A 168,901-nucleotide genomic window follows, 5' to 3' on the forward strand; every position below is an offset into this window, starting at 1 on the left:
TCTATGATTGTCTTGATGGCTGGTACTTCCATGGCATTTTCTTTCATGGCATTTTCCACTCGGATATTGACCAGTTTTTGTGGGTAAATCGTCACTTCTGATGCTAGTTGAGACAAGCTCTTGCCTGTTTCTTTCATGATTTTGGTCAATTGGACAGCTGATAATTGACCATCACCAGTTGTATTGTAGTCCATCAAGATAACGTGACCTGATTGTTCACCACCAAGGTTGTAGCCTGATTTTCTCATTTCTTCAACGACATAGCGGTCACCAACAGCAGTCACTGCCTTGTTAATGCCAGCGCTATCCAAAGCCTTATGGAAGCCAAGGTTAGACATAACCGTTGTCACGATGGTATTTTGAGCCAACTGGCCTTTTTCAGAAAGGTATTTCCCGATGATGTACATGATCTTATCACCATCGACGATGTCGCCATTTTCATCGACAGCAATCAAGCGGTCACTGTCTCCGTCAAAGGCCAAACCAATAGCTGACTGGCTTTCTTTGACCACCTCTTGAAGAGCTTCTGGATGTGTAGAACCCACATTCAAGTTGATATTAAGACCATCCGGTGTCTCACCGATAACAGTTATTTGAGCTCCAAGGTCTGCAAAGATTTGACGAGCACTTGTAGACGCTGCACCATTAGCTGTATCCAAGGCCACTTTCATCCCTTCAAGAGGAGTTCCAGTTGAAACAAGGTAGCCTTCATACTTACGTAAACCTTCTGGATAGTCCACTAAGGTTCCCAAGCCTTCGGCGCTTGGACGAGGAAGGGTATCTTCTGTAGCATCTAGCAAGGCTTCGATTTCTGCTTCTTTTTCGTCATCAAGTTTGAAGCCATCCCCTCCAAAGAACTTAATTCCATTATCAAGGGCTGGGTTGTGACTAGCGGAAATCATGACACCTGCACTGGCTCCCTCAGTTTTGACCAAATAAGCTACTGCTGGTGTTGCAAGGACACCGAGTTTGTAGACGTGAATCCCTACAGAGAGAAGACCTGCCACTAAGGCAGATTCTAGCATTTCTCCTGAGATGCGTGTATCACGTCCTACAAAGACTTTAGGGGCTTCTGTTTCGTGTTGGCTAAGAACATAACCACCAAAACGTCCCAATTTAAAGGCCAATTCTGGCGTCAGTTCTACGTTTGCTTCTCCACGGACTCCATCGGTCCCAAAATATTTACCCATTTTATTTATCATCCTTTTCTACTATTTTGTTTAGTCCTGTTTAGACGAGTCTGGTTTCGTTTCTGAACTCGTTGAAGACGAACTGCTGGTTGAAGAGCCCGTTGACGAGGTCGTTGACGAAGAACTCGAGCTAGACGATACTGTTTTGGTTGTAATTTTCATTGTAGTGTCAAATGGCATAATGACGCTTGGCAAGACATTTCCATTTTTATCGACTGCTTGTAGAGGAACAGAAGCCGAATAATTACCTGTTATCCGTTCACTCGTTGGCAAGATGGCAATGACACGATCTACTCTAGAGAGAGTTTCCTCATCACTAATAACCGTTACTTTTTCATCTGATACAGTGACTGTATCAATTTTCACACGAGAATCAATCTGACTAGGGTCAATCTCCGGCACAACGATTACATTATCACGTTTTGCTTTTTTACCAACCTTGACTGTTATCTTTTGCGGTGTCGCAACAGCCGTCAAACCACTCGGTAAATTTTCAATAGTCAGGGGAACTTCGATGGTTCCTACACTGGCATTGGTTAAGTCAGCTTTGACCTTGAATTTCCGAGTGCTTTCCTGCATCTCACTCGCCAAAGCAACTCTGTTTGACCCAGTCAGAAAGACGGTCACTTCAGATGTAAAACCACTGATAAAGTACTGAGCACTGTCATACTGAATATCGATTGGGACATTAAGAACCGTATTGGTATAGGTTTCTGTCCGCACCTGTCTAGCACTATTGCTATTCTGATAGTTTGTTGAAGTCGCATAGATAAAGAGGATGCAGGCGAAAAAGAAGGAAGAAATAATATAAAGACTATTTTTTCTCATGTTTCAATCCTCCTAGCAAACGCTCTTTCAAACCTTGTTTTTCCTCTGATGCTGGAAGCAAGATTCTTCTTAACTCCGATTCAAACTCTTCCAAGGTCAAATCATTCTTAAAGACTCCATTATAGGTGATTGAGATTCCACCTGTTTCCTCAGAAACCACAAAGGTAAGAGCATCTGATACTTCCGACAAACCAATCGCTGCCCTGTGACGTGTCCCAAACTCCTTGGAAATTCCCGTATTTTCAGTCAGGGGTAGGTAGGCTGAAGTTACGGCAATCCGATCTTCTCTGACAATGACCGCTCCATCGTGTAAGGGAGTATTGGGGATAAAGATATTAATCAATAACTCAGAGGAAATTTTAGCATCTAGAGGAATCCCAGTTGAGATGTATTCCTGCAAGGTTCTCACTCGCTGAACTGCTACCAGAGCACCAATCTTACGAGGACTCATGTACTCGACTGATTTGACAAAGGCGCGAACCATTTGCTCTTCCGCACTAATAGGCGCATTGTAGAAGAAATCAGTAGCTCGACCCAATCGTTCCAAACCAGTCCGAATCTCTGGTGAAAAAATAACCACCGCTGCAATGACCCCGTAGGTGATGATCTGATTAATCAACCAGGAAATGGTCGTCAAACCAATCATATTGGACAGAATCTGACCTAAAATAAAGACCAAGACTCCCCGCACCAAAATCATGATTTTGGTCCCTGCAATCGCTTTGGTAAAATGATATAAAATATAAGTCACAATGAGAATATCTATCAGATTGATGACTATCGTCCAAGGACTTGAAAACAAACTCGTCCAGTATTGTAAATTGGATAATTGTTGAAAATTCATCCCTGGCCTCCTCCCTGTCGAAACACTTTCTGTACCATTATACCATTTTTTGCCCATTTTTTCCCTATCCTACCTCATTTTAAATTAAGCAAAAATATGATAAAATAAACTGATTAGAAAAAACGAAGGAGAAATCATGTCTCAACTCTATGATATTACCATTGTCGGTGGCGGTCCTGTCGGGCTCTTTGCTGCCTTTTACGCCCACCTACGCCAAGCCAAAGTCCAAATCATTGACTCCCTTCCCCAGCTCGGTGGTCAACCTGCCATCCTCTACCCTGAAAAGCAAATCCTTGATGTGCCAGGTTTTTCAAACCTAACTGGGGAAGAACTGACCAATCGCTTGATTGAACAGCTAAACGGCTTTGAAACACCTGTTCACCTCAACGAAACCGTTCTTGAAATTGAGAAGCAAGATCAAGGATTCACCATCACAACCAACAAGGGAAGCCATCTGACCAAAACAGTCATCATTGCTATGGGTGGAGGTGCCTTTAAACCACGTCCGCTCGAATTGGAGAACGTTGAGGACTATGAAAATATCCACCACCACGTTTCCAACATCCAACAATACGCTGGTAAGAAAGTGACCATCCTTGGTGGTGGGGACTCAGCAGTGGACTGGGCTCTGGCTTTTGAAAAGATTGCCCCAACCACTCTCGTTCACCGCAGAGATAATTTCCGCGCCTTGGAACATAGTGTGCAAGCCTTGCAAGAATCATCTGTGACCATCAAGACACCGTTCGTTCCTAGCCAACTTATCGGAGATGGAAAAACACTCGATAAACTAGAAATCACCAAAGTCAAATCAGATGAAACCGAAACTATCGAAGTAGACCACCTCTTTGTCAACTATGGTTTCAAATCATCTGTTGGCAATCTTAAAAATTGGGGTCTGGATCTCAACCGTCACAAGATTATCGTCAATAGCAAACAAGAATCCAGCCAAGCAGGTATCTATGCTATCGGCGACTGCTGCTACTATGAAGGTAAGATTGATTTGATTGCGACAGGACTGGGTGAAGCTCCAACAGCTGTTAACAATGCCATTAACTACATTGACCCTGACCAAAAAGTACAACCCAAACACTCGACCAGTTTATAATAAAAGAACCACGGATCAACGATTCGTGGTTTTATAGTTCATCTGCAATCTTGTTTATTTTTCTGAGTCTGTGGTTGACACCACTTTTGGTCAGGGGATTGCTCAGGCTATCCGCCAACTGCTGGATAGAGTAGTCTGGGTGCTGGATCCGTAAGCGAGCCACCTCCTGCAAATCCACTGGTAAATTTTCCAAACCCATTCTATCTTTGATTTTACTGATATTATTGATAGTCTTCATGCTGGCAGAAACTGTCCGAGCGATATTAGCTGTCTCGGCATTATTGGCTCGATTGAGATCGTTACGGGTTTCACGCAAAATCTTGACGCGCTCAAAATTATCACGCGCCTGCATGGCCCCAATCACAATCAAGAAATCCATGATGTCCTCTGCACGTTGGAGATAGGTAACTGCACCTTTCTTTCGCTCAATAACCTTGGCATCCAACAAAAACTGCTGAAGGAGAGAGGCCAATCCTTGGGCATGGTCCAGATAAACGGAACTGATCTCCAACTGGTACTTGCCAGACTCAGGATCTCGAATACTACCATTTGCCAGAAAGGCCCCACATAAGTAAGCACGTCCAGCCTCCTCATCTGCTAAAATATCGGGATCAATACCCGTCTCCAAACCAAAGAAGGAATCCGCAAGTCGCAAATCAACTAAAAGCTCCTGCACTCTCTCATCGGTATAGACCGTATAGACACGATTCTTACGAAGATTGCTTCTCTGATGGTGACGAATCTCTGACTTGATGTCATAAAAATGGAGAAAAGACTCATAGAGATGCCGAGCCAACTTGGCATTTTCAGTCACGACGGACAAGGTTAGGCCAGAAGTCGAGAGACCGATACTGCCAGACATCTTGATGATGGCTGATAATTCATGACGACTGAGATGGTGTTGACCAAGAATTTCCTCTTTTACTGCAACTGTAAAACTCATTTTCTCACCTGTATAATGCGCATCAATTCGTCTACAATCAAATCGCCATCATGGAAGGCTCCTCCATTTTCCAAACGAAGGAAGTTGGATGAAATCACACGAGGAACCTGCTTGCAAAGACCAGAAAAATCATGCTCTACCTGAACCAAATATTCATCAAAACGGTTGGTATCCATGTATTCTCTAGGAACCTTTTCGATATTAACCAAGACCGTATCAATAAAAGGCCGACCTAAGTGTCGATGGAGGACTTCCACGTGGTCACTGTCTGAAAAGTGCTCTGTTTCCCCACGCTGGGTCATGATATTGCAAACATAGGCGATCTCCGCCTTAGTCTCCAAGAGAGCCTGCCCGATCTCCTCAATGACAATATTTGGCAAAATCGATGTAAAGAGGGAACCAGGCCCCAAGACAATCATGTCACTCTCTAGAATAGTATTGACTACTCGACGGCTGGCTTGGGGTGTTTCATCATCCAGGGTATTGGTCACATAGACATGGTCGATCATACCTGGATGATCTGCAATGTGGCTCTCACCCGCCACCTCTGAACCGTCTTTAAAGACTGCATGCAGTGTCAAAGGCTGATCGCTTGAGGGGTAGATTTTTCCTGTTGTGTGGAAAAAGAGACTTAGCAGCTGCATGGCATTATAAGTGGACCCTTGCATTTCAGAGAGCCCTGCTATGATGATATTCCCCAGTGGATGACCCGCAAATGCTCCGGCCTCTTCTGAGAAACGGTACTGAAAAACCTTCTCATAAAACTTGGGCATATCCGACATGGCCACAAGGACATTACGGAGATCACCTGGTGGTGTCAGCTGTTGGATATTCTTTCTTAGCTCACCAGAAGATCCACCATCATCAGCTACCGTTACGATGGCTGCGATCTCAACATCCTTTTCTCGCAAACTTTTCAAAATGACGGGGATACCTGTTCCTCCACCAATTACCGTTATCTTTGGTTTTCTCATGAACGGTTTACCGTTTCCTTTCTTCTGTCTTTGTCACGATGGCTTTCATTGACAGGCCAGTTTTTAGCAAGGTCCTCAGCGATTCGTTTTGCAAAGGCAACACTACGGTGCTGTCCACCTGTACATCCTACTGCAATGGTTAAAACAGACTTGCCTTCTTTTTTGTAACTTGGCAAAATGGGTTCAATCAAAGCGAGTAAGTGCTGATAGAAACTTTCAGACTCTTCATGATTCATCACATAGTCATAAACTGCTTGATCCTCACCTGTCTGATTGCGGAGTTCCGGAAGGTAGTATGGATTTGGCAAAAAACGGACATCAAAGACCAAGTCTGCATCGATAGGAATACCATACTTGAATCCAAAAGACATGACCTCGATACGGAAAGACTGGGCTTGTTCTTGGTCTGAAAATTGCTCAGCAATGGTTTTACGAAGTTCACGTGGGGTGAGTTCTGTCGTATCCACCACATTTTGGCTCATGTTTTTCAAAGGTGCCAAAAGTTCACGTTCCAGCTTAATGCCATCTAAAATTCGACCATCTGCAGCAAGTGGGTGACTCCGTCTGGTTTCCTTGTAACGGGCTACCAATTCCTTATCTGCTGCGTCTAAAAAGAGGATTTTGAAGTCCAAATCATCTTGGTTTTCCAATTCATCCAAAACAGCCTGAATCTCTGAAAAGAAGGAACGACTACGCATGTCCACAACCAAGGCCAGTTTGTGGTCATCATCCTTGGTCTCTACCAACTGCAAAAACTTTGGCAAGAGGGCTGGCGGCATATTGTCAATGGTAAAATATCCCAAATCTTCGAAGGACTGAATGGCTACTGTTTTCCCTGCGCCACTCATCCCTGTCACAATCACCAGGTGAAGTTGTTTCTTTGTCATCTATCTCTCCTTATATCAAAAAAAGTTTGGCAGAGCCAAACTTCAACTAGCTTATCCAATCTCTGCGATCACTTCAATTTCGACTTTTACATCACGAGGAAGACGTGCAACCTCTACAGCTGAACGAGCTGGAAATTCCTCTTTAAAGGCAGTCTGGTAAACCTCGTTAAAAGGAACAAAGTCATTCATATCGCTCAAGAAGCAAGTTGTTTTAACAACATGGTCAAAGTCTGTTCCTGCTTCTGCCAAAATAGCACCGATATTTTTCAAGACTTGTTCTGTCTGTTCTTGGATTGTTTTTCCTACAATTTCTCCAGTTTCAGGAGATAGGGGAACTTGACCGCTAGCAAACAAAAGATTGCCAACGATTTTCCCTTGAACATATGGTCCGATTGCTTTTGGAGCTTTGTCTGTATGAATTGTTTTTGCCATTTCTTTCCCTCACAATTTTTCTAATATTGCATCCCAAGCCTGATCCATCCCTGCCTTGCTGACAGATGAAAAGAGGATGAAGTCGTCACTTGGGTCAAAGTTTAATTTCTTTTTAATTGCTGATTCGTGCTTGTTCCACTTACCACGGGGAATCTTATCTGCCTTAGTCGCAACGATGATAACCGGAATCTCATAATACTTGAGAAATTCATACATCTGTACATCATCTGCTGACGGGTCGTGGCGGAGATCCACCAGACTGACCACGGCACGGAGATTTTCCCGAGTGGTCAAATACTCCTCAATCATGCGCCCCCATTTTTCACGTTCCTTTTTAGAAACGCGGGCATAGCCATAACCTGGTACATCCACAAAACGCATCTTGTCATCAATGTTAAAAAAGTTGAGTAGCTGGGTTTTCCCAGGTTTTCCTGATGTACGAGCCAGATTTTTGCGGTTGAGCATGGTGTTGATAAAGCTAGACTTGCCAACATTTGAACGCCCTGCTAGGGCAATCTCTGGCAGTTCATCCTGCGGATAGTGAGACTTGTTTGCCGCACTGAGCAGGATTTCAGCATTGTGTGTATTGATTTCCATAGTCACCTCTAGGCTGTTTCTAGGATTGGTTTTTCCGTTCCATCAACAGCTTCTTTTGTGATGCGGACCAATTTCACATTTTCCTGACTTGGCACTTCAAACATAACATCTAGCATGGTTTCTTCAATGATTGAGCGAAGACCACGCGCACCAGTTTTGCGTTCGATGGCTTTATTAGCAATCTCTTGAAGGGCTTCGTCGTCAAATTCCAACTCAACGTCATCATAAGAAAGTAAGGTTTGGTATTGTTTCACCAAGGCATTTCTTGGTTCTTTCAAGATGCGAACCAAGTCATCGACCGTCAATTGCTCAAGAGCAGCAAAGACAGGCAAGCGTCCAATCAACTCAGGGATAATACCGAATTTTTGAATGTCTTCTGCGATGATTTCTTGCATGTAGGAGCTGTTTTCATCAATCGCCTTGTTATTTTGGCCAAAACCGATAACTTTTTCACCCAGACGTTGTTTAACGATTTCTTCGATGCCATCAAAAGCACCACCTACGATAAAGAGGATATTCTTGGTATCCACCTGAATCATCTCTTGTTGTGGATGTTTGCGTCCTCCTTGAGGTGGCACGCTAGCGACAGTTCCCTCGATAATCTTGAGAAGGGCTTGTTGCACCCCTTCACCCGAAACGTCACGTGTGATAGACACATTCTCGCTCTTCTTGGCAATTTTGTCAATTTCATCCACGTAGATAATCCCGCGTTCTGCACGTTCGATATTAAAGTCAGCAGCCTGCAATAGTTTGAGGAGGATGTTTTCCACGTCCTCACCCACATACCCAGCCTCAGTCAGAGCTGTCGCATCTGCGATAGCAAAAGGCACGTTCAAGCTCTTAGCCAAGGTCTGAGCCAAGAAAGTTTTCCCTGAACCAGTTGGGCCAATCATCAAGATATTTGACTTCTGCAAATCCACATCTTCAGACTCTTCACGCGTATCGTGGAAATTGATGCGTTTGTAGTGATTGTATACAGCCACTGCCAAGGCACGTTTGGCACGATCCTGACCAATCACATAGTGATTCAAGATATTGAGGAGTTCGATTGGTTTTGGTACTTCAGACAAATCTGCCAAGACTTCCTCGGCCAACTCCTCCCGAATGATTTCCTGGGCCAACTCCACACATTCATTACAGATAAAGGCGTTGTTCCCAGCGATTATTTTCTTTACTTCTTCTTGGCTTTTGCCACAAAATGAGCAATAAACCATCATATCATTTTTCCTATTTGTAGGCATGATTTCCTTCCATTCTAATTTATCATTCTATCTAAAATAAGGTCATATAAAAAGCGTGGACACTGTTGACCAGATTGGTAAAAGCATTCAACCAGAGTAAGGCAGACAGTCCATAGCGCTTCTTACGAAAAGCCTGTGCTCCAGTCAAAATACAGATTACACACAAAAAAGCTGTAAAAAATCCAAATATACTGCGCTCCATTAGACTTCCTTTCTATCTCGGTATTCGATGGTAAAATCATAGTCGTTTTTCTCATCTCGGGTGTAAGATTTGCTTGCAACCGTCTCAAAACGAGATAAGTCAAACTCCTCAGGGAAATAGGTATCTCCCCCCACCTGAGCATGAATCTGCGTCACGATAATTTCATCTAAATAAGGCTCAAAAGCCTGAAAAATCTGCTTTCCGCCAATGATATAGAGATTTTTTTCCTGACTCTGATACCACGCTAAAACAGACTCCACATCTTGAAATACGAGCGCCCCATCTATGACTTCTTCGCTATTGCGCGTTAAAATCAGGGTTTGCCGTTTTGGAAGCAGACGACGTCCCATACCATCAAAGGTCACTCGTCCCATCAGTATAGCATGATTTAAAGTCGTTTCCTTAAAATGTTGCAACTCTGCTGGCAAATGCCAAGGGAGACGATCTTCCTTCCCAATCACACCTTTTTCATCTTGGGCCCAAATGGCTATGATTTTCTTTGTCATGCTTCCGTCCTTTTTATTGATACTACTATTTTATCAAAATTCTCCCAAAAAGGCTGTTTTGAAACGCGCGCAAAAGAGAGAAAAGGAGCAGGCTTCATTTAGCCTGCTCCTCTCGTCCCTAGGACAAATATTTTTTTGCTTCTGATTCGATTTTTTCGACCACTTCTTGGATACTTAGTCCAGTTGTGTCAAGGTAAACTGCATCCTCAGCCTGTTTGAGAGGTGAGGTTTCACGATGACTATCCTTGTAGTCACGCGCAGCAATCTCTTCTTTCAACGTTTCCAAGTCAGTCTCAATCCCTTTAGCAATATTCTCCTTGTAACGACGCTCTGCTCTTTCTTCAACAGAAGCCACTAGGAAAATCTTGAGTTCAGCTTGTGGTAAAACAACTGTCCCGATATCACGCCCATCCATGACGATACCACCTTGCTGAGCAATCTCTTGCTGGAGCGAAACCAGTTTCTCACGCACCTCAGGAATGGCAGCGATGCTTGAAACCTTGTTGGTCACTTCATTTTCACGAATCGGATGGGTAATATCAACATCTCCTACAAAAACAAGTTGCTCACCTGTTTCTGAACGTCCAAAACTAATGGGGTGTTGGTTAAGAAGCTCAAGAAGTTGGTCTACATTTTCTGCATTCAACTGGTGCTTGAGCGCTATATAAGTCGCAGCACGGTACATAGCACCTGTATCGAGATAAGTATATCCAAAATCCTTAGCGACAATCTTTGCGACCGTACTCTTGCCACTCGAAGCTGGACCATCGATAGCAATTTGAATTGTCTTCATGACCGACTCCTATCTTGTCTTAATCACATCACCTGGGTTGGCAAACCAAGATCCAGATGACATGTGAGAAGGATTTAGAGCCTCTAGCTGGGCAATGGAAATCCCTGCACGTTGAGCAAGAGCTGCTTCTCCCTCTCCAGGCTGTACTGTAAGTGTTCCTTCACCCTCTGTAGTATGTTCTTCCGAACTGCTCTGTGAAGGTGTTGATTCAGAAGAAGTTGTTTCCTCTACCTTGCTACTTGAAGATGATGATTCTTCCACTTTAGAACTTGAACTTGTAGAAGGAGACGATGCATCATAGAAGTCCTTCAAAGATGATGTACGATTGCTTCCACCGGTTGATAGGTAAATCAATACAACTACCATCGCTACAACAATTACAAAGAAGAGGCTAGCTAGAACTGTCAAGACACGATTGGCAACTACGCCTTTCCCTTTTTGTTTCCGGTGTCGACGCTCTGATCTTGTTTCTTCCTCATTGTTTTCGTAAATATCTTCTTGCCACGGTTCCTTTTCCATACCTTACTCCTTGTTTTTTTTTCATTTTCTTATTACAATATAAATATGAAAGTCACACTTATACCCGAACGGTGCATCGCCTGCGGGCTTTGCCAAACCTATTCTGAACTCTTTGATTACCATGATAATGGAATCGTTCGATTTTACGATGATCCAGTTGAATTGCAAAGAGAAATCGCTGAGACCAGCGATGTTCTGGAGGCCATCAAAAATTGTCCTACACGTGCACTTCTAAAAGATCCATCGTAGGAAGCAGGGAATGAATGTTATTGATTTTTTCTCATTTTTCCCACACCTACTAGTTTAGCATATTTCTAGGTAAAATTATAGTCTTTTTTGGTTATTTTTTTCCTTCAACAATAGAAAGGTCACTTTTTTCTTTGACGAGATAGAGTGGTCTTTTTTTGGTTTCTAGGTAAATCTTACTGATATACTTACCGAGAATCCCAATTGTCAGGAGTTGAATCCCTCCAAGAAAGAGAATGACAGCCATCAAAGACGTCCAACCAGATGTCGGATTTCCCAAGATAAGAGTCCGAAACACTACAAAAACTGTCATCACAAAAGAAAGAAAACAAGATAGAAGTCCCGCTACAAAAGCTATACTCAAGGGAAAATCTGAAAAATTGAGAATTCCTTCAATCGAGTAGAAAAAGAGTTGTCTAAAACTCCAACTGGTCTTGCCAGCCTGTCGTTCAACGTTTGGATAATCAAGATAGTGCGTTTTAAAACCCACCCAGGCAAAGAGTCCTTTAGAAAAACGATTGGATTCGGTCAGTGTTAAAATAGCATCTACCACAGACCTTCTCATCATACGAAAATCACGGACACCTGAAGGTAGAGCCACTGGGCTAATTTTTTGCATGAGGCGGTAAAAGAGGTTCGCACAGAAACTGCGGAAAAAGGGTTCTCCCTCCCGACTAGTTCTCCGTGTCCCAACACAGTCCAAGTCTGCATTTTGGTCTAGTAAGGTTTTCATCTCAAGTAGCATACTGGGAGGATCCTGAAGGTCTGCATCCATCACGACCACCAAGTCTCCAGTTGCATGCTGCAAGCCCGCGTATAAGGCTGCCTCTTTCCCAAAATTTCGTGAGAATGAGACATAACGGACCGCAGGATTTTGCTCCCGATAGGCCTTCAAAAGCTGCAGGGTCCCATCGCTTGAGCCATCGTCTACAAAGACATACTCGACTCCTGCTCCCAAGTCAGGAAGCAGAGCTTCCACAGACTGATAAAAAAGAGGAAGTACTTCCTCTTCGTTTAGACATGGGACAATGATTGAAATCATCATCTTAGTCTTCAAATCCATTTGGATGCTTGCTTTGCCAACGCCATGCGTCTTCACACATTTGGGTGATGCTGAGTTCTGCTTCCCATCCCAGTTCAGCTTTGGCTTTTGCAGGGTCTGAGTAGCAGGCAGCGATATCACCTGGGCGGCGTTCTACGATGCGGTAAGGAATGGGACGTCCCACCGCTTTTTCCATGTTTTGGATAATTTCAAGAACTGAGTAGCCCTTACCTGTTCCAAGGTTGTAAATGTTAAGGCCTGAACCTTTTTGGAGTTTTTTCAAAGCTGCAACGTGACCTTTGGCTAGGTCTACGACGTGGATATAGTCACGAACCCCGGTTCCATCTTCTGTATCGTAATCATCTCCAAAAACTTGTACTTGCTCTAGTTTGCCAACGGCTACTTGTGCCACATAAGGTAAGAGGTTGTTTGGAATACCGTTTGGATTTTCTCCCAAATCTCCACTTTCATGCGCTCCGATTGGGTTAAAGTAACGAAGTAATACCACATTCCATTCTGAGTCTGCCTTGTAGATATCGGTCAGAATTTCCTCTAGCATAAGCTTAGTACGACCGTATGGATTGGTCACTGAAAGTGGGAAATCTTCTAAGATTGGAACAGTGTGAGGATCTCCGTAAACTGTCGCCGAAGAACTGAAGATGATGTTCTTACAGTTATTTTCTTCCATGGCTTTTAGAAGGCTGACAGTTCCTGCGATATTGTTGTCATAGTAGGTAAGAGGGATACGTGTTGATTCACCAACAGCCTTCAAACCCGCAAAGTGAATGACACCAGTCGGTTCTTCCTGCTTGAAAATATCTCTGAGTGTATCTGTGTCACGGATATCTGCCTCATAAAAAGGAATCTCAACTCCTGTGATTCTTTCAACAACTTCTAAACTTTTACGATTGCTATTGACAAGATTATCCACCACAACCACTTGATGACCTGCTTGGATCAACTCAATAACAGTGTGGGTTCCGATAAATCCAGCACCACCAGTTACCAAAATCTTTTCTTGCATCTTTCTTCCTCGATTCTCGGATTATTTTTTCTTATTTTATCATTTTTGATAGGGAATGTCATTTGACATCCTAAACTACCTGCTAAAATTTCAGTAAAATGCTTATACTCTTCGAAAATCAAATTCAAACCACGTCAGCGTCGCCTTACCGTACTCAAGTACAGCCTTCGGCTAGCTTCCTAGTTTGTTCTTTGATTTTCATTGAGTATTATTCGCTTTTTACTCGTTTGACATAGTTTGCAATTGGGTAGTTTACTGGATCCAAGGTCAACTCCTTGTCTTGGACCAGCTGGGCTAGATGGTAACCGATGATCGGCCCCGTTGTGAGACCTGATGAACCTAGACCACTAGCCGCATAGACACCTGACAATTCTGGCACTTGTCCAAAAAATGGGGAGAAATCACTGGTATAGGCTCGGATTCCTACTCGCTCACCTCTTATAGTAGCTTCAGCCAAGGCTGGGTAGTATGGCAAGGCTGCATCCTCCATTTGTTGGAGCAAGGTTTCATCTACCGTCAAGTCAAATCCCATGTCGTTTTCATGGGTAGCTCCTAAAGACAATTTCCCACCTGCAAAAGGAATCAAATCCCACTCCCCCTCTGGCATGACAACAGGATAGGATTCCATATCTTGGGTAAGTTGATAATCTCGGAGTTGTCCCTTTTGGGGACGAACATCTACTTCATATCCTAAAGGATCCAAAATGTCTCCCAACCAAGCTCCCGTTGACAAAATAACCTGGTCAAATACCTCTTCACCAATCTGGTAACCTGATGCTAATGGTGTCAGAGTCACTTTTTCTTTGACTAGCTTGACTTGACTAGCTTTTAGCAAACGAGTCACTAATAGTTGGCCATCTACTCTCGCCCCACCAGAAGCATAGAGCAGGCGATCAAATCCCTGCAAACCAGGGAATAGTTCATTCGCAGACGTTTGGTCCAGAATGGCTAACTGACCTATCAAGGGAGATTCTTCTCTGCGCTGGAGAGCTAGTTCATAGAGTTCTTCTAACTTGGATTCATCCTTTTTCAAGAGAAAAACTCCCGAACACTGGTAAAAGTCGATCTCCTGTCCTGACTTTTCTAAATCAGCCAACAAATCCACATAAAAGTCAGCCCCCAAGCGCGCCATCTTGTACCAAGCTTTATTGCGGCGTTTGGAAAACCAAGGACTGATAATTCCTGCTGCAGCCTTGGTTGCTTGCCCCTGTCCATGGTCAAAGACGGTCACCTCTAGGTCGCTTTCTTTCGAGAGGTAGTAGGCAGCTGTTGCCCCCACAATCCCTGCTCCGATAATGGCAACTTTTTTCATTGTCTTCACCTTCTAACTAGATATGGTGGAAAGGATTGGTCGATGCCTGACTAGGCAAGATATCAACAGTCCAGCCCTTTTCTGCCTTCCATTGAGTAAGAAGTGCTGCAATTTTTTCGACAAAAAGGATTTCGATATAGTGGCCCGGGTCCAGCGCCAACAAGCCATCAGACAGCATGTCTTGGGCAGTATGGTAGTAGATATCACCAGTAATAAAGACATCCGCCCCTTTTGCCAAAGCATCAGAGTAGAAAGACTGACCACTACCACCGCAAATGGCAACTCTTGAAATTTCCTTCTTCAAATCACTCTCTTGATAATGCACCATGCGAAGACTATCAAGACCAAAGACTTGCTTGACATGCTTGGCCAATTCCCCAAATGTCTGAGGCTGAACATTCCCAATACGTCCAATTCCACGTTCTGGACCTGTTTCCTGCAGATAAGTCGTCTCATCGATTCCTAGCATCTGGCAGAACCAGTCATTTAGCCCATTATCAACGATGTCAATATTGGTATGGCTGACATAAACTGCGATATCATGCTTAATCAAATCAATGTAAATCTGATTTTGTGGACGGCTGGCGACCAAATCCTTAATGGGACGGAAAATTGGCGCGTGCTTAACGATAATCAAATCCACACCCTTTTCAATGGCCTCTGCCACCGTCTCTTCACGAATATCGAGAGCAACCATGACCCTTTGGATATCCTTGTCTAGAGTTCCGATTTGCAGGCCACGACTGTCTCCCTCCATGGAAAATTCCTGAGGGCAAAAGGCTTCATATGCATTAATCACTTCACTTGCTAACATGGAGCACCTCCTTGATGGCTTGAATTTTATCTACTAGAACTTGACGTTCCTTCAGATTTTTTTCTGGGATTTGACTAAGAGCAAACTCTAGCTTAGTAGCTTCTTTTTGCCATTTTTTGATAAAGACTGGGCTGACTTCTTTGGACAAGAAAGGACCAAAGCGAAGGTCACTGGCTGATAGCTTCATTTGTCCCGCTTCCACCACCAAAATTTCGTAGAATTTGCCAGCTTCTTCTAGAATGCTTTCGGCTACAATCTGAAAACCGTGGTCTTGTAGCCAGATGCGCAAGTCGTCTTCACGATTATTAGGCTGGAGGATTAAACGTTTCACACTGCCAAGCTTGTCCAATCCTTCTTCTAGGATCGTTGCAATCAAGCGCCCGCCCATACCGGCGATGGTGATAACCGATACCTGGTCTACCTCTTCAAAAGCTGCCAAGCCATTGGCTAAACGGACTTGGATTTTCTTCTTTAGGCCGTGAGCTTCAACATTCTTGACCGCAGACTGGTAGGGGCCTTCCACCACCTCACCAGCAATAGCACGCTCAATTTGGCCTCTCTCGACCAACTCGATAGGCAGATAAGCATGGTCACTCCCCACATCTAGTAAAATGGCCCCCTGTGTCACAAAGGACGCCACCAATTCTAATCTCTTTGAAATCATCTTCTCTCTCTTTCCAAAACTCTGTTACCTCTTATTATACCACATTTCAGTTAGCAATCTTGCACCTAAAAAGACCACAATCCACAGATTGCAGTCTTTCTTTATTTTCTAGCTTGGTAACGACTGGTTAGAATGAAAATCACGGTAAAGACCAACATCATGGCCCCATAAACAGGCAGTGTTTGTCCTGTAAGTGTCGAAATTTCAAGCAGTTTCTGGATTCTTGGGAAGAGAGCTGTGGCTAGGAAACCACCTACTGACCAGACAATCAAGAGGACACGCCAGAGGGTAAATGGCATGCAGGCTCTAAATACAGATAAGAAACCGATAGACCCAAGGAGATAATAGAGGAGGGTTGAGATTTCTAACTCAGACCAACCTTGACTCGCTCCAAAAATTTTCACAAAGAGAACGCTGAACACGATCATGAGGGCACTTGGTAGGGCACGAAGCATGGATCTTCTGAGGAAGTTTGGTTCGACAGGCTTGATATTCCTCTCAAAAGTAAGAACGAATGGTGGAAAACCTTCCACAAACTGGTCAATCATGGTAATCTGGATTGGAATGAAAGGGAAAATCAAGATCCACTCAGACCGTCCTAATAAAACACTGGCAATGCAGATGACAGCGAGCAAGAAGGAATAGATTGTCTTTATCAAGAAAATCGGTGCAATATGGGCGATGTTATTGACCACACGACGACCTTCAAAGAGAATCTCAGGAACATCATTAAAGTCAGAGTTCAAGAGAACCAGATTAGCAATCTGACGAGTCGCAGGATCTCCTTCAGCCATAACGATAGAACAATCTGCTTCGCGGAGAGCTAGGATATCGTTGACACCATCCCCTGTCATTGCCGTTGTATGCCCTGCTTTTTTCAGAGTTTGGATGATGAGTTTCTTTTGATGAGGGGAAACACGTCCGAAAATAGCTGTCTCTTCAGCCATGGCAACCAATTCCTCATCTGTGATTTTTGAGCAATCTACATAGCTGTGATAGTCTACAAAGCCAGCCTTCTGGGCAATGCTGGAAACCGTAACTGGATTGTCGCCAGAGATAATCTTGAGACCCACTTCCTGAGAACGGAGGTAGTCCAGCGTCTCAGCGGCTCCTTCTCGAATGGGGTCCAAGATTTCCAGCAAGGCCAGGGCCTGAATGTCAGACGGTTTCTGTGGTTTATGATGATCAAGTTTTTCCTGACTGAGTGCCAAGACCAAGACACGCGACCCTCTCTCTAGGGCCTCTCTAGCTTCTGGGACTTCAGAGTCCAACAACATCTCAGGCGCACCTAAGAAAACCGTACCTAGCCCTTCTAACTCCATAGCTCCCCACTTGCGATCGCTTGAGAAAGGAAGATTCGAAAGCATAGGATAGGCAACTTCTCCCACAAAACGCTGGCGAATAGCCTGGGCTGTTGGATTTTTATCCTCACTGTGAGCTATGTAGCTGGTCAAAATGCTGGCAATCGCATGCTCACCATACTCTTCGGTCAAAGGAATAACTGCCTCCACCTGCATCTTTCCTTGGGTGATGGTTCCCGTCTTGTCCAGACAGAGCATATCCACGCGCGCCAAGGTCTCGACAGAGTATATCTCCTGCACTAAAACCTTTTTCAAGCCCAGCTTAATCACCGCAGTCAAGAGCGAAGTAATGGTCAAAAGGGCAATTCCCTTGGGTAACATTCCCAAAAGGGCTGTCGACGAATTTACAACGGATGACTTGAGGGGCAAGCCCTTTAACATCAAGGCTTCTAGCAGGAGAGCTAGACCAAAGGGAATGATAATCTTTCCAGTAAAACCAGCTAGCTTGTCTAGCGATTTCATGATACGGGAGTTGATCGGTTTCACTGTCTTAGCTTCCAGCATGAGTTTGGAAGCATAGTTGTCTGCCCCGACATGGTGAACTTGAGCCAAAACTGCGCCACTGGCTAGGAAACTCCCTGATAAAAGCAAGGCATCCACTTCTTTTTGCACCAAATCACTCTCACCCGTCAACATAGCTTCATTGACTTCCGCAAATCCTTCCAGAACCAGAGCATCACTAGGAATCTGCTCCCCAGCAGACAAACGAATGACATCTCCTAGAACCAACTCTTCTGGATCGAGATCGACTTCTTGACCATCACGGATGGTTTTGACCTTTTCCTTAGTCATGAGATTGAGCTTGTCCACCATGTGTTTAGCCCGTAGCTCAGTCACAATCCCAGAAAAGGCGTTAAAGCAAATAACGGCAAAGAAGACCAGATTGCTCCAAGCCTGCACAAAAGCTAGTGCCAAAGCAATAACAAAGTTTAATGCGTTAAAAAGTGTAAAAACATTTCGTTTGATGATTTGCCAAGTACTGGTACTGGCTGAAGCGGTAAAGTCATTGACCAAACCTTGAGCCTGTCTTTCCTTGACTTCTCTTTGGGTTAATCCCATAATCTTATTTTTATCCATAAATTCTATCATATCATTTTTTTTAAAAGAATTCTAATCCCATCTAAAACTGTTGGCTGATAACTGAAAAAGTTTGCCAGTAGTCTTTTGATAAGGTATAATAATAAAAGCAATACAATCGAAGGAGATCTCATGTTTTATACTTATTTGCGTGGACTAGTCATGCTGATTTTGTGGTCCATCAATGGCAATGCCCACTATCACAATACTGATAAAATCCCTAGCCGAGACGAAAACTATATCCTCGTCGCACCTCACCGTACCTGGTGGGATCCTGTTTACATGGCCTTTGCGACCAAGCCAAAACAGTTCATCTTTATGGCCAAAAAAGAGCTGTTTAACAACCGTATCTTTGGCTGGTGGATCCGTATGTGCGGCGCCTTTCCTATCGACCGGGAAAAACCTAGTGCCTCTGCCATCAAGTACCCTATCAACGTCCTCAAAAAAAGCGACCGCTCTCTCATCATGTTCCCAAGTGGGAGCCGTCACTCAAATGATGTCAAGGGTGGAGTAGCCTTGATTGCTAAAATGGCTAAGGTTCGTATCATGCCGGTTACCTACACCGGTCCCATGACCTTGAAAGGCTTGATTAGCCGTGAACGTGTGGATATGAACTTTGGAAATCCTATCGATATCTCAGACATTAAGAAAATGAATGATGAAGGGATTGAAATGGTTGCAGACCGTATCCAAGCAGAATTCCAACGTTTGGACGAAGAAACCAAGCAATGGCACAATGATCAAAAACCAAACCCACTCTGGTGGTTTGTCCGCATCCCTGCCCTTATCCTTGCAGTGTTTGTTGGTATCCTAACGATTATCTTTAGCTTTATCGCAAGCTTTATCTGGAATCCAGATAAGAAGAGAGAGACTCTTGGTTAAAAAATACAATTATCCCTTAGCTTTTGCCAAGGGATATTTCTTTTATTCGATTTTCCATTTTTGGGACAACCAGTTGGAAAAGGCTAGAAATCGCTCAGCCACTTGCTCATGATGCCCATAAGGATCAAAAACAAACTGCCCAGTCAGATAACGTTTCTGAAGACTGGTATGGATCTGCTCAGCATAGGCTGGTGCTTGACCCAAGCGATTGGTATGATGGGCTCCTTCTGTTTGGCCATTCTGTAAATACAGCAAACAATCTAAATTTTTCACCTTTTCTTCCCTGCAATAAGTCGTAAAATCAGGGTACCAAAAGGAACCACAGATAGAGAAGATACAGGAGACCTTATCAAAATGGAAAATACTGTATACAGCCGCCAAACCACCTAGTGAGTAACCCCCATAAGCAAGGCGATTTTTGTCCAGACGATAAAGCGACTGCAGCTTGTCTAAAAGACTACCAAATAAATGATCATGATAGGCATTTGCCTGACCCCCAAAATCCAGAGCCCCATCTCTCAGAGCAGATGCCTTCCATGGAGTGTAGTCATCTAGGCGATTTTTAGAGGTCAAGCCCACTAAAATCACAGATTCTGAAAGGGAAGATAGAAAATCCAAGTTTCCATCATTCAAGAGAACAGCTGGATAGGTTTGGTTGGGATCATAAGTCGAAGGAAGGCTGACCTTGACTTGGATCCCTTCCCAGTCAAACTCATTATTTATTGATAAAGTCATTGATTTTCTCAAGGGAATCAATCACTGCTGGACCATAGTCCATTAACTCATCGTAAGAAATGGTCATGATTTTTTGATTCTTAATAGCAGGAACATTTTCCAAAACTTCATTTGCCTTCATCAACTCTACTGCGTTAGCATCCAATTTTTTATTGCGGTCGCTGGTTACATAGATAATCAACTCAGGATCCATTGACACGAGATTTTCCAAGGTCAAACCTGATGTTCCCGTTGCAACGTTGGTATAACCAAGTTGATTTAGAAGGCTCTCTTGCAAAGCAGACTTGTAAGCACCGAAGGTTTCGTCATTATAAGCAACCATAATCAAAGCCTTTTTCTTTTCACCTTGGCTTGTTGGATTTGCTTTCTTAACAGCGTCAATTTTAGCTTGTAATTGGGCTGCGTATTCATTGGCCTTGTCCTGAACATTGAAAATCATTCCAAGATTTTTGACATCTTCTACGATATTTCCTAAATCTTGCTGAATCGTTGAGAGAGAAGCTTTTTGCGTATAGACTGGGATTTTGTTTTCATTCCAAGTGCTAACTGTTCCCAAGGATTTTTCTGAAAACATCATGTTTCGACCCATCACCGCATCTGGCTCATAAGAAAGGACTGTCTCTTGAGAGACTGTTTTTTTATCACCGATTTGAGGAATGGTCGCAATCGCGTCCTTGTATTTGTCTGTTACAGCATTGTCAGGGTTGAGCATGCCAGCAATTTTATCCTTCAAGCCTAACTCCAATAAGATTTCAGTTGTTGAAAGATTGTTGGTGATAACTTTTTCAGGTGCCTTGTCAAAGACTTGTTCGACTTCATTTCCCTTAACATCATAGGTTTTAACCGTTAACGGATAAGTCGTCTCTGTGCTGGCCTTTTGACTTGTTTCTGTGCTAGACTGTGTGGTAGCTTTTTCTGTAGTAGTGTTGCCACAAGCTGCCATGGTTAGGGTAGCTACTGTTACGAGTAAAATGCTTAGTGTTTTTTTCATCTTGTTTTCCTTTTCATTCTTATAAATAGTGAATCATGGCTTGCTGATCCTCGGTCCAAGTCACCTGACTTTGAACTCCATATACAGTTTGCAATGACTCAGGGGTGATGGTCTCCTTTGGAGTCCCTTGGTAAAGGATTTCCCCCTCTTTCATCAGATAGAGATAATCCGAATAGCGACAAGCAAGTTGAATATCATGTAGGACAGCTAGAACATTGACCTTGAGATTCTTCACAATGGCCAACAAGTCTAACTGGTACTTGATATCCAGGTGATTGGTAGGTTCATCCAGGAGCAAGAGAGTCGGTTCTTGCGCCAAGGCGCGTGCCAACAAGACTCGCTGTTTCTCCCCACCTGAAAGAGACGAATAGAGACGAGTTTTCTTCTCAAGCATATCCACCTTGACGAGAGCATCTTGAACGAGGGCATAATCTCTTTCCTTTTCCTTCTGTAAAAAAGAGAGGTGGGGAGTTCTTCCCAACAAGACGATTTCTTCAACTGTACAATCAAACTGCAGCTGATTAAACTGGGTGACAACTGCCATTTGCTTAGCTGTTTCTTTGAGTGACCAATGCTCCAGCGGCTTTCCATCTAGGCTTATCAAGCCTTTGTCCGCCTTTTCCTGACGATAGAGGAGTTTAAGCAGGCTGGTTTTTCCACTTCCATTTGGTCCTAGTATCGTGTGAAATTGATGCCCCTCAACCTTAAGAGAAACTCCTTTGAGGATTTTTTTCTCTCCTAGTCCAAAGTGGACATCCTGACAAATCAAGTCCATATCAGGCCCTCACCTCCCTTCGCCTACCTCCAACAATGTAGATAAAGAAGGGAGCACCTACTAAGGCTGTGAAAATACCAATAGGCAACTCAGCATTTGGAATGATGATACGGGAGAGTACATCGGCCCAGATGACAAAGAGGGCACCCAGCAAGGTCGCAACAGGAAAAAGTCTCCTGTAATTCGTTCCTACTAACCCTCGAGCTAAGTGAGGAGTAATCAGTCCAACAAATCCAATAATCCCACAAGTAGCCACCAAGACAGCTGTCAGCACAGCCACCATGGTCACATAAAGATACCAATAAAAGCGTAAGGGAATCCCCAAAGTTAAAGCAGCCTCATCTCCCATCATCATCGCATTAAAAACACGATACTGAGTAGCGAAAAATAGAAAGGCCAATCCTACTACTATAGTTGGCAGGACTAAGTCAGACCAAGTAGTCCCGGCAAGCGAGCCCATAGTCCAAAACTTAATGGTCATCACACTGTCAGCATTAGCCCCAACTGAGATAATAAAGTTGGAAAAGGCTAGAAAGAGAGCGTTGACCACCGTTCCTGATAAAATCAGACTAGAAGTCGTCATCCTTCCCTGCATAGAGGCAATGATAAGGACAGCGATTGTTGCCAAAATAGCTCCAAGGAAAGCTCCAAGGCTAATCACCAATTTTAAACCAAGAATGATGCTCAAAGTTGCCCCTAGAGTTGCACCCGCAGAAATTCCTAAGACATAAGGCTCTGCGATGGGATTGTTCACTGTAGACTGCATCACGCTACCACACATAGAAAGACCAGCCCCTACTATCAGACCTAACAATACTCGGGGGAATCTCATGTTCCATACAATGGCAAGAGTAGACTTGGAAACCTCTCCTATCTCAAGAGGAAATCCCAATCTGCTCAAAATGATCCGATAGGTATCTCCTAAGTCAATCGCTACGGACCCCATAGAAACAGCTAGAAAAAGTGAAATCCCTAAAATGCCTAGCAAAACACCTAAAAGTAACACAAATTGCAGGTCCCGTCGGCTTCCAGAAAATTTCGAAAGCATGCAAACCTCCTTTGATAGAATCTTAAAAATTTAGAAAATTCTCATAAAAAGTATACCATATTTTTATTAGATGAACAAGGATGGAGACATATATAGAAAAAGCCCTCTAAAATTAGAGAGCTGATTTGAACCCGGGCTAAAATCCTAGTGAAACAAAAAAATCTACACGATCAGAAAAGTCTCTATCGTGCCATTTTCATACATGATGTATAGTCCAAGTAGAATGAATACTATGGGCACAATGATTCGCTCGTATTTTTCAATTGTCTCGAATATTAACGGAATAGAGGATAACATCCGACTAATCTCGCAAAAGATAATTATGCCGATTACAAACACAAGCAACGCCACGAGGGTCTGTGACCAATCTAACGAAGCAAAATAAGGTATATAGATACCTAAATTATCTCCGCCAGACGCAATTGTCAGCAATGTAACTGTCCAAAACAGTTGATTTGCCTTGCTTTGTTCTAATCTTTCAATAATTTCTTCCTCTTCTTCCTCACCTTCTCCAACAATTGCAAAGCGAATCCCTAAATAGATAGGGATTAAACCAAGCAATCCAACCATCCATTCTTCAGGCACGAAATTAACGACATAAGCAGCAACTAAACTCGCCCCTACAAGTAAGCCTGTTCCTAGATATTGCCCCGTATAAATATGCCATTTCTGTTTATTCTGTGATAGCTGTGCAAATAAAATAATTAAAATAATTAAATAATCGATACTGGTGGAAATATAAACACCAATAGCAGATATGATTGTCTGTCCCATAAAAAACTCCTGTATTAGTCAGTAATAAATCAGCAGATTTTAGGAGAGCACAGACACATTAATTTAGCTATCGCTAGTGGGTAATGTCGAACGTAGGAAAGCATTTTACTCCTCCTCAAAACGTAGTTACAAAGTAATTTCTAACTGGAATTCGGTGACTACTTCCATGTAAAGTATAACATACTATACTTTACTTCGTAAAGTGTGGGCTCTCCGAGGGGGCTTGCAGACAGTTACTCGGCTTGAAAAGCCGAGTAACTGCGCACCTTCATGGTGTCATTAGCTGATACCATTTGAGGTTTTTGTAGTCTCCAAAATTGTGACCGATAAAACCTCAATCAATGGTACTCGTTAAAGGTGCTGGTTTTTGTAGTCTCCAAAATTGTGACCGATAAAACAAATATTCGTAAATACTTACTATTACGAATGTTTTTGTAGTCTCCAAAATTGTGACCGATAAAACTGGGTGAGTTGCGTGGAAAACAAAAATCAGGTTTTTGTAGTCTCCAAAATTGTGACCGATAAAACAAGTGCTTTATAACATCTTTGGAAGATTGAGTTTTTGTAGTCTCCAAAATTGTGACCGATAAAACAAAAGATCTATAATTTGTCTATATTTTCCTGTTTTTGTAGTCTCCAAAATTGTGACCGATAAAACTACGGAAACCATGTATACACTAGCGACTATGTTTTTATAGTCTCCAAAATTGTGACCGATAAAACTCAATGCGCTTCGAGGTACTGAGAATGATTGTTTTTATAGTCTCCAAAATTGTGACCGATAAAACCTCAATAAAAAAGCCCTCTGAATATCAGAGAGCTGATTTGAGCTTGGGCTAAAATCCTAGTGAAAAAGATAAAACTCCTTGTGTTCATCGAACACTGTGTCCTTTCCCTATTTTCATACTGATTTTTAACGCCCTTAGCATCATGATTCTTGCTGGATAAAACGTTTATAGACTAAGCGGCAAGCCGAAGATTGTACAAAAATGTTAGTGAAACAAAAAATCTCCCCGAAGGGAGATGATCTGGTTTATTTTACCTTACAGTGCTAGGAACCGTAACCGAAGATTATACTTGAGTATATCGAGGTAAGGTGACAACGCAATGTAAGTGGAAAATAAAGCAGATTAGCGACGAAGTCCTAGAGAGTTGATCAACTCACGGTAACGGTTAACGTCGTTTTTACGCAAGTATGCAAGCAAGTTACGACGGCGACCGATTTTCTTCATCAATCCACGGTAAGTAGCGTGGTCTTTTTTGTGTTGTTTGATGTGTTCGTTAAGGTGGTTGATTTCCCAAGTAAGGACAGCAACTTGAACCTCTACTGAACCTGTATCACCTTCGTGACGTGCATATTGTGCGATGATTTCATTTTTTTTCTCTTTTGAGATTGCCATGATGTTTCTCCTTTTTATTTGGCTTCATCCGAGTGACAGGTTGGCATGCCTGTAACCAAGAAGAAGTTATTTGTCTTTACGACAGTTCTTATTCTACCAAGAAGCAGAGACTTTGTCAACTGATTTACTGTTCAAGACCGTGAATTACTCTACTGATTTCAGGGCTTCGAGCATATCTACCTTTCTTACAATCAAGTCACTCCTTACTATCATTATAACGCTTTTTCAACTAGTTGAAAACTAGGAGCAAACACAAGAAAGCCTAGGAATTCCTAGGCTTTCTGTTTATAGATTATTTTCCAAGGTAGTATTCAGAAACTACATTCAATTTTTCGTCGAATTCGAATACCAATGGTGGGAAGTTAGGGATTTCCACGTCCATGATTTCGTCGTCTGACAAGCGTTTGATGTGTTTTACAAGGGCACGGATTGAGTTACCGTGAGCTCCTACGAATACGTTTTTACCATCTTTAAGTGCTGGAGCGATTTTGTCTTCCCAGAATGGAAGGGCACGTTCCAAAGTCACTTTCAAGTTTTCAGCATCTGGGATAACTGAGTCGTCAAGTGAAGCGTAACGACGGTCAGTGTGAGCTGAATGCTCATCATCACGGTCCATGTTTGGAGGCAATACATCGTATGAACGACGCCAGATGTGAACTTGCTCATCACCAAATTGTTCAGCAGCTTCAGCCTTGTTTTTACCAGTCAAACCACCGTAGTGACGTTCGTTCAAGCGCCATGATTTTTCAACTGGAACCCACAATTGGTCAGAAGCTTCAAGAGCCAAGTTTGTTGTTTTGATCGCACGTTTCAATACTGAAGTGTAAGCTTGGTCAAATTCGATACCAGCTTCTTTGATCAATTTACCAGCGTCAATCGCTTGTTGTGTACCTTTTTCAGACAAATCAACATCAGCCCAACCAGTGAAAAGGTTAGCTTTGTTCCATTCAGACTCACCGTGGCGAGCAAAAACCAATTTTACCATTAGATGGATTCTCCTTTTATTTTTCGAGGTTGTCCTCGTTTATCTATTCTATTTTACACAATTTTTCACAAAAAAGCTAGTTAAAATCAACTAAAAAGAGAAGAGTCTCAACATGACTCTTCTCTCAGCAATCTACTTTTAAAAATTGTTTTTGAAACACAAAAACAACCCTTCCTAGGGTTGTTTTCACTAGACTATCAGACAAGGCCACGGACTTCTTTCAAAAATTTAGAAAAAGAAACAGCGCCTTTAATGATTAGAAATCCTCCTATCCACTCGGTCGCTGAAAGAAAGCCCAGCACGCCACCAATGATAAATAAAATAGAAGGTAGCTTTCGAAGTTGTTGATCTTCTTCGAAATAGATTAACATAAAGGTCCCTAATGCAATCATCAAAATCTTAAAAAATGTCAGGAGCAAGGAAAAGGTTACCGTGACGACCAGCACCTTTGAAGGATCTTTATAGATGATGGCACCAGTATAGGATAGCAAAAATCGTAGGACAGGTCCCAAAAGCAAGGTTATGCCTGCCACCATGCCCAGTCTCCAATTGAGTCGAACCAATCTATCTCTCTCCATAAAAACCTCCTTCTCTCGTAGCTATCATTCTACCATATTTGCTCCAGAAACAAAAGACCTTCTCCGTCACAAACAAATCGCCTACCTGCTTTCAGACATCCGAACATAAAAAGAGAAGATCTGTCGATCCTCCCTTTTCATTTTCCAACCCTTATTTCTTAAAAATAGAGGTTCTGAAGTCGTTTGTTTGGTCAAGATAAGCTTTAAAGATTGCTCTCTTCAACTTATGAACGGCACTATCATACTCTGGATTATAGTTGCTCCAACGAGGACTTACAGCATCCTTGAGAACAGCTTGATCCATGAGGGCTTGCAATTCACTCACTTGATTGATGGTCTTGGTCCCATAGCTTGGCCATGGTTTTGTCGGATCTTTAAAGGTCACTTGTTTCAAGTTTTCAAACTGATCCACACGTTCTTTATACATGGCTTTCTTAAAGGCAGCCCAAGATGCATACTTGCCTTCAAATACCTTGTCCAATACAAGTTTATCGGTCACCAATCCTCGTTCTTTCCCATAGAGATTGATAGTTTGACCTTTTTGTTTGGCAGCTTCTTCGTATTGATTTGAGATATAAGGTACCATTCCATCCTTAAAGCCTTTGGCAGCCAAAAGTTCGTAAGCAATCCTACGCCCCATAAGGTCCCCTGGCGTGCCTTTCTCACTGCTGAGAGCTGAAAAGATTGGGGCAAAGAGTTTAATGGTATAGTAGCCATTTCGTTCATAGTCGCCAGTCTGGTACTCACGAGCTGATAAGATGTTGTGGTCAATCAAACTTTCAAAACTATTCAAGTTTTGGGCCTCTGCTTCTGTCAATTCTTTGACTACGTTAGTGGCGTAAACCTCATTTCCATCTGCTGGATCTTTCACATACTTGTTCTCAATTTTTCTGAGAGCCGCCATTTTCTGGTAAACATTCAGTTTGTTGACGATTGATTGTCCTTCGAGATATTCCAACATGTAGATGAGGTCAAACATGTTGTGGACATAGCTCTGAAGATCTGCTGCATTTTGGAATCTTTCTGTCGGATCCAAGACTTGCAGACGGGAGCCCTCTGCACTATCTGATTTTGAGTGCTTCAAGATAGAATTTATGGTAATGGTTGCGTCACTTGGTTGGTCAGGGGCTTGCAATAAACCTTTTGCAAAGAACTCTGGTCCTAGGCCACTTCTTCGACCATAACCCCCAAGGTAGATATCCTGATCGGAATCATGGGTCATTTCATGGGTATAAGTAATGGCTCCATCCTTGTCTAGCATACGGTAAGACATATAGTAGACACCATCCCCTGTTGCGTAGGCTCCATGCTGGTTGTGTACTACCTTATTGCCAACTGGGCCAAAGAAGTTCTTCATGGCTGAGTTGGTGCTATCAAACTTAGCCTCCACTGTAGCTTTTCCAGAGGTTGTGTCATCACCAAACTTATAAGCATCATAAAGCAAGATGGTACGATAGAGTTTTTCACGCCCCTCATTATCTAAAATACGATACCAATAATCGTAGTGATCTCGCTGGCGTTTGGCTGTTTCACGCGCATTTTCTTCAACAAAGTCATTGAGAGCCTTGCCCGCTTTATGCTCACTATTGCGGTAGCGATCATAAGCTCCAAATCCTAGACTAGACATGGTCGAGATGACAAAGACGGATCTCTCTGGCAAGGTCAGGAGCGGCAAGACCATATTGCGATATTTCCATGTGGCACTCGTGATGCGGTCATAGACACCGATAGAATACTTGCTACCAGTCTGTCCTTGCTTCGTTTTCACCTCTTCGATAGTGGATTTTTCTTCGACGATGTAGGCCTTAGTCTCTGATTTAAACCAGTCATTGTTACTTGTTTTTGGTAAAAAGACTTTGCGGTAATGTTCCAGCGTGCTAAACAAATCTGTCGTTCCATGATGACTAGCAAGACTGATACCATAAGTATCGACATTATTCTTAGCTAGAAGATTGTTAAAGCCAGATTTACCCAGCTCAATCAGGGCATCTAGTGGTGAAGCATTTCCCTTACCAAAGAAGTCCAAATGGTACAGAACTAGGTCTTTGACATTCACCTGACCATAGCTAAAGTTGTACCAACGCTCCAGATACGCCATACCAAGTAGCAAGGCTTCCTTGTTGTGTTTGATTTTATCTACAAGATAGCCCTTGGTAACTGGGTTATCACCGGCAAGTCCAGCATCAGCTGACAAGAGCTTTTTCAAACTGTCTTCCAAATGTTGTTTTGTTTTGGCGAACTGGTCTTCTAGATAGAGCTCAGTTTGCTTGACGTTTGGAGAAATACCCAGCGTCTTTCTGATGGCTTCTGAATGATAGTCAACCTTTTGTAAGTCAGGTAAGACTTGCTTGATGATAGAAGATTGGTCATACAGGAATTGGTTTGGCGTATAGAGAAGTCCAGTATCTCCTAGACTATATTCCGCTAATTTGGCAAAATCATCCTGGTACTTGAGATCGAGTTTCTCAGATGAATGGTCCTTGTAATGCAGCAAGAGTTTGTTTGCAGTCTGTTTGTTAGAAACAATATCAGTGATGACTTGGTTGTCCTTCATCATGACTGCTGACAAGAGTTCTTTTTGATATAACAGACTGTTCTCATTGACCAGATTTCCGTATTTGACGATGGTTGCCTTGTTGTAGAAAGGTAGCAATTTTTCAATGTTCTTATAAGCCAAGGCGCGCTTAGATTGATAATGGGCAACCTTAGAAAAATCACTGTCTTTTTTGCCACTTGTTGAGAGTGGTTCCACTGTTGGTAGAGTGAGAGGATTGATTGCTGCTTTTTTGCTTTCGATTTGGGAAGCATCTAGCATTGTTCCTCTTTCTTCAAAGGATTCCTTGCTGACGACTTCATCCTTGACCAAGGTGACATTGTAGACTCTGTTGGCCTTGCTACTGAATGTGTCCTTCACCTTCATTCCATTATAGTGGTAGCCGGTAATGGCATTTCCGTTGGTTACATTGACATCACTGAGAACATTGGTCAATCTTCCAGCATGCTGTTCCTCATTAGTTTTTCGATCCCACAAATAGCCTGCTACTCCCGCGACTCTACCAAAGTGCTTGGCATTGTTAATATCGCCTTCAGCATAGCTATCTTGGATTTGTGCATCCTGATCTACTAGACCTGCAAGACCACCCACTGTCTGATCTGAACTATTTGTGTTGGATGAAATGGCTACTGTCGCTTTTGACTTAGTAAGTAAAGCCTTGTCACCTGTCAAATGACCGACCAGACCACCGATATTATAGGCAGCAGTCGTCTCATACGTGTTGATAATTCTTCCCTTGAAACTGCTCTCTGTGATACTTGATTGCTCCGCCTTAGCCAGCAAACCACCGATACCACGTTCACCTGCTAGAACACCATCAACGTGAACTTGCTTAATCTTTGTGCCATTCTGAGCTTCATAGGACAATGCACCGATATCATCTTTCCCTGAAATGGAGACATTTTTCAGACTCAATTTTTCTACTGTGGCACTACTCAAAGTTTCAAACAGTGGTTTTTTCAAGTTGTAAATAGCATACTGCTTGCCATCTTTTTCACCAATCAACTGACCAGTAAAGGCGCCCTTGATGTAAGATCTTTCATCAGGTCCCAGTTCCACTTCGTTGGCATTCAAACTAGCTGCTAAATGATAGGTTCCAGAGAGATTCTTGTTGATAGCTTTGACCAGATTGCTAAAGGAAGTAAAGGTTGTCGTTTCCTCTGTAGCCTTCTTAGCTAAGTAGAAGGTGAAATTATCAACATATTTATTTTCTAGCTCTTGCTGGAGTTTCTCAGCCTTGGCTGTGATTTTATAAACTGGCTGGCCATCTTTCGTTTCAGCCGTTATTGAAGCGACTGGTAGATAGACATCTTTAAATGACGAGGATTTAACCTTGACAAAGTAAGTTTCTGTATTCTTTGGAACACTGTCTAAAGAAACATGTTGTTTGTAAGTACCATTGGTCTGACTATACAACTCCAGATCCGAAACGTTTCTTAATTCAAGTGTTTTTTCTGGATCTTTTTCTTTTGGTTTTTCTGTCGGAGTTTCCGGTTTTACTTGCTCGGTATTGCCCGTATACTCTGGAAGAGGAGCGACTTGTTCCGGTTCCACAATGGCTCCTGCTTGGGTACCTTTATACTCTGGAAGGGAAGACTGGATTTCTGGTTCAACGATAGCACCAGCCTGGGTTCCCTTGTACTCAGCTTGTGGTGCGACTTGTTCTGGTTCCACAATCGCACCTGCTTGCGTATCTGTATATTCTGGTTTTTCAGCTATCTCAGGGTCAACAATCGCTCCTGCTTGAGTTCCCTGATACTCAGGTAGTGGAGCGACTTGTTCTGGTTCCACAATGGCACCTGATTGAGTATCTGTATATTCTGGTTTTTCGCTTGTCTCTGGCGCTACGACCGCTCCCGCTTGAGTTCCCTGATACTCAGGCAATGGAGCAACTTGCTCGGGTTCAACGACGGCTCCTGCTTGGGTGCCTGTATATTCTGGTTTTTCAGCTGTCTCTGGGGCTACAACCGCTCCCGCTTGCTCGCCTGTATATTCTGGTAATGGAGCCTGCGTCTCAGGCTCTCCTTTTGTTGCAGACTGAGGTGCTTCACTTGCAGCTACTGCCTTCTTAGTCCCTTTCTCTACTATACGTGGCAAGACTTCTTCTACTTTAGTTGAGAGAACTTCCCGAGAAATTTCTTGGTTTTCAACAGTGAAAATGCGAACAAGTTCAATCTTCTTCCCAGCACGACCTTCTTGTTTGACATGGATGGTTCCCTCTGTTAGTTCTGGATTTTCCTGCACCACTTCTGAAACATCTAGTTTGGTTACAATCTCTTGGTCTTTGTATAAGAGCTCTGGTTTGTTCACGCGACCAGCCAAGACTTCGTCTTGAGGATCTACACTAGCAATACCAGACGGCTTTTTATTAGATAAATCTTGAGAAGGGATTGTCTTGTCTGCAGGGCTTGTTGAAGACGGAGCTTTCTGCTCATCTCCTGCCTTTTGTCCACCTTCGTTGGCTTGGAAATGAGGTTGAACTGTATAGTCAAGTTTCTGATCCCTAGCAGCAGTTTCTTGCTGATTAATCTCTTTGTCTTGCTTAATATAGCCTAGATAAGTATAACCTGATAAGGCACGTGGCAAAGGCAGACTATCTCCTTGGGATAATTGGTATTCCTGATTGTATTGGAGCAAAAGTTGATTTTCAATAGCCTGAACTGAAGAAGCCAAACCACTGCCCATCCCTGTTACCAAAATCACATTCAAGAGGGCTTTCTTTTTGCCTTTCTTTTTCGATACGACAAAAATAAGAAGGCCAATTGAAGCTAGGGCTCCACCAGTTAAAACACTAGTAAGGCTATTCTGCCCACCTGTATTGGGCAACTGACCTAGTTGGGCTTTCTCATCCATACGGTAGACTAGATAATAGGTGCTCTCACTATCTTCCGCAATCTTCGGAATATCCTTGACAATCAAGTCCTTCTCTTGCCCACTCAGCTCCGTATCCGTCACATATTTGTAGTGAACAGCTGCATTTTCTTGAGCAAATACGGTTCCACTACTCGCAATGGACACAAAAAATAGGCTTGAAATCGAAGCTGACACAAGTCCAATTGCTAATTTTCGTAAGGAGAAACGATGCTGCTTCTCTCCAAAAAACTTTTTCATTTTAAATCCTCTCAACTTTTACCTTCTATCAAGAAAATAACTAGCATTATATTTTGATATAGGTATTTCACATCCACCATTATACTATAAAAATACTTCCTTGTCTCAAATAAATTCTTTGAATTTCATGAAAGTAAAAGCTTATTTATCCTGTCAATTTTACCCCTGCTTGATGACAAAAAAAGAAGGCTAAGCGCCTTCTCTTATTTGAAAATATTTCTAACAAAAAGTTATTATTCTTGAATTTCGAATTTTTTCAAAAGTCCAAAATAGAGGGATCCACCAATGATTGTCAGAATTCCTCCTACCCATCCCAAGAATGGGATCAATCCAACAGAACCACCTACGATAAACAAAACAGACGGTGCAGGAGTCACACGCTCATCGTCCTTGTAATAGACAATAGACACAATTCCTAAAACCAAGACAGCAATTTTTACCAATGCCAAAATGATTGAAAAAATCGTCAATATACCAACTGTTGCATCAGAGTCCTCCGTCGCTGCAGCAGCCCCGACAGCTATCATAAACATAACAAGAGGTGCCAACAGCAAGACGATACCTGAAATAAGACCAAAAATCGCATTTACGCGAGCAAGTGCTTTTGTTTTCATCCGAATCTCCTTAAAAAAATTTTACAACTATCATTTTATCATATTTTCATGAAAAACAAAAGAAATTTCGAAACGAGTATACTAGATGATGAATGTTTTCCAATTTCTCTCCAGATATTTAGAGTAAGAAATATGTCCTGTATCAATTTATTTGTAAATTCATTCGTTTTTGTACTAAGCAAGCCATTCACCTAAAAAAGAAGATCACTTGGATCTTCTTTTTTCGTGTCTATCTTTCAAAGATGGACTGTCTGAAGTCGTCTGTGGCACGTAGATAAGCGTTGAAAATACGATACTTGAGTTGGGCGACACTGCTCTTAGAGCTGTCTGATAAGGCACGATCAATGTTCTTAGCTGAGGCATCCGCTAGTACTGCTAAGTACATATAATCTTGTAATTCCTCATAAGAAGAAATCGTAATTTGTCGTTTGCTATCTAGTTTTCCTGCTTCAAACTCGATAGTGATAGGGCGAAGGAAGTTTTGAGCCTTGTTGTATCGCTCATTCAACATGGCTTTCTTCAAATCCTTCCATGATTCATACTGGCTACCATAGAGATTTTTGAAAACCAAATCATCTCCAACTACTCCGACATCTCCTCTGTTCCAGATTGAGTAGGTCTTGTTTCCTTCTTTGAGGGCTTGGCCAGCGTATTGGCCAGATACATATGGGACAAATCCTTGCTGGTAACCCTTGTCTCCAAGCAATTCATAGGCTCTACGGCGGAACATAAGTCCCCCAGGTGCACCAGTTGGATTGTCCAGAGCTGCATAGAAGGAAGCAAACATATTGATGACATAGTAGCCATTTCGTCCAAAGCTAGCTCTATCCCAACCATCGCGACGACCAATGATATTATGATCAACCAAATCATCAACAGATTTTAGTTTGGCTGCTTCTTCGGCAGTTATAGGGACAATTCGATCATCAGCGTGAGCTTGTTTACCATAAGAAGTTTTTTCAAAGTTATAATTTTCAGCCTTACGGTACCATTTCATTTTCTGTTGATCAGTTAGAACTCCAGTAACAATATCCCCTTCTACATAATCCAGAAGGTTCAGTACGTCAAAAACTCCATGCATGTAGTCGCGAAGAGCATCTGCTGAGGAGAATCGAGCAACAGGATCATAGGTATGGTAACGTGTGGTCGAATCTTTATCTCCTTGATAGAAGCTATTAAGTACGAGACCTTTTTCGCTAACATTGGTTACAGACTCTAACATCCCTGTAGCAAAACTCTCAGGTCCTTCACCCTCACGACGACCATGTCCTTCAAAATAGATAGAACCATCCGAGTTGTGGGTCATTTCATGGGTATAGACCATGGTTCCAGAAGCTCCCAGCATCTGGTCATAGACATAGAAGACTTCATAACCATTTGCAAAGGCTCCTAGTCCATTGTCTCCGTGATACTTGCCAGCAGGGCCAAAGAAATTATACATAGCAACAGAGGTCTTATCATTACGAGGAGCCCAATATTGCTGGCCTTTATCATTATAAAGAAAGAAACCGTCTGTAACGATCACCCGTCTGAATAGAGTGTCTTTCCTGTTTGGACTTAAAATGTTGTACCACATGTCATAGTGGTTTCGTTGCCATTCAGCTGATTGATCCACAAGTTTTTCAACGTGTCGATGGAGTTCCTCGCCTGAGAGAACTCTACCACCTTCTTTCCTGTAGCCTCCAAAGCTACCAAAGGCAATAGTCGACATATTGCTGATGATATAGACATCTCTTTCAGGTAAGGTCAGAAGTTGGAGGACCATTTGCTTGAAGCCCCAATCTCCCTGAGTCAGTCTGTCGTAGACCTTGATTGTATACTTACTCTTACGATCTGCATTGTCTTGCTTAGCCTGAATTTCTGGCAGACTTGAACGAGCTTCTACGATATAAGCCTTAGTATTTTCCTTGAACCACTCACTGTTGGTTTTATTTGGCAAGAAGAGTTCACGCAGACTTTCTAAGTAAGCAAAGAGGTCTCCTTTGCCTTTTTCCTTGGCTAGAGATTGTCGGTAGGCATTGAAGTTGTTTTGGGCTCGAAGATTGCCCATTCCAGAGTTCCCGAGAGCGATGATAGTATCCAGTGTCGAAGCTGCTTGATTGCCAAAGAAATCAAACTTATAGGCATTAAGATCCTTGGTGTTGAACGTTCCATAGTTGACATTATACCAGCGGTTGAGATAGGTCAGACCAAGCATGAAGGCTTCTTTGTTCTGCAGAATCTTTTGGCTAATCGCATCCGCTACGGCAGGGCCTAGGGTGTTAATCGACTTGTCAACTGAAAGCACCTTGAGGAGCTCCTGACCTAGTTCAGCCTTGGTTTGTTCAAAGGCTTTTTCTAGATAAAGATCATCTAAGGAAGCTGTTTCACCAATTCCAAGGACCTTTCGAACTGCAGTTGAGTCATAGGTCACAGCTTTGAGTTCTTCCAAGACACTCGCTTTAATGGACTGGTAGTCAGATAGGAAGGTTTCTGGCGTATAGAGCAAATTCTTATCAGCGATGCTATATTCTGCAATCTGGCCATTGGCAAAATCACCCTTGTAGGTCAGATCAAGATAAGCGATCGTCTTATCTGCATAATGCAGCATCAGTCTATTGATTTCACCCTTATGACTGTTGACATCCGTTATCAGCGTCTCGTCTTTCATCGGAACCACATCTAGCAGGGCTACTTTGTTGAGTTTATCATCTTCAGCTAATTGGTTGGCTGTATGAACGATGAAGTCTTTGTTGTAGAATGGTAATAGTTTTTCTACATTTTCGTAGGCTTGCTTTCTGGACTCCTGAGCTCCCCTCACTCGACTATAGTCTGTTTGATGCTGGTAAGCTTGCTGCAATGGCTCCTGGTCTGTCAAGTTTGAAGTGATTCCAAAGGACTGACGTTTGGCTTGCGCATCGGCCTCTGAAATAGAACGGACAAAACGCTCATCTTTTCGATTTGCTGTAGTCCCCTCAAGAACATAAGAGTCCCGAACAGAAGCCTCAGGATAGGGATCTCCTGTCATCGCATGACCATTTTGAACCTTGACACTGGTCAAGATATTTCGGACCTGTCCATTGTTCCAAGTAGACCCGATTGCTCCACCGACTTGGCCAGAATGACCTCCATTCTGGATAGAACCACTCACATAAGAAGTTTCTAATCTAGCTCCATTTTGCAAGCGACCAATCAAGCCTCCAACACGCTGGTCTCCGTTTCTACCCGTTACTTGGATAGATACATCTGCCTGACTCTTCTGCGCCAGTGATTGGTTGCCGTGGAAATTACCGACCAGGCCACCAATATTGTACTCCTGCCCTCCATCTTGGGTGCTGGTGATGGATCCTTTAAAGGCAACATTGGTTAGTTTTGTGTTTTGGGCAACTCCTACGAGTCCACCGATATGCTTGTTCCCAGATAGACTACCACTTACAGAAACATCCGTAATCGTTGCGTTCTGAGCGTTGCTAGCCAAGGCCCCTATAGAATCCTTGCCTGTAACTGCAGCCGATTTCAAGGTCAGTTGCTGGATGGTGGCATTTTTCAAGGTTGCAAAGAGTGGTTTTGCCAAGTTGTAGATGGTATAATCTTTGCCATCCACTCGGCTAGTTAGGCTACCTGAAAATTCTTCTGGTACATAGCTTGTCGCAGACTGTTCCAACTGGAGTTCATCTGCTGAAACATCCGCTCCTAATGTGAAGTTTCCAATCGGGTTTGACTTCATGGCCTCTACGAGCGCTTTGAAGGACGTATAGACACCTTCTTGACTAAGAGGCGTTTTCGGCAGTTCAAAAGAGTAATCTGGACGATAATGATCCCCTTCTCCCTCGACGAGCTGATTAGCTGATACCGTTACGGAATAGGCATTGCCCTTATCTGTAATCTTAGTAACAGGTAAGAGCATATCCTTGAACTTGTCTGACTGAATGCGGACATAGTAGTTGTCCAAATCAGACGGCACTTCCGACAGGGATAGGTAACGTCGGTAGCGACTACCATCTTTACCGTACAGTTCGATACGATCAATATCTTTGATTTCAACCTTCTTATAATCTAGCTGAACTAGGCGTTGATCCTCTATACTAGTTTGTTCCCCTTGACCCAGGTCATATTTCATGACAGTTTTGAGGGTATAAGGAGTATAGTAGTCCAAGTCATCAAGCGTCAATTTTTGAGTGAGGTCCACAAGGTCGACTTCCTTAATTAACGTTTCACCCTTGTATAGCTGCACTTTGGCTGATTGATAGCTAGCTGTAGCATCCGTCAAGTGATAGCTAAGAGAAACTTGGCGTTTGTCTTCTTCCTTCTCGACACGGACTAGAGAGAGGGTTGGTTTTCTCTTGACACCATCCAGAGCTTGACGAGCGGCCTCGAGATCCGTCCGAACTTGATCGACCAAGGCTTGATTGGCCAAAGGATTGTCCAAAACGAGCTTGGCCTGATCTAGAGCACGACGATAGCGGAGTTTGGCTTGTTCATCAGCATACTGGTAAGCAACTGTAGACTGAGTAACATCCTTCATGTCAAATTCAACACCAAGAGTTTTCTTATCAACAGGTTGGCCATCTAGATTATTCTTAGCAGTTTCAAGGGCCTTTTTCAAAGAATCAACCTGTTCTTGACTAGCATGAGATGCCTCAAAGAGAGCTTGGGCATTTGCGACTGCCTGTTTATAAGACTCTTGATCTGCAGTGGTATCATTGAAATACTGATGCGTTTTCTGAATGCTATCGGCCTCTTCCACTAATTGGTGTAAGGGTTCGAGGTCGAGAGTTCCTTTTTCTGGTTCCACAGGAGCGTGATCCACATTTGTAGAAATTGGTTTTGTACCGACTTTGATAATCTGAGGAACTGCTTCTTTTGTGATAGTGTTAGAGATTTCCTCTGTATTTTCGACTTTTCCATCTACTAAATACTGACGAGTCACAATCGTACGGACACCATCTTGACCAGCTTGGCTAACTTCCCTTTGCCCCAAAGGCAGGTCTGCACTTTCCACTTCCTTAGTTGGATAGGGTTCGGCCACTGTTGTGGTAACGTCCTTTTCTTCAACGTTTAAGCTTGGAACTTCATTTACAGGAGCGTCTGTTGGTTTCTCGCTAACAGGAGCTGTTCCGACCGTTACGATCTCTGAGACCGCTGGAGTCGTCACTTCGTTGGAGATTTCCTGGCTTCTCTCTACTTTGCCATCTACTATGTACTGACGGGTGACAATCGTACGGACGCCATCTTGACCAGCTTGGGTTATCTTGGTCTGGCCAACTGGTAAGCTATCACTCTCTACTCGTTCTCGAGTGTAGGGTTCTGCTACCGTCGTAGTAACATCCTTTTCCTCAACCTCTAGACTTGGAACTTCATTTACAGGAGCGTCTGTTGGTTTCTCGCTAACAGGGCCTGTTCCAACTGTTACGATTTCTGATACTGCTGGAGTTGTCACTTCGTTAGAGAGTTCCTGGCTTCTCTCTACTTTTCCATTTACCATGTACTGACGGGTGACGATTGTACGCACTCCATCTTGACCAGCTTGGGTTATCTTGGTCTGGCCAACTGGTAAGCTATCACTCTCTACTCGTTCTCGAGTGTAGGGTTCTGCTACCGTCGTAGTAACATCTTTTTCTTCAACCTTTAAGCTTGGAACTTCATTTATTGGAGCGTCTGTTGGTTTTTCACTAACGGACTCCCCTGGGCTTGGTTTTGTAGGAGCAAGGACCTTGCTTCCGACTTTTCTAATCTCAGAAGTAGGCTCAGTCGTTACCTGATTGGAAACCTCCTCTGTATGGATCACCTGACCATTTAAAATGTAGCTGCGGGTCACGATGGTACGACTACCATTTTTCCCTGCCTGAATCACCTCAGTTTGACCTTGCGGCAAATCAGCCGCCTCTACTTCCTCCACTTGGAAAGGAATAATCTCTGTACGACTCGTATCTTTACTTTCAACCTTTAACTCTGGTTGTTCAAATACAGGAGCATCACTTGGTTTCTGAGAACGATACTCTTCCTGCGCTTGGCTTCCGTTCGAAGTTTGGACTGGAGTATCAATAGGAGCCGAATGATTCAACTCTTTCTTGCCATCAACTGGAGAGTTTACTTCTTTTTGAGATTTCAAATACCCTACATATTGGTAGCCTTCAATCGTAAGTGGGGATTGCAATGTTTCCCCGACCTGTACAGTCAATTCCTGATTATAGTCTGCCAGCATTTGATTTGTCAAAGCCAAGGAAGTTGGCGCAATCAGCTGACTTCCTAGACTGGTCAAAAGCATGAATGAAGCAAGTTTCTTGCGATCATCTCTGCCCAGTTTAATCGCTACGACCAGTAGCACAATGCCTGCCCCTGCTGCAATTGAGCTAATGAGTTGGCTGTGACCAGTTGCAGGCAGCTGTCTCGTCGGACGATAAATCAAATAGTAAGTATCATCTGTTTCCTCAGCAAACTGTGGCAATTCTTTGACTACCAATTGCTTTTCTTGGTCCGTGAGCTCACTTTCTGTCACATACTTATAGTGAATCTGTTTTGTGACGGATGGCGTCTGTTCACTGGCTGCTACACTTGCAAGAGAACCTCCTCCACTAAAAAGGTAGAAAACCCCTACCAAAGCAGAAACTAAACCAACCGAAACTTTTCTCAATGAAAAACGTTGGTGCTTTTCTCCTAAATAACTTCTTTTCATTTCTAATCTTTCCTTCATCATGATTTGAATCCCCTCTATTCTACCGAAATTTACTAGATTATTCAATTTATTTGCTATAAATAATAGCCACAAAAAACTGCTAATCTTTTCAGTTCATTTACGCTGTCAAAATTCTTATCTTATCAGGTCTTGAATGCACAAACAAGATCATGGAGAAACCACAGAAAAAATTCCTAGGTAGCCTTAAACCTAGGAATTTTTCAAATTTTAATCAAACAGAATCGTTTCCTTATTTCTTGAAAATAGACTGTCTGAAGTCGTCTGTCTCACGAAGATAAGCGTTGTAAATCTTCTTCTTAAGCAGGTTGACCCAGCTAGCTTCGACACGGCTAGTAGCATTGGTAATGTTGCGTACATCCTCTGCTACTGCTGCATCCATCAATTGCTGCATCTCTGCATAAGAACGAATGGTTACTTTCTTGGTACTGTTTGGATTTTTAAGCTCGTACTCAATGGTGATTGGCTTCAACTTGGTCAGCTGATCAATTCGCTCCTTATACATGGCCTTCTTGAAGGCTGCCCAAGAGGTGTATTCACCTTTAAATACATTTTCCAAGACTTTCTGGTCCGTCACGAGACCAACATCTCTTCCAGACCATCCGTCCCACGTTTTCTTCCCTTCATCGAAAGCTTCCTGAGAGTACTGACCAGAAACATAAGGGACAAATCCGTCATGGTAGCCCTTGGCTGCTAGTAATTCATAGGCTGTGCGACGGAACATAACATCACCTGGTGCTCCATTTGGATTGCTCAAGGCTGAGTAAATTGGTGAGAAGAGGCTGAGACTGAGGTAGCCATTTCGACCATATTTCCCACTTTCCTTATTCTCCCGACGAGTGATCACATCATTATCAATCAGGGAGTCAAAGGTCTTCAGCTGCTTGATTTCCTCAGCTGTAAAGCTTCGCGTCTGGTTACCTGCATGAGTCTCCTTACCATACTTATCTGTAATATAGTAATTCTCCATCTTCCTGAACCACTGTAACTTGGCAGCATCACTCTGCTTCAGCATAGAAGTACCTTCTAGATAGTCCAAGGTGTAGATCATGTCAAACATACCATGGACATAGTGTTGCAGGTCTGCTGCATTTTGAACACGTTCCTTGAAATTATAGGTATGCATACGTGTCTTAGAGTCCTTGTCCACCTTGAAGAGAGTATTGAGCGTGATGGTTGGTTCATCTGCGCTCGGCGAAGATTGCAAGAGTCCGCGAGCATAGAGTTCCGCACCTAGTCCCTCACGACGACCATAACCTTCAAAGTAAATAGCACCGTCAGAGTTATGGGTCATTTCATGGGTGTAGACAGAGTTTCCATAGTCTTCCAATAATCGTGCTCTATCAAAATGGGTAACACTTCCCGTCGCATAGGCATTGTAGCCCTTGCTTGGATACCACTTGCCGGCTGGTCCAAAGAATTCCTGCATAGCCTGTGATTTTTTGTCATTAGCTGGTGCCCAATAGCTTTGTCCCGCTTTGTCAGTCAAGAAGAACCCATCGTAAACCAGAACCGAACGGAAGAGCTTGTCTTTGCTTTCCGGACTCAGAATCTTGTACCAGAAATCATAATGGTCGCGCTGGTATTCAGCTGTTTTTCTCACTCGGTCTTCGACATATTCAACTAGTTCTGCGTCTGTGCGCACTCTGTTATTGGCATCCAGGCGGTAGCGATCATAAGCTCCCATGGAGATGGTAGACATATTGGAGATAGCATAGACACCTTTCTCTGTCATGGTCAAGAGTGGCAGGAGCATGCCCTTGTATTCCCAATTATCTGCAGTAATCTTGTCATACACACCGACAGAGTACTTGCTCTTGCCCTCGGCTGCGTCCTGAAGCTGTCTCGCTTCTGCTACATCGGACTTAGCCTCAACGATGTAGGCTTTTGTATTGGTCTTGAGCCATTCATTATTGGTCTTGTATGGTAGGAAGAGCTGACGGTAGCCTTCAAGGTAATTGAAGAGTCCTCGCTTGCCAGTTGCTTCAGAGAGCGAATTATCATATGCTGTATAGTTGTTCTTAGCCTTGAGATTCTCAAGTCCTGATTTCCCTAAAGCAATGATTGTATCAAGAACCGAAACGTCATTCTTACCGTAGAAATCCATCTTGTAAGCCGATAGGTCCTTAACATTAAAGGTATCATAGTTGATATTGTACCAACGGTTAAGGTAAGTCAGACCCAATAGGAAAGCTTCTTTATCAGCAAGAATCTTCTTAACAAGATAATCCTTAACTACTTCACCTTCAGTATTGATAGCCTTATCCATAGCTAGCACTTTGCGAAGCTCACCTGATAGCTTGCTTTTCACTTGCGTAAATGCAGTATCTAAGTATAGTTCATCCAAAGAAGTATCTGCTGCTACTCCGAGAGCTGTTCGCATAGCTGGCGAATCAAGAACGACCTTATTCAGCTCTGGCAACACTTGATTTAGAATGCTAGTATAATCTGATACAAAGGCTTCTGGAGTATAAAGAAGGTCTAATCCCTTCATCCTATACTCAGCAATGCCTCGATTTACGAAATCTCCCTGATAAGATATTTCTAGGTAGTCAATAGTATTGTCCATGTAGTGAAGCATCAAACGATTGATTGCTGTTTTATTGCTATGGATATCAGTGATAATCTGGTCACCCTTCATCGGAACAACATCCAGTAGGTACTCCTTATTCAACTTATGCTCTTTCGGAATCTTGTTCGCAAACGAAACAATGGTTTCTTTATTGTAGAAAGGAAGCAGTTTCTCCATATTTGCATAAGAATATCCACGGTCGAATTGAGCATTGTTTACTTCACCATAGTCGACAAAACGCATATTTAGATTCGTGTCATCTAGGCTAGTCGTGATGTTCATAGCAGTCAGTTTTTCTTCCATTTCTTCTTGAGTAATGGTAGAAGTAACAAACTGATCGTTTTTCAAGGTTTCACTCTTGGCAACTTTATAGGCTTGCGTAATGCGGTCGTTTTTGTAGCCCTGATCTCCAGAAATACTGTAAACGTTTGTACCGCTAACATTGCTGATCACATTATCAACTAAACCATTAAAGTAGTTCGAGCCGACCACTCCACCGATTTGACCGTTAGTGGTTAAATTATATACTTTTCCTGTCACATAAGATTTGGTGATTCGAGCATTATTTTCTAGACGTCCAACCAAACCACCGATACGTTGTTCATTTGATCGAGCTCCACTAATAATCGTTACATCTGCTTTACTTTGGCTAAGAAGAGATTCTCCTCCTTTAAGGCTTGCAACCAAACCACCTACATTATAAGCTTTGATGTGTTGACTGTTAGATAGGATAGTCCCCGTAAAGGAACTATTTGTAATCTTCGTATTGGTTCCATTAACTACAAGACCCGCTACGTTAGAAGCGTTGCCTACTACCGATACTCTTCCCTGAACAGAAACATCTGTGATTCGCGCATTCTCCGCATTACGTGCCAGCGCAGCCGAGTCATAGGTACCCTCGATATTCACATCTTTAAAGTCGATATTGGAAATAACAGAACCACTCTTGAGGTTTTCAAATAGAGGCTTGGCTAGATTGTAAATGGCGTATTGCTTACCATTTTGACTGCCCGTCAGACTGCCGGTGAAGTTCCCTTTGAGATAGACATAATCCGCAGGAGCTAGGTTGACCTCGCTCGCATCCAAATCAGCTCCCAGAACATAATTTCCTGCCATATTTCGCTTCATAGCTTCTACCAATCCAGCAAAGCTAGTGTAGACATTTTGCTGGCTTGGGACTGCCTTACTGATGTAGAAGTCGTGCCCAGACTTATAGCCCGTTTCACTTTCTTGGACGAGTTCAGGAAGGGTTACATTAACCTTATAGACTGCCTTGCCATCTTTCTCTGCTTCAGAAATGCTGTGAACTGGTAGGAGAATTTCCTTGGATTCGCTTGATTTGATCTTGACGAAGTAGGTAGACAGATCCGTAGGCATAGAGTTCATCGATACAAAGCGCTTGTATTGGTCGTTTTCTTTATGATAAAACTCAACAGAATCAATATCACGGAAGGCAATCTTCTTGTATTCTAACTCAAAGTTACGACTGTCTGTTTCAAACTCAGTAAAGCTGCCATTATCCAGTTCATAAGTCAACTTGGTTTTTAGAGTGTAGCCTGTGTAGTAGTCTAGGTCGCCAATTTTCAAGCTGCCAGCAAAGTTGGTAATTGGAAGAGTGCGAATCAGCTGGTCTCCCTGGTACAATTCTGCAGTCGCTGAACGGAAGGACTGGGTCTGGTCTTCCAATCTATATTGGACCGTCACCGACTTATCATCAACATTCTCAGTCAGACTTAGAATTGAAACAGTCAGCTTGACTTTAGGCACTCCATTTAGTGCTTCTTTGGCTGCTGTCAGGCTAGCAAGAACTTGGTTGACTTGCACTTGTGTAGCAGTCTGATTGTTCAAAACTCCCTCTGCCTTGGTCAATTCGTCAGTATAAGCTGTCTGCTTTTCTGAATCCGCATTCTTATATTTAACCGAAGTTTTAACCGTTGGATTTAAATCGTACTCAGTCTGAAGAGCCGTTTTAACAACTTCAGGACCACTTAATTGAGCCTTGGCTTGATTGATTTGTTCCACCAGTTGGTTGACTTCTGCTTGGCTGGCTTGGGATTGGCTCAGAATCGCTTGACCAGCCGTCAAAGCAGCATCATAGTTAGCTTGATGACTCTGACTATCGTTGAAATAACGGGCCTGAGCTTTAATCTGATTCGCTTCTGCTAAGAGATTATGCAGTGAAATTAAATCGAACTCCTCTAAAGCATCTGCTTTCGGAGCTTCATTCGGTACCATGGTTGGTTTAGCCGTACCAACTTTGACAATTTGCGTTACTGGAGCCAAGGTTTCTTCATTCGAAAGTTCTTGACGGTCAACCTCTTGGCCGTTAGAGCTGTAAACACGAGTCTTGATGGTCCGCTCACCTTGAACACCCGGAGTTGTGATTTGACGAGCATCTCGAACCAATTCATCCGTTTCTTCTTCACGAATTGTGAAGTTAATTTTCTCAACCCGAGTTTCATCGGTATAAGTCAGTGGGTATTTCGGCAAAGCGTCTGCTTTCGGTGCATCATTTGGTACCATGGTTGGTTTAGCAGTTCCGACTTTGACAATTTGTGTTACCGGAGCCAAGGTTTCTTCATTCGAAAGTTCTTGACGGTCAACCTCTTGACCGTTAGAACTGTAGACACGGGTCTTAATCGTGCGTTCACCTTGGACTCCCGGAGTTGTGATTTGGCGGGCATCTCGAACAAGCTCATCCGTTTCTTCTTCACGAATGCTAAAGTTGATTTTTTCAACCCGAGTTTCATCGGTATAAGTTAGTGGATACTCTGGCAAAGCGTCTGCTTTTGGCGCATCGCTTGGTACCATAGTTGGTTTAGCAGTTCCGACTTTGACGATCTGTGTTACGGGCGCCAAAGTTTCCTCATTAGACAATTCTTGACGGTCAACAACTTGACCATTGGAACTGTAGACACGAGTCTTAATGGTACGCTCACCTTGGACACCCGGAGTTGCAATCTGGCGAGCATCACGAACAAGCTCATCCGTTTCTTCTTCACGAATTGTGAAGTTGATTTTTTCAACGCGCGTTTCATCGGCATAAGTCAGTGGATACTCTGGCAGAGTCTCTGCTTTTGGCGCCTCGCTCGGCACCATGGTTGGTTTAGCAGTTCCAACTTTGACAATTTGTGTTACTGGAGCCAAGGTTTCTTCATTAGCTAACTCTTGACGGTCAACAACTTGACCGTTGGAACTATAGACACGAGTCTTGATGGTTCGTTCGCCTTGGACACCTGGAGTTATGATTTGACGAGCATCTTGAACAAGCTCATCCGTTTCTTCTTCACGAATGCTAAAGTTGATTTTCTCTACGCGCGTTTCGTCAGTATATGTCAACGGATATTCTGGCAAAGCATCTGCTTTCGGTGCATCATTTGGTACCATGGTTGGTTTAGCAGTTCCGACTTTGACAATTTGTGTTACCGGAGCCAAGGTTTCTTCATTCGAAAGTTCTTGACGGTCAACCTCTTGACCGTTAGAACTGTAGACACGGGTCTTAATCGTGCGTTCACCTTGGACTCCCGGAGTTGTGATTTGGCGGGCATCTCGAACAAGCTCATCCGTTTCTTCTTCACGAATGCTAAAGTTGATTTTTTCAACCCGAGTTTCATCGGTATAAGTTAGTGGATACTCTGGCAAAGCGTCTGCTTTTGGCGCATCGCTTGGTACCATAGTTGGCTTAGCTGTGCCGACTTTGACAATTTGTGTTACTGGAGCCAAGGTTTCTTCATTCGAAAGTTCTTGGCGATCAATTTCCTGACCGTTAGAACTGTAGACACGAGTCTTAATGGTACGCTCACCTTGGACACCTGGAGTTGCAATCTGACGAGCATCTTGAACCAATTCATCCGTAGTTTGCTCCTCGATGTTGAAGGCTATTTTCTCAACGCGAATTTCGTCGGTATAAGTCAGTGGATACTCTGGTAAAGCTTCTGCTTTCGGTGCTTCATTTGGTACCATGGTTGGTTTAGCCGTGCCGACCTTGACGATTTGCGTTACGGGCTCCAAGGTTTCTTCGTTAGACAATTCTTGACGATCAATTTCCTGACCGTTAGAACTGTAGACACGAGTCTTAATGGTACGCTCACCTTGGACACCTGGAGTTGCAATCTGACGACTTCCTTCTGGAATCTCATCTGTATATTGCTCGTCAATAGAAAAATCAATCTTTTCTATTCTAACCTCATCATTTGTAGTCAATTCCAACTCAGAATTCTCATGAATAGGAGCTGTATCAAGATTTGTCCCATATTCCGTCAATTCTGGAACTTCGTGAACTGGAGATGTCTCGGGACTGGTTCCGTATTCTGTCAATTCTGGAACTTCATGAACTGGAGACGTCTCAGGACTAGTCCCATATTCCGTCAATTCTGGAACTTCACGAACTGGAGACGTCTCAGGACTAGTCCCATATTCCTTCAATTCTGGAACTTCATGAACTGGGGCTGTATCAGGGTTTGTGCCATATTCTGCCAATTCTGAAACTTCGTGAACTGGCGCTGTTTCTGGACTGGTGCCATATTCTGTCAATTCTGGAACTTCATGAACTGGGGCTGTATCAGGGTTTGTGCCATATTCTGCCAATTCTGAAACTTCGTGAACTGGCGCTGTTTCTGGACTGGTGCCATATTCTGTCAATTCTGGAACTTCGTGAACTGGCGCTATTTCAGGAGTTGTACCATATTCTGTCAATTCTGGAATTTCGTGAACTGGCGCTGTCTCAGGAGTTGTGCCATATTCTGCCAATTCTGGAACTTCATGAACTGGATTTTCTTTTGGTATCGAGTTAGTTGGAGCTGTTCCAACTAAAATAATTTCAGAAACAGGTTCAAGCGTCACTTGATCAGAAATCATTTCGCTTTTTACGATTTCTTGATCCTTACGAAAATGACGAGTCACTACTGTACGTTGACCTCGAACACCTGATTGTATAACTTTTGATTGGCCTTGAGCCAATTCATCAGTATATTGGTATTTTGTCTGATAAGGAAGTTCTTGAACTGACTCCTGCTCACTAATTTTTAGTTCTGGCAAGTCATAAACGGGGCTTAAACGAGCAGACTCTCTCTCCTTAGCAGCTATAGCTTCTCTTTCTTCCTCAGTTAAAGCATCACCCTTATCCGAAACAATCTCTTTCATATCAAGATTTGTTTCACTCGGTTTAAGTTCACTTCCCTTCTCTTTCTCCAAGTCAAGTGTCGAATTTTCCTTCAGAGCAGAAGGAGTTAAATGACTATCATTTTGTTCTTCATTCTTTAAGTAACCGATATAGTCGTAACCATCAATTTTCAATGGCGCTGGCAGTGCATCTCCAAGACCCAAGTTAAGACTTTGATTATATGCAGCGAGTTCGATATTCGTCACTGCTAAGACTGTTGGAGATAGCAGTATGGATCCCATTCCAGTTACCAACAAGATAGAAGATAAATACCTCTTCCCGTTCCTGCCTCTAACTACTACAAGCACTAGTAATGCAAGACCCATCGCTGTAAAAGTTGATTCCCAAAGGCCAGAGTGACCTGTCTTAGGCAATACTCCAGATGAATCCCCTTGAGTAGTCGGACGATAAACTAAGTAATAGGTCTCTGAAGCATCCTCAACATGCTTTGGAATCTCCCTGATCAAGGCACTCTTCTCTGCCTCCGTCAATTCAGACTCCACTACGTAGTGGTATTTGACCTGAGCAGACTGCTGACTTTGAATTTCTGCTGCCTTCACAGAAGTCAAGCCCCCAGCCATTTGCCCATTCAAAAAGAAGCTTCCAATAGTCGCCGAAACGAGCCCGACAGACAACTTTCTGAAAGAAAAGCGCTGTCGTTTTTCTCCATAAAACTGATGTTTCATTCTAAAGATTTCCTCTTCAATATATTATTCAATCCTTTCTATTCTACCTGATTTCACTTGATTATTCAAATTATTTGTCGCGATTTTTAGAAGCAACACATGCTTTTGAAAAGTACCAAAAAACGACCTCTCTTTTTAAAAACATCTCAAAAAATCAGCTTAAAACTCTTCCTAAAAATGTTAGATTTACTCCCTTTGTCCTAAACTTTTTCCAACAAAAAAGAGAGAAATGACTTCCTCTCTTTTTCCTTTTCATCTCATCTTAAACTATGAGAAGACATATTTCTAATCTGATTATTTCGCTTCAAATCCTTCTGCGACCGCATCCGCAAAGTTTTCTTCTACGATGCTTGCACAGTGATCACAGATAACTGCATGGTAGCTGCGTTCTGCTGTTGTTGGGTCGATACGACGGCAACGGTCACAAACTTCACCTGCAGCGCGTTCAACTGTAAAGGCAACATCCTCAAAGCTAACTGCTCCTTCTGGAGCTGTACCTTCAGCGATGGTCAATTCTGACACGATCAAAAGTTGAGCTACATTGCTATCCACTGCTCCAAGAAGAGTTTTCACCACTTCATTTGGATAAACTGTCAAGTGTGCTTCAAGCGATTTCCCGATAACTTTTGCATTACGCGCTTCTTCCAAGGCTTTTTGAGCTTGTCCGCGGAAATCCATGAAGGCTGACCATGTATCCAAGATTTCTTCTTGGTTGGCAAAAGTTTCAGCTTCTGGTAATTCAGACAATTGCACAAATTCTTCAGCTTCAAACTCAAGATATGACCAGATTTCCTCTGCTGTGTGAGGAAGGATTGGTGTCAAGAGTTTGGTGATTTTGACAAGAATGTCATAGAAGACTGTCTGCATTTGACGACGTTCGAGTGATTTTGCACCTTCGATGTAAACAACGTCTTTAGCGAAGTCAAGGTAGAAGGCTGACAAATCAACGTTGATGAAGTTCACCAAGGCCTTGTAGATTGTCAAGAATTCAAAGTTGGCATAAGCATCACGAATCGTTTTCACAAGCTGGTTAAAGCGAATGGTCATGTACTTGTCAACAGAACGAAGCTCATCGTAAGCTACTGCGTCTTGAGCTGGGTTAAAGTCAGATGTATTGGCAATCAAGAAGCGAAGAGTGTTCCGGATCTTACGGTAAGTTTCAGAGACTTGGCTCAAGATATCCATAGAGATACGCACGTCGTTGCTTGAGTCAACACTTGTTACCCAGAGACGCAAGATTTCCGCACCAAATTGTTTTTCAACATCACTTGGAGCAATGGTATTCCCAAGAGATTTAGACATCTTCTCACCTTTACCATCAAGGGCAAAACCTTGTGACAAGATTTGTTTGTAAGGAGCAACGCCATGGTTAGCAACAGATGTGATAAGTGATGAGTTGAACCAACCACGGTACTGGTCAGAACCTTCAAGGTAAAGATCTGCTGGATATTTGAGTTCTGGACGGTTGACCACTACTCCATTCCATGATGAACCTGAGTCAAACCATACGTCCATGATATCTGTTTCTTTCTTGAACTCGCCATTTGGTGAACCTGGATGAGTAAATCCTTCTGGCAAGAGGTCCTTAGCATCACGTTCCCACCAGATGATAGAACCGTGTTCCTCAAAGAGTTGAGCTACATGTTCAATAGTCTCAGCAGTCATGATTGGCGTTCCGTCTTCAGCATAGAAGATAGGAAGGGGAACTCCCCAAGCACGTTGACGAGAGATAACCCAGTCGCCACGGTCACGAATCATATTGTAAAGACGAATTTTACCCCATTCTGAGTGGAACTTCACTTTTTCAATTTCATCCAAGATTTCTTGGCGGAATTTAGATACAGAGGCAAACCACTGTGGTACTGCACGCCAGATGATCGGTTTTTTCGTACGCCAGTCAAATGGATATGAGTGAGAAATTTCTTCCTGAGCAAGGAGTAAATCACCCAGTTTTTCGATAACAGTCGGCACAACCTTGTCATAGAACTGACCCGCAAATTCAGGACCAGCATTTTCCATCATAATACCGCGTTCGTTAACTGTTACAGCAACTTCAAGGCCGTTGGCAACACCGACATTGTAGTCGTCCTCACCAAAACCAGGGGCTGTATGGACAATACCAGTACCAGAGTCAGTCGTAACGTGGTCACCAAGGATCACCAACTCATCTACAGCTGTATCCCATGGGTGGACTGTCACAATGTGATTCAATTCTTGACCACGGTAGGTCGCCAAGACTTGAACATCCGCCCAACCAAATTTCTCAGACAAACTGTTCAACAATTCTGAAGCAACTACAAACTTACGAGATTCACCAGCTGGTTGAACGACTACGTAGTCAATATCTGCTCCAACTGTCAAACCACGAGATGCTGTGATGGTAAAAGGAGTTGTTGTCCATACAACGATGTAAGTATCTGCATCTAGGACACCTTTTCCGTCTTTGACGCGGTTAGCATAGTAAAGGGAAGTTGAAAGCAAGTCATGGTATTCAATTTCCGCTTCAGCAAGAGCTGATTCAGATGACCAAGACCAGTAAACTGGCTTGGCACCACGGTAGATGTAGCCTTTCTTAGCCATTTCTCCGAAGACACGGATCTGAGCCGCTTCATAGTCCGGAGTCAAAGTCACATAAGGATTTTCCCAGTCGCCAGAAACACCCAATCGTTTAAAGTCTTCACGTTGTTTATCTACTTGAGAAAGAGCGTACTCGCGGCAAAGTTTCAAGTACTCAACCAAGTCCATTTCTTTGCGTTTAACGCCCTGTTTAGCCAAGACTTGCTCGATTGGCAATCCATGTGTATCCCAACCTGGGATGTAAGGAGCGTAAAATCCAGACATAGACTTAGAACGAACAATAATATCTTTAGAAATCTTGTTCATGGCATGTCCAACGTGGATATTTCCGTTTGCATACGGAGGTCCATCATGCAAGGTGAAATGTGGTTTTCCTTGGTTCAATTCTTGACGACGTTGGTAAAGTTTTGCTTCTTCCCATTCTTTTTGCCAAACTGGTTCTTTGGTTGGAAGACCAGCACGCATAGGAAAGTCTGTTTTCCCTAGATTGAGGGTTTCTTTAAGTTTCATTGTTACTCCTTTAATTTAAAATGACAAAATAAAAACCACGATTCGCAAAAAGGACGAAAATCGTGGTACCACCTTTGTTCGAAAAAAGACAGGGTCTCTTTTCCTCTTTTCCCGTAACGTGGGGGACGTCTAGTCTTACTGTTTTCGGACTGGATTGCTTGAGAGGATAATCTAACCACTAGGGATTGCAGGACTCTCACCATCTCCCGCTCGCTGAAAATATAGTTGGTTGGATCTTGTTCTCACATTTTTTTATAGGATAAGAACAGATTCTTTGTTTGCATCGTCCTCAGTTGTTGCAGTAGCTTCTACTTCAACTGACTCTTCATGCTGGTCACTTTCTTCTGTCTGTTGATTTTGTTGAGCTTCAAACTCAGCTAATTCTTTGTTGCCAGCCTCGATACGAGCTTGTAATTCAGCAACCTCTTCTGGTGTGAATTGACGAGTCATATCAATAGGTTCTTCCTCTGGTTGTAAAGATACAGTTTCACCAAGAACTTCACCCACCACTTCTTTAAAGGCTTCATCACTTGTCTGAAGGTAAGTAGCTGTTGGGCGAAGAATATCTTCCCAATCAGATGACTCAACAATTGCTAACTGACTTTCAATCGTAGACTTGAGGCGTTGATGGAATACACGGCTCTTGTTCTTCAACTCTTCTGTCTCAACAGCCACTCTCTTCGCATTATCTGTAGCCTGACGGAGAATTTCATTTGCCTTGTATTTCGCTTCTTCAAGCAAACGCTGAGCATCTTGTTCAGCTTGTTGAATAATATTGTTTGAACGTTCTTGAGCAGCTTGTTTAACACGCTCTGCAGTATCTTGAGCAATCAAAACTGACTGACTCAAGGAATCCTTCATCTCATCAAAGTAAGACAAACGTTCTTCCAAACTCTTGATGTGTGTCTCTTTATCGTGATTGCTACGAACCAAGTCTTCGTAGTCACGAACAACGATATCCAGAAATTCATCTACTTCTTCTGGATCAAAACCTCTAAATCTTGTACCAAAGGTTTTATCTTTAATTTCTAACGATGTAATTGGCATACTTTTCCTCACTTACTTAATAAAAAATAGAATCATTAATTGCTTCTGGTTCTTGCTCGCTTGTTACTGTTCTCTTAGGAATATCATTCGTATAATAGGAAAGACGTTCTTCTAGTTTTTTGATATAGAGTTCAGTTTCATCTTTGTATCGAATCATCTCCTCTAATTCAAAGTAAATCTTATCTAGAAAGAGGTCAACTTCTTCCTGATTGTAGCCTCTGAATGTTCTTGAGAAAGCTTTATCACTTATTTCTTGTGGTGTAATCGACATATTTTTTCTCACTTGCTTAAAAGTAGCCGGACTGTTAGTTTTTTCTTATCCTTTTTGGTCTGACCATTGTCTTTGACAACTTTTAGACGACCAAACTTTCTCACACTGATCAAATCCCCAACTGCGACCTGGTAATCAGATTTTTCAACCACATGATAATTTACCTGGACAGATTTTTTCTCAATCAGTTGACTAGTTTGATTTCTAGATAATTTCAAGGCACTTGATAAGAGGGCATCCAATCGAAAACTCGAAACTAAAATTTCTCGTTCTCTATAATCAATTTTAGACAAAATCCTATCGGTAAAAGGACATTCCTCCAGCGATACAGGAAGTCTGCCAATCTTTCTTATTCCATCCTGAAAAAGAGGAATGAAATCACGATTGACAAAAATCTGTGCTCTCTTTTCATCTACCAAGATATCACCAAATAATTTACGGTCAATTCCTAGTTGGTTGATAATTGTTCCCAATATTTTTCCATGACTCAGTTGCTCAAACTTACTCGGATAGCAAATTTCCAACAAGGCCATTTCAAAGTCTGATATCTCCGGTTCAAAGTAAGCTGGATAGAGAAGAACTCGAACCGACTCTGTCGGAAGAAAATCACCACTACTTTGGCAACCCAGTCCATATGTCCCAGCTAGTACCCTCAAAATCTGTTCCTGATGGGGATTGATAAATGGAGTAAGCACCGGCGCATATGTATCTTCTACCCGCTTGATCCACTCTAATCCCTTATCAATAAAGGGGATATCATCTTGGGAAAAATGCTGATAAATGGCTCGATTTACTGTCATAGTAATAGTACTAGTCGTGTTAAGATATTTCCAACAAACTGAATCAGAATCAGCGCTGCCCAAACCGTAAAATCAAGGCCAGCAAATTGTAGATTGAGCTTACGAAGGGGCTCAATAACTGGACGAGCAAGTCTGATAACTAGGCGACCTAGCTGGCTTTCATAGGCATTTGGAAACCATGAAAGAAGAGCAAATGCAACGAGGATGATGGAATAAATGCTAACCGCATTTTGGATTAAACGAATTAAGAAAATCATTATCTTGCTCTATTTCGTTTAATATCAAAACCAAACTCAGCGCTTTGTGATTCATCTGGAAGTTTGATATCTTCAATATTCACGATAACGTTGACAGGAGTCAATAGATACATCGTGCTCGCAACTTTTTTCATATTTCCAGCCAAGACATGACGGGCTCCGTCCAAGTAATCAAGGCAACGACGGGCTTGTACTTCTGTCATGTATTGGAAATCAATTAAAATACTTTCATTTCCAGCCAACAAATCTACAATTTCCGTTGCATCTTCATATTTTCTTGGATAGCGAACATCAATTGTCACTTTCTCATCTGAACGATGGCTTTGCATTGCCAATTCTTGCTGACGCGCATGAAGACGAGTAATATTTGCATCTTTTGCTGATCCTGACTGAGCAGGTGCTGGTAATTCTTTAGAAGATGAGATGGCTGGGCTAACTGTTTCCTCTTGTTGAGTCTGGTAGTTAGTCGTTTCTTCTCCGTCTTCTGTAAAATAATCTATAAATTTATCGAATCTATCTTTTAAAGACATAGCTCTCTCCTATTTAAAAAATGCTGTACCGATTCGAACAAAGGTTGAGCCGAACTGAATCGCTTCTTTAAAATCACGACTCATTCCCATGCTTAGCTCTGTCATCGGCATATTAGGGATTTGTTTTTCTCTAATTTCTGCTTGCAGAGCCTGCGTATCCTTGAAAATTTCTTTCAATTCATCACTGTCTGCCTCAAAAGGAGCCATGGTCATTAAACCAACATACTCAATCTGATCTAACTTAGCCAATTCTGGCAAAAGTTCTAGCAATTCTTCTTTTGAAAACCCATGCTTGCTTTCTTCCCCAGAAATATTGACCTGCAAGAAACACTTGATAACATGATCTGTTCTCTTTTGAATTTCCTGGGCTAACTTTAAGGAGTCTAAAGCATGAAAGTAATCCACATATGGGATTACTTCTTTCACTTTCCGTCTCTGTAGTGTTCCTATTAAATGCCAAGTAACTGGGTAATCTTTCAAGGCCTGATATTTTTCTAAAAATTTATCGACTCGATTTTCACCTATATGACGGACACCAAGCGGAAGCAAGGCTTCCGCTGTTTGTACATCTACATACTTTGTCACTGCGATTACTGAAACAGCATCTAGAGCACGGTTGGCTTCTTGACTAGCATCAGCTATTTGCTGAAAAACTAATTCAGTATTTTTTTTCAAATTCATTGATTAACGATTTTTGAAGAATGGAGGTGTATCCAATTCATCTTCATCTTGTGAAACTGGTGTTTCGAAGCGTTCTACCGGTGAAACAACTGGATCTGTTTGGCGAACAATAGACTCACGACGCAAGTCCCAGTCTCCAAAAGCAGACGCTTGGTTTGTTTCAAAGCGACGTGGGCTTGATTTAGGCAATTCTGCTGTCTCTTCCAAGTCGAATTGACGGTCAAATGTGTGTGCTTGAGGAGCTTTAGTTGATGGACGTCCAACTGGTTGGTTGTTACGAGCTCCAACTACTTTTTCCACGCGCTCTTGACGAACACCTGTCGCTACAACAGTAACACGGATTTCATCCTTCATGCTTTCGTCAATTGATGTTCCAAGCCAGATGTTTACACCTTGGCCAGCTGCTTGGTTGACAATTTCTGAAGCTTCTTCTGCTTCAATCAATGTCAAATCAAGACCACCAGTAACGTTGACGATGACATCCTCTGCACCATCGATAGTTGTTTCAAGAAGTGGAGAGTAAATTGCTTTACGAGCTGCTTCAACAACACGTTCTTCACCACTACCGATACCGATACCCATAAGGGCATTCCCTTTGTTTGCCATTACAGTTTTCACGTCAGCAAAGTCAAGGTTAATCAATCCTGGGTTCGTGATCAAGTCAGTGATCCCTTGAACACCTTGGCGAAGAACGTTATCTGCTTCGCTAAGAGCTTCAAGAAGTGGCGTTTTCTTATCAACAATTTCAAGCAAGTTGTTATTAGAGATAATCAATAAAGTATCAACATGCTCGCGAAGTTCGTTGATTCCTTCTACAGCGTACTGACCACGTTTGCTTCCTTCAAATCCGAAAGGACGTGTCACGACACCAACTGTAAGAGCACCAAGATCTTTAGCGATACGTGCAATAACAGGGGCTGCACCTGTACCAGATCCACCACCCATACCTGCGGTGATAAAGACCATGTCTGCTCCAGTGATAGCTTCCGTCAAAGCTTCTTCACTTTCTTCTGCAGCTTTACGTCCAACTTCCGGACGACCTCCAGCACCCAAACCACGAGTCAATTTTGGACCAAGTTGGATAACTGTTTCTGCTTTCGTACTGCTGAGAGCTTGTACATCAGTGTTGGCTGCGATAAATTCTACACCAGCAACACCTTCGTCAACCATACGGTTGATGGCATTACCACCACCGCCACCGACACCAATTACCTTAATAACTGCGCCTTGAGCTGCTGCTGTATCAAATGAAAATGTCATAATTTCTTATCCTCTTTTATTCATCAAACATGCTTCCGATCAAACCACGGAAACGTTCTGTTAGCTTCGGTTTACTTTGAGAACTTGCTTGGAATTCTTCCTTAGGAGCAACTGGAGCTTCCTGCACGGTTTCAGCTGGAGCTGTTTGTGCTGGACTTGGTTGCGCTACAGGATTCAAACGTTGATTTGGAATGCCAAAGTTGATTGGTTTTTGACGAAGGAATTCATCTCCTTTAACTGCTTTTTGAGCAAGAAGATTGACTTCAGTCAATTTACCAGCAAACTCAGACAAGCTAATCACGTGCGCAAATGCAGGGTTGCGAATTCCAACTTGATTTGGTACATAAAGTTTTACGCGAACACCAAATACTTCTTGGGCTAATTCAACAATTCCTGGCAAAATTGCATTTCCACCGATAAGGACGATACCTCCTGGCAAATCTAACAAGTGTCTTCTTTCCAACTCTTGTTTGATTTGGTCGAAGATATGTTTGATGCGTGCTGAGATAATTTCTGCCAAGTAGCTTTCGGTTACTTCAACAGGTTCTACTTCACCAATTACTTCAACTTGGAAAGTTTCGTTACTTGCAAGTGGAACGTAAGCTTCACCATAGTTCAGTTTCAAACTTTCTGCAATTTTTTGAGAAGTTTTCAAGACTTTAGAAATGTCTTTAGTAACGTAATCTCCACCTTCTTGGTAGATGTTAGTGAACTGCAATTCTTGGTTACGGATAGTCGCTACAGTAGTCTGACCTCCACCCATGTCAATGACAGTCGCACCAAATTCACGTTCGCCTTCATTGAGAACGGAGTTCACGATTGCCAAAGGTGAAATAATCACATTATCAACATGAATACCTACACGCTCAACTGTCTTACGAAGATTGTGTAGAATTGTACGAGGACCTGTGTAAAGCAGACCACGCATTTCCAAGCGGACACCCATCATACCACGAGGGTCACGGATGCCTTGGAAACCATCCACGATGAATTCTTCTGGAATAAAGGTAATCACTTCACGGTCAGGAGTCATGCTCTTTGTCAAAGCTGATTTGACAACATTTTCAACATCTTGATCTGTGATTTCTTTGGTGTCTGAAGTTACAGGAATCATTCCTTGTGTTGGTTCAACCTGCAAGAGGTTTGCTGGAAGGCCAACGTTAACAGACTTAATAGAAATACCCGCTTTCTCTTCTGCCTGTGTGATTGCAGATTTGATTGCTGAAGCAGCTGCTTCAATATCAACAATAATTCCGTCTTTGACACCTTTACTTTTGGCATTGCTAACACCAATTACATTTACTTCGCCATCTCTATGCTCAGCTACTAGCACTTTAATCGAGCTAGTTCCGATATCTAAGCCTGTAAAAAAACCATCTCTAGTCATTACATCGCATCCTCTCTGTCTTCCAAGTTTCTCACTTCTATTTAATAACTATGTTTGGGCATAGCTATTCAAAGAATATTATAACACAAAAAATCCAATCGTGCTTAGTTTTTGATAAAATTCCTAGTCATTTTTCACTTTTTATTTCTATTTTTTATCTTAACAGCCTTACTTTAAAAAAGTATCGTTTTTTACAAAAAAAAAGAAAGCTTATACTTAAGCTTTCTTCACAAGTATTTTTTCTGCTTTCTGCTCTAAAAAAACTTCTAATACTTTCTTGGTCAAACTAATAGCTGTAGCTAATACTAGCGACACAATCAGATAATTAGCAACTAAGCCATGATCACCAACCAACGGTGGCTTTGTCAAGAACCCATAATCTCCTCCAGTCACTAAATTAACCACAAAAATTAGAGCATTAAGTGAAAAGGTTAATAAAACAATCCGCTTAACATCCAATAATCTAGAGTCATACTGTCTAAATAAGTAAACCAAAGAATTCCCTAGAAGAGCTAGGTGACCAAAAATGAAAGACAGGATGGCTATGTGGGGAAAAGGATAGGCATCTGGTACTGGATAAACAAAAGCTGCCAGCGTTCCAAAAATTCCAAGTAGAGAAAAATATTGCTTGTACATTGACTTACCAGGAAGTAACAGCACTACAAACATCGCTATACGACAATGATAAAATGGTAAACTTTCTGACAACGGCATGTGATTTCCCCAATACCAACTATAGAGAAGAATCAACTGGACAGCTTGTAAAATTTGGAAAAAACGTTGATAGACTTTTTTATCGTAATAGCGATAAGAAGTGTAGAAGGTCAACGCTAATAACGAAAATAAACTTACATACCAGACAAGGTCAAATTGAGGTGGTTCTGTCGCTTGCGTAGTAAAGAAAATATCCCATAAATTCATTTAATATTCCTCATTATATTTCAAAATCTTCTCACATATTATACCATGCCAATAGAAAAAAATGAATTCAGAAATACGATAATAAGCTTCTCAGTCAACATATTGGTCTCTTTGTCCTTTATAAACTTGCCAGAGAATCTCCATTTGGTCCTTGGTGATGCGTTTTTCAGATAAGACTGGCAATTGGTCAATGGCAAAAAATTGAAGCTCAGCAATTTCTTGATTTTCTTGAAATTGTCCATCAAGAAGCTTACATTCAAAGACAAACTTTGCATATTGTTTGCTCTGTAGTTGGAAACGATTGGTATCAAAAACGGCAAGTAACCTTTCAGTTTTTGCTGTAAAACCGGTTTCTTCTTCAATTTCTTTAAGAATATTTTCGGTTGGAGAATAGCCGACTTCACCAAAACCACCTGGCAAAGCCCAACTATCCTCCCCTTTTCCTCTAACTAAACAGACTTTTTCATCCTCAACAATCCAAGCACGGACGTCCATCAGAGGAGTTGCATAAGCGGACGTTGGTTTCAAGACTTCTGCCACTTCTTCTGCATCGAGGTCTGATACCTGATTCAACATTTCAGATAACAGGATTCGCAAGTCCTCGTAGCGCTCACGGTCGAAAGGATCTTTTGTAAAGGTTAATCCAGTATCCGTAATGGCTAGCATTCTTTGCAGATACTTGGTAAAATCACTTGCATTCATTTTCTAAACTTTCTACCAGCTTGGCTAGATTCATGGAGTTAGAGCCTTTAAGCAAAATTTGGTCATTGGCTCCAAGGCTTTCCTTAACCTTCTTGACTAGGTCTTCAAATTGGTCCTCGTCAGCTGTTTTCTTGAAGTAGAAAACGTGACCGATTGGGAACATTTGACTAGCCAGCTGGCTTAATTCCGCAATATCTTCTCCATAGAAAATCACGGTATCCACCACATCTGGCGATAGGCTCAAAATCATCTGGTTATGGAGTTGGACAGACTGGTCTCCGAGTTCCTTCATGTCTGCCAAGACAGCGATTTTCTTGCCTCCTTCGTTGGCTGGGATGGCAGAGAATGTCTCCAAAATCAACTTCATAGCTGTTGGATTAGCATTGTATACGTCAGACAGAATATCTGCTCCATTGGCTGCTTTCTTCCACTCAGTACGATTGCGGGTCAATTCTAGGTTCTGAAAGGCCTGATGAATTTGCTCCTCTGACACTCCTTCTTGAAGAGCCACATAAGCAGCAATCATAGCATTGGTGGCATTGTACTTACCTGTCACTGGCAAATCGAGGGCTTGCTCCAAGAAATTGGCCTTAAAGGTCAGACTATTCTTGCGCTCAACCAAGTCTGTGATTTCCAGCTCTGCTCCTGGCCCAAAACGAACCACCTTTTTATCTGTAGGCAAGTAGTCCTCTACAATCGAGTCAGCTGGTGCCAGAAGCAAAGAACCTGAAGCCATACCATCTGCAATCTGCATTTTTCCTTTGGCAATCTCAGAACGGTCTTTGAAAAAGGCCAAATGAGCCTCTCCAACCAAGGTCACAATGGCTGTCTTAGGATGAGCCAATTCAGACAAGAGATGGATATCCCCCAAGTGATCCTGCCCCATTTCCAAGACCAATTTTTCAGTATCATCTGGCATATGAAGAACTGTGTAAGGAAGACCAATCTCGTTATTGTAATTGCCTTGAGTTTTGTAGGTCTTGTAGGTTGTTGACAGTAAATGCGCCAACATATCCTTGGTCGTTGTCTTACCATTTGAACCCGTAACGGCAAAGACATCAACTGCCGTTTTTTCAAGATAGTAGGCGGCGAGGGTTTGAAAGGCAGTCAAAACGTCGTCTACTAGAATGTAGGGATGATTTGCAACCTCTTTCTCAGACAAGGTTACTACTGCACCATTTTCAAAAGCTGTTTCGATAAAGTCATGACCGTCACGCGCTCCTTTAAGTGGCACAAACAAATCACCTGTCCCAATCAAACGACTGTCAAACTCAGCTTTTTCTAACTGAACGTCCGCAAAAAGACTAACATCATTTTTAGCTCCAACAGCTTGGGCAACTTCGTGGATTGTTAATTTCATTTCTACTCCTTTAAAAAGGGTTGAAGTCCAAGAACTCTAGTCACCATGCAGTGATAGTTCCGGCTTCTACCCTCTCTTTCATTTTATAGCAAATGCGCTTCGCGCTTGTCAAAACTTTGCTTAGCAAGGTCAACCAAGTGCTCGATTAGTTCTGGGTAGCTGATCCCCATATTGTCCCAAAGCAGTGGATACATAGACCACTGGGTAAAACCTGGCATGGTATTGAGCTCATTTAGGAAAATCTCGCCCTTATCGGTATAGAAGAAATCACAACGAGACAGACCGAGGCCACCGATTGCACGGAAGGCTATTTCTGCATTTTGACGCATGACAGCTACTACATCATCGCTAATCTTGGCTGGGATGTCCATGGTAATCTTGTTATCGATGTATTTGGCATCATAGTCATAAAAGGCAACATCCTTGACCACTTCACCTGGCAAAGTGCTCTTCACATCGTAGTTGCCCAAGAGACCAACCTCGATTTCACGCGCATTTACCCCTTGCTCTACCAAGACACGGCTGTCATATTGGAAGGCAAGTTCCAAAGCTTGGCGGAGTTCTTCTTGATTTTCAGACTTAGAAATACCGACACTTGAACCCATATTTGACGGTTTCGTGAAGACTGGATAAGTCAATTTTTCTTCAACTTCAGCAATTTTAGAAGTCACATCATCCCCTTCGACAATGGCCACATAAGGAACTTGGGCAATCCCAGCAGATTCTAAAACACGCTTAGTCGTGATTTTATCCATAGCAAGGCTGGATGACAAGATGTTACAACCAACGTAAGGCATTTTCAAAACTTCTAAGAATCCTTGAACAGAACCATCTTCTCCCATCGGACCATGAAGAACTGGAAAGACTACAGCGCCTTCTTCGTAGATAGCACTTGGCGCGATTTTCTTGTCCCAGTCAATGGTATCATTAGTCATGAGACGATCTTCTTGACCTGGAGTCTGGCTAAATTCTTGCGTTTTGATAAAGTCACCTGATTGGCTGATGAAGAAAGTTTTGACAGTGAAACGATCGTAGTTGACCGCACGCATCACACTCTCAGCTGAAAGGACAGAGACTTCACGCTCTGCACTTCGTCCACCGTATAAAAGAATAATCGTTTGTTTCATATTATTTGTTCCAATTCTAATAGAATACTCGTTCTTTAGTATATCATATTTGCTTCTTTTTTGAAACTTGAACATGGTACTAGAATTCAAGAAACATAAAAGAGACCTATAACATCAAAGTCGGTCTCCTTAATTTTCTTATGAATAAATTTAGTTCGTAAATTGTCTACTCCTACAACTCTGTCCGATTTTCAATGGCTCGTAAGAGTGTGACTTCGTCCGCATACTCGATATCTGCTCCCACAGCTAGTCCTCGTGCTAGGCGAGTGACCTTGATGCCAGCTGGCTTGAGGAGACGAGAGAGATACATAGATGTCGCTTCTCCATCCGCTGTCGCATTGGTTGCCACGATCACTTCTGAAACCTCACTATCCATAAGACGGGTCATGAGACTCTTGAGGTTGATATCGTCTGGGCTGATACCATTCATCGGAGAAATGAGGCCGTGCAAGACGTGATAGAGTCCGTGGTATTCTTGGATGTTTTCCATAGCAGCCACATCGCGACTATCCTCTAGCACCAAGATGGTTGTCTGGTCTCGAGTCGGGTCCGTACAGATCGAGCAAGGATCATCATCCGTTAAACGGCCACAGATGGAACAATAGGTCAATTCCCGCTTAGCAGACAGGAGATTTTTGGCAAATTCATTGACATCATCATCAGACATTCCAATGGTATAGAAGGCTAAGCGGGTAGCCGTTTTGATTCCGATACCTGGTAACTTTGAATAGCTATCAATCAGCTTGGCAATAGGTGTTGGATACAGCATAAGTTCCTTTCTAATTCATTGGATGGTGTTGGTGATAAAGATTGATAATGTCGCGTGCAATAGAAGGTCCGACACCGTTTGTAAGGTTGGTGTTATGAGGAAAGACGACTGCGACTGCGATTTGGGGATTTTCGGTCGGTGCATAGGCGACTGCGTTGGTATTATTGGCTTTTTGACCGCCATTAACGTAACTTTCGGCAGTACCCGTTTTCCCACTGATGGAAACGGCTGCGCCATTTGAAAAGGCACGACCAGTTGTCAGAGCACTCGTTCCATGCGAAACTTGATAGAAACCTTGCTGCAAGATAGCCATATCTGATTCTGAAATATTGACCTTGTTTAGTTCCTTAGTGGCTGTTTCTTGAACCAGACTACCTAAGCCACCTTGGTCATTGTTTCCATAAACCCCTTCAACGATGTGAGGAGCCAAACGTACGCCATTGTTTGCAATGGTTGCGACATACTGGGCTAGCTGCATCGGTGTGTAGTTGTCAAACTGACCAAAGGAATTATTGATATAGTTCCCCAAATCAAATTCTTTTGGCGTAAATCCTGTAGATTCATCTGGGAGGTCAATCCCTGTTGAAGCTCCGAGTCCATATTCCCCAAAGGTTGATCGCAATTTGCCCATTGCAGTCTCTAACTGTCCCGTTGCGACTGTCATATTTGGTGTGTAGGTTTGTCCCATGATTCCTAGCGCAGTTTGAACCATGTAAGTATTAGAAGAGTATTCCAAAGCCTCAACTGCTGTGATAGGGAAAGAGCCATAGGACAAGGTATACCATGAATTGATAGGGGCCGAACCTTGGAAAACAATCGGCTGGTCTGTCAAGGTTTGATTACCTGACAAGACTCCATTTTCCCAACCAGAGCTGATGGTCGCTGCCTTAACGACAGATCCTGGCACAAAGACATTGGTTATCGTTCCAAGCGAATCTGAACTTAATTTTCCGGATTCGACATCATGCTTGACACCTGACATGGCCAAAACTGCTCCGGTTTTAGGATTGAGGGCTACGGCGTAAACCCCTTCAGAATATTTGGCTCCACCGTTACCCAACTCTGAGTTAAAGTAGCTCTTGAGTAGGTCATCCACACCATTCTGGAAAGCTAGGTCAACCGTTAACTTGATATTGTTTCCTTTGCTTCCTTCTTCGACATTTTCCACACTTTCCATATTTCCGTGTTTGTCGAGGTGGATTTCTTTGACGGAGCGTTTGCCTTGAAGAACATCTTCATATTGCTTTTCAAGATAGGAAGTTCCCACTCGGTCATTGAGAGAATACCCTTTTTTGAGATAAGCATCAACTTCCTCAGCTGGAAGTCCTGACTTCTCATTTGAAACGCTACCAACGATTGTTGATAAAGATGTATCCAGTACTTTACGATCCCATGAGGTTGAAATGCTGATACCTGGTAATTCCTTGGACGCTGATGCAACGAGAGCAACTTGGGTATCATCTAAGGCGTCCGTAGAAATGGTTCCCGTTGCAAAATTTTCAACGGCATTGAGCTGACTAAAGAGATAGATTTCCTTTTTCTGGTCATCTGTATAATTAAGTTGACTCACGTCAATGCTTTCAACCGCATTATTGTAAAGTGTCGCTTCCGATAAGCGGTTCCCATCTGAATCCAGGCGTTTGTCGCTTGGCAAGGATTCGACTGTTTTTTTGTAAATATCCTGGTCCGCCAAGTAGTAGTCTGCAATCTGTCGATCTGTCAGATCAGGAGAGGTTACATTTACATACGTGAGGAGTTTCTTGGCTGTCTCCTTCAATTCAGTTGCTGTCATTTTATTGTTTCGTGTGAAAGAAACAACTTGCTTGACAGTATTTTCTACCAAGGGTTTCCCTGCCGCATCATAGATCTGTCCACGAGCTGAACTGGTTGTTACCCTTGTTTGGCTGGCTGAGGCCAATTTTGTTTCATAGAAATCTTTATTGAGCACCTGCATGTATAACAAACGACCAATAATGGCCATAAAGAGCAGGATGACAATCGCAAATAATAAATTAAGCCGAATCGGAATCGAATGGCTATTAAATTTTCTCATACAGCTAAGACTCTTTTCTAGAAAAATTTCTGATTTTTACCCTTATTTCCCCTAAAATAATAGAGCAAACAGGTAAAGCTCAGTACATTTCATTGTACCATATTTTACGGAGAAACTCTTGGAAAAGTCGAAGCATTTTTTGACTTTTAACTGAAAATGCCTTTTTATTTGGTTATCCTATTTTCTATGATATAATGATAGTAATAGTTAGGAAAGCGTTAACTTTTAAGACTTTGACTCATAAAAAGGAGCCTCATGAACAAGCCAGATATCGCAACCATAATCGATCTCCATTTTGAAGAATTAACCGAGCTCGAGCAAGAAATCGCTCGCTATTTTTTACAAGCTGAAACGATCCAAGATGATCTCTCTTCTCAGCAAGTTACCCAGAAATTACATATCTCCCAAGCAGCCTTGACCCGCTTTGCCAAAAAGTGTGGTTTTACAGGCTACCGAGAGTTCGTCTTTCAATACCAGCATCAGGCTAGTAAACCGGACACTCATTCGCACAAACACAGTCCTTTGACCAAACGTGTTTTGCGAAGCTACAGTATCATGCGAGAACAAACTCAGGATTTGATTGACGAAGAACAACTGGAACGCGTCGCCCAATTAATCGATGACGCTGAACGAGTTTACTTTTTTGGGACGGGAAGTTCTGGTCTGATTGCCCGTGAGATGAAACTGCGCTTTATGCGTCTAGGTGTTGTCTGTGAAGCTTTGACCGATCGGGATGGCTTTGCTTGGACGACCAGTATCATGGATGAAAACTGTCTGGTACTTGGCTTTTCCCTATCAGGAACTACCCAATCCGTCCTCGATAGTTTGTTGGATGCCAAGGAAATGGGTGCCAAGACCATTTTATTTACCAGCGCTCCAAACAAAAACAGTCATGCCTATACCGAAACGGTCCTTGTCGCAAGCCACAGTCAATCTTCTTACATCCAGCGTATTTCCGCTCAACTCCCTATGCTCATTTTAATAGATTTGATTTATGCCTACTTTTTAGAAATCAATCGCGATAGCAAAGAAAAAATCTTTAATAGTTATTGGGAAAACAAAAAGCTCAACGGCTATCGTAGACAAAAACGTGTTAGAAAATCCTAGTTTGGTTAAACCAAACTAGGATTGTTTTGTTTTGAAATGATAATAGGCACATAGGTAGTCTTTCCAATCTTTCTCTTTGTGCTAATGCCTTTTTTATCTGGGCTTTTCAGTTCTTCCTTAAATTCTCCTTTCCATTTTTGAATGTTTGACATCAAAAAAAGGAAGTAGCGACTATGTGCTGCTTTTACTTCCTCTCTTTAATTTTATTTAATAGTTTTGCTTCGACAAACTGAGATTTAGATTTTAACTCTTACAGAAAATAAAACGAGCTATTCTCCAGAAGTATGTTCTATAAGATTATAGTTTAATACAAAGTGTAGCGATATAGTCATTTCCATACTGTGATAATCGATGTCTTTTGTCACATGATTCATAAAAATCGATCATAGCGAGACCATTTTTTAGTTGTCCTCTAATCTGATTTTCTAAGGTATGGCTAAATTCATATCCATATTCTGGATTGATGGTGATTTTGCCTTCCTCTTCAAGCTCTATTGAATTAAAAGGGATTGAAAATTTTAACAGTAATTCCTCATCGGGTTTGTCCCATACAGTGTCAGCATCATACATGTAGATCCAAGGATTCATAAATCCGACCATTAACAAACCGCCCTTTTTCAATACGCGAGAGGCTTCTTTATACATGTTTTCTAAATCCTCTATGTACACATTTGAAACCGGATTAAAAACAATATCAAAGGTTTCATTTTCAAATGGAAATGATTTTGTCATATCGCCTTGAATTGTGTTGATTTTTAATCCTTCTCTTTTAGCAACCATCTCGTCTCTTTCTAATTGTGATGTGGAAAAATCCATGATGGTGACATCATAACCTTTTGCAGCAAAAACGGGACCCTGCTGGCCACCACCACAAGCTAAACCTAATATCTTTTTTCCCTTGGCTTTTTCAAACCATTCTGTGGGGACTTTTTCCCCAACAGTTAAGGCAACAGAAATTGGATGCTTTCTAGCTTCTTCTAATTCTTCATGTGTCAATGGCTCAGTGTAGTCATTTTTTACATTATTCCATCGATCTTCATTTAATTTTATATAATTACTCATCTTACAATCTCCTCGTAATTTGATACTATTTCGATTTAAGCTGGATGTGCTGTCATTACATTTTTCTCACCGCTACAACTTCTAATTTGTCAAATAATCGTCCATCTCATTATATCATTTTTCCATTTACTCAAGCTAAATATCAATTAAATGGATGATAGAATTGCTCTCGCCTTGTAGTTCATCATCTCGCCTTAACCTCTCATACAAGGCGGTTATTTTCTACTAGTCTCTCACGATTACCTCCTTTGGCTCAAATTTTTCAATAAAAAAAGAATTAAGCAAAACAGTTTTCACTCAAGTAGTGATTCAGTGTTTTTCTTAATTCTATAGCTCCAAACTAGGATTGTTTTGTTTTGAAATGATAATAGGCTCCCAACATCCCTGCTGTGTTTTGGTGATGGGCAAATTCTAATCGTGTTTTTTCAGCTAGACTTGGTACCAAGGCCGCCTTCAAGGCTGTGCGGATCTTTGGTTTGAGGATAGCCTCTTGCCCCATGATACCGCCCCCGAGAATGACCACTTCTGGATTGGCAACGTAGCAAATATTTGCCAGACCTTTTCCTAAATAGTCTACCATGCGGTCAATCCCAGCCATACAAATCTTGTTTCCTTCAGTAGCTTCCTTGAAAATACGTCGGCCATTCCACTGATCAACTGAATCTCCATGAGCTGTTGCTACATGCTCAACCAAGGCTGTCGTAGAAGCAAGATCCTGAAAAGCTCCATCCTGCATGTGCATGTAACCGACTTCGCAGGCCGAATTGCTAAATCCATGGAAGACTTTCCCATCCATAATCAAGCAACCACCGATACCGGTTCCAATGGTCAAGCAAAGTGTGACACTCGCTCCCTTGCCTGAACCAGATACTGCCTCAGCCAGACCTGCACAGTTGACATCATTTTCAATCTCACAAGGGATATTAAAGCTCGTCTCAATTTCCTTCTTGAACTGGGTTCCTGCATAGTTGGGAATCTGAGGACCAGCATAGAAAATCTCACCCTTATCAGGATCCACCATTCCTGCAGAAGAAATGGCAACACCTGCTACTGGGCCTTTTTCTAAATAGCTGGCTACGATATCTTTTGTCTTTTGTAAGATATGAGGTCCACCCTTATGCGCCTCGGTTGGCATTTCATGCGATTCAACAAGTTGGCCTTCTTGGTCAATCAAACCATATTTGATGTTGGTTCCACCGATATCAATTGCAACGTAGTGTGTCATAAATACCTCCTTATGGATTAGAGGAAGCGCTCCTTGGTTTCACGAATCAATTGTGCTGCTGCTTCTACAACTGGGCGATCTTCTTCGGTTACTGGCGTCAATGGCGAACGAACTGAACCAATGTTCAAGCCTTCATTGATCTTCAAGACTTCCTTAATCACACCGTACATATTTCCATGTGCAGAAGTGAGCTTGCCGATGATTGCGTTGATAGCATATTGCAATTCACGCGCTGTTTCCAAATCTTTCTCTGCAATCAACTGATTGAGTTTCAAGAAGAGTTCTGGCATCGCACCATAAGTACCACCGATACCAGCTTTAGCACCCATGAGGCGACCACCTAGGAACTGTTCATCTGGACCATTGAATACGATGTGGTCTTCTCCACCAAGGCTGACAAAGGTTTGGATATCTTGAACTGGCATAGAAGAGTTCTTAACACCGATAACACGAGGATTCTTCAACATTTCTGTGTAGAGACTTGGAGTCAAAGCAACACCTGCCAATTGAGGAATGTTATAAATCACATAATCTGTGTTTGGAGCTGCAGCACTAATGTCATTCCAGTATTTAGCAACTGAGTACTCAGGCAAGCGGAAGTAAATCGGTGGAATTGTTGCAATGGCATCTACACCCAAGCTTTCCGCGTGGCGAGCAAGCTCCATACTATCTTTGGTATTGTTGCAAGCTACGTGAGCGATGATGGTCAATTTCCCTTTGGCAACTGCCATGACTTCTTCCAAAATCAACTTGCGGTCCTCTACACTTTGGTAGATACATTCACCAGAAGAACCATTGACATAGAGACCTTGAACTCCCTTATCAATGAAGTATTGAACCAAGGCACGCGTACGCTCTGGACTGACTTCTCCTTGATCATCATAACATGCGTAGAAGGCTGGAATGACACCTTCGTATTTTTTCAAATCTGACATAGATTTTCTCCTAAGATTTCTTTTTTTCTGCTGAGAGCAGTTCTATTTTTTACAAGTTTAGTATACACCTTGTGAAAATCGCTTTCAATATCTTGTATACACTTAGATTTTAGTTTCTACTTGTATTTTAGAAACTATAACGATTGAAAGTAGTTTCAGAAAGATCTCATCCTACTGGTATTTTGCGAAAATTTTCTCCATCAATCCTGCTTGGAGAAAGACCAGCAAACCAAAACCAAAGAGGATAAAGACCGATCCACCCAAAAGGAGAGTGAAGGCGGATAGATAAAGAATCATCACAATAAGAAAGAGAATGGCTAACATGAGGAAGAACCACGGAAAGTTAAAACTTGCCAAGATAAGCCCTTTTTGCAGCACTTCTTTCCAAGACAAATCATAGCGCGCAGCGATGGGATAACTAGCCAACATCACCAGAGTGAGGAAGATGAGAATCCCCAAACAAATAGCTTTCACAATCTGGAAAGGCAAAGCAGTCTGTCCCCAGAAGAGATAGAGGTCTAGAAGGCTTAATGACACAATGCCCAACTCTAACAGACCCAACTGAAGCCCCAGTTTCAGATTTTGCTTGAAAGCTCTTAGATAAGTTCTAAAGACTGGTACCCGTCTGCTTCTCTTAATCTCAAACATGGTTTCATAGAGGCTGATTTTCGCCACTCCAATCGTCACAATGGGCAAACAAGAGACGACAAAAAGAAGATTGGCTGTCACGATATCCAAGACCTTCTCACTGAAACGCATGAGAAAATTATCTGTATCAAATGCTGCCTTGATAAGGCTTACTCCTTTTTGTGCCATGTTTGCTCCTCCTGATTCTTTTAATCAATCAAAATTTTAAAGAGATACTTGCGAACCTTTTCTTCCATCCCTGCGTAGCCATTTGGCTGGTGAGGTTCTCCTGGGAAGAAAATCGCAAAATTGTGATAGCCCAACAAGAGTGGGTATTTTTCATGACAATGGACAAAACCAATGTCGCTCGCTTCGTCGAATGCTACTGCTTCGTCTTTGATACGTGAACCGTAGCTCGAGTATTCATGTCCTTCTACTAGCAAATGCAAGTCTGCATAGTGTTTATGGTGCTCAAACTGATCATTTTCAGCTTGATTGAGGACATTTTCCTGAACAACTAGAAAGACCTTGTCCCCGTCAATCTCATACTTACCGAGTTCGAAAGAATCCTTACGGTGCTGATAGAGATAGTCGATAGCCTTGTCTAGATTGGGATGGATTCCCTTGTAAAAGGCGATGTTTTTCAAATCGTCAAAAATCATACTGTTTCCTTCGTTTCTGATAGTTACTATTTTTCAGTTTCGAATTATCCTTCCTCTATTTCCCTGTAACAGTGCGGACGGAAACAAATTCCTTCGGTATTTCATTCCTAATTTTTGAGCCTTTTGCTCTTTCATTGTCAGTCTCAAAAATTCCGTCTAAGATAAGCGTAAGATGCTTATCTTAGATACCACTAAAGCGGGAAATAGTTACCCTAAAACGAACCTACTCTATCTAGTATCATGAAAAGAGTTTATTCTTAAGTTTATAAGTGTCTGACAAAACTTCACGAAGTAACTGCATACTCTCCATTTTGTAGACACTTATAACTCTGTATTCTCTTATACTCAATGAAAATCGAAGAACAAACTAGAAAGCTAACCCCAGGCAATACTTAAGTATGGCAAGGTAACGCTAACGTCGTTTAAACTCGATTTTCGCAAGATCTTAACCTTTGACCGCTCCCATAGTGATACCCTGAGTGAAGGATTTTTGGAAGACAAGGAAGACGGTTACGATTGGCACGGCTGCAAGAGCTGCACCCGCCATGATCAAACCATAGTTGGTTGCCATTTCGGCCTGCATGGTCGCAACCCCGAGTGAGATGGTCAAGTTTTGACGTGAAGTCAACATAACCAACTGCATAAAATAGTCGTTCCAAGTATTGATGAAGGTAAAGATTGCAAGGGCTGCAAATCCTGGTTTCACAATAGGGAAGGCTACGCTCCAGAAGGTACGAATCTCACCACAACCGTCGATTTTAGCTGATTCAAGCAATTCTGTAGGGATATTTTCACTGAATTGTTTCATGAGGAAGACCCCGAATGGCCATCCGATCAAAGGCAAAATCACTGCCCAAAGAGTATCGTGAATTCCCATGAAGTTGACGATACGTACCAATGGTACAAGGACAACTTGTTTTGGAAGAGCCATGGCAGCGATAAAGACTGCAAAGAGAATGCGCTGACCATAGAAACGTTTTTTAGCTAGTACATAACCTGCTAGAGAAGAGGTTGCGCAGACTAGGAACATGGTTACCAGTGAGATAAATACAGAGTTCCACATCCACTGCATAGCAGGGTTTTGCACCATGAGTTGTTGGAAGTTTTCCATGGTTGGCATTTTAGGGAACCACTGTGGCGGAATCATAATGGTATCAGGCTGTGATTTGAAGGCCCCTGTCAAGATCCAGTAGAATGGAAAGATGAACAGCACGGTCAACAAGAGCAAGATAATCGTTGAAATAACAGTGAAAGCTGTTAAGGGTTTCTTTTGTGTAGGTTGCATAACTGTCTCCTTTCTTTAGTATTCTACGTCGTTTCCGAGGATCTTGAATTGAGCAAAGCTGACAATGGCAATCATCACTGCCAAGAAGACACCGATGGTATTTGCATAGCCGTATTCTGTCAATTGGAAGGCTTTTTCGTAAAGGTAGTACATCAAGGTACTTGTTGAATAGTTTGGACCACCAGAAGTCAACAACTGAATCAAAGCAAAACACTGGAATGAGTTGATGGTTGTGATGATCGCGATGTAAAGAGTTGTTGGAAGAAGGCTAGGCCATTTGATCTTCCAGAAGACTTGAAACTCAGTCGCACCGTCAACACGCGCTGCTTCAACAAGTGAGTTATCAATATTTCCCATGGCAGCAATATAAAGGATAATTGGTTGACCAACAGATGTTGTCAAAAGGATAATCATAATCGCTAGCAAGGCCCAGTTTTTGTCACCCAGCCAAGAAATGTTTTGGCTGATGATGTGGCTTGACTTAAGGACAAAGTTTAGAATCCCTGATAGGGGGTCATAGATCCATTTCCATACAACCGTTACGGCAACACTACCTGTAACTACAGGAAGGAAGAAGACGAAACGATAGAAAGAACGGGCAATGGCATTTTGATGATAGGTTTGAGATGCTACAAAGAGCGAGAAGAGAACCACAATCGGAACAGATCCAATAACCAGGATAACGGTATTTATCAAAGACTTCATAAAGACAGGGTCTTTAAACATGCGAATGTAGTTGTCAAAGCCTACAAACTCAAATTTAGTCATGGAGTAGTTAAAGAAACTTGTAATGAATCCCATAATCATAGGAGCCAAGACAAAGATGACAAAGAAGAATAACACTGGTGCTAGGAAAGCGTAGGAAATCACTGTTTCCCGCATACGAATTTTATTGACTTTCACAGTCGGCACCTCTCTTTCAAATAGAATAGTTTTTGATTTTCTTGAACTGTTTTAAAACCAAAATGAAATTTTTTAAGATTCGCTTATGTAAGAACTTCATTTTAATTTCGTGACAGTTCCTACCATTTCAAACAAAAGTCCCCCTTTTCTTACACCATAGTGCACAGGGAAAAGGGGGGAATCAATCTGACTTAGTGCTTATTGTTTTGTAGCTTTTTTGATGGTTTCGTTAGCTTTTTCAGTGAAGGCTTTCAAAGCATCCGCTGGTTTTTCGTCACCATTTGATACAGATTGCAACATTGGGAACCAAAGTGTTCTCATTTCAGCAAATCCATCGATAGTGTTGTAGTATGGTGAGTAGTATTTAGTCCAGCCACTGATTGTTTCCATACGTTTGTCTTCATAAAGTTTGCCAAATGAAGTACGAACTGGGAAGGCACCTGTACGAACTACGTCTTTAGGACCCCATTCTTTGTCATCTGCGATGAATTGAACGAATTTCTTAGCAGCAGCGATTTTCTTATCGTCTTTGTTGTTAAATACTGCAAATCCGTTTACAAGGTATTCAAGAGATGGTTTACCAGAGTCTGATGGGAATGGTACTTCTACCACATCTACCTTACTTGCTTCCAAGAGTTTCGCTTGGATACCGTTTTGAGCTGGTGCCCAAAGGATTGTGTATGAAGTTTGACCGTTGGCAAAGTTTTGGATGTCTGCTCCACCGTCAAATTGTGAACCATTGTTCAACAAACCGTCTTTAATCCAGCTAGCAGCTTTTTCAAGACCTTTGACGAATTTAGGATCGTCTGTTGTATATTTGGTTACGTCTTTGTCTGTTACAGAACCGCCATAAAGGTTTGCGATGAAGGCACGTGTTCCTTGGTCTCCCCCTTGACCAGAACTGAACAATGAACCTGGTGTATATCCTTTATCTTTAAGCGCTTTCAAAACTTTTTCAAAGTCATCAGTTGTCCAACCTTCTTTTACAAGGTTTGCAACTCCAGCATCTTCCAACATTTTCTTGTTCATAGCCATGTAGAATGGAGCTGAACTGATTGGATACATGTAAGCTTTATCTCCAGCTTTACTTGCTTGTACGATGTTTTCGTTGTTGACATCTTTGACGAATTCGTCTGTGAAAAGGTCGTTCAACTCAGCCAATTTACCATTTTTACCGTATTGGATGATACGTCCTGGTGCGTCAAAGAGTACGTCTGGCGCTGTTCCAGCTTCGATAGCTGTTGTGATCTTTTCTGGACCTGACTTGAAGTCGATGGTTTCCAATTTCACTTTTACATCTGGATTTGCTTTTTCAAAAGCTTCGATGATTGATTTTTCATAAGTTCCAACACCGTCACCAGTTTTTTCTTGTGTGAAGACTGGGAATGCCCACCAAGTGATTTCTGTTTTTCCGCTATCGCTACTAGAGCTTCCAGCATCTTTACTTCCACCAGAATTACCACAAGCCGCAAGGCCAAGAATCGCAGCACCCGCAAGTACTGTACAAGCTAGTTTTCTAAATTTCATTTGTATTCTCCTAATTGATAAGCGTATCCATATTGGATAATGAGTTCTTTATATTTGTATACGTTTTCATTTTATCCGACGCATCAACCACTCTCCTCTGTTTTGAGATTGTGTTATTTAAGACCGGCAACAAAGCGTTCCGTAATCTCTTTTGGTCTAGTAATAGCCCCACCAACAACGATACCTCGCACCCCATATTCAAGGATTTGTTTGGCTTGTTCTGGTGTATGAATCTTCCCTTCAGCGATGACATCCACACCTGCTTCACACAGTTTTTTGATCAGTTCAAAGTCTGGACCATCCACTTTCGGACTATAAGAAGTGTAACCTGATAGGGTTGTTCCAACAAAATCAATTCCGGCTTCAACTGCTGCTATACCCTCTTCAAAAGTACTGGTATCAGCCATTAAGAGTTGATGCGGATATTTTTCTTTGACTTGTCGGATAAAGTCTTGGATTTCCAAACCGTCATATCGTTCACGTTTGGTACAATCCAGAGCAATGACCTCGATGTCTAGTTCAGCCAGTTCATCGACTTCTCTCATAGTAGCTGTAATGAATGGCTCCTGTGGCGGATAGTCACGTTTGATAATCCCGATAATCGGGAGTTTCGTAACCTCCTTAATCTCCTTGATATCGCGAACACTGTTTGCTCGGATACCGACTGCTCCACCTTGCTCAGCCGCTTTGACTAGCAAGGGAATGACTCCTCCCGCTTCTGTATAAAGCGGTTCGTGAGGAAGTGCCTGGCAAGAGACAATGATTCCATCTTTGATCTGTTCAATCAAGGCTTCTTTGCTGATCTGTGGCATCCTCTTTCCTCCCTTTCTTGTTCTTATGGGCTTATTATATATCATTTGTTAAGCGCTTTCAATAGCTTGTAGTAGAATAGATTTCAGTTTCAAAACTATTTTATAGAACAGACTATCCTGAAAGTAGTTTCAGACCTCTTATGATTTCGAATAAACCTAAATTTAATAAAGAAAGATAGCAGGCTGAAAAACCTGCTATCTCTTCTTAGAGTTACTCAAATAGCTTTTACTTATTATTCTTTTCTCTTCTTGCCAAATGCAAACAAGGATAAAAGAACACCTGCAAGACCAAGGGAAATCAGTGAGTTTGTTTCCTTACTTCCCGTATTCGGAAGTTCATCTTGTTTAGCTGCTGGCGCTTGATAGGTCACATCTTGGCCTAGAGACAGTTTGTTGTCTGCAGCTGCTAATACTAGATTGGTGTCTCCCTTGTACTCTGGCACTTCAAGGACTGCTGCCTCAGCACCATTGACACCACCCTTATACTCTGGCAGGTCATTTGAAGCTGCCAAGACAAAGTTAGCACCTCCTCTATATTCCGGAAGCTCGTTTGAGGCTGCTAGAACTGCATTGACACCACCCTTGAACTCTGGAAGTTCATGGACTGCTGCCTCAACAGCGTTGACCCCACCTGTAAATTCAGGCTTTTCAACCGTTGGCGCTGCTTCTTCGCCTACTATTGATAATGGACCGGTGTACTCTGGCATCTCTGCCACTGGGGCTTCCTCAGCATTGACTCCACCAGTGAATTCGGTTTTTTCTACTGTTGGAGCTGGTTCTTCTCCTACTGTTGCCAATGGTCCAGTGTACTCTGGTATCTCTGCCACTGGGGCTTCCTCAGCATTAACACCACCTGTGAACTCCGGCACCTCATGGATAGCAGCTTCACTGCCATTAATACCATCGCTTAGTTTAGAGCCAGCTAAAGAAACTGGTAAATTGTGCATGCTTTCAATTGCACCCTCAGCTAGACCTGTAATTCTTTGACCCATATCCTCTGGATCTATTGTGAATAGGAGAGTTTTTGTATCGTACTGGGTCATAAAGGTTGCTGTCTTGCCATTTGCCAATTGAAGGGTCGGAGCCTTGTTGACCAATACTTCCGAATCGAACTCCATGGCAATAATACCTGGCCATTTTTGGATAGCATATTTTACTTTTGCTTCTTTAGGAGAAATTCTGTCTTTGCTTAAGAAATCCCAGTTGAATTTCTTATAGGATAAAGTATAATCGTTTTGATTGCCATCCGCATGTTCATAAAGCAAACCATATTCGCCATTTCCGAGTTCTTGGAGTGAGTTGTAAGCAAACTTACCACTTTGTATAGGATTGTGTTTCAGCCATGTCAACTCACCATTCTCCTCAACACGAGCCAGGTGAACCAAACCATTGTTGCGTCCAGGACCACCAGCATTGCTGAGTAGAATGTATTCCTTTCCTTCATGCATGGTGTGAATAGCGGACATTTGAACATAAACGTCTTTTACTTGAGGATATCGTTTGATTTCCTTATCCCACGTTGCTCCTCCATCATGACTGGTCGCAACCTGAAGATCACCAGTCAACCCACGCATAAAGAGCTTGAGATCCCCATTATTCAACTGAACAACAGTCGACTCCGTATTTTGGGCACCTGGATTATTCATGGTTGAAGAGTGAATGGTTTGGTTGCCTATTGGGCGGTTATCATTAACTGCTTCCCCTGCTTGCCATGTTTCACCATGATCATCTGAATAAATTACACGAGATGATTGTGAACCACTTAGGTAGGAAACGTTGTTTGTTGTATAAACTGGAATCACCAGTCTTCCCTTATGAGGCCCTGTACGCAAGGCAATCCCCGTACCAGGTCCAGTTCCTATGAAGTGCATCCAATCTTTCCGAATCCCATGTGTAATATCTTTTGGTGCAGACCAAGTCTTCCCATCGTCATCACTGTAGGACATCCATAGGTAGTTGGTATTGGAAACTCTAAAAATATTCTTCTCGCTATACTCAAAATAAATATTTCCGATTAGCTCATTCCCTTTATACAAATCTCCCTTATCGCTGTAGGCTGGTTTTTTAGGGTCAACGACGACGCGATAATCTGTCTTTCTGTTTTGAGGGTCGAAAACCTCTCCGTTTTCTCGAATCGTATAGCGACCTGATTCTCCTTGCTTATATAAAACTTGATAAACTTTATCTCCCACTTGTTCATAAGCTTTCGGAGCTTGCCCCGGCAATGAAAATACTGCCTTACTTTCAAGGAACATGTCGTAAATTGCAAAAATTCTCTTTGTTTCAGGGTCTTGCACCAAGGCCATATCAATATTGACTGGAGATGGCCAATCTGCATGTTTAGCATGCTCATTGTCACGAGGATTTGAGATTACGATTCGGTCTCCCCATGTTTTTCCATTATCTGAGCTGCGACGAACAACCATCCCAATATCTCCCCAGTCAGAATGGTGCAAACGTCTTTCATCCGTTCCAGCAATCAGCGTTCCTTTATCTGTCTTGAGAAGAGCTGGGATACGATAACTCTTGATACCATCTTTATTTGGTTGATTGTTCCTACCACCTTCAAAGACGTCTTCTTTCTCAGTGACTTTTGCTCCCTCAGGAAGTTTCTGTTCCAATTCACCTCTTTCAAATAATTGACTCCGTGTTTGAACTTCATCTGGGCTTAAAGCACGATCGTAAACGGTTAGGTTTCGAACTTGTAGGTTTGATGCCCAAACTGTTTTATTGCCCCGTTTGGTTGCTCCAAGTTGAGCTTGATTAACATCTGGCATATCTTTGATGAAGTTACCAGATTTGAGACTTGTTCGAGATAAGACACCATTCACATAGAGACGAACTCGACCATGAGGTAACTCCGTTGTCGGTTGTTCGACAGTAAAGGTCACTGAATTCCATTGTCCAGGGCGAACTTTCAAAGGAGCATCTGTATACTTATCATAGAACTGCTCCCCGTTAGCGCCACGCCCTTCAATAAGAGCTGTATTATCAAGGACCGACATAGTAAAGTACTCATTTTCCTTGGTGTCACTGGATACAGAGAAGAGATTGTAAAAGCGTGGAGCTGATGCATCTGGTTTGAACTCCATGTGAACTGTAGCATTTTTTAGTTGCTTTAGTTTGTCTAGTTCACTTGATAAATCAACTCTCTGACCATTTGCTGCATTGGTTTCAACATCTTCTTTTTCAAGGACAGGATTAGCATTTTTTAAATCTCTTGAGTAATAGTCACGAGGAATAGCACCCTGATCCTCTGATTCCTCTTCCTTATTTGCTTCTTCTGCAGGGGTTTCGGTAGAGGATGGGGTTTCTGATTCTGCACTCTCATTTTTTTTCAAATGGTCTTGGTCCACCTCAACGCCGTTGTCTTGAGCTGCTGCCAATTTACCAGCCAAATCCTTATCCAAATGAGCAAGATCTCCCGAGGACGCTTCTTTTGGCAATTCTGATAAACCTTGACCAGGTTCGACAGTTTCTGTACTGGCCCCTGCTGCATTGGCTTGCTCTTGAGCTAAGACTGGATTTGCTCCAAATACTACTGTACCAATCACTACAGATGCCGCCCCAACTGCAAATTTTCGAATTCCGTATCGCTGTTTCCGATCTAAAGATTTGTAATTCATGTTTGTCCTTTCATTTTTCATAAAATAAAGCGCTTTCTTTTTCTTTGAAAATTTTTATTGTCTCTCAAGAGACAAGTTTTACAAGAAAGTATCCAACTTAATGAGAGCTCCCAATCCTCTCCCATTTTCTGCTGAGCCCGAGTTTTTAACCACCCGGCAGCCTTTTTCCTCCTTTCACAAGTGACTTTTCCTTTATTATACAATAAAGTCTTATATTTATATCTGTGTTCCTACAGAATAGATTTTACTTTTAAGAATATTTTAATATTTTAAATTTTCTAAAAGTACTTTCAGGTTTTGGACATAAAAAGAGAGCCCCTTGGCTCTCTCATTCATTATCTTACGTACTTAAAAGGAATATCACTGCCACAGAGCCAGTTATAGACTTGGTCATTGACAAAAACATTCATGGCTTCGTGAGCATACTCTGGCATGATGCGATAGGCCTTGTCGCAAGTTAGGCGGTTGTAAATCGCAAACTGGGTAATAGGATAGCAAACATCGTCGTCCAAGCCCGTAATCATCTTGACCTCACCTTGAATACGATGGGCAAGATTTTTCACATCGATATAGGCAAGAGTCGCCATGATTTCCTCCTCTGTTTCATGGAAGGGATCGTGGAACTTGAAATATCGGAAGAGTTCATCATAGGCTTCACTGGTATTGCCAATCTCAAGCACTCGTCTAAAGTCTGACAAGAAGGGATAGATGGCAACTGTTCGCTGAATCCGAGGATTGAGCGCTGCTGCAACTAGGGCTAAAGCCCCACCTTGTGAGGCACCATAGCTAGAAAGTCTTTTCTCATCCACCTGAGGCAGACTAGCAATAATTTCAACCAACTGGTAAATATCCAGATAAACATCCTTATAAAAGAGATGTTCACGACCTTCCACAGTACCACGGATGATATGCCCCTTCACCGTATTTCCTAGTGGAGAGCGCAAGCCGTCTTGAGAATAGCCCGACTGACCACGAACGTCCATGGAAACAACACCGTAACCAGCCACAGTATAGGCCAGCATGTCGGCCCAGTCCCAGCCACGTCCCATATAGCCATGAAAGTGGAAGATTAGCGGAACCTTCTCCTCAGTCTTTGGAAGAACGATTCGTGCATAGACCTTGCCTTCATTAGTTCCTTCAAAGGTCAGCTCATAACACTTGACTTGAGGAATGTGGAAATCTCTTTCCTCCAACTGGTAGGCTGGAAGAGATGAAACTTTTTTGACCTCTTCATCCCAGAAAGCATCAAAGTCTTCTGGAATCTCATCCCGTCCTTTATAAGTCTTAATTTCTTCTAGCAAAGCTGGATTTTTCATAGCATGCTCCTTTAGTTTTGTAATCGCTATCATAACTCTAGCATATCTAGGAAGGCAATGCAAGAAAGAATTCTAAATAGAAAGTGATTTTAGATTCTCTTTCCTCAAACCTATCGCCTGAAAGTAGTTTTAAAAATAAAAAGAGCGTTTCCGCTCTCTGTGTATCAATAGGTGCTAGCTCCTTTCTCTAGTTTGACGGTTTGGAATTTCTTTTGGTAGGTTACTTTAATAGTCATGTGAGAGGCCTCGTTTCTTTTTGATGACTCTAGTATAAGGCCCAAACCTAAAAGCTAGCTTAAGTTTTCCTTAGAGAAAGCTTATACTCAATGAAAATCAAAGAGCAAACTAGGAAACTAGCCGCAGGTTGCTCAAAGCACTGCTTTGAGGTTGTAGATAAGACTGACGAAGTCAGTTACATATATAATCCAAGGCGACGTTGACGTGGTTTGAATCTGATTTTCGAAGAGTATTAATCTAGATGTTCTTTCTTTTCCAGATGGAGAGCAATCATGCGCCATTCTGGATCCTCTTTCCAACCTTCCATAGAACTAATGTAGCTGGCAACCTTTCTGGCTTCTTCTAAAATCGGAAAATCTTCGATAATATCAGCCACTTGAAACTCTGGCAGTCCTGACTGTCTGGTTCCAAAAATCTCACCAGAGCCACGCATTTTCAAATCTTCCTCCGCAAGGACAAATCCATTGGTCGTTTCTGTCATGATGCGCATGCGGTCCTTCCCAGAGTCCGTCTTGGGATTAGCTATAAGAACAGCGTAGGACTGCTTGTCACCCCGACCGACACGACCTCTGAGCTGGTGAAGCTGACTGAGACCGAACCGATCGGCATCCATGATAATCATGACTGTCGCATTGGGAACATTGACCCCAACCTCAATAACCGTCGTCGAAACCAGAATATCCGTTTTTCGCTCTTTGAATTCCTGCATGATCTGGTCTTTTTCGTCACTCTTCATCTTACCATGTAGTAGAGCAACCTCTGCCTTTCCGGCAAAATGAGCTGTCAACTCCTCAGATAAGGCAATGGCATTTTTCAGATCCAGAGCTTCAGATTCTTCAATCAGGGGAGAGATAACATAGACTTGAGAACCTTTTTGGATTTCCCCCTCTAACCAAGTTAAAACCTGAGGCAGCTGCTCATGCTTAATCCAGCGCGTCACAATCGGCTTCCGCCCTGCTGGCATCTGGTCAATAATGGAAACATCCATATCGCCAAATGCTGTGATAGCCAGCGTCCGTGGAATGGGCGTCGCCGTCATCATGAGAACGTCAGGATTGTCCCCTTTTTCTCGTAGGATTCGCCTTTGCCCTACACCAAAACGATGCTGCTCATCGATGATAATCAAACCAAGACAAGCATAATCCACTCCATCTTGTATCAGAGCATGGGTTCCGATAATCAAATCAGCCTCACCCTTGGCAATGGTCTCCAAGACTTCTCTTTTCTCTGCAGCTTTTAAGGAACCTGTCAAGAGAGCCAGTTTCAAGTCTGGAAAAAGGTTCTGTAAACTCTCAAAGTGTTGCTCCGCAAGGATTTCTGTCGGAACCATGAGAGCCGCCTGGTAGCCAGCCGTCACCGCCGCAAACATGGCCAAACCAGCAACCACCGTTTTTCCGCTCCCCACATCCCCTTGCAGAAGACGATTCATGTGATGGTCGGACTTCATGTCTGTCAAAATTTCCTGCAGACTCTTTTCCTGAGCTTGGGTCAGGGAGAAAGGCAGATTTTCTTTAACGACTGTCACTTTTTCCTGGGACCAATTCAGAACCAGACCGCTTCCCTGAACTCTATTTTCAGACTTGAGTGACTGCAACTGCATTTGGAAGTAAAAGAGTTCCTCAAACTTGATACGGCGAAGGGCCTGCTTGTATTCTGCCAAATCCTTGGGGAAATGCATGGCACGAACAGCCTGACAACGGGACATGAGTTTGTATTTGTCCAGCAAAGACTGAGGAAGATTTTCCTCAATCAAGAGGTCCAGTCCCTGATCAAAAGCCGTCTTGATGACCTTGACCAGACTTGCCTGACTGATTCCCTGAGCCAAGCGATAGACAGGTTGGAGGTCATCTTCCACCTGAGCCAGGACCTTCATCCCAGTCAAACTAGCCTTAGCACGGTCCCATTTTCCAAAGACGGCAAGAGTTGCTCCCAACTCTATCTTGTCTGCTAGATAGGGCTGGTTAAAGAAATTCACCGCAAAAACGACTTCTCCCTGTTTGAGGCTAAAACGCAGACGATTGCGCTTGAAACCATAATACTGGACACTGGCAGGAGTCACGACTTGACCAGACAGAACCGCCTTTTCACCGTCTTCCAACTCTAGCACCTGCTTGGTCTTGAAGTCTTCATAACGAAAAGGAAAGTAGAGCAAGAGGTCTTGCAAGTTTTCAATTCCTAGTTTGGCGTATTTCTCTGCTGACTTTGGCCCCACACCAGGCAAGACATGCAAGGGTTGATGTAGATTCATGCTCCACTCCTTTCTTTGGTTTAATGATATTCTCTCGGAATGCGGTCGCTGAGGAGACAAACCACCTCATAGTTAATAGTGCCGCGGTAGGTAGCTACCTGAGTAGCTGTGATTTCCTTGCCACCGTTTGTGCCTATCAGGGTTACTTTTGTTCCGAGCGGATAAATCTTAGGCAGACGAATAGTGATTTGGTCCATGGAAACCCGCCCAACAATTGGGCAAGCTTGGCCATCCACTAAAACAGAGAAATTTTGCATATCTCGTGTCCAACCATCCGCATAGCCGATTGGCACGGTCGCAATGACTTGCTCACTATCCGCCTGATAGGTCGCCCCATAGCCCATGCAAGCTCCAGCTGGAACTGTCTTGACATGAACCAAGGCAGATTCCAAGGTCAAGGCTGGTTTCAAGTCATAGGGCAAGTCCAATACCTCTCCACTTGGGTTAAGACCATACATGGCATCTCCCATACGAACCGCATTAAAAATAGTCTCTGCATGCCAAAGAGTCGTTGCCGAATTACTTGCGTGAACCAGGTCTGGAACTTCCTTCATACTTGCCAAAATAGTTTTAAACCGTTCTAACTGCTGATTAAAGTAGTCATCTGATTCTTCATCTGCAGTAGCAAAGTGGGTAAAAATCCCCTCAACGCGAGCACCGTATTGTTGGAGCAAGGCTTGAGCCTGCTCTGCCTCACTGGAATCTCGGAAACCAATCCGTCCCATCCCTGAGTCAATCTTGAGGTGAACTGTTAAGCCAGATAAATCTGTCTCCCTAGCTAACAGTGCTTGAATCCACTCCAGTCCAGCTACCGTCAAGGTGATATCGTATTCTTTAGCTAGGTCAATAGCTTCTATTTCAGAAACTCCTAAGATAAGGATTTTCTTGCTGAGTCCAGCCTGACGAAGTTCAATAGCTTCATCAATATTGGAAACACAAAATCCATCAACATCATCCTGAATCGCCATCGCAACGGCAACAGCCCCATGACCATAGGCATTGGCCTTGACCACTGCCCACTTGAGCGTTCTTTCAGGGATATGAGCCCCCATTTGCTGAATATTTTGTCGAATAGCTCCCAAATGAATCAGAGCCTTGGTTGGTCTATGTGGACTAGCTTTCATGATTTTCCTCCAAAATAACACTGGCTGTCACAAACTGATCTGTATGGCTGATCGATAGCCAAATCTTTCCTGAAAATGGTGCCTGACTAAAATATGGAGCCCCGCGTTCATTATTCAAAACTTCCAAATCCTGAAAGGTCAGTTTGCCAATTCCTGTCCCCATAGCCTTGGAAAAGGCCTCCTTAGCCGACCAGCGACCAGCCAAGTATTCGATTTGTCTGCGGCCTTTGAGACTGGTAAAGCGCTCCATTTCCTTAGTTGTTAGCACCCGCTCGGCAAATCCTGTGTGTCGTGTAACTGCGCGTTCTATCGAAGCCAATTCTTCGATGTCAATTCCATGTCCAACTATCATACTCATAAAAGGAGCTGAGAATCCCCCAACTCCATCCTTTTCACTTATTTTGTTAAGGTAGTATAAATTTCTTCTACCAAGGCTACTGTATTTTCCCAGCCTAGACAAGGGTCAGTTATGGAGCAACCAAAGACCTCTGGTTGATTTTGGCGACCATCTGCTAGGTAAGATTCGATCATAAAGCCTCGAACCGTCTTTTTAATCTTTTCATTCCAGTCACGATTCAGCAAGGCTTGACGAACAATGCGAATTTGTTCCATATACTGCTTGCCAGAATTGTCATGATTGGTATCGATGATAATGAAGGGATTTTCAAGTCCCATAGTCTCATAGCGATTGATGGCATTTAAGAGTGTTTCATAGTAGAAATTAGGTTCATTTTTACCATATTCGTTCATGGCACCACGAAGGATAACGTGAGCCAAAGGATTTCCTGAAGTTTCCACTTCTTGGCCATGGTAAAGGAAGGTTTGCTTGTTTTGAGCCGCATAGATGGCATTAAACATGACCCCAAGGTTCCCAGATGTTGGATTTTTCATCCCAACCGGAGCATCAATACCAGAGGCTACAAAGCGGTGTTCTTGGTCTTCCACTGAGCGAGCCCCTACAGCATGGTAGCTGACTAGGTCATCAACCAAAACGAGATTTGACGGATAAAGCATCTCATCAGCTGTCGTCAAGCCCGTCTCCGTAATTACACGGTAGTGCAGCTGACGAACAGCCTGCAAGCCATTGATGAGACTAGGCGCTTCGCTAGTATTTGGTTGATGAATCATGCCCTTATAGCCGTCTCCATTGGTACGAGGTTTAGCCGTATAGACACGCATCACGATAAAGATTTTATCCGCAACTTTTTTCTGCAAGTCTGCTAAGCGACGAGCATATTCGAGTACTGCTTCTTCATTGTCCGAAGAGCAAGGCCCCATCACCAAAAGGATTCGGTCGTCCTCACCCGAGATGATGGCTGCTAACTCTCTATCGCGGGCTTCTTTTTTTCGCAAGGCTTCAGGTGACAACTGGGTCGCAGCCTTGATTGCTTCAATATCAATTTCTTGACCTTTTTCGATAAATGCCATCTTATTCTCCTAGCGTTTGGTAGATTTCGCGAACAAGTGCTTCTGTGTTGTCCCATCCGAGACACGGATCTGTAATGGACTTCCCAAAAACTTCTGGCTCATTTTGACGTCCATCTTCTAGATAGGACTCAATCATAAAACCACGAACATATTTTTTGATTTTCTCATTCCAGTCACGGTTAATCAAGGTCTGACGAACGATACGGATTTGATCCATATATTGCTTGCCTGAATTGTCATGATTGGTATCGATGATAATAAAGGGATTTTCCAAGCCCATCTTTTCATACTGATCAATGGTATCCATCAAATTGTCATAGTAGTAGTTGGGAATATTTTTCCCGTATTCGTTCAAGGCACCGCGAAGAATGGCGTGGGACAATGGATTTCCCGTTGTTTCCACCTCTTTACCGAGGAAAAGGAAACTCTGTTTATTTTGCGCTGCGTAAATCCCGTTAAACATAACATTGAGATTTCCAGATGTTGGATTTTTAAATCCTGTTGAGAAATCTGCTCCACTCGCTACAAAACGGTGCTGTTGATCCTCTACAGAACGAGCTCCAACAGCCATATAAGAAATCAAATCATCCACCAGCGGAAGATTCTCAGGATAAAGCATCTCATCCGCTGTTGTCATTCCCGTCTCGGTAATCACACGGTAGTGCAGCTGGCGAACAGCCTTGATTCCATTAATCAAGCTAGGTGCTTCTGTCGCATTTGGCTGATGAATCAAGCCCTTATAGCCATCTCCATTGGTACGAGGTTTAGCCGTATAGACACGCATGACCATAAAAATACGGTCTTCGACCTCTTCTTGCAAAGCAGATAGACGCTTGGCATACTCGAGAACCGCCTCTTCATTATCAGATGAACATGGTCCAATCACCAAGAGAATACGCTGGTCTTCCCCACGGATGATGGCTTCCAATTCCTGATCACGTTGATTTTTTCTCGCAAGAGCCGCTCCCTCTAATTTAGACAAGGCGCGAACTTCTTCAATGTTAATTTTAGGACTTTTAGCTTTAAATACCATGATTCATCTCCTTATAAAGCAAACGGACACCAAGCAAAAAATGATTTTTACCAGGTATCCGCCTGTATCTTATCTCATATTATTGTCTCTTACCATGACAGTTCTTGAATTTCTTACCTGATCCACATGGGCATTGATCATTTCGTCCGATTTGGCTCAAGTCCAAATCTTCTGGAAGACTTGCCTGCTGCGCTGCGATATTACGAGTCGCAGTTGTACTGATATTGTGTTCAGTTTGCGGACGTTCTTGTTCATGGATTTGTGCTTTCATCATCAAGCGGGTCACATCGAATTCAATCGATCCAATCATGTCGTTAAACATGCGGAAACCTTCTGCTTGATATTCTACAACAGGGTTGTTTTGAGCATATCCACGAAGACCAACAGCATTTCGCAACTGGTCAAGAGCATCGATATGGTCTGTCCACTTGTTGTCTACAACACGTAGAATCAAGACTTTTTGGAATTCTTTCACTGCATCTTCGTCACGAAGCTTAGCAACTTGGCTGTCATAGACTTTCAAGGCACGTTGGAATAGTTCATCTTTGATAGCTTGGTCTGACAAACCTGCAAGGTCTGAACGGCTAATTGAATCTTCTGGAAGCAAGTTATACTTAGCAAAGTTCAAGATCGCTTCCAATTTTTCATCTTCTTTCGAACGAGCATGTGCATCCACGATACGTCCAATGGTACGACGAATCATAGCATGGATTTCTGGTGCCAAGTCACGATCTGCAGTAATGACATCATAACGTTGTGCATAGATAATCTCACGTTGTTCACGCATAACATCATCGTATTGAAGGACTTGTTTACGAGTATCGTAGTTGTTTCCTTCGACACGTTTTTGAGCTGCTTCAACTTGACGCGTTAACATGCGAGATTCGATGGCTTCGTCAGACATGTTGAGTCGTTCAAAGACACCTTTCAAACGTTCAGAACCGAAACGTTTCATCAAATCATCTTCAAGAGACAAGTAGAATTGTGACTCACCTGGGTCTCCTTGACGTCCTGAACGTCCACGAAGCTGATTATCAATACGGCGACTTTCGTGACGCTCTGTACCGATAACACAAAGTCCACCAAGCTCACGAACCCCTTCACCAAGTTTAATGTCGGTACCACGACCAGCCATGTTGGTTGCGATAGTAACCGCGCCACGTTGACCAGCGTTCATGATGATTTGCGCTTCTCTGTAGTGGTTCTTCGCATTCAAGACTTCGTGAGGAACACCTGCTGCTACCAATTTCTTGGAGAGGAAATCACTCGTTTCAACGGCAACTGTACCTACCAAGACCGGCTGACCTTTTTGGTAACGAGCTTTTACATCTTCAACTACAGCCTTAAATTTCGCATCCAGACTTGCATAGAGAAGGTCTGAGTGGTCGATACGTTGAATTGGACGGTTGGTTGGGATTGGGATAACACGAATGTTGTAAATTTCGCGGAATTCTTCTTCCTCTGTTTTACCAGTACCTGTCATACCTGCCAATTTCTTATACATACGGAAGAGGTTTTGATAGGTAATAGAAGCTGAAGTCTTGGTCTCGTCTTGAATTGGCACACCTTCTTTTGCTTCAATCGCTTGGTGCAAACCATCAGAGTAACGACGACCTTCCATGGTACGACCTGTAAATTGGTCGACAATCAAGATTTCCTGCTCTTCACTAACCACATAGTCGATATCGAGAATCATGATATAGTTGGCACGGAGGGCATTGTCGATAAAGTGAGTAAGAGCTACATTTTCAATGTCGTAGAGATTTTCTAGTTTGAAGTAGCTTTCAGCCTTGTCAATACCAGAATCTGACAAACCGATCGTCTTAGACTGAACGTCAATGATATAGTCGTCCTTGTCCAAAGATTTCACGAAGTGGTCCGCCATATGGTAGAGTTGGCTTGTTTCAACTGCGTTGGCACCTGAAACGATCAATGGTGTACGAGCTTCGTCGATCAAAATTGAGTCAACCTCATCGACCAAGGCATAATTGAGTGGACGTTGCACCATGTTTTCTGCACGAACGACCATGTTATCACGCAAGTAGTCGAAACCAATCTCTGAGTTGGTTGAGTAGGTAATATCACAAAGGTAAGCCTCTTTTTTCTCCATTGGAGATTTAGCTGCCAAGTTAATCCCTACTGACAAACCGAGCCATGAGTACAACTCACCCATTTCAGTCGCGTCACGTTCTGTTAGGTATTCGTTGACTGTAACTACGTGAACCCCTTTACCTGCAAGGGCATTGAGGTACACTGGCATAGTCGCTGTCAAGGTCTTCCCTTCACCCGTACGCATCTCTGGAACGTCACCATGGTGAAGAACAATCCCACCCATGACCTGAACCTTATAAGGGAAGAGCCCAAGGACACGTTTTGCAGCTTCACGAACTACTGCAAAAGCCTCATATAGCAATGAATCAAGTGATTCACCCTTATTGTATCGCTCTTTAAATTCGTCAGTTTTCGCTTTTAGTTCTTCGTCTGACATTGCAGCCATTTGGCTCTCATAGTTAAGAACCTTATCAGCCATCTTTTCCAGACGACGAAGTTCTCCTTTATCATTTTCAATAATCGTTTTTAAAATATTAGCCATGATTTTCCTTACTTTTTATTCTGAATATTTTAGAATGTTCTTTTAATTTTAGCATATTTACCATTATTTTTCAAGAAAGAATCCTTAATTTACAACGGAAAAGGCCAGCCAAAATTCAGCTTTTTTTGCATAAATCTTCTGTGGCTACCTTTTTGTTTTTTGTTCGAGATGCATGCTTGATGATCCAAGCACAACTTGAACTCAGCTCCTCCTTTTGCCAAGTTTGAAGAATCCTTTCAAACTTATCAGGGTCTTCCTTGTACAAATCATTTAGATTATTGGCTACACTTTTTTGAATGGACTTGTCTCTATCATCCTTTAGATTGGTCAGAATAGTGGTAAAATCCTCAAAATAATCCAATACCACGGTTTGTCTCTTAGCCCAAGGCAGACGGATACGCATGCACTCGCTAGCAAGTCTACGAACGCGCAAATTTTCATCCCGACTCCATTCTAACAGCAAAGTCATTGTAGCCTTAGGATAGCGAGCCAGCAAAGGTCTCATAGAAAATTCTCCAGTAAATCGCTTGGTTAGTTCCTTACTAAAGGCCGCGCTCAATTCAAATTCCTTGTCTCCATATAGCTCTACATATTTGCCGATTGGCCAAAGCCAATAACCTTCTGAAAACATGCCTAAACCACCCTCTAGCTCAGGACCTAAAATTTTCTCAAAAACCTTGAGAGAGTCCTGATAAGATAGGGGAAGGCAATCTTTGATACTTTTAGCCAAGAGTTCTTGACGCTGGCTAAACTCCAAATTTTCCAAGTCTTTTTCTAGCAACAAGCTAAACTTTCGCTCATCAAATACAGGGGACGCTTCTTTCAACCGTCGACTCAAATCCCTAGCATAAGCCAAGTCATAATAATCCTTTACTTTTTTCGCCATTTTTAAATTCCTTAATCTTCTGTTTACGGAACTTATTATATCATACAGATCGCCCGTCAACAAAATCATTTTCACTTCTCAAACTATTTTGTCAAGGAAGAAAAAAGGACTAGAAACTCGTCTAGTCCACCAATTTTTAATGTTTAATTTCCCAAGAATGCAGGCAATATCCCAAAATACCAAAAGAGATTGATCCAGAAGGCCAAGCAAAGGATGATGCCAAAGATGAGAAGACTGATTTTTTTAATCAGCACGGAGTACAGGATGGATAAAACGCCAAAAACCACAAAGAGTTTTTTCATAACGAAATAATATACTGAAACTCCTCCTATTTGCCAATCCCAAGGAAGGAAAAACATGAGGAACCAGAGAAGGCAAATCGTAAGGATATATCTCTTGTAGTTCGCTTCAAGAAAGGCTTTTGTTTTTTCCATAGCAAACCTCCATTTGAGTCACTGTCTCTTCCCTTTTATTATACCAAAAAAACCTGGAAAAAGCTTTCCAGGTTCGGTTGGAAATCACTAGTCACGCTAGAGAAATTCCTTTATTCATAGGCTGATTCACTTTATTGACTTGATGAAGAGGTTCCAAAATCAACCTTAGGAACTGTCTTGGCTTCTTCTGTTTCCTTGAAGGTTTCAGCTTCTTTAAAGTTCATCATATTCGCAAATAGCACGGTTGGAAAACTTCTCAACTTTTGATTGTACTCGGCTGCGACTTTATTATAATCCTTACGTGCTACAAAGATACGATTTTCACTTCCTGAAAGTTCGACCATTAGTTGCTCAACATTTTGATTGCTCTTGAGTTCTGGATAATTCTCCGTCAAGGAAATCAAGCGGGAAAGAGCAGAGCTCAATTCTCCCTGAGCCTTTTGGTTTTCTTCCGAAGTTACTGAGCTACTACCGATTTTAGCTCTAGCATCCGCAATCTTGGTAAAGACTTCGGTTTCATGATTCATTTGTCCTTTAACGGACTCCACCAAGTTACCAATCAAGTCCGAACGACGTTGGAGGGCTGTCGAGACATCGGCCTGAGCCTGCTCCACTTTAGTCTGTTCACCAACTAGACCATTATAGGTCGTCACTGCGGAACAACTTCCCAGAACTAGTAGTCCAAAGAAAATCGCTACTATTGAGAGAATTACTTTATTTTGTTTCATATCAAAACCTTAACACTTTCTTTTATCAACTTTTCTGAGAAAATACTCAGATTTTAAATCAATTTCCCAAACTTTGTTTTTATTTTTAATTAAGGAGTGAACTCTTGCAAAGGAGTCACCTTACTGTATGGAGAAATCGGTTTGAGCAATATATGATCACTCACCAGTCATCAGACGAACCACCGCCATCAAAGCCACCGCCGTCCCAGCCTCCAGATGAATCGGAGCCCGAGTCAGACCAAGAAGAACCTGAGTCAGACCAAGAGGATCCTGAGTCTGATGAGTCGCCGCCCCACCAGCCACCGCCAGAATCATCTCCACGTGAACCACGACCACCAAATAGAAATCCGATAATCATCACGATGAAGTAAATGAGAACTCCAAATACGATAACTCCGTCACTCGAACTGCTTTTTCGATGACGTCTCGAAGAACTACTCTCACCAGCATACCTTTCAAGTTCCCTTAAGCGACTAGAGTTGGTAGTATAGTCGTAACTACTTTTAGAACTTGAAGCAGTCGTACTCGATCCACTATAGAACATGTAGTTGAGATTATTGACTATTGAGAGAACACCCTTGTTATAGTCACCATTTTTAAAGTAAGGACGTGCTGTTGTCAAGAACCTGTGAGTCTGATAGTCAGTGATCTTACTGGCCACATTATTACTGGTTTCAATCCGTGATTTTCTATCTTGGACTGCTACTACAATCAAGACACCGTGCTTGTCTCCCGAGTAGCCAATCTTCCAAGCCCTAGCTGTTTCATTGGCTACAGTCTCGATTGTTTCTCCATCTAGGCTTTTCACAACGTAAACACCCATCTGGAATTTTTCTGATTTTTTACTATTGACATTATTCAATTCCCGAATCTGACTTATAGTCTCATCCGTTAAATAATGATCCGGGTCATAAATCCCGTACTCAGGTTTTTCAGGTGCTGTGAATGCTGACAAGAAGAGAAAGACCATCAGCAACCCAAGCAAGCGAACCAACAAACTATTTTTAAATAATTTGATTCTTTTCATAATAACCTCCCTGATAAAGGAAAATTGATTTAAGGAATTATAGCATTTTGATTTTTACAAAGAAAGTGCATTTTCATTACAAAACTGTGACAGCAATCCTGAAATTGATGTTAATTTGATGACAAGTCTTCCAAAACTCGACCCTAATAAGAAAAAGAAGACCTTGTGTTTTCTTTTTCTTATTGAACTTACTTTTCTATTAAGATTTTAACTGGTAATTTAAAATATCTTTTTCTAATTTTTTGATTGGGTAATACCCACTTACTTTAATTATTTCATTGTTACATCCAGCGTATCCTTGCACGATATCCACTTGCGGAATGACCACCCAGTCTCCAAGAACTTCGTGCGCGCCTTCTTTGTTTTGATCCAAAATGCACACGAAGCGGTATTCTCTCTCGTGTTGCCACTCTTTAAATTTTGCAAAGGTCGCTTTAATATAGAAGTTTAGATTCGAATAAGAAAATTGATTGCTATTGCTTCTCGTATTAGGTCGTTTATCAATATACTCCACTGCTCCGTATACACAAAGTCCATCTACCCTTAAGGAATAAATTTTATCTAACAGACTCGCATACGAATACTTGAGCGCATAGCCTGTGTGACTATTGGCGTAATAAGACCACATTAAAATATTATCTGTAGCGTGTGTAAGGCAGAAGACTCGGAAGAAATCCATCATTGAATGACCGTTCGCATAGTAGCAATTACAGTCAAACGGGTCGTTGAAATGCTTCGGATGGCTAAACGACACATTCCCTTCAACTACCTGATAAGGATTCTTCTCAATCGTTTCCTTGGCATAGTACTTCACAAAATATTGTCGCTCAGCTTGAATCGTTGCTTCTGCCTTTTTAAAATACGTCTCAAGATCTTCTTTAAACATCCCTTGAAACTGCTCAACTAACCGATCTGGCTCTAAAAATCCCAGTCTGATATTCTCTGACAGCCGGTCATTAAAATCTTTCTCCGCCTTCTCTATTTCAAAGCCTTCAGGAATCCTAGTATTCCTGGTTTGAATAAACATAACCTTCTTACACTCTACCTCTACCGTTTTCCTAGTCGGTTGTTTAAAGAGCGCCACAAACACTTTCTCTTCTGTTGCTCGGTTGGCAATTAAAAAACAATTACTATCGAGATAGGACTCCACCAAATGGTATTCTTTATGCGTCTGTAAGAATGTTACCTTTGCAATCAAATAACGATATAGTTCAATATCTTCTTTTAGAATGATTTTCAATAAAGTCACCACCTCTATAAAAATTTAAAAATTGTTTAAATACTCAATATTGTTTAGTAAAAAAGAGCAATCATATACAATTACTCTTTCATCACTGATTACTAGGACTTAATCCTTTTTATCATTTTATTTTCGTTTTCTTGCGATCAAGTGAATCGGGGTTCCTTCAAAGACAAAGGCCTTGCGGATTTGATTTTCCAAGAAACGCAAGTAAGAGAAGTGCATGAGTTCTTCTTCATTGACAAAGATGACAAAGGTCGGTGGCTTGGTTGCCACTTGAGTCGCGTAGAAGATTTTTAGGCGTTTTCCTTTGTCTGTCGGTGTTGGATTGATAGCAATGGCATCCATAATCACATCGTTCAAGACAGCTGATGGGATACGTGTGTTTTGGCTTTCACTGATTTGCTTGATCATCTCAGGCAATTTGTGGAGACGTTGCTTGGTAAGAGCGGATACAAAGACAATCGGCGCATAAGGCAGATATTGGAACTGCTCACGGATATCCTCTTCCCATTTCTTCATGGTGTGGTTGTCTTTCTCAAGGGTATCCCACTTGTTGACCACGATAATCATCCCTTTACCGGCTTCGTGGGCAAAACCTGCGATACGCTTGTCGTACTCGCGAATACCTTCTTCGGCATTGAGGACCATCAAGACCACGTCAGAACGGTCAATAGCACGCATGGCACGCATGACAGAGTATTTCTCCGTATTTTCATAGACTTTACCAGACTTACGCATACCAGCTGTATCAATCATGGTAAACTCTTGTCCATCCGTATCTGTAAAATGAGTATCAATGGCATCGCGCGTTGTTCCAGCTACTGGACTAGCAATCACGCGGTCTTCTCCCAAAATAGCGTTAATCAAACTTGATTTTCCAACGTTAGGACGGCCAATCAAGCTAAATTTAATCACGTCTGGATTTTCTTCTTCAACTTCGTGTGGTAGATTTTCCACAATGGCATCCAGCACATCACCCGTACCGATACCGTGGACAGACGAAATTGGCAGCGGTTCGCCCAATCCTAGCGCATAGAAATCAAAAATATCATTTCGCATTTCTGGGTTGTCAACCTTGTTAACGGCAAGGATAACAGGTTTATGGGTTTTATAGAGTTTGCGAGCTACGTACTCGTCCGCATCTGTAATCCCTTCTTTACCAGACACCACAAAAACGATGACATCCGCTTCTTCCATAGCGATTTCTGCCTGGTGCTTGATTTGTTCCATGAAGGGAGCATCGACATCGTCAATCCCTCCCGTATCAATCATACTAAAGGAACGATTGAGCCACTCACCCGTTGCATAGATACGGTCACGTGTCACACCCTCGACATCTTCTACGATTGAGATCCGCTCACCAGCGATCCGATTAAATAGGGTTGATTTCCCAACATTGGGACGTCCCACAATGGCAATAGTTGGTAAGGCCATGTTTTCTCACTTTCTACAATAACTTTTTCTGTTCTAGATTCTTCCGAGTTGAACGAGGTTCGGCTTGACCAAACTGCTCTGCCAAACGCTGACTCCAAGAGGTTGTCGCACGCGCACCAGCATAGTCTGCCTGTACTTTGTCATAGTCCAAAATCGCTGCAACTGGCTGTTCTTGGTATTCTTCTTCAAATACCACTTGGTTCAAAGGCAGTCTTGGTTTGACATCATGTTGTTGATTTGGCACGCCAAGGGCAATCCCAAAAACGGGATAGGTATAGTCAGGCAAGTTAAAAAGCTCTGCCACTTCTTCTGACTTGTAACGGACCAAACCGATAATCACACCACCATATCCCAGACTCTCAGCCGCAAGCAAGGTATTTTGCCCTGCAAGCGCAGCGTCCACAGACGTGATAAGGAGACCTTCTACCCCTTGAGGTTGGAAAGTGTCCGTATGAAGGCTTGCTCCCTTTTCAGCTCGGTTCAAGTCACCGACAAAAAGCAAAAAGGCTGCTGACTGGCGAATAGCTTCCTGAGGAACCAATTCATATAAAGCATCTTTCTTCTCTTGACTGCGTACAAGAATCACAGAGTAAGATTGGAAATTTTTCCAAGATGACGCCATTTGAGTAGCAGTCAAGATTTCATTTAAGTGTTCTTGAGAAATCTCTTGCTCCTTAAAGCGACGAACTGAAGTATGAGCTTTCATCAGTTTAATGGTTTCTGTCATCGGCGATTTTCTCCTTCTAGTCTTGTTTCCTCTGCTAAATAACGAATCCGTTCCATGACCCGTCTAGCTTCCCAAGTCTCATCATTTCCATTCTTTCCTTTAGCAAAATGTTTTTCCAAATCTTGGAAATTAAAGTTGGAAGTAAAGAAGGTTGGCAAATCTTCCTGCATGCGATACTGGAGAATAACTTGGAGAATCTCATCACGCACCCAAGGGGTAGATTGCTCTGCACCAATATCATCCAAGATCAAGACTTCTGCTAACTTGATGTCATCCACCAGGGTCTTCACAGATCCTTCACCGATGGCATTTTTCACATCAATGACAAAACTTGGATAGTGGAGAATGGTTGTTGAAGCACCACGTTTTTCAGATAAGTCGTGAGCCAGGGCTGCCATCATGAAGCTCTTTCCGACACCAAAGTCTCCGTAAAGATAGAGGCCTTTTCGGATACTTGGGTAAAGGTCAACAAAGGCATAGAGTCTCTCAAAAATAGGCAAACGTCCTAAGTCATCTAGGTCAATCTGAGCCAATTTCGCTTTCTTGAGACTTGCTGGTAGATTGATCAACTTGAGACGATTCTTGATGGCCGCCTCTTTTTCAGCCGCGATTAGCTCTGGTGTTTCTTCATAAGATACATCTGCATAGCCGTGATTCATGACCAAGATAGGCTTGTAGCCACGAGCTATATAGTCAGCATCCCCACGAAGAAACTTATCCCGTTCTGTGATATATTGGTTGAACTTGGAGATGCTACGATTTAACTCCTCTTGGCTGAGGGATTCTTTCTGGATAAAAGCCGCCACATCGGGGTCCTTCATAATCTGCTGGACCAAGTCCTGATACTGAAAACGACTTGTCTGACGTTTGATTACATCACCAACACTTTCCATCTAGTCTCCTCCTTCTTCTAATCGGGCTAACATTTCTTGTTTTTTGCGTTCTAGTTCCAGACGAGTTTCCTCACTGGTTTGATTCTTGTATTCTGGATTACTCCACTGAGGAACATTTGTCTTAGTTGAGCTGGCCTTGTTTTTCTGTTCCTCTTGCCCTTTTTGCTGACGCTCTCGAATCCGAAGCACAGCTTCTTCTGCTGTTCGAATTTTTTGGTAAGCATAATCATTTGCGACCTTCATGGCATATTTTTCATTGACATTAGCCGAATCAACCTTGTTAAAGGTTAGAAGCAAGATGATATTGATGACTTCGTCCAACAAGCCTAAAGACGCCATCTGGTGAAGGAGTTCTCGCTCACTCTGGGTGATGTTCCCCTTACGCGTTTGCTTGATTTCCGCTAAAAATTGTAGGGGAGTTTTATTTTTGGCTTCCCTGATAATGGTCATTTCTTTGGGGCTAAAGTCAGAAGTAGCTGGTTTTTGTGCTATCTTTTCACGCATGCGTTTGACTGAAATAACCTGAGCCACCGCTGTCGCCTTGGCTAATTGATAGGTTTCAAACCAGGTCCATTTTTTTTCATCTGCGATGGCGAATAATTCCAAAACATCCGCCTGCTCATCTTCAAAACGCAAGCCATCTCGAGCCATCAGGCGCTGGAAATGTCCCAAGTCAAAATCATTTTTTAACTTGCTTTTAGACTCGCTTGGGGTCACTTCTTCGGTCAGGGTTGGAAAGACTTGGCTCAAAGAAACAGAGAGTGCTTCTCCCTCACTTGGAGCCTGCTTCATAGCAGAAACAGCTGTATCCCCAATCTTTTTCTCTAATAATCTGCTATAGACAGAATGGCTTAGAAATTCTTGACTGGAGAGGGGAGAATGAAGCTGCAATTCATAAGTTTCCCCCTTCTGATAAAGGGTCAACAAATCCAAGGCAGATAAGACTTTAAAGGATTGGAGCAAGGTCGGCATGCCGAAGTTTAAGTGATTGAGGATGTGGGAAAAGAGATGCTCCTTTTGCCCACCATCCCAAAAGGTAATGGTATATAGATAGAGGCTCAGTGCCTCCTGACCGATAATCGGGAGGTAGCACTGCACCAGAGAAGAGGTATCTTGCGACACCCGATTATTCTTTATAAAAGAAAAACGGTCATTTGGCTTCATCTATTTTTCCTTTTTCTTTTTAGAGGACTGGGTGATTTGCTGGAGCAGACTCTCCAACTCACTCACATCCTTAAAGCTACGATAAACACTGGCAAAACGAACATAGGTAATCTCATCCAGCTCCGCCAATTCTTCCATGACTAAAGAACCAATATATTCACTTTGGATCTCATTCTCACTGCGACTACGGAGTTTTTGCTCGATGCGATTGACCACCATGCCGATTTCATCACTTGAAACAGGACGTTTCTGGGCTGAGCGGATAATCCCATTAAAGATTTTATCTCTCGAAAACTGCTCTCGCGTACCGTCTTTTTTGACGACAACCAGCGTTCTTTCTTCTACTCGTTCATAGGTTGTAAAACGATGCTGACACTCGTCGCACTCGCGTCTTCGGCGGATGGTATTTCCTTCTTCGGCTTGTCGACTATCAACAACACTAGACTTGGTAGCCCCACATTTTGGACAACGCATGCATTTCCCTCCTTGTCGTTTTCTTTTCATTATACCATTTTTTGAGCAATTCCCAAAACAATTCTTATTTTTACTTGACAAGTTTTTTGTTTTATTGTATTATTTAATTAGAACAAGAAAGACAAAGAAAGGAGACTATGATGTCCTGGTCATTTGATAATACAAAACCGATTTATTTACAGATTATGGAAAAAATCAAACTACAGATTGTTTCCCATGAGCTGGAACCCAACCAACAGCTCCCTACCGTGAGAGATTTGGCGAGCGAGGCTGGGGTCAATCCTAATACCATTCAGCGCGCCTTGTCTGACCTCGAACGTGAAGGATTTGTATACAGCAAGCGGACAACTGGTCGATTTGTCACCGAGGATTTGGACCTCATCCTTCAGTCCCGCAAACAACTTTCCGAGGAGCAGCTACAACAATTCGTCTCTTGCATGCTTCAATTTGGCTACAAAAAAGAAGAACTGCCAAATGTATTAAGCGACTATATTAAAGGAGTTTAAGACTATGACACTACTAGCACTTGAAAATGTAACAAAATCATATGGAGCAACTGCGGCACTTGACAATATCTCTCTTGAGATTTCGGCTGGAAAAATTGTTGGTCTCCTCGGCCCAAATGGATCTGGAAAAACGACCTTAATCAAACTGATCAATGGCCTTCTTCAGCCTGATAAAGGACGTGTTCTCATTAACGGATTGGATCCAAGTCCTGCTACAAAGGCGATTGTCTCTTACCTTCCTGACACAACTTATCTCAATGAAGAGATGAAGGTCAAGGATGCTCTAACCTATTTTAAAACCTTCTATCAGGATTTCAATCTCGAAAGAGCCCAACACTTGCTAGCTGATCTTGGTATTGATGAGAATAGTCGCCTCAAGAAACTATCAAAAGGGAATAAGGAAAAGGTACAACTGATTTTGGTCATGAGCCGCGAAGCTCGTCTTTATGTCCTCGATGAACCGATCGGTGGAGTGGATCCAGCCGCACGTGATTATATCCTCAATACCATCATCAACAACTACTCACCAACCTCTACAGTACTGATTTCAACCCACTTGATTTCAGATATTGAACCTATCTTGGATGAGATTATCTTCCTCAAAGACGGAAAAGTCGTACGCCAAGGAAATGTTGATGATATTCGTTACGAGTCAGGTGAATCCATTGACCAGCTCTTCCGTCAAGAGTTCAAGGCTTAGTTAAAGGAGATTAGTATGTTTTGGAATTTAGTTCGTTATGAATTTAAAAATATCAATAAATGGTATCTTGCACTCTACGGTGCCGTCCTTGCAATTTCAGTTTTGATTGGAGCTTTTATTAACAGTCTTAGCCAGAGTTACAATCCTAACAATGCTGCTTATTTCATCTTCTTTTTAGTGCTAGTCTTTGGAGGACTCAGCGTCACTCTTTGGATTGCAACAATCTTTTTAATCATCCGAAGATTCAAGGGGAGTGTTTATGACCGCCAAGGGTACTTGACCTTGACCTTGCCTGTCTCTGAGCACCAAATCATCACCGCAAAACTTTTAGGCGGTCTTGTCTGGTCCATCTTAAGCTATATTGTCTTTATCTTGAGTATATTGATCATCATCTTCTTAACACCAATAGAAAAAGACTTCACTGCCCTCTATAACTTCATCTCCCCTTACCTCAGCTACGGCTGGCTGTATGCCCTATCACTATTTGTCGGGTCAATCGCATGGATTTTATCCATTTACCTCTCCATCTCTATCGGGCAACTCTTTAACGAGTATCGAACAGCCATGGGGATTTTAGCCTATATCGTCATTTCCATCGTTATTGGTTATATCACTTTCTTCTTAAGAGTTGACAATGACTATAACGTGATGGTTGGTACAGAAATTCTGCGCGATCTCTTTTTATCAGCTATCTACTATCTCGGTACCTACTATATCTTGAAAAACAAGGTTAATTTGCAATAAAAAATGCCCAGCTAGAAAGCTGGGTTTTTCTTTAACTCAATATCAAACTGGCTACGATGGGGCTGACAAAAACATAAAGAATACCGGTGACTCCGATAGCCAAGCCACCCATGGCTCCTGCTACAGAGCCGTAGCGAAGGGCAGTTCCTGTTCCGACAGCATGACCTGTCCCACCGAGGGAAAGTCCCACTGCAACTGGATCATCAATCTTCAACCACTTCAAAAGGGTTGGTCCAATAACACTGGTCAAAATCCCAGTTGCTACTACAACCACCAAGGTCACGGTCGTCAAGCCTTGCAATTTTTCTGTAATCCCCACTGCCATGGCGGTTGTTACTGACTTGGGAAAGAGAGAAATGGCTAGGAAAAAGTCCATACCAAATATTTTCGCAACTAAGGCCGTAAAACTAGTATTGACAATCACTGCTAGCAGACTACCAAAGAGAATACTCCGTGCATGGTGCTTCATCAGGTGAAAACTCTTGTAAAGCGGAATCCCTAGAGCCACCGTCGAAGGGACTATCAAGTTGTTCAGATAAACCCCACCTTGATAGTAGTCTTGGTAAGAAATACCAGTCACCTTGAGAAAAATAATGATAAAAACAGCTGACAAAAGTAAGGGCGTTGTCAAAGGATGGGGAAAACGTCTGTAAATCAACATCCCTACTAGATAAGCTAAGATAGATAATGCAATCCCAAATAGAGGATTGGAAACAAATTCACTCATTTGGCTCCTCCTTTCCCATAGTCACCCTCAAATCGTCGCTTGATAAACTGTACCACTAGAGCTATGAGGACAATGTTAATGACAGCCGCAAAAAAGACAATCAAGACGATAGGCAAAAGATAAGGAGCAATGACATCAAACTTTTCCATGATTCCCACTGCTGGCGGCAAAAAGAGAATGGTCATATTGGCCAGCAAGAAATTCCCCACCATGTTGACATGCCTGGTTCTCAACCACTTGAATTGTAGGGCTAGAAAGAGAATCAGCAAACCGATAATACTGCCTGGGATGGGCAGATAAAAGAAACTAGAAATTCCCTCACCGATTAGAGAAATCACAAAGAGAATCATTAATTGAACATATAATTTCATCCTAAACTCCATGAAATAGACTTCTTGCATACCAGTTTACTCTTTTTTCAGAAAATTTCAAGGAAATATTGCAATTCTTCTCTCTTGCAAGGATTAGTTAAAAGTAGTATAATCATTGCATGCGCAATCATCTTGTGTTACAAAGATAATCAGTAATGACTTTGTGATTTTTACTTTTAAAAGAAAGGAGAAAGTAATGACCTATTTGGAAAAGTGGTTTGACTACAACCGCCGTCAAAAGGAAATGGAAGCCATGTTAGAAGAAACCATCGCCCAGCAGACTGAACAAAGGTTGACCTTGAAAGAGTTTTACCTGCTCTACTATCTGGATTTGGCCCAAGAAAAATCTCTACGCCAGATTGATTTACCTGATAAGCTTCATCTCAGTCCAAGCGCTGTTTCTCGAATGGTGGCTCGCCTAGAAGAGAAAAACTGTGGTTTGCTTAGTCGTCGGTGTTGCGATCAGGATAGACGGGCTAGCTTTATCTGCCTGACTGACGAGGGACAGACAACTCTAGCTTACCTGCAAAAGGCTGTCGAAGAAAGACTGGAGACAAGTCTTGATTTCATTTCATAATCAGATTTTCTAAAAAAGTTGCGTGCGCAATCATTTTTCTTGACATTCCTCTTTTCAAGGAGTACAATAAAGTCAAGATCGAACAAAGGAGTTTTATATGATCGAAATTACTTATCTAGACGCCAGCAAGCAAGAGAGAACCATGACTTTCGAGTCTTACCAAGACTTTGAACGTTCTCAACATGCCTGCCTCATCGGCGTAGCTGATTACTATACTGTCCAAAAATTAACCTACAATGGTCATGATTTGGACTACCATGGGACTTATGGAGATGTCTTCTTCTATCTCATGAAACAAGATTTAAGCCAATATAACTAAAAAAGGAGAAATACAATGGCAAAAGCAATTACAGATGCAACATTTGAACAAGAAACAAAAGACGGTTTGGTCTTGGTAGACTTCTGGGCAACTTGGTGTGGTCCATGTCGTATGCAAGGTCCAATCTTGGATAAATTGTCTGAAGAACTTTCAGAAGATGTTTTGAAAATCGTTAAAATGGACGTTGATGAAAATCCAAACACAGCTCGTGCCTTTGGAATCATGTCTATCCCAACTCTTCTCTTCAAAAAAGACGGCCAAGTGGTAAAACAAGTTGCTGGAGTACATACTGCAGAACAAATCAAGGCCATCGTTGCTGAATTGAGCTAATCACACGAGAGACCAAGTGCTTCATTTGGTCTCTTTTTTCTTGCCCTTTGCCATTTTTCAAAAAATATGCTAGACTGTAGATAGAATATTACGATGTTTGGGACATGCCATCGCTAAAAAAAACCTCTACTTGGTATTTTTTAGCTCCCCTCAAGGGAGCTTTTTGCGTGCTCTGAACATTTTCCACTTTGGAAGGAGTACTATGAAACGTCAATCAGCCTTGGTCGTCTTTAGTGGCGGTCAAGATTCCACAACCTGCCTCTTTTGGGCTAAAGAACACTATGAAACAGTCGAAGCCGTCACCTTTTCCTACGGCCAACGCCATCATCTCGAAATTCAAGTTGCTAGAGAAATCGCTAAGGAACAAGGCATTCGTCATCACATCTTAGATATGTCTCTGCTGGGACAAATCACTGAAAATGCCCTGACCTCTGATATGGAAATCGAGCAAAAAGAGGGAGAGGTTCCCAATACCTTTGTTGACGGCCGCAACCACCTCTTTCTATCCTTTGCAGCAGTTCTTGCCAAGCAACGAGGCATTCAAGATATCGTTACTGGTGTCTGCGAGACAGATTTTTCTGGCTACCCTGACTGCCGGGATGTCTTTGTCAAATCTCTCAATGTCACTCTCAACCTTGCCATGGATTACGACTTTGTTATCCAAACACCTCTCATGTGGCTAGACAAGTCTGAAACTTGGGAATTAGCCGACCAACTCGACGCATTTGACTACGTTCGTGAAAGGACCTTGACCTGCTACAATGGGATTATCGGAAGTGGCTGCGGTGATTGTCCAGCCTGCCACCTGCGTCAGCATGGCCTTGATGTTTATCTCTCACAGAAAGGAGAGGGTTAATGTTTTTTGCACCCAAAGAAATCAAACAGGAAACTGGGGAGTCTCTTGTCTACAATCCTCACAGAACCTTGGTATCAAAAGAGTTCACCTTCGACGCTGCCCACCACCTCTTTCACTATGAGGGAAAATGCAAATCCCTGCATGGCCACACCTATCATCTGCAAGTTGCTGTCAGTGGATTTTTAGATGAACGTGGTATGACCTACGATTTTGGAGATATCAAAGCGATCTACAAGAACTACTTAGAACCCCACTTGGATCATCGCTATCTCAATGAAACCTTGCCTTATATGAATACAACCGCTGAAAATATGGTTTACTGGATTTTCCAAACCATGAGTCAAGAGTTGCCCGACGAGCGCGGTCTCCGTTTGGAATACGTTCGCCTCTATGAAACTCCGACTGCCTTTGCAGAGTTTAGACGGGAGTGGTTAGATGACTAGGGAACGTGTCCTCAAACTACCAGTTCTGGAAATTTTTGGCCCTACCTTTCAAGGTGAAGGTCGTGCTATCGGGCAGAAAACCATGTTTGTCCGTACTACTGGTTGCGACTACCATTGCGACTGGTGCGACTCTGCCTTTACTTGGGATGGTTCTGAAAAGCCAACTCGCATGACCGCTGATGAAGTCATTGCTGCCTTAGATAAGCTAGGAAGCTACGACTACGTCACCCTGTCTGGGGGAAATCCCGCTATCCTAGCAGCCAATATGGCCGAACTCGTCACCAAGCTCAAAGAACGTGGGGTCACCCTTGCTGTTGAGACCCAAGGTTCTCGCTGGCAAAATTGGTTAAAAGATATTGACCAAGTCACTCTGAGCCCCAAACCTCCCTCATCCAAGATGGAAGTCAACTTCGAGACTTTAGACTTTATCGTTTCCCAATTGGATCCAGACAAGGTCACCTTTAAAATCCCTGTCTTTGATGATGCCGATTTGGCCTTTGCTAAAGGGATTCAAGAACGTTACCAACCAGATGTCCTCTTCTTATCGGCTGGAAATCCTGAGCCCAAGGCTACAGGTAATATTGTTCAAGACCAACTAGACCGTCTCAAAGAACTCTGGGAACGCGTCGCTGCTGACGATAGCTGGGGCAATGTCCGCGTCCTTCCTCAACTCCATACCCTCCTCTACGACAACCAACGTGGTGTTTAAATTAGAAAGAAAAAATCATGTCACAACAAGAAGAAATGAAAAACCTAAGCCTACTGGGCAACAAAGAAACCAACTACATTTTTGACTATCAACCAGAAGTCCTTGAATCTTTTGACAATCGTCATGTTGAAAATGACTATTTCATCAAATTCAACTGTCCTGAATTTACCTCGCTTTGCCCAATCACCGCTCAGCCAGACTTTGCGACCATTTATATTTCCTACATTCCTGACAAGCTCTGCATCGAATCAAAATCCCTCAAACTCTACCTCTTTAGCTATCGAAATCATGGAGATTTTCATGAAAACTGTATCAACACTATCGGGAAAGATTTGGTCAACTTGCTAGACCCTCGCTATTTAGAGGTATGGGGAAAATTCACTCCGCGTGGTGGTATCTCAATCGACCCTTACTACAACTACGGTAGACCTGGAACTAAGTATGAAGGCTTGGCAGAACAGCGTCTCTTCCAACACGACCTCTACCCAGAGAAAATTGACAACCGTTAAACTCATACTCAATGAAAATCAAAGAGCAAACTAGGAAGCTAGCCGCAGGTTGCTCAAAGCACTGCTTTGAGGTTATAGATAAGACTGAAGAAGTCAGCTCAAAACAGTGTTTTGAGGTTGCAGATGGAAGCTGACGTGGTTTAAAGAGATTTTCAAAGAGTATAATACGAAAAAGCCCTGTTCCTCAAACTGAGGAGCAAGGCTTTTTGAGTTTCAATTATTCTTCTGTTCCAAGGAAGCTTTTCGCAACAAGGGCTGCAAGAACGCCACCAACGATTGGGGCAAGGATAAAAATCCATACTTGTTGAAGGGCTGCGCCACCTACCAAGACAGCAGGTGCCAAGCTACGAGCTGGGTTTACTGAAAGGCCAGTAATGTTCAATCCAACAAGAATCATAGCCATCAATGACAAACCAATCACCAAACCAGCGATTGCGCCATTGCCTTTGCTTGCTGATGTTACAGTCATGATAACTAGGACAAACAAGAAAGTTGCGATGACTTCAAACAAGAATCCACCAAAGACAGTGACACCGTTTGCCAAGGCATTTTCACCAAGACTAGCAGTTGACATGCCTGAGTTAGACAAGAGGAAGAATACTGCAGCTGACGCAAGGAAAGCTCCAACTACTTGTCCAAGGATGTAGTTTACAAGTTCTGAAGATGACAAACGTTTGTTTACAAACATAGCGATCGAAACTGCTGGGTTCAAGTGAGCACCTGAAACAGTTCCGATTGAGTAAGCTGCAACCACAATTGCTAAACCAAAGGCAAAAGCAATTCCAAGGTGTCCAAGGCCATTAAGACCATTTCCAAAAACAACAGCTCCTGTTCCTATGAACACAAGCATAAATGTACCGATTAATTCAGCAACAAATTTTTTCATGATAAGTCTCCTTTTTTTCAAACTATGTATTAGTCTATCAAAAGAAGGAAAGGGTTTCAAGAAAATTGACTGGAAAGTTATTTGAAAATCATGAAACGACTCGCTTATCCTTAGTACTGAAAAGATTGAATGGCTTCTTTCAAGGCATCTTGTAAACTATTTTTCTGGTCAAGTTGGATATAGACTTCCAACAGACAGGATCTGAAGTTGGAAAATTTATAAAAATCTTCCCTCTCTTCTATCGGAAAGTCAACAGTTTTTATCCAAGAAGCTACTTGTTCCTGCTCTAATTTTCCTTGCAAAATAGGTTCATAAAGTACTCTCGCTAACCGCCAATCCTCATCATTTGTAAAACGAATGGGAATTCTTTTAAATAGTTGACCCAGTACATCAAATACTTCAGAAACTCTGTTACTAGGAAAATCTGGATGACAAATCACTTCCGTCAAGAGATCCGCTCCATGCGCAAAAGCGTGAACCCAACCATACTGACTTGAAAATCCTGTCGTATCCTTTTCTTTTTTTAGGTAATACAAACCTTGAGATAGCATAGCATTTCTTATATCAGCTTTTAATCCTTTATAGAAAAGAGAGTGCTCATTACCATCTGCAGACAAAAGATTGGCATAAATAAGCGCCCTAAAAGAACGTTTAAGAGCCGAAACTCCTCTACTATCAATCTCTTTGTATAGACCTTCATCAGAGGAGACCTCTTCTGAGATAAACTGAAACTGTTCAAGGGAAAACAGTTCTTCTTGAATCCCTCTAGCCAAACTCGTAAAAACAAGTTCGTCTCGAATTTCTGGAGAGGGATCTCCTAAATGATCAAGCAACCACTGAATTTCTTCTCGACTATAGCTTGGTTTTTCTTCTGTCACTTTTCTTTGTAATTCTTCATACATCTCAAGTACCTCTACATTTCTAGTAACTTATCAAAAAGTCATCCGAAGATGACTTTCTGTCTTATTCTTTTTTAGATGGTCGTTTTCCTGCTGCAATCGCATCTGCTTCTGTCATCTCAACAACGTTAGCTTTATTCGTTTTTGAAGGCATTCTATCCTTACTATACCAATAAACTTTTGATTTCCCATGGTCTGCAACATAGACAATTCTATCTTGCTGTTGAGCTTTGGTTTCAGCTTCACGCGCAGCTCTTTTTTCTTCTTCTTTTTGAGAAATTAACGACTCAACTGCACCTATTCTATCAAGCAACTCTGTCTTTTTATCATTATTTTCAATCTGATTAACTGTTTCTTTAGCAGACTTCACTTGACTCGCATCTTGACTGTCTTCCAATTGTTTGACTAAGGTTTCACCTTTTTCTTGCAACTCCTTTGCAGCTTTTTCTTTGGCAATTCTCTCTTCTTCTGCTTTTTCTTTAGCTTTTTTCTCTTCTTCGATTCGTTTTGCTTCCTCTATACTGGATGAAGTATCCGTGGTTGAAGCTGTCGAAGTAGTAGATGTCGCAGTCTGCTTATTTTCTGACTGAGAAGATGAAGTTTTCTTTGAGACTGTTGGAGTTTGAAGAGCAACTGCAACAAAACTGACAATGAAAAGCCCAATCATTAGATTTCTTTTTCGAATATCTGGTGCTTTCTTTACAAAATACCAAATACCAACTCCGCTCAAAACAAGATAGAGAGTAGGCAAAGCAATCAATAAAATGATTCCCAACAAAACTAGACCAATTTTGATAAAATGCATTCTTTGGGGATCTTGCTCTAGCCATTCTTTGATTCTATTCATATTATTCTCCTAAAATTTGCCCATTTCCCTACTCTCCCAACTGGGCACTGTAGGCTATAATCTGGTCAACTGTGTCAGACAAGAACTGGATGGTATCACGTAGTGGTTTATCTGTTGAGATATCGGCTCCGATAATCATGGCTGACTCAAGCGGTGTCTTGCTGCCACCTGATTTAAGGAGATTGAGCCAGTCTCTAGCTCCAGTTTCAGAGTTTTTCAGATGGAGGTAACCTGCAGTAGAGATAACAAGGCCTGCTGAGTATGTGTAGCTATACAAGCCCATGTAGTAGTGAGCTTGACGCATCCAAGTCAAGGCTGCATCATCGTCAATTTCAATGGCATCTCCCCAGAAGTCCGTCAAGACTTCCTTCATAATGCTGTTGAGTTTGCTTGCTCCAAAAGTTTCCCCTTCTTCAATCAATGTATAAACCTTACGCTGGAAGGCTGCTTCCAAGAGGTGGGTGATGAAATTATGGAAGTAGGTGTCTGTCAAGCGATGAGCAAGAGCGAAGCGTTTTTGACGTGGATCATCAGACTGGTGCTCCAAGTAGTCACTGAGAAGCAATTCATTGAAGGTTGATGGCGCTTCGACATAGTAAGTAGACATGTGGGCATTGAAGTAACTTTGGTGATTATCTGAAAAGATGAATTGACCAGAATGCCCGATTTCATGAATCAAGGTATAAACATCGCTCAAACGACCAGTCCAGCTCATGAGGACATAAGGGTGCACGCGATATGGATCCGCCGCATAACCACCAGAATCCTTGCCACTATTAGCAGCGAAGTCCACCCAGCGTTCTTCTTGATAGCGCGCAACTTCCTGACAATATTCTTGTCCCAAAGGTTCTACTGACTTCATGACCAAATCATAGGCGTCATCAATAGTCACTTCAGGATTCAGGGCGCTGTCCAAGTCCAATTTCCAGTCTGCAAAGGTCATCTTTTCAAGACCATTGACCTTGGCAACATGCTTGAGGTATCTCTGAGCAACTGGCGCAAAATCATTCATGATGAGGTCAATCTGGCGGTCAAACATGGCACGGTCCACTTCTTGCTCAGCTAGGAGATAATCAAAGACTGAGTCGTAGCCCTTCATATCTGCCAAGAGTTTTTCAGACTTGACTTGGGCTAAATAGGCTGCAGCTGCCGTATTTTGGTGCTTACGAAGTCCTTCTGAGAAGGAACGGAAGGATTTCTCACGAACTTCAGCGTCCTCGTGGTTTTGGTAGAAATTCTCATAGGTTACAAAGCTGTTTTTGTAGGTCTTGCCATGGGCTTCAAAGTCAGCCATTTCAAAGTCCCCAGCTCGCATTTTGGTGTAAATATCCTGAGAACTGTAGAAAACTTCACCTAGATTGGTCAAGGCCTTCTCCACATCAGCCCCTAGGTAGTGGGCTTTTTTGATTTTGGCCTGACGAATGGCTGCCGTCAAGTGAGGCAATTTACCCAAACGGTCCAAGACCTCCTCGTCTGCTGCCACCAAGGCATCGTCAAAGAAGGTCAAGGCTACGCTGGCATCTGTTTCAAATTCCATCCCAGCTTGGGCAATATTAGCAAAATCTTCATTGCTATAGTCTGTCGTCTGAGGCATAAAGGCATAATTGCCAATATGGCTCATCTGGATATAGATTTGCTCCAATTCCGCAAAGGCCTTCTCGAAATCTTCGAAAGTGTGAAGATTGCCCTTGTAGTCACGGCTAAATTGGTTGATATCTTCGCGCGTTTTCTCGATTGCTCGCAAGAAATCCTCACGGTCTTGGTAAAGGGCGGTTAAATCCCAAAGTTCCTTCTCTGGAAATTCTGAACGGTGTTTTTGTTCCATTTTCTTCCTCTTATTTTTCTAATTCTACTAAAACACTAAGGGCTGATAAGGCATAAAGCGGGGCTGTTTCCGCTCGAAGAATCCTTGGACCAAGTCCTGCAAGAACAGCTCCTTTGGCTTCAAAACTTTCAATTTCTGCAGGTGAAAGACCGCCTTCTGGGCCAAAGATAAAGAGCAATTTGGCTCCTTTTTCAAGACCAGTGACTGTTTGTAAGAGCGCAGCAGCTTCTCCCTCTTTTGCTGATTCTTCATAAGCCACCACAATTGAGTCAAACTGGTCAAACTGAGCTAGAAAATCTGCTTTTTTCTCAAAAAGCTGAATACTTGGGACAATATTACGCTTGCTTTGCTCTGCTGCTCCAAGGGCAATTTTTTCCAGTTTTTCAACCTTTTTACCCAATTTCTTGCCGTCCCACTTGGCGACTGACCAATCGGCAGGAAAGGCCCAGATTTGACTAGCTCCTAGTTCTGTTACTTTCTGAGTAATAAACTCCAGCTTGTCTCCCTTGGGAAAACCAGATGCGATGGTTACTTGAACGGGCAGTTCCACATTGTCAGCTAATTCTTCAACCAATTCAAACTGACGATTTTCCACATCCAACACGCGCGCCAAACGCTTGATACCATCCTCAAAGACCAAGGTCACCTCATCATCTTCTTTCAAGCGCATGACCTGAAACATATGCTTGCTGGTTTCCTTGTCCTCAATGGTGACAGGAGAGATAGGACTGCCTTTGATAAAATACTGCTGCATGCTAGCCTCCAATCACACCAGAAATATCCTTGGTCTTCTTAAAGACACAGGCATTCCATTCCCCTTGAATCATGTGGGTTTCAAGGAAAAATCCAGCTGACTCAGCTGACTCGCGCACCATGTCCCACTTGTCCTTGATAATGCCACTCATGATCAGGTAGCCTTCGTCCTTGACCAAACGATAAGCATCGTCTGTCAGATGAATGAGAATATCCGCCAAGATATTGGCCACAATGACATCTGCTTCAATCTCCACACCCTTGAGCAAATCTCCAGCAGCAACATGGATGTTTTCCATGCCAGGGTTGAGCTCGATATTTTCTTGAGCCACCCGAACCGCCACATCATCCAGGTCATAGGCGAAAATTTTCTTAGCACCAAGCAGCGAGCTTGCAATGGAGAGAACCCCTGAACCAGTTCCTACATCAAGCACCGTTTCGCCACCACGAAGAACCTGCTCCAAGGCAAAGAGACTCATCTTGGTCGTCGGGTGGGTTCCTGTCCCGAAGGCCATACCAGGATCTAGCTTGATAATCTTTTCTCCTGCAGTCGCCTTATAGTCCGTCCAGGACGGCACAATGGTCAAGTCATGAGTGATGCGAGCTGGTTCATAGTATTTCTTCCAGTTGTCGGCCCAGTCTTCCTCAGCCAAGGCAGTCGTCCCCATCTTGACCTCTCCCAAATCCATAAAATCTGTCAATTCTGCTAAGCGAGACTGTAAGTCTGCCTCAACCACTGCCACATCAACCGTATCAGGATAGTAGGCTGTCACCACGATTTCTTCTTGCTGCTCGACCTCTGGGAAAATCTCACCGAAGCGATCCACATTTCCCACATAGTCCATACTGTCCTCGATCGCAACACCTTGCGCTCCCAGCTCAATCAGAAGGTTAGAGACCAGCTCCTCTCCCTCACGCTTAACTGTAACTTTTAACTCTTGCCATGTTTCCATATTTATTTACTTTCTATAATTCTAGTTTACTTATAAATGATGTCCAATCTTACCCAAAACAATCTTTTTTTCTGTTTCATCAAAGTTAAAATATATGCGAGCGCTACTGTCAGGTCGAAACAATTTAAAATGCATAATATAATAATGTTTTCCAATTTTATATTTTCTTTTTGTTTCTCCACTTCCCATACTTGAACAATTTCCTACAGATGAATTTAAATTATCAATTAATCCTTTTCTATTTCCAATAAATGAATCTAATTTATTACCATAACAAAAATCATTCAAATCATCTAAAACTCGTAAGATTTCTTCTTTATAATCCTTTGGTAAATAATCTTTAACAAATTCAAATACAAAATCTTCTTCTGCTAATATAAAATTATCAAAATAAGGTATTTTTAGAGTTGATTCAAATTCACTCATCGGCATCGATAATATGAACTCTTTTTCTAGTTTCATTGCTTCCGCATCATTAATGACTGAATTTTTTATCTCTCTATCTGTTAAATATTTATAGTAGGGTTCACTTTCAATATCCTGATAAGTATTTTTGGAGGATATGTTAAACTTAGAAAAATCTGGAAGATAATATGTTATTAATTCATTGGATATATTCTCAAAACTATTACCCATATCATCTTTCATAAAAAAATATTCCTCAGGTATTTTACAAGAATCATTTTTCAAATTTTGTAATGTATATTTTGTATAGTCACTATTCATTGTGAGATTTTGAAAATCACAAGGAGTATGTAAATACAATTCACCAATCTTATGTTTCATGCTATTTTCCTAATCTATGCTTCATCATTTCAAATAAATCAATCTTAGCTTGATCAAAGAAACCTTTTGGCCAATCAATAATTTCTCCTGATTCATTAATTCTAATAGAAATTATTTCATGTCTTCCATCTTGTTTATTAAAATAATATAATCTAAAATCTGATTCAACACACTTTTGTCTTAAACTATATAATCTCATACCATTAATTACATGGTCACTATGTGTTTCAACGATTACCTGAACTCCCCCTTTATGACTTAATTCAGCTAAAAATTGTCCAATTTGAGACTGTCCATACGGATGCAAGTGTGCCTCTGGATTCTCAACAATGAGTACCCTCTCTTTCTTGTCTTTATTATTTAAGACTGATAGATAAAGTCCTTGAACTATGATCGGTAGAATATATGATATCCCAAAACCAACATTAGTTGGTAACACATCTATTCCATTTTCTTTAAACCTCAACGAAGACACTCCTAAGTCATCATTGACAGAAACTTCGAATTGAACGTCATCAATAATTTTATTTACCCAATACTCACACTCATTTTTAAATCCACCATTACTCTTCTTTATTGCTGTAGGAAATTTCTGGACTCTATACTTAATATTAACTCTATATAAAACAAACAGTGTATTCTGCCCAGAACTCCCTACATCTTCGACATCTGTCTCTTCAATCATTTGCGAAACTCTCGGACCGAATCTTTCAGCATTGATATAATAAAATGTTTTCTCATTTCTTTCATCTGCTACTGTTGATAAGTAATTTTCAGAAAAACGTTCCTCTTCAATAGAGAATTTAGAAATTTTATCATCAATACCAATTTGAAATTCCTGTCCACTACTATCTGTATCTATGCTACTATCGGTAAAATTAATTAACTTTGACGGTAAACCTAAATTTAACCCAAATATATCATTCGTGTAGATTCGCTTATTTTTTCCAGACAATTCATATAATAAAAGAGATTGAATAAAAGATGATTTTCCTGCTGAGTTTCTACCAGTTAATACTGTCAACTTTGATAACTCTATACTTTCATCTTGAAAACACTTATAATTTTTTATCCTTACATTTCTAATAGGCATTCGTCAATTACCTCCTGACACATTTTAAAATAATTTTCTACCTTACTCTTACTATTCGTTGAAGTTGATATAGACATAAAATTAGTAGGATCTTCTAACTTTTGAGAGAGTTTATCTAGAGCTATTTGACTATAATTTCCAAAATTAATATTTTCATATTCTCTATTGGCTAAAATAACACTAAACGCACTAAACAGTGGTTTGTTTATTAACATAGAATATTCGTACTCTTCTTTCTCTTTATTATAGATAACCTTCACAAACGCTTTATCCCCGAATAACTTAAAACATCTACTCATTGAAGTTTTAAAAATTTCTAAATATTGGCTAAGGCTTTCTTGAGAAATTATCTTATTCAACTTTTCGTTTTCATCATTTAATAAATCAACAATATTAGAACTCTGATAATTTACTTTTTTTGCTTCAAAATCATAGATTCTATGAAAGGCAAAAAATCGCAATACTAATTCATGATGATCTAATCTCAATGTTTTAACACGCCTGTTAGTCGCAGATAGAAACTCTTCAGATTCTGTGCATAAGTTTAATAATTTTCTAGTATAATTTGTACTTACGGCATTTCTCATTTCCTGGTTATTAAGAGCTTTCCCTCCAGTGTTAATTCGTTTAAAAATATCATAAATGATTCTGTGTGGAGAATCGTAACTAAGTATATTCAAAGATAACTGTGTTCTGTTTATTCTACTTTTTATTTTTGGAGGGAGCTCCGAAAATCTACTTCCATTGTAGGAATCACCCAGATACTCTAATGACGACAACCGAAACTTATCATTTAAAAAATCAAAAATTGTTGTCAAACGTTGCTGACCATCTATAACCGAGAACTCATAATCATCATTACTATCTGCGCCCGTTTCATACAAGTAAAATGCTGGTATTGGTATACTTAACATCAATGATTCAATTAAGTGAGATTTTCTCTTGTTTTCTTTCCAAACATAACCACGTTGGAAATCTGGACTTAAGTTAATTGCATCTTCTGTATGAAGTTCATGCAAATATTTAACTGAAAGCAACTGTTGTTGAATGTTGATATCTTCTGGATTAAATGGACTACTAATATCCTCTGTAATCTCTTGCTCTGTATTTTCAACTCCTAAAAAATTATTTTCCGTTTTTTCAATAGTCAGTTCTTGAAGTAACTCCTGGAACTCAATAAAATTCAATGCCTCCTCATTAAGAGACCTATAAAAGAACAACTCCCCTTCTTCAATTACCACAACGAACGCTGGAACTTGAGAATACGATTCGATACGCTCTAGTATATCATTATATTTTTTATACTTTTCTTTATATTCCAATATTACAAATGGCTTCTCGGAATGGAAAATAGCAAAATCTACAAATAAATGATTATGGTTATCTTTACTAATTTCATGATTTTTCCGAATGTCATAGCCTACAAATTTTTCCTTTAATTTATCAAAAATCTGTTGTTCTTTCATAATATATTCTCCTTTTTGGTTTTATTTTTATTATCTAGTATCTCGGATAAGGATAAAATTCTCCCTCTTCCAAGCCAACTTTTCCTTCTTCAAAGACTTCTTGGTTCCATTCCATGACAAACTCCTCTGCTTCTGGGTCTTCCAAAAAGTCCATGAGCGCATCCAGCCCAACCTCTGCAGTGTCTTTGAGGAATAGCGCAAAATAAGCTAGAAACTCACGAGAAAAACCTTTTTTAGGTAGGTAAGGGATAACTGTCAAATAGTCTTCCTCATTGACTGTTGACTTGGCAGGATTGTAGAAAAGGACTGCTTCTTCAAAGAGGATATCGTCTGATGATACCTCTCCGTCCTCGTCCACCATCTCCACACCTGCAGCGTTTTGTGCTTCCAAAAGAAAACTCACTTCTACCGCATGGTTGCGCTTGTCCCAACTAATCTCAAAGTCAAAGGGAAAGTTCTTCTCCAATTCTTCCTCTAAAACATCTAAAAATCCGTATGTTGCCATTTTGTCCTCTTTCTATGCGACTCTTAAATCGCCCCGATTACTCGGAAATATGCTAAAATAGATACTACCATCTTACCACATATACATCAGAAAATCCATGTTAGAAAGGACTGCTATGCCAGACAATCTCGCGCTTCGCATGCGCCCAAAAACTATCGACCAGGTCATCGGTCAGGAGCATCTGGTCGGACCAGGAAAAATTATCCGTCGCATGGTGGAAGCCAATCGTCTGTCCTCCATGATTCTCTACGGACCTCCAGGTATTGGTAAGACCAGTATTGCCTCAGCCATCGCTGGAACCACCAAGTATGCCTTTCGGACCTTCAATGCCACTGTTGATAGTAAAAAACGTCTCCAAGAAATCGCTGAAGAAGCTAAATTCTCAGGAGGATTAGTCCTATTACTGGACGAGATTCATCGTCTCGATAAGACCAAGCAAGACTTTCTTCTGCCACTCTTGGAAAGTGGTCTGGTTATCATGATTGGGGCCACAACTGAAAATCCCTTCTTTTCTGTCACTCCAGCCATTCGTAGCCGTGTTCAGATTTTTGAGTTAGAACCCTTGGCCAATCAAGATGTTAAAGAAGCGATTCAGATCGCTCTCACTAATCCTGAGCGTGGTTTTGACTTCCCAGTTGAGCTAGATGGGGATGCGCTGGATTTTATCGCAACCTCTACCAATGGAGACCTCCGTTCTGCCTTTAATTCACTAGATTTGGCTGTTCTCTCTACCCCTGAGAATGACAATGGTATCCGCCATATCACGCTTGATATTATGGAAAATAGCCTCCAGCGAAGCTATATTACTATGGACAAGGATGGGGACGGTCACTATGATGTCCTTTCAGCCCTGCAAAAATCCATTCGCGGCTCGGATGTGGATGCCAGTCTTCACTATGCTGCCCGCTTGATTGAGGCTGGTGATTTGCCTAGTCTCGCTCGTCGCTTGACCGTTATCGCCTATGAAGATATCGGTTTGGCCAACCCTGAAGCTCAGATTCACACCGTGACTGCTCTGGATGCTGCCCAAAAGATTGGGTTCCCAGAAGCCCGCATTCTCATTGCCAATGTCGTGATTGATTTGGCCCTTTCTCCAAAATCCAACTCAGCCTATGTAGCTATGAATAAGGCTCTTGCCGACCTCAAAACATCAGGGCACTTGCCTATTCCGCGACACCTGCGTGATGGGCACTACAGTGGAAGCAAGGAACTGGGGAATGCCCAAGACTATCTCTATCCACACAACTATCCTGGAAATTGGGTCAAGCAAGACTATCTACCAGAAAAAATTCGTAATCATCACTATTTCCAAGCAGAAGATACTGGTAAATATGAACGGGCTTTGGCTCAAAGAAAGGAAGCTATCGACCGTTTGCGAAAAATCTGAAATCCTTTTCAAAAAATTGCACTTTCCTCTTGATTTTTTTTGAAAAAGTGGTATTATATAAACATAGAAACGCTGTGGTGTACGACTTCACACTTAAGTGTTGACCGACTATTTTTTGTATTATTAGGGAAACAAAAGTCTTCTAACAGCATGTAGGCCGTCTCACACGGAAACAGCTTCAGTTAGAGCGAGTTGCCCACCTGCTTAATTGCGCGGGTTCAATACAAACCGTGAAGTTTCGGCACCAATACAGCTTTTTTCTTTGCCTCCTTAGCTCAGCTGGCAGAGCAGCGGACTCTTAATCCGTGGGTCACAGGTTCGATCCCTGTAGGGGGCATCTAAATACAACAGGAAAAAGCCTTGTAAATCAAGGCTTTTTTTGCTTGTCTATAACTGATTTACCCCATCATTTGTCCCACATTTTAAATCTATCTTTTCTTTTTGAATCAAATTACATCTTTACAAATAGTGTAAAGCCAGTTACTTTTGCTTTGATTCCATACAATATTTTCATGTAGAGAAGACAAATTTTATCTTCTCTTTTTATTTTCAAAATAATAAAAACTGATTTTCTTTTCATAAATCAGACTGAAACTTCCAAATTTTCCATTTTGTTTATTGACATTTCCTCTAAAAAGGTGTATAATATTTTTATTATCAAACTATACTATACTATATAGGGGGTATTGAAATGAAATTTTCTAATCGTTTACTGCTATTCCTTGCAGGAGTTGTTTTTGTCCTTTTAGGACTTTTCCTATTTACAAACCCAGTAGCTAATCTTGTTGCTTACAGCTGGTGGATTGCATTTGGTTTACTGGTTTCTTCTATAGCAGCTATTTTAGGCTATTTCTCTGTACCAAAAGAGCTTCGCTCACCAGCTCATCTTTTCCAAGGGATTGTTAATCTTCTCTTAGCTCTTTACCTCGTTGCCTATGGCTTTGTGACGCTGCCAGTTGTCATTCCAACTATTTTAGGAATTTGGTTAATTGTAGAAGCCATTATAGCTTTCTTTAAAGGCAATCGTCTGGGATTGATTTTCCCTATTATTGGCAACCATATCATGTGGATAGCGTTGCTTGCATTTTTACTAGGTCTAGTGATTTTGTTCAATCCAGTAGCTACAAGTGTCTTTGTCGTTTATGTCGTTGCCTTTGCATTTTTAATTGTTGGTTTCACCTATATCCTTGATGCCTTTCGTAAATAATCTAGCTGCCATTTTGGGCATATTAAAATAGCTGGGAAGTTACATTCTCAGCTTTTTCTGTTGCCTCCTTAGCTCAGTTGGGGCATCTAAATCAACAGGAAAAAGCCTTGATAACCAAGGCTTTTTTGTAGTCTTAGCACTCACTCTTTATTGGAGGCTGGGACAAAAGTCCTAGCCTCTCAATTGTCTTTGGATTATCGAACAAGACGCAGTGGTTGAGTGGGCTCTACTACGCTGATTTCATCAGCTTTTAAAGCCCTACTCAACTGTGCGGAGGTGGGACGACGAAATCGAATTCTAACGAATTACCGGTTTCTGTCCCACTCTCTATCCATGAGGCTGAACTCTATATTCTGAAACGGTTTGGCCGGTCCACTTTTTAAAGAACACTTCATACCCAATATGAACCTGGTTTTATTGAAGCAAGAGATAAATCTCCACTAGAGCTCTTAATTGAAAATAAGGAGCTATTAGATTAAATAAAAAAAGCGAGGATATCCTCGCTTTTCTATTGTATAATCTTATTCTTTATTATCAATCATCAAACACTCCGCCTGTAAGCTGGTACGTGAGGTAAATGTGCTCCAAGGTTTTGACAATTCGCGTCACATGAAGTTATTTAAGCATCTTCTTTTCTTTTATTACCATTTTCTGTTATAATAAATTGTACTTCTAAAATAGAAAGGTCTTAAGATGACAACTCTTATTAAACATAAACGTGTAGAATTTTCAGAACTTTTTTATGACTTAGTTTTTGTTTTTGCAATTTCAAAAGTAACTACTTTAATTGACCATCTTCATAACGGTATTTTGACTTGGAATTCTTTCCTTGATTTTCTCATTGCTACTTTGTTTCTCATCGATTCCTGGATGATTCAAACCGATTATACCAATCGCTATGGAAAGAACTCTTTATTTAACATAGTAATCATGTTTATCAAAATGGGAATTTTACTCTTTATAGCCAATATGATTGGACCTGATTGGCAACAATATTTTCATTATCTCTGTTGGGCTATTGGTACATTAACCCTTACCTTATTTTTTCAATATTTGGTTGAATTTTTTAGAAAATCAACCGATGATGCTAATCGGGAAAGTATCAAAGGTTTTCTATGGATAACAGGTCTAGGAAGTTTAGGATTCTATCTAGCAGCTCTTCTTCCTATTTACCTTAGAGTCTATATCTTATTTGCTAGTATTCTGCTAACATTTATTATGCCAAGTATCTTGCTTAATAAAGATAAGCATTACCAGGTAAATCTCCCCCATTTAATCGAGCGCATCTCCCTTCTTGTCATTATTATGTTTGGAGAGATGATTACGGAGCTAGCTAACTTCTTTACAATCGAGAATTTCTCGATTTATTCGGTTCTTTATTTCATTATTATGATTTCTCTGTTCTTGTTTTATTTTGGTCAATTCGACCATGCTATTGATGAAAAATCTAATCAAAAGGGACTATTTCTAATTTACAGTCACTATCCTATTTTCATTGGACTTATGATGATGACTGTATCGATGAGTTTTCTTCTGAATCCTGAAGCTAATCGTCTCTTTGCAACCATCTTCTCTTATATCGGATTTGGCCTCTTTCAAGCTGCTGTCCTAGTAAATGGACCCTATAACAAACACTATCTTCGCTATTCGAAAAGTTACTACTGTGTCCAAGCGACACTCTATCTGGCTGCCTTGATTCTCTCTTTAATCTTTGCTTCTAATCCTATAATAGTAGTGAGTATAACAACCATTTTAGCTCTAGCTATAGCCATTCATTTTATTTATTTTTATATGACACAGAATAAAAAATATTCCAAATCTAACTGGGAGTTATTTTAATGAGTTTATAACATAAAAAAGCTTTGGGAACCAAGGCTTTATATGATATCAATCACCGACCACGAAAATGTTTAGCTTACAGAACTGCTAGTGAAGCTCTAGAGGATGAGTTCGAGTAAATGTTGCACTTATTCTTGCAATTTATCATTTACTTGATGCACGAACTCGATATTTTTTTCGTTAATTTGTTTTTGCCCCACTTTTGCCCCATTTTTAAATCCTGACATTGAAAATACCTAAATGTATTTCCCTAAAATCAGCTATATTTCAACATTTTTGTTTATTTTCAATATGAAAAGTTCTTACAAATTCATGCAGGGGGCATAGAAATAGCAAAAAAGCCTTGTAAACCAAGGCTTTTTTGCTTAAATTTTTAGGATATTCTGAGTCTAATATAGATGAAATTCTTTTCTCATAATAAAAAAACGCTACATAGCGTTTTTTTATTATTCTTAGTTACTCATCTAGTCGAATAAACATCATTGCGTTAAGTAAGGAGATGAGTGCGACCGTATTAATATTATTGGAATAGATCAGTCTCTTGTTCTCAATTGGTGGAATAATAAAATTAGAAATAATAATGTCGAAAGGTGACTCTTTTAAAGAATCAATTGATAGTTCTAATTCACTCCAAACCTCCAGTTCAAAATTGTTGCTGCAATAATAAGAAAGAGTCTCTGCTACTGATTTTGCATGATACTGATCAAAATTACTCATGACTAAAACCTTTAATTTAGGTTGATTTTGTAAAAGATTTAACACTAAGTGTTTGCTATGGGTAATAAAAGTATAGCTCAAGTGATTGACTTTCATTGAATTGTAATCCATATCCAAAGCCTCTAGATAATGTTCAATCCCTTCTTTCACCTCTGAAACAAAGCGAGGGAAAATATTTTGAAAGTTCTTGATTGTATTGCCTTTTTGATCAAATAGGATAAACTCTGTCGATAATTCCTGCCGATGCAGATGTGCCGTATTATGCAGATGCCAGATCAGATTGTCCTTATTGTCTACCTGGAGATTATACTCTCTTGATACCTGATCTACTAGATCTCCCAATAACTGATACGATTTTTTTACATAGCTGTCTGTTTTTGCATGGTTCAGAAATACTTCTTCATCTATGAAAAACATTTTTTGAAAATAGGATACAAACAGTTGACCGATCACTTCTTTATTCAGAGAGATATGATATTCAGAGTCAAAGCTCGCTACAATCTCGTCAATTCCTTCTGCCTGCATGAAAGATTCCAACAATTGGTTGTTAAAAGAATTTTTCTCAACTTCCAAGAAATGACCAAACTTTATTCGGTATAAATTCGTAACAAGGAGCAACTTTAACATTCGTTGAGTTGCGAAATTGACTGGAAAGGCAGTTTCTTTATAGACCAGTGCCAACAACTTACACAAAGGTTCTACTGAAAAATCTTCAAATGGCCATTGAAGAAAATAATATTTCTCTGAAAAATACTGGGCAAAAAAGTAACGGATATCGATTTCATTTCCAGTGATTCGAACTGGATTGAGGCTAATTTCAAAACGATATTGTTTCTTAATAATTTTATTAATGTGACTGATGATACGGTAAAACGAGGATGAACTGATATAAAACTCTTTACAAATACTCTTAGCATCACATCCTTCATTAAAGAAGACAAATTCTAAAATTGAAAAGTGAGTTGAATGTTTAAAAAAATGGTGATAAACCATCTCAATATCACTATCATCGGTGTTAATGATACGGATGCCATTTGTTGAGGAATGAAACAGCAAGTCAGGAAAAGAAGATCTGACTTGAGACAAGTCATCTTTTACAGAACGTTCTGTACAGTGCAATAATTCTGCTAGTTCCGAAATATGAAACCAGCGTTTATTTTCAAATAGTAATTCTAACAATTCTAATTGTCTATGACTTTTTTTCGATAATAAATCTCTCATGTATAACTTTTCTTTCTTTATAATAAACTAAATGATTGTCTTTCAATCTTCATGCAATTATACCACACAGAGTGCATTTATCCTCTTACAACGACTTTTGCTTGTTATAAAAAGACTAGTCTAATCCCTTAGAAACTCAGAAGCATCAAGCTTTTCTTATTTATCTGTATCTAGAGTACGTGTTTACAGTACGGTTTTCAAGACGAACTATTATGTTTCCAAGTTGAGATAGTATATAATTAGTTCAATCAAAGATGTTGATTCTTTGATTTAGAATTAGAAAAGGAGGATACACTATGTTGTGGTCCATTATTGTAGGAGGTCTTATTGGTCTCATCGCTGGTGCAATCACTAAAAAAGGTGGTTCAATGGGAATAATTGCAAATATCTTTGCAGGTCTTATCGGTTCATCTGTAGGACAATCTCTTCTCGGAAGCTGGGGACCTTCATTGGCTGGAATGGCTATTATTCCATCAATCGTAGGTGCAGTGATTGTTGTTGCAGTCGTTTCATTCTTATTTGGTAAAAAATAAGCATTACCTAGTAAGAAATTAAAAGTGATAAGCCATAATTTTGAATACTGTAGACGGGTAAAATTATGGTTTAAAGCTTTTCATTTGAAAGGATTTAATATGTCAAAATCAAAGAAAATACTGTTACTTATTTTCTGTATCTTAATCTTGACTATTTTCCTTCCTATTCTCATAGATTATCATCAGGTCAGTGATTTAGATATCCACTTATTCAGTTGGAGAGAACTCAACGCTGAATTCCTGATTGCTAGATATGTCTTTTGGGGGACACTTGTCCTATCTGTTTTAGTTTTAATTTCAATGTTAGTGATACTCTTTTATCCTAAACAATATTTAGAGATTCAATTAGAGACTCAAGAAGATACATTAAAACTAAAAAATTCAGCTATCGAAGGCTTTGTTCGATGTTTGGTCATTGATCATCAGTTGATCAAAGAACCAACAGTCCATGTAAATAGCCGCAAAAATAAATGTTTCGTTTATGTTGAGGGCAAAATTCTTCCTTCGGACAACATCTCAAAACGATGTCTTGTCATTCAGAATGAAATAACTCATGGATTAAAGCAGTTCTTTGGTATTGAACGTGAGGTAAAACTTGAAGTTAAAGTTAAAGAAGTTGAACCTCAAAAAACGACCAAAAAGACTGTTAGTCGTGTAAAGTAAGGAAGTAAAAATGGAATGGTTTAAAAAATACCAGTATCCAATTATTGCAGGTTTAGTAGGTGTCATTCTCGCTTGCTTTATCTTATCCTTTGGCTTTTTCAAAACACTATTTGTACTAATTTGTGGAGCCTTAGGAGCATTTGCAGGATACTATGTTAAGGAAAAATATTTAAATAAATAAAGGAGTCTCGTATGTCAAACGTAGATAAAAATGTAGAAAAAAAAGATGTTGCTGTTGTTTCTCAAGATATTAAAGGGGAACTCACTTATGAAGACAAAGTAATCCAAAAAATCATTGGTCTTTCACTTGAAAAAGTACCTGGACTTTTGGATGTGGATGGAGGATTCTTCTCTAATCTAACAGAAAAAATTATCAATACAGATAATGTCACTCATGGTGTCAATGTTGAAGTTGGGAAAGAGCAAGTTGCAGTTGACTTGAACATTGTTGTTGAGTACCAAAAGAATGTCCCTGCTTTGTACAAAGAAATCAAAGATGTTGTTGTATCACAAGTTACAAAAATGACTGATCTAGAAGTAGTTGAAGTCAATGTGAATGTTGTTGATATCAAAACGAAGGAACAGCATGAAGCAGATTCAGTTAGCCTCCAAGACCGAGTAACTGACGTGGCTTCTTCAACAGGAGAATTTGCTTCAGAACAATTTGAAAAAGTGAAATCTGGTATCGGTTCAGGTGTTGCTGCTGTTCAAGAAAAAGTAGGTGAAGGTGTTGAAGCCGTTAAGGGCGAAGCAAAGGAAAATGCTCGCGTACACTAATTCATCTAGTCTAAATCAATCAATTTAAAGGAGGCAGAATCATGTCAACAGAAGAAAAACTAAATCAAGCAAAAGGTTCCATTAAAGAAGGTGTCGGCAAAATGATCGGCGATGAAAAAATGGAAAAAGAAGGAACAGCTGAAAAAGTTGTTTCCAAAGTAAAAGAAGTTGCTGAAGATGCTAAAGACGCTGTCGAAGGCGCTATTGAAGGTGTTAAAAACATGCTTCACAAAGATGAAAAATAAGGCTAAAAGTTAGCTGACCTTTTCATCTATAGTAGTCAAAAAGAGGACCGTAAATGTCCTCTTTTTTTGTAGATCGGATTCTAAACACGCTTCCCAATTTTCGTTAAAAGAAATTTTTAATAGGAAAAGCTCTGGTTTCAGGGCTTTTTACTTGTTTAAAATAATAGCTCCCTTTTAAAGAAAGAAAATTGAAAAGCTTGCACACTACTAGACTAGCTTATTTATCCACCACCTGAGCCTCAAATTGGGCTGGTTGGTTGTCTACATTGGTAATGGTGATCGTGTAGGGTTTGTTATTGGTGGCATCAAACACTTTTTCACCTTGGTAACTCACAACAACTCCATCTTTTTCTAAATAAATATCTGCTTGGTTGTTTGGAAGTTCTTCATCCTCCTTGTCGAAACCATGGCTTTTTATAATTTTTTGTCCCTCTACTTCATAGTAAATATCACCATTACTCTCACTCCAAACACTAGAGCCAGTTAATTTAATTTTACTTGAATCATTTTTCTTCAAGATGAAGATTGAATAGTATTCCAAATCTTGTGTTCTGGGATTTACTCTTAAGTTGACGGATTGACCTGGTTGAAGAGTGTATTTGCCATAGTTCAAAACCGAAAGGACAAACCAAACTAGCAGCAAACTATACAAGACTCCTATAATTATTCGTGAGCGCCTACTTTTAAACAAAGGTAAAAGTAACACGAAAGAGACAATAAAGAGCAATTCTGTAAACATTCTTTTCCCCTTTTCTCATCATCGTTGACATCCTGAACAGAGTCTCGCATCCATTTCTCACTAGTAACATCAACCATACAAAGTCTGATACATCTTATCTAGAAAATCTTTCAACTCTTTTCGAACAATCTTTAACAGGCGTTCTTCTTCGGTTTGAGAAATCGTCACACTTTCTTTATTTTGATTACTGATATGAGAATAGTAACTACGTTTTAGGGTTAATTGATGATCTAAAATATAGTAGGCATTTATTTTTTCCTCATTTACCATTGTTTCAAATAAAACTGAGACTTCATCCCTGCCAGGATTCGACATTTTCAAATCAATGTCTCCTTTTATCCCTATCTCCATCCAAGCGAATGGCACCGTCGGGAGGAACAATATAGCCTGCTTTTCGCATGTCAGACGCATATTTCCCTGAATCCATTAAATGTTGTAAGACTGCTATATTGTCCTCTTCTTCAAAGGAAGTCTTTAATTGGAACCGTTCTTGGTGACTCTGATACTGAAAATAAAGAGTGATACCAACAACTAAGGCAAGTACAGAAGCAAGCAAGATTCGTATTTTTCTAGGTCTCGACATGTTTATTTCCTCTATCTAATAAATCATAGAAGTCTTGTTTCTAACTTTGAAAGATAACTTCTTTATTCTTGAAAATCCTTGGGACTCTAGCACCATGTGACTGCTATCTGCCCTTTTTCATGATGTATTTTCGTATAGGTGTTTCAACCATTTGAACGATTTCAAATCCTTCTTTTTGGTAAAGCTTGTAAGCTGTTTGATTTGCCTCGTAGACATTTAGAGAAATAGTGTCTATGTCTTCATTTTCAAAGGCCAAACTAACAAATTTTCTTAAAGCCTGGCTACCTAAGCCTTGCCCCTGCTTCTGAGGGTTGATAAAAAATCTCCCGATATGAAGATTCCTGTCTTCTAGCCTGATTTTCTGGATAAGCCCCACAAACTCTTGTCCATCAAAGATTGAAAAGATTCCTTCCAAATCTTGCAAGATTTGAATTGTCAAGGGAAAAGGAATCATTGTTCCCATCCATTGTTCTTGAAAGGATTTGCCAAGGGAGTTAGACCATTGGCATACGAGCTGAGCATTTTCTGTGCTCACATTTTCTTCAAAACGAATTGTCATCTTGACCTCACCATCTTATCTATGTTTCTCCATTATACTACTTCTCCTATTTTTTACGAATAGATAAGTATGATTGATCTTTATTTTTTTCTTGTCGGGAGCATTCTCGCTTCTTTCTTGGGTTTGATCATTGACCGTTTCCCTGAGCAATCCATTATTCGACCGGCTAGCTACTGCAATTCCTGTCAGACTCGCTTGCGACCCTTAGATTTGATTCCTATCCTTTCGCAGGTCTTCAATCGCTTTCGCTGTCGCTACTGCAAGATTCGATATCCATTCTGGTATGCCCTCTTTGAACTCGGCTTAGGAATCCTCTTTCTAGCTTGGTCTTGGGGCTGGATTTCCTTGGGTCAAGTCATCCTCATCACTGCTGGTTTGACCTTGGGCATCTACGACTTTCGCCATCAGGAATATCCCTTACTAGTCTGGATGACTTTCCACCTAATCCTCATGGCTTTCTGTAGTTGGAATCTGGTTATGGTCTTCTTCCTTATACTTGGAATCATGGCCCATTTTATCGATATTCGCATGGGCGCAGGGGATTTTCTCTTTCTAGCTTCTTGTGCTCTCATCTTTAGCGCGACAGAATTACTCATCTTGATTCAGTTCGCTTCTGCGGCAGGCATTCTGGCCTTTCTCCTGCAAAAGAAAAAGGAAAGACTTCCTTTCGTGCCTTTCCTCTTACTTGCTGCGACTATAATAATTTTCTATCAGTTCTTATTAGTTTGTTGAATTGGGAACCCAAAGCTCAACTTCTGCATCCATGGGATTACCGTTTAAAAGTATTTCTAAGATAATTCCATCATTGTAAAGCGAACTATATTCTCCCTCAAAAAAGTTATCCTCCAATTTATCAAACAAGAGTCTTGATTTATCACCACTGGCTGAGCTTACTAAATAATCTTTCTCTGGGACAAGAATGCTTTCGTAACCTGCCACAGCATTATTTGCCACAACTCCTGCGTAGTATTGTATACCATCTTTATGAGGAACTATCAAAGCATAGCCTCTTTTATCTATGGAATGGGGCATCAATTTTCCTAGCATTCCTTCTTTAAATAACTGAGTATAGAATGCCGTTTTCTCTTTAGAATAGTGATGTTCATGAACTGTAGTTCCTTCTATCAAAATACTCTTGCCAACTAAGGTAAACGATGGTTTAGTTTGATGTTTCATTATATGAACTCCTTTCTTTATGGTATAATCATAACAAAAGTAATATGACAACTATCTGTCATATTTAAGGAGAAAATTATGAAAATCGACCGTCAAATGGGGATTATTTCTCATTTAGTAAATAAACGAAAAACAACAGCTAAAGAATTATCAGAACTTTTTAAAGTCAGCACACGAACTATTATGAGAGATATTGATGATTTATCTCTTGCAGGCATTCCTCTCTATGTAATGAAAGGAAAAAATGGAGGCATTTTTCTTATGGAAGACTTCCAAACTGACAAACCTCCCCTGACCCAATCCGAACGGCTTTCGATCGAATCTGGTTTAAAAAGCCGTTATCAAGTATTGGAAGATGCCTCTACTTTCAATGCTATATTGAAATTAAATGCTACCAATACATACTCTGATTTCGAAATTGATTTATCTCTATCTCAAGGGAACTTGGAAATACGAACTTTGATTTTTAAGTTATTGGAAGCTATCAGAGGTAGAGTAAAAATAAAATTTTCCTATATTAATTCACAAGGACTGGTGAGTCAAAAAAATTGTGAGCCTTACCGTATTGTCTATAAGGACCGGAGTTGGTATATGGATGCCTACGATACTGATAAAGCGCGTTTTTCTGTTTTTAAAGTTGCTAGAATTAGTGAACTTACTCTCTCCGATACTTTTTCAAAAAGACATTTTACACCACTTCCCTATGATGGTGGTGCTTGGATGAATGAAAACAAAGTACCTGTCATCCTGCATGTCCAGAAAATTGTTCTTGATCGATTTGTGGAACTCTTAGGCTATAATGCCATAAAACCTATTAATAGCGATATTTACGAGATTACTTATCCGTTAAACGACAATGATTGGGGATACAATACCTTGCTTGCTTTTGGAAAATACATCACTGTTATATCTCCTAAGCATTTCCTGAAACATTTCACCAACTATATAGATACCATTCATAAGCAATACCCAAACTAATATTCAACTGTCATTCATGAACTTATACCCTAAAAAGAAAAAGGAAAGACTTCCTTTTGTGCCTTTCCTCTTACTTGCTGCTTGCGTGATTATTTTTGGTAAGCTACTGCTTGTTTGATAAAGTCCTCAATTGGCTCTCCTTGGTGGAGAGCTTTTACAATTTTCGAACCGACGATAACACCATCTGACACCGCATTGAAGCGTTCTACGTCTTCTTGACTAGACACACCAAATCCTGTCAAGACTGGGATGTCAGCTACTTGATGCAATTGCGCCAGGTGCTTGTCCAAGTCTGCACGGTAATTTCCTGACTTCCCTGTCACCCCATTGATGGCAACAGCATAGACGAAGCCTTCTGCTCCCTTGATCAATTCTTTTTGTCGTTCAAGGCCTGTGGTCAAGCTAACTAGGGGAATCAAGGCCATGTCTGTATCTGCTAAAAATGGCTCTACAAAGTTGGCATGCTCATGAGGCAGGTCTGGGATAATCAAACCCTTAACGGCTGTATCTGCCAAATCTTTGACAAAGTTCTCAACACCATACTGAAAGAGGGGGTTGAAGTAGGTCATGATGACCAGTGGCACCTCAGTCTGAATGGTTTTCAAGGTTTCAACCAAAGCCTGGGTAGAAGTCCCATGAGCTAGACTGCGCAAACCTGCTTCTTCGATAACAGGGCCATCTGCAACAGGGTCTGAAAAGGGAATACCCACTTCAATGGCTGAAACACCCAAATCTTCTAAAAAGTGGATTGTTTCACCGAGACCATCCAAACCTTTCTCGTGGTCTCCAGCCATGATATAGGGAACGAAAATTCCTTTTCCAGCTGCTTTGATAGCATTCAATTTTTCTGTTAGTGTCTTAGGCATGGGCTTCTCCCTTCTTTGCTGCATCTGCTTCCAAGCGGTCTTTGACTTGAACCACATCCTTGTCCCCTCGTCCAGATAGGCAGACAATCATAGACTTGTCTGGTCCGAGGTCTTTGGCTAATTTCACTGCAAAGGCAATGGCATGGCTAGATTCCAAGGCTGGGATAATTCCTTCCACACGAGACAAGAGTTGGAATCCTTCCAAGGCTTCTTCGTCTGTCACAGGAACATAGCTGGCACGTTTAATATCGTGGTAGTGTGAATGTTCTGGACCGATACCAGGATAGTCCAAACCTGCTGAGATAGAGAAGGCTTCAAGAATTTGACCATGGGCATCTTGGAGCACATCCATGAGGGAACCGTGAAGAACACCTGGACGGCCCTTGGTCAAGGTAGCTGCGTGGTGCTCTGTATCCACACCAAGTCCTGCTGCTTCAGCCCCATACATGGCTACAGACTCATCTTCTACAAAGGGATGGAAGAGACCGATAGCATTAGAACCACCACCAACACAGGCTACTAGGGCATCTGGCAGATCTTGACCTGTCATATCGCGATACTGTTGTTTAGCTTCTCGACCAATGACACTTTGGAAATCACGAACAATTTCTGGGAATGGATGAGGCCCCAAGGCAGAACCAAGAATATAGTGGGTATCATCGATATTAGCCACCCATGAACGAAGGGCTGCATTGACCGCATCCTTGAGCACGCGCGAACCATCAGTCACAGCCTCAACCTTGGCTCCCAAAAGCTCCATACGGAAGACATTAAGGGCTTGGCGTTTAACATCTTCCTCACCCATGTAGATGGTACATTCCATGTTAAAGAGGGCTGCAGCTGTTGCAGTTGCCACACCGTGCTGACCAGCACCAGTTTCAGCGATAATTTTCTTTTTACCCATGCGTTTAGCCAGAAGAACCTGTCCCAAGGCATTGTTAATTTTGTGGGCCCCTGTATGGTTGAGGTCTTCACGCTTGAGGTAAATCTTGGCTCCGCCGATATGCTGGGTCAAGTTTTTTGCGTAGTAAAGGGGAGTTTCACGTCCTACATACTGGCGTAAGAGTTGGTTTAATTCCTCTTGGAAACTTGGGTCCGCCTGACTTTCACGGTAGGCCTTCTCCAACTCCAAAACTGCTGTCATCAATGTTTCTGGGACGAAACGTCCGCCGAATTTTCCGTAAAATCCATCTTTATTTGGTTCTTGATATGCCATTCTTTGCCCTCTCTATAAATCTTCTAATCTTTTCCTGATCTTTTTGTCCATCTGTCTCCACTCCGCTCGATACATCAACTGCATAGGGAGTAAAGTGTTGAATTGCTTTTGCTACATTGTCTTCATTAAGTCCACCTGCGATGAAAAATGGCTGAGCTAGTTCTGCTGTATCCAGTTGGCCCCAGTCAAAGGTCTGACCACTCCCAGCCACAGGGGCATCAAAGAGTAGATAGTCTGCCTGAGAATTGGGCACATTCCCATCTCCATCCACCTGCACAGCCTGAATGCTGGCACAAGGCAAATCCTCAAACAAGTCATCCGCTACCTGACCATGAACTTGAACCAAGTCCAAGCAAACTTTGTCAATCGCTTCTAGCAGTTCTGCCCGACTTGGTGAAACAAATACGCCAACCTTTTTAACGTTCACAGGAATGAGCTTTGCCAGCTCAGCAGCCTCTTTCAAGGTCACCTGCCTTTTACTAGGTGCAAAGACAAAACCGATATAGTCTGCCCCTGCTGAAACGGCTGTCTCTACCGCTTCTTTGGTCGATAGTCCACAAATTTTAACCTTTGTCAATTTGCAACTCCTTGATTCTTTGAGCCACATCCTCTGCCTGCATAAGAGCTGTCCCTACCAAAATTCCGTTAAAGTATGGTGCAACGCGTTTTGCATCCTTCCCTGTGAAAATAGCAGATTCAGAAATGTAATAGCGCCCTTCCTCAAAGTGCTGGGCTAAGTCTACACTGGTCTGCAAGTCGACTTCAAAGGTGGTCAAGTTGCGATTATTGACCCCAATAATCTCTGCACCAAGTCTGTGGGCCACCTCTAGTTCAGCTAAATTGTGAGTCTCCACCAAGACTTCCAGACCAAGCTCTGTCGCGTAGTCGTAAAGTCCCTTGAGGCGTTCTTCTGACAAGGCTGCCACGATGAGCAGGATAACTGTCGCGCCGGCATTGCGAGCACGGATGATTTGCTTTTCATCGATGATAAAGTCCTTGTTGAGCGTCGGAATCTGTACCTGACTGGAAATCTCTCGTAGATAATCCAAATGCCCTTTAAAGAAAACCTCATCTGTCAAAACCGAAATCATCACTGCGCCGTTCGCTTCATAAGTCTGGGCCTGTTGCACAATATCCACATTGAGATTGATATCTCCCAGACTAGGGCTAGCTTTCTTGACCTCAGCGATTACCTGTAAACGGTCCTGATGTTGTTTTAAATAGTCAGCCAAGCGATAGGTCTGGCGCAAGGGCTGGATTTGCTCCAGCTCCATCTGCTCGACTTCACGCGCCTTCTGCTCTAAGATTCGTGCTAAAAATTCCTGACTCATTTTTGGTACTCCTGTAACAGTCTGAGTTTTTCAAGGGCCTTGCCACTAGCAATCACTTGACGAGCCAAGGCAACTCCTTCCTTGATACTAGCAACCTTACCATTAGCATAGAAACCAAGACCAGCATTTAAAACTGTCGTTTCCAAGAATGGACTTGGTTCGTTTTGAAGAACGCTAAGCAAAATCTCTGCATTTTCCTGAGCATTCCCTCCACGGATATCTTCAATAGCGTAGCGTTCCATCCCCAAATCCTCTGGAGTAAAACTGGATAAGGTAATTTCGCCATTTTCAAGAAGAGCAATCTTGGTTGTTCCGTTCAAGCCGGCTTCATCAAGACCTTCTGGTCCAGCAACCACAACGGCACGTTTTCGCCCCATATTTTTCAAAACCTGAGCGGTACTTTCTAGCAGTTCTGGACGACTAATACCAAGAAGCTGTGTTTCCAAGGCCATTGGGTGAATCAGTGGACCAGTCAAGTTCATGATTGTTGGAATTCCTAGTTCCAAACGAGCGGGCATGATGTACTTCATAGCTGGGTGCATATTTTTAGCAAAGAGAAAGACGATTCCAGTTTTATCAAAAACCTTACCTAGTTCAGCTGGTTTGAGGTCAAGATTGATACCCAATGCTTGAAGGACATCTGCAGAACCCGATTTAGAAGAAATCGAACGGTTACCGTGCTTGGCCATGTGGATGCCGCCACCAGCCAAGACAAAGGCTGCAGTTGTCGAAATGTTAAAGCTGAAAGACTTGTCCCCACCTGTACCGCAGTTATCCATAGCATCATGTATCTCAGTTGGAATGTGTTGGGCATGCCCTCTCATGACTTGTGCAATGGCTGTGCGTTCTTCCGGTGTTTCCCCCTTCATCTTAAGGGCCAAGAGAAGAGAAGCAATCTGCGCTTCGGTTACACGCCCAGTTACGATACGCTCAATGACATCCGTCATTTCCACACCTGATAAATTTTCAAATTTTGCTAGTTTTTCAATAATCTCTTTCATCCTAGTTTCCTCACTTTACAACCTTCTCGATAAAATTCCGAATAGAAGACAAGCCATCTGGCGTTCCGATACTCTCTGGATGGTATTGGAAGCCATAAATCGGCAGGCTTTTGTGTTGAATTCCCATAATAGCCTGGTCATCAGTCGAACGAGCTGTCACTTCAAACTCTTCTGGCATTTCTTCAATCAAAATACTATGATAACGCATGACTGGACGACCATCCTCAATGCCTTGATAGAGAACAGATGGCGCTTCAAAGCTGATATGGCTCTGTTTCCCATGCATGACTTTTGGAGCCAAGCCTAGCTTCCCACCAAAGACTTCTGCGATGGCTTGGTGACCCAAACAAATCCCTAGAATTGGCTTCTTGCCTGCAAAGTCACGAATCATGTCTTCCATCTTTCCGGCATCCACCGGCCAACCAGGACCGGGAGAAAAGACCAGACCATCTGCTTTTTCAGCTTCTTCATACAGCTTGGGATCATCATTTCTCAAGACCTGCACTTCTGCAAAATTCCCAATGTACTGCGCCAAGTTATAGGTAAAAGAATCATAGTTATCAATCAATAAAATCATGGTCTTAGTTCTCCAATTCTAGTCATAGATTTAGCCTTGTTAATGGTTTCTTGGTATTCGTTTTGGGCGATAGAATCATAGACAATCCCTGCCCCAGCCTGCACATAGGCTGTTTGATCTTTGAGAATCATGGTTCGGATGGCAATGGCGAAATCCATATCACCCGTCGCAGACAAGTAGCCGATTGCTCCTGCGTATACGCCTCGTTTTTCCGTTTCCAGTTCATAGATGCGTCTCATGGCCCGAATCTTTGGTGCTCCTGAAACTGTTCCAGCTGGAAGTGTAGCTTTCAAAACATCCATGGCAGTGAGGTCTGGAAGCAAACGTCCCTTGACCACGCTGGTCAAATGCATGACATAGCGGAAGAGCTCCACTTCCATATACTTGGTGACTTGGACACTTGCCGTTTCAGAGATGCGGCCAATATCGTTACGCCCCAAGTCTACCAACATCCGATGTTCTGCTGTTTCCTTCTCATCAGAAAGCAGGTCTGTCGCCAAGGCCTTGTCCTCTTCATCCGTAGCCCCTCTTGGTCGCGTACCGGCAATCGGATTGGTTGTTACAACGCCATTTTTAACAGAAACCAAACTTTCAGGACTAGCACCGATGATTTGATAATCCCCAAAGTCATAAAAATAGAGGTAATTGGATGGATTAGTCACGCGAAGATTTCTGTAGAAGTCAAATGGATTTCCAGTAACTTCTGCTGAGAAGCGTTGACTGAGTACACATTGGAACATATCCCCGTTACGAATCAAGTCACGAGCGGTTTCCACCATTTCTTCAAACTTCTGAGGAGCAATATGCGGTTTGAAGTCCAGCGGAGATAAATCCAAGTCTTCAAATTCATTTGGAGCAGGGATGCGTAATTCCTCCAGCACTTGATTCAAGGCTTTTTCCAAGTCTTCTTGACTACGCTCGCTGTAAAGAGCATCCTCGATAACATGGATTTTTTCCTTCTTGTGGTCAAAGACCATATAACTCTCATAGACAAAGAAATGCATGTCTGGCGTCCCAATGGTATCCTCAGGGATTTGACCGATTTCCTCATAGAGCGAAATCATATCGTAACCAACAAAACCAATGGCTCCTCCACCAAAAGGTAGGTCTGAATGGTGCTGGTTCTTATGTGTCACTTCATAAAGGAAATCCAAGGGATCCCGATCAATCACTTGACCATTTTGATAAAGGACTCCATTTTCAAACTTAATCTCAAAAACTGGATTATAGGCTAAAATAGAAAAACGAGCTGTTTCCTTGTCTCTCGGAATACTTTCTAAGATAACCTTGTGTTGCCCCTTTAGGCGCATATAAGCCAAGATTGGTGATAAGACATCTCCATGAATGATTCGTTCCATTGTAATTTCCCTTTCAGTTTCTTATTTTTAATTTTTGGTCTTTTTTCTATTTCCCTTAAATAGTGCGGACGGGAGGTAAAATTATCCAGTGGATGATTTTAGAAATCCATGAAATGAAAGACCTAATTTTCGAGCTCCTCGCTCATTCATTTCTAGGCTCAGGCTAAAATAGTTCCCCGAACTATTTTACTCTCAAAAATTCCGTTCTAGAGAAGCATCTTTGCTTCTCTAGAATACCACTATAGCGGGAAATAGCGGGTCAATGCTCACTTCGTTAGCAAATATTTTATAGAAATCTATCTAGTGATGAAGCATAATTTAAAACTGATGACCATATCTACGATAAATATATAAAAATCCCCACGCAAAATAACTTGCGTGAGGACGAAATTCGCGGTGCCACCTCAATTATAGGATTTCTCCTATCTCTCATTCCTGTCTCAGAACTTTCCTATAACAGGCTGTGCGATAAAGGGCACTCCCTTGAGAATTATGTTTTCTTCTCTCGTTTCAGATGGACCCAACCTTACAGCTTTCTCTGCTTGTTTCCAGCAACCACAAGCTCTCTGTGAGAGAAAAGACTGTAATTTTTCCATCTTTTATTTTTTAGCTTCTAGGTAGTCTGCAATAGCAGCTACGTCCTTGTCTCCACGACCAGAGACATTGATGATGATAATGTCATCCTTACTAAGTTTCGGTGCACGTTTAACCGCTTCTGCGATAGCGTGCGAACTTTCGATCGCTGGGATAATCCCTTCAGTCTTGCTTAGAAGGAGCAAGGCTTGAACAGCTTCTTCATCTGTCGCTGCTACGTATTCTACACGGCCTGAATCTTTAAAGTAGGCATGTTCTGGGCCAACCCCTGGATAGTCCAAACCAGCTGAGATAGAGTAAACTGGGGCCAGCTCTCCATCTTCCTTAAAGACTGCATAGGTCTTCATACCGTCGACAATTCCGATACTACCTTTTGTCATAGTAGCTGCGTGCTTGTCTGTATCCAGTCCGTGACCGGCAGCTTCTACTCCTACCAATTTGACTTCTTCATCAGCCACATACTGTGAAAAAGCACCGATAGCATTAGAACCACCACCTACACAGGCAATGACGTAGTCTGGTAAACGGCCTTCTTTTTCTAAGATTTGACGACGAGATTCTTCACTGATGACCTTTTGGAATTCATGAACAATTGTAGGATAAGGATGAGGTCCTACAGCAGATCCCAAAACGTAGAAGGCTTCAAGGTCATTCATCCATGCTCCAAAGGCTGCATCAACCGCATCCTTAAGAGTTCGTGTCCCCGTTTCAACTGCGTGAACAGTCGCTCCCATCATCTCCATACGGAAGACATTGAGTCGTTGACGCTCCACATCTTCTGCCCCCATGTAGACATCACAGGCCATACCAAACTTAGCTGCAGCTGCTGCTGTCGCAACACCGTGCTGACCAGCTCCTGTTTCTGCGATCACTCGTTTTTTGCCCATACGTTTGGCAAGAAGAATTTGTCCTAAAACATTGTTGAGCTTGTGAGAACCAAGGTGATTAAGGTCTTCGCGCTTGAGATAAATCTTAGCTCCACCTAGGTGGTCTGTTAAACTTTCCGCAAAATAGAGCGGTGTTTCGCGACCTGAATAATCCTTCAAGTAATGGCGAAATTCTGCCAAAAATTCTGGATCATCCTTGTATTTGTCAAATGTCACTTCCAACTCATCCAACAAAGCCTGAATCGGCTCCGGTACAAAACTACCACCAAATTGTCCAAAATAACCTTTAGTTGTCATAAAATTTTTCCTCTTTCAGTATTAATTTAAAGATATGAAAAAAGCCCACACACAGAAAACAATCTGTGTGAGGGCGTTGGTAACGCGGTGCCACCTCAATTATAAAGGGACTATTCCCCTTTACATCTCTGCCTTGTCTAACAACAAGTTGCACTGTAAGGTGTGCGCACCGAATTTTCATTGTTTCAAATTCATTTTTAAAATCAGCCCACTTTCACTACTTCCAACCACCTGTTCACAATCACCACAGGCTCCCTGAAGATCAAAAATAGTTACTTTTCTGATTTGTTGAGAATATTATATGCTATTGTCCGCTTTTTGTCAAGATTTTTTATTATTTTTTTCCAGAACCGAGGATTTCTTCGGAAATTCTCACCAAAGTCTTAACGATATAGTCTACTTCTTCATCGCTTAATTTAGTGTGAAGAGGAAGCGTAATTTCGTTTTCAAAGAAGGCATAGGCTCTCGGATAATCTGCCATATCAAAGCCAAGATTCTTATAGGCTGTCAAGAGCGGAAGCGGTTTATAGTGTACATTACTTGCAATTCCTGCTTTGGCCAATTCTTGGATGATAAGGTTGCGTTCTTCTAAACTTGCTCCTTCTACATGGGTGATGTAGAGGTGGCGTGAAGATTCAACAGTATCAGTCTTGTGTGCAAGTGGGTGAATACGAGTACCTGCAAAACCACGATCATAACGATCCACGATGTCCTTACGACGTTGTAGCAACCCAGAGTAACGGTCCAATTGTACCAAACCAATCGAAGCCATGATATCCGTCATATTGCACTTGTAGGCCGGTGTAACGATATCGTATTCCCATGAACCCAATTGCATCTTGGCAAGAGCGTCTTTGGTTTGACCATGAAGGGAAAGGATCTGGAATTCCTTGTACATCTCTTCATCGTCAATCGCTGGATTGACCTTCCAAGTCGCACTTCCTCCCTCAGCAGTTGTAAAGTTCTTAACGGCATGGAATGAGAAGGAAGTAAAGTCAGCGATCGAACCAGCTGGTTGCCCTTTGTAAGTAGATCCCAAAGCATGGGCACTATCAGAGACAATCACGATACGGTTAAAGGCCTTTTGCCACTTGCTAGCAGCTGTAAAGAGATCACGTTTTTTCTCCACAACTTGGAACAAACGGTCATAGTCGCACACAATCCCTGCAAGCTCTACTGGGATGATAACCTTAGTTTTCTCAGTGATAGCTTGCTCAAGCAAGTCATAGTCCATCTCAAAAGTATCTGCTTGGATATCCACCATGACAGGTGTTGCTCCTACGTGAGTGATAACACTACATGAAGCTGTATAGGTCATAGCTGGAACGATGACTTCATCACCTGGTCCCACTTCCAAAACACGTAAAATCAACTCAAGGGCGGCAGTCGCAGAGTTGAGGCAGACAGTCTTAGGTGTCTGTGTGTATTGAGACAAGCGACGCTCCAGTTCTTTTGTCTTCGGACCTGTTGTGATCCAACCAGAACGCAGGGTATCTGCTACTTCAGCAATTTCAGCTTCAGTGATATCGGGCGGTGAAAATGGAATATTGTAATTTGGCATTGATTTGCTCCTTTTATCTGTACTCATTTTCTTATGACTACTTTATTTTAGCACTTCAAACACGGTTTGAAACATGATTTTGATGTCTCCAAGGAAACTAAACTCTCGGAGATAGGCGAGATTATAGCGCATCTTTTCAGGAAGAACATGCTCTACATAGGCCTGGTCAACCGACAGACCTTTCTCTGTCATCTGACTGATGATCGTGTCCTCATCCTTGTAGTTGATGCTGGCTGGAGAGGTGATTCCTGCTGGCAAGAGCAAGGTCGCCATCATTTCAGGACTATACTGCTCGGTGTAACGTGGCACCTCAGGTCTTGTTCCAACAAAGGACATCTCACCTTTAAGGACATTGACCAACTGAGGCAGTTCGTCCAAGCGCACACGGCGGATGAAATTTCCAACCTTGGTAATGCGACTATCGTTAGCAGAAGTCACCAGACTTCCTTTTTTATCCGCATCCGTCACCATAGTACGGAACTTCCAAATCTTGAACGGACGGTTGTACTGGGTCACGCGCTCTTGCTTGTAAATGACAGGTCCCTTGCTATCCAACTTGATCCAAATGCTCAAGACAAGAAAGATGGGAGAAGTCAAAAGTAGCAAAAACAGGGCCAGAACCCAGTCCAGGCAACGCTTGAAAATCAGCGAACCCTTCCTTTTAGAGACAAGCTGGTAGTAAGACTCAACCTCGCTTGATTGCATTTCCACGGGCAAGTCTTCCCATTTCAGCATGCTGTTTCTCCTTTGTTTTTATTATACTATTTGTCAACATTTTTCATTATACCACAAAATGGAAAAGGCGGTGCAAGAAATCTGTCATTTGAAGAATTTCCTTCTGGTGCTCAATGAAAATCAAAGTACTGCTGTGAGGTTGCAGATAAAACTGATATGGTTTGAAGAGATTTTCAAAGAGTATTAGGACATGGCTCCAGCCTGCAAGCTATACATCTTGTGATAGGTTCCTTCCAAGGCCAAGAGTTCCTCATGGATTCCACTCTCGATGATGCGCCCCTTGTCCAAGACATAGATGCAGTTGGCGTCCTGGATGGTCGAAAGGCGGTGGGCGATGGCAATGGTCGTCCGTCCTTTTCTCATTTTAGCCAGAGAATCCTGAACCAAACTTTCTGTCTCCGAGTCAATATTGGCTGTCGCTTCATCCAAAATCAAGATTTTAGGCTGACTAGCGACTGTTCTGGCAAAGGCAAGAAGCTGGCGCTGACCAGTAGAAAAGCTCGAACCACGCTCAGACACAGGTGCATCATAACCCTGCGGAAGGTCCTGAATAAAGGAATCTGCATCCACAAAGGCAGTCGCAGCCTGTACCTCTTCATCACTAAAATCTTGGTACATGGCGATATTGGACTTGATAGTCCCGTGATAGAGGAAGGGATCCTGCAAGACCAGACCGATGTTCTTTCTCAGCTCTTCCTGACTGTAGTCCCTAATATCCACCCCATCCAAGAGAACGCGGCCTGACTGAAATTCATAAAAACGCATGAGGACATTGATAATCGAAGATTTCCCCGAACCTGTATGACCTACAAAGGCAATGGTTTCGCCCTTCTTAACTGAAAAGGAAATATCATCCAGAATCTGGTGTTTACCATCATATGAGAAACACACATGTTCAAAACGAATATTGCCTTCTTTGACTTTAGCTTGCCCATCTTTTTGAAGAGGTTCATAGGTCGTTTCGTCAATCAAGGCAAAGACACGACCTGCAGATACCATGGACGTTTGAAGGGTTGAAAAGTTTTGCGTCACCTCAATCAGGGGATCAAAAAGGCGATTGATGTACTGGATAAAGGCATACATGGTTCCGGCTGTTATCCCGATAGAAAGACCACGGTAACCAAAGTAGGCCATCAAAACGGCGTAGCCTAGGAGTTTCAGCAAACTCATGGCAGGTCTCAAAAAGAGGGCATCCAAGGCCACAGAACGGTTAGCATAGACCAAGTGTTCTTGGTTGATTTCATCAAATTCTGCCTGCAGGCGCTTCTCTTGATTAAAGGCCTGGATAATTCTGATTCCCTCGATATTCTCTGCCAGCTTACTATTGATATCCGACAAGAGACTTCTGGTTTTCTCGATGATTTTCACTGACTTTTTCCGATAGAGATTGACCAAAAGGAAAATCAAGGGTAGAAAGAGCAGGACTAAAGCTGTCAAACGAAAATCCAGCACCAACATGGTATACAGGGTTGTCAGAAAGATGAAAACTGCTGAGATAAAGCTGGATAAAATCCCCGAAAACATGTCACTGATGGTTTCGGTATCATTGGTCAAACGAGAGACGATGGAACCTGCTGGCATCTTGTCAAAATAAGACATACCTAGTTTCTCCATATTGGCAAAGGCATCGCGACGAATATCTCTGACAATACTGTAGGACACCCGCGCAAAGAGAAGATTACCGACATACTGGACCAGAGTTTGTAGGAGATAGAGGCCATAGTAGGCTAATAAAACTGTAATAGCAATTTGGTTAAGATTGCTGAGGTACTGGTCGATAAAGCTGGAAGCTACGAGGGGAATGATGCTTTTAATAACCGTAGTCGCTAGGAGAAAACTGAGTGCCAAAAAGGTCAGGAATCCATAGGGCTTGAGATAGGACATCAAGCGCTTCAATACAGCCCATTGTTCTTGCTTATTCTGCATCTTCTCCTCCTTTCATTTCCAACTGCTGAGACTGGTAAGTTTGGGCATACCAGCCATCCAGGGCTAACAGTTCTTCGTGCGTGCCCCGTTCGATAATTTGACCATTTTGCAGAACCAAGATCAGATCTGCATGGACAACCGCACTGAGACGATGTGCTGTAATAATGGTTGTCTTGTCCTTCCGCGTCTCCTTGAGATTGTCGATAATCGCATACTCCGTCTTGGCATCCACGGCGGACAAGGAATCATCCAAAATCAAGATATCAGGGTCTAAAATCATCGCCCGACTCATGGCCAGACGCTGCTTTTGACCACCAGATAGACTGACCCCTTTTTCACCGATAACTGTATCAAATCCTTGAGGCATGTCTACAATATCTTGGTAAACTTGAGCTAGTTTAGTCGCTTCCTCGACCGCTGAAAGGGGCAAATTAGGATTGCCGAAGCGGATATTGTCTAAGATCGAGGTCGCAAAGAGAAACTGATCCTGAGGGACATAGCCCATGAGACCACGAAGGTCTGTCAGACGATAATCCCGAATATCGTGACCGTTTAGATAAATAGCTCCCTTATCCACATCGTATTCACGCAAGAGGAGCTTAATCAAGGACGTTTTCCCAGAGCCTGTCTGTCCGACCAAGCCCAGGGTTTGCCCTCTTTCCAAACTAAAGTGAATATCCGTCAGTGTTTCCTCATTTTCAAAGGCAAAACTATCAATGGCGTACTCCAAACGTCCATTTTCGATACTGTCCCGAGGTAACTCAGGATCTTTTATAGGTGATTCCTGAGATAAAAGATCCTCAATCCGCTGATAAGAAACCTTTCCTCGCTGAGTAATATTAAAGAGGAAACCAATAGCCATAAGAGGCCAGACCAACATATCCAAATAACTGATAAAGGTGACCAGATTCCCAACTGTAATCTGCCCCTCCTGCACCATTAAGGAACCGACCAAGAGGGTTAAAACATAGGATGAACCAACAAACAAGAGAACCATGGGGTCAAAGAGACTATCGTATTTCATGGTTTGCAGGTTCTTTTGGAAGGTCAATTCATTGACTTCCTGAAAGGACTCCAGCTCATCCGCCTGATAACCGAAAGACTTGGTTACTTTGATACCTGATACAGACTCCTGCACCTTGTTATTGAGTTCAGAAAAGGCTGCTTGGGATTCTCCGAAAGCCTTATGAGTCTTTCTCCCTAGACGACTGGTCGCATAAGCCATGAAAGGCAGGGGAAGAATGGCAACTAGCGTCATCTGCCACGAAATGCTAAAGAGCATGGTCAGCAAGGTCACTAGAGCCGTGATAGAGGCATCGACCGCAGACATGACTCCGCCACCTGCTAAACGGGTTAAAGCATTGATATCATTGGTGGCGTGTGCCATCAAGTCCCCCGTCCGATAGGTCTGATAAAAGGCTGGCGACATTTTTGTGAAATGCTCAAACAAGCGAGACCGCATGATCTGCCCCAAACGGTAGGAAGTTCCAAGGATATACATGCGCCAAACATAGCGTAGATAGTACATACCCAAAGCTGCAAAAAGCAGATAAAGGAGGTTCAAAATCAGGTCCTGCTGGGTTAATTGCCCCGACGTAATGGCATCAATCACTCGTCCCATGACCATAGGGGGAATGAGATTGAGGACGGAAACCAAGACCAAGGCCACAATTCCGACTAGATAACGGCGCTTTTCTAACTTGAAAAACCACCAGAGTTTCTGAATAATGGACATAAAATCCCTTTCTGATTGCAAATGGAAACCTGAGGCCAAGACTCAATGAAAATCAAAGAGCAAACTAGGAAACTAGCCGCAGGCTGCTCAAAGCACTGCTTTGAGGTTGTAGATAGAACTGACGAAGTCAGTAACCTACATACGGCAAGGCGACGTTGACGCAGTTTGAATTTGATTTTTGAAGAGTACAAGACCCCAGGTTTTTCTTATTCATAAGTTACGACTGAGACGACACCCTTGTCATACTCAGCGATAAAAATATTGGCAACATTGTCATACCCTTGTTTGCTGAGGTTATCAAGCAGCCATTCTTCGCTCCGACCAATGGTTTCCAAAATTTCGACTTGGATCACACCGTCTGTGACAACAGGATACTTGGGATTCTCATCTCCCATTTGGACTACGATGAGTTGACCGTTTTGCTCCTGCATAGCGCGTTTGACCTGTTTCATTTGGAAAATTCCCTGACTACGGAGCTTAAGAGCTACGTCCGCTGCTGATAAACCAACCGAACGGCAGGCTTCTGGATCAATCTTCCCATTTTTGATGAGCAGGGTTGGCTTCCCATCAATCAAACGTTTCACAAAGTGAACATTATTATTCAGCCATTTGAGAGTCAAGACCAGAATGGTCCACATAATCAGGATAACTGCATACTGAAGGATACTGATAGCGCTATTGTAAATCACCCCGCCGATGATACCCCCAAGTACATAGTTCTGAATTTGATCTATTGCTGAGTTAGGCGCTAGGTTGCCCTTCCCTGTCACATTGATTACAAAAACCAGAGAAAAGAGACCCAAGGCTAGTTTGATTAAAATTTCGATATAATTGAGTGTCATTTGTTCACCTCCACCAGTTCAATTGCATCCGTTTTATACAATTCCACTTTCTCTAGCAGGTACTTGTCTGGCTCACTTCCGTTCAAGGCACGGTAATAGCGATCTCCGACCTTGATAAGTGCGCCATCAGTGTCGGCAGAAGTATTGACATAAACCTCTGACTTGTCTACTCCCAATTCTTTGGAAACAAGCTCGATGAAATGAAGTGAAGCTTGAAATTTATTATTAGATACTTGATTGTTTTGATAAGTTGTGATGCTGACCAAAAGGAGAGCTAATAAGGTCAAAGCTGAAATCATGACCAACTCACGAAATTTGGTCCCCTTTTTATCATGATAAGCCTTGAAAGCTAAAAATCCTGTCACAGCTAATAGGACAATCCCTAAACCAAGCATGATACCATTTTGCTGACTGATTTGGCTGAGTACATAGTCATAAGAATAGAATTTCATGTATTTTCACTTCCTTTCATAAAATCATTCTTAATTATAAACGAAAGAGGGTGATTTTTCAAACCATACGTTGGGGAAATGCGCCTTTTTTTGGTATAATATAGTCTGTAATCTGAATGAAAAAGGTAACATTATGAAACTCATATCATGGAATATTGACTCCCTCAATGCAGCCCTAACGAGCGACTCAGCTCGTGCAAAATTGTCCCAAGAAGTCCTACAAACCTTGGTAGCCGAAAATGCTGATATTATCGCTATCCAGGAAACCAAGCTTTCTGCAAAAGGGCCTACAAAAAAACACTTGGAAATTTTAGAAGAACTCTTCCCAGGTTATGAAAACACTTGGCGTTCCTCTCAAGAACCTGCTCGCAAAGGCTACGCTGGAACTATGTTCCTCTATAAGAAAGAACTCACACCAACGATTAGCTTCCCAGAAATCGGTGCCCCTTCTACCATGGACTTGGAAGGCCGCATCATCACCTTGGAATTTGAAGAATTTTTCGTCACCCAAGTATACACTCCAAACGCTGGCGACGGTCTCAAACGCTTGGAAGAACGCCAAGTCTGGGATGTCAAATATGCTGAGTATTTGGCTCAACTAGACAAAGAAAAACCAGTCCTTGCGACCGGAGACTACAACGTAGCTCACAAGGAAATCGACCTTGCAAATCCTGCCAGCAATCGTCGTTCACCAGGATTTACAGATGAGGAACGTGCTGGTTTTACCAACCTCTTGGCAACTGGATTTACCGACACCTTCCGTCATCTTCACGGCGATGTCCCAGAGTGCTACACGTGGTGGGCGCAACGCAGCAAGACTTCTAAAATCAATAATACAGGCTGGAGAATCGACTACTGGCTCACCAGCAACCGCGTGGCTGACAAGGTAACCAAGTCTGACATGATTGACTCGGGTGCGCGTCAAGACCATACGCCGATTGTATTGGAAATTGAACTCTAAGGAGAAAGCTAATGGACTATCAAGCTGTCATTCCTGAATTTGTAGTATCTGACCTCGAAAAGTCACGCCACTTCTACTGCAACTTGCTGGGATTTTCTGTCGAATACGAGCGTCCAGAGGAGAAATTTCTCTTCCTCTCGCTTGAAGACTGCCAACTTATGCTAGAAGAAGGCAGAACAGAAGAATTAGCCCAACTAACCTATCCTTTCGGGCGCGGTGTCAATATTTCCTTTGGCATTGAAGATGTCCCTCAGCTCCACCAAAAACTGCTGGAAGCTGACTATCCTATCCATCGTCCGCTGACCAAAAGAGAATTTCGTGTTGGGGATCACTATATCTATCCTCATGAATTTGCCGTTTTGGATCCAGATGGCTATTTTTTAAGATTTAGCGAATAGAAGAACAAAAGGCTACAATACTATCTAGCATTCAGCCTTTTATTCGTTCGTTTTTATGATCTATTTACTAACAAAATATTTGATTTATAAAGCTAATTGGTGTAAAATAAAAACATTGGCAGTAGCCTATTTAAAATTGAATATCATTTTACTTGTTTATGTCGTGAATTGGCACGACGTTTCTACAAGGTGCCGGAACACCTAACAATGAGTATGTCAGCTGGAGGTATGGTTTTGGCCATGCCTATTTTGGGGACTTACTTAGGGGATTAAGTAGGTCCTTTTTCTATTTCTTGCTAGAAACTCTAAACAAGCAAATGAAGCATCTTTTAGACTTTAGGAGGTCTTATGAAATTATTAGAAGAGCGCATTCTTGAGGATGGGCATATCTTGGGTGACAACATCCTCAAGGTAGATTCCTTTTTAACCCACCAAGTTGACTTTAGCTTGATGCGAGAGATTGGTAAGGTATTTGCGGACAAATTCGCTTCTGCTGGCATTACCAAGGTCGTAACCATTGAAGCTTCAGGCATTGCCCCAGCCATTTTTACTGCCGAAGCCTTAGATGTCCCCATGATTTTCGCCAAGAAAGCTAAAAACATCACCATGAACGAAGGTATCTTAACTGCCCAAGTCTACTCCTTTACCAAGCAGGTGACCAGCACCGTTTCCATCGCTGGAAAATTCCTTTCACCAGAGGACAAGGTCTTGATTATTGACGATTTCCTTGCTAATGGCCAAGCTGCCAAAGGCTTGATCCAAATCATCGAACAAGCTGGAGCAAAAGTCGAAGCTATCGGAATTGTTATCGAAAAATCCTTCCAAGATGGTCGTGATTTGCTTGAAAAAGCAGGCTATCCAGTCCTATCACTGGCCCGTTTGGATCGTTTTGAAAATGGTCAGGTCGTATTTAAGGAGGCAGATCTCTAATGCAAAAACAAGAAAAACATTCACAAGCAGCCGTTCTTGGCTTGCAGCACTTACTAGCCATGTATTCAGGTTCTATCCTGGTTCCCATCATGATTGCGACAGCTCTTGGCTATTCAGCTGAGCAGTTGACCTACCTAATCTCCACAGATATCTTCATGTGTGGGGTGGCCACCTTCCTTCAACTCCAACTCAACAAATACTTTGGTATTGGACTACCAGTCGTTCTCGGAGTTGCCTTCCAATCCGTCGCTCCTTTAATTATGATTGGACAAAGTCACGGTAGCGGAGCTATGTTTGGTGCCCTTATCGTTTCAGGGATTTATGTGGTTCTGATTTCAGGCATTTTCTCAAAAGTTGCCAATCTCTTCCCATCTATCGTAACAGGCTCTGTCATTACCACGATTGGATTGACCCTGATTCCTGTCGCTATTGGAAATATGGGAAATAACGTCCCAGAGCCAACTGGTCAAAGTCTTTTGCTTGCAGCCATCACTGTTCTAATTATCCTCTTGATCAACATCTTTACCAAAGGATTTATCAAGTCTATCTCCATTTTGATTGGTCTGGTTGTTGGAACTGCCATTGCTGCTACCATGGGCTTGGTTGATTTCTCCCCTGTTGCGGCAGCACCGCTTGTCCATGTTCCAACTCCACTCTACTTTGGAATGCCAACCTTTGAAATCTCATCTATTGTCATGATGTGTATCATCGCAACGGTGTCTATGGTTGAGTCCACTGGTGTTTACCTAGCCTTGTCTGATATCACGAAAGATCCAATCGACAGCACGCGCCTTCGCAACGGTTATCGCGCAGAAGGTTTAGCTGTCCTTCTCGGAGGAATCTTTAACACCTTCCCTTACACAGGATTTTCACAAAACGTTGGTTTGGTTAAATTATCTGGTATCAAGACCCGTCTGCCAATCTACTATGCAGCTGGTTTCCTAGTCCTCCTTGGACTCCTTCCTAAGTTTGGAGCCCTAGCTCAAATCATTCCGAGTCCTGTCCTTGGTGGTGCCATGCTGGTGATGTTTGGTTTTGTTTCCCTTCAAGGGATGCAAATCCTTGCCCGCGTTGACTTTGCTAACAATGAACACAACTTCCTTATCGCAGCAGTTTCAATCGCTGCAGGTGTCGGACTCAACAATAGTAATCTCTTTGTCAGCATGCCGACAGCCTTCCAAATGTTCTTCTCAAACGGAATTGTCGTAGCCAGCCTACTGGCCATTGTACTCAATGCAGTATTAAATCATAAAAAGAAATAAGAAAAAGAGGTGCGAGCCTCTTTTTTGTTTACAAATATAATCAATCCCAATTTCCATCTAATATTTCTTTTATAAACTTTTTAGGCATCCAAAAGGAGTGTTTTGTAATCCTACGTCCATCTGGAAGTTCATCCGTATCAGATAATGAACCTTTCCCAACAAATTTTCCTTTTTCAATTTCATAATAAGTATTTGTAGCGTGTAATTTCGTAAATAGGATTCCGTTTATCTTACTTTGAGGGAAATTGGTTGAAACTTTATTACCATTTTGAGTTAATTTGACTCCATCAGAAATAATTTGTCTAGTTTCCTGCCACACTCTTTGTATTTCTTCTAATTGTCTATCCTGAAATCCCCAAAACTTGATAGAATCTAATACAAATAGCTTAGGTTCAATTTCCTTAAAAATAACGAAGAGGAATCGTTTATTGTAAATTTCATTATAAACATGTGATGATTCCCAACTATCATTTGCTGCTAGTTCTTTAAAACAATAAGTTTTAAACGGGGAGTCTTCCTTAGGTAAATTATTCTTATCTACTCGAATAACTCTCAAATTCATGTTTGCTTTTTGAAATTCTTTTGTCTTATCTAAATCCCCTGTTAAGCCTAAAATTTTTCTAATCAGAGTACTATTCTTACCTTTTGCTTTGGGATTCACTTCAAATCTATCATATAACTCTTGTTCAGAGAAACCTTTGTAGGAGAGAATCTTCTCTGCAATAACCTCAGTAAATGATTTTTTCTCACCCTTAAAATTAGCCAGGACACTTTCTTGATCTGATTGATTAAAGATTTTATGATTAATCAGATAGGTCATATAACTTGATTTTAATTCCCAAGCTCTTTGTTTTGCTAATTCATAACTAAAAGGTTGTTGTCTTAAATCCTTTCCTTTACCTGCCCCTTTTGTACAAGTTGATAAATAGTTCCCATCTGATTCTGATAATTCATGTGCCCTTCCATTTTTGATTTTATCTGTAATCTTCTTATAGTCTTCAAGGATAACTGCCATATCCTCCTCAAACCATTCATATAAAAATATTTTTTCAATGACATAGTCCTTCATTGTTTGATTAGGAATTAAGCCATTGTAAAACAATAATAAAATCTTTGCGCATTTTTTCCATAAGTGGGTGGAGTAAAAATCCTCTAAATTTTCCTCCATATAGTTTAGTATTGTTAATACAAGTCGTTCTTTGGCACTAAGTGTCCCATTTTTGTTTACCTTAAAAGGAGTAACTTTTAGTTCTACACCAATTTTTTCAAAGTCAGCTTCTGAATCACTATTTGGCTGATAACCATAGAAATATTTTTCAATATAATTTCCATACTGTCCTTTTGACTTCATACTAATTGCTTTATCTTGGACCTCAGAGACTACTCTATCATTATAATCGTCATATGATTTATAAAGCGAACGATTATACTCTTCCATAACATCGGAAAATTTTCTATCTAATAGTTTGTGAGAATATTCAATAACACTATCGATATCTTCATCGTTATAGTTAAATAAGTTTTGATCCATTTTCTTCTCCTATCTTTTATATTATATCAAATTAAACTAAAGCAAGCATTAATACTTGATCAATTATCGAAAATAGTATATAATGGATTAAACTGTAAAATATTAAGGAGAAAAGATGAAAGTTCTCGAACTATTTGCTGGAGTTGGCGGTTTTCGCATAGGATTAGAAAATGCCGATAAGCAACTCTTTAAAACAAAATGGGCAAACCAATGGGAACCATCTCGTAAATCTCAAGATGCATTTGAGGTCTATGATTATCACTTCCCCAATAGCGAAAACATCAATATTAGTATTTCTGATATAACAGACGAACAATTCTCCAAAATGGATGCCGATATGATTGTCGGTGGTTTTCCTTGCCAAGATTACTCAGTTGCGCGTAGCAAGAAAGATGAAAAAGGAATTGAAGGGAAAAAAGGAGTTTTATTTTGGGAGATTATTAGAGCAACGGAAATAATTAAGCCAAAATATTTAATCCTAGAAAATGTAGATAGACTTTTAAAAGCACCTTCAAAACAAAGAGGACGTGATTTTGCAATTATGCTCACAGCTTTTAATAATCTTGGATATTCTGTAGAGTGGAGAGTTATTAATGCTGCTGATTACGGAAGAAGCCAACGAAGACGCCGTGTATTCTTTTTCGTATATCGAAATGATACTGTATTTGCAAAAAAGATTGATAATCTTTACGAAAAAAAGGAAGAAATTTTTGAAGATAATAGGTATGATGACTATATTTTCAATCAAGGCCTATTTGCAAAACAATTTCCTATTAAACCTATAGCAGTTAAAAATCGCCATGTGTTTTATGAGTTACCAAATGATATAGTTGAAGTTTCAGATACTTTTACTGGTACCGTTTGGAATACAGGAATTATGAGACATGGAAAATACTATTCTATTGATACAGAACCTAATTACAATGGCAACCCTATCACTCTAGGAGAAATTCTTCAAGATGAAGAGGAGGTCCCAGAGAAATATTTCATTACAGATCCAGCAAAATTGGAAAAATTCCAATTCTTACGAGGTCCTAAACGAATAGAACGTACTTCTGCCACTGGACATACTTATATCTATTCTGAAGGAGGTATGGCTCCTTATGACGATTTAAATTTACCTGGTCGAACAATGTTAACTTCTGAAGGTACCGTCAATCGTTCTACCCATTTTCTTAAAGTTAATGGCAAATACCGTCTTATAACTCCAGTTGAAGCAGAACGCCTTCAAGATTTTCCAGATAATTGGACAGCTAAAAAGAAATTGTCAGATGGATCTATTGTCAACGTTTCTGATAAAATGAGAATGTTCTTTATGGGAAATGCTTTAGTTACTGAGATTGTAAAAGAAATTGCTAAGTTTATTAAAGAAATTGATTGATTTATCTGAAACAAAAAAGAGGTGTGAGCCTCTTTTTTGTTTATCTATATCCTTACCTGTCTGTCTTCTGACCGCTGGCCTGTGACAAACATGGTAAAGGTGGCTTTGCAGACATTTCTGCCTTCTTGATTGGTGATATCCACATCCACGACACAAGTTGTGCGACCTTGATGGACACATTCTCCTTTAATGGTCAGTACATCGTCAAGTTTTCCTGCCTTAAGGTAGTTGATAGAGGACTGAAGCGTCACTCCATCAAGCCCCAGCGAGATAACCACTAGACCACTAATCTGGTCACAAAGGGTGAAGAGATAGCCTCCATGGGCATTGCCATAGTAATTGAGCGACGAGTCCACTACTTTTGTCGTCACCACAACATGACCGTCTCTCATTTTTTCTATTTCGTAATTTTCAAAAGCAGATATAGCGTCAAAATGAAAATCTTTCATCGTTTCCTCCTGATAGTTCAAACGACACTATGATACTACTTTTTGTAGGACTGTGCAAGGAGAAAGCTCCTAGTCTGGTAAAATTCCTACCTGTTCTACAAAGCGCATAAAAGCTGCCTGTCCTTGTTCCGTCTGCTTGTAAACTCCTGCATCCTCCAAAACACGTGCAAAGATAGCTCCTACAGAGTCCTTGACGATTTCAAGGGCTTTTTCTTTATCTTTTAGGTCTGGATGTTGAGCTTTGAGCTGCTCTGCCCATTCCTGATGATAAGTCGCAACTGTGTCCCCTTCTCCCACGAGGTAGCTAGCAACTTGCTCCACTTCTGCTTTCAGGCGTGGTGGCAAAATAGCCAAGCCCATGACCTCAATCAAGCCGATATTTTCCTTCTTGATATGTTGGACATCCTTGTGGGGATGATAGATGCCATCCGGATGCTCTGCCGAAGTCTGATTGTCCCGCAAGACCAAGTCCAATTCAAACTGTCCATCACGCTTACGCGCAATCGGTGTGATAGTGTGATGCGGTCTCCCGTCTGTCTCTGCTAAAATCTGCACTTCAGAATCTGAATACTGGCGCCATTCCTGCAAAATCTTGTCAGCCAAGTTAATCAAATCCTCTTTAGAATCCGAGGTCAAACGTAGCACTGACATAGGCCACTTGACAATCCCAGCCTTGACCTGCTCAAAACCAGCAAATCGGAAAGTCTTTTGCAGGGGAGCCAATTCCATAGGAAACACGTGACGGCCTCCTTGATAGTGATCATGAGTCAGAATAGAGCCTCCCACGATTGGTAAGTCCGCATTTGAACCCGCAAAATAGCCCGGAAACTGCTCTACGATAACCAACAAACGCTCAAAACTCTGACGACTGATAGCCATGGGACGATGCTGACCATCTAAAAAAATACAGTGCTCATTAAAATAAGCATAGGGCGAATACTGGAAGCCCCACTCCTGACCCGCCATTTCAAAACGGATAATGCGGTGATTGCTGCGAGCTGGGTGGTTGACCCGACCATGATAGCCCTCATTCTCTAGACAAAGCTGACACTGGGGATAATTGCTAGCTTGTACCAACTTGGCCGCCGCAATCTCTTTCGGATCCTTTTCAGGTTTAGACAGATTGATGGTAATCTCAAGTTCTCCGTAATCAGATGGAACGCGATAAGCAATATTTTTAGCAATGGCCTTAAGCTTGATGTAGTCATTTTTCTGGCTGAGTTGGTAAAAATCCGTTATCGCCTGCTCAGGTGACTGGGCATAGGTTGCCCAGAAGTCACGATTGACCTGACTTGGATAAGGGGTCACCAAGTCCATCAGTTCAGCACCTAGGATTTCACGCGCAGTCTGACTATCCTCAATCGTCTCTAATCGAACCGCCTCCTCAACCAACTGGTCCTTGAGGTCAATCAACTCATCTAGATCAGTCTCAACTTCCAAAACACCTTCTCCCACTCGTGCCAAGACACGATTGGTCAGGTAGATTCGATCCATTTCCTCAAATGAACTTTCAGTAATGACTTCTGTGATAAATGCATCTAGAACTCCCTGACTCATTGATTCTCCTTCTTACTTTCTAAATAGTCTCTGACAGCATCTAAATCCTGAAAAACTTGTTCTGTTTTATTTAAGAAAGACTGTGCTGGGCATTTTAAGTCTGGAATACAAATAACTGGTATCCCAGCTCTATACGCTGCTTCAATCCCTGCTTCACTATCCTCTAATACTAAGCAATTCTCTGGTAAAACATTCAAATCACTACAGGCCTTTAAAAATATGTCAGGGTAAGGTTTGCTTCGCTTTACATCTTTTGCAAAAACTAGATGGTCAAATAGGGACAGTATACCATTACTATCCAAAATCATTCTAGCTCTAGATTCAACACTTGAAGTTGCTAGAGCGATTGGAATACCTTCTCTTTGCAGAAAAGCAAGCAAATTTTTAGCACCTTTTTTTAAATTTACACCTTTGGCTAATATTCGAGCTTCCAGTTCATAAACTTTTTCCAAGGTTTGGTCAAAGTTCCAAGGTAAATCATAGGTATCTAAAAATCGTTGAACATTCTCCTCTTCCCTATGTCCACTGTATTCTCTAGAATATATTTCTTCTGTGAAAGGAATTCCAAAATCTTTAAGCAATTCTTGATAAACTTTTAGAGAAATGATCTCAGTATCAGCTAATAAGCCATCTAAATCAAATATTACAGCGTCCATTTACTTCTCTCCTAGTCTAAAACGCGAGTGCCACCTGCAACTTCAGCGATATAGAAGCTTGGAGCGTATCCAACTACTTCCTCGTAGTGCTTGCCTACAGCTTCCTTAAAGGCCTCAACAGCATCTTTTCGCACCAAGGCAATGGCACAGCCGCCAAAACCTGCCCCTGTCATACGAGCACCGAGAACACCTTCTTGTGCCCAAGCCGTATGAACAAGGGTATCCAATTCCAAGCCAGTTACTTCATAGTCATGTTCTAGAGAAACGTGAGAAGCATTCATCAAGCGACCAAATGTTTCCAAATCACCTGCTTGAAGGGCTGCTTGAGCTTTAAGAGTACGTTGGTTTTCAAGCACAGCATGGCGAGCTCGTTTTAAGCGATTTTCGTCTTTAATCAGATAGCTATATTGGTCAAAGGCCCACTCGTCCAATTCACCCAAGGTTTGAATATCCAAGGCAACTTGCAATTCTTCTACTGCTTTTTCACACTCAGCACGACGTTCATTGTATTTAGAGTCCGCCAGTTCACGGCGTTTGTTGGTGTTCATGATGACAACGACATTGTCTTTCAAATCAAGCGGCACCAAGTCATACTCAAGACTGTTGGTATCTAGGTAAATAGCACGTTGGTCAGCACCCATACCGATAGCAAACTGGTCCATGATACCAGAGTTGACTCCGATAAAGTTATTTTCCGTTTGTTTTCCGATTTTAACCAAATCCAAACGATCTAGTTTTAAATCAAAGAGATACTCTGCCACAACACCAGTCAAGAGTTCCAAGGATGCTGAAGAGGACAAACCTGAACCATTTGGGATATTCCCATAAACATAAAAATCAAACCCTTTGTCAATCACATGTCCAGCTTCTTGCAAGAAATGAAGAACACCTTTTGGATAGTTGGTCCAGCTGTGCTCTTTTTCAAATTTGAGGTCAGTAAGAGGCACTTCGATGATACCATTATCCTCAAAGTTGGCTGAGTAGAAACGCAAGACTTGATCGTCACGCTTGCGAGCTGCACCATAAGTTCCCAAAGAAATAGCAGCTGGAAAAACGTGCCCACCATTGTAATCCGTGTGTTCACCAATCAGATTGATACGACCTGGTGAAAAGAAAGTTTGCTCTGCTTCTTGACCAAAAACGGCAAGAAAGTCTTTGCGAAGGGCTTCAGTAGTAAGATCTTGTGTCATATGAATTCTCCTTTGACTGTCGTTAAGTCATCTTAACGTGTAATCGTTTTCTTCTATTGTATCCAAGGGATTTGCCAAGGTCAATCCTTTTTACTAAACTTTTACTAAACTATCAGTAAAAAGCAGAAAAATATGATATACTAACCTAAAAGGAGGAGGATTTATGGCTACCTTAAAAGACATCGCACAGCTAGCCTCTGTCTCTATTGCGACCGTATCTCGTGTCCTCAATCGCGACCAGAGCCTATCTGTCACAGAAGAAACCAGACACCGTATTTTAACCGTCGCGGAAGAGCTGGGCTATACTAAGCACCTCAAGACAGGCGAATCCCACAAACCCAAGCAAAAGATTGCCATTATCCAATGGGTCAGCGAACAAGGGGAGTTGGACGATCTCTACTACTATCAGATTCGTCTCGGTATTGAAAAAAGAGCCCAAGAACTGGACTATGATATCTTGCGCTATTTTAACGATCATCCTTTTACACTGAGCGAGGAAGTGATTGGCATTCTCTGCATCGGAAAATTTAGCCGAGCTCAGATTTCTGCCTTTGAAGAATACCAAAAACCTTTAGTCTTTATAGACAGCGATACTCTTTCATTTGGACATACCTGTATTATCACTGACTTTTACACTGCTGTGAAACAAGTTGTAGACCATTTTCTCAGTCAAGGTATGGACCGTATCGGAATTCTCACAGGTCTTGAGGAAACAACCGACCAGGAAGAAATTATCCAGGATAAGCGACTAGAAAATTTCAAAGACATTACCCTAGCAAATGGAATCTACCATGAAGAACTGGTCTTTCAGGGGAGCTTTACTGCCCAGTCTGGATATGACTTGATGAAGGAGGCCATTCACAAGCTAGGAGACCAACTCCCACCAGCCTTTTTCGCAGCCAGCGATAGTTTAGCCATCGGCGCCCTCCGTGCCCTTCAAGAAGCTGGAATTAACCTACCAGACCGCGTCAGTCTCATTTCTTTTAACGACACTAGTCTGACCAAGCAGGTCTATCCTCCCCTTTCTAGCATTACCGTCTATACCGAAGAAATGGGCCGAGCAGGTATGGATATTCTTAACAAGGAAGTTCTCCACGGTCGCAAAATACCTAGCCTAACCATGCTGGGCACCAGACTGACTTTGAGAGAAAGTACGCTGCCATAACTCAACAAATATACCAACGCAAAAAATCCTAATAGGGAGTCCCAAATCTCCATTAGGATTTTCATTGTTAATCCATCACAATCATAGACTTAATGGTCTTGCGTTCATCCATATCTTTATAAGCCTGGTCAATATCTTCCAATTTATAACTTGATGTAAAGACACGGCCTGGATTGATGTCTCCATCAAGAATCGCTTTTAACAAAACTTGTTTGTCATAAGTAGTAACTGAGGCTGCTCCACCTGCCACTGAAATATTTTGAGCAAAGGTAGAACCGAGCGCACGGTTATTGTAATGAGGAACACCAACGAAGCCTAAACGTCCACCATTGTGAAGTACTCCAAGGGCTTGATCTACGGCTGCTTCAGTCCCAACACATTCAAGGGCTGCATCTGCTCCACCACCAAGGATTTCACGGACTTTGGCAATTCCCTCTTCGCCACGTTCAGCCACAACAGCTGTCGCACCTGATTCCAAGGCCATCTTTTGGCGATCTTCATGACGACTCATAAGGACAATTTGAGAAGCTCCACGCATCTTAGCTGCAATGACAGCGCATTGCCCAACAGCCCCGTCACCAATCACCACAACCTTATCCCCTTTTTGCACATTAGCAACACGCGCTGCATGATAGCCAGTCGGCATGACATCAGCAAGTGTCAAAAGTGACTTGAGCATGCCTTCGCTATAATCTGAAGGTTGACCTGGAATTTTCACAAGTGCCCAATTAGCAAAGTGGAAACGGATATACTCAGCCTGGACACCACCTGACCAATTGGTGCCAATATGGCGGTCACAAGTCCCATCATAGCCAGCGCGACAGGCATCACACTCCCCACAGCCATGGGTGAAAGGTGCAATGACAAAATCTCCCGGTTTGACCGTTGTAATAGCCTCTCCGATTTCTTCGACAATTCCAATGGCTTCGTGCCCACTATTTTGATGGCCGGATTCAATATCTGGATTACGGTAACTCCAGAGGTCCGAACCACAAACGCAAGTACGGACAATGCGGATAATAGCATCATCTGCTTCTATAATTTGCGGACGTTCAATTGTAGCAAGTCCAACCTGGCCTGCCTTTGTATATACTGCTGATTTCATTTAAAATTTTCCTTCCTTGTAAAGTTTAATTTTGTGATTTAAGCGATTTAAAGCCGTCTGTAACTGAGACAAGCGCTCCTCTAATTTTTTCTTTTCCTCTTCTAAAATACCAAGCCTTTCCTCTCTCGTTTCATCCCCCTTTTGGTAGAGCGACATATAGTCAACTAAACTGTCTACAGAGACACCCGCCGAACGGAAACACTTAATAAATTCCAGTGCTTCTATATCCTGATCTTGAAAGTCACGAATTCCAGTCGCGGTTCGAGTAATCGGTGGCACAAGACCAACTCGCTCATAATACCGAATCGTATCCGCTGAAATTCCTAATAAATCGCTGGCAGATTTAATATTCATATACTAGCCTCCTTTCATTATCTTCACTGAATTTAAGCAACTATAACTCATTCATCTTATTATACAACTTTGAGTTGACTCCAAGTCAAACTTTTTGCATCTAATCGAAAAATTTTTTAAATTACCAAACAACTAAGTAAAGTTTATACAGAGCCTTATAGGATCAAACTTTTAAAATATTTAAACAGTAAATAAAATACTCTATTTCAAATAACATAGGGGCTTAATCATTCTTCACTTTGTACTAATGATGCCCATGCCTCTACTCTAACTCTCTCACCTTCCGCCTATGTTGCGCATGATTGCTTTGACTGCTATCCACTTCAATAGTGATATTCTGCACGCCTCTTTCTTCTAAACATTGACGCACCACTTCTTTGGTCTCCATCATCTGCTCCCAGTCCTTGATACAAATGTGAACAATAGCATTATTCTCCAGACCATCCATGGACCAAATACTAAGTTGGTTAACACTTTTGACATTGGTCAGAGCCTCTATATCCTTCTCCAGATCACTTGTCTCGACCCCTTCTGGCACAGCATCTAGGAAAATCTTCAGTGCGCTCCAAAAGCGAGGAATGGCTTTCGACAGAATAAAGATAGAAATAACCAGCGATAAAAGCGGATCGAGGATATACCAATCTGTAAATCGGAGGATAATCGCCATTAGGATGACAGCCAACCAACCAAGAGTGTCTTCCAAAAAATGCAAGCTAAGAATTGACTCGTTCTTTGTCTTTCCTTTACGAACTACCAGACTTGCTAGCACATTGATAGCTACTGCAATGATTCCCAGCCAGAGGATACCTTTCTCATTAACGGGTTGCGGATGAGCAATCTTCGTGATATTTTCCAAAATCACTAGGACAGACCCTATCATAAGAATCACAGCCGTTAGCATGGCCCCTAAAAGACTAAAACGTTTGTAACCCAAGGTGTACTGCCTATCTTCCTCACGGTTTGAGATTGTTTCTAAAAGGGCTGAGATACCAATGGCTAGAGCATCTCCCAAGTCATGAACAGAATCAGCAAGAACTGCACTCGAACCAAAGATTCCTCCTGCGATAAACTCAACAATCGCATAGCTTAAATTTAAGAAAAAAGCTAACCAGATAGATGTTTTAGGACTCATTTCTCTCCCTCCTTTGGTATAATGGGTATATACATACTTCTTTCATTTGTATTATCTAATAAAATCCAAAGAAAGGATAGAAGCAAACTGTCAGTCCTGTTCAGTTCTGAACAGTTTGTATCAAGTGTCTATATGCCAAAAAGAGACCGTCGGGTTAGTAAGACTAAAAAAGCCATCTATCAAGCTTTTTTACAACTTTTGAACGATAAGGGCTATGATGCCACTACTGTTCAGGATATCATTGACCTAGCAGATGTTGGACGTTCTACTTTTTACTGTCATTACGAAAGTAAGGAACTCCTTTTAGATGAGCTCTGTCGCTACCTCTTTCATCATCTCTTTGAAAGGGAAGGACACTTTACTACCGAGGACTACCTCGCGCATATCTTTTTACATTTTCAGAAAAACCAGGACCATGTCACCAGTCTCCTTTTTTCCAAAAACGACTACTTCCTCCGCCAACTACACAAGGAACTCGAACACCACGTTTATCCCATGGTGGCGGGTGACTTGCAAGAGGCCTACCCAAACATTCCAGCCTCCTACCTCCAGCATTTTGTTGTGACGAACTTTATCGAGACTCTAACTTGGTGGCTAAAAAAAGGAAAATCTTATACCGAAGACCAAGTGGTGAGATTTTACCTTGATGTAATGGAGATGACCTCTACAACTCCACTTGATAACTAAGCCTGTAAATCAGAAAGGAACCAACTATGTTAACTTCGATGATTCTAGGAATACTAACAATTGTACTAGCTCTCGCCTTCTCGCTTCTTCACCTTGCTGCTGCCTTTTCAGCCATGAAACAAAAGAACTACAATCTAGGAAATAAGTGCATCTTGGTCGGCAGTTGCCTCACTTCTCTGGCTCTAGCCATCTTTTACTTTGTCCCACTGGCAACCATTCTTCTATGGATTGTAGGTTCGATTATCGTCTGCTATGGTGCCTACTGGAACGGGCGACAGCAAGAAAATCAACATATATCGCACCACATTATTCGTATAACGAGTGCTATTGTCATTACGGTATTACTCATTTTGCTCTAACACAAAAAAAGGATCATCTGATCCTTTTTTTACTTTTTTAAGCGCTTTTTGCTGCCTTGCTCCACTGATACCACCAACTAGACTATTGATGAGATAAATTAGGTATTTCCCTTGGATTTGCAGGCTTTCTCCCCACCAGAGATAGATTGAAAAGACATTAGTAGCAGCCCAGAATATCCACTGTTCACGGTAAACAGCTGTCATGAGGATTTGCCCTACACCATTGGTCGCATCAGTGATAGAATCACGATAGGGACGATTGGCTCCGATAGACTGATAAATGAACCCAAATACCAACCACCAAAGAACACTAATGGAAAGATATTTGGTCCAGCCCTTACCGTCCAGTTTACGCGCGACAAACTCCTGCTTTTCTTTCTTGAACTGTGCTTGGTAGATCCACACTAGAAGTCCAATTGGCTGCATGACCGTGAAGTAAAGTGTCGTCAGCACCTCACCATAAAAGCCTTTTTGAAGGGCAAGCACCAGATAAATGATGGAATTAATCAAACCAAATAGGTAGTTACTAGCACGACCTTCAGCTTCTCAAAGAGCAGAAAAAAGGTTAGTAAGGCTTGAGAGATGAATCATTTTAAAGGCAAACAATTCCAACAAGACGTCATCATTGTCGCTGTTGGTTATTACCTACGTTACAATCTGAGCTATCGTGAAGTTCAGGAATTGCTTTATGACCGTGGAATAAATGTTTGTCACACTACGATTTATCGATGGGTTCAAGAATACAGTAAAATCCTCTATCATCTCTGGAAAAAGAAAAATAAACAGTCCTTCTATTCGTGGAAAATGGATGAAACCTATATCAAAATTAAGGGGCGTTGGCATTATCTCTATCGAGCGATTGATGCGGACGGTTTAACATTGGATATCTGGTTACAAAAGAAACGTCGAGCAGACGATAACAGCTATAAGTTAGAAGATACCGCCTATCAAGAAGATAAAGCACGCAAAGCAGAAACCGAAGATAAGCTAGCTATTGAAGCAATGAAAAGCAAGTACACCACGCTATTGCTAGAAAATATGTTGCTAAGTCCGTTTGAAATGCAAGATACAAAAATCATGGCAGGATTGCAAGTCCATGTTTACCCCCTCTATGACGAACTGAAAGAATTAAGAGGGCTAAATAGTGTTAAAGACCACTTGTCTTATGTTGCCAGCAGACGTGAAGAATATTCTAAGCATAATATCGCACGCTACCTCAAAAAAGCCATTGAACAATATCTACCAACGGTTAAAAGGCAGGACTTAAACCATGAGTGAAGACTTAAAAACGATCAAAGAGCTGGCGGATGAGTTGAGTGTTACAAAACAAAATATTCAATATCACTACCAAAGGTTACCAAAAGAATTACAGCTTAAAAGTTCCAATGGGTCTAATCTAATAAATTCTAAAGCAGAAAAAATAATTTTAGGTAAAGTAGAAAGTAGTAGCAAATCAAATACCAAAGACCAACAAATAAGTAGCAAAGACCAACAAATAGAAAAACTAACTAATTTGTTAGACCAGTAACAACGATTAGCCTTGCAAGATAAAAAGTTGCTAGAAGAATACAAGGCGGAAAATGATAACTTAAAAGCCCTCAAAATGCCCTCACAGGAAACAGAATTCAAACACTTAGACAATCAATATAAAGATGAAGTGAACGCTCTTAAAGAGAAGTTGGAAAATTTACAGGAACAAATCAAAGATCAAAAAAGGATAGAAGAACAAGAAAAACCAATAAAATGGTGGAGACTATGGCGAAAATAGATGATTCAGTTAAAAAGAAAGTTCCAGAATTGCGATTTAAAGGATTCACGGATGAATGGGAACAGCGTAAGTTGGGAGACGAAGTTCGAATAGTGATGGGACAGTCTCCTAATTCAGAAAATTATACTGATGATCCTAATGAGCGCTAAAAATGCGAAGACCTATGAAGACCTATTTTGTATTAGTCAAACAAAAAATCCAAAAGAAATGGTATATGATTATGACCATGAAACAAAGTAAAATCAAACTGAGTGATCTGAGGAAGCACCCGATGATCATGAAACGTTATTAAACACAAAAGTCACCCATGTGAGTTCTTGCCAGAAGCTGAAGTTAATCCTTCAACCTGGAAAACCCGCAGAGGTGACTTTTTCTATACATCTCGATTTTTCTGGCAATAATCATTAACCGATAAATATGTCTGTGAATCACCCAGCGACTCCGCTATGTCCATAATCCGCGGTGGTAGTAATCCCACTCGCTGGACAAGTTCGTGATTGCTGAACAATTCCCGTGGACTGCCGGCGAAGCCAAACTTCCCGTGTTCCATAACATACACTGACTCAAACTCGGCGGCGACCCAATCCATGTCATGGGTGATGGTCACAACTTGGTGGCCCGAATCAGCCAACTGATGGAAAATTGCGGTCAACTTGCGCCGGCTTTCCCAATCAAGCGACATCATCGGCTCATCAAATAAATAAATCGCCGGATCCACTGCCAAAACTGTGGCAACGCTCAACAGCTTGCGTTCCGACAATGACAGGTCATATGGACTTTCAGCTGTTTTATCATCCAAGCCAACTCTTTTTAGAGCCGCTAAAGCCCGCCTCGTAATCGTGTCGTGGTCATCCATGACCTGCGCGACATTCCACTCCACCTCTCGTAGAACGGTCGGGTTGAAAAGCTGATCGTCAGGATTCTGAAAAGTAATCCCAACCTTCAGTAACTTTTCGACTGGTTTAAGATCATTAAAATTTTCTCCATCGATCTTAATCACACCGGTTTGTGGTGTCAGCAAGCCCGTCAACAATTTGAAGAGCGTTGATTTGCCGGCACCATTTTGGCCGACAATCGCCACCATCGGATCGGCGAAGTGTCTGTCTTCAACATCCAAGCTAAAGGACCGTTCCGGATAAGTGAACGTCAGGTGGCTCAGTTCAATTGTGGACATAACGAACCTCCTTCAGATCAGCGTAATTCACCGGATACCGGCCATCAGCCAAGTGCCAATCCATTTTTTGAGCAAGTTGCTGGATTGTCGGGGCTGGAATCTGCCAGTCAGCTGCCAAATGATTAAACACCTCACCCGGCCTGCCCTGGGCTACCATTTGACCCTCGTGCAGCACCCACACAACGTCGGCGACTTCGCACAAATCGTCAATTTCACTGGTGACAATGAAGACAGTTGTCTCTTTGACTTGGGCCAGCCATTGGAAAAATTGCCTGCGGCCAAGGGGATCCATCTCACTGGTCGGATCATCCATAATCAAAACAGCCGGATTAGCCACAATCGCCGTGGCAATTGCCAACCGCTGGATCTGACCACCGGAAAGGCTCTCGGGACGCAAATTCAGCTGTTCAATCAGCCCCATTTGCGTGGCAACTTCTTCAACCCGTTTTTGAATCAGTCCTTCAGCCATTCCCTGATTAATCAAGTCAAAGGCGATTTCATCGGCAACCGTGTCTGCCAACCCGCTTAGTTGGCCAGCTGGATTTTGCAGTACAACTCCATTCATGGCATTATAAACGGGCCAATTGTCAGACACTCGCTGGCCAAACATGTGCCAATCGCCCTCAATCTCAGCAGACACAATTTTGGGAATGACCCCTGCCAGCACACGGCACAAAGTCGATTTGCCGGAGTGGCTATTCCCGATAATCCCAACCACCTGGCCGGTATGAACCTCCGCGTTAATCTGACGCAGTTGTGGTTGCTCAGTACCCGGATAACGGGTGGTCAAATTTTCAATTACAATCCGTTTATCTTCGTCCATATCTTCCACCCAATCAATAAAATTGCCAATCCAGTCAGACCAATGTGCAGCGTCCGCGACAGGCGATACACGCGCTGGGAGGTTCTGACAGTCCGGTTGAGATTATCAAAACCTCTCAGTTGGAGAGAAATCGACCGCGTCATCGATTGATCCAAGGTCTTAATCACCAATGGAATTAGAACCGGCAGGACTGACTTTAATTTCTGAATCAACGTTTTTTGCGGATTGGTTCCGCGAACTTTTTGTGCCTGCTGGATTTTCCGCATATTGCGCATCATTTCCGGCAAAATATAACATACCGACATCAGAACGTAGACGGTTTTATAAGACAATCCGGACAGTTCCAAATAGGCCGCGTTTTCTGAAATACTCGTGGTCACCATAAAAAAGCCACTGGTCAAAATAATCACCAATACTCGACAACCCAGAGTGGTGGCGTAAATCAGGCCTTCTTTGTAGAACGACACCCCAAGCACAGAAAACAGCACAGTTTGATTCCGACTGTAAAATAACCCTTGGATGATCAACATGGTGCAAATCAGAAACAGGCTGAATCCCAGCGCCTTAAAGGTGGTAAAACTCAATTTGGAAAATAACAATAGCAGTGTTGCGACAAGAATTAATCCGGCCTGAAGCAATAAATTCATACTGGCAAAGCTCAACAACGTCATGTCCAAGATGAACAAGAGCTTAGTAATCGGATCGATCACCTGGTACCACTTGAGCTTGACCCGTGGCGCTCCAGAAATCAATGTTTTATCAGTCATCACTTATCATCGCTAAAGAAGTGCACCATCCGCTTCGGCAGCTGACGATAGATGAAGAATGCCAGGTAGGCCACGCAGACTTTATCCAAAATATCCAAGACAAACTCATCGATAAATGAGGCCAGCCACACTGGTGCATGATTGGCGACCATTACCGCAAACAATGAGTCACCCCAAGCGATACCGGTCTGACCACCCCAAAAGATGACGTTGAGTGGCGTTGAAATGACAGCTGAAACGATGGCAATAATAATAGCAGAAACAAATACTCGTCGCGCTGACGAGAACCACCCATTGGCGTGCAAAACTCCGACAGCAATCCCAATTCCGATGCTGGTAATCGCATACACGGTTGAAATTGGCGATAAGGTCAGCCCATAGATCACGTTGTTGATGAAACCACTAATGGCACCGGCAACCGGCCCAGCCAACATGCTGGTAAGAAAGGTTCCCAAAGACCCCAGCCAAACGGGCAACTTTAACCCCTCCGCCAAGGCTTTGGCAACATAGTTAATCCCCACGGCAGCGGGAATCAAAGTCATGGTGGCAGCACTTAACTTAAATTTCCACATACTGGTACGATGAATCGGTTCTGTTTTCATAATCTTCTCCTTTTGTTTTTAAAGAGCCGTGTCTGGATAGACTTTCGGACGCAACGCTCTATTATATATCTACTGAACTGTCTATACACAAGAATTCCATCCTTAGTCGACATGAGCTGGAAATCCTTATTTGTTAAGTAGTTCACAACACATTATACACCTATTCTCTGAATAGTCAAGTGTATTTACAGTAAAATTTTAGAAAATCATAAAAATTTCCTCTTATTTTCCATTTTGAAAGACATTCAGTAACTCTAATATCAAAAAAGCCCAGATGACATTGTCTGAGCATTCTTTTCTATAGTCGTTTAAGCAAGTTGAGTTTGACATTTTCAAACTATTTCTTCAACAAACCTTGTTCTTGTAAAAACTCCTTGGCTACTTGTTCTGCTGACTTGCCTTCGACACCAACTTGGTAGTTGAGCTGGCTCATCTGACTTTCCGTAATTTTACCAGCCAATTTATTGAGAACTGTCTCCAACTCAGGATGTTTCTTGAGAAGAGCTTCTTTCATGAGTGGCGCTCCTTGATAAGGTGGGAAGAGTTGCTTGTCATCTTCCAAGACCTGTAAATCATAACGTGCCAACTCTGCATCTGTCGAATAGGCATCCGTGATTTGAATATCGCCTGACTGAATTGCCTGATAGCGAAGAGCAGGCTCCATGGTCGCTACGTTGAGATTGAGACCATACATTGATTGCAAGCCCTTATTTCCATCTTCACGGTCATTAAATTCGAGAGTAAAGCCTGCCTTCAACTGTCCTTCCACTTTTTTCAAGTCCGAAATGGTCTTCAAGCCATATTCTTGAGCAATTTTTTTCGGAACAGCTACAGCGTAGGTATTTTGATAAGACATAGGTTTGAGATAGGCTAGATGATCCTGTTTGGCAATACCATCACGCGCCACCTGATAAACCTGATCCGGCTCATGACCTACCTTGGGTGATGGCTGAAGCAAACTTTCAGTCACTGTACCAGTAAATTCAGGATAGATATCAATATCCCCTTTTTTCAGAGCTTCATAGAGGAAGCTTGTTTTCCCAAAATTCGGCTTAACAGTCGCAGTCATACTGGTATTTTCTTCAATCAGCAACTTATACATATTGGCCAAAATTTCGGGTTCCGGTCCCAATTTCCCAGCAATCACCAAGTTTTCTTTCTCTTTTTGAACTAAGAGGGCTGGACTATAAGACAGACCCAGCAATATGGTCACCAAGGCAAAACCAGAGAAAATCGTCCGCAATTTTGCTTTTTCCATCACTTTTAGTAGGAAGTTAAAGGCAATGGCAAGCACTGCAGAAGAAAGGGCCCCAATCAAAATCAGATTGGTATTATTGCGGTCAATTCCCAAAAGGATAAAGGAACCCAGTCCCCCTGCACCAATCAAGGCAGCCAAGGTTGCCGTACCGATAATCAAGACCGCTGCCGTCCGAATCCCAGACATAATGACAGGCATGGCAAGTGGAATTTCAAACTTCTTGAGACGCTCCCATCTAGTCATCCCAAAGGCAATTCCAGCCTCTTGCAGACTTGGATCAATTCCCTTTAGCCCAGTGATGGTATTTTGCAAAATCGGAAAAATCGCATAAATCACTAGTGCTGTCAAAGCAGGCAAGGTTCCAATTCCCATCAAGGGGATAAAGAGTCCCAATAAGGCCAGAGACGGGATAGTCTGGAAAATTCCTGCAATCTGCAAGACCCAGTCCGCCATCTTTTCATGATAACGAAGATAAACAGCCAAGGGAATAGCAATAAAAATAGCTAGTAACAAGGTCAAAAGTGACAACTGCAAATGTTGAGATAGAGCTGTTACCCAATCACCAAAACGATCCTGAAAAGTTGATATCAAATTAGTCATGAACACTACCTCCAAACAAGTCTGCTACAAAGTCTGTTGCAGGAGCTTTTAAAATGGTCTCAGGGTTCGCCACCTGACGAATCTCTCCATCCTGCAAGACAGCAATACGATCACCTAATTTCAAAGCTTCATCCGTATCATGGGTCACAAAAATCGTTGTCATCCCAAACTCTTTATGCAATTCTTTCGTCAAAACCTGCAACTGTTTTCTCGAAATAGCATCCAAGGCTGAAAAGGGCTCATCCATGAGGAGAATCTTAGGCTGACCAATCATGGCACGGACAATGCCCACCCGCTGCTGTTCTCCACCAGATAGTTCACTAGGAAGACGATTCCCATACTCAGCTACTGGTAAACCAACCTTAGCTAAAAGCTCTTCTGTTTTCTGAGCAATTTCTTCCTTAGTCCAGCCCTTCATCTCCGGAATGAGAGCAATATTTTCTGCAACCGTTAAATTGGGAAACAGAGCAATGGCCTGTAAAACATAACCAGTAGAAAGACGAAGTTCACGCTCATCATAGTCTTTGATTCGCTTGCCATCCATATAAATATTTCCATCAGTTGGTTCCAAGAGACGATTAATGATCTTAATCATGGTCGTCTTACCGGACCCAGAAGGCCCAACTAAAACCATAAACTCCCCATTCTCAATCCGTAAATTGACATCTCTCAAAACATCTTTTTCTGTGTAGCGTAGCGCTACATTTTTGTATTCAATCATTCTTTGTCCTCCTTTTAAAACTTCCCTCGGTTGGTCAAGTCTTCTACCTTAGGCATAACTTCCTTATTGTCCCAATGCTCCACAATCAAGCCATTCTCCAAACGGAAGATGTCATACTGAGCATAAGGCACCCCATCTATCTGAGTCTGTCCATAGCTGACCACATAATTTCCTTGTCCCAAAAGCTGGAAAACAAAGTCAAAAGTGACACTATGTTCAGCCACATAGTTTTTATAGGCCTGACTTCCTTGTCCAATCTCATGATTGTGCTGAATCAAATCTTCTGACACATAATCACTCCACTGCTCCAGTTCCCCATTTTGGAAAATTTCTGTCAAGAAACGACGAACGGTTTTTTTATTTTCTGCTGTCTTATCCAAATCCTTGATTTTAAAATCTCCAAAAATCTGATCTAACTGTCCATTTTCTGGAGCACGATAGTAGTCAATGACATCCCAATGCTCTACGATACGACCATTCTCATCCGAACGGAAAGTATCCGTCGTCACCCATTGAGCTTCCCCACCATTCAGATATTGATGAACATGAACAAAGACCAGATTACCGTCTTCAATGGTGCGAACAATTTTCATCTCACGCTGGGGATGGCGCTCAAAGAAATTTGCAAAGAAAGCCGCAAACCCTTCTTTCCCATCTGGCACACCTGTCGAATGTTGGATATAGGTATCCCCTACAGACTGTGCCTGAGCCTCAGTAACACCTCCATCTTGAATGGCGTGAATGTATAGGTTGTGAGCATTTTTCACTTGTTTTGACACGATTTATTCCTCATTTGCTTGCTCTTTCAAATTTTCTAAAATACGTTCCTGATAACTTTCAAACTTCCGAATTTCTTCCTCAGAGAAACCTTTATAAAAAATAGCATCCAACTTTTGACTGACACGATGGCCAACTTCTCTCTGGGACCAACCTTGCTCTGTCAACTTGACATATTTCTTTCTCTTATCTATTCCACATGGGCTAATGATGACCAGGTTTTGCTCCTCAAGATTCTTTATCATGGTTGTTAGCGTATTGTTAGCAAGACCAGTCGCCAGCGCAATATCTGTCGCAGTTGCACAGCCAGTTTCACTATTCCATAACACCGTGAGAATCTTTCCCTGCTCACTCCGATAAAGAGCCTCAGGATCCTGACTCAGTAACTTTTGAAAAATCCGCCCATTTAACAAACGAATATGATGGGCTACCAAATGACTATCTTTCATGATCTCTCCAATTTATTTCTATATCGAATTGTTTTTATTGTAACACCTGCCATTCCATCTGTCAACTATTTCGATTTAGAAATAATTTTCACCAACAAAAAAGACCTCCTACCTAGAGTAGAAGATCTTCACTATTTATTAACTTAATCTGTCATTTCGGACACCAAGGTTCGATGTTCCAGTGGTAGACTGCACATAACCAGCAAGAAGATGAATCCTGACTGTACCCAGAAGAGAGCCAAGTCAAAAATTCCATGTACAGCGACTACTGTAAGGAAGGAGAGATAAAGACCGATAATTGGTCGTTTACCAGACTCCTGACTCATATCCATCATCATATGGACAGGTATAACTGATGAAATGGATAGGAGAATGGTTCCAAGTAGGCCATAACTCAAAATAGTGTCAATGTAAAGACTATGAGCATGTTCGTGATAAGGAGCATGGATTCTAGGATAAGAATTCATATAGGTCAATGGACCTTCACCCCAAATCGGATTTTGCTTAAACAAAGCCATACCAGCATTCCATATCGAAACTCGCTCCTCCATTGAAGAATCTAGCGTTCCCATGCGAACACCCAAGTCACTTGAAAAGAGGAAACAAAGGCCAATCCCAAAAACACCAATACTGAGCCAAAAGGCACGCCAGTTTTTAATGGTTGTAAAGAGATAAATGATGGCACCCGCGATAATAGCTGGGAAGGCTGTTCGATTTTGCGTGAAATTTAAACCAAAAAGATTTACAAAACCTGCTATCACACAAAATATTTTTAACCATCTTAGCTTTGTCGTCGTAAAGAGGTAAAAAGCAATCATGATACAGAAGCAACAAATAATTCCATAGTAGTTAGGATTAAAGAAGGTGACCTCTGCACGGTTTTGGTGCCATACTTGCATATTGGGCGAAAGAAAGGCATAGTTAAATTTCTTTACAATTTGGAAATGCTCCAAGGTAGCGAAAGCCGCAGAGAGCACACTACCAAACAAGATTGTCTGCAGTATCAGTCGAAAGAAAGCATGTGTCAGACGTTTCTGGTAAAAACTAAAGAAAATGAGGAAGAGAAACATCAGGAAAGATGCTGCTAGACCAAGCCAGTTCTTGGCGACGATGGAAATGATACTACTGTAGGCAATAAAAAAGAGAAGTACAGGATGTTTGGCTAATCCTTTGATAATTCCCTTCATCTCCCCAGTAACAAGTAAACCTATCAAATATAAAGCAAAGAGCGCTAAGAACAAATAAAAAGGTAAAAAGATACTTATGATCATCAAATATAAAAAGAAATCTTTTTTCGAAAGCCCTCTTATCTTATCCAGTAATCCAATTGATTTCAAAACGGATCCTTTCTGTTCTGGATTTCTCCAGAAGATAAATGCTAAACTATCTTTATATTCTACCATTTTTTCCGTCATTTGGGAACAATGAACACGTTATCAAAAAGAAAAAACTTTTACGGAAGTATCAAAGTATACTCTGTTATATTCAAAGACATTCCAGTCCAGTAGTTGCTAGAGAAAAAGAAGGAAACTTCTAAAAAAGGAAAAGCTATGGTAGAATATAATAAAGTTGAAAATAACTACTATTGAACGACAGTTAAAAAGGAAAATCAATGAAATCACACCAACTAGTCTACCAAATACTAACCAGAGAAAACGACTATGTCAGCGGAGAAAAAATTGGCGAAGAACTGAATCTAAGTCGGACATCCATATGGAAAGCAATCCAACGCCTCCAACAAGAAGGGCTCATGATCGACAGTATTAAAAATAGAGGTTACAAGCTTATCCAAGGCGATCTGATATTGCCTGGTTTGATTCAGGAGAAAACCAACTTAACCATTCGCTTCAAACCTGAGACCAAATCAACCCAAACAGATGCAAAAGAAGGGATTGAAGCTGGAAACAAAGGAAATACACTCTATCTTTCAACCTGTCAAACAGCAGGTCGTGGCCGCTTTCAGCGCCCCTACTATTCCCCATCTCAGGGTGGGATCTATATGTCTCTGCATATTCAACCCAAACTTCCCTATGAAAAACTTCCATCCTATACCCTCCTTGTTGCCGCAGCAGTCTACAAAGCAATTAAAAATCTAACTATGATAGAAGTCGATATTAAATGGGTAAATGACATCTACTTAAAAAATAAAAAGATAGCAGGTATCCTCACCGAAGCAATGACATCAGTTGAGACAGGCTTGGTTACAGATGTCATTATCGGACTTGGTATAAATTTTTCAATAGGAGACTTTCCAAAAGAACTAAAAGAAAAAGCAGGTAGCCTATTTATGCCACCTGCACCAATTAGTCGTAATGAGCTCATCAGCGAAATATGGAATTGTTTCTACAATACGGATTCAGATGAGCTACTTTATATCTATAAAGAAAGATCAATCGTTCTTGGAAAAGAAGTTACTTTCCAGCTAGACGGAAAATTTGAGAAAGGTCTTGCAAAAGAAATCTCAGAATCCGGCCAACTACAAGTCGAATTTGAAGATAAACATACTATCTGGCTAAATAGCGGAGAAATATCACTAACGAGTTGGTAATAAACAAATCCCCCTTTTAATGATTTAGAAGGGGGATTTACATACAAAAAAAGAGCCTAACAGCTCTCTTAACGTACGGAGAATGGGGGATTCGAACCCCCGCGCCGGTTACCCGACCTAACGATTTAGCAAACCGTCCTCTTCAGCCTCTTGAGTAATTCTCCTATTAATGGGCACGAGTGGACTCGAACCACCGACCTCACGCTTATCAGGCGTGCGCTCTAACCACCTGAGCTACGCGCCCAAGTTCAAAAACTTGGTATGAACTTTCGTTCAAAGCGGGTGACGAGAATCGAACTCGCGACAACAGCTTGGAAGGCTGTAGTTTTACCACTAAAC

General features: G+C 41.8%; 154 protein-coding genes, 4 tRNA genes, 6 pseudogenes, 1 CRISPR repeat array, 1 riboswitch and 2 other annotated features (2 of these 168 cut by a window edge). Of the genes and pseudogenes, 40 read left to right on the forward strand and 124 right to left on the reverse strand.

Features of this window, described 5'->3' with window-relative positions:
* The 3 genes in view from glmM to cdaA are tightly spaced (at most 30 nt apart) and all read right to left on the reverse strand, a layout consistent with a single transcriptional unit that may run on beyond the window.
* Window positions 1–1,190, reverse strand: the 5' portion of a protein-coding gene (gene glmM / locus EL140_RS06770; RefSeq protein WP_000521454.1) for a phosphoglucosamine mutase. The gene continues 163 nt to the left of window position 1, outside the view; the window shows 1,190 of its 1,353 coding nt (coding positions 1–1,190); its start codon is at window positions 1,188–1,190; the stop codon falls past the left edge of the window.
* Window positions 1,191–1,220: 30 nt separating this feature from the next.
* Window positions 1,221–2,018 carry a CdaR family protein gene (locus tag EL140_RS06775; protein WP_001230929.1) on the reverse strand — a complete coding sequence of 266 codons (798 nt, stop codon included), beginning with the start codon at window positions 2,016–2,018 and terminating at the stop codon, window positions 1,221–1,223.
* On the reverse strand, window positions 2,005–2,862 hold the full coding sequence (gene cdaA / locus EL140_RS06780; protein WP_001011083.1) for a diadenylate cyclase CdaA: 858 nt from the start codon (window positions 2,860–2,862) through the stop codon (window positions 2,005–2,007). Before cdaA ends, EL140_RS06775 begins: the two co-directional genes overlap by 14 nt.
* Window positions 2,863–2,998: 136 nt before the next feature.
* On the opposite strand from cdaA, the gene EL140_RS06785 reads away from it, so the two are divergent.
* Complete coding sequence (locus tag EL140_RS06785) at window positions 2,999–3,967, forward strand: NAD(P)/FAD-dependent oxidoreductase (protein WP_000081039.1); 969 nt, start codon at window positions 2,999–3,001, stop codon at window positions 3,965–3,967.
* A 31-nt stretch (window positions 3,968–3,998) separates the two neighbouring features.
* Here the strand turns inward: EL140_RS06785 and whiA are convergent, their stop codons facing one another.
* The 9 genes from whiA to EL140_RS06835 all read right to left on the reverse strand — a co-directional run bounded on the left by whiA (window position 3,999) and on the right by EL140_RS06835 (window position 11,061).
* Window positions 3,999–4,910 (reverse strand): DNA-binding protein WhiA, encoded by a 912-nt coding sequence (whiA, locus tag EL140_RS06790; RefSeq protein WP_000011271.1) that lies wholly within the window; start codon window positions 4,908–4,910, stop codon window positions 3,999–4,001.
* On the reverse strand, window positions 4,907–5,884 hold the full coding sequence (locus tag EL140_RS06795) for a YvcK family protein (protein ID WP_001231065.1): 978 nt from the start codon (window positions 5,882–5,884) through the stop codon (window positions 4,907–4,909). Before EL140_RS06795 ends, whiA begins: the two co-directional genes overlap by 4 nt.
* Entirely contained in the window at window positions 5,881–6,771 is an 891-nt protein-coding gene (rapZ, locus tag EL140_RS06800) for an RNase adapter RapZ (RefSeq protein WP_000163039.1), read from the reverse strand. Before rapZ ends, EL140_RS06795 begins: the two co-directional genes overlap by 4 nt.
* 51 nt (window positions 6,772–6,822) lie before the next feature.
* Window positions 6,823–7,203, reverse strand: coding sequence for a RidA family protein (locus EL140_RS06805; RefSeq protein ID WP_001140428.1), 381 nt, complete (start codon window positions 7,201–7,203; stop codon window positions 6,823–6,825).
* A 9-nt stretch (window positions 7,204–7,212) separates the two neighbouring features.
* On the reverse strand, window positions 7,213–7,800 hold the full coding sequence (gene yihA, locus EL140_RS06810) for a ribosome biogenesis GTP-binding protein YihA/YsxC (protein WP_000405203.1): 588 nt from the start codon (window positions 7,798–7,800) through the stop codon (window positions 7,213–7,215).
* Between the two features lie 8 nt (window positions 7,801–7,808).
* Window positions 7,809–9,041 carry an ATP-dependent Clp protease ATP-binding subunit ClpX gene (gene clpX, locus EL140_RS06815; protein ID WP_002874765.1) on the reverse strand — a complete coding sequence of 411 codons (1,233 nt, stop codon included), beginning with the start codon at window positions 9,039–9,041 and terminating at the stop codon, window positions 7,809–7,811.
* Window positions 9,042–9,242: 201 nt separating this feature from the next.
* Window positions 9,243–9,749, reverse strand: a complete 507-nt coding sequence (locus tag EL140_RS06825; protein WP_000162309.1) for a dihydrofolate reductase — start codon at window positions 9,747–9,749, stop codon at window positions 9,243–9,245.
* 118 nt (window positions 9,750–9,867) lie between these two features.
* Window positions 9,868–10,542 carry a (d)CMP kinase gene (cmk, locus tag EL140_RS06830; protein ID WP_000849411.1) on the reverse strand — a complete coding sequence of 225 codons (675 nt, stop codon included), beginning with the start codon at window positions 10,540–10,542 and terminating at the stop codon, window positions 9,868–9,870.
* A 9-nt stretch (window positions 10,543–10,551) separates the two neighbouring features.
* Window positions 10,552–11,061 (reverse strand): SAG1386/EF1546 family surface-associated protein, encoded by a 510-nt coding sequence (locus EL140_RS06835; protein WP_000410193.1) that lies wholly within the window; start codon window positions 11,059–11,061, stop codon window positions 10,552–10,554.
* 45 nt (window positions 11,062–11,106) lie between these two features.
* Here EL140_RS06835 and EL140_RS06840 point away from each other — a divergent pair, with 45 nt between their 5' ends.
* Window positions 11,107–11,310 carry a ferredoxin gene (locus EL140_RS06840; RefSeq protein WP_002874767.1) on the forward strand — a complete coding sequence of 68 codons (204 nt, stop codon included), beginning with the start codon at window positions 11,107–11,109 and terminating at the stop codon, window positions 11,308–11,310.
* Between the two features lie 75 nt (window positions 11,311–11,385).
* On the opposite strand, the pseudogene EL140_RS06845 reads toward EL140_RS06840, so the two are convergent.
* The 6 genes and pseudogenes from EL140_RS06845 to EL140_RS06870 form a co-directional block, all read right to left on the reverse strand.
* Window positions 11,386–12,370: pseudogene (locus tag EL140_RS06845) on the reverse strand (glycosyltransferase family 2 protein).
* Window positions 12,354–13,373: a UDP-glucose 4-epimerase GalE gene (gene galE / locus EL140_RS06850; RefSeq protein WP_001156544.1), complete on the reverse strand. Its 1,020-nt coding sequence runs from the start codon at window positions 13,371–13,373 to the stop codon at window positions 12,354–12,356. The pseudogene EL140_RS06845 and the gene galE overlap by 17 nt, the downstream one beginning before the upstream one ends.
* A 208-nt stretch (window positions 13,374–13,581) precedes the next feature.
* Window positions 13,582–14,685 (reverse strand): NAD(P)/FAD-dependent oxidoreductase, encoded by a 1,104-nt coding sequence (locus EL140_RS06855; RefSeq protein ID WP_000754632.1) that lies wholly within the window; start codon window positions 14,683–14,685, stop codon window positions 13,582–13,584.
* A gap of 16 nt (window positions 14,686–14,701) precedes the next feature.
* Entirely contained in the window at window positions 14,702–15,499 is a 798-nt protein-coding gene (locus EL140_RS06860; RefSeq protein ID WP_000881144.1) for a Nif3-like dinuclear metal center hexameric protein, read from the reverse strand.
* A complete protein-coding gene (locus EL140_RS06865; RefSeq protein ID WP_000624101.1) occupies window positions 15,486–16,163 on the reverse strand; it encodes a tRNA (adenine(22)-N(1))-methyltransferase in 678 nt (225 codons plus the stop codon). Before EL140_RS06865 ends, EL140_RS06860 begins: the two co-directional genes overlap by 14 nt.
* Before the next feature lie 101 nt (window positions 16,164–16,264).
* On the reverse strand, window positions 16,265–18,601 hold the full coding sequence (locus EL140_RS06870) for a cation-translocating P-type ATPase (protein ID WP_000360080.1): 2,337 nt from the start codon (window positions 18,599–18,601) through the stop codon (window positions 16,265–16,267).
* 132 nt (window positions 18,602–18,733) lie between these two features.
* Here EL140_RS06870 and EL140_RS06875 point away from each other — a divergent pair, with 132 nt between their 5' ends.
* Entirely contained in the window at window positions 18,734–19,483 is a 750-nt protein-coding gene (locus EL140_RS06875; protein WP_000500182.1) for a lysophospholipid acyltransferase family protein, read from the forward strand.
* Window positions 19,484–19,525: 42 nt separating this feature from the next.
* Here the strand turns inward: EL140_RS06875 and EL140_RS06880 are convergent, their stop codons facing one another.
* The 27 genes from EL140_RS06880 to pbp2b form a co-directional block, all read right to left on the reverse strand.
* The gene (locus tag EL140_RS06880) at window positions 19,526–20,218 is read right to left on the reverse strand and encodes an alpha/beta hydrolase-fold protein (RefSeq protein ID WP_000175782.1); all 693 of its coding nucleotides are present in this window, start codon (window positions 20,216–20,218) and stop codon (window positions 19,526–19,528) included.
* Window positions 20,199–21,209, reverse strand: a complete 1,011-nt coding sequence (locus tag EL140_RS06885) for an ABC transporter substrate-binding protein (RefSeq protein WP_000753262.1) — start codon at window positions 21,207–21,209, stop codon at window positions 20,199–20,201. The genes EL140_RS06880 and EL140_RS06885 overlap by 20 nt, the downstream gene beginning before the upstream one ends.
* Window positions 21,210–21,228: 19 nt before the next feature.
* Window positions 21,229–21,984, reverse strand: a complete 756-nt coding sequence (locus EL140_RS06890; protein WP_000364120.1) for an ABC transporter ATP-binding protein — start codon at window positions 21,982–21,984, stop codon at window positions 21,229–21,231.
* Between the two features lies 1 nt (window position 21,985).
* The gene (locus tag EL140_RS06895) at window positions 21,986–23,032 is read right to left on the reverse strand and encodes a FecCD family ABC transporter permease (RefSeq protein ID WP_000949331.1); all 1,047 of its coding nucleotides are present in this window, start codon (window positions 23,030–23,032) and stop codon (window positions 21,986–21,988) included.
* Between the two features lie 162 nt (window positions 23,033–23,194).
* Window positions 23,195–23,806 (reverse strand): CadD family cadmium resistance transporter, encoded by a 612-nt coding sequence (locus EL140_RS06900; RefSeq protein WP_000531733.1) that lies wholly within the window; start codon window positions 23,804–23,806, stop codon window positions 23,195–23,197.
* Window positions 23,807–24,104: 298 nt separating this feature from the next.
* Window positions 24,105–24,594: a CRISPR direct-repeat array (repeat unit 35 nt; unit sequence GTTTTTGTAGTCTCCAAAATTGTGACCGATAAAAC).
* A gap of 342 nt (window positions 24,595–24,936) precedes the next feature.
* Entirely contained in the window at window positions 24,937–25,206 is a 270-nt protein-coding gene (rpsO, locus tag EL140_RS06905; protein WP_001018251.1) for a 30S ribosomal protein S15, read from the reverse strand.
* Between the two features lie 292 nt (window positions 25,207–25,498).
* Complete coding sequence (locus EL140_RS06910; protein ID WP_000240130.1) at window positions 25,499–26,191, reverse strand: phosphoglycerate mutase; 693 nt, start codon at window positions 26,189–26,191, stop codon at window positions 25,499–25,501.
* 197 nt (window positions 26,192–26,388) lie between these two features.
* A complete protein-coding gene (locus EL140_RS06915) occupies window positions 26,389–26,769 on the reverse strand; it encodes a hypothetical protein (protein ID WP_000439021.1) in 381 nt (126 codons plus the stop codon).
* Between the two features lie 151 nt (window positions 26,770–26,920).
* Window positions 26,921–32,434, reverse strand: coding sequence for a ZmpA/ZmpB/ZmpC family metallo-endopeptidase (locus EL140_RS06920; protein ID WP_000713077.1), 5,514 nt, complete (start codon window positions 32,432–32,434; stop codon window positions 26,921–26,923).
* A 233-nt stretch (window positions 32,435–32,667) separates the two neighbouring features.
* Complete coding sequence (locus EL140_RS06925) at window positions 32,668–33,048, reverse strand: hypothetical protein (RefSeq protein WP_000849881.1); 381 nt, start codon at window positions 33,046–33,048, stop codon at window positions 32,668–32,670.
* A gap of 229 nt (window positions 33,049–33,277) precedes the next feature.
* Complete coding sequence (locus tag EL140_RS06930) at window positions 33,278–39,703, reverse strand: ZmpA/ZmpB/ZmpC family metallo-endopeptidase (RefSeq protein WP_000831276.1); 6,426 nt, start codon at window positions 39,701–39,703, stop codon at window positions 33,278–33,280.
* 250 nt (window positions 39,704–39,953) lie between these two features.
* Window positions 39,954–48,140, reverse strand: coding sequence for an SIALI-17 repeat-containing surface protein (locus EL140_RS06935; protein ID WP_078232922.1), 8,187 nt, complete (start codon window positions 48,138–48,140; stop codon window positions 39,954–39,956).
* 294 nt (window positions 48,141–48,434) lie between these two features.
* A complete protein-coding gene (gene ileS / locus EL140_RS06940) occupies window positions 48,435–51,227 on the reverse strand; it encodes an isoleucine--tRNA ligase (protein ID WP_000768143.1) in 2,793 nt (930 codons plus the stop codon).
* 252 nt (window positions 51,228–51,479) lie between these two features.
* On the reverse strand, window positions 51,480–52,274 hold the full coding sequence (locus EL140_RS06945) for a DivIVA domain-containing protein (protein ID WP_001123190.1): 795 nt from the start codon (window positions 52,272–52,274) through the stop codon (window positions 51,480–51,482).
* Between the two features lie 16 nt (window positions 52,275–52,290).
* The gene (locus EL140_RS06950; RefSeq protein ID WP_000028988.1) at window positions 52,291–52,545 is read right to left on the reverse strand and encodes a DivIVA domain-containing protein; all 255 of its coding nucleotides are present in this window, start codon (window positions 52,543–52,545) and stop codon (window positions 52,291–52,293) included.
* An 8-nt stretch (window positions 52,546–52,553) separates the two neighbouring features.
* Window positions 52,554–53,345, reverse strand: coding sequence for a YlmH family RNA-binding protein (locus tag EL140_RS06955; protein WP_000217808.1), 792 nt, complete (start codon window positions 53,343–53,345; stop codon window positions 52,554–52,556).
* The gene (locus EL140_RS06960; protein WP_000576500.1) at window positions 53,342–53,602 is read right to left on the reverse strand and encodes a YggT family protein; all 261 of its coding nucleotides are present in this window, start codon (window positions 53,600–53,602) and stop codon (window positions 53,342–53,344) included. Before EL140_RS06960 ends, EL140_RS06955 begins: the two co-directional genes overlap by 4 nt.
* Entirely contained in the window at window positions 53,602–54,132 is a 531-nt protein-coding gene (locus tag EL140_RS06965; RefSeq protein WP_000053366.1) for a cell division protein SepF, read from the reverse strand. The genes EL140_RS06960 and EL140_RS06965 overlap by 1 nt, the downstream gene beginning before the upstream one ends.
* Window positions 54,133–54,141: 9 nt before the next feature.
* Window positions 54,142–54,813 (reverse strand): YggS family pyridoxal phosphate-dependent enzyme, encoded by a 672-nt coding sequence (locus tag EL140_RS06970; RefSeq protein WP_001049616.1) that lies wholly within the window; start codon window positions 54,811–54,813, stop codon window positions 54,142–54,144.
* Window positions 54,814–54,816: 3 nt separating this feature from the next.
* Window positions 54,817–56,073, reverse strand: a complete 1,257-nt coding sequence (gene ftsZ / locus EL140_RS06975) for a cell division protein FtsZ (RefSeq protein WP_000144261.1) — start codon at window positions 56,071–56,073, stop codon at window positions 54,817–54,819.
* A gap of 16 nt (window positions 56,074–56,089) precedes the next feature.
* Complete coding sequence (gene ftsA, locus EL140_RS06980; RefSeq protein ID WP_000196346.1) at window positions 56,090–57,460, reverse strand: cell division protein FtsA; 1,371 nt, start codon at window positions 57,458–57,460, stop codon at window positions 56,090–56,092.
* A 216-nt stretch (window positions 57,461–57,676) separates the two neighbouring features.
* Window positions 57,677–58,381 (reverse strand): YwaF family protein, encoded by a 705-nt coding sequence (locus EL140_RS06985; protein ID WP_001055257.1) that lies wholly within the window; start codon window positions 58,379–58,381, stop codon window positions 57,677–57,679.
* A gap of 90 nt (window positions 58,382–58,471) precedes the next feature.
* Window positions 58,472–59,083 carry an NUDIX hydrolase N-terminal domain-containing protein gene (locus EL140_RS06990; protein ID WP_000994202.1) on the reverse strand — a complete coding sequence of 204 codons (612 nt, stop codon included), beginning with the start codon at window positions 59,081–59,083 and terminating at the stop codon, window positions 58,472–58,474.
* A complete protein-coding gene (locus tag EL140_RS06995) occupies window positions 59,070–60,443 on the reverse strand; it encodes a UDP-N-acetylmuramoyl-tripeptide--D-alanyl-D-alanine ligase (protein WP_000778735.1) in 1,374 nt (457 codons plus the stop codon). The genes EL140_RS06990 and EL140_RS06995 overlap by 14 nt, the downstream gene beginning before the upstream one ends.
* Before the next feature lie 83 nt (window positions 60,444–60,526).
* Window positions 60,527–61,570 (reverse strand): D-alanine--D-alanine ligase, encoded by a 1,044-nt coding sequence (locus EL140_RS07000; RefSeq protein ID WP_000814678.1) that lies wholly within the window; start codon window positions 61,568–61,570, stop codon window positions 60,527–60,529.
* Window positions 61,571–61,742: 172 nt separating this feature from the next.
* Window positions 61,743–62,339 (reverse strand): recombination mediator RecR, encoded by a 597-nt coding sequence (gene recR, locus EL140_RS07005; protein ID WP_000966754.1) that lies wholly within the window; start codon window positions 62,337–62,339, stop codon window positions 61,743–61,745.
* A 10-nt stretch (window positions 62,340–62,349) separates the two neighbouring features.
* The gene (gene pbp2b, locus EL140_RS07010; protein WP_001224845.1) at window positions 62,350–64,392 is read right to left on the reverse strand and encodes a penicillin-binding protein PBP2B; all 2,043 of its coding nucleotides are present in this window, start codon (window positions 64,390–64,392) and stop codon (window positions 62,350–62,352) included.
* A gap of 255 nt (window positions 64,393–64,647) precedes the next feature.
* Here pbp2b and EL140_RS07015 point away from each other — a divergent pair, with 255 nt between their 5' ends.
* Window positions 64,648–65,499 carry a MurR/RpiR family transcriptional regulator gene (locus tag EL140_RS07015; RefSeq protein WP_001039478.1) on the forward strand — a complete coding sequence of 284 codons (852 nt, stop codon included), beginning with the start codon at window positions 64,648–64,650 and terminating at the stop codon, window positions 65,497–65,499.
* Window positions 65,500–65,796: 297 nt separating this feature from the next.
* Here EL140_RS07015 and EL140_RS07020 read toward each other — a convergent pair whose 3' ends face one another.
* The 27 genes from EL140_RS07020 to nrdR all read right to left on the reverse strand — a co-directional run bounded on the left by EL140_RS07020 (window position 65,797) and on the right by nrdR (window position 97,152).
* Window positions 65,797–66,561 carry a class I SAM-dependent methyltransferase gene (locus tag EL140_RS07020; protein WP_000073841.1) on the reverse strand — a complete coding sequence of 255 codons (765 nt, stop codon included), beginning with the start codon at window positions 66,559–66,561 and terminating at the stop codon, window positions 65,797–65,799.
* 340 nt (window positions 66,562–66,901) lie between these two features.
* Window positions 66,902–67,786 (reverse strand): ROK family protein, encoded by an 885-nt coding sequence (locus EL140_RS07025; RefSeq protein WP_000150250.1) that lies wholly within the window; start codon window positions 67,784–67,786, stop codon window positions 66,902–66,904.
* A 17-nt stretch (window positions 67,787–67,803) separates the two neighbouring features.
* Entirely contained in the window at window positions 67,804–68,721 is a 918-nt protein-coding gene (locus EL140_RS07030) for a dihydrodipicolinate synthase family protein (protein WP_001281484.1), read from the reverse strand.
* Between the two features lie 171 nt (window positions 68,722–68,892).
* Window positions 68,893–69,537 carry a YesL family protein gene (locus tag EL140_RS07035; protein ID WP_000057483.1) on the reverse strand — a complete coding sequence of 215 codons (645 nt, stop codon included), beginning with the start codon at window positions 69,535–69,537 and terminating at the stop codon, window positions 68,893–68,895.
* Between the two features lie 20 nt (window positions 69,538–69,557).
* Window positions 69,558–70,010, reverse strand: a complete 453-nt coding sequence (locus EL140_RS07040) for a NanQ anomerase/TabA/YiaL family protein (RefSeq protein ID WP_000575427.1) — start codon at window positions 70,008–70,010, stop codon at window positions 69,558–69,560.
* Window positions 70,011–70,455: 445 nt separating this feature from the next.
* Window positions 70,456–71,295, reverse strand: coding sequence for a carbohydrate ABC transporter permease (locus tag EL140_RS07045; protein WP_001183243.1), 840 nt, complete (start codon window positions 71,293–71,295; stop codon window positions 70,456–70,458).
* Window positions 71,296–71,310: 15 nt separating this feature from the next.
* Window positions 71,311–72,177: a carbohydrate ABC transporter permease gene (locus EL140_RS07050; protein ID WP_002874780.1), complete on the reverse strand. Its 867-nt coding sequence runs from the start codon at window positions 72,175–72,177 to the stop codon at window positions 71,311–71,313.
* Between the two features lie 219 nt (window positions 72,178–72,396).
* Window positions 72,397–73,725 carry an extracellular solute-binding protein gene (locus EL140_RS07055; protein ID WP_000672117.1) on the reverse strand — a complete coding sequence of 443 codons (1,329 nt, stop codon included), beginning with the start codon at window positions 73,723–73,725 and terminating at the stop codon, window positions 72,397–72,399.
* Between the two features lie 113 nt (window positions 73,726–73,838).
* The gene (locus EL140_RS07060; protein ID WP_001135658.1) at window positions 73,839–74,537 is read right to left on the reverse strand and encodes an N-acetylmannosamine-6-phosphate 2-epimerase; all 699 of its coding nucleotides are present in this window, start codon (window positions 74,535–74,537) and stop codon (window positions 73,839–73,841) included.
* 233 nt (window positions 74,538–74,770) lie between these two features.
* Window positions 74,771–78,163: an SIALI-17 repeat-containing surface protein gene (locus tag EL140_RS07065; protein ID WP_002875186.1), complete on the reverse strand. Its 3,393-nt coding sequence runs from the start codon at window positions 78,161–78,163 to the stop codon at window positions 74,771–74,773.
* A 335-nt stretch (window positions 78,164–78,498) separates the two neighbouring features.
* On the reverse strand, window positions 78,499–79,479 hold the full coding sequence (locus tag EL140_RS07070; RefSeq protein WP_000795089.1) for an acetylxylan esterase: 981 nt from the start codon (window positions 79,477–79,479) through the stop codon (window positions 78,499–78,501).
* A 469-nt stretch (window positions 79,480–79,948) separates the two neighbouring features.
* Window positions 79,949–81,994, reverse strand: coding sequence for an ATP-dependent DNA helicase RecG (gene recG / locus EL140_RS07080; protein WP_269470917.1), 2,046 nt, complete (start codon window positions 81,992–81,994; stop codon window positions 79,949–79,951).
* Window positions 81,985–83,088 carry an alanine racemase gene (gene alr / locus EL140_RS07085; protein ID WP_000648068.1) on the reverse strand — a complete coding sequence of 368 codons (1,104 nt, stop codon included), beginning with the start codon at window positions 83,086–83,088 and terminating at the stop codon, window positions 81,985–81,987. Before alr ends, recG begins: the two co-directional genes overlap by 10 nt.
* On the reverse strand, window positions 83,078–83,440 hold the full coding sequence (gene acpS / locus EL140_RS07090; RefSeq protein WP_002875192.1) for a holo-ACP synthase: 363 nt from the start codon (window positions 83,438–83,440) through the stop codon (window positions 83,078–83,080). Before acpS ends, alr begins: the two co-directional genes overlap by 11 nt.
* A 44-nt stretch (window positions 83,441–83,484) precedes the next feature.
* Window positions 83,485–84,516: a 3-deoxy-7-phosphoheptulonate synthase gene (locus EL140_RS07095; protein ID WP_000864028.1), complete on the reverse strand. Its 1,032-nt coding sequence runs from the start codon at window positions 84,514–84,516 to the stop codon at window positions 83,485–83,487.
* A 1-nt stretch (window position 84,517) separates the two neighbouring features.
* Window positions 84,518–85,549, reverse strand: coding sequence for a 3-deoxy-7-phosphoheptulonate synthase (locus EL140_RS07100; protein WP_000231305.1), 1,032 nt, complete (start codon window positions 85,547–85,549; stop codon window positions 84,518–84,520).
* A 79-nt stretch (window positions 85,550–85,628) separates the two neighbouring features.
* On the reverse strand, window positions 85,629–88,142 hold the full coding sequence (gene secA, locus EL140_RS07105; RefSeq protein WP_001284115.1) for a preprotein translocase subunit SecA: 2,514 nt from the start codon (window positions 88,140–88,142) through the stop codon (window positions 85,629–85,631).
* A 115-nt stretch (window positions 88,143–88,257) separates the two neighbouring features.
* Window positions 88,258–89,028: a DNA alkylation repair protein gene (locus tag EL140_RS07110; RefSeq protein ID WP_001085877.1), complete on the reverse strand. Its 771-nt coding sequence runs from the start codon at window positions 89,026–89,028 to the stop codon at window positions 88,258–88,260.
* Between the two features lie 143 nt (window positions 89,029–89,171).
* A complete protein-coding gene (locus tag EL140_RS07115; RefSeq protein WP_000415962.1) occupies window positions 89,172–89,462 on the reverse strand; it encodes a hypothetical protein in 291 nt (96 codons plus the stop codon).
* Window positions 89,463–89,593: 131 nt separating this feature from the next.
* Window positions 89,594–90,190, reverse strand: coding sequence for a LemA family protein (locus EL140_RS07120; RefSeq protein ID WP_000812473.1), 597 nt, complete (start codon window positions 90,188–90,190; stop codon window positions 89,594–89,596).
* Between the two features lie 160 nt (window positions 90,191–90,350).
* A complete protein-coding gene (locus EL140_RS07125; RefSeq protein WP_000821429.1) occupies window positions 90,351–91,217 on the reverse strand; it encodes a TPM domain-containing protein in 867 nt (288 codons plus the stop codon).
* 199 nt (window positions 91,218–91,416) lie between these two features.
* Window positions 91,417–92,466, reverse strand: a complete 1,050-nt coding sequence (locus EL140_RS07130; protein WP_232007596.1) for a DUF2971 domain-containing protein — start codon at window positions 92,464–92,466, stop codon at window positions 91,417–91,419.
* 117 nt (window positions 92,467–92,583) lie between these two features.
* Window positions 92,584–93,894 carry a ribosome biogenesis GTPase Der gene (der, locus tag EL140_RS07135; RefSeq protein ID WP_001207688.1) on the reverse strand — a complete coding sequence of 437 codons (1,311 nt, stop codon included), beginning with the start codon at window positions 93,892–93,894 and terminating at the stop codon, window positions 92,584–92,586.
* 13 nt (window positions 93,895–93,907) lie between these two features.
* Window positions 93,908–94,621, reverse strand: a complete 714-nt coding sequence (locus EL140_RS07140) for an NADPH-dependent oxidoreductase (RefSeq protein ID WP_000140859.1) — start codon at window positions 94,619–94,621, stop codon at window positions 93,908–93,910.
* Complete coding sequence (gene dnaI, locus EL140_RS07145; protein WP_000446491.1) at window positions 94,618–95,514, reverse strand: primosomal protein DnaI; 897 nt, start codon at window positions 95,512–95,514, stop codon at window positions 94,618–94,620. Before dnaI ends, EL140_RS07140 begins: the two co-directional genes overlap by 4 nt.
* The gene (locus EL140_RS07150) at window positions 95,515–96,678 is read right to left on the reverse strand and encodes a DnaD domain protein (RefSeq protein WP_000803914.1); all 1,164 of its coding nucleotides are present in this window, start codon (window positions 96,676–96,678) and stop codon (window positions 95,515–95,517) included. It lies immediately after the preceding gene.
* Entirely contained in the window at window positions 96,679–97,152 is a 474-nt protein-coding gene (gene nrdR, locus EL140_RS07155; protein ID WP_001203676.1) for a transcriptional regulator NrdR, read from the reverse strand. It abuts the gene before it with no gap.
* 140 nt (window positions 97,153–97,292) lie between these two features.
* Here nrdR and EL140_RS07160 point away from each other — a divergent pair, with 140 nt between their 5' ends.
* From EL140_RS07160 to EL140_RS07170, 3 genes are read left to right on the forward strand one after another with little or no spacing between them, the layout of a single operon-like run.
* The gene (locus EL140_RS07160; RefSeq protein ID WP_000119117.1) at window positions 97,293–97,658 is read left to right on the forward strand and encodes a GntR family transcriptional regulator; all 366 of its coding nucleotides are present in this window, start codon (window positions 97,293–97,295) and stop codon (window positions 97,656–97,658) included.
* Window positions 97,659–97,662: 4 nt separating this feature from the next.
* Window positions 97,663–98,358: an ABC transporter ATP-binding protein gene (locus tag EL140_RS07165; protein ID WP_000173186.1), complete on the forward strand. Its 696-nt coding sequence runs from the start codon at window positions 97,663–97,665 to the stop codon at window positions 98,356–98,358.
* Window positions 98,359–98,373: 15 nt separating this feature from the next.
* On the forward strand, window positions 98,374–99,102 hold the full coding sequence (locus tag EL140_RS07170; RefSeq protein ID WP_000498750.1) for a hypothetical protein: 729 nt from the start codon (window positions 98,374–98,376) through the stop codon (window positions 99,100–99,102).
* Window positions 99,103–99,133: 31 nt separating this feature from the next.
* Here EL140_RS07170 and EL140_RS07175 read toward each other — a convergent pair whose 3' ends face one another.
* Together EL140_RS07175 and EL140_RS07180 are read right to left on the reverse strand one after the other, a co-directional pair.
* Window positions 99,134–99,829, reverse strand: coding sequence for an LrgB family protein (locus tag EL140_RS07175; RefSeq protein ID WP_001288939.1), 696 nt, complete (start codon window positions 99,827–99,829; stop codon window positions 99,134–99,136).
* On the reverse strand, window positions 99,826–100,200 hold the full coding sequence (locus EL140_RS07180; RefSeq protein ID WP_002875194.1) for a CidA/LrgA family protein: 375 nt from the start codon (window positions 100,198–100,200) through the stop codon (window positions 99,826–99,828). The genes EL140_RS07175 and EL140_RS07180 overlap by 4 nt, the downstream gene beginning before the upstream one ends.
* Window positions 100,201–100,396: 196 nt before the next feature.
* Between EL140_RS07180 and EL140_RS07185 the strand changes: the two genes are divergently transcribed.
* The 7 genes from EL140_RS07185 (at window position 100,397) to queF (ending at window position 103,943) form a co-directional block, all read left to right on the forward strand.
* The gene (locus tag EL140_RS07185; RefSeq protein WP_000221650.1) at window positions 100,397–100,777 is read left to right on the forward strand and encodes a MarR family winged helix-turn-helix transcriptional regulator; all 381 of its coding nucleotides are present in this window, start codon (window positions 100,397–100,399) and stop codon (window positions 100,775–100,777) included.
* A gap of 97 nt (window positions 100,778–100,874) precedes the next feature.
* Window positions 100,875–101,096 carry a DUF4649 family protein gene (locus EL140_RS07190; protein WP_000570263.1) on the forward strand — a complete coding sequence of 74 codons (222 nt, stop codon included), beginning with the start codon at window positions 100,875–100,877 and terminating at the stop codon, window positions 101,094–101,096.
* Between the two features lie 15 nt (window positions 101,097–101,111).
* The gene (trxA, locus tag EL140_RS07195; protein WP_001029581.1) at window positions 101,112–101,426 is read left to right on the forward strand and encodes a thioredoxin; all 315 of its coding nucleotides are present in this window, start codon (window positions 101,112–101,114) and stop codon (window positions 101,424–101,426) included.
* Window positions 101,427–101,628: 202 nt separating this feature from the next.
* Window positions 101,629–102,282: a 7-cyano-7-deazaguanine synthase QueC gene (gene queC / locus EL140_RS07200; protein WP_000828777.1), complete on the forward strand. Its 654-nt coding sequence runs from the start codon at window positions 101,629–101,631 to the stop codon at window positions 102,280–102,282.
* Window positions 102,282–102,725 carry a 6-carboxytetrahydropterin synthase QueD gene (gene queD, locus EL140_RS07205; protein WP_000464583.1) on the forward strand — a complete coding sequence of 148 codons (444 nt, stop codon included), beginning with the start codon at window positions 102,282–102,284 and terminating at the stop codon, window positions 102,723–102,725. The genes queC and queD overlap by 1 nt, the downstream gene beginning before the upstream one ends.
* The gene (queE, locus tag EL140_RS07210; protein ID WP_000196477.1) at window positions 102,718–103,434 is read left to right on the forward strand and encodes a 7-carboxy-7-deazaguanine synthase QueE; all 717 of its coding nucleotides are present in this window, start codon (window positions 102,718–102,720) and stop codon (window positions 103,432–103,434) included. Before queD ends, queE begins: the two co-directional genes overlap by 8 nt.
* Window positions 103,435–103,451: 17 nt before the next feature.
* A complete protein-coding gene (gene queF / locus EL140_RS07215) occupies window positions 103,452–103,943 on the forward strand; it encodes a preQ(1) synthase (protein ID WP_000082577.1) in 492 nt (163 codons plus the stop codon).
* A 217-nt stretch (window positions 103,944–104,160) separates the two neighbouring features.
* On the opposite strand, the gene EL140_RS07220 is transcribed toward queF, so the two are convergent.
* The 10 genes from EL140_RS07220 to EL140_RS07270 form a co-directional block, all read right to left on the reverse strand.
* Window positions 104,161–104,829 carry an MIP/aquaporin family protein gene (locus EL140_RS07220; RefSeq protein ID WP_000714826.1) on the reverse strand — a complete coding sequence of 223 codons (669 nt, stop codon included), beginning with the start codon at window positions 104,827–104,829 and terminating at the stop codon, window positions 104,161–104,163.
* Between the two features lie 110 nt (window positions 104,830–104,939).
* On the reverse strand, window positions 104,940–105,731 hold the full coding sequence (locus tag EL140_RS07230; protein ID WP_000272780.1) for a DUF2785 domain-containing protein: 792 nt from the start codon (window positions 105,729–105,731) through the stop codon (window positions 104,940–104,942).
* A 61-nt stretch (window positions 105,732–105,792) separates the two neighbouring features.
* Complete coding sequence (locus tag EL140_RS07235; RefSeq protein WP_001079817.1) at window positions 105,793–106,575, reverse strand: hypothetical protein; 783 nt, start codon at window positions 106,573–106,575, stop codon at window positions 105,793–105,795.
* Between the two features lie 28 nt (window positions 106,576–106,603).
* Complete coding sequence (pepF, locus tag EL140_RS07240; RefSeq protein ID WP_000435599.1) at window positions 106,604–108,400, reverse strand: oligoendopeptidase F; 1,797 nt, start codon at window positions 108,398–108,400, stop codon at window positions 106,604–106,606.
* 10 nt (window positions 108,401–108,410) lie between these two features.
* A complete protein-coding gene (locus EL140_RS07245; RefSeq protein ID WP_001188171.1) occupies window positions 108,411–109,154 on the reverse strand; it encodes a 16S rRNA (uracil(1498)-N(3))-methyltransferase in 744 nt (247 codons plus the stop codon).
* Window position 109,155: 1 nt separating this feature from the next.
* Complete coding sequence (prmA, locus tag EL140_RS07250) at window positions 109,156–110,106, reverse strand: 50S ribosomal protein L11 methyltransferase (RefSeq protein WP_000451145.1); 951 nt, start codon at window positions 110,104–110,106, stop codon at window positions 109,156–109,158.
* Window positions 110,107–110,136: 30 nt separating this feature from the next.
* Entirely contained in the window at window positions 110,137–110,892 is a 756-nt protein-coding gene (locus tag EL140_RS07255) for a hypothetical protein (RefSeq protein ID WP_000680882.1), read from the reverse strand.
* A 1-nt stretch (window position 110,893) separates the two neighbouring features.
* A complete protein-coding gene (locus tag EL140_RS07260) occupies window positions 110,894–111,985 on the reverse strand; it encodes an AAA family ATPase (protein ID WP_001122753.1) in 1,092 nt (363 codons plus the stop codon).
* Window positions 111,967–113,451: a DUF262 domain-containing protein gene (locus EL140_RS07265; RefSeq protein WP_000664191.1), complete on the reverse strand. Its 1,485-nt coding sequence runs from the start codon at window positions 113,449–113,451 to the stop codon at window positions 111,967–111,969. Before EL140_RS07265 ends, EL140_RS07260 begins: the two co-directional genes overlap by 19 nt.
* A 34-nt stretch (window positions 113,452–113,485) precedes the next feature.
* Entirely contained in the window at window positions 113,486–113,956 is a 471-nt protein-coding gene (locus EL140_RS07270) for a DUF3013 family protein (RefSeq protein WP_000257122.1), read from the reverse strand.
* Between the two features lie 115 nt (window positions 113,957–114,071).
* Here EL140_RS07270 and EL140_RS07275 point away from each other — a divergent pair, with 115 nt between their 5' ends.
* From EL140_RS07275 to EL140_RS07295, 4 genes are all read left to right on the forward strand, one after another.
* Window positions 114,072–115,343 (forward strand): replication-associated recombination protein A, encoded by a 1,272-nt coding sequence (locus tag EL140_RS07275; RefSeq protein WP_001113188.1) that lies wholly within the window; start codon window positions 114,072–114,074, stop codon window positions 115,341–115,343.
* Between the two features lie 264 nt (window positions 115,344–115,607).
* Window positions 115,608–115,680, forward strand: a tRNA-Lys gene (locus EL140_RS07280).
* Between the two features lie 354 nt (window positions 115,681–116,034).
* Window positions 116,035–116,550: a DUF308 domain-containing protein gene (locus EL140_RS07285; protein WP_000672739.1), complete on the forward strand. Its 516-nt coding sequence runs from the start codon at window positions 116,035–116,037 to the stop codon at window positions 116,548–116,550.
* Between the two features lie 693 nt (window positions 116,551–117,243).
* Entirely contained in the window at window positions 117,244–118,389 is a 1,146-nt protein-coding gene (locus EL140_RS07295; protein ID WP_000209254.1) for a low temperature requirement protein A, read from the forward strand.
* A 456-nt stretch (window positions 118,390–118,845) separates the two neighbouring features.
* Here EL140_RS07295 and EL140_RS07305 read toward each other — a convergent pair whose 3' ends face one another.
* On the reverse strand, window positions 118,846–120,327 hold the full coding sequence (locus tag EL140_RS07305) for an AcpB/EbpR/MafR family transcriptional regulator (RefSeq protein WP_001205297.1): 1,482 nt from the start codon (window positions 120,325–120,327) through the stop codon (window positions 118,846–118,848).
* A 296-nt stretch (window positions 120,328–120,623) separates the two neighbouring features.
* On the opposite strand from EL140_RS07305, the gene EL140_RS07310 reads away from it, so the two are divergent.
* From EL140_RS07310 to EL140_RS07330, 5 genes are all read left to right on the forward strand, one after another.
* On the forward strand, window positions 120,624–120,860 hold the full coding sequence (locus tag EL140_RS07310; protein WP_000964740.1) for a GlsB/YeaQ/YmgE family stress response membrane protein: 237 nt from the start codon (window positions 120,624–120,626) through the stop codon (window positions 120,858–120,860).
* Between the two features lie 99 nt (window positions 120,861–120,959).
* Window positions 120,960–121,523 (forward strand): alkaline shock response membrane anchor protein AmaP, encoded by a 564-nt coding sequence (amaP, locus tag EL140_RS07315; protein WP_000045616.1) that lies wholly within the window; start codon window positions 120,960–120,962, stop codon window positions 121,521–121,523.
* 10 nt (window positions 121,524–121,533) lie between these two features.
* Entirely contained in the window at window positions 121,534–121,704 is a 171-nt protein-coding gene (locus tag EL140_RS07320) for a DUF2273 domain-containing protein (protein WP_000454669.1), read from the forward strand.
* A gap of 11 nt (window positions 121,705–121,715) precedes the next feature.
* A complete protein-coding gene (locus EL140_RS07325; protein WP_000072930.1) occupies window positions 121,716–122,300 on the forward strand; it encodes an Asp23/Gls24 family envelope stress response protein in 585 nt (194 codons plus the stop codon).
* 41 nt (window positions 122,301–122,341) lie between these two features.
* Entirely contained in the window at window positions 122,342–122,545 is a 204-nt protein-coding gene (locus tag EL140_RS07330; RefSeq protein ID WP_000102421.1) for a CsbD family protein, read from the forward strand.
* Between the two features lie 217 nt (window positions 122,546–122,762).
* Here the strand turns inward: EL140_RS07330 and EL140_RS07335 are convergent, their stop codons facing one another.
* The 3 genes and pseudogenes from EL140_RS07335 to EL140_RS07350 form a co-directional block, all read right to left on the reverse strand.
* Entirely contained in the window at window positions 122,763–123,284 is a 522-nt protein-coding gene (locus EL140_RS07335; RefSeq protein WP_002874801.1) for a hypothetical protein, read from the reverse strand.
* Window positions 123,285–123,353: 69 nt separating this feature from the next.
* Window positions 123,354–123,867 (reverse strand): annotated as a pseudogene (locus EL140_RS09795) (thiol-disulfide isomerase).
* Window positions 123,868–123,970: 103 nt separating this feature from the next.
* Entirely contained in the window at window positions 123,971–124,426 is a 456-nt protein-coding gene (locus EL140_RS07350) for a GNAT family N-acetyltransferase (protein WP_000155446.1), read from the reverse strand.
* A 69-nt stretch (window positions 124,427–124,495) separates the two neighbouring features.
* On the opposite strand from EL140_RS07350, the gene EL140_RS07355 reads away from it, so the two are divergent.
* On the forward strand, window positions 124,496–125,158 hold the full coding sequence (locus tag EL140_RS07355; protein ID WP_000566511.1) for a prepilin peptidase: 663 nt from the start codon (window positions 124,496–124,498) through the stop codon (window positions 125,156–125,158).
* Here EL140_RS07355 and EL140_RS07360 read toward each other — a convergent pair.
* The gene (locus tag EL140_RS07360) at window positions 125,147–125,602 is read right to left on the reverse strand and encodes an effector binding domain-containing protein (RefSeq protein ID WP_000682683.1); all 456 of its coding nucleotides are present in this window, start codon (window positions 125,600–125,602) and stop codon (window positions 125,147–125,149) included. The two genes, EL140_RS07355 and EL140_RS07360, sit on opposite strands and share 12 nt — an antisense overlap.
* Before the next feature lie 78 nt (window positions 125,603–125,680).
* Between EL140_RS07360 and EL140_RS07365 the strand changes: the two genes are divergently transcribed.
* Complete coding sequence (locus EL140_RS07365; RefSeq protein WP_000687279.1) at window positions 125,681–126,580, forward strand: helix-turn-helix transcriptional regulator; 900 nt, start codon at window positions 125,681–125,683, stop codon at window positions 126,578–126,580.
* A gap of 31 nt (window positions 126,581–126,611) precedes the next feature.
* A pseudogene (locus EL140_RS09810) lies at window positions 126,612–126,698 on the forward strand (prepilin peptidase); the annotation flags it as partial.
* On the opposite strand, the gene trpA reads toward EL140_RS09810, so the two are convergent.
* The 14 genes from trpA to EL140_RS07440 all read right to left on the reverse strand — a co-directional run bounded on the left by trpA (window position 126,670) and on the right by EL140_RS07440 (window position 141,958).
* Window positions 126,670–127,446: a tryptophan synthase subunit alpha gene (gene trpA, locus EL140_RS07370; protein ID WP_001127017.1), complete on the reverse strand. Its 777-nt coding sequence runs from the start codon at window positions 127,444–127,446 to the stop codon at window positions 126,670–126,672. The pseudogene EL140_RS09810 and the gene trpA overlap by 29 nt on opposite strands.
* A complete protein-coding gene (trpB, locus tag EL140_RS07375) occupies window positions 127,439–128,662 on the reverse strand; it encodes a tryptophan synthase subunit beta (RefSeq protein ID WP_000331276.1) in 1,224 nt (407 codons plus the stop codon). The genes trpA and trpB (EL140_RS07375) overlap by 8 nt, the downstream gene beginning before the upstream one ends.
* Window positions 128,640–129,239: a phosphoribosylanthranilate isomerase gene (locus EL140_RS07380; protein ID WP_000169920.1), complete on the reverse strand. Its 600-nt coding sequence runs from the start codon at window positions 129,237–129,239 to the stop codon at window positions 128,640–128,642. Before EL140_RS07380 ends, trpB (EL140_RS07375) begins: the two co-directional genes overlap by 23 nt.
* Window positions 129,226–129,993: an indole-3-glycerol phosphate synthase TrpC gene (trpC, locus tag EL140_RS07385; RefSeq protein WP_000076531.1), complete on the reverse strand. Its 768-nt coding sequence runs from the start codon at window positions 129,991–129,993 to the stop codon at window positions 129,226–129,228. Before trpC ends, EL140_RS07380 begins: the two co-directional genes overlap by 14 nt.
* Window positions 129,990–130,994, reverse strand: coding sequence for an anthranilate phosphoribosyltransferase (gene trpD / locus EL140_RS07390; RefSeq protein WP_000658698.1), 1,005 nt, complete (start codon window positions 130,992–130,994; stop codon window positions 129,990–129,992). The genes trpC and trpD overlap by 4 nt, the downstream gene beginning before the upstream one ends.
* 10 nt (window positions 130,995–131,004) lie before the next feature.
* The gene (locus EL140_RS07395; RefSeq protein WP_000601899.1) at window positions 131,005–131,571 is read right to left on the reverse strand and encodes an aminodeoxychorismate/anthranilate synthase component II; all 567 of its coding nucleotides are present in this window, start codon (window positions 131,569–131,571) and stop codon (window positions 131,005–131,007) included.
* Window positions 131,568–132,929 (reverse strand): anthranilate synthase component I, encoded by a 1,362-nt coding sequence (gene trpE / locus EL140_RS07400; RefSeq protein ID WP_000439645.1) that lies wholly within the window; start codon window positions 132,927–132,929, stop codon window positions 131,568–131,570. Before trpE ends, EL140_RS07395 begins: the two co-directional genes overlap by 4 nt.
* A 377-nt stretch (window positions 132,930–133,306) precedes the next feature.
* Window positions 133,307–133,532, reverse strand: a binding site (T-box leader).
* Window positions 133,529–134,707 carry a tryptophan synthase subunit beta gene (gene trpB / locus EL140_RS07405; protein WP_000208439.1) on the reverse strand — a complete coding sequence of 393 codons (1,179 nt, stop codon included), beginning with the start codon at window positions 134,705–134,707 and terminating at the stop codon, window positions 133,529–133,531. Its footprint overlaps the feature before it by 4 nt.
* A gap of 66 nt (window positions 134,708–134,773) precedes the next feature.
* Window positions 134,774–134,999: a binding site (T-box leader), on the reverse strand.
* 42 nt (window positions 135,000–135,041) lie between these two features.
* On the reverse strand, window positions 135,042–136,268 hold the full coding sequence (locus tag EL140_RS07410) for a DegT/DnrJ/EryC1/StrS family aminotransferase (protein WP_001134521.1): 1,227 nt from the start codon (window positions 136,266–136,268) through the stop codon (window positions 135,042–135,044).
* A 42-nt stretch (window positions 136,269–136,310) separates the two neighbouring features.
* On the reverse strand, window positions 136,311–137,003 hold the full coding sequence (locus EL140_RS07415; RefSeq protein WP_000922220.1) for a sugar transferase: 693 nt from the start codon (window positions 137,001–137,003) through the stop codon (window positions 136,311–136,313).
* Between the two features lie 183 nt (window positions 137,004–137,186).
* Window positions 137,187–138,929, reverse strand: coding sequence for an ABC transporter ATP-binding protein (locus EL140_RS07425; protein WP_001180123.1), 1,743 nt, complete (start codon window positions 138,927–138,929; stop codon window positions 137,187–137,189).
* Window positions 138,919–140,664 carry an ABC transporter ATP-binding protein gene (locus EL140_RS07430; protein WP_000022587.1) on the reverse strand — a complete coding sequence of 582 codons (1,746 nt, stop codon included), beginning with the start codon at window positions 140,662–140,664 and terminating at the stop codon, window positions 138,919–138,921. Before EL140_RS07430 ends, EL140_RS07425 begins: the two co-directional genes overlap by 11 nt.
* A 206-nt stretch (window positions 140,665–140,870) precedes the next feature.
* Complete coding sequence (locus EL140_RS07435; protein WP_000174434.1) at window positions 140,871–141,506, reverse strand: DUF421 domain-containing protein; 636 nt, start codon at window positions 141,504–141,506, stop codon at window positions 140,871–140,873.
* On the reverse strand, window positions 141,503–141,958 hold the full coding sequence (locus tag EL140_RS07440; protein WP_000675341.1) for a DUF3290 family protein: 456 nt from the start codon (window positions 141,956–141,958) through the stop codon (window positions 141,503–141,505). The genes EL140_RS07435 and EL140_RS07440 overlap by 4 nt, the downstream gene beginning before the upstream one ends.
* 133 nt (window positions 141,959–142,091) lie before the next feature.
* Here EL140_RS07440 and EL140_RS07445 point away from each other — a divergent pair, with 133 nt between their 5' ends.
* The 4 genes from EL140_RS07445 to EL140_RS07460 all read left to right on the forward strand — a co-directional run bounded on the left by EL140_RS07445 (window position 142,092) and on the right by EL140_RS07460 (window position 145,509).
* On the forward strand, window positions 142,092–142,919 hold the full coding sequence (locus EL140_RS07445; RefSeq protein WP_000767451.1) for an exodeoxyribonuclease III: 828 nt from the start codon (window positions 142,092–142,094) through the stop codon (window positions 142,917–142,919).
* An 11-nt stretch (window positions 142,920–142,930) separates the two neighbouring features.
* Entirely contained in the window at window positions 142,931–143,317 is a 387-nt protein-coding gene (locus EL140_RS07450) for a bleomycin resistance protein (RefSeq protein WP_000386241.1), read from the forward strand.
* 132 nt (window positions 143,318–143,449) lie between these two features.
* Window positions 143,450–143,545: riboswitch (purine riboswitch) on the forward strand.
* Between the two features lie 120 nt (window positions 143,546–143,665).
* Complete coding sequence (locus EL140_RS07455; protein WP_000770380.1) at window positions 143,666–144,247, forward strand: xanthine phosphoribosyltransferase; 582 nt, start codon at window positions 143,666–143,668, stop codon at window positions 144,245–144,247.
* Complete coding sequence (locus tag EL140_RS07460) at window positions 144,247–145,509, forward strand: nucleobase:cation symporter-2 family protein (protein WP_001171648.1); 1,263 nt, start codon at window positions 144,247–144,249, stop codon at window positions 145,507–145,509. The genes EL140_RS07455 and EL140_RS07460 overlap by 1 nt, the downstream gene beginning before the upstream one ends.
* Before the next feature lie 40 nt (window positions 145,510–145,549).
* Here the strand turns inward: EL140_RS07460 and EL140_RS07465 are convergent, their stop codons facing one another.
* Window positions 145,550–147,040 (reverse strand): Sau3AI family type II restriction endonuclease, encoded by a 1,491-nt coding sequence (locus tag EL140_RS07465; protein WP_000372606.1) that lies wholly within the window; start codon window positions 147,038–147,040, stop codon window positions 145,550–145,552.
* Window positions 147,041–147,155: 115 nt separating this feature from the next.
* On the opposite strand from EL140_RS07465, the gene EL140_RS07470 reads away from it, so the two are divergent.
* The gene (locus EL140_RS07470; protein WP_000865856.1) at window positions 147,156–148,421 is read left to right on the forward strand and encodes a DNA cytosine methyltransferase; all 1,266 of its coding nucleotides are present in this window, start codon (window positions 147,156–147,158) and stop codon (window positions 148,419–148,421) included.
* Between the two features lie 44 nt (window positions 148,422–148,465).
* Here EL140_RS07470 and EL140_RS07475 read toward each other — a convergent pair whose 3' ends face one another.
* From EL140_RS07475 to EL140_RS07490, 4 genes are all read right to left on the reverse strand, one after another.
* Complete coding sequence (locus EL140_RS07475; RefSeq protein ID WP_000651198.1) at window positions 148,466–148,870, reverse strand: PaaI family thioesterase; 405 nt, start codon at window positions 148,868–148,870, stop codon at window positions 148,466–148,468.
* 69 nt (window positions 148,871–148,939) lie between these two features.
* A complete protein-coding gene (locus tag EL140_RS07480) occupies window positions 148,940–150,427 on the reverse strand; it encodes a UDP-glucose--hexose-1-phosphate uridylyltransferase (RefSeq protein WP_000077637.1) in 1,488 nt (495 codons plus the stop codon).
* A complete protein-coding gene (locus EL140_RS07485; protein WP_000340241.1) occupies window positions 150,424–151,083 on the reverse strand; it encodes an HAD family hydrolase in 660 nt (219 codons plus the stop codon). Before EL140_RS07485 ends, EL140_RS07480 begins: the two co-directional genes overlap by 4 nt.
* Before the next feature lie 11 nt (window positions 151,084–151,094).
* Window positions 151,095–152,273, reverse strand: coding sequence for a galactokinase (locus EL140_RS07490; protein ID WP_000189891.1), 1,179 nt, complete (start codon window positions 152,271–152,273; stop codon window positions 151,095–151,097).
* A 163-nt stretch (window positions 152,274–152,436) separates the two neighbouring features.
* Here EL140_RS07490 and galR point away from each other — a divergent pair, with 163 nt between their 5' ends.
* Window positions 152,437–153,438: a DNA-binding transcriptional regulator GalR gene (gene galR, locus EL140_RS07495; protein ID WP_000212496.1), complete on the forward strand. Its 1,002-nt coding sequence runs from the start codon at window positions 152,437–152,439 to the stop codon at window positions 153,436–153,438.
* A 67-nt stretch (window positions 153,439–153,505) separates the two neighbouring features.
* Here galR and EL140_RS07500 read toward each other — a convergent pair whose 3' ends face one another.
* From EL140_RS07500 to EL140_RS07510, 3 genes are all read right to left on the reverse strand, one after another.
* Window positions 153,506–154,543, reverse strand: a complete 1,038-nt coding sequence (locus EL140_RS07500; RefSeq protein ID WP_000833748.1) for a zinc-binding dehydrogenase — start codon at window positions 154,541–154,543, stop codon at window positions 153,506–153,508.
* A complete protein-coding gene (nmlR, locus tag EL140_RS07505; protein WP_001022628.1) occupies window positions 154,544–154,897 on the reverse strand; it encodes a stress response transcriptional regulator NmlR in 354 nt (117 codons plus the stop codon).
* Between the two features lie 262 nt (window positions 154,898–155,159).
* Window positions 155,160–156,029: a cation diffusion facilitator family transporter gene (locus tag EL140_RS07510; RefSeq protein WP_000074679.1), complete on the reverse strand. Its 870-nt coding sequence runs from the start codon at window positions 156,027–156,029 to the stop codon at window positions 155,160–155,162.
* Window positions 156,030–156,161: 132 nt separating this feature from the next.
* Here EL140_RS07510 and EL140_RS07515 point away from each other — a divergent pair, with 132 nt between their 5' ends.
* On the forward strand, window positions 156,162–156,716 hold the full coding sequence (locus EL140_RS07515) for a TetR/AcrR family transcriptional regulator (protein ID WP_001126071.1): 555 nt from the start codon (window positions 156,162–156,164) through the stop codon (window positions 156,714–156,716).
* A 26-nt stretch (window positions 156,717–156,742) separates the two neighbouring features.
* Window positions 156,743–157,075: a hypothetical protein gene (locus EL140_RS07520; RefSeq protein WP_000958139.1), complete on the forward strand. Its 333-nt coding sequence runs from the start codon at window positions 156,743–156,745 to the stop codon at window positions 157,073–157,075.
* 37 nt (window positions 157,076–157,112) lie between these two features.
* Here the strand turns inward: EL140_RS07520 and pnuC are convergent.
* Window positions 157,113–157,618: pseudogene (gene pnuC, locus EL140_RS07525) on the reverse strand (nicotinamide riboside transporter PnuC); the annotation flags it as partial.
* 39 nt (window positions 157,619–157,657) lie between these two features.
* Between pnuC and EL140_RS09815 the strand changes: the two are divergent.
* The 5 genes and pseudogenes from EL140_RS09815 to EL140_RS09600 form a co-directional block, all read left to right on the forward strand.
* A pseudogene (locus EL140_RS09815) lies at window positions 157,658–158,008 on the forward strand (IS6 family transposase); the annotation flags it as partial.
* Between the two features lie 24 nt (window positions 158,009–158,032).
* Window positions 158,033–158,353: pseudogene (locus tag EL140_RS09820) on the forward strand (DNA replication protein); the annotation flags it as partial.
* Complete coding sequence (locus EL140_RS07535; RefSeq protein WP_001287840.1) at window positions 158,346–158,603, forward strand: plasmid replication protein; 258 nt, start codon at window positions 158,346–158,348, stop codon at window positions 158,601–158,603. The pseudogene EL140_RS09820 and the gene EL140_RS07535, both read left to right, overlap by 8 nt.
* 12 nt (window positions 158,604–158,615) lie before the next feature.
* Window positions 158,616–158,843 carry a hypothetical protein gene (locus EL140_RS07540; RefSeq protein WP_001152921.1) on the forward strand — a complete coding sequence of 76 codons (228 nt, stop codon included), beginning with the start codon at window positions 158,616–158,618 and terminating at the stop codon, window positions 158,841–158,843.
* The gene (locus EL140_RS09600; RefSeq protein ID WP_001062366.1) at window positions 158,831–158,992 is read left to right on the forward strand and encodes a hypothetical protein; all 162 of its coding nucleotides are present in this window, start codon (window positions 158,831–158,833) and stop codon (window positions 158,990–158,992) included. The genes EL140_RS07540 and EL140_RS09600 overlap by 13 nt, the downstream gene beginning before the upstream one ends.
* A gap of 224 nt (window positions 158,993–159,216) precedes the next feature.
* On the opposite strand, the gene EL140_RS07545 is transcribed toward EL140_RS09600, so the two are convergent.
* From EL140_RS07545 to EL140_RS07585, 9 genes are all read right to left on the reverse strand, one after another.
* Window positions 159,217–160,017: an energy-coupling factor ABC transporter ATP-binding protein gene (locus EL140_RS07545; RefSeq protein WP_000103855.1), complete on the reverse strand. Its 801-nt coding sequence runs from the start codon at window positions 160,015–160,017 to the stop codon at window positions 159,217–159,219.
* The gene (locus tag EL140_RS07550) at window positions 160,004–160,840 is read right to left on the reverse strand and encodes an ABC transporter ATP-binding protein (RefSeq protein ID WP_000343048.1); all 837 of its coding nucleotides are present in this window, start codon (window positions 160,838–160,840) and stop codon (window positions 160,004–160,006) included. The genes EL140_RS07545 and EL140_RS07550 overlap by 14 nt, the downstream gene beginning before the upstream one ends.
* A complete protein-coding gene (locus EL140_RS07555; RefSeq protein WP_000130446.1) occupies window positions 160,816–161,607 on the reverse strand; it encodes an energy-coupling factor transporter transmembrane component T in 792 nt (263 codons plus the stop codon). The genes EL140_RS07550 and EL140_RS07555 overlap by 25 nt, the downstream gene beginning before the upstream one ends.
* Window positions 161,607–162,209, reverse strand: coding sequence for a hypothetical protein (locus tag EL140_RS07560; protein WP_000846126.1), 603 nt, complete (start codon window positions 162,207–162,209; stop codon window positions 161,607–161,609). The genes EL140_RS07555 and EL140_RS07560 overlap by 1 nt, the downstream gene beginning before the upstream one ends.
* A 337-nt stretch (window positions 162,210–162,546) precedes the next feature.
* Entirely contained in the window at window positions 162,547–164,067 is a 1,521-nt protein-coding gene (locus EL140_RS07565) for an ABC transporter permease/substrate-binding protein (RefSeq protein ID WP_000183017.1), read from the reverse strand.
* Complete coding sequence (locus EL140_RS07570) at window positions 164,060–164,788, reverse strand: ATP-binding cassette domain-containing protein (protein WP_000575224.1); 729 nt, start codon at window positions 164,786–164,788, stop codon at window positions 164,060–164,062. The genes EL140_RS07565 and EL140_RS07570 overlap by 8 nt, the downstream gene beginning before the upstream one ends.
* 14 nt (window positions 164,789–164,802) lie before the next feature.
* Window positions 164,803–165,567, reverse strand: coding sequence for a nuclear transport factor 2 family protein (locus tag EL140_RS07575; RefSeq protein ID WP_000043863.1), 765 nt, complete (start codon window positions 165,565–165,567; stop codon window positions 164,803–164,805).
* A gap of 3 nt (window positions 165,568–165,570) precedes the next feature.
* On the reverse strand, window positions 165,571–166,014 hold the full coding sequence (locus tag EL140_RS07580; RefSeq protein WP_000655224.1) for a MarR family winged helix-turn-helix transcriptional regulator: 444 nt from the start codon (window positions 166,012–166,014) through the stop codon (window positions 165,571–165,573).
* Window positions 166,015–166,157: 143 nt separating this feature from the next.
* On the reverse strand, window positions 166,158–167,351 hold the full coding sequence (locus EL140_RS07585) for an O-antigen ligase family protein (RefSeq protein ID WP_002875218.1): 1,194 nt from the start codon (window positions 167,349–167,351) through the stop codon (window positions 166,158–166,160).
* 275 nt (window positions 167,352–167,626) lie between these two features.
* Between EL140_RS07585 and birA the strand changes: the two genes are divergently transcribed.
* Entirely contained in the window at window positions 167,627–168,562 is a 936-nt protein-coding gene (gene birA, locus EL140_RS07590) for a bifunctional biotin--[acetyl-CoA-carboxylase] ligase/biotin operon repressor BirA (RefSeq protein ID WP_000835311.1), read from the forward strand.
* A 76-nt stretch (window positions 168,563–168,638) separates the two neighbouring features.
* Here the strand turns inward: birA and EL140_RS07595 are convergent.
* The 3 genes from EL140_RS07595 to EL140_RS07605 all read right to left on the reverse strand — a co-directional run.
* Window positions 168,639–168,726, reverse strand: a tRNA-Ser gene (locus tag EL140_RS07595).
* A 6-nt stretch (window positions 168,727–168,732) separates the two neighbouring features.
* A tRNA-Ile gene (locus EL140_RS07600) sits at window positions 168,733–168,806 on the reverse strand.
* A gap of 33 nt (window positions 168,807–168,839) precedes the next feature.
* Window positions 168,840–168,901, reverse strand: a tRNA-Gly gene (locus EL140_RS07605) (it continues 9 nt past the right edge of the window).

It is taken from the genome of Streptococcus oralis ATCC 35037, assembly GCF_900637025.1.
Classification (GTDB): Bacteria; Bacillota; Bacilli; order Lactobacillales; family Streptococcaceae; genus Streptococcus; species Streptococcus oralis.

Coding starts and splice junctions, on each gene's coding strand:
- EL140_RS06775 (WP_001230929.1), bottom strand. CDS start 2,018: ATGAGAAAAAATAGTCTTTATATTATTTCTTCCTTCTTTTTCGCCTGC.
- cdaA (WP_001011083.1), bottom strand. CDS start 2,862: ATGAATTTTCAACAATTATCCAATTTACAATACTGGACGAGTTTGTTT.
- EL140_RS06785 (WP_000081039.1), top strand. CDS start 2,999: ATGTCTCAACTCTATGATATTACCATTGTCGGTGGCGGTCCTGTCGGG.
- whiA (WP_000011271.1), bottom strand. CDS start 4,910: ATGAGTTTTACAGTTGCAGTAAAAGAGGAAATTCTTGGTCAACACCAT.
- EL140_RS06795 (WP_001231065.1), bottom strand. CDS start 5,884: ATGAGAAAACCAAAGATAACGGTAATTGGTGGAGGAACAGGTATCCCC.
- rapZ (WP_000163039.1), bottom strand. CDS start 6,771: ATGACAAAGAAACAACTTCACCTGGTGATTGTGACAGGGATGAGTGGC.
- EL140_RS06805 (WP_001140428.1), bottom strand. CDS start 7,203: ATGGCAAAAACAATTCATACAGACAAAGCTCCAAAAGCAATCGGACCA.
- yihA (WP_000405203.1), bottom strand. CDS start 7,800: ATGGAAATCAATACACACAATGCTGAAATCCTGCTCAGTGCGGCAAAC.
- clpX (WP_002874765.1), bottom strand. CDS start 9,041: ATGCCTACAAATAGGAAAAATGATATGATGGTTTATTGCTCATTTTGT.
- EL140_RS06825 (WP_000162309.1), bottom strand. CDS start 9,749: ATGACAAAGAAAATCATAGCCATTTGGGCCCAAGATGAAAAAGGTGTG.
- cmk (WP_000849411.1), bottom strand. CDS start 10,542: ATGAAGACAATTCAAATTGCTATCGATGGTCCAGCTTCGAGTGGCAAG.
- EL140_RS06835 (WP_000410193.1), bottom strand. CDS start 11,061: ATGGAAAAGGAACCGTGGCAAGAAGATATTTACGAAAACAATGAGGAA.
- EL140_RS06840 (WP_002874767.1), top strand. CDS start 11,107: ATGAAAGTCACACTTATACCCGAACGGTGCATCGCCTGCGGGCTTTGC.
- galE (WP_001156544.1), bottom strand. CDS start 13,373: ATGCAAGAAAAGATTTTGGTAACTGGTGGTGCTGGATTTATCGGAACC.
- EL140_RS06855 (WP_000754632.1), bottom strand. CDS start 14,685: ATGAAAAAAGTTGCCATTATCGGAGCAGGGATTGTGGGGGCAACAGCT.
- EL140_RS06860 (WP_000881144.1), bottom strand. CDS start 15,499: ATGTTAGCAAGTGAAGTGATTAATGCATATGAAGCCTTTTGCCCTCAG.
- EL140_RS06865 (WP_000624101.1), bottom strand. CDS start 16,163: ATGATTTCAAAGAGATTAGAATTGGTGGCGTCCTTTGTGACACAGGGG.
- EL140_RS06870 (WP_000360080.1), bottom strand. CDS start 18,601: ATGGATAAAAATAAGATTATGGGATTAACCCAAAGAGAAGTCAAGGAA.
- EL140_RS06875 (WP_000500182.1), top strand. CDS start 18,734: ATGTTTTATACTTATTTGCGTGGACTAGTCATGCTGATTTTGTGGTCC.
- EL140_RS06880 (WP_000175782.1), bottom strand. CDS start 20,218: ATGACTTTATCAATAAATAATGAGTTTGACTGGGAAGGGATCCAAGTC.
- EL140_RS06885 (WP_000753262.1), bottom strand. CDS start 21,209: ATGAAAAAAACACTAAGCATTTTACTCGTAACAGTAGCTACCCTAACC.
- EL140_RS06890 (WP_000364120.1), bottom strand. CDS start 21,984: ATGGACTTGATTTGTCAGGATGTCCACTTTGGACTAGGAGAGAAAAAA.
- EL140_RS06895 (WP_000949331.1), bottom strand. CDS start 23,032: ATGCTTTCGAAATTTTCTGGAAGCCGACGGGACCTGCAATTTGTGTTA.
- EL140_RS06900 (WP_000531733.1), bottom strand. CDS start 23,806: ATGGGACAGACAATCATATCTGCTATTGGTGTTTATATTTCCACCAGT.
- rpsO (WP_001018251.1), bottom strand. CDS start 25,206: ATGGCAATCTCAAAAGAGAAAAAAAATGAAATCATCGCACAATATGCA.
- EL140_RS06910 (WP_000240130.1), bottom strand. CDS start 26,191: ATGGTAAAATTGGTTTTTGCTCGCCACGGTGAGTCTGAATGGAACAAA.
- EL140_RS06915 (WP_000439021.1), bottom strand. CDS start 26,769: ATGGAGAGAGATAGATTGGTTCGACTCAATTGGAGACTGGGCATGGTG.
- EL140_RS06920 (WP_000713077.1), bottom strand. CDS start 32,434: ATGAAAAAGTTTTTTGGAGAGAAGCAGCATCGTTTCTCCTTACGAAAA.
- EL140_RS06925 (WP_000849881.1), bottom strand. CDS start 33,048: ATGAAAACAAAAGCACTTGCTCGCGTAAATGCGATTTTTGGTCTTATT.
- EL140_RS06930 (WP_000831276.1), bottom strand. CDS start 39,703: ATGAAAAGAAGTTATTTAGGAGAAAAGCACCAACGTTTTTCATTGAGA.
- EL140_RS06935 (WP_078232922.1), bottom strand. CDS start 48,140: ATGAAACATCAGTTTTATGGAGAAAAACGACAGCGCTTTTCTTTCAGA.
- ileS (WP_000768143.1), bottom strand. CDS start 51,227: ATGAAACTTAAAGAAACCCTCAATCTAGGGAAAACAGACTTTCCTATG.
- EL140_RS06945 (WP_001123190.1), bottom strand. CDS start 52,274: ATGCCAATTACATCGTTAGAAATTAAAGATAAAACCTTTGGTACAAGA.
- EL140_RS06950 (WP_000028988.1), bottom strand. CDS start 52,545: ATGTCGATTACACCACAAGAAATAAGTGATAAAGCTTTCTCAAGAACA.
- EL140_RS06955 (WP_000217808.1), bottom strand. CDS start 53,345: ATGACAGTAAATCGAGCCATTTATCAGCATTTTTCCCAAGATGATATC.
- EL140_RS06960 (WP_000576500.1), bottom strand. CDS start 53,602: ATGATTTTCTTAATTCGTTTAATCCAAAATGCGGTTAGCATTTATTCC.
- EL140_RS06965 (WP_000053366.1), bottom strand. CDS start 54,132: ATGTCTTTAAAAGATAGATTCGATAAATTTATAGATTATTTTACAGAA.
- EL140_RS06970 (WP_001049616.1), bottom strand. CDS start 54,813: ATGAATTTGAAAAAAAATACTGAATTAGTTTTTCAGCAAATAGCTGAT.
- ftsZ (WP_000144261.1), bottom strand. CDS start 56,073: ATGACATTTTCATTTGATACAGCAGCAGCTCAAGGCGCAGTTATTAAG.
- ftsA (WP_000196346.1), bottom strand. CDS start 57,460: ATGACTAGAGATGGTTTTTTTACAGGCTTAGATATCGGAACTAGCTCG.
- EL140_RS06985 (WP_001055257.1), bottom strand. CDS start 58,381: ATGAATTTATGGGATATTTTCTTTACTACGCAAGCGACAGAACCACCT.
- EL140_RS06990 (WP_000994202.1), bottom strand. CDS start 59,083: ATGAATGCAAGTGATTTTACCAAGTATCTGCAAAGAATGCTAGCCATT.
- EL140_RS06995 (WP_000778735.1), bottom strand. CDS start 60,443: ATGAAATTAACAATCCACGAAGTTGCCCAAGCTGTTGGAGCTAAAAAT.
- EL140_RS07000 (WP_000814678.1), bottom strand. CDS start 61,570: ATGAAACAAACGATTATTCTTTTATACGGTGGACGAAGTGCAGAGCGT.
- recR (WP_000966754.1), bottom strand. CDS start 62,339: ATGCTGTATCCAACACCTATTGCCAAGCTGATTGATAGCTATTCAAAG.
- pbp2b (WP_001224845.1), bottom strand. CDS start 64,392: ATGAGAAAATTTAATAGCCATTCGATTCCGATTCGGCTTAATTTATTA.
- EL140_RS07015 (WP_001039478.1), top strand. CDS start 64,648: ATGAACAAGCCAGATATCGCAACCATAATCGATCTCCATTTTGAAGAA.
- EL140_RS07020 (WP_000073841.1), bottom strand. CDS start 66,561: ATGAGTAATTATATAAAATTAAATGAAGATCGATGGAATAATGTAAAA.
- EL140_RS07025 (WP_000150250.1), bottom strand. CDS start 67,786: ATGACACACTACGTTGCAATTGATATCGGTGGAACCAACATCAAATAT.
- EL140_RS07030 (WP_001281484.1), bottom strand. CDS start 68,721: ATGTCAGATTTGAAAAAATACGAAGGTGTCATTCCAGCCTTCTACGCA.
- EL140_RS07035 (WP_000057483.1), bottom strand. CDS start 69,537: ATGGCACAAAAAGGAGTAAGCCTTATCAAGGCAGCATTTGATACAGAT.
- EL140_RS07040 (WP_000575427.1), bottom strand. CDS start 70,010: ATGATTTTTGACGATTTGAAAAACATCGCCTTTTACAAGGGAATCCAT.
- EL140_RS07045 (WP_001183243.1), bottom strand. CDS start 71,295: ATGCAACCTACACAAAAGAAACCCTTAACAGCTTTCACTGTTATTTCA.
- EL140_RS07050 (WP_002874780.1), bottom strand. CDS start 72,177: ATGCGGGAAACAGTGATTTCCTACGCTTTCCTAGCACCAGTGTTATTC.
- EL140_RS07055 (WP_000672117.1), bottom strand. CDS start 73,725: ATGAAATTTAGAAAACTAGCTTGTACAGTACTTGCGGGTGCTGCGATT.
- EL140_RS07060 (WP_001135658.1), bottom strand. CDS start 74,537: ATGCCACAGATCAGCAAAGAAGCCTTGATTGAACAGATCAAAGATGGA.
- EL140_RS07065 (WP_002875186.1), bottom strand. CDS start 78,163: ATGAATTACAAATCTTTAGATCGGAAACAGCGATACGGAATTCGAAAA.
- EL140_RS07070 (WP_000795089.1), bottom strand. CDS start 79,479: ATGAAAAATCCAGCTTTGCTAGAAGAAATTAAGACTTATAAAGGACGG.
- alr (WP_000648068.1), bottom strand. CDS start 83,088: ATGAAAGCTAGTCCACATAGACCAACCAAGGCTCTGATTCATTTGGGA.
- acpS (WP_002875192.1), bottom strand. CDS start 83,440: ATGATAGTTGGACATGGAATTGACATCGAAGAATTGGCTTCGATAGAA.
- EL140_RS07095 (WP_000864028.1), bottom strand. CDS start 84,516: ATGGCATTTATCGAAAAAGGTCAAGAAATTGATATTGAAGCAATCAAG.
- EL140_RS07100 (WP_000231305.1), bottom strand. CDS start 85,549: ATGGTATTTAAAGCTAAAAGTCCTAAAATTAACATTGAAGAAGTTCGC.
- secA (WP_001284115.1), bottom strand. CDS start 88,142: ATGGCTAATATTTTAAAAACGATTATTGAAAATGATAAAGGAGAACTT.
- EL140_RS07110 (WP_001085877.1), bottom strand. CDS start 89,028: ATGGCGAAAAAAGTAAAGGATTATTATGACTTGGCTTATGCTAGGGAT.
- EL140_RS07115 (WP_000415962.1), bottom strand. CDS start 89,462: ATGGAAAAAACAAAAGCCTTTCTTGAAGCGAACTACAAGAGATATATC.
- EL140_RS07120 (WP_000812473.1), bottom strand. CDS start 90,190: ATGAAACAAAATAAAGTAATTCTCTCAATAGTAGCGATTTTCTTTGGA.
- EL140_RS07125 (WP_000821429.1), bottom strand. CDS start 91,217: ATGAAAAGAATCAAATTATTTAAAAATAGTTTGTTGGTTCGCTTGCTT.
- der (WP_001207688.1), bottom strand. CDS start 93,894: ATGGCCTTACCAACTATTGCCATTGTGGGACGTCCCAATGTTGGGAAA.
- EL140_RS07140 (WP_000140859.1), bottom strand. CDS start 94,621: ATGACAGAAACCATTAAACTGATGAAAGCTCATACTTCAGTTCGTCGC.
- dnaI (WP_000446491.1), bottom strand. CDS start 95,514: ATGGAAAGTGTTGGTGATGTAATCAAACGTCAGACAAGTCGTTTTCAG.
- EL140_RS07150 (WP_000803914.1), bottom strand. CDS start 96,678: ATGAAGCCAAATGACCGTTTTTCTTTTATAAAGAATAATCGGGTGTCG.
- nrdR (WP_001203676.1), bottom strand. CDS start 97,152: ATGCGTTGTCCAAAATGTGGGGCTACCAAGTCTAGTGTTGTTGATAGT.
- EL140_RS07160 (WP_000119117.1), top strand. CDS start 97,293: ATGTCCTGGTCATTTGATAATACAAAACCGATTTATTTACAGATTATG.
- EL140_RS07165 (WP_000173186.1), top strand. CDS start 97,663: ATGACACTACTAGCACTTGAAAATGTAACAAAATCATATGGAGCAACT.
- EL140_RS07170 (WP_000498750.1), top strand. CDS start 98,374: ATGTTTTGGAATTTAGTTCGTTATGAATTTAAAAATATCAATAAATGG.
- EL140_RS07175 (WP_001288939.1), bottom strand. CDS start 99,829: ATGAGTGAATTTGTTTCCAATCCTCTATTTGGGATTGCATTATCTATC.
- EL140_RS07180 (WP_002875194.1), bottom strand. CDS start 100,200: ATGAAATTATATGTTCAATTAATGATTCTCTTTGTGATTTCTCTAATC.
- EL140_RS07185 (WP_000221650.1), top strand. CDS start 100,397: ATGACCTATTTGGAAAAGTGGTTTGACTACAACCGCCGTCAAAAGGAA.
- EL140_RS07190 (WP_000570263.1), top strand. CDS start 100,875: ATGATCGAAATTACTTATCTAGACGCCAGCAAGCAAGAGAGAACCATG.
- trxA (WP_001029581.1), top strand. CDS start 101,112: ATGGCAAAAGCAATTACAGATGCAACATTTGAACAAGAAACAAAAGAC.
- queC (WP_000828777.1), top strand. CDS start 101,629: ATGAAACGTCAATCAGCCTTGGTCGTCTTTAGTGGCGGTCAAGATTCC.
- queD (WP_000464583.1), top strand. CDS start 102,282: ATGTTTTTTGCACCCAAAGAAATCAAACAGGAAACTGGGGAGTCTCTT.
- queE (WP_000196477.1), top strand. CDS start 102,718: ATGACTAGGGAACGTGTCCTCAAACTACCAGTTCTGGAAATTTTTGGC.
- queF (WP_000082577.1), top strand. CDS start 103,452: ATGTCACAACAAGAAGAAATGAAAAACCTAAGCCTACTGGGCAACAAA.
- EL140_RS07220 (WP_000714826.1), bottom strand. CDS start 104,829: ATGAAAAAATTTGTTGCTGAATTAATCGGTACATTTATGCTTGTGTTC.
- EL140_RS07230 (WP_000272780.1), bottom strand. CDS start 105,731: ATGTATGAAGAATTACAAAGAAAAGTGACAGAAGAAAAACCAAGCTAT.
- EL140_RS07235 (WP_001079817.1), bottom strand. CDS start 106,575: ATGAATAGAATCAAAGAATGGCTAGAGCAAGATCCCCAAAGAATGCAT.
- pepF (WP_000435599.1), bottom strand. CDS start 108,400: ATGGAACAAAAACACCGTTCAGAATTTCCAGAGAAGGAACTTTGGGAT.
- EL140_RS07245 (WP_001188171.1), bottom strand. CDS start 109,154: ATGCAGCAGTATTTTATCAAAGGCAGTCCTATCTCTCCTGTCACCATT.
- prmA (WP_000451145.1), bottom strand. CDS start 110,106: ATGGAAACATGGCAAGAGTTAAAAGTTACAGTTAAGCGTGAGGGAGAG.
- EL140_RS07255 (WP_000680882.1), bottom strand. CDS start 110,892: ATGAAACATAAGATTGGTGAATTGTATTTACATACTCCTTGTGATTTT.
- EL140_RS07260 (WP_001122753.1), bottom strand. CDS start 111,985: ATGCCTATTAGAAATGTAAGGATAAAAAATTATAAGTGTTTTCAAGAT.
- EL140_RS07265 (WP_000664191.1), bottom strand. CDS start 113,451: ATGAAAGAACAACAGATTTTTGATAAATTAAAGGAAAAATTTGTAGGC.
- EL140_RS07270 (WP_000257122.1), bottom strand. CDS start 113,956: ATGGCAACATACGGATTTTTAGATGTTTTAGAGGAAGAATTGGAGAAG.
- EL140_RS07275 (WP_001113188.1), top strand. CDS start 114,072: ATGCCAGACAATCTCGCGCTTCGCATGCGCCCAAAAACTATCGACCAG.
- EL140_RS07285 (WP_000672739.1), top strand. CDS start 116,035: ATGAAATTTTCTAATCGTTTACTGCTATTCCTTGCAGGAGTTGTTTTT.
- EL140_RS07295 (WP_000209254.1), top strand. CDS start 117,244: ATGACAACTCTTATTAAACATAAACGTGTAGAATTTTCAGAACTTTTT.
- EL140_RS07305 (WP_001205297.1), bottom strand. CDS start 120,327: ATGAGAGATTTATTATCGAAAAAAAGTCATAGACAATTAGAATTGTTA.
- EL140_RS07310 (WP_000964740.1), top strand. CDS start 120,624: ATGTTGTGGTCCATTATTGTAGGAGGTCTTATTGGTCTCATCGCTGGT.
- amaP (WP_000045616.1), top strand. CDS start 120,960: ATGTCAAAATCAAAGAAAATACTGTTACTTATTTTCTGTATCTTAATC.
- EL140_RS07320 (WP_000454669.1), top strand. CDS start 121,534: ATGGAATGGTTTAAAAAATACCAGTATCCAATTATTGCAGGTTTAGTA.
- EL140_RS07325 (WP_000072930.1), top strand. CDS start 121,716: ATGTCAAACGTAGATAAAAATGTAGAAAAAAAAGATGTTGCTGTTGTT.
- EL140_RS07330 (WP_000102421.1), top strand. CDS start 122,342: ATGTCAACAGAAGAAAAACTAAATCAAGCAAAAGGTTCCATTAAAGAA.
- EL140_RS07335 (WP_002874801.1), bottom strand. CDS start 123,284: ATGTTTACAGAATTGCTCTTTATTGTCTCTTTCGTGTTACTTTTACCT.
- EL140_RS07350 (WP_000155446.1), bottom strand. CDS start 124,426: ATGACAATTCGTTTTGAAGAAAATGTGAGCACAGAAAATGCTCAGCTC.
- EL140_RS07355 (WP_000566511.1), top strand. CDS start 124,496: ATGATTGATCTTTATTTTTTTCTTGTCGGGAGCATTCTCGCTTCTTTC.
- EL140_RS07360 (WP_000682683.1), bottom strand. CDS start 125,602: ATGAAACATCAAACTAAACCATCGTTTACCTTAGTTGGCAAGAGTATT.
- EL140_RS07365 (WP_000687279.1), top strand. CDS start 125,681: ATGAAAATCGACCGTCAAATGGGGATTATTTCTCATTTAGTAAATAAA.
- trpA (WP_001127017.1), bottom strand. CDS start 127,446: ATGCCTAAGACACTAACAGAAAAATTGAATGCTATCAAAGCAGCTGGA.
- trpB (WP_000331276.1), bottom strand. CDS start 128,662: ATGGCATATCAAGAACCAAATAAAGATGGATTTTACGGAAAATTCGGC.
- trpC (WP_000076531.1), bottom strand. CDS start 129,993: ATGAGTCAGGAATTTTTAGCACGAATCTTAGAGCAGAAGGCGCGTGAA.
- trpD (WP_000658698.1), bottom strand. CDS start 130,994: ATGAAAGAGATTATTGAAAAACTAGCAAAATTTGAAAATTTATCAGGT.
- EL140_RS07395 (WP_000601899.1), bottom strand. CDS start 131,571: ATGATTTTATTGATTGATAACTATGATTCTTTTACCTATAACTTGGCG.
- trpE (WP_000439645.1), bottom strand. CDS start 132,929: ATGGAACGAATCATTCATGGAGATGTCTTATCACCAATCTTGGCTTAT.
- trpB (WP_000208439.1), bottom strand. CDS start 134,707: ATGACAACTAAAGGTTATTTTGGACAATTTGGTGGTAGTTTTGTACCG.
- EL140_RS07410 (WP_001134521.1), bottom strand. CDS start 136,268: ATGCCAAATTACAATATTCCATTTTCACCGCCCGATATCACTGAAGCT.
- EL140_RS07415 (WP_000922220.1), bottom strand. CDS start 137,003: ATGCTGAAATGGGAAGACTTGCCCGTGGAAATGCAATCAAGCGAGGTT.
- EL140_RS07425 (WP_001180123.1), bottom strand. CDS start 138,929: ATGCAGAATAAGCAAGAACAATGGGCTGTATTGAAGCGCTTGATGTCC.
- EL140_RS07430 (WP_000022587.1), bottom strand. CDS start 140,664: ATGTCCATTATTCAGAAACTCTGGTGGTTTTTCAAGTTAGAAAAGCGC.
- EL140_RS07435 (WP_000174434.1), bottom strand. CDS start 141,506: ATGACACTCAATTATATCGAAATTTTAATCAAACTAGCCTTGGGTCTC.
- EL140_RS07440 (WP_000675341.1), bottom strand. CDS start 141,958: ATGAAATTCTATTCTTATGACTATGTACTCAGCCAAATCAGTCAGCAA.
- EL140_RS07445 (WP_000767451.1), top strand. CDS start 142,092: ATGAAACTCATATCATGGAATATTGACTCCCTCAATGCAGCCCTAACG.
- EL140_RS07450 (WP_000386241.1), top strand. CDS start 142,931: ATGGACTATCAAGCTGTCATTCCTGAATTTGTAGTATCTGACCTCGAA.
- EL140_RS07455 (WP_000770380.1), top strand. CDS start 143,666: ATGAAATTATTAGAAGAGCGCATTCTTGAGGATGGGCATATCTTGGGT.
- EL140_RS07460 (WP_001171648.1), top strand. CDS start 144,247: ATGCAAAAACAAGAAAAACATTCACAAGCAGCCGTTCTTGGCTTGCAG.
- EL140_RS07465 (WP_000372606.1), bottom strand. CDS start 147,040: ATGGATCAAAACTTATTTAACTATAACGATGAAGATATCGATAGTGTT.
- EL140_RS07470 (WP_000865856.1), top strand. CDS start 147,156: ATGAAAGTTCTCGAACTATTTGCTGGAGTTGGCGGTTTTCGCATAGGA.
- EL140_RS07475 (WP_000651198.1), bottom strand. CDS start 148,870: ATGAAAGATTTTCATTTTGACGCTATATCTGCTTTTGAAAATTACGAA.
- EL140_RS07480 (WP_000077637.1), bottom strand. CDS start 150,427: ATGAGTCAGGGAGTTCTAGATGCATTTATCACAGAAGTCATTACTGAA.
- EL140_RS07485 (WP_000340241.1), bottom strand. CDS start 151,083: ATGGACGCTGTAATATTTGATTTAGATGGCTTATTAGCTGATACTGAG.
- EL140_RS07490 (WP_000189891.1), bottom strand. CDS start 152,273: ATGACACAAGATCTTACTACTGAAGCCCTTCGCAAAGACTTTCTTGCC.
- galR (WP_000212496.1), top strand. CDS start 152,437: ATGGCTACCTTAAAAGACATCGCACAGCTAGCCTCTGTCTCTATTGCG.
- EL140_RS07500 (WP_000833748.1), bottom strand. CDS start 154,543: ATGAAATCAGCAGTATATACAAAGGCAGGCCAGGTTGGACTTGCTACA.
- nmlR (WP_001022628.1), bottom strand. CDS start 154,897: ATGAATATTAAATCTGCCAGCGATTTATTAGGAATTTCAGCGGATACG.
- EL140_RS07510 (WP_000074679.1), bottom strand. CDS start 156,029: ATGAGTCCTAAAACATCTATCTGGTTAGCTTTTTTCTTAAATTTAAGC.
- EL140_RS07515 (WP_001126071.1), top strand. CDS start 156,162: ATGCCAAAAAGAGACCGTCGGGTTAGTAAGACTAAAAAAGCCATCTAT.
- EL140_RS07520 (WP_000958139.1), top strand. CDS start 156,743: ATGTTAACTTCGATGATTCTAGGAATACTAACAATTGTACTAGCTCTC.
- EL140_RS07535 (WP_001287840.1), top strand. CDS start 158,346: ATGAGTGAAGACTTAAAAACGATCAAAGAGCTGGCGGATGAGTTGAGT.
- EL140_RS09600 (WP_001062366.1), top strand. CDS start 158,831: ATGGCGAAAATAGATGATTCAGTTAAAAAGAAAGTTCCAGAATTGCGA.
- EL140_RS07545 (WP_000103855.1), bottom strand. CDS start 160,017: ATGTCCACAATTGAACTGAGCCACCTGACGTTCACTTATCCGGAACGG.
- EL140_RS07550 (WP_000343048.1), bottom strand. CDS start 160,840: ATGGACGAAGATAAACGGATTGTAATTGAAAATTTGACCACCCGTTAT.
- EL140_RS07555 (WP_000130446.1), bottom strand. CDS start 161,607: ATGACTGATAAAACATTGATTTCTGGAGCGCCACGGGTCAAGCTCAAG.
- EL140_RS07560 (WP_000846126.1), bottom strand. CDS start 162,209: ATGAAAACAGAACCGATTCATCGTACCAGTATGTGGAAATTTAAGTTA.
- EL140_RS07565 (WP_000183017.1), bottom strand. CDS start 164,067: ATGACTAATTTGATATCAACTTTTCAGGATCGTTTTGGTGATTGGGTA.
- EL140_RS07570 (WP_000575224.1), bottom strand. CDS start 164,788: ATGATTGAATACAAAAATGTAGCGCTACGCTACACAGAAAAAGATGTT.
- EL140_RS07580 (WP_000655224.1), bottom strand. CDS start 166,014: ATGAAAGATAGTCATTTGGTAGCCCATCATATTCGTTTGTTAAATGGG.
- birA (WP_000835311.1), top strand. CDS start 167,627: ATGAAATCACACCAACTAGTCTACCAAATACTAACCAGAGAAAACGAC.